Origin of the sequence: Rathayibacter sp. AY1C1 (assembly GCF_002932105.1) — a bacterium.
Lineage (GTDB): Bacteria > Actinomycetota > Actinomycetes > Actinomycetales > Microbacteriaceae > Rathayibacter.
In genome coordinates, this window is sequence record NZ_PSWH01000001.1 from 1 (window position 1) to 228823 (window position 228823).

The following is a 228823-nucleotide window of genomic DNA, read 5'->3' on the forward strand; positions in this document are numbered from 1 at the left end:
CGCGGGCGGGGGAGAGGCGGGCGGGCCGCTCGGCCGCGCGGGAGACCGCGATGCCGTCGAGGACTGCGAGGAGAAGCGCCGCGTCGTCGGCGCCGAACGACGCCGCGGGATGCGCGGCGCGCAGCAGCTCCAGGACGACGTCCTCCGTTCGCGACCAGCCTGCGGTGTGGATCGCGCGGATCTCCGGATCGGTGCCGGCGCGGGAGGCGAAGGCGGTCCACACGATCGCATCGGGGACGTCCTCGTCCGCGACGCACGCGATCTCGTCGCAGAAGACGCGCAGCCGCACCTCGGCCGAGGATTCGGCCTCCAGGCGGCTCCGCATCCGCTCGCGGAAGCGCTCCTCGACCCGGGCCATCGCGCCGGCCAGCAGCGCCTGCTTCGTCGGGAAGTGGTGCTGGACGGCCCCCACCGAGACGCCGGCCTCGGCCGCGACGGTGCGGATGCTGAGGTGCTCCGCCCCGCGGGTCGAGAGGACGGCGACGACCGCCGAGAGGATGTCGCTCCTGCTCTCGCGCCGATCCGGCATGGCGTCCCTCTCGTTCGACTGCTCGAGCAGGCTACGCTCTCGGACATGACCAATACGACCGTATTGCCGCCCCGTGCCGAAGCCGGCCGCCGCATCGCGACCCTGGACGTCGTCCGCGGTGTCGCGATCATCGGGACCCTCGGCACGAACATCTGGATCTTCTCCCACCCCTGGGGGATGCTCGGACTGCTCTCCGTTCCGGTGACGCCCGAGACCTCCTCCTCCGCCGGGACTGAGCAGCTCCTGCTGATGGCGCTGGCGCAGGGCAAGTTCCTCGCCCTCCTCTCCCTCGCCTTCGGGGTGGGCCTCGCGATCCAGCACGCCTCCGCGGTCCGGCGCGGGACGCGCTGGCCGGGCCGCTACCTCTGGCGCGCGACGCTCCTCCTCCTGGATGGCGCGGTCAACTACGTGCTGATCGCGGAGTTCGACGTCCTCATGGGATACGCCGTCACCGGAGCGGTCGTCGCCTGGCTGCTGCTCACCCGGCCGACGACGCAGCGCCGCGTGATCCTCGTCTGCGGCGCTCTGCACGTCGTCCTGATCTCGGCGCTCGTGGCGCTCGTGGCGGCGAGCCCGGACGGTGCCGGGCAGGGGCCGGCCGGCCGGAGCCCCTACGCGGACGCGTCGTTCCTCGGCCTCGCCCTCTTCCGGCTGCAGAACGCGGGCGTCTTCCGTGCGGAGCCGGTGCTCATCGGGCTCCTCAGCCTCGCGATGTTCCTCCTCGGCGCGCGCCTCCATCGGGCGGGGGTCCTCGCCGCCGAGGGCGCGTCACTCCGCCGCCGCCTGATGGTCCTCGGCGCCCTCGCCCTCCCCGTCGACCTCGCGCTGGGCATCGGGGGGAGCGCCGCCGGTCTGCTCGCCGAGCGCTACCTCGTCGCGCCCCTGGTCGGGCTCGGCCTGCTCGCGGCCCTCGCCGAGGCCTGCCTCCGCCGGGGCGCCGAGGGCTGGGCGGCACGACGGGCGCGGGAGGTCGGCCGGGTCGCCCTGAGCGCCTACCTCCTGCAGAACCTGCTCGGCGGCGCCCTCTTCTACGGCTGGGGACTCGGGCTGGCGGTGACCGCCGCGCAGTGGCGCGTCCCGGCGACCGTCGGAGCGTTCCTGCTCATCGCGGCGGTCGTCGTGCTCGCGGCGCACCTGTGGCTGCGCCGGTTCGAGCTCGGTCCGGTGGAGTGGCTCTGGAAGCGGGGCGAGCGGATCGGTGTCCGCGCGCCCCGCTGACCGGAGGGGGACCTACGCGAGGAGCTCCGCGACGCCGGTGCGCAGGGCGGCGAGGCGGGACGAGACGGCCGACCGGCGGGCGTCGGCGTCGGAGTCGTGCGACCAGGCGTCGAGGTAGAGCTTGACCTTCGGCTCCGTGCCGCTCGGGCGCGCGATGAGACGGGCACCGTCCAGGGAGAAGCGGAGCGCGTCGGTCGGGGGCAGCGCGCCGCCCTCGGCGAACAGGTCCTCGCTCCGCTCGACGGCGAGCCCGCCGATCGCGGTTGGAGGCGTCGCGCGCAGTCCGGCCATGATCCGGCCGATCTCGGAGAGGTCGGTGACGCGGAGCGAGATCTGCTCCGATCCGAAGAGCCCGAACCGCTCGGCGAACGACTCCAGCTCGTCGTCGATCGTGCGCTCCTCGGCGGCGAGCGCGCTCGCGAGGGAGAGGAAGGCGAGCGCGGCCGAGACGCCGTCCTTGTCGCGGACCGTCCCGGGGTTCACCAGGTAGCCGAGTGCCTCCTCGTAGCCGAAGACGAGGTCGGGGACGCGCGAGATCCACTTGAAGCCCGTGAGCGTCTCGGCGAAGTCGAGGCCGTAGTCGGCCGCCACGGCACCGAGGGCGGGGGAGGACACGATCGAGCAGGCGAGCGCTCCTCCGGTGCGGCCCTCGCGGCGGACCTGCTCGGCGGCGCGCCAGCCGAGCAGCGCTCCGACCTCGTTGCCGGTGAGGCGCCGGAAGCCCTCCGGGGCGGAGGCGTCGGGCACGGCGGCGGCGAAGCGGTCGGCGTCCGGGTCGTTGGCCACGATCAGCTGCGCGCGACCGGAGCGCGCGGTCGAGAATGCGAGGTCGAGGGCGCCCGCCTCCTCCGGGTTGGGGAACGCGACCGTGGGGAACGCCGCGTCGGGCTCGATCTGCTCGACCACGACGGCCGGCTCGTCGAATCCCGCCGCGGAGAGCACCCGGTGCGCCGTCTCCCAGCCGACCCCGTGCATCGCCGTGTAGACGATGCGCAGCGGAGCGGACTGGCGGCCGACGGCTGCCGTCGCCTCGATGTAGGCGGCGACCACGGACTCGTCCGCGAGCCGGTACTCGCCGCGCGGCAGCTCCGGAACGCGCCGGTCCCGCGCGACCGCGAGGATCCGCTCGGCGATCTCGGAGTCGACCGGCGGCACGATCTGCGAGCCCTCGTCGGCGCCGCCGAGGTACACCTTGTAGCCGTTGTCCTGCGGCGGGTTGTGGCTCGCCGTGACCATCACTCCGGCGTCGGCGCCGAGGTGGCGCACGGCGAAGGCCAGCACGGGGGTGGGCAGGAGCCGGGGCAGCAGCACCGCGTCCACGCCGGCGCCCGCCATCAGCGCGGCGGAGTCCTCGGCGAAGACGCGCGAGTTCTTCCGGCCGTCGTAGCCGATCACGACCACGGGCCGCTGGACGCCCTGCGCCAGCAGGAAGTCGGCCAGGCCCACGGCGGCCTGCGAGACCAGCACGCGGTTCATCCGGTTGGATCCCGCCGCGATGGCGCCGCGCAGGCCCGCGGTGCCGAACGCCAGGCGGGCGCCGAAGCGGTCCTCGAGCTCGGCGCGGGCGGAGGCGTCCCCCGAGTCGGAGGCGGTCAGCAGGCCGACCAGCTCCTCCCGCGTCTCCGGGTCGGGGTCCTGGGCGAGCCAGGCCTCGGCGAGCTCCCGGACGTCGGCGCTCACAGGGCGCCCGTGATCCCGGCGAGCAGGCGGGCGAGGTCGTCCTCGGCGTCGCGGCCGGCCTCGAGCACCTCCTCGTGGCTGAGGGGGGTCTTCTGGATGCCGGCGGCGAGGTTCGTGATGAGCGACATGCCCAGCACCTCCATGCCCGCCTCGCGCGCGGCGATGGCCTCGAGGGCGGTCGACATGCCGACGATGTGGCCGCCGATGATCCTCGCCATCTGCACCTCGGCCGGGCTCTCGTAGTGCGGCCCGCGGAACTGCACGTACACGCCCTCGTCCAGCTCAGGACGCGTCCCCCGGGCGAGGTCGCGCAGGCGCGAGGAGTAGAGGTCGGTGAGGTCGACGAACGTCGCGCCCTCGAGCGGCGAGTCGGCGGTGAGGTTGATGTGGTCGCTGATCAGCACGGGGGTCCCGGGCGTCCAGTGCTCCTTGATGCCGCCCGCGCCGTTGGTGAGGATCATCACCGTCGCGCCCGTCGCGGCGGCGGTGCGGACGCTGTGCGCGACGCGGCGCACGCCGTAGCCCTCGTAGTAGTGGGTGCGGGCGCCGATGATCAGCGCGCGCCTGCCGGTGGGGAGCAGGACGGAGCGCAGGGTGCCGCCGTGCCCGTGCACGGCCGGCTTGGAGAAGCCGAGGATCTCGGTGGCCTCCACCGTCGCGGTCGTCTCGCCGATCGCGTCGGCGGCCTTGCCCCAGCCGCTGCCGAGGGTGAGGGCGATGTCGTGCTTCTCGACCCCTGTCGCCTCGGCGATCTGAGCGGCCGCGCGGGCCGCGATCTCGAAGGGATCGGCGTCGGGGGCGTCGAGGGGGTGCAGGGTCTGGTCGGACATCCTCCCACCCTACCGACGGGCTGCGCGGCGGCGGAGGGCGACTCCCGCGGCCGATCCGACACCCCGCGATTGGGCGAACACTCAGTGAGAGAGGACAATGGGAAGCATGGCTTACGAGTTCGAGCGCGCGCAGAGGATCGCTGTACTCGGAGGGGGGCCGGGCGGCTACGAAGCCGCCATCGCGGGAGCGCAGCTCGGCGCTGAGGTCACCCTGGTCGAGCGGGTCGGAGTGGGCGGCTCGGCCGTCATCACCGACGTCGTCCCGTCGAAGTCGCTCATCGCGACAGCGGAGGCCACCAACGCCATCGGCGAGGCCGCCGACCTGGGCGTGCAGTTCTTCACCCGCTCGGAGCTGAACAAGCCGGTGCGCCCGGACGTGGCGGTCAACCTGGCGACGGTGAACAAGCGCCTGCTCGGCCTCGCGCGCCAGCAGTCCGAGGACATGCGCGCGAACCTGGTGCACCACGGCGTGCGCATCGTCCAGGGGGACGGGCGCCTGGACGGCTCGAACGCCCTGATCGTCTCGACGGCGGCCGGCGGCGAGGGCATGGACTTCGACCGCATCGAGGCGGACACGATCGTGGTCTCGGTGGGCGCCAGCCCGCGTGTGCTCCCGACCGCGGCACCCGACGGCGAGCGCATCCTCAGCTGGACCCAGCTCTACAACCTCAAGTCGGTCCCCGAGCACCTGATCGTGGTGGGCTCCGGCGTGACCGGCGCGGAGTTCGCCTCCGCCTACCGTGCGCTCGGCGCCCGCGTGACCCTCATCTCCTCCCGCGACCAGGTGCTGCCCGGCGAGGACGCCGACGCGGCCGCCGTGATCGAGAACGTCTTCAAGCGCAACGGCATGGTCGTGCTCTCGAAGTCGCGCGCCGACCGCGTCGAGCGGACCGAGAAGGGCGTGCAGGCCGTGCTCTCGGACGGACGTGTCGTCGAGGGCTCGCACTGCCTGATGGCCGTCGGCTCCGTGCCGAACACGGCGGGCATCGGCCTCGAGGACGCGGGGGTGCAGCTGACGGAGTCGGGGCACATCCGCGTCAACCGCGTCGCCCGCACCAGCGTCCCCTCGATCTACGCGGCCGGGGACTGCACCACGTTCCTCCCGCTCGCCTCCGTCGCCGCCATGCAGGGCCGCACCGGCGTGTTCCACGCGATGGGCGACGCCGTGAACCCGACCGAGGTGCGCAACGTCGCGGCGAACATCTTCACGCAGCCCGAGATCGCGACCGTCGGGTGGAGCCAGCGCGAGATCGAGGAGGGCATCGCGCAGGGCGAGATCTACAAGCTCCCGCTCGCCGCGAACCCGCGGGCGAAGATGATGGGCATCCGCGACGGCTTCGTCAAGCTGTTCGCGCGCACCGGCTCCGGCACCGTCATCGGAGGCGTCATCGTCGCTCCGAAGGCGAGCGAGCTGATCTTCCCGCTCGCCCTCGCCGTGGAGCACCGCCTGACCGTCGACCAGGTCGCGCGGGCCTTCACCGTCTACCCGAGCCTCACCGGCTCGATCTCGGACGCCGCGCGCGCCATGCACATCGTCACCTGACGCGCCACTCCGCCGGGCCGCGCGGGGTGCGGCCCTTCATCGGCAGAGCGCACGACCGGGAATCGCGTGCGAAGCGATTGACGGCAGCGCGACGCGACCCGCTCGGCGGTACCCCTCACGTCGAGGAGCCGACCGCGCCGGGCCGCGCGGGGAGCGGCCCGGAACGGGCTCAGACGATCTGGAGGAGCACGTGTCCCGCGGGGACGGTCGCTCCGGCCGTCGCGTCGAGGCCCTTCACGACGCCGTCCTTGTGGGCGGTGAGCGGCTGCTCCATCTTCATCGCCTCGAGGACGACGACCAGGTCGCCGGTGACGACCGTGTCGCCCTCGGCGACGGCGACCTTGACGATGGTGGCCTGCATGGGCGAGGCGACGGAGTCGCCCGTGACGGTGCTGACGGAGGAGGAGCCACGGCGCTTCGGGGAGGCGGCAGCGGCCCCGCGGGCGGGTCCCGAGCCGACCAGGTCGCCGGGGAGAGTGACCTCGACGCGGCGCCCGTCGACCTCGACGACCACGTTCCGGCGGGCCGCCGGCTCGTCGGTCGCTCCGGGCTCGCCGCTCCAGGCCGGGATCGTGTTCTCGAACTCGGTCTCGATCCAGCGGGTGTAGATCGTGAAGGGCACGCCGCCCTCGGGGGCGAAGGCCGGGTCCTCGACGATCACGCGGTGGAAGGGGAGGACGGTCGGCAGTCCGGTGACCTCGAACTCGGCGAGGGCGCGGCGCGAGCGCTCCAGCGCCTGCTCGCGGCTGTCGCCGGTGACGATCAGCTTCGCGAGGAGCGAGTCGAAGGAGCCGGAGATCACGTCGCCGGCGACGACGCCGGAGTCGACGCGGACGCCGGGTCCGCCGGGGGCCTTGAAGACGTGCACCGGGCCCGGAGCGGGGAGGAAGCCGCGGCCCGCGTCCTCGCCGTTGATGCGGAACTCGAAGGAGTGGCCGCGGGGCTCCGGGTCGTCGTAGTCGAGCACGCCGCCCTCGGCGAGGCGGAACTGCTCGCGCACGAGGTCGATGCCGGTGATCTCCTCCGACACGGGGTGCTCGACCTGGAGGCGGGTGTTCACCTCGAGGAAGGACACCGTGCCGTCCTTGCCGATCAGGAACTCGCAGGTCCCGGCGCCGAGGTAGCCGACCTCCTGCAGGATCGCCTTCGAGGCGCGGTAGAGCTCGGTGTTCTGCGCATCCGTCAGGAACGGCGCGGGCGCCTCCTCGACGAGCTTCTGGTGGCGGCGCTGGAGGGAGCAGTCGCGGGTGGAGACCACGACGACGTTGCCGTGCGCGTCGGCCAGGCACTGGGTCTCGACGTGGCGCGGCTGGTCGAGGTACTTCTCGACGAAGCACTCGCCGCGGCCGAAGGCGGCGACGGCCTCGCGCGTGGCGGAGGCGAACAGCTCCTCGACCTCGCCGCGCTCGCGGGCGACCTTGAGGCCGCGACCGCCGCCGCCGAAGGCCGCCTTGATCGCGACGGGGAGGCCGTACTGGTCCACGAACTCGAGCACCTCGGCGGCGCCGGAGACGGGGTTGAGGGTTCCCGGGGCCAGCGGCGCGCCGACCTTCTCGGCGACGTGGCGGGCCGAGACCTTGTCGCCGAGGCGCTCGATGGCCTCGGGGCCGGGGCCGATCCAGATCAGGCCGGCGTCGATGACGGCGCGGGCGAAGTCGGCGTTCTCGGCGAGGAAGCCGTAGCCGGGGTGCACGGCGTCGGCACCGGAGCGGCGGGCCACCGAGAGCAGCTTGTCGATGACGAGGTAGGTCTCGGCGCTGGTCGTCCCGCCGAGGGCGTAGGCCTCGTCGGCGAGGCGGCTGTGCACGGCGTCGCGGTCCTGGTCGGCGTAGACGGCCACGGAGGCGATCCCGCTGTCGCGGGCGGCGCGGATGACTCGGACGGCGATCTCGCCCCGGTTGGCGACGAGCACCTTCGTAATCTTCGGCATGGTCCCCAACCCTAGGGGGCGGCTCCGCCCGGCCCGGCGCGGCTCACCACAAAGAAGCGGAGGGCCTTCGTCGGTTCCTCACAAGGGCGGGACGGGCCTCAGCGGTTCCAGAGCGCGGTCCAGTCGACGCCGAGGCTCCGCACCAGCGTGCGGAGGGTCGGCACCGACATCCCGATCACCGTCGAGGGGTCGCCCTCGATCGCGGTGATGAAGCCGGCGCCGCGGCCGTCGATGGTGAAGGCGCCGGCCACCTCGAGGGGCTCGCCGGTGGCGACGTAGGCGTCGATCTCGGCGTCGTCGATGTCGTCGGAGAACGTGACGGCGGCGGAGGTGACCGCTCCGGCCTCGGCGACGATCCTCCCGCCACGGTGGTCGACGAGCCAGTGGCCGGAGTGGAGGCGGCCGGTGCGACCGCGCTGGGCGCGCCAGCGCTCCCGGGCCCGCTCCGGCTCGTGCGGCTTGCCGTGGACGACCCCGTCGAGGACGAACGCGGAGTCGCCGCCGAGCACCAGACCGTCGATGTCCGGGCGCAGGACGGCGTGCGCCTTGGCGCGGGCGAGCAGCGAGACGGTGGCGTCCGCGTCCAGTGCCGCGCCCCGCTCCTGCTCGGCCCGGGCGACGGCCGCGGGCTCGTCCACCTCGGAGGGGACGACGACGGGCTCGATCCCGGAGGCCCGCAGCAGCGCGAGGCGCGCGGGGGAGGTGGAGGCGAGGTAGAGGCGCACGAGGGCTCCCTGCGGCCGGGCCCACGCTGTGGGATGCTCGACGGATGGCACAGACCCCGTCCCGAGCATCCGCCCGCCCCGACGGGGCCGACGACGCACTCGGGACCGAGATCGAGCTCGACATTAGCAACGTCGCCCACGGCGGCGTGTTCGTCGCCCGGCACGAGGGCCGCGTCGTCTTCGTCCCGGACGTCCTCCCCGGCGAGCGCGTGCGGGCGCGGATCAGCGAGGTCCGGCACGACAGCTTCTGGCGTGCCGAGGCGCTCGAGGTGCTCGAGGCGTCCGAGCACCGGGTGGAGCACGTCTGGCCCGAGGCCGCCCTCGACCGCCGCCCGGGGGAGCGCGTCGGCGGCGCCGAGCTCGGCCACGCCGACCTGGCCTACCAGCGCGAGCTGAAGCGCCTCGTGCTCGTCGACTCCTTCTCCCGCTTCGCCCGTCGCGAGGTCGAGGTGGAGGTCTCGCCGATCGGCGGGGACGACGCGTCCGGCGGCCTCGGCTGGCGCACGCGGAACCGCCTCCACGTCGACGACGACGGACGGGTCGGCCCCTACGCGGCACGCAGCCACCACGTCGTCACCGTGGAGTCGCTGCCCCTCGCGACCGCCGACTCCTCCCTGGCCGCACCGCTCGGCGAGCGCCTCGCTCCCGGCTCGGTGGTCGACCTCGTCGACGCGGCCGGATCCGAGGGGGCCGCGGTGCTCGTGCACGACCCCTCCGACAAGCGCGCCCGCCGCGACCGCACGGTGGTGAGCGAGTTCGTCGCCGACCGCACCTTCCGGGTCGACCGCACCGGCTTCTGGCAGGTGCACCGCGGAGCCGCCGCCGCGCTCTTCGAGGCCGTGCAGGCCGCCGTCGACGCGGATGCGGCGGACCCGTCGGCCGCCAACCACGACCTCTACGGCGGGGTGGGCCTGCTCGCCGCGGCGCTGGCCGACCGCCTCGGCGCCGGAGTGCGCGTGACCAGCGTCGAGAGCGACTCCCGCGCCACCGAGCACGCGCTCGAGAACCTGGCCGACCAGGTCGGCGCCCGCGCGGTGACCGCCCGCGTCGACCGCTACCTCCGCGACGTCGTCGCCCAGGCCGATGCGCGCGAGCGGGCGCGGTGGCGCGCGGCGACCGTGGTCCTCGACCCGCCGCGCTCGGGCGCCGGCCGAGCGGTCACCGACGCTCTGGCGGAGCTGCGGCCGGCGCAGCTCGTCTACGTCGCCTGCGACCCGGTCGCGCTCGCCCGCGACGTGGGCGCCCTGACCGGGGCGGGTTACGAGCTGGAGCGCCTCGAGGGCTTCGACCTCTTCCCGCACACCTCCCACGTGGAGGCCGTTGCGCGACTGGTCCGCCGAGAGGACTGACCGCGGGCCCGCGTCTGCGTACCATGGGCGGGATGGAGCCCCACGTCGACGCAGCCGAGGCCCCGCGCGTGCGCGTGGCGATCGTGGACGACCACGAGTCGGTGCGCCTGGGCGTGGCCGCCGCCGTCGAGAGCGCGGGGATGCAGGTGGTCGCCGCCGCCGAGACCGTCCAGGCCCTCGAGAGCACGATCGGCGGCGCGGAGATCGAGGTGCTCGTCCTCGACCTGTCCCTGAACGACGGCTCGAGCATCACCAGCAACGTCAAGTGGGGGCAGGTGCGCGGCTCCGCCGTCCTCGTCCACAGCATCGCGGACCGTGTCGTGGCCGTGCGGGAGGCGCTCGCCGCGGGAGCGGCCGGCGTCATCCCGAAGTCCTCGCCCATGTCGACGGTCGTCGCCGCCATCCGCACGGTCGCCCGCGGCGAGGTCCTCAACAATCTGGAGTGGGCCTCGGCCATCGACGCCGACGACGACTTCGCGCGGGCCGTGCTCGGCCGTCGCGAGCGCGACGTCCTGCACCTCTACGCCTCGGGGCTGCCGCTGAAGCTGGTGGCCGAGCGGCTGCAGATCTCGGTGTCGACGGCGAAGGAGTACCTCGACCGGATCCGCGACAAGTACGTCGAGATCGGCCGTCCCGCCCCGACGAAGGTCGATCTGCTGCGGCGCGCGGTGGAGGACGGCATCCTGCCGGGCATCGACCCGGACGACGGCGATGGCGGGCGCTGAGGCGCCGATCGCCCGCCGCAACGCCGGGCGCGAGCGCATCGACCGGATCATCAGCACGGTCGTGTCGTTCTTCGGCTTCGGCTTCGGCGTGCAGACCGTCCCGCCGATCCTCGCGCAGCTGCCCCTCCTGCGCCCCGAGGTGGCCTGGCCGGTGCTGGTGCTGGTCTTCGGATCGCTCACCGCCGCCGTGGTCACCGCCGTGCTGCGGCGGGGCACGCGGATCACGGCGGTCCTGGTCGCCGTCGGTGTCCTCATCGCCCTCCTGACCTGGCCGGCCGCCGTCGCCACCGGGGGCGCGGACCGCGAGACCCCGTGGATCTGGTACCTGCTGACCATCGGCACCGCCTTCTGCACGATCGCCGCTCCCCTCCGGATCGCGATCGCGTACGTGTCGGTGACGACCATGCTGTTCGGGCTGCTGCGCGTCCTCCCCTCCGGCGGCGGGGCGGAGCCGACCCGCGCGATCCTCGACGCCGCCTACGTGGGCATCGTCGGCTTCGTGATGCTGGTGCTGATCACCGTGCTCCGGCAGTCGGCCGACGAGATCGACCGTGCGCAGACGACGGCCATGGAGCAGTACGAGGCGGCGATGCGCCAGCACGCCGGCGAGGTGGAGCGGGTCGAGGTCGACGCCCTGGTGCACGACAACGTGCTCGCGACGCTGCTCTCCGCCGCCTCAGCCGAGTCGCCGGCCGAGCGCGCGCTGGTCTCCTCGATGGCGCAGCGCACCCTCGCCGTGCTGCTGCCCGACCACGAGCCGGAGCCGCCCGAGGGGCTGGTCCCGCTCGAGCTCCTGCAGCGCCAGCTCGCCCACGCGGCGTCCACCTTCGGGACCGAGATCGCAGTCGCGACGGCCGATGGAGTGGATCCGCGCGCGACGACGCTGCCGCGCCCGGTGGCCGAGGCGCTGCTCGGCGCGGTCTGGCAGGCGCTCGCCAACAGCGTCCAGCACGCGGGTCCGAGCGGCAGCGTCCACCGCGCCGTGCACGGGCTGCTGGGCGACGGCGCGGTGGAGGTCGTGGTGGAGGACGACGGCCGCGGCTTCCGGCTCGCCGACGTCCCGCGCGAGCGGCTGGGCATCCGGCTCTCCATCCTCGAGCGGGTGCACAACGCGCGGGGATCGGCGCGGGTCGACTCGACTCCGGGCGAGGGCACCCGAGTCGTCCTCTCCTGGCGGGCGGACGCGGGAGGAGGGCCGTGATCGCCTACCCGCGCCCCCTGCTCCAGGCGCTCGGCGCCGGCTTCTCGCTGTACCACGTGGTGCTCGCCTTCTTCTCCTTCCGCATCTCCCCGGCCACGCCGGCAGACCTCGTCGCGGTCGCGCTGTACGTCGCGGCGACCGTCGTCGCCCTCTGGCCCGGAGCGACGACCCGGCTCGCCCTGCCCGTCGCGGTCGGGATGACCGCGGTCGCCGTCGCTCTGCCGCTGCTGGTCGCGCCGTCGCTCGATCCGGGCGCCTCCAACGGCTACTCCACCTGGTACATCGCCGCGGTCGGCACCCTCATGACGATCGTGTGCGCCCGCCGGCGCGCGGCCTGCGCCTGGGTCGGCGTCGGCTTCCTGATCGTGCACACCGTGTTCTGGGCCGGCCCGGCCGCGCTGGCCACTCTCGGCGTCGTCGGGGGGATCGCCTGGGTCGCGATCGCGCAGCTGCTCATCGTCGAGCTCGGGCGCGCGGGCTCCGAGGCGCGCGTGCTCGAGGCGGCCGAGCGCGCGGCCGCGTCGTGGCGGGCCGCGGAGGAGGCGCACCTCACGGAGCGCGAGGTCCGGCTGGAGCAGACCCGTGCCCTCGCCGCCGACATGCTGCTGCGCATCGCCGAGCCGGGACCGGGCCTCACCGACGAGGAGCGGCGCGAGTGCCGGCTGCTCGAGGCGGCCGTGCGCGATGAGATCCGCGGCCGGCGGCTGCTGGACGACGAGGTGCGGCGTCTCGTGCTTGACGCGCGGCGGCGGGGGGTGACCGTGTCGGTGCTCGACGACGGCGGCCTCGACCGCACCTCCGAGGGCGAGAGCCGACGGGTGCTGGAGGAGCTCGCCCAGGCTCTGAGCGGGATCCGCGAGGAGGTCGACCGCGTGGTGGTGCGCACCGCGTCGGCCGACTCGGCCTCGGCGGTCACAGTGGTGGGCCTGCGGACGGCCGGCGACGGCAGCGCGGGCGCCCTCGGCTCCGACGACGCGGGGGACGAGGTCGACGCCTGGGTCGAGATCCGGCGCGACGGCGTCGGCGGACGGGACGTCTGAGCGGCGGAGCGCGCGCGGGACGGCGCGGCCGTCCGCCTGCGCAGCGACCGGCGGCGACCCGCCCCGGAGGGCGTGCGGATGTCGGATCGGTGCCGCGGTCGGTACGCTCCGGCTCTCAGCACGGCTCAGGTCCTGGCGCACCCGGTCTCTCGGCGCGGACCGATCGTCGGCGCGGCACGAGCGTGAGCAGAGCCGTCATGGGCAGAGCCCGTTGAGCGCAGAGCGCGTCAGGACGAAAGCCCGTTAACGGAGTGCGGCGGGCCGTCCACTCCTCCGAAGAGGGGGCCCGGCCCGCCGTCAAACCCCGAGTGAGGGTAACAACCCGAATATTACCCTCACTCGCCCCCAACACACCCGCCTGCTTACCCTGGTCGGCGAGTGATTGGCGGTGCCCCTTCCGAAGGAGGAGCACCGTACGTCCACTAGTGTGCTCGCTCCGCCAGGAGGCGCATAGTCAGCACTTTAGGGGACTAATCGGGGGACAAATTTCACGTTCCGCGTCGCGGATCGCTCGTTCCCCGACGGGCTGCGTCTGCGAGTCCGCTCAGCCGGAGAAGGAGCGCCATGCTCCCGGTGCCGGCCGCAGCGGCCCGCGGACCGCCGCGGCGCGGTCGTTCCAGCCCCCGCTGAGCTCCTGCGGGGTCTCCGGCTCGGCCTCGGTGCGAGAGGTCAGTGCGGTGACGACGGCCGTGACGGCGGCGATCTCCGCGGCGTCGAGGCCGGAGGTGGAGATGACGACGGCGGGTGCGGAGTCGGAGGCGGTCATCCCGTGACGCTATCGCATGCCGTTCACGGCGCCGGTCGGCGGGGCATGGCTATGCTGACGCCGGATGCCGCCGGAGCGTCGTCCGTCCGTTGCGAACAGGAGCGTCCCCGCATGCCGACGTGGTTCCCGAGGAGCGGTGCCGCGGCGCTGCGCCCCCTGCGTCTGCTGGTCCGGAGGTCGCCTGCGGCCGTCTCGGTCGTCCTGGTCCTCCTGGCCGCGAGCGCGATCACGGGGACGCTCGTCGCCCCCGCAGGAGCCGAGACGACGGCCTGGTGGGCGGCGGGCCCGATGACGACCCTCGACGGCCGTCCGTGGACGGCGGTGACCGCCCTCCTGATCGCGGCGGACCCGCTGCAGCTGCTCCTGGACGTCGTGCTGGTGCTCCCGATGCTCCTCGCCGCGGAGCGCCGCCTCGGCTCGGCCCGCACCCTCCTCGCCTTCCTCGTGACCGGCGCCGTCGGGATCGTCGTCGGGTCCTCCGTGCAGTCGATCGGCGCTCTCGTCGGGGAGTGGTGGGCGGGCGACACCGTCGGCGACCACACCTTCGACCCGCTGATCGGCGCGGTCGGCGCCCTCATCGCCTCGACCGCCTTCATGGGCGCTCTGTGGCGTCGCCGCCTCCGGGTGACCGTCTTCGCCGTCGTGCTGATGTTCGTTCTCTACGCGGGCGACTCCGCCGACGCGTACCGGCTCCTCGCGGGCGGCGCGGGGCTCGTGCTCGGCGCGGTGCTCGCGCGGGGAGCGGCAGGGCTGCGTCCGCAGCGTCCGGCGCCGAGCTCGCACCGCGAGTCCCGGGGGCTGCTGGCGGCGGTCGTCGTCGTCACCGCGATCGGTCCGCTCGTCGCCGTCCTCTCGGACTCGGGCTACGGTCCGTTCTCGTTCCTCGGCCGACTGCTGCAGAGCGCCTTCACGGGGACGACGAACCTCGAGGACCCGTGCAGCCGCGCCCTCCGGCACTGCGCGCACCACGTGAAGCTGAGCCTGGTCGCCCCCGGGCCGATCCTGCTGACGTTCGTCCCGCTCCTCCTCCTGCTCGTCGCCGCCTACGGCCTGCGCTCCGGGCGCCGCCTGGGCCTGCTGCTGGCGGTCGGGGTGAACATCGCGATCGCGATCCTGGAGGTCTTCTCCCTCCAGCGCGCCGCCCGTCACCCCGAGTTCCTGTACTACGCCGAGTACCTGCTCTGGGTGGCGACGACGGTGCTGGTGCCGCTGGCCGTCGTGGCGATGCTCGTGATCGGGAGGAGGCACTTCCGCATCCGCGCGCCCCGTGCCGCCGCGAGGCTCTGGACGCGGGTCGTCGCCATCGCCTTCGTCGTGTCCCTCGGCGGCTACCTGGCGCTCTCGGCCGGCGTGCGCACGAGCTTCGAGCCGCTCCTGGGCCTCGGGAGGCTCCTCCTGGACGGGCTGCTGCGCTTCGTCCCGGTGAGCTTCCTCGGCGGCGCCGGACTGCTCGCCGTGCCGCGGGAGCCCGTTGCGCGGATCGTCTTCGAGTGGGTCGGCCCGGTGTTCTGGCTCGTGGTCGTCGTGGCGGTGGTCGCTCTGCTCCGGGCCACCGACGTGCAGCGGAACCGCGGCGACGAGGCGCGGTACCGCGCGCTCCTGTCCCTGCACGGCGCCGGCAGCCTCGGCCACCAGGGGACCTGGGAGGGCAACGCGCACTGGATCTCGGCCGACGGGACCGGCGGAGTCGCCTACCGGGTGATCGGCGGCGTGGCGATCACCCTCTCCGACCCCGCCTGCGCTCCCGAGCGGCGGGAGGACGTCGTGGCCGAGTTCGTGCGGTTCTGCGACGAGCGCAGCTGGACGCCCGTGTTCTACAGCATCCACGACGAGCTGCTCCCCGTCTTCGACCGGCTCGGCTGGTCGCGCCTCTCGGTCGGCGAGGAGACGATCATCGAGCTCTCCTCCTTCGAGCTCACCGGCAAGCGGTGGCAGAAGGTGCGCTACCCGCTCACGCGCGGCATCAAGCTGGGCATCGAGGCGCAGTGGACCAGCTGGCCCGAGCTCTCCCTCGGCATGGCCAACCAGATCGTCGACCTGTCGGAGCGCTGGGTCGCCGAGAAGGCGCTGCCCGAGATGGGCTTCACCCTCGGTGGCATCGACGAGGTCCGCGATCCCGACGTCGCCCTCCTGCTCGCGGTCGGACCGGACGGCGTGCTGCAGGGAGTGACGAGCTGGCTGCCCGTGCACAGGGAGGGTCGCGTGGTCGGCTGGACCCTCGACTTCATGCGCCGCTCCGACGACTCGATGCCCGGCATCATGGAGTTCCTCATCGCCTCCGCGGCGCTGCGCGTCAAGGAGGAGGGTACCGAGTTCCTCTCGCTCTCGGGCGCACCGCTCGCCACCGCACCGGTCGAGGAGGGGGAGGAGCCTCCGGAGCCGACGGTCCTCTCGCGCCTGCTCGAGTTCCTCTCGCGGACGCTCGAGCCGGCCTACGGCTTCACGTCGCTGTTCCGCTTCAAGGCCAAGTTCCACCCGCGCTACGCGGGCCTCTGGATGACCTACCCCGACGCGCTGCAGCTGCCTCGGATCGGAGCCGCGCTGGGTCGCGCCTACCTGCCGGACCTCTCCGCCGCGCAGGCGCTGGCGTTCGCGCGGGTGGTCGGGGCGAAGCCGGAGGAGAAGCCGTCCGAGGCGCCCGCGGCGAAGCCGGATGCTCCGGCCGCGAAGGCAGGCGCTCCGGCGGTGAAGGCGGGTGCTCCGGCAGCCGAGCCGGACGGTCCTGCGGTGAAGGCGGGTGCTCCGGCGGCGAAGGCGGATGCCCGGGAAGCGGAGCCCGATTCCGCGACAGGGGAGCCGGGTGCTCCGGCCGCGGAGCCGGCCGCTCCCGTCGTGCGACCCGATGCTCCCGCGGAGTCCGCTGCCCGACGGACCGGCCCCGGCTCCTCCGACTGATCGTTCCGCCCCTCCGCCCCGTGAGGAGGTGGGCGCAGCGGAACGCCGCGGCACGGACGGTCTCCCGTCTCCTGCCGCGGCGTCCGAGCGAGCCGGGTCAGAGCGGGATGTTGCCGTGCTTCTTCGCGGGCAGGTTGGCGCGCTTGGTGCGTAGCGCACGCAGCGCCTTGATGACGGAGACACGCGTCGCCGAGGGCTCGATCACGCCGTCGAGCTCGCCGCGCTCGGCCGCGAGGAACGGGCTCGCGACGTTGTAGGTGTACTCGTTCGCCAGGCGCGTCCGGACAGCTGCGACGTCCTCGCCGGCCTCCTCCGCCTTGCGGATCTCGTTGCGGTAGAGGATGTTCACCGCGCCCTGGCCGCCCATGACGGCGATCTCGGCGGTCGGCCACGCGAGGTTGATGTCGGCTCCCAGCTGCTTGGACCCCATCACGATGTACGCGCCGCCGTACGCCTTGCGCAGGATGACCGTGACCAGCGGCACGGTCGCCTCGGCGTAGGCGTAGAGCAGCTTCGCGCCGCGGCGGATGACGCCGGTCCACTCCTGGTCGGTGCCGGGCAGGTAGCCCGGGACGTCGACCAGGGTCAGGATCGGCAGCGAGAACGCGTCGCAGAAGCGGACGAAGCGGGACGCCTTCTCGCCCGCCTCGATGTTCAGCGTGCCCGCCATGGCGCTCGGCTGGTTCGCGATGATGCCGACGGAGCGGCCCTCGACGCGGCCGAAGCCGATCACGATGTTCGGCGCGAACAGCGGCTGCACCTCGAGGAAGTCGCCCTCGTCGACGATGTGCTCGATGACGCCGCGCATGTCGTACGGCTGGTTCGGGCTGTCCGGGATGACCGTGTCGAGGAAGCGGTCCGCGTCGGTCGTCTCGAGGTCGACCTCGGTCTCGAAGACGGGGACAGGCGACAGGTTGTTGTCCGGGAGGAAGGAGAGGAGCGTCCGCGCGTAGTCGAGCGCGTCGTTCTCGTCGCTCGCGAGGTAGTGCGAGACGCCCGAGATCTTGTTGTGGGTCAGAGCACCGCCGAGCTCCTCCATGCCGACGTCCTCGCCGGTGACGGTCTTGATCACGTCGGGCCCGGTGACGAACATCTGGCTGGTCTTGTCGACCATGATCACGAAGTCGGTCAGGGCGGGGGAGTAGACCGCGCCTCCCGCGGCCGGGCCGCAGATGATCGAGATCTGGGGGATCACGCCGCTCGCCGCGGTGTTGCGGCGGAAGATCTCGCCGTATTTGCCGAGGGCGACCACGCCCTCCTGGATCCGTGCTCCGCCGGAGTCGAGGATGCCGATGATCGGGACGCCGGTCTTCAGGGCGAGGTCCATCACCTTGATGATCTTCTCGCCGGCCACCTCGCCGAGCGAGCCGCCGAAGATCGTGAAGTCCTGCGAGTACACGGCGACCTGGCGGCCGTGGATGGTGCCGGTCCCGGTGACGACGGCGTCGCCGTAGGGGCGCTTCTTCTCCATGCCGAAGGCGTGGGTGCGGTGGCGCACGAACTCGTCCAGCTCGACGAACGAGCCCGGGTCGAGGAGGGTGTGGATCCGCTCCCGTGCGGTCATCTTGCCCTTGGCGTGCTGCTTCTCGATCGCCGCCTCGCCACTGGCCGTGACGGCCTCGTGGTAGCGGTTCCTGAGGTCCGCGATCTTCCCCGCGGTCGTGTACAGATCGGGCGCGGGACGTTCGGTGTTCGCGGTCACCCGCTCACCCTACCGGCGGGGCGGACGCCTCCTCTTGTCGCACTCGCACAGGGAGGGCCGCTCCCGACGGGAGGATCCGGACAAGGGCGGGCCGTCGCGCGCGGCGCTCGGAGCGGCCTCGCGGGAGCCGCCGCTACCGTGGCGGCATGCTCCTCCCGCTCTCCTCCGCCGTCTCCCCCCGCGTCCTCGCGCTCGAGTCGGCGGGGTCGACGAACGACGAGCTCCGCGAGCGGGCGGCCGCCGACCCCGCCGCGTGGCCGCACCTCTCCGTCGTCGCCACCGGCGACCAGCGAGCCGGGCGCGGCCGGCTGGGGCGCGTCTGGCAGGCGCCCGCGGGCCGCACCCTCGCGGCCTCGACTCTGGTCGACGCCTCCGCCCTCGGCGCCGAGGCCTCCGGCTGGCTGCCGCTCGTGGCCGGCGCCGCTCTCGCCCGGGCCCTCGCACCCCTCGTCGACGGGGACGTCGCCGTCAAGTGGCCCAACGACGTCCTGATCGACGGCCGGAAGGTCGCGGGGGTCCTCGCCGAGCGCCTGCCGGACGGACGGGTCGTCGTCGGCACCGGTGTGAACCTGCTGCTGACGGAGGCGGAGCTGCCGGTCCCGACCGCCACCTCGCTCGCCCTCGCCGGAGCACGGACGACGAGCGCCGACGAGGTGCTCGCCGCGTTCCTGACCGGATTCCAGGGGCTGCTGGCTCCGCTGCTCGCCCAGGGCGACGCCGAGGCCTCCGGAGCGGCCGCCGCCGTTCGCGCCTCCTGCGGCACCCTCGGAACGCGCGTCCGGCTCGAGTTGCCCGACGGCACGCAGGAGGAGGGGACCGCCGCCGCACTCGCCCCGGACGGCTCCCTCCTGCTCGAGCAGGGCGGCGCGCTGCGCTCGTTCACGGCCGGCGACGTCACGCATCTGCGCTCCTGATGGCCAGGACCGACCCCGCCGACCGCGAGCTGGCGCGGCTGACCCCGCGCGCCCGCCGGGCGGTCGCACCGGTCGTCGGTCTCCTCCTGCTCACCTGGACGGGCTTCTACTTCGCCGCGCAGTTCGAGCTCGCCCTGCAGCGCTGGATCATCGGGCTCGGCACCGCACTTCTGGTGCTTCTCCTCTGCGCTCCCGGGATCGCGGGCTGGGCGAGCGTGCGCTACCGCGTCACCGCCTCCGGCCTCAGCGCGCGCCGGGGCGTGGCGTCGATCCGGCGGGCCGAGGTGGTCTTCGATCGGAGGATGGAGGTCGTGGTCGAGCGCTCCCTCGGCCAGCGCCTCGCCCGGTGCGGGGACGTCCGGATCCTGCAGGCGGGAGCCGAGGTGTTCGTGCTGCGGGACCTGCCGGATCCGGAGCTCACGGCCGACCTGCTGCAGGAGGCGATCGGCGCGGCTCCCGCTCTCGAGCCGGAGTGGCCGCCGCCCGCGTGAGCGCGTCGGGGCCTCGGTAGCATGGAGCCGCCCCGCGCCAGCGGGCGGAGACGGAGGAGCGCCATGCGCGTCGGCGTGATCGGGGGCGGCCAGCTCGCCCGGATGATGATCCCCGCGGCGGTGGAGCTCGGCATCGAGATCGCCGTGCTCGCCGAGAGCGAGGGCGCCCCGGCGGGCCTGGCCGCGACACGGGTCGGCGACCACCGCGACGAGGCGACCGTGCTCGCCTTCGCCGAGACCGTGGACGTGGTCACGTTCGACCACGAGCACGTTCCCCAGCCGATCCTCCGCGAGCTCGTCGCCCGCGGCGTCGCCGTGCACCCCGGGCCCGACGCCCTGCTGTTCGCCCAGGACAAGCTGATGATGCGGCGCCGCCTGACCGAGCTCGGCGTGCCCGTGCCCGAGTGGGCCGAGGTCTCCTCCGCCGAGGAGCTGGGGGAGTTCCTGGCCGAGCACGGCGGCAGCGCCGTGGTGAAGACCGCGCGCGGCGGCTACGACGGCAAGGGCGTTCGCGTGGTGCGCGGCGCCCACGAGGCGGACGACTGGTTCACCGCCCTCGCCGAGGACGGCCGGGGCGGCTCGCTCCTGGTCGAGGAGCTGGTGGGCTTCCGCCGCGAGCTCGCGCAGCTCGTCGCTCGGCGCCCCTCCGGCGAGAGCATCCTCTGGCCGGTGGTGGAGTCCGTGCAGCGCGACGGCGTCTGCGCCGAGGTGATCGCTCCGGCCCCCGCGTCCGCCGGCCGGCTCGCAGCCGCCGCGGCCGAGATCGCGCAGACGATCGCCGACAGCCTGGAGGTCACCGGCGTCCTGGCCGTCGAGCTGTTCGAGACGACGGACGACCGGATCCTGGTCAACGAGCTGGCCATGCGCCCGCACAACAGCGGCCACTGGACGATGGACGGATCGACCACGTCGCAGTTCGAGCAGCACCTGCGCGCGGTCCTCGACCTGCCGCTCGGCGCGACGGGCTGCCGCGACCCGTGGACCGTGATGGTCAATGTGCTCGGCGGCCCGGTGGGGGAGTCGCTGACCGACCGCTACCCGCGGGTGCTCGCCGATCACCCGGGTGTGAAGGTGCACAACTACGGCAAGGAGCCGCGACCGGGCCGCAAGGTCGGGCACGTGAACGCCACCGGCGACGACCTCGACCTCGTGGTCTACGAGGCTCGCGCGGCGGCGGCCGTTCTCACGGACTGACCCGTACGATGGTCGCCGTGACGAGCCTGCCGACCTCCCCGACCCCTGCCGGAGCCCTCTCGTGAGCGCGGACGCGCTCGTGAACGGGCCCGCGCCGCTCGTCGGCGTCGTGATGGGCTCGGACTCGGACTGGTCCGTCATGCAGGCGGCGTCCGCCGTCCTCGCCGAGTTCGGCGTGGCGCACGAGGTCCGCGTCGTCTCCGCGCACCGCACCCCGGAGGCGATGATCGCGTACGGACGCGAGGCCCGCGGCCGCGGCCTGAAGGTCGTCATCGCCGGGGCGGGCGGAGCCGCCCACCTCCCCGGCATGCTCGCCGCCGTGACCTCGCTCCCCGTCGTCGGAGTGCCGGTCCCGCTCGCCCGACTCGACGGGCTCGACTCCCTCCTCTCGATCGTGCAGATGCCCGCGGGCGTCCCCGTCGCCACCGTCTCCATCGGCGGAGCGCGGAACGCCGGACTGCTCGCGGTGAAGATCCTCGCGACCGCGGACGACGCCCTCTCCGCAGCGCTCGACGCCTTCGCCGCCGACCTCGAGGTGCAGGTCGCCGCGAAGAACGACGCCCTGGTGGCGGGCCTGTGACGGCCGTCGCCCTGCCGCTGCGGCACCCGGACGTCGCCTCCCGCGCCTTCATGACGCGGCGGGCGTGGTGGCTGCTGATCGTCAACCTGCTGGTGCCCGGGTCCGCTCAGGTCCTGGCGGGCAACCGCCGGCTCGGGCGCCTGGGGCTCGGCTTCACCCTCGGGCTCTGGGTCGCCCTCCTGGTCGCGGTGCTCCTCTACTTCGTCTTCCCGACCGGCCTCTACACGCTCGCGACCTTCGACCTCTCGATGCTCGCGCTCCAGGCCGCGCTCGTCGTCTACGGGGTGGTCTGGGCCGTGCTGACGCTCGACACCCTCCGCCTGATCCGCGTCGTCCGGGTGCGCCCGCGGATGCGCGGAGTGCTCGCGTTCGCGACGATCGCGCTGATGGCGGTCTCGGTCGGCACCACCGCCTACGGCACCTACCTGCTCGGCGTGACCCGGGGGACGCTGTCGTCGATCTTCGGCGGTGGAGCGATCGAGCAGCCGATCGACGGCCGCTACAACGTGATGCTCCTCGGCGGCGACGCGGGAGAGGACCGCGACGGTCTGCGCCCCGACAGCATCTCGGTGGTCAGCATCGACGCGTCGAGCGGCAAGGCCTCGATCATCGGCGTCTCGCGCGAGTTCGTCGACTTCCCGTTCCCCGAGACCAGCCCGATGCACGAGCTCTACCCCGACGGCTACGACACCGACAACTGCGCCGTCGACGTCTGCAAGCTCAACTCGGTCTACACCGAGGTCGAGCTGAAGCACCCGGAGCTCTACCCCGACGCCGTCGACCACGGCAGCGAGCCCGGCATCGAGGCGATGCGCGACGCGGTCGAGGGCATCCTCGATCTGAGGATCCAGTACTACGCGCTGATCGACATGGAGGGCTTCGCCCAGCTGATCGATGCGCTCGGCGGCATCGACATCGACTACGTGGCCGACGAGCCGCTGCCCCTGGGCGGGCTGCCCGACTCCGACGGCGTGATGCAGGGCGTCAACCAGTGGATCGATCCCGGGCACTGGCACTTCAACGGCGAGCAGGCCCTCGCCTACGCCCGGTCTCGCTACACCACGAGCGACTACGACCGGATGGCGCGCCAGCGGCAGGTGCAGGAGGCGCTGCTCGCCCAGTTCGAGCCGGGCAACGTCCTCGCCAAGTTCCAGGACGTCGCGTCCGCCGGGTCCCAGGTCATCAAGACGGACGTCCCGCAGGGGATGCTCGGCTACTTCGTGCAGCTGGGGCTCAAGACGAAGTCGCAGCCGGTGGATCCGATCGAGCTGGTCCCGCCGGCCGTCGACCCGGAGGACCCGGACTACGACGTCGTGCACTCGCTGGTGAGCGCCGGACTGTCGGGCGACTCCGCGCCGTAGACGGCCGGGTGCCGCACGCCTCAGAGGTCGGCGTGCAGCGCCCAGACGCGCTCGGCGGAGTCGCGCCAGCTGAAGGCGCGGGAGCGGTCGCGGCCGGCCACCGACATCCGCTCGCGCAGCCCGGTGTCGGCGAGCACGCTGCTCATGGCGAGGGCGAGGCGGTCCGGGTAGTCCTTCGCGTCGCCGCGCTCGACGGCGACGCCGGCGTCCGCGGCGACCTCCATCAGCGCGGGGTCGTCGGAGTGCACCACCGGCACTCCGAAGTGCATCGCCTCGAGCACGGGCAGGCCGAAGCCCTCGGCGATGCTCGGGTAGACGAAGAGGGTGGCCCGGGAGAGGACGACGGCGAGGTCGGCGTCGCTGAGGACTCCCAGGGCGCGCACGCGCGTCTCGTCGAGGCCCTGCTCGTCGGCGACGGAGGCCACGTCGAGGTCGCCCCAGCCGGTCGGGCCGACCAGGAGCAGCGGGATCGCCGGCGCGGACGCTCCTCCGAAGGCCGCGATCAGCGAGACCAGGCCCTTGCGCGGCTCCAGCGTGCCGACGCTCAGCACGTACTCCGGGGGGAGGCCCAGCGCCGTGGCGCGCTCGTCGGCGTCCTCCGGGACGACCAGGCCGGAGCCGACGGCTCCGCCGATCACGCGCAGTCGATCGCCGAAGTCCATCAGCTGGGAGAGCTGGTGGGCGACCGCGTGAGTGGGGACGACGACGGCGTCCGCGTGCTTGCGGGCGCGCTTGGCCATCGCCCGGTGCCACTTCGCGCCGTGCGGGGTGAGGGTCTCGGGATGCGTCCACGGCACCGTGTCGTGGATCGTGACGGCGATCTGCTCGCCCTCGCTCCCGTCGTGGCTGCGCAGCGGGGCGAAGAGGCTCGGGGCGTGGATCATGCCGCCGCCGGCCGGGATGGCGATCCCGTACTGCCAGGCGCGCGAGAGCTCGCGGCGCCCGAGCGGCAGCCGGTGGATGCGCGCGAGGCCGGGCAGGCGCAGGCGCAGCTCCTCCTCCTTCTCGGGCGGGTGGGCGGAGACGACGGCCTCCACCTCGCAGTCGCGGGGAGCCGTCGCGATCAGCTCGCGGGTGAGCTCCTCGGTGTAGCGGCCGATGCCGCCGGGCACGCGGGCGAGCATCTGGTCGACGACGACGCGGAGAGTGGTGGTCACGGGGTCACCGCCTCGAGGGGTGCGGCGGCGAGCGCGTCCTGCCAGGAGCGCAGCGGCGGCAGGCCCGCCCGGCTCCAGCCGTCGTGTCCGAGGACCGAGTAGGCCGGACGCGGAGCGGGGCGGACGAACGAGCCGCTGTCGGTCGGGCGCAGGCGCTCGGGATCCAGGCCCGCCTTGGCGAAGACGGCACGGGCGAAGCCGAGCCAGGTCGTCTCGCCGGAGCTGGTGCCGTGGTAGACGCCGGCCGGGGCCTCCGCGTCGACCAGCTCGATCAGGCGCGCGGCGAGGTCGGCGGTCCAGGTGGGCTGGCCGTGCTGGTCGTCGACCACGGTCAGCGTCTCGTGCGCGCCCGCCAGTCGCACCATCGTCTTAGCGAAGTTGCCGCCGTGCTCGCCGTAGAGCCAGGCCGTGCGGACGACGTACCCGCGGTCCGGGTTGGCCTCGAGCACCAGGCGCTCGCCCTCGGCCTTCGTGCGGCCGTAGGCCGAGATCGGGTTCCGGGGGTGGTCCTCGGAGTAGGGGGTCGTCGCGGAGCCGTCGAAGACGTAGTCGGTGGAGACCTGCACGAGTGCGGCTCCCGTCTCGGCGGTGGCGAGGGCGAGGTTGCGCGCTCCGACGGCGTTGACGCGGTGCGCCTCCTCCTCGTCGGTCTCGGCGTCGTCGACGCAGGTGTACGCGGCGCAGTTCACCACGGCGTCGTGTCCCGCGACGGCGGCGCGCACGGCGTCGAGGTCGGTCACGTCGAGGTCGGAGCGGCCGAGGGCGGTGCTGGGGCGGGAGCCGAGGGCCGCGCGCAGGTCGGTGCCGAGCATGCCGGAGGCGCCCGTGATGAGGAAGGTCACCTCCTCATCATGCCCGAGCGGTCCGTCGGCCGACGGTCGGCGCTCCGGCACGCCGCCGGGTGGCGCAGAGAGGCGTCGCGGGCCCGTGACACGCCGTCGTTAAACTGGCGACCGTGCAGATCCGAGAGCTCGACATCCCCGACGTCTACGAAGTGACTCCGCGCCAGTTCCCCGACGATCGCGGGGTCTTCTACGAGTTCTACCGCTTCGACCGCCTGGCCGAGAAGGTCGGGCACCCGCTCTCGCTGCGGCAGGGCAACACCTCCGTCTCGCGGCGCGGCACCGTCCGCGGCATCCACTTCGCGCAGATCCCGCCGTCGCAGGCCAAGTACGTCTCGTGCTTCTCCGGCGCGGTCCTCGACTACGTGATCGACGTGCGCGTCGGGTCGCCGACCTTCGGGCGCTGGGAGTCGATCCTGCTCGACGACGTCGACCGCCGCTCCGTCTACATCGCCGAGGGCGTCGCGCACGCCTTCGTGGCGCTGACCGAGGGCGCCGTGGTCTCGTACCTCGTGAACGCCACCTTCGACCCGGTGCGGGAGAAGGGGATCGACCCGCTCGACGAGCAGATCGGCCTGCGCTTCCCGGAGGAGGCCGGCGAGCTGCTCCTCTCACCGAAGGACACCGACGCACCGACGCTGGCCGAGGCCGAGGCGCAGGGCCTGCTGCCGACCTGGGACGAGGCGCGGGCCTTCTACGCGGAGCTCGACTCCGCGTCCTGACCGCCGATCCGGCGGACGGGCCGCCCGGCGCCGGCCAGGCGGCACGCCCGACCGGACCGGATCAGCTCTTCGAGCGCAGGCGCATCAGCGCGACCCGGGCGCCCAGCCCGGCGCGCACCGCCGCACGGATCGGCGCCTGGTACCAGGCCCCGTACTTCTGCGCGAGGTAGAGGTAGGCGCTGCGGTGGTGGACCGCGAGCATCCGCGCCGAGGCCAGGCGGGTGGAGTGCCCGCCGAGGTGGGAGACGACCGCGTCGGCGAGGTAGACGTTGGTCCACCCGCGCTGTCCGAGCGAGTCGCCCAGCTGGACGTCCTCGAAGTACATGAAGTAGCGGTCGTCGAACCCGCCGATCTCCTCGAAGGCCGTGCGGCGCACCATCACGCAGGCGCCGGAGAGCCAGCCCGCCTCCATCCGGCCGTGGCGGAGGGTCTCGACCGCGCGCGAGCGCCGGTAGGTCGCCGACCACGGGTTGCCGGGCCAGACGTGGGCGAAGACGGCGTGCCCGACGCCCGTGCCGAGCGAGGGCAGAGCGCGGGCGGAGGGGTAGATCGTGCCGTCGGAGTCGAGGATCCGCGGCCCGATCGAGCCGATCCGGTCGTCCGCCGTCGCGGCGTCGTAGAGGGCGTCGATCGAGCCGGGGAGGAAGACCGTGTCCGGGTTGGTCACCAGGATCCACTCCACTTCGGGCCCGAGGCGGTCGACCGCGTAGTTGACGGCCCGGCCGTAGCCGAGGTTCTGCCCGGTCTCGTGGAACTCGACGTGGGGCAGGCGCTCGACGACGCTGCGGACGGAGTCGTCCGTGGTCAGGTTGTCGACCACCACGATGCGCACGTCGTGCTCCGTCGCCTCCGGCACGGACTCGAGGCACGCGCGGAGGACCTCACCCGAGAAGTGGGTGACGACGACGACCGCGATGGGCAACGTCGAGCGGGCGATGGGAGCCTCCGGGTGGTGCGGCGTCGACGGGAGGAGTGCCCCGTCGGAAGAACTCGACGAGGCTAGCACGCGGCTCGAGCGGGGCCCGGGAGCCTACGGCCCTCAGCGGACGATGTCGACGGGCTCGGTGCTGACGGCCACGGCGGCGGGGGAGACCGTCTCGATCGCGGGCAGCGCATCGTGCGCCGGACGGCGGAAGACGACGAACTTGTACATGCAGAAGTTCCACACCAGTCCCACGAGGACGGCGACGGCCTTGGCGATGTTGATCGCGAGGAAGGCGTTCTCGCCGGAGCTGGGGAGGAAGAGCAGCGAGTTGCCGAAGCGGGTGTCGAAGAAGACCTCGAAGCCGTAGATGATCGCCGACTGCAGGACCAGCGAGCTGAACCCGGTGACGAGGAAGAACTTCGCGAACGTGGCGACCGAGACCCTGCCCGGGTGGCGGAAGACGAAGAAGTGGTTCAGCGCGTACGAGATCGTGATGCCGACCAGGACGGAGAAGACGTTGGCGACGAGGGTCGGCAGACCGAGCAGGAGCACGAGCGTGTTGAGGATGAGGAAGTCGATCGCCGTGTTGGTGCAGCCCGCGATGAGGAAGCGGACCTTCTGCGATTCGAGGAGTCTCTTCATCTGCGGTGCTCTTTCCCGTCCCCCTCTGGCGTCGATGCCCGACCGTCGGGCTCCGACGGGCGTCCATCGGGGCAGGCGAACAAGGGGTGAACCGCCGTGCACTGTCGTCCATCGTAACCGTGGACCCCTGCCGGGCGGTCGAACAGCCGGTGCCATGTTCCTGAGAGAGTGCGCGGACGGGGCGGCGGGCCGCGGGGCGCGCTCGGAGGCTCGCGAGCACCGCCTCGTTATACTCGCAGGGCTCTCACCGGTCAGCCGGTGCACCGGAAGAACGGATCCTCCCCGCCTCATGCGCTCCCTCGCCGTCGTCGTCCCCACCTACAACGAAGTCGCGAACATCGCGACGGCGCTGCCGCGGGTCGCGCTCGCGGCGTCCCGCAACCCCGACTTCCACGTGACCGTCGCCGTCATCGACGACAGCTCCCCCGACGGCACCGCGGACCGCGCGCGCGAGCTCGCGGCCGAGCTCGGGTCCGACACCTTCGAGGTCCTCGTGCTCTCGCGCGAGAAGAAGGAGGGGCTCGGCGCGGCGTACATCTGGGCCTTCCAGCACCTCCTCGCGGCCGAGCGCCGCTACGACTACCTGCTGCAGATGGACGCCGACCTCTCGCACGACCCGGACTACATCGACGCCTTCCTCCGCGAGGTGCGCGCGGGCGCCGACTTCGTGGTCGCCTCCCGCTACATCGCCGGCGGGGGCACTCCCGACTGGACGCTCGACCGCAAGCTGCTGAGCGGTGGCGGCAACCTCTACACGCGCCTCTTCCTCGGCTCGAAGATCACCGACTGGACCGGCGGCTTCAACCTCTTCAGCGCGGACCTCCTGCGCACCCTCCACCTCGAGACGATCCGCGCAGCCGGCTACGGCTTCCAGATCGTGCTCAAGTACCGGGCGCTGCGCCGGGCCCGCGGAGTGAAGGAGATCCCGATCGTCTTCCTCGACCGCACGGTCGGCAACTCCAAGATCCCGAGCGACACCCTCCTGAAGAACCTCCTGCTCGTCCTGGCCATCCGGTTCGGCGGGAAGCACCGGTGACGGCGGGTCCGACGGGATCCCCTCGGACCCGGAGGGCCCTCCTCGAGCTCGCCGCCCTCGCCGTCGTCGTCAGCGGGACCCTGCTCGTGCTCGGATTCATGGTCGGCACGCCGTGGCGGCCGCTGCTCTTCCGCGACGGCGACTCGCTGGCGCTGCCGCTGATCCTGCAGTCCTTCGCCGAGGGCCGCCCCGCGGCGTGGGTGATGACGAGCCAGCTCTTCCTCTTCCCCGAGCTCCCCGTCTTCGGCGTCGCGTGGCTGCTGACCGGTGGCGATCCCGCGGCGGCGCTCGCGGTCAACGCCGTGCTCAACGTCGTCCTCCTCTACGGCGTGCTCCGGATGCTCGCGCGACGGCTCGTCGCGGACCGGCACCGCCGGCTGCGGCCCGCGGCCGCGCTCGCCGGCATCGCCGTGCTGCTGGTGCTCTGCTTGACGGAGGGCCGCGCGCTCAACAACGAGGGGGCCCTGGCGACCACCTTCCTCCTCACGACCTACTACTACGGCGCGGTGCTCACAGGCCTCGCCGGGCTCGCCGTCGCCCTGGGCGCGCTGCGCGAGCGCCGTCCGGCGGCGCGTCCGCTGCTCCTGGTCGGAGCGGCCGTCGCCGCGACGACCCTCTCCGATCCGCTCCTCCTCGTGCAGTTCGTCGGCCCCCTGCTGGTGGTCCTCGTCGTGCTGCTGGTGCTCGCTCTCGCTGCTCCCCGAGCGGTGCTGATCGTCGCGGGAACGGTCCTCGGGGCCGCCGCGCTCGGGGCCGCGCTGCGGATACCGCTCGGCTTCCTGATCGGGACCGACGCCGGCGGGTACCTCCGGCTGCCGCTCGCCGGGACGGCCCTGGACGACCTGATCGTGCAGTTCCTGGTGCTGAAGGCGCCGCTGATCGGCAAGCTCGAGGTGGCGCTGCTGGGTCTGCTGCTGCTGGCGGCCCTCGCCGTCGTCGTGGCCGGTGTCGCCCGACTGGCGCGGGGAGCCGCCCTCGACGAGGCGGCCCGTGCGCGCTTCGCGGTATGCGCGTTCCTGCCGGCGCAGACGGCGGTGCTCCTGGTGGTGCAGGTCTTCACCGGCAGCTCGGTCAGCCGCTACCTGATGCCGATCCCGGTGACCGCGACCGTGGTCGTGATCGCCCTGATCGGCCCCGCGGCGGCGCACCGGCGTGCTGCGGGCGCGCGGCTGGCACCGGTCGTCCGCGTCGTCGCTCCGCTGGCCGCCGCAGGCCTCGTCGTCGCCGCCGTGCCGGCCACAACGGCGGTCGCCTCCGCGGCGGCCGAGGCGCGATCGGACCCGGACGCCGACTGCCTGGAGCGCTGGATCGACGGCCGCGAGCTCGCGGGCGTCGGCTCGTTCTGGTCCACGCGGCCGCTGGACCTCTACGGGCCGGCCTCGCTGCACGTCCAGCAGGTCAACTTCGACTTCACGGTGCAGCTGTGGATGAACAACCTGAGCGACTACCGCGACCGGCAGTACAGCTTCGTCCTGGCCGACCGCTCGCCCGACTGGGCGGGGCTCGCGCGCGGGACGCTCGGCGCTCCCTCCGATATCGTCGCCTGCGGGGGGTTCGACATCTACGACTACGCGGGCACCGACGGCGAGACCGAGCTGAACCGGATCGTCCAGACCAGCGTGGAGGAGCAGCGCCGTGAGCGCGGCTACTGACGTGCGCGGCCCGCGGACGGCGAGTCGGCGGCGCCGGACGCTCGTCGAGCTCGGATGGGCCCTCGTCGCCGCCCTCGTCTCGGTCGTCGCCGCCGTGCTCGCGCTCGGGATCGGGCCGCAGGACCTGACGGCCCGCTGGACCGTGGGCGGCGACGACCAGATCCTGCACTACACGCTCTTCACCAGCGCCACGCAGGCGTTCCCGTTCGACGGCAACGCAGCGCTCGGCTTCCCCGACGGGTTCAACGCCTTCTTCAGCGCGCAGTTCGACGTCGCCTCCGCCCTCGCCGTGTCGGTCCTGGCCCTCGTGGTGCGCGACGGGACGACGCTCCTGAACGTCTTCTACCTGGGCACGTTCGCGACGGTCGCCGTCACCGGCTACGTGTTCTTCCGCGCCCTCCGCACGCGGCCCTGGGTCGCGGCGTTCTCCGCGGTCCTGCTGTCGCTGCTGCCGTACCACTTCCTCCGGATCGGATTCGGCCACGCGTTCCTCGCCAACTACTGGGCGATCCCGCTCCTGGGCGTGATGGTGCTGATGGTCGCCGGACCGCGCACCGATCCTCTCCGAGCCTGGGCCGAGCGGGGCGCGACGCGGAGGAGCCGCGTACTGCGCTCCGTCGTCCCGGGAGTCGTGCTCGGGCTCCTGGTGGCGAGCACGGGCGGCTACTACTACGTCTTCGCGGTCCTGGTCCTCGGAGCGACCTGGGCGGTGAGCACGGCCGCCGGGCTCCTCTCCCGCGAGCGGCTGCGCGTGCTCGCGGTCTCGTCGGTGCCGATCCTCGCGCTCGGCGTGTTCGTCGGGCTCTCGCTGCTGCTGCTCTCGCTCGACTTCGGGGAGCGCTACAGCCCGTACTTCACGTCGCGGACCGTGGGGGAGTCGGAGGCCTACGCCGGCAAGCTCGTGCTGCTGGGCCTGCCCTGGTCGGGGACCGGGCTGCCGCAGGGGTACGGCCTGCTCAACACCTACGCGGGCCAGTCCGGCGTGGCGCCGACGACGGAGCCGCCCGGGTTCTCGATCCTCGCCAGCGTCGCGCTCCTGATCACGCTCGTGGCGCTCCCGATCACCGCGCTCGGCGGCGGACGGGCGCTCCGTGCGACCGCGGTCGGCCGGTTCTTCTCGGACGCCCGCGTGCGCGTCCTCGCCGTGGCGACACTGGCCGCGCTCCTCTTCTACACGGTGACGGGCCTGGGCGTCGTGGTCTCGCTGGTGGCGGGGCCGACGATCCGTGCGTGGGCGCGGATGTCGATCGTCATCGCGGTCCTCGTCCTCGGCGTGCTCGCACTCCTGCTCGATCGGATCACGGCCCGTGGCGGTGTCCGGATCCTCGTGGCGGCGCTGCTCGCCGCCGTCGCCGTGGTCGATCAGCTGGCCGGAGTATCGGCCGCGGTGCCGATCGCTCCGACCGACGACTCCGAGATGCGCTCGTTCGTGTCGGAGGCCGACGCGCAGCTGGACGACGGCTGCGGAGTGGTGGAGCTCCCCCTGAAGAGCTTCCCCGACAGCGGGCGGGTCGGAGCGCTCTCCGACTACGACGAGGCACTGCCCTACCTCGCGACCGAGGAGGGACGCCTCCGCTGGAGCTACGGGGCGGTGGAGGGCACCTACGGCTGGGACGTCTGGGGCGACGTCGACGACCCCGCGGAGTTCGCCGACGCGGTGGCGGGCAGCGGCGCCTGCGCCGTCTACGTGGACACAGCCGGCTACACCGACGACCCCGACGGCTGGCGGGCCTACGTCGAGGCGGCGACGGGGGACGTCGAGCCCGAGGTCGCCTCCGCCTCCGGGCGCTGGCTGCTGTTCACGACCCGGCGCTGATCAGCGGTCGTCGAAGGCCAGCTCGAGCAGGCGCCGGGCGGTGCGGTCCCACCCCGGGATGGGCTCCGGTGCGAGTCGCCGGGGACGGCGCAGCGCCTCTCCGATCGCGGCCGACCACCCGGTGCGGTCCGCCGGGTCGATGAAGACGGCGGTGGACTCCCGCCCGGCGAGCGCGTCGCGGAGGCCGGGGATGTCTGCCGCGAGCACCGGAGTGCCGCAGGCGACGGCCTCGAGGGCGGGCAGGCCGAAGCCCTCGTGCCAGGAGGGCATGGCGACGGCGTCGGCGCCCGTGAGCAGGGCCGGCAGATCCTCGTCGGCGACGTACGAGGAGGCGAAGCGCACGTCGGCTCCTGCGGCGACCGCGCGGGCGACGGCGGAGTGGACGTCCTCGTTGTCCCAGCCGTCCCCGCCGACCAGGAGCAGGGTGTGGTTCTCCGGCCGCTCGGCCTGCCGGTACGCGTTCACCAGGGTGACGAGGTTCTTGCGGCGCTCGATCGATCCGACGAAGAGCAGGTAGGACCCGAGCCCGTGCTGCGCGCGGACCCGCGCCACCTCCTCCTCCCCGCGGGCATGGAAGAGGTCGGCGTCGATCGTGGTCGGCAGCACGCGGACGCGCTCGGGAGCGACGTCCAGAGCGCTCTCGACCTCGGCTGCGGAGGACGCGGTGCCGGTCAGGACCAGATCGCTGCGCCGGATCCACCGGGGCACCGACCGCGACAGCAGCTCTCGGCGCTCGCGCGGAACGAGCTCGGGCATCACAGCGAAGCAGACGTCGTGCACGAAGGTGAGCGAGCGGGAGCGGGCGAGCGGCCAGCTCCGGAAGTTCGGGAAGAAGTAGGCGCCACGGCCGAGCAGGAGGTCGATCCCGGGCGCGGGCAGTCGGGTCAGTGCGCTCCACACCGGCCGGGGCAGCGGCACCGGTCGGACGCGCAGCGTACGGAAGCCGAAGCGCTCGAGCGAGCCGGCCTCGCTCGCCGGCACGACAAGGAGCACCTCGACGTCTGCGGCGGTCGCGTCGGTGTCCAGGGCGTGCAGCAGGCCGAGCAGGACGCGGCCGACCCCGGTCAGGCGCGGCGCCGCGAGGGCGGTCGCGTCGACCAGGAGGCGGCGGCGCCGCGCGGTCACGGCCTGCTGAGGCGGACGGTGGAGTCGATGTCGACGACGCCGTCGTGCACGGAGGCCCGCTCGACCGTGAAGGTCGCGGCGACCGGGATCCGCATGGTCTCGCCCTGCGAGAAGGTGGCCGAGGAGGCGTGCACGGCGTAGTTGCCGGCGCCGAGGTGCAGGTCGGGGAGGGTGAAGGTGACCGTCATCTCACCGTCGACCGCGCTCAGCGGCGTGCCGATGCGCTCGGTGTTCGTCCCGAAGACGCGCTGGCCGAGGGGGGTGTCGATGCCCATGCCGATGTTCCAGTCGTCGACCGGGCGGCTGGTGCGCACCGTGACGTCGAACTCGAGGGTCTCGCCGCTGCGGACGACCGTGCCGCCGTGCTCGATCGATCCGCCGCGCAGTCGGCAGCCCAGGATCTCGATGAGCTGGGGGGCGGGCTCGTCCGCGGCCTCGGCGGCCTCGGCCTCGCGCTCCTGGCGGGCGGCCCGACGGTCCTCGAAGCTCTCGCGGAGGACCTGGAGTCCCTCGGAGGTCTCGCCGTCGAAGACGACGGTGCCCTTCTCGAGGACGATGGTGCGGTCGCAGAGCTCGCCGACCTGCTCGAGCGAGTGGGTGACCAGCACGATGGTCTTCCCCGCGCGCTGGAAGGCGCGGATGCGGTCCATGCACTTGCGCTGGAACGGCTCGTCGCCGACGGCGAGCACCTCGTCGACCAGCAGCAGGTCGGGATCGGTGTGGATCGCGATAGCGAAGGCGAGCCGCACGTACATGCCCGACGAGTAGAACTTGACCTGGGTGTCGATGAACTCGGCGATCTCGGAGAAGTCGACGATCGAGTCGAACTTGCTGTCCAGCTCGCTGCGCGAGAGTCCGAGGATCGCGCCGTTGAGGTAGACGTTCTCGCGCCCGGTGAGGTCGGGGTGGAAGCCCGCTCCGAGCTCGAGGAGCGCGGCGAGGCGTCCGCGGCGCTCCACGGTGCCGGTCGTCGGCTGCACGATGCCGCCGATGAGCTTGAGGAGCGTGCTCTTGCCCGATCCGTTCGCGCCGATGAGGCCGACGGTCGAGCCCAGTGGGATCTCGAGGTCGACGTCACGGAGTGCCCAGAACTCGTCGCGGTGCTTGCGCCCGCGGCCGAAGTTGACGATCCGCTCCTTGAACGACTTGTCCTTGCGGATGACGAAGCGCTTGGAGGCGTTGCGCACCCGGACGACGGTCGGGGTGCCGGAGGAGGCGGGCACGGACTCCTGCTTGCTGGAGAGGGTCACGATCAGATCTCCTGGGCGAAGTTGCCCTCGAGGCGGCGGAAGATCCGGTGGCCGATCCACACGAACACCAGCCCGACGACGAGGACGATGAGAAGGCGCAGCTCCATGTCCGGCGGCCACACCTGGGGGGCGATCTCGTTGCCGTCGATGATGCTGACGCGCGAGCCGTCTCCCCAGATCGCGCGCTGGAAGGCGAGGATCGCGTTCGAGATCGGGTTGATCAGGTAGAGCTGCTCGGCCCAGCCGTGGCCCGCTCCGGTGGAGGCGGCGACGACGAAGTTCCACGCGTAGACGATGGGGGAGAGCCAGAAGAAGATCTGCAGCCCGACCTCGACGAGGAACTGGACGTCGCGGAGGTAGACGTTGAGGGCCGAGAGGGCCAGGGCCAGCGCGAGGCCGTACACGAGCACGATCGCCAGCGCGGGCACGATGTAGAGGAGCTGGACGCCGAAGATCAGCGAGCCCGTGAGGACGGCTCCCGCGATCAGGACGACGAACTGCACACCGAAGTTGAAGAGGGCCGAGCCGATGGCCGCCACCGGGAAGATCTCCCGCGGCAGGTACACCTTCTTGATCAGTCCGCCGTTGCCGAGGATCGACGTGGTGCCCGCGGTCACGATCTCGCTGAACAGGCCCCAGAGGGTGAGCCCCGAGAAGACGAAGATCGCGAAGTTCGGGACGCCGCGAGAGGCCCCGAGGATCTGGCCGATCGCCACGTAGTAGATGAGGAGCATGATCAGCGGCCGGACGAGGCTCCAGACGAAGCCCAGGCTGCTGTCCTTGTAGCGCGACTTCAGCTCGCGCCCCACGAGCAGGCGAAGCAGCTCGCGGTGCCGCAGGATCTCGGCGAGGGAGGCGACGAAGCCGCCCGAGCCGCCGCCGACGGCCGACGTGGTGCCGGCGATCTGGAACGGCTCGTCGGCGATCGCGCGCGCGCGATCCACAGCTTTGCTGGGCATGGAACTCCAAGCTCTCGGCCTCCGCCGGGCGACGGACCGCATCATTATACGTGCGGCCCACCCTGGAGCCCCCTGGCTGGCGTGCCGGTGCGCGGCGCATGACGGGTAGTCTTGCTCCCGCTCGCCGACTGAACGACACGAACGAGGTGTTCGCCATGCCCACGCAGCCTTCCGACGTCCCCCTGGACCCGGCGCCGCAGAGCGCTGGGGACCCCGCCCCCGTCCTCGGCGGCACGGGCGAGGACGCTCCTCCCGCTCCCGACCCGAGCCTCGAGTCGGCCGTCGGCGACGCCGCTCCCGCAGCCGTCCCGGCCGAGCCCGCTCGCACATCCGGGGTTCCCGTGGAGCCCCGTCTCGCCGAGCCCGAGTCCCCGGACGAGGAGCTCGCCCGCCTGCGCGCGCAGGTCGACTCCCTCCTCAACGACCCCTTCGACGAGTGGGTCGAGCGGATCCAGGTGGGCGGAGTGACCGCCTCCGGCTTCGAGCGCACCCTCTCCTGGCGGGTGACGAAGCCGCTCCGCCTGGTGCGCACCTTCCAGATCCGCGTCGAGCAGCTCGGGCTGTCGGGCGCCGTCGGCCACAGCGCGCGCTTCGTGAAGCGCCGCCTGTCCGGTCGGGCGCGATGAGCGACCGGTCGCAGGTCTCGGCCGCCGGCGCGGCCGCCGCGCGCGCCCACCGCACGGAGGCGATGCTGCAGCGCCTGGAGCAGATCGGCGCGCTCCTCTTCGACGAGGAGCGCCGCGCCTCGCTGCGCACCCGCGGGCCCGGCCCGTACCTCGACGAGGTGGCCCGCGAGATCCGCTCGCGCCAGGACGACGAGCTGACCTGGGTCGCGCTGGTGTCGTTCACGGCCGCGTACCCGACGAGCGAGCTGTTCGACTGGTTCCGCCGCGCCCTCGAGCTCGCCCCCGAGGAGGCGGCGCTGCGCATCTTCCTCGAGGCGGGCTCCCGCACCGCGACCGGGTTCGCCGATCTGGACGCCCGCGTCGAGGTCGTCACCGGGGCCGTCCTGATCGACGTCGACTTCCCCGCCCGCCACGGGCACAACACCGGCGTCCAGCGGGTCGTGCGCCAGACCGTGTCCCGCTGGGACGCCGAGCACGAGATCGTCCCGGTCGCCTGGGTCCACGGATCGATGTCCTTCCGGCGCCTGAGCGCGATCGAGCACGAGCGCGTCGTCGACTGGTCCTCCGCCGGGCGGCGCGACTGGGAGCACGGCGATCCGGAGCGCATCGAGTTCGTCGTGCCCTACCGCAGCGTCGTCGTCATCCCCTCGGTGCCCGACTACAACCAGTGCGGGCCGCTCGCGGCCCTCGCCGAGTACTCCGGCAACGAGGTCGTCGTCCTCGGCCACGACGCGATCCCCGTCGTCAGCGCCGACACGGTGCCGCCGGAGGAGACGGTGCGCTTCGTCAACTTCCTCTCCGTGGTCAAGCACGCCGAGCGCGTCGCCACGGTGAGCGCCGCGGCCGCGCTGGAGTTCGAGGGCTTCGTGCGCGCGCTCCCCGCTCAGGGCCTCACCGGCCCGACCGTCGTCCCGGTCCCGCTGCCCGTGGAGCTCCCGGACGGCCTGCGCTCCGAGGGCCGGAGCGCGTCCGGCCTGCCGCTCGTGCTCTGCGTCGGCAGCCAGGAGCCCCGCAAGAACCATCTCGCGGTGCTGCACGCCGCCGAGGTCCTCTGGCGCGAGGGCCTGCGCTTCCGCGTCCGCTTCATCGGCGGGGCCAACCCCTGGGCGCACCAGGTCTTCGATCCCCGCGTGCGCGAGCTGGTCGCCGCCGGACGCCCGGTCGAGGTGCTCCGCGGAGCCGACGACGACGTCCTGATCGCGAGCTACCGGGAGGCGCTGTTCCTGGCGTTCCCGTCGCTGCACGAGGGGTACGGCCTGCCGGTCGCCGAGGCGCTGTCGATCGGGCTCCCCGTGCTGACCTCGCGCTACGGCAGCACGGCGCAGATCGCCGAGCACGGCGGATGCGTCCTGATCGACCCGGAGTCCGACGAGGAGATCACCGACGGCATGCGCCGCCTGCTGACGTCGCCGGAGCTCGTCGACGAGCTCCGCCTCGAGGCGGCAGAGCGGCCCGAGCGCACCTGGGACGACTACGCCCGGGAGCTGTGGGCCGCCCTGATCGGCCCCTCGGCCCTCATCGAGCACGAGGAGGCGCCCCGTGCGCTCTAAGCAGTACCTGGTCGACCGTCTCGCCACCCTGGTGCGCACCCTGGCCCCCACTGTGGAGCCGCTGGGCAGCGTCGACGCCCTCACCGGACAGCTGAGCGTTCTGCTGCCCGCCCCCACCGACCGCGAGGTCTGGCTGGTGCTCGCCGTCCTCCGCGGCACGCTCCCGCGCCGGGAGGACGTCGTCGACGGCCGTCGCCGGGCCCGGCTGGACGGCACCGCCGGTCTGCTCACCCACGCCGCGTCCACCATCGCCTCGAACCGGGTCTTCGCCCGCTTCCACCACCCCGAGGTCGAGGTGGTCGTCGGCGCGGTCGTCGTCGACGTGCACCACACCGCGCGCACGGGGCTGGCCACGGGCATCCAGCGCGTGGTGCGCCAGAGCCTCGTCCGCTGGACGCGCGACCACGAGATCCTGCTCGCCGGCTGGGACTCGACCCACGAGTCGCTCGTCATGCTCACCCCGGAGCAGAGCCGGAACGCCGTCTCGGGCGACGTGCCCGACGCCGCCGAGGACCGCTCCCGCGTGATCGTCCCGTGGCAGGGCACCTACCTCCTGCCCGAGCTCGCCGTGGAGGACGAGCGGACGTCGCGCGTCTCCGCCCTGGCCGAGTTCAGCGGCAACCGCACGGGCACCATCGGCTTCGACTGCGTGCCGGTCACCACCGCCGAGACGGCGAGCACCGGCATCAGCGCCGCCTTCTCGCGCACGCTCGTCGCCGTGTCGCACATGGACCGCATCGCGACCATCTCCGAGGCGGCCGCGACCGAGTACTCCGGCTGGCGCCACATGCTCGGCAGCGTCGGGATGCAGGGGCCGGACATCCGGCCGATCCTGCTGCCCTCGCAGCCGGAGAGGGTCTCGGACGAGGAGCTGGCCACCGCCGCGCGCTCGCTGGTGACCGGTGACCTCCCGCTCGTCGTCTGCGTCGGCAGCCACGAGCCGCGGAAGAACCACCTGGCGGTGCTCCAGGCCGCCGAGCTGCTCTGGCGCCGGGGCGTGCGCTTCAGCCTGGTCTTCATCGGCGGCAACGCCTGGAGCAGCGCCGAGTTCGAGTACCGACTCGAGGTCCTCGAGGGCCAGGGCCGTCCGGTCCGCTCGCTCTCCAAGATCACCGACGCGCTGCTCTGGAGCGCTTACCGCCTGGCCCGGTGCACCGTGTTCCCCTCGATCAACGAGGGCTACGGTCTCCCGATCGTGGAGTCGATCTCGGTCGGCACCCCGGTCGTGACCTCCGGATTCGGCAGCATGCACGAGGTCTCCGCCTCGGGCGGCGCACTGTTCGTCGATCCGCACGACGACCACGACATCGCCGCGGCCCTCGAGCGGCTGCTGACCGACGACGAGCTGCACGCGCGGCTCTCGGCGGAGGCGCTCGCGATCGACGGCGGCACCTGGGACGAGTACGCCGCCCGCGTCTGGTCGTACCTCGTCGAGGGCGAGGGCGTCGACGAGCGGGCCCGGGCCGAGCAGTCGGACGCGACCGCCTAGGCGTCCTCGATCCACCGCGTGCAGAAGGCCCCCGCTCCAGGAGCGGGGGCCTTCTGCACGCGGTGCGCGCGGCTCAGCGGGAGCGGCGCGCCAGCTCGAGGTCGTTCTCGACCATGCGGGCGACGATCTCCTCGAAGCCGACGGTCGGCGCCCAGCCGAGCACCTCGCGGGCCCGGGAGGCGTCCCCGCGCATCTCGGGGGCGTCCACGGGGCGCGCGAACCGCGGGTCGATCGTGACCCGCTGCTCCCAGTCGTCGATGCCGGCCGCGGTGAAGGCGGCACGGACGAAGTCGCGGACCGAGTGCGCGACTCCGGTCGCCACGACGTAGTCGCCCGCCTCCTCGGCACGCGAGGCGCGCACGAGGGCGTCCACGTAGTCGGGGGCCCAGCCCCAGTCGCGGCGCGCGTCGAGATTGCCGAGCGAGAGCTCCGACTCGGCGCCCGTCGCGATCGCCGCGACTCCGGCGGTGATCTTGCGGGTGACGAAGCCGAGCGGCCGACGCGGCGACTCGTGGTTGTAGAGGATGCCGGACGAGGCGTGGAGCCCTCGGCCGCGGTAGACCGCGACGAGGTGGTGCGCGAACGCCTTCGCGGCTCCGTAAGGGGAGACGGGGCGGATCGGGGTCCGCTCGGTCTGCGGGTTCTCGGTCGCGGCCCCGAAGATCTCGGAGGAGGAGGCCTGGACGAAGCGGACCTCCCGGCCCGCCGACTCCTGGAGCGCCAGCGAGGCCTCCAGGAGCGCGGCGACCGCGGTGCCGGTCACCTCGGCCGTGAGCACGGGCTCCTTCCACGAGAGCGCGACGGAGGAGAGGCCGGCGAGGTGGAAGACCGTGTCCGGCTGCGCCTCCGCGACGATACGGCCGAGGCCGGAGGCGTCGCGGAGATCGCCCTCGAAGGCGCGGACGGCGGCGGGAAGAGCGGCGTCGTCGGTCCCGCGCACGAGCGCGGAGACCTCCCAGCCGTCGGCGAGCAGGCGCTCGACGAGGTAGCCCCCGTCCTGACCGCTCGCTCCGGTGACGAGAGCGGCAGGCATGACTACTTGATCAGCGCGAACTGCTCGGCGAGGTCGTTCTCGACCATCATCGCCACGAGCTCGGGGAACGAGACCTTCGGCTCCCAGCCGAGGACGTCGCGCGCCTTCGCCGGGTCGCCGATCAGCAGGTCCACCTCGGCGGGACGCATGAACGCGGGGTTCTGGGTCACGTACGGGGTCCAGTCCTCGATGCCGACGTGGTTGAAGGCGATGTCGAGGTACTCGCGGATCTCGTGGGTCTCGCCGGTCGCGACCACGTAGTCGTCGCCCTCGGGCTGCTGCAGCATGCGCCACATCGCGTCGACGTAGTCGCCGGCGAAGCCCCAGTCGCGCTTCGCGTCGAGGTTGCCGAGCTCCAGCGTCTCCTGGAGGCCGAGCTTGATGCGGGCGACCGCGAGGCTGATCTTGCGGGTGACGAACTCCGGGCCGCGGCGGGGCGACTCGTGGTTGAAGAGGATGCCGGAGGAGGCGTGCATGCCGTACGACTCGCGGTAGTTGATGGTCATGTAGTGGCCGAAGACCTTGGCCACTCCGTAGGGCGAGCGCGGCCAGAGCAGCGTCTCCTCGCTCTGCGGGACCTGCTGGACCTTGCCGAACATCTCGGAGGAGGAGGCCTGGTAGAACTTCACGCGCGACATGTCGGAGCCGGCGTAGAGGCGGGTCGCCTCGAGGATGTTGAGGACGCCCTTGCCGGTCACGTCGGTGGTGAGCGACGCGTTCTCCCACGAGTAGGCGACGAATGAGATCGCACCGAGGTTGTAGACCTCGTCGGGCTGGGCGGCGGCGAGCACGCGCACCAGGCTCGACACGTCGGTCAGGTCGCCGGTGAGCAGGGTCACCTCGGGCACGGTGCGGCGGACCAGCTCGTACTTGGGGTTGTTCTGCCCGCGGACGAGCCCGAAGACCTCGTAGCCCTTCGAGAGGAGGAGCTCGGCGAGGTAGAGGCCGTCCTGGCCGGTGATTCCGGTGATCAAAGCGCGGGGCACGTGGTGGTCCAATTCGTCGGGGTCGATGACAGCGGGACACATACTACCCACGGGCACGGCCGGGCGCCGGGAGCGGTGCGGCCCGCCGGTATCCTGGCCGGGCTTCGGACCGATTGGACGCCATGCCGGAACTCCGCCCCGTCACGCTCGCCGTGCTCACCGTCGACCCGGGCGGGATGGGCGGCGGCGAGACCTACGCGCGCGCGCTCACGCGCCTCCTGGCGCCGCGGCCGGGGGAGGAGGGACCCGCCGTGCAGGTGCTCGTCCCGGAGAACGCCCGCGGCTTCAGCGAGGGCGTGCCCGAGGTCGTGGCCGAGGGGGTCGTCAGCGGGGCGGGCCACCGCCGCCGGGCCGTGGGGATGCTCCAGGCGCTCCTGCGCACGCCGCGCCTGCGCCGGCGCCTCGGCCGGGACGCGGTGCTCTACTTCCCGTTCACGGTCCCGCTCCCGTGGCCGTCGCGGCGGCAGGGGCACGTGCAGATGCTGTTCGACCTGCAGCACCGCGACCTCCCGCACCTCTTCCCCCGCGTCGAGCGCGTCTTCCGCCGGCTCGCCTACGAGGCGACCGCTCGCCGCGCCGACGCGGTCATCACCATCAGCGCCTTCACCAAGGGGCGGATCGTCGAGCTGCTGGGCATCCCGGAGGAGCGGATCCACGTGTCGCATCTCGGCGTGGACACCCGGCGCTTCGTCGCGAATCTGGGCACACGCGAGGACTTCGTCTTCTACCCGGCGCGCGCCTGGCCGCACAAGAACCACGCCCGCCTGTTCGAGGCGGTGCGCCTCCTGCGGGAGCAGGGGCACGCCCTCCGGCTCGTGCTGACCGGAGGGGATCTGGACCGCCTCGGCCCGCTGCCGGACTTCGTCGAGTGGCGCGGCCACGTCACTCCGGAGGAGCTCGCCGACCTCTACCGCCGAGCCGCGGTGCTGGCGTTCCCGAGCCTCTACGAGGGCTTCGGCCTCCCTCCCATCGAGGCGATGGCGTCGGGATGCCCGGTCGCCGCGTCCGACGCGGGCTCGCTCCCGGAGATCTGCGGGGACGCCGCGGTCTACGTCGATCCGCTCGAGCCGCGCTCGATCGCGGACGGGATCCTCGAGGCGATCGAGCGGACCGGCGAGCTCGGCCCGCTCGGCGTCGAGCGCGCCCGGTCCTTCAGCTGGGAGCGCTGCCGGGAGGAGCACCTCGCCGTGCTCCGCCAGGTGGCGCGGCGGCGCGGGCGCTGAGGAGTCCGGTCAGTCCCGCGGGTGCAGGAGCCGACGCCAGCTCAGTCCCTGAGCCGCGCGCATCGCGCAGAGCACCACGAGCAGCCAGCCGGCGTCGAGCAGGATCGAGCTCTCGGCCAGCGCGGTGACCATCAGCACGGTCAGCACCAGCACCGGCCAGACGTGCACGACCGCCTTGCGCTCGGAGGCGATCAGCCAGGAGCGCCAGAGCGCGAGGCCGATCAGCACGACGAAGAGGACCACCCCGACCGCGCCGACCTGCAGGGCCACGTCGAAGAGCGCGTTGAGGCTCGACGAGTGCGGGCGGCCCGAGAGGTAGTCGATGGCGGTGAAGGGGTAGAGGTCGGGCCGCCAGTAGCCCACCCAGCCCCAGCCGACGATCGGAGCGAGGTCCGTGAAGCGCCAGACCTGCTGCCAGAGCCGCAGCCGGAACTCGAACTCGCTGCCCGCGTTCAGCAGCTCGATCACCCGGTAGCGCAGGAGCCACACGGTGAGGGAGGCCGCGGCGGCGACGCCGAGCACCGCGACCTGCCGCCGACGGCGGTGAGTGCCGTCGCCGTGGCGCACCCAGCGCAGAGCGAGGGCGACGACGACGGCCACGGCGAGCACGCCCGCGCTCACGGCGGAGCGCGTGAAGAGGAGGGTGACCGCGGCGAGGGCGATCGAGGCGACGGCCGGCCCGCGGGCGACGGAGCGGGTCATCAGCTCCACCGAGAACGTCACGATCGCCAGCAGGCAGACCAGCCCGAGCTGGTTGCGCGTGCCGACGAGTCCCTGGATCGGCCCGCCGACCGCGAGCAGGCCCTCCACGCCGAGGAAGCGCAGCGGCTGGTCGATCAGCACCCCCGAGAGCACCTCCACGGCCAGCGAGGCGATCAGCACGACCCGCAGCACGTCGCCGACCGAGCGGATGATCTGGATGATGTCGCGCGTGAGGCCGATCGCGATCGCCAGGAACGCCAGGGCGAACTGGTAGACGACGCTCGAGACCGTGGCCCAGGTGTAGTCGCTCCACAGCACGCTGAGCGCGATCCAGCCGAGGAACACCAGGATGCTCGTGGGCAGCAGGCCCTCCCAGTCGAGCCGCCCGCGCCGCAGGACGAGCATGACCGCGGCGAGGGCGGTGAGCGTGGCGACGGCGGCGATGTAGCCGGGCCAGCCGATGAGCCCGCGGACCGCCGGGGCGCAGAGGACGGTGACGAGAGTGGTCTGCGCGAGGGCCGCCGCGAACTGCGGGGACGCCGTCGCGTCGGCGACGGAGGCGGGGAGCGAGGGGCGGCGGGGCCTCATCGCCTCGGGGAGGCGTCGGCGAGGGGGAGCGGGGTCGCGGCGAGGACCTCGGGCGTCTCGCTCGCCGGCCGCTTGGTCTGCACTGCGAAGAGGACGAGGAGCAGCCAGCCTCCCTCGATGAGGATCCGGCTCTCGAACAGCGACTGCGCCAGGAGGGCGACCACGATCAGCAGCGGAGCGAGGCTGACGGCCGTGTAGGGGAGGGTCGAGGTCGCGTCGCGCCGCGGGCGGTCGACCGCGCGGAACCAGGAGCGCCACAGCGTCGAGACGGCGAGCGCCGCGAAGAGGACGAGGCCGACCGCTCCGAGCTGGAGGGCGACGTCGAGCCAGGCGTCGTGGGCCTGCAGGTAGAGCACGCCCTTGCGCTCGGCGAGGGTGTCGAACGGGGCGGCCCAGGGAGCCCAGTAGCTGACCCAGCCCCAGCCGAGGACCGGGCGCTGCAGCGTGAGCGCGATCACCGAGTCCCAGATGTCGAGGCGGCCCGTGGCGTCCTCGCTCTTGCCGAGCAGGCCGAGGAGGGCGCCCCAGCCCGCGGCGCCTCCGGCGACGGCGGCCACCGCCAGCCCCGCGGCGGTCAGGTAGACGGGACGGCGGCGGGACTCGCCCCTCCGGCGAGCCCAGAGCGCGAACGCGGCCGCGAGGACGACGGCGACGAGGCAGAGCAGGACGGTCGCCGAGCGGGTGAGCAGGAGGGTCGCGACGTACAGGGCGACCCAGACCGCCCCCCAGCGGCGCCGGATCGAGTGGGCCGCCAGCTCGATCGCGATCACGATCAGGCCGAGCAGGGCGAGGAAGCCGAGGAGGTTGCGGTTGCCGACGATCCCCTGGACGGGCTCGCCGGTGAAGAGGGCGGCCTGCGACCAGTAGAAGGCATCGGGCGTCGGTCCGTCGGCGGGAGGCTCGACGCCGAACGGCAGGACGGGCTGCTCCACGACGACCGCGATCACGAGCTCGAAGAGGAGCGAGAGGCCGACGGAGAGGCGCAGGGCCCGTCCGAGAGCCGTGAGCAGTTCCCGGCTGCTCAGCGTGACGGCGAGGACGACGCCGCCGAGCGTCGTCGCGAGCTGCGCCGTGACTCCGATCGCGCTCGCTCCCGGATAGGCGGACCACAGCAGCGAGAGCACCGCGAGCCCGAGGAAGAGGACCAGCGACTTCGGCGTGCGGGCCCAGCGCGGGCGGGGGCGGGCGCGGACGAGCACGGCGATCGAGGCGCCCAGGAGCAGCGCGACGACGACGCCCCAGCCCCACCATCCGGCGAGGTTCCGCAGCGACTGGCCGGCCAGCAGCACGGCCAGCACCGCCACCGCGAGCCCTCGGGGAGCGGCGGGGGCGGCGCGTCGGATCATGGCGACCAGTCTAGGGAGCGGGGGCGGCGCGGCGGCGTGCCGGGCGCGCCGCCGCTCGCTCCCCGGCCGGGGAGGCTCAGACGAACGCGGCGGTGCCGGTGATCGAGCGGCCGACGATCAGCGTGTTCATCTCGCGGGTGCCCTCGTAGGAGTAGAGGGCCTCCGCGTCGGCGAAGAAGCGGGCGACGCCGTAGTCGAGGACGATGCCGTTGCCGCCCATCACCTCGCGGCACCAGGCGACGGTCTCGCGCATCCGGGCCGTCGCGTAGGCCTTCGCGAGGGCGGAGTGCTCGTCGCGCTGCTCGCCGGCGTCGAGCATCTCGGACACGCGGGTCGCCAGGGCGATGCTGGCCGTGATGTTGCCGATGCTCTTGACCAGGAGGTCCTGCACCAGCTGGTGCCCGACGAGCGGCTTGCCGAACTGCACGCGCTCCTTCGCGTAGCGCAGCGCCGCGTCGTAGGCGCCGATCGCGACGCCGATGGCCTGCCAGGCGACCTCGGCGCGGGTGAGCCGGAGCACCTTCGCGGTGTCGCGGAACGAGTTCGCGCCCTGCAGGCGCAGCGACTCCGGGACGCGGACGCCCTCGAGCACGATGTCGGCGTTCTGCACCGTGCGCAGGCTCTGCTTGCGCGCGATGGCGGTGGCGCGGTAGCCCGGCGTCGAGGTGGGGACGAGGAAGCCCTTCACCTGGCCGTCCTCCGCGTCCTTCGCCCAGATCACGGTCACGTCGCTGAAGGTCGCGTTGCCGATCCAGCGCTTCTCGCCGTCGAGGATCCAGTCGTCGCCGTCCCGGCGGGCGGTGGTGCGCAGGCCCTGGGCGGAGTCGGAGCCGGAGTGCGGCTCGGTGAGGCCGAAGGCGCCGACGACCTCGCCCGAGGCGAGCTTCGGCAGCCACTCGGCGCGCTGCTCCTCGGAGCCGGCGACGCCGACCGTTCCCATCACCAGGCCGTTCTGCACGCCCACGTAGGTCGCGATGCCCGCGTCCACCCGGCCCAGCTCGAGCGCCACCCAGCCGCGGAACACGGCGGAGTTCTCGATCGCGCGGGTCTCGGGCCAGGAGAGGCCGATGACGCCGGTGGCGTGGATCGCGGGGATCAGCTGCCGCGGGAACTCCGCGCGCTCCCAGTACTCGTCGGCGATCGGCCGCACCTGCTCCTCGAGGAACGCGCGGACGCCGACCAGCAGCTCCTTCTCGGCGGGCGTGAGCGCCGCCTCGAACCCGTAGAAGTCGGCCCCCAGGGTCTCGAAGGTCGTGCTGTCCATGCTCTGTGCTCCCTCGCTCGTCGGATGCGGCACGGCGACCGCTCCGACGGCGACAGTGCTGCGACTCCCAGCGTACGAAGCGCGCCTGCGAGTGCCGCGTCCTCTGGCGGAGAGCACCAACAGGCGGGCCCTCCTCCCGGGCCCGCGTTGTGGATCCTGCTAGCGTCGCAGCGGAGCGGCCCCGGCGCGTCCGGCTGAGCGGCTCGGACCCACCCCTCGGACGGAAGGCCAGCGCTCCCGTGTTCATCCCGATCGGCAACACCCCCCGCGACTACGCCTGGGGCTCGCTCACCGGCATCTCGGAGGCCCTCGGCACCGCGCCCTCCGGCGCCCCCGAGGCCGAGCTCTGGCTCGGCGCGCACCCGGGCTCGCCCGCGCGCATCCTCGACCCCGCCTCGGTCGGCGCCGGCACGCTCGCCGAGTGGATCGGCGAGCACCCCGAGGCGGCGCTCGCCGGAGTGGAGGGGTCGGTCGATCCGGTCTCGGGCGCTCCCCGTCTGCCGTTCCTGCTCAAGATCCTCGCCGCGGGCGGGCCGCTGTCGCTCCAGGCCCACCCCTCGTCCGAGCGGGCCCGGCGCCGGTTCGTCGAGGAGGAGGAGGCCGGCATCCCCCGCGACGCCGCCGATCGCAACTACAAGGACCCGTTCCACAAGCCCGAGCTGATCTACGCGCTCAGCGAGACCTTCGACGCGCTCTGCGGCTTCCGTGAGCCGGCGGACGCCCGGGCGCTGCTCGCCGAGCTGGCCGGGCGCGCCCCGGCGGAGGAGGCGGCCGCGATCGCGCGGTTCGCCCGGACGCTCGAGGGCGAGCCCTCGGAGGTCCTCCGCGGCGCCGTGTCGTGGCTGCTCGCCGACGGCGACCGTGCGGAGGTCGCCGCGCTGGTGTCCGCGGTCGTCGCGGCGTCCGCGGGCGACGACCGCCTCGAGACGACCACGGTCCGGGACCTGGCCGAGAGCTACCCGGGCGACCCCGGAATCGTGCTCTCGCTCCTGCTCAACCGCGTCCGCCTCGCCCGCGGCGAGGTGCTCTACCTGCCCGCAGGCAACATCCACGCCTACCTCGCGGGCACGGGCGTGGAGCTGATGGCCGCCTCCGACAACGTGCTGCGCGGGGGCCTCACGCCCAAGCACATCGACGTGCCCGAGCTGGTGAGCGTCCTCGAGTTCTCGCCGCTGCCCGTGCCCTACCTCCCGGCCGAGCAGGCCGGATCGGGCGTGCGCGTCTACCGTCCGGACGTCCCCGACTTCGTGCTCGCCGTCGTGGAGCCGGAGTCGGAGACGCCGGCCCGCGTCGCCCTGCACGGACCCGCCATCGCGATCGCGACCGAGGGCTCGTTCTCGCTCGAGGGCGCCGAGGGCTCGGTCCGCGTCGAGCGCGGCGGCAGTGTGTTCGTGACGCCGTCGGAGGGCGCCCTCGCCGTCACCGGACGGGGCAGGCTCTTCGTCGCGACGGTCTGACTCCTCCAGCGATCCCGGTGCCGCCCGCTCAGGCGGCGAACGTGCGGCGGTAGGCCGCCGGCGTGGTCCGCAGGACGCGCGTGAAGTGGTGGCGCATCACCGCAGCCGTGCCGAAGCCGACCCGCGCGGCGATCGCCTCGAGGGTCAGCTCCGTCTCCTCCAGCAGCACCTGCGCCCGGAGGAGGCGCTGGCGGGTGAGCCAGGCGAGCGGAGTCGTGCCGAGGTCGGCCCGGAAGCGGCGCGCGAAGGTGCGGGGGGCCATCACGGCGCGCCGGGCCAGCGCCTCGATCGAGAGGTCCTCGTCGAGGTGCTCCAGCATCCACTCGGTGACCTCGGCCAGCGAGTCCGCGCGCGCCTCGGGAACGGGGGTCCGCAGGTACTGCGCCTGCCCGCCGTGGCGCTGCGGGGGCACGACCATCCGCCGGGCGACGACGCTCGCCGCCGTCGCGCCCAGCTCCTCGCGCACCACGTGCAGCGCCGCGTCGATGCCGGCCGCGGTGCCCGCGCTCGTCACGATGCGCCCCTCCTGCACGTAGAGGACCTCGGGGTCCACCGTGACGGAGGGGAAGCGCCGGGCGAGCTCGGCGGCGTGCATCCAGTGGGTGGTCGCGCGCCGGCCGTCGAGCAGGCCCGCCTGCGCCAGGGTGAAGGCCCCGCTGCAGACGCTGAGGATCCACGCGCCGCGCTCGTGAGCCTCGCGGAGGAGGTCGAGGACCCGCTCGTCGGCGGGCCCGCGGCCGTGGGCGGGGACGGCGATCAGGTCCGCGTCCCGGGCCGCGTCGAGACCATCGGCGATCAGCAGGTCGAATCCGAGGCTCGTGCGGACGGGGCCCGGATCGGGAGTGGCGATCCGGAAGTCGAGGGCGGGCCCTCCGTCGGCGCCGCGGTCGATCCCGAACACCTCGCAGACGACCCCGAACTCGAACGGCGCGAGGCCGGGCAGGGCGAGGAGGGCGACGGAGCGGAGCACGGCGGCAGGATATCGCCACCCGTCGTCATCCGGCCTATCCACGCCGTCGATCCCCGCCGCTAGGGTGTCTTCCGGCGCGCGGAGTCGCGGGCCCGCACCGAGGAGGATCCACATGGCATGGCTGGTCACCGGGGGAGCCGGGTACATCGGGGCGCACGTGGTGCGCGCGTTCTCGGAGCAGGGCATCGACCCCGTCGTCCTCGACGACCTCTCCTCGGGGCACGCGTCGTTCGTGCCCGAGGGCGTCCCGTTCCACCAGGGCTCGATCCTCGACGAGGCCCTGCTCGACCGCGTGCTCGCCGAGCACGACATCGAGGGCGTCGTCCACGTCGCCGGGTTCAAGTACGCCGGAGTCTCGGTGCAGCGCCCTCTGCACACCTACGAGCAGAACGTCACCGGCACCATGCGCGTGCTGGCGGCGATGGAGCGCGCCGGGGTCTCCTCGATCGTCTTCTCCTCGAGCGCTGCCGTCTACGGCGCGGTCGACGTCGAGATCGTCACCGAGGACACCCCCAAGAGCCCGGAGTCGCCCTACGGCGAGTCGAAGCTGATCGGCGAGTGGCTGCTCGCGGACGCGGGGCGGGCGCACGGCGTCCGGCACGCCTCCCTGCGCTACTTCAACGTCGTCGGGTCCGGCTACCCGGACGTCTACGACACCAGCCCCCACAACCTCTTCCCCCTCGTCTTCGAGGCTCTGCTGGACGGCCGCACGCCCCGGATCAACGGCGACGACTACCCGACGCCGGACGGCACCTGCGTCCGCGACTACATCCACGTCGCCGACCTGGCGCTCGCGCACGTCGCCGCGGCGCGCCGCCTGGCCACGAGCGAGCCGATCGACCCGGTCTACAACCTGGGCAGCGGATCCGGGGCCTCCGTCGGGGAGATCATGCGCGCGATCGCCGACAGCACCGGCATCGCCTTCACGCCCGAGGTCGCCCCGCGGCGGCCGGGCGATCCGCCCCGCATCGTCGCCTCCGGTGAGACGGCGGCCCGCGACCTGGGCTGGGAGATGCGGCACACCGTCGCCGAGATGGTGGAGAGCGCCTGGCGCGCACGGAGCGCCGCGACCGCCTGACCGGATCTCACGTTCGCGACACGCCGGTGTGTCGTGAACCCTCCACGGCGGGTTGAGGGTTTATGGTCCGCGACTTGACCTGAGCGAATGACACCGCTGTAATTACCTAGGCAGCGGCTCCGGGAGGAGCGGCCGCCGATCATCGGTTCGCAGGCGGGGTAGGAGACGGCATGACGCTTCCGGAACAGCACTCCGGAGTCCCCGAGGACTGGTTCGTCGATCCGGTCCGTCTGGGCGTGCCCGGGGTCCGACCCGGTATCGACACCGCGACCGAGGCGCCGGGGGGCGCGCTCTCCTGGCAGGTCGACTCGCTGTGCGCGCAGACCGACCCCGAGGCCTTCTTCCCCGAGAAGGGCGGCTCGACCCGCGACGCCAAGAAGATCTGCACCTCGTGCGAGGTCCGGGCGCAGTGCCTCGAGTACGCGCTCGAGAACGACGAGCGCTTCGGCATCTGGGGCGGCCTCTCCGAGCGCGAGCGCCGGAAGCTGCGCCGCCGGGCCTAGTCCCCTCCTCACCGCGACCCGACCGACGGGGCGGCGAGCCGCAGGCGGGCGGCGCGGCGGCATCGCTTAGGGTGGTCCGCGATGTATCCACGAGTCACCGCCGTCCTCGTCGCGCGCAACGGCGCGGCCTATCTGGAACGAACCCTCGCGGCCCTGCGGGCGCAGACCCGTCAGCCCGACGCGACGGTGTTCGTCGACGGAGGCTCGAAGGACGCGACCGACGAGCTCCTCGCGTCCTGGGGTCCGACGCAGCTCGTGCAGGTCGCCGAGCACCTCCCCTTCGGCCAGGCCGTGGCCCGCGCTGTCCGCGTGATGCAGCCGCCGGCCGGAGAGGACGAGTGGCTGTGGCTGCTCGCGCAGGACTCCGCCCCCGAGCCCGGCGCCCTCGCGGCGCTGCTGGGAGCCGTCGAGGTCGCCCCCTCCGTCGCGGTCGCCGGTCCCAAGATCATGGACTGGACGCGCTCCGGCTACATCCGCAGCTACGGCGAGTCGATCACCAAGCACGGCACGACCGTCCACCTCGTCGAGGACGAGCTCGACCAGGGCCAGCACGACTCCACGCCCGACGTCCTGGCCGTCGCCGCCGGCGGCATGCTCGTGCGCCACTCCCTCTGGGAGGAGCTCGGCGGCTTCGACCCCGGCCTGCCGGTCGTCGACGACGCGCTCGACTTCTCGATCCGCACCCGGCTCGCCGGGCACCGGGTCAGCCGCGTGCCGGACGCCCGCGTCACCACCGCCCGCATCGGGCTGCAGCGCCCCGACGGCCGCCGCATCGACAGCGGGGAGCGGCGCCGCGCGCGCCAGCACCGCACCGCGCAGCTGCACCGCCGGCTCGCCTACGCGCCCGTCGCGCTCCTCCTCCTGCACTGGCTCTCGCTCGTCCCCCTGGCTATCGGCCGCGCAGTCGTGCGCCTGCTGCGCAAGCAGCCCGGGCTGGTCGGAGGGGAGCTGCTGGCGGCCCTCGTCGTCGCCTTCGGGGGGACGAAGGTGCTGCGGGCCCGCACCGTTCTCCGCTCGTCGAAGAACGTGGGCTGGAAGGCCGTCGCGCCGCTGCGCATCCCGCTGGACGTGGTGCGGCAGCTGCGCTCGGTGCGCCACGACGCCGTGCGCGTGCAGGCCGGGCGGGACCGCCATCCGCTGCACTTCTTCCAGGGCGGGGGAGTGTGGGTCGTCCTCATCGCCGCGCTCGCCGGCCTGGTGGTCTACACGCCGCTCCTCGCTGCTCCCGCGCTCAGCGGCGGCGGTCTGCTGACGCTCTCGCCGACCGTCGGCGAGCTGTGGCGCAACGCGGCCTACGGCTGGCGCGACCTCGGCTCGGGGTTCATCGGCGCGGCGGACCCGTTCGCCGCCGTCCTCGCCGTGCTCGGCTCGCTGACCTTCTGGTCGCCCAGCTACTCGATGGTGCTGCTCTATCTCGTCGCGCTCCCCGCTGCCGCCCTCGGCGCCTGGCTGATGATCGCGCGGCTCACCCCGCGCGCGACCGCCCGCGCCGCCGGAGCCCTCGTCTACATCCTCGCTCCCGCCTTCTTCGCCGCGCAGGCCGACGGGCGCCCCGCCCCGCTGCTGGTGCACGTGCTGCTTCCCTGGCTCTTCTTCGCCGGGTTCGGCGCGTACCGCTCCTGGTCCGCCTCCGCGAGCGCCTCGATCCTGGCTGCGGCCGTCGTCGCGTGCGCGCCGGTGCTGGCCGTGCCGCTCCTGGTGATCTGGCTCGTCGTCGTCGCCACCTCGGGGCGGCGGATCGGCCGCTTCCTCGGCCTGCCGATCCCCGCGGCCGTCCTCCTCTTCCCGCTGGTGGTCGCCCGCGCACCGCGGGGCGACTGGCTCGGCGTCCTCGCGGATCCGGGCGTCCCGCTGCCCTCCGCGCAGGCGGACCTCGTCGCGCTGCTCGCCGGCTTCCCGGCCGGTCTGCCCGACGGATGGCTCGCGTTCCTCGGCGGTCTGGGGATCGGCGCCTCCGCCGCCCCGCTGGTCACGGCCGTGCTCGTCGTGCCGCTGATCGTCGCGGCGCTGGCCGCCCTCCTCCTCCCGAACAACCTCTCGGCCCTCGGCGGAGTCGGCGTCGCGGCGGCGGGTCTCGTGACGGCCTCGCTCGCCCAGGGCGTGCAGGTCGCGACCACCGGCTCCGAGGCGGTCTCCGTCTGGAGCGGCACCGGTCTCAGCCTCTACTGGCTCGGCCTGGTGATCGGCGCGTCGCTCTCGCTCGCCCCCGTGCGCTCGGTGCGCGTGGTGCCGGCGCTCGTCGTCACGGCCGCGGCGGCAGCACTGGTCGGTCCGCTCGTGGTGGCCTTCCCGACCGGCGCCGGCACGTCGGTGTCGACCACGTCGGACCGCTCGCTCCCCGCCTACGTGGCGGCCGAGGCCCGGAACGACCCGCGCGTGGGCACGATCGTGCTCGTCCCGCAGGCGGACGGCGGCGTCCTCGCCCGGCTGGAGCGCGGAGCGGGCGCGACCCTCGACCAGCAGTCGACCCTCGCGAACACTGGCGCCGAGAGCACGGACGCGATCGACGAGCTGGCGGGCAACCTCGTTTCGCGGACGGGCTACGACGTCCCCTCCGCGCTCGAGAGCCTCGGCGTGCGCTTCGTCGTGCTGACCGAGCCGGCCGGCACCCAGGTCGGCGACGCGGCCGCCGCCGTGCGCGCGCGGGCGGCCGTCTCCCTCGACGGCAACGCGGCGTTCTCGGCCGTCGGCGACACCCGCTACGGACTCCTCTGGACGGCCGTCGACACCGAGGGGACCCGCACCGAGGCCGCTCCGTCCGGCGTGGTCGGGCCCTTCGGGATCGCCTACACGATCGCCCTCCTCCTCATCTTCGTCGTCGCCCTCCTGCTGGCGGTGCCCACCGGGCTCTCGCTCGAGCGGGGCCGCTCCAGCGGCGCGGTCGCCGGGATCGACGACGAGCCGGGCGAGGCCACCGGCCAGTTCGACGACGGGAACGACGATGTCTGACCCCGCCGACCAGGAGAAGCAGATGCCCGAGTCCTCCGCCCGCCGCTCCCGCGCGGAGCGCCGCGCCGATCGCGCCGCGGCCTCGACGCCCGATCGCGCACCCTCGGCCGCCCGTCGGCGCCGGACGGCCCTGCGCGGTGCGGTGGGCGCGGCCGGAGTCGTGATCGCCGCGGCCGCCGTGGTCGTGCCCCAGCTCCTCCCGTCCCCCCTGGTCTCGAGCGCCGCGGAGGGCGTCGTCGTGACGCCCGTCGCGGCCGACAGTTCGCTGGTCTGCGGCGGCGATCTGATCGACGCCGGAGAGCCGGAGCAGCTGCGCGCCCTCGACGGCGCGGCGACCGCGGTCCGGCCCGAGGGCTCCACCTCGGACCCCACGGTCCTCGACGAGGACGATGTCGCCGCACCGGGCACCGGCATCACCGGTCTGAGCGTGCCCGCGGGCTCCGACCCCGCTCCCGGTGGAGCCACCGTCCAGGCCATCGGCACGGACACCCTCTCCGGACTGTCCGCCCGCGCCTGCGCCGAGCCCTCGGCCGACAGCTGGCTCGTGGCCGGCTCGACCGACGTCGGGCGCACCTCCGTGCTGATCCTGGCGAACCCGAGCGAGGTCGCCTCCACCGTCGACCTCACGCTCTTCTCCGAGACCGGCACCGTCCAGGCCACCGGCGCCACGGGCATCGTCGTTCCGGCCGGAGCGGTCCGCGCGCTCCCGCTCGCGGGGCTCGCCCCCGGGGTCGTCCAGCCCGTCGTGCACGTGACCGCCCGGGGCGGCGAGGTCGCCGCGAGCATGCAGAGCAGCGCCATCTCCGGCCTCACCCCGGAGGGCGTCGAGACCACCGGCCCCTCCGCCGGCCCGGACACGCTCGCCGTGATCGCCGGCTTCACCGTCACGTCGCCTCCGGCCGAGACCGCGAGCGACGACGGCAGCGGCGGCGCGGGCAGCCCCGTGCTGCGCATCCTCACCCCCGGCGACGCCGACAGCACGGTCTCGGTCGAGGTCACCAACGAGGACCCGAGCGGGTCGGGCGCCTCCACCCAGGTCGTCGTCCCCGCCGGCCTCGTCGGCGAGGTCCCGCTCACGGGCCTGGCGGACGGCTCCTACCGCATCGTCCTGCGGGCCGATCAGCCGATCGTCGCGGCGGGGCGGACGACCTCGACCGGCTCGGCCGGCACGGACTTCGCCTGGTTCGCCTCCGGCACCGCGACCACGACGCCCTTCGGCGTCGCCGGCACGGGCGAGGGCGACGCGCGGCTGCACCTGGTCAACGGCAGCGACTCGACCGCCTCGGTCGAGATCGAGGCCCCGGGCGGCACCCGCACGCTCGAGCTCGGCCCGTTCGCGGCTCTCGCGACCCCGCTGGACGGCGACGGCGCGGTCGTCAGCAGCACCCAGCCAGTGCAGGCCTCGGTCTCGATCGCGCGCGACGGGCGGATCGCCTCGTACACGATCGTCCCGCCGGGACCGCTCTCCTCGCCGATCACGGTCTACTCGCACTGAGACGCGGGGCGGCGGCGCCTCGGCGGTGCCGGCGCCTCAGAGCTGCCGGCGCCTCAGGGGTGCCGGTAGCGGTCCGGGGAGATGTCCCACGGGTCGCGGCCGAGCAGCTCCGCGACGGCGCGGAACACGTAGCTCTCGATCAGCATGCGCTGGTGCCACTCGTCGCGGCGGTGCAGCTTCGCCAGGCGCTCGATCGGCACACGGTAGAGCGTGATGCGGCGCGCGGCGTGGTCGACGCGCCACCGCGCGATGCCCGTGCCCTGCAGCCGGTCGGGGTCGACGTCGGGAGTCGCCGCGACGTCGACGCGGATGCCGGCGAGCTCCTCCGGCCAGGTGCCGCGGAGGTAGTCGAAGGCCGAGCCGATCGTCGCCTCGAAGAAGTCGGAGCGGGTCTGCAGCAGGGGGAGGTGCGGACCGGTGATCGGCCCTCGTGCGCCGCGGCCGTGCCGGTCGCGGGAGCCTCCGCGCGACCCGCTCGTCGGGCGAGCGGCGGAACGACGAGCACGGGGCATGGCTCCAGCCTATTGCTACTGTGGGCGGCGATGACCGGACGGCACTGCTCGCGGACGGGCTGCCGCGCGCAGGCCGTCGTCACGCTGACCTACGACTACCGCGACTCGCTGGTGGCGGTCGGGCCGCTGAGTCCTGCGCCGGATCCGCACGGCTACGACCTCTGCGCCGAGCACGACCGGCGGCTCCTCGTCCCGCGCGGCTGGGAGACCGTCCGCTACGGCGCGGGGCCCGCCTAGGCCGCTGCCGCGCGCGTCAGGGCCGCTCGGGGAAGCCGCGCGGCGTGCTCGAGAGCACCGGGGCCAGCCGCTCGAGGCGCTGGTCGGACAGGAGAAGGGCGCGCTCCTCCCGCGCCCGGCGGAGGGCCGCCACGGCGAGGAGGAAGTCCTCCGCGTGCGCGGCGGGCAGCGGGGAGACGTGGACCGCGGTCTCGTCGGCCAGCGCGGCGGCGAGCTGCGAGCGCGAGGGCTCCGTCATGCCGTGGCGCTGACGGAGGAACTGCGCCAGTCGGCGCGCCAGTGCGTCGGGGAGGCGCGCGGTGTCCGCCGTGACGGCCCAGCCCCGCAGCGGCTCCGGGATCTCGACGACCAGCGGCTCCGCGCGGGGAACGCGCTCGAGCTGGCTGTGCGTGCCCGCGAGGACGTCGCCGAGACGGCGCGATCGGCGCGAGAGGAGGCCGACGACCGCGGCGAGCCCGCCGAAGGTCATCAGGATCTCGAGGACGCCGGTGAGGCCGCGCACGAGGGCGTGCCGGAAGCCGATGGAACCGCCGTCGTCGCGGACGACGCGAGCGCCGACGGTGAGCTTCCCGAGCGAGCGGCCGCGACTGGCCGTCTCGACGGTGACCGGCACGATCACCACGGCGATGACGAGGGCCGCGATCGCCACGGCGGCCGAGGCGGCGGGGTCGAGGCCGCCGTCCCCGGAGAGGGAGGAGACCAGCAGGAACAGGCCCAGCGCGAGCAGGAGCTCCGCGATCAGGTCGATGATCGCGCCGACCGCGCGGAGCACGAACGAGGTGACGGGCACCTCGAGCGCGATCGCCTCGCCGGTGACCAGGTCGGCGTCGTCGAACTCGGTGCGCTGCTCCTCCACGGTGCTCCTCCCGGATGCTCGGCCTCGGCGGCGTGCCTGGCTATCCTGTCAGGAGATGGACATCGACGCTCTCTCGGCCGCCCGCGCTGCGCAGTGGACCCGCCTCGACGAGCTCTCGCGCAGGCGCCGCCTGACCGGAGCCGAGGCGGATGAGCTGATCGAGCGCTACCAGGCGGCATCCGCGGACCTCGCCACGATCTCCTCCACCGCCGGATCGACAGCCGTCGGCACTCGGCTCGCCGTCTCGCTCTCGCGGGCTCGGGGACGCCTGACCGGCACGCGAGACGAGCCGCTCGCCGCGGTCTCCCGCTTCGTCGTCCTCTCGCTCCCGGCCGCTCTGCACCGGCTGCGCTGGCTGACGCTCGCCGTCGCCCTCGCGACCGCGGTGGTGGCGACGCTCTACGCGCTCTGGATCCTCGGCGACCCGCGCCTGCTCGCCGCGCTGGGCGACGACGAGGAGCTGCGGCGCTTCGCCCGAGGCGACTTCATCGACTACTACTCCGAGAACCCCGCCGCCTCGTTCGCCGGGCAGGTCTGGACCAACAACGCCTGGATCGCGGCGCAGTGCGTGGCCTTCGGGATCGTCGGCGTCTACGTGCCGTACATCCTGCTGCAGAACGCGCAGAACCTCGGCACGTCGATCGCGGTGATGTTCCATGTGGGGGAGGGCGACACGTTCTTCCTGTACATCGCGCCGCACGGACAGCTCGAGCTGACGGCCGTGTTCGTCGCCGCGGCCGCGGGCCTGCGGATCTTCTGGGCCTGGATCGCTCCCGGCGCGCGCACCCGCGGCCAGGCGCTCGCCGAGGACGCGCGGAGCCTGTTCACGGTGGCGATCGGCCTGGTCTTCGTGCTGCTCGTCTCGGGCGTGATCGAGGGGTTCGTCACTCCGGCACCCTGGCCCTGGTGGCTCAAGATCGGGATCGGGGCGCTCGCCCTCGGCGCGTTCCTCTTCTACATGATCGTCGTCGGCGGGCGCGCGGTGCGGGCGGGGGAGACGGGCGACCTCGACCGGTTCGAGGCCGGGTCGCGGAGCATCGCGGCCGGCTGAGCCGAGCCGGACGAGCGCGGCCGTCGGAGCGGGGCCGTCGATCAGCGCTCCCGGGACCGACGACGGCCCCTCTCGCAGGTCAGAGCCGTCCGGCCGCCTTGAGGGCGAGGTAGCGGTCCGCGAGCGCCGGCGGGAGAGCGGAGGGGCTGCCGAGCACGACGTCCCCGCCGAGACGGCGGACGGCGGCCGAGAGCCGGTCGACGTCCGCGAGCGAGCGCTCCGCGGCGGCGGCGGAGTAGACCGCGGCCCGGTCGCTCCGGTCCTCCGCCATCCGCTGCAGCTCGGGGTCGAGCGCGCAGGCGACCACGACCGTGTGCACGCGGGTGAGCTGCGGGAGCACCGCGAGGAGCCCCTCCGCCGAGCCGACCGAGTCGAGCGCGGTGAGGAGCACCACCAGCGAGCGCTGGGAGGCCAGGGTGCGCACCTGCGCGGGGACCGCCGCCCAGTCGGTCTCGATGAGCTGGGGCTGCACGGGGGCGAGGGCGTCCACGACGCGGGTCAGCACCTCCGTGCCGGTGGCGCCGTGCACGCGGGCTCGCCGGGTGCGGTCGAACGCGAGCACGTCGACCCGGTCGCCGGCCGAGGCCGCGAGGGCCGCCAGGAGGAGCGACGCCTCGATCGCCGTGTCCAGGCGCGGCTCGTCCTCGATCCGTGCGGCGGACGTGCGGCCCGTGTCGAGCACGACGATCACGCGCCGGTCGCGCTCCGGGCGCCAGGTGCGGACGACCGGCTCCCGGCGCCGCGCGGTCGCCCGCCAGTCGAGCGAGCGGACGTCGTCGCCGCGGACGTACTCGCGCAGGCTGTCGAACTCGGTCCCCTGGCCGCGGATCATCACGCTGGTCCGCCCCTCCAGCTCACGCAGCCGCGCCAGGCGCGAGGGCAGGTGGCGGCGGGAGCGGAAGGCGGGCAGCACCCGGACGACGGCCGGCGCGGCCCGCGTCGCCTGGCGGCCGGCCATCCCGAGCGGCCCGCGGGAGCGGATGGTGACGTGGAGTGCCCGGCGCTCGCCGCGGCGGATCGGCTCCAGGACCGTGGTCACCGCGCGGCGCTCGCCCGGCGGCAGACGCAGGGGCGACCGGGTCTCGAGGGCGCCGGCCGAGGGCTCCCAGGCGTCGCGGAGGACCCCCGTGATCCTCCTGCGGCCGGTGCTCGTGACCAGGAGGGTCGCCTCGGCCCTCTCGCCGAGCCGCACCCGGTCCGGCACCCGCCGCTCGAGCACCACGGCCCGGGGCGAGCCCGCGACCGCGACGTCGATCCCGACGAGGACCGCCCAGGCCAGGAGCCAGAGGCCGAGCACGGCGAAGGCGACCTCGGGGCGGCCGCCCAGGAGGACGACCGGCACCAGGCCGACGAGGAGGACGAGGACGCTGCGTCCGGTGAGGTGCACGGCTCAGACCGGGACGCGGACCTGCTGCAGGATCCCGCCCAGGACGGCCTCGGTGCGGACGCCCTCGAGCTCCGCCTCCGGCTCCAGCTGGATGCGGTGGCGCAGCACGGGCAGGACCATCGCCTGCACGTGGTCGGGGGTGATCGAGCCGTAGCCGTTGAGCCAGGCCCAGGCGCGGGACGCCGCGAGCAGGGCGGTCGAGCCGCGGGGGCTGGTGCCGAGCTTGACGCTCGGGCTCTCGCGGGTGGCGCGGGCGAGGTCGACGATGTAGCCGAGGACGTCGGGACCGGCTCCGACTCGCCGGGCCGAGGCCTGGGCGGCGCGCAGACGGGCGGCGTCGAGCACGGGTTGCACGCCCGCGGCGTCGAGGTCGCGCGGGTCGAAGCCGGCGGCGTGGCGCGAGAGCACCTCCACCTCGACGTCGCGCGGCGGGATGTCGAGCACGAGCTTGAGCAGGAACCGGTCCAGCTGGGCCTCCGGGAGCACGTAGGTCCCCTCGTACTCCACCGGGTTCTGGGTGGCGGCGACGAGGAACGGGTCCGGCAGAGGCAGGGTGCGCCCGTCGACGCTGACCTGGCGCTCCTCCATCGCCTCGAGGAGCGCGGCCTGGGTCTTCGGCGGCGTGCGGTTGATCTCGTCCGCCAGCAGGAGGTTCGTGAAGACCGGGCCCTCGCGGAAGGCGAAGCCGGAGGTGGAGGCGTCGTAGACGAGGGAGCCGGTGATGTCGCCGGGCATCAGGTCCGGCGTGAACTGCACCCGGCGGGTGTCGAGGCCGAGTGAGACGGACAGGGCGCGCACGAGCAGCGTCTTCGCGACTCCGGGGACGCCCTCGAGCAGGACGTGGCCGCCCGCGAGGAGGGCGATCAGGAGCCCGGAGACGGCGCCGTCCTGGCCGACGACCGCGCGGCCGACCTCGGAGCGGACCCGGTCGAGCTCGGCGCGCAGGTCGTCGTCGGAGACCGGCGCTCCGTCGCGGGCGGAGGGGGTGGTGTCGCTCATCGGGAGGGGCCTTCCGGTCGTCGGGCGGTCGTCGGGGAGAGGGCGGCGCGGAGCGCGCTCTCGAAGCGGAGGAGCTCGTCGGAGGCGGCGACGAGGGCGGCGTCGTCGCCCGGCAGGTCGTCGACGAGCAGACGGCGCAGCGCGGCCTGATCGCGGCCGAGGCGCTCGGCGGCGACGGCGACGATCTCGTCGACCCCGGTCGCCGGAGCGAGTCCCAGGAGCGCGGCCGTCCGCCGGAGGGTGCCGATGCGCAGTGCGTCGAGGGCGCGGGGCCGCAGGGCTCCGCGCGCGTAGAGCCGCGCGCGGCCGCGGGCCGTCTCGCTCGCATGCACGACGACCGGCAGCGGCTCGACCGCGAGCGGGCCGAGCCGGCGGCCGCGCCAGACGGCGGAGGCGACGAACACGGCCACCAGCAGCAGGAGAGCCGGTGTCACCCAGCCGGGGGCGAGGTCGGCGGGTGCAGGGGTGGTGCTCGCCGAGTCGGCGGCTCCGGCGCGGTACCAGACCAGCCGGTCCTCACCGCCGAGCAGTCCGAGCGCGAGAGCGGCGCGGCCGTCCTGGCCGATGGTGCCGTTGCGGAGGAGGTCGGCGTCGCCGATCGCGGTGACCTCGGCGCCCTGCGGGAACACGGTGCTCACGAGCAGGAAGCCGTCGTCGCCCGAGGGGAAGCAGCCGACCGCGTCGCCGTCGTCGAGGATCCGGTACGTGCTCCCACCGGCGGGGAGCGTCCCGGCGCGCTCGGCCGCCGGGAGCGGGCACTCGGCGCGGAAGGGGCCGTCGCCGGCCGGGGAGCCGGCGAAGCGGACGTCCGGCAGCAGGGCGTCGAGCGCGGCTCCTCCCGGGGTCACCAGGACGAGCGAGGCCGAGGCGCGGGCGAGCCGGCGGTACTGGGCCTCGTCGAGGGCCACGTCCGGGTCGTCGACGAGCAGTGTCGCGTCGGGGGAGGAGGCGGCGAGAGCGGAGTCCAGGTCGTCGGCGCGGACGACCTCGACGCCCTGATCGCGCAGCACCTGGGCGAGCGCGCGGGCGCCGTCCGGGGTCGCGCTGTCGACGTCGAGGTCCGGGGCGGCCACCCGGGTCCCGGTCGCGACGGTGAGCAGCAGAGTGCCGACCGCGACGATCACGAGCAGGAGCACCCACACCCGTCCGCGGCGCAGCAGCGCGCCGAGGGTCGGGCTGGAGACCGTGTCGGCGCTCACCGGGGCGCCGCCAGGGCGTCCAGGACCGGCGAGGCCGCGGCGAGCTCGCGGTCCAGAGCCGCGACCCGCTCGTACTCGGCCGGGCCGCAGGGCTGCCCGAGGTAGCGCACGCGGTCGAAGTCGTCGGCCGTGCGGCGCAGCGCGGCGGCGGAGGAGGGGAAGGTCGCAGAGGCGCGCGACGCCAGGCCGAGCGCGGTCGTGCCGGGCGAGACCCGCAGGACGGTCCGCTCGTCGAGGGAGCGCACCAGGGCGCGGAAGCGCTCGACGAGCGCCTCGTCCCAGTCCCCGCGGGCGGCCGCGGCCTCGGCGAGCGAGCGGAGGGTCGCGGCCGAGCGGGTGTCGTCGTCGGCGAGCACCGCTCCCGTGACGGTGCTGCGGCGACCGGCGCGGGGCCGTCCCGCGATGACGAGCGCGGCGACCACGAGCGCCACCAGCACCAGCACGCCGATCACGGCGGCGATCGGCACCGGCGGGCCGTCGCCCTGCAGCGTGAGGGAGGCGAACCAGTCGCGCACCGCCTGCACCACCCGGTCGAAGAGGGTCGGCTCGGCCGCCCGGTAGCGCGGGTCGGCGAGCTCCTCGAGGAGGAGTCGGCGCGCCTGCTCCGCGTCGGGCTCGAGAGGGGCCGCGGCGAGGATCACGGGCGCTCCGGCACGGGGAAGGGATCGGGGGAGGGGCGGCCCGCCGCGCGCTCCTCGACGTGCCGCATCAGCACCAGGTCGAAGCCCTCGCGGCGCATCCGTCGGTCGAGGTAGACGAGGCCCGTCACGGCCGACTGGAGCACGGTGCCGACGGCGCCGATCACGAAGCCCACGGCGACGGAGGCGATCGTCACCACGAGCGAGGTGACGAGCTGCGCGTCCGGGTCGGTCGGGGCGATCAGGGCGCCGGCGATCGGGATGAGCAGGCTGAACGGCGTGGCCACGATCTGGCCGGCGACCTGGATGATCACGGTCATCAGCGCGAGCGCGCCGAAGGTGCGCCAGAAGCCGCCCGCCACCAGCCGCCAGGAGCGCGCCACCGCACTGCGCAGCGGCAGCCGCTCGACGACGATCAGGCTCGGAACCAGGGCGAGCTTCGTCGACAGCCAGACCCCCAGCGCGAGGGCGACCAGGCCGGAGCCGACGAGTACCAGGATCCCGCCGACGATCGCGCTCGACGTCCCGTCCATCGCTCCGATGACGAACAGCGGCACGGCGAGCGCCACGGCGAGGAGCACCAGGAGGAGGTAGCCGACGCCCTGCAGGACCGTCCAGCCGATCAGCGCCCAGAAGCGGCCCCGCAGTCGGGCGAGCAGCTGTCGGAAGGTCGCCCGCTCGCCGAGGACGCCGCGGGTGACCTCGAGCACGACCACGCCCTGCACGAGGGCGCCGCTGGCGAGCGAGACGGCGAGGGGGATGAGGGCGGCCAGGACCACGACCGCGAGGGAGCCCGCGCCGACGGCGTCGCGGTCGGCGGACTCCGCCTGCGCGATGCGCCCGACGGCGAGCACCGCGATCAGGCCGTAGACCGCCAGGGCGAGCACCGACCCGAGGCCCTGCACCAGCAGGGCGACGCCCAGGGTCGTGCGGGGGCTGCGGCGGAGGACCTGGAACGGGGCGCCGAGCAGGGTGCCGAAGCCGAGCGGGCGCAGCGGCACGAGACCGGGCTTGGGCGGGGGAGTCCAGCCGGGCGCTGGGCGTCCGGGCGACCAGGGGCCGGCGCCGGCGGGCGACCAGGAGCCCCCGGCGGGACCGGGTGGTACGGGGCCTGCGCTCGGCGGCGCAGGCGACCAGGCCGGGGCGACGGGAGCGGGCAGCGGCCTGCGCCGGTCGCCGTCCTGCGCCGGGACGGCCGCGTCGTCCGGACGCCCTGCGGGCGGGGGCCACTGAGCTGCGTCGGTCATTCCCTCCATGCTGTCACAGGCGTGCGGGCGGGGTCCTCCCCCGAGCGGACCCCCTTCGCCCGCAGAGCCCGCTCCCCGCCCGCGGAGAGGTGCGTCGGTTAGCCTGGGTCGGGTCACCGTGCGCGCCGTGGGCGGGCGCGACCCGAGACGAGGAAGAGCAGACCGATGAGCGCGCGCATTCTGGTGGTCGACGACGACGCCGCCCTGGCCGAGATGATCGGCATCGTCCTGCGCGCCGACGGGTACGACGTCTCCTTCTGCGCGGACGGCTCCGGCGCCCTCGAGGCCTTCCGGCGGGCCCGGCCGGACCTGGTCCTGCTCGACCTGATGCTGCCCGGGATCGACGGGATCGAGGTGTGCCGCGCGATCCGCGCCGAGTCCGGAGTCCCCGTCATCATGCTGACGGCCAAGTCCGACACCTCCGACGTCGTGCAGGGCCTCGAGTCCGGCGCCGACGACTACATGGTCAAGCCGTTCGACCCCAAGGAGCTCGTCGCGCGGATCAGGACGCGCCTGCGTCCCGCCACCGCCGCCGCGAACGCGGTGCTGCAGGTCGGGGACCTGAGCCTCGACGTCGCCGGCCACGAGGTCCGCCGCGGCGAGACGCGCATCGGCCTGACCCCGCTCGAGTTCGACCTCCTCCTCGCCCTCGCCTCCAAGCCCCAGCAGGTCTTCACCCGCGAGATGCTGCTCGAGCAGGTCTGGGGCTACCACTACAAGGCCGACACCCGCCTCGTGAACGTGCACGTCCAGCGCCTGCGCGCCAAGGTCGAGAAGGACCCGGACGACCCCCGCATCGTGATGACCGTGCGCGGCGTCGGCTACCGCGCCGGCGCCGTCCTCCCGGGCTGACCGTGCCCCGCCTCGCCGCTCCCGACGTGCGCCGGTGGCCCCGCCGCGTGCTCGGGGTGTGGCGCACGTCGCTGCAGTTCCGCGCGGTCGCGATCACGGTCCTGCTCAGCGGCATCGCCATCGGCTCGACCGGCGTCTACCTCTCGTACAGCATCAGCGACAACCTGTTCCAGTCACGGCTGACGCAGGTCACGGGCGACACGTCGCGCGCGACCCGGGCCGCGCAGGGATACCTCGACGCCGCCACCGTCTCCACCCGCCAGGACATGGAGGAGGTGATGAGCTCGGTGCGCACCGCCGTCCGGGACGCCTCCTCCTCCGCGCTGATCGCCGTCGTGCGCTCGCCCGACCAGGAGGCGTCCTCGCTGGCGCCTCAGGACATCTACAACCGCGAGCTGCAGAACGGCGTGATCAGCGACGCGCTGCGCGAGCGGGTGCAGGCGGGCTCCGACGGGCAGTACTGGCAGTCGGTGACGCTCGACGCCTCCGGTCAGCAGCAGCCCGGCATCCTCGTCGGCTCGACCCTCGAGCTGCCGAGCTCGGCCGGGCGCTACGAGCTGTACATCGGCTACTCCCTCGCGGACGCGGAGCGCACGCTCCAGTTCGTGCAGCAGGTGCTCAACGTGGCGGGGATCCTGCTCATCCTGCTGATCGGAGCGGTCAGCTGGGTCGTCGTGCGGATCGTCGTCGCCCCGGTCCGGGTCGCGGCCGAGACGAGCCAGCGCCTCGCCGCCGGCGACTTCGACGTGCGGATCCCCGAGCGGGGCCAGGACGTGATCGCGACCCTCGCCCGGTCCTTCAACGGCATGGCCGACAGCCTGCAGGACCGGATCAGCGAGCTCGCGACGCTCAGCCAGGTCCAGCAGCGCTTCGTCTCGGACGTCTCGCACGAGCTCCGGACGCCGCTGACGACGATGAAGCTGGCCGGGGACGTGCTGTACGACCAGCGCGAGGACTTCGCCCCGGTCGCCGAGCGCACGGTCGAGCTGCTGCACAGCCAGATCGACCGCTTCGAGAGCCTCCTCGCCGACCTGCTCGAGATCTCCCGCCACGACGCGGGATCGGCCGAGCTCGAGCTCGAGCCGGTCAACCTGGTGAAGCTGGCCGGCGACGAGATCGAGGCGATGCGCGGGATCGCGGAGGCGAACGGTTCCCGGCTCACTCTCTCCGCCCCGGGCGGCTACTTCGACGCCGACCTCGATCCGCGCCGCATCCGCCGGATCGTCCGCAACCTGCTGGGCAACGCGATCGAGCACGGCGACGGCCGCGAGGTCGTCGTCACCGTCGACAGCAACGCCAGCGCGGTCGCCCTCGCGGTGCGCGACTACGGGCACGGCATGAGCAGCGAGGAGGTGGTGCGCGTCTTCGACCGCTTCTGGCGCGCCGACCCGTCCCGCCGCCGCACGCTCGGCGGCACCGGCCTCGGCCTCTCCATCGCGCAGGAGGACACCGCCCTGCACCACGGCTGGCTGCAGGTCTGGTCCGTGCCCGATCGCGGCGCCTGCTTCCGCCTGACCGTGCCCCGGCACCGCGGCGAGCGGATCGAGGCCTCGCCGCTCCCGCTGCCCCCGGTCGACGCGGGCGAGCAGGCCTACAGCGGCCCGATCGTCCTCCCGCCGCTGCAGGCTCCTCCGGTCGGGGCCGCGGGGGTGCTCCCGTGAGGCGCGGCGTCCTCCGCGCCGTCGCGGCCGCCGCGCTGCTCGCGTTCGGGCTGGCCGGGTGCGCCGGCATCCCGCGGGACGGCGACGTCGGAGTCGGACGGCCCGACACCGCGCCGCAGGACCTCCAGTACGACTTCCTCCCGTCGGGACCCGCCGTCGGTGCGTCGCAGCGCGACATCCTGACCGGCTTCATCGACGCCGCGTCGAGCCCGCAGAACAACTACAAGATCGCCCGCGAGTTCCTCTCCACCGGAGCCGACTGGACGCCGGGCGAGCACGTGACGGTCGACGAGGGCCAGCGCTCCGCCTCGCCGCAGTCGGGATCCACGCTCTCGCTGACGATCACGCCCGTCGCCGAGGTCGACGCGACCGGCGTCTACACCGACGTTGCCACCACGGCCGGCCTGACCCTCGACTACGGCTTCGTCCAGGAGAACGGCGAGTGGCGCATCAGCGCGCCGCCGAGCGGCGTGGTGATCGACCGCACCACCTTCGAGCAGGTCTTCTCGACGCACGCGCTCTACTTCTTCGACCCCGGATACCAGTACCTCGTGCCGGACCTGCGCTGGTTCGCCTCGCGCGCCGACAGCTCCACCAGCACCACGATCGTCACGGAGCTGCTGCGCGGCCCCACGCCGTGGCTGCGGGACTCCGCCGCCGTCGTGTCGGCCTTCCCGACCGGCACGACGCTGGCGGCCGAGACCGTGCCGGTCGAGTCGCAGCGCGCCGTGGTGGACCTGAACCCGGCCGCTCTCGAGGCCGATCCGGCGCAGTGGCGGCTGATGGCGCTGCAGCTGAACCGGAGCCTCGCGAACGTCTCGAACGTCACCGGAGTCGCGCTCTCCGTCGAGCAGAACCCGATCGACGTCCCCTCCGAGGTCACCGGGCTGCCGACCTCGCCCCGCGTCGACACCCGGCCGCTCGTGCTGACCGACGACGCTTTCGGATTCCTCGGCTCCTCCGGGCTGGCCGGCCTCGGGATCTCGGATCGGATCGAGGCGCTGCAGCCGCGGGCCGCGGTCCTCGGCGAGCAGCGCGGGGCCGACTCGGACGCGTCGGCCGCCGTGCTCACCGCCGCGGGCGTGAGCCTCGTGGAGCCCGACGGTGCCGACGTCCTCCTCGACGCGCGGTCGGGCCTCGTCGCGCCGTCCATCGATCCGCTCGGGTACGTCTGGTCGGTGCCGTCGGCCTCGCCCGGGCAGCTGGTGGCGTACTCCGCGGACGGCTCGCGCTCGATGCAGGTCGCGACGGCCTGGAGCGAGGTCGAGTGGCTCGCCTCGATCGCCGTGTCGCGCGACGGCACCCGGATGCTGGCGCTCGCCCAGGACGGGCAGCAGGCCACGGTGCTGGTGGCCGGCATCACCCGCTCACGGGACGGCGACCCGGTGGCGGTCGGCGAGCCGGTCGTCCTCCGCTCGACCCTGGGGACCGCGGTCGCCGCGGCCTGGACGGACGAGCTCGACGTGGTGTCGGTCGTGCGCGGCTCGACGGGGGAGGACGCCGTCACGATGAACCTGCTCGGCGGAGGCGCCACGGCGCTCGGCACGACGACGGGCACGGTCCAGATCGCCGCGGGCAACACCTCGACCCAGATCCGCATCCTCGCCGAGGGCGGGGAGCTCCGGCAGCAGCGGGGCTCGGCCTGGCAGACGACCGCGACGGACATCCGGCTGCTCGCGGCGCAGACCGGCATGGGGTCCTGACCGGTCCTGTCGGCGGCGACGAGCCCTTCCGACGGCGGCGCGCTCCGGATGCTCCTCCCCAGGCGCGTCGGGCAGGCGGATCGTCCCGATCCGACGGATCCACCCCCCGCGCCGCGGCCCGGACGGCGAACGTGGAGGCATGCTCTCCGATCACCTGCTCGACGCCCTCGCCGTCCTCCTCCCGCTGGAGTGCCCCGCCTGCGGAGAGCCGACGAGCCGGGCGCCCTGTCCGGACTGCTCGGCCGACGCGGCCGCCTCGGCCTGCCTGCTGACCCGCGTCGTCGGGCCGCCGGACGATCCGCTCCTCGTCGTCACCGGTGCCCCGTACGAGGGCACGGTGCGCCGCCTCGTCGTCGCGCTGAAGGAGGAGGGCCGCACGGCCAGCCTCGCCCCGCTCGGCGCGCTGCTGCGTCCCGCTCTCGGCGCGGCGCTCGCCGGCAGCCCCGCGATCCTGGTCGTCCCGCCCGGCTCCTGGCTCGGCCGCGTGCGGCGGGGCGCCGATCCCGTCGCGCAGCTGGTCGCCGCGGCGGGAGGGCTGGCGGCGCGTCCTCTCCGGCGGTCGCGGATGGTCCGCGACCAGGTCGGGCTCGGCCGCGTCGAGCGGCGCGGCAACCTCGACGGGGCGTTCCGCGCCCGCCGTCCGCTCTCGTCGTGGCCGCCGGTGGTCCTCGTCGACGACGTGGTCACCTCCGGCGCGACCCTGCTCGAGCTCCGGCGCGCCGTGCGTGCGGCCGGCGGGACGGTCCGGGCCGCGGCGGCCCTGGCCGGCACCGCGCAACGAGGAGGGAACGTAGCAGCAGAATCCGGACGAACTCCCGGTGACGATCCGGTGGCCGGGGTCTACGGTGGGGGCACGGCGTGAACGGTCCGCCCCGGAGAAAGGCGGCACGCCGTACTCGACTGGGAGGTTGTCATGGACATCGACATCACAGGACGCAACATCGACATCACCGATCGCTTCCGCGCGTACGCGACGGAGAAGTCGGACAAGGTGGCGCACCTCGCCGATCGTGCTCTCGCACTCGAGATCAAGGCGAGCAGGCACGCCGAGGGCAAGGGCTCGGCCGGCGGCGACCGCGTGGAGCTGACGCTGATCGGCAAGGGGCCCGTGGTCCGGGCCGAGGCGAGCGGAGCCGACAAGTACGCGGCGTTCGACGTCGCCATCGGCCGGCTGCTCGAACGGGTGAGACGCGCCAAGGACCGGAAGAAGGTCCATCGGGGCCAGCATCGGCCGACCTCGCTCCGCGACGCGGCCGCCGACGACTTCAGCGTCGTCGCCATCCAGCCGGCCGACGCGGCGGTGCTGGAGCAGCTGAGCACGGGCGTCATCCCCGTGCAGGAGGCGCCGGAGCCGGTGGAGGACGAGGTCGAGGAGCCGTACTGCCCCGTCGTCATCCGCAAGAAGGTCTTCGCCTCCGTCTCGATGACCGTCGACGACGCCGTCGACTACATGGAGCTGGTCGGACACGACTTCTACCTCTTCATCGACTCCGACACGAACCGCCCGAGCGTGGTCTACCGCCGCAAGGGCTGGGACTACGGCGTCATCGGCCTCGGCGACGAGGCCGACGAGCTCGCCGAGCAGGCCGCCGGCTGAGATCCGACCCCGGGCCCAGGCAGGGAGTCCGCCCAGGGCGGACGCGTCGCCCCGACCGCTCGCCGCCCGCCCCGGCTAGGCTGGTCGCGGTCCGCGCTCCGGCGCGCGACTCCTGTCTTCTACTTTTTTGGAGTACCCCGTGGCCTCTGTCCTCGAAAAGGTCCTTCGCGTCGGGGAGGGGCGGGTCATCCGCCGCCTCGAGAACTACGCGAAGGCCGTCAACGCCCTCGAAGAGGACTTCACGCACCTCAGCGACGAGGAGCTGAAGAACGAGACCGTCGAGCTGCGCGAGCGCTACTCGAACGGCGAGTCCCTCGACGACCTGCTGCCGGAGGCGTTCGCCGCCGTCCGCGAGGCCTCGCGCCGGACGCTCGGCCTCCGCCACTTCGACGTGCAGCTCATGGGCGGCGCCGCCCTGCACCTGGGCAACATCGCCGAGATGAAGACCGGAGAGGGCAAGACGCTCGTCGCGACCCTTCCGGCCTACCTCAACGCGATCGCCAGCCGCGGCGTGCACATCGTCACGGTCAACGACTTCCTCGCGTCGTACCAGTCCGAGCTGATGGGGCGCGTGTTCCGCGCCCTCGGCATGACGACCGGAGTGATCCTCTCGGGCCAGACCCCGGAGCAGCGCCGCGAGCAGTACTCGGCCGACATCACCTACGGCACGAACAACGAGTTCGGCTTCGACTACCTCCGCGACAACATGGCGTGGCAGGCGCAGGACATGGTCCAGCGCGGCCACTTCTACGCCATCGTCGACGAGGTCGACTCGATCCTCATCGACGAGGCCCGCACCCCGCTGATCATCTCCGGACCGGCCTCGGGCGAGGCGAACCGCTGGTTCGCGGAGTTCGCCAACCTCGCCAAGCGCCTCGACGAGGGCGAGGACTTCGAGGTCGACGAGAAGAAGCGCACCGTCGGCGTCCTCGAGCCCGGCATCGAGAAGGTCGAGGACTACCTCGGCATCGACAACCTCTACGAGTCGGCGAACACCCCGCTGATCTCGTTCCTCAACAACGCCATCAAGGCGCGCGCGCTGTTCAAGAAGGACAAGGACTACGTCGTGCTGAACGGCGAGGTCCTGATCGTCGACGAGCACACCGGCCGCATCCTGGCCGGACGCCGCTACAACGAGGGCATCCACCAGGCCATCGAGGCGAAGGAGGGCGTGCAGGTCAAGGCCGAGAACCAGACCCTGGCCACCGTCACGCTCCAGAACTACTTCCGCCTCTACGCGAAGCTCTCCGGCATGACCGGAACGGCCGAGACCGAGGCCGCCGAGTTCATGTCGACCTACAAGCTCGGCGTCGTCCCGATCCCGACGAACCGCAAGATGCAGCGGATCGACAACGCCGACCTCGTCTACAAGAACGAGCAGGTCAAGTTCGCCCAGGTCGTCGAGGACATCGCGGAGCGCCACGCGGCCGGGCAGCCGGTCCTCGTCGGCACGACCAGCGTCGAGAAGAGCGAGTACCTCTCGCGCCTGCTCGCCAAGAAGGGCGTGCGCCACGAGGTCCTGAACGCCAAGAACCACGCGCGGGAGGCGGCCATCGTCGCCCAGGCCGGCCGCCTCGGCGCCGTCACCGTCGCGACCAACATGGCCGGTCGAGGCACCGACATCATGCTCGGCGGCAACGCCGAGTTCCTCGCGGTCTCCGAGATGACGGCCAAGGGCCTGAACCCCTCCGAGACCCCGGAGGAGTACGAGGCCGCATGGGACGAGGTCTTCGCCGCCGTCAAGGAGAAGGTGGGCGAGGAGGCCGAGAAGGTCCAGGCCGCCGGCGGCCTCTACGTGCTCGGCACCGAGCGCCACGAGTCGCGCCGCATCGACAACCAGCTCCGCGGACGCTCGGGCCGCCAGGGCGACCCGGGGGAGAGCCGCTTCTACCTCTCGCTCACCGACGACCTCATGCGCCTGTTCAACTCCGGCGCCGCCGAGGCGCTCATGGGCCGGGGCAACGTCCCGGACGACATCGCCATCGAGTCGAAGGTCGTCTCGCGCGCCATTCGCAGCGCCCAGTCGCAGGTCGAGGCCCGCAACGCCGAGATCCGCAAGAACGTCCTCAAGTACGACGACGTCCTCAACCGCCAGCGCGAGGCGATCTACTCGGACCGCCGCCACATCCTCGAGGGCGACGACCTGCACGAGCGCACCCAGAAGTTCCTCGTCGACGTGATCGACGAGATCCTCGAGGTGCACACCGGCGACGGCAACGGCGACGACTGGGACTTCGACGCCCTCTGGACCGAGCTGAAGACGCTGTACCCGATCAGCCTCACCATCGACGAGGTGGTGCAGGAGGCGGGCAGCCGCGGCCGCATCAACAAGGAGTTCATGCGCCGCGAGATCCTCTCGGACGCGCAGCTCGCCTACCAGCACCGCGAGGAGCAGCTGGGCTCTCCCGCCATGCGCGAGCTCGAGCGCCGCGTCGTGCTCTCGGTGATCGACCGCCGCTGGCGCGACCACCTCTACGAGATGGACTACCTCAAGGACGGTATCGGCCTGCGCGCGATGGCCCAGCGCGATCCGCTGGTCGAGTACCAGCGCGAGGGCTTCGCCCTGTTCCAGCAGATGATGGGGCAGATCCGCGAGGAGACCGTCGGCTTCCTCTTCAACCTCGAGGTCGAGGTGACCCAGAAGCAGGGCGAGGTCGCCGGAGTCGCGGCCAAGGGCCTCGCTCAGCCGGTCGCTCCGGCCGAGAAGCTCAGCTACTCGGCCCCGAGCGACACCGGCGGCGTCGAGGTCCGCGACCAGCGCGGACAGGTGCAGCAGGCGGCCACCGCGAAGGCCCGCGCCGAGGAGGCCCGCAAGGCGCTCCCCGAGGGCGAGGCGGAGGAGACTCCGACGACCGGCGCCTTCGGCCAGAAGCCGGGCGGCTCGGACGCCCCCGCCAACCGCGAGGAGCGACGCGCGCAGTCCAAGCGCCGCTGAGTCCTCCCCGGACGACGCCCTCGGCCCCGGTCCCGCAGCGGCGGGGTCCGGAGCCGTCGGCGTTCCTGCGGAGGCTCGGAGCCCGCCTCGCCCGCCGTCAGGACTCGCCGCGCGCGAGGGCCGAGACGAAGCCGCCGGCGAAGGTGTCGCCGAGGCCGATCGTCGTCGGCCGGTCCGTCTCGAGGACGAGCCCGGGGACGCAGCTGGCCTCGAGCGCCGAATCCACCGCTGCGCACACCGCTTGCGAGCCGGGCTGGGGAGGGAGTCCGCCGACGCGGTCGTAGTCGGCGGCGGTGAAGCCGTCCCCGAGGAGGTCGCGGAGCTCGGTCGCGCGGATCATCTCGTCACCGACGCCCCGCCACCCCCGGAGCTCGAGGAGGCCCTGCGCGACAGGGGAGTGGAGATCGTGCTCCCGGCCGGTGCGGCCGCCCGGGAGCGCTGACCCGCTCCTCACAGCACGTTGATCGCGGTGGCACGCCAGCGCGCGTCCGTGCCTTCGAGCCGGATCGCGACGGCCCGGCTCCGTGCGCGGTGATGCACCAGCACGACTCCCTCGACGACACCGTCCCGCGGCTCCGTGACGATCACCCGTCCGACCGTGAACGGGACGCGCTGCGCCGTCCGCTTCCGCAGGCTGCGGGCGCGGGCCGCGAGCACGACCCGCTTCTGCAGGTGGTGGTAGACCTCGTCGCTCAGCCACCGCGCGATCTGGTCGATCTCGCGCGAGCCCTCGAGGATCTCGATCACGAGGTGCGTGAGCCGGGCGAGCAGGGGCTCCGGTTCGGGCAGCTCCGCGCGGGTCGCAGGCTGCGGGGCGAAGAACTCCGCGAGGGTGAGCCGCTCCACGGCCGCCTCGGGGTCGAGGGGGAGGGTGCGGTAGTCGAAGGCGTGGAGGGGAAGGCTCATGCGGCGATCTCCTGGGGCAGGACGAGCTGTTCACGGGTCCGGGTCACCTCTCTGCTCGACGGGCGGGGCGCGCTGGGTCGGCACGCGAGGACGACCTCATCGAAGCAGTCGAGGGATGCTCATGGAAAGCAGAGGCGCAGACTGTGGATAATCGTCGGCCGTCCCGAGCTGTGGACAGCGAGCCCGGCGTGCGCCGCCCGGCCGCGCCCTAGGCTTGTCGGGTGTCGACCCTCAGTGACCTCGTCCTCTCCCACGGCCGATCCGACGAAGCGGACGTCGAATGGCTGCACCTGCTCGTCGGCGACCTGCAGCTGCTCGCCGACCTGGCCTTCGCCGACATCGTGCTCTGGGTGCCCACGGCCGACGACAGCTTCGTCGCCGTCGCCCACGCGCGCCCCAGCAGCGCGGCGACGCTCTTCTACCGCGACTTCGTCGGGCAGAGGATCAAGTCGGAGTGGCGCGCCCAGGTCGTCGAGGCGTTCGAGACCGCGCGGATCGTCGACACCTCCGCCCCGGACTGGTTCGAGGAGACGCCCACCCGCGTGCGCGCGGTGCCCGTCCTGCGCCGCCTGGGGGCCTCCGACGGCGGGACGACGGACCGCCCCATCGCGGTCGTCACGCGCCACACCAACCTCAGCGAGACGCGCACGCCGAGCCGGCAGGAGCTGACGTTCAACGACTGCGCGAACGACCTCTTCTCGATGATCGCCTCGGGCGACTTCCCCGATCTGGGCGCGCCGACCGGTCCTCGCCGCGGGGCGCCGCGCGCGTCCGACGGCCTGATCCGCCTGGACGTCGACGGCGTCACCACGTTCGCGAGCCCCAACGCCCTCTCGGCGTTCAACCGCATCGGCTTCGCCGACGAGCTCGAGGGGGAGTCGCTCGCCGAGGTCACGACGAAGCTGATCGCGGGGAAGGTCGTCATCGACGAGTCGCTCCCGCTGGTCGTGACCGGCCGGGCGCCGTGGCGAACCGACATCGAGGCCCGCGGAGTGACGGTGTCGCTGCGCGCGATCCCGATCCGCGACCGCGGCGAGCGGGTCGGCGCCGTCGTCCTGTGCCGCGACGTGACGGAGCTGCGCCACCAGGAGCGGGAGCTCATCACCAAGGACGCCACGATCCGCGAGATCCACCACCGCGTGAAGAACAACCTGCAGACCGTGGCCTCGCTGCTGCGGATCCAGGCCAGGCGCACCCACTCCGACCTCGCCCGGGAGGCGCTCACGCAGGCGATGCGCCGCGTCGCCGCCATCGCGGTCGTGCACGACACTCTCTCTGAGGGGCTGAACCAGAACGTCGACTTCGACGCGGTCTTCGACCGGGTGCTGCTGCTGATCGCCGAGGTCGCCTCGACCCACAACACCACGGTGCACCCGAAGCTGACGGGGAGCTTCGGCAATCTGCCCAGCGAGTACGCGACTCCGCTCGCCCTCGCCCTGACCGAGCTGGTCACCAACGCCGTCGAGCACGGCCTGGCCGGACGGGAGGGCGACGTGGAGATCGTCGCCTCGCGCAGCGATGACGAGCTCACGGTGAAGGTGCGCGACACGGGCGTCGGGCTGCCGGAGGGCAAGGTCGGATCGGGCCTGGGCACGCAGATCGTGCGCACGCTCATACAGGGCGAGCTCGGCGGCACCATCGACTGGCACACGCTGGTCGGGCGCGGCACCGAGGTCACCATCGAGGTGCCGCTGCGATGGCTGGAGCGCGCCCGCTCCTGAGCCCGGAGACGACGCGACCCCCGCTGCCGAGAGGCGACGGGGGTCGGGGTCGTTCGTGCCGCCGAGCGGCTCGTGCGCCTAGGAGGCGCGGCGTGCGCGGGCGGCGCGGCGCTTCAGGGCGCGACGCTCGTCCTCGCTGAGGCCGCCCCACACTCCCGAGTCCTGGCCGGTCTCGAGGGCGTACTGGAGGCAGACCTCGGTGACGGTGCAGCGTGCGCACACCGACTTCGCCTTCTCGATCTGGTCCACGGCCGGGCCGGTGTTGCCGACCGGGAAGAAAAGCTCGGGGTCTGCGGTGAGGCAAGCGGCCTTGTCGCGCCAGTCCATGCGGGTGCTCCTTGTGTGAAGGCGTGCGTGGAGGAACCACGCAGTGTTCGGGTGGGATGATCGATCCACGCCGACGATCCCGACCAGTACTCGACCTCCGCGCCCTCACCGGCGCACGCCACGAGGCCCCGTGCTGGAGCGCGGGGTGGATCGGGGTGGTGGACGGGAGAATGCTCGGTTCTTGCCGGTGCACTCGACGCGATGCGCGAGCACTGCGTCGGCCGCCCGGCTCCAGTGCTGGTCATCCGGCTCGCCCCCGTGCCTGACGGCACGGCGGGATCGGATGTTCACATCGGCGGAAACCCACGACCCTGTGAGCGGTGAAACGAACTGGACTAGCCTGTCACGGGGATGAGCCCGAATCAAGAGTCCTGGATGGGATGTGCCTGTGACCGCTGACGCGAACGGGTCCCGCGGACCCCGCCCGACCGCCTCCCGGCCGCTCGGTCTGGTGGTGCTGATCGCGGTCCTGGCCCTCGAGACGCTCGCCGTGGCCGGGGTCGCGGCGTGGCTCGTGCTCGAGCTGCTGACGACCCGGGCCGACACGGTCGGCGGAGGGATCGCCATCGTCGTCCTCGCGCTGATCGCCGTGTGCTGGGCCGCCGCGACGACGCTCGGCGCCGTGCGACGGCGCGGCTGGATGCGCGCGTCGGCGCTGACGATCCAGCTGGTGATGATGGCCGTGGCGCTCGGCGCCTTCCAGGGCCAGTACGCCGTGCCCGACATCGGCTGGGCGCTGCTGGCGCCGGCCGTGTTAGCCGTCGTCGCGCTGTTCCTCCCGAGCGTGGTCGCCGCCACTCGTCGCGATCCGGCCGTGTAGCCGGACGGCTGGCGCGCCGCCGCTCGCGGGTGCGACGCTGGAGGGACCCCCTCCTCGACACGGAAGCGACGCGCATGGACTCCACCCGACTCGGCTCCAGCGGCCTGCAGATCTCCTCGATCGTCCTCGGCTGCATGAGCTTCGGCGCTCCCGACCGCGGGGCCCACGGCTGGAGCATGGGCGAGGAGGAGTCGCGGACCTTCCTCCGGCGGGCGCTGGAGCTCGGCATCACCACGTTCGACACGGCGGACGTCTACTCCGACGGCACGAGCGAGGAGTTCGTCGGCCGTGCGCTCGCGGACTTCGCGGTCCGCGAGGAGGTCGTGATCGCCACGAAGGTCCACGGGCGGATGCGCCCCGGCCCCAACGGCGGCGGCCTCTCGCGGCGGCACATCCTCAGCGCTATCGACGACAGCCTCCGGCGTCTCGGCACGGACTACGTCGACCTCTACCAGATCCACCGCTGGGACCCCGAGACGCCGATCGAGGAGACGATGGAGACCCTCCACGACGTCGTCCGCTCGGGCAGGGCGCGCTACATCGGCGCCTCGAGCATGTGGGCGTGGCAGTTCGCGAAGGCGCAGTACACCGCGGATCTGGGCGGCTGGACGCGGTTCGTCTCGATGCAGGACCAGTACAACCTGATCCAGCGCGAGGACGAGCGCGAGCTGCACCCCTTCTGCGTCGACCAGGGAGTCGGCGTGATCCCGTGGTCGCCGCTCGCCCGGGGCCGGCTCACCCGCGACTGGGACGAGACCACGGCGCGCACCGAGACCGACGTCTTCGGCGGCACCCTCTACCGCCAGCAGGAGGAGGCCGACCGGCGGACCGTCGCGACCGTCGCACGCATCGCCGAGCAGCGCGGCGTGCCCCGTGCGCAGGTGGCGCTCGCCTGGGTCCGGCAGCAGGAGGCGGTCACCGCTCCGATCGTCGGAGCCACGAAGCTCCACCACCTCGACGACGCGGTCGCGTCGCTGGACGTGGAGCTGACCACCGACGAGCTGGAGGCGCTGGGCGCCGACTACGCGCCGCGCGCCAACGAGGGGTTCTGATCCGGCCGATGCGCCACCGCTGATCCGCCCGAGCGGTCTCCGCTATTCTTCCCCTCGAAGATGACGGAAGCTCGGATCGGGAGGCGGCATGGCGAGGAGTGCCGGGGATCCGTTGGGGGCGCGCTACCGCCTGCTCGAGCGGATCGGCTCGGGTGCCGCGGGTGAGGTGTGGCGCGTCGCCGACGCGCAGGGGCCGGACCGCGCGGCGAAGCTCCTCCGCGGTGAGCACGTGCACGACGCGGGCCTGGTCGAGCGGTTCGTCCGTGAGAGGTCGGTGCTCACCCGTCTGCGGCACCCGCACGTCGTGGAGGTGCTCGACCTCGTCGTGGAGGGGGAGACGCTCGGGATCGTGATGGAGCTCGTCGGCGGCGGATCGCTGCGGGAGCTGCTGCGGGACGAGGGCACCCTCCCGGCGGTCGATGCGCTGCCCGTGGCGGCCTCGATCCTCGACGCTCTCGCCGCCGCGCATGCGATCGGCACGGTCCACCGGGACGTGAAGCCCGACAACGTCCTGCTCGCGGAGGGTGCGGACGATGCGGGCTCCGCCGTCCGCGTCTCCGACTTCGGCATCGCTCACGTGGTCGCCGAGGGGCCGCGCGCGACGACGGGTGTCATCGGGACGCCGGAGTACCTCTCGCCCGAGATGCTCGCCACCGGAGCGGCCGGCCCGCCGAGCGACGTCTACTCGACGGGGATCCTGCTCTACGAGCTGCTGTGCGGCCGGACCCCGTTCGCCGGCCCCGGCGCCGACGTCGCGGTCGCCTACCGGCACGTCGCGATGCTCCCGCCGCCGCTGGAGCTGCCGCCGCGGCTCGCGTCGCTCCTGGACCGGATGCTCGCGAAGGATCCGGCGTCGCGGCCGACGGCTGCGGAGGCGGCGGGGATCCTGCGACGCCTCTCCCCGGCACTGGCCGGGCTGCCGGCGCTGCCGCTCGCGGCGGGCGTGGCGGAGTTCGAGGAGGCCGAGCGCCCGGGCACGGTCCTCCGCGGGATGGCGGTGCAGATGTCGTCGGAGCCGGTGGAGGAGGGGCCCGCTCCCGAGCTCGGCCCGTCGTCGCAGGCGACCGTGCTCCGCCCGGTGCCGCGCCGCGAGCTGCGCCTGGTGGAACGGCCGTTCGAGGCTCCAGCACGGCGGGGGCGCGGCGGACGTCTGCGGATGATCCTCGCCGCCCTCGGCGCCGGCGTCCTGCTCATCGGGGCGGTGCTCCTCGCCGTCCAGCCGCGCGGCGGCGGAGCACGGGCCTCGGCGCCGGATGCCGACCTGTCGGCCCGGCAGCAGGACCGGCCGCTGCCGACGGGCCTCGGAGTGACGCGATCGGCCACCTGGGACGCGGAGCGACGGGCCGTGGTCGTCGAGATCTCCTACTCCGCCCAGAGCGCGCCCCTCTCGGGGTCCTTCCTCGAGGTGCTGCCGGGCCCGGACGCCGCGGCGGCATGCCCCGCGGCCAGCTGGTCCGGAGTGACGGCGGTGCGCAACCGGCCGAGCGTCACCGGAGTCGGGGTCGGCTGCGGTTGGAGCCTGACGGACCTGCACGTCCCGGCGCAGGGGATCGTCGACGTCACGGCGACCGTGCCGATCGCGGTGGCCGAGCAGAGCGCCCTGGACGGGTGGCTGGCGGCGGCAGCGTCTGCGACGGCACAGGCCGTGGCCGACCCTGCGGTCACCGGGACGGCGTATCCCGTGCAGCGGCTGCGGGATGTGCGGATCGAGACTCCCGCGCGGACGGTCGGCCGGACCCCGCTGCCCGTGACGCTGGTGCCGGTCTGGCCGAGCGGGGCCGACCCCGTGAACCCCCTGCTCGCGACGCCGTCGTCCGCGCCGGCGAGCAGCATGCTCGAGGCGATCGCGGGCGGAGTGGAGGGCGTTCGCTTCAGCGACGGCTGCAGCGGCGCGGTCGCCGTGTCGTCCGACGGGCTGACGGTGACCGCCCTCACGGTGACTCCGTCCTGCGAGCTGCGCGCCCGAGTGGGCGCGTTCTCGGACCTCTCGAGCAGTCCCTTCGCGATCACCACTCGCGAGTGAGTCGACCTCCCGCGCCAGTGTCGAGCCGTCGACGTCACGCGAGCCGTCTGTGCTGTCTTGCCTTCTACCATGACGAGACATCCTCATGAAACGACGGTGGAGTGGGGAGCGGGCGGGACGGTCCCGTCCGCAGGGGTAGAAAGGTGTGATCCATGTCACGTGTTCTCTCGACCGACGAGGCGAAGTCCGCGATCCAGCAGATCCAGTCGATCGTCAACGGCGGCCTCGCCGATCAGATCAGCCGGCTCGACGTACAGGGGCGGACACTGTCCGATCCGAACGTCTGGGACGGTCCGCTGGCCTCGCAGTTCCGCTCGTCGACCTGGCCGGAGACGAAGTCGGCCCTCGAGAAGGCCAAGCAGGAGCTCGAGGAGCTGCGCAGCCAGCTGGCGACGATCTCGCAGAACATCTTCGCCGCCGGCGGAGGGAGCTGACCGGCCGTCCCGCCCCTGCGTGCTCCGGCGAGCGGGGGCGGGACGTGCTCGTCGTCTCCGCGCTCCTTCCTCCGCGCACCTCCATCGGTGCGTCTCGGAGTGATCGGAGCGCTCTCGAGGAGGACGCGCCGATCGACTCGGTGGCGGAGGCGCGATCATCCGCCCGAGGGCGCTGATCAGCCGCCGTCCGCCGGCGTCGGCGAGACCGACTGCACGAAGTGGATCTCGCCGTCGAGGCTGACGAAGCCCCGGCCCACCGTGGGCGGGACGGGGAAGCGCCGCGGGATCTGCGCGCCGAGGAGAGTGCCGTCGTTGTCGACGTCGGGCTGGAGCAGCAGCACGGAGCGGGAGGCCGCCGCCTTCTTCGTCCAGTTCCCGAAATGGCTGCGGAGCTCGCTCGACCGGCCGGCCAGCACGACGCAGAGTCCCGGGCGACCCGACGAGACCAGCCTCATCAGCGCCTGGTCGGTGTCGTCCCAGCGCTCGGCGTCGTCGAGGAGGAGCAGCACGGGGCCCTCCTCCGTCGACAGCGACGCGAGGAGGGTGCGGAGCTCCTCCGCGCCCACGGCGAGTCGGTCGAGGTCGGCGCCCCTCAGCGGGGAGCGTCGATCGCACACTCCCCAGACGGCGACCGAGCCGGCGGCCCGCGCCGCCTCGGCCAGGGCGAGCAGCACGGTCGACTTGCCCGATCGGGCGGGTCCGGCGATGACGACGTGCTCGCCCTCGAAGACCTGGAACGCCAGCGGGGCGAGGTCCGACTCGCCGAGGCCGATCGGGAGCAGCCACGGCTCGCGATCGAAGCGGGCCTCGATCCCGAGCGCACTCACGGCGACCCTGTCGGGAAGCGTGCCGACCGTGCTCGTCCTGCCGCGCGCATCCGGCCAGGCGGCCGCGAGCTCGGCGATCGCGTCGTCGAGACCGGCCCTCGGAGTCGCGACCTGCGTCTGCAGGAGCGACGAGGTGAGAACGCAGCGCCCCGGCACCGCTGCCGGCGCCTGCACCGGCTTCACCCCGGCGGCGGCGTAGTCCTGCGGGTCGGCGAGGCGGAACAGCCACTTCTGCGTCGTGACCTCCTCCATCACCGAGGGGATCGCCCTCGCCCGGGTGCTCGTCACCGCGAAGTGCAGGCCGAGCTCCGGTCCGTCGGCGTAGGCGCGGGTGAACGCCTCCATCAGAGCCAGGCCCTCCCAGTCCTGGAACTCGTCCTTCAGAGTCGCGAGACCGTCGATGAGCACCAGCGCACGACGGTGGCCCCCGGGCGATGCTCGGCGCCGCCGCACCTCGTCGCGGAGGTGACGGAGGAACCGAGTCTGCTTCTCGTGGGATCCGCCACCTGCGCCGACGTAGGAGACGGTGTGCGGGAGTCGCGCGAGCGGGGCGGAGTGGCGGGAACCGGCATCGAGGACGTAGAGGTCGAGCTCGTCCGGGGGGAAGTGGCGGGCGGCCGTCAGTGCGATCGACGCGAGCGCCGTGCTGGTGCCGCTGCCGGGGATGCCGATGAGGAGCAGGTTCCCCTCGCCCAGATCCCAGCCGGTCGGCGTCCGGCGCTGCCGGTCGGGGTCGTCCGAGAGTGCGACGTGCAGGACGTCGCCGACGACGCGACCGAGGTCGGACTCCTCCGCACCGAACCCGCTGAGGGCCATGGTGTCCTCGAGCGGCTCCGGCCAGATCGGGCGGGGAGGGCCGAAGCCCGAAGCGGCGTCCGCCTCGACCACCGCGTCGATCAGGAGGTCGAGATCGGTCGGGGCCGTCTCGTCGGCGGCGACCGGGGAGGGGCCCTCGACGGGGACGCCCGTGGGTCCGACCGGGCGGACCTCGATCGCCTCGACGGCCGGCGCCTCCGCGCGACCGGTGACCAGCGCCGTCTGGACGGGCGAGATGTCGTTCTGGCCCCGCTTCACGTACGCTCGGCCGGTCTGGGAGCGGGAGATCCCGGCCGCGCTCGCGACTCCGATCACGTCGGCGGAGTCGTCCCGGCTCTGCACCCGGAGGGCGACGCGGAGGTTGGTGTTGGCGAGGATGTCGTCGTTCACCACTCCGGCAGGACGCTGGGTGGCGAGGATCATGTGCACGCCGAGCGTCCGGCCGACCGCGGCGACGCTCACGAGGGACGTCAGGACGTCGGGATGCTCCTTCGCGAGAACGGCGAACTCGTCGACGACGAGCAGGAGCCGCGGCATCGGCTCCGGCGGCGAGGTGGCCCAGTACGCGTCGAGGTCGTCGACACCCTCGCCGGCGGCGGCGAAGAGCCGCTGACGACGCCGCATCTCGGCCTGGAGCGAGCGCAGCGCGCGGTCGGCGAGCTGGGCGTCGAGGTTGCTGATGGTGCCGATCGTGTGCGGGAGCCGCTCGCAGGACGCGAACGCTGCACCTCCCTTGAAGTCGATGAGCACGAAGGTGAGGCGCGTCGGATCGTTCCAGGCCGCGAGGCCGGCCACGAAGGAGCGCAGGAACTCGCTCTTGCCCGAGCCCGTGGTGCCGCCGACCAGGCCGTGCGGGCCGTCGGCGACGAGATCGAGCACGAGCGGACCGTGCTCGGACGAGCCGACGGGCGCGCGCACGCCCCGGGCGCTCGACCACCACCCCCGGACGTCCGCGGCGGTCGGACGATCGGCGCCCAGGAGCGGCGGCAGCCGCACGAGCGCGGAGAGGGCCGCCCCCGCGGTGACGAGCTCCGGGTCCTCGAAGCGCGCCAGGTCGCGCGCACAGCGCTCGGCCGTGGAGGAGGCGAGACCGGCGAGAACCACGTCCTCGACGGTGATCCGCTCGTCGGGCCGGGAGAGGACCGCCGAGGCGTCCGCTCCGACCCGGACGACGACCGTGCAGGAGGCGGGGAGCTGCTCCTCCGACGCCGCGAGGACGAGGCCGGAGATCCGGGTCGCCGCCTCGCGCTCGCCGCGGCCGAGTCCGAGGAGTTCGCGCGCCGGAGCGGCGCGTCCCTCGGTCAGCACGTCGGAGTCGAGCACCAGGAGCACGCGCGGCGAGTCCTCCTCGCGGAGGGCGCGGAGGAGCTCGGAGCTGCGGTCGCGCCGGTCGGAGAGTCGACGTCCGCCCCCGGGCAGACGCGTGTGGGGGAGCCAGGAGGCCCAGCTCCAGTCGGAGTCGCGTCGCCGGTCGCAGAACACCCCGATCGCCAGGTCGGCCGGACCGCAGTGGACCGCCGCCTGGCAGAGCAGGCTCCTCGCCAGAGCGAGGCCGCCCTCGCGGTCGCCGACGATCCCGACGACGCCCGAGTCCGCGAGATCGATGGACACGGGCGCGCTCGGGACGACGCTCACCGCCAGGATCGCGCGCACCTCCTCCTCGAGCCGCGGCACTCCGCGCTGATCGAGCGGGGGAGACCACGGGACGTCGCCGACGCCGATGTGCAGGCGGAGCACATCGGCGGAGGTCGCGCGCCGCTGCCACAGCGACGTGGCGGGCAGCGCCGCCCGGCGGATCGTCGTCGCCGGGTCGGGCGCGTCCTCCTCGAGGCGGGCCCGTTCGACACGCGCGGAACGGGCGATGTCGTCGCGGAGCGTCTGCAGCGCCTCGCCGTAGCGCTGCTCCTCGGACCGGGTCGCTCGGGCGTGCCGGTGCCGCTGCTCGAACCACAGGCCCACTCCGGCCACGGGGCTGAGCGCGGCGAAGAGGGCGTAGCGCGCATCGCCCATGATGAGGACCATCGCGAAGGCGAGGACGAGCGGCGCGGCGACGGTGATCACGCTGAAGGTCGTGGCGGAGGCGATCTCGAGGCGGGCCGGCGGGACGACCGCCTCGCCGGCCGCCGGACGTCCCGGTCGCGGCGGCCGGTTGAAGGGCACGGTCGCCGTCGCGGTGACGTTGTCCGTGCTCCCCGGCTCGGGCGCGAGGAGCTCGGGAGGCGCGGGGCGCAGTCGGAGAGCCGCCCCACCGGCGATCACGACCGCGGCGTCGGAGACGAGGACCCCGTCCCCCGTCGCGGAGACGCCGTCGACCAGAGTGCCGTTGGTGCTGTCGGCGTCGCGCACCCGCAGGCCGTCGCCCTCGCGGGTCACCGAGAAGTGCTCCCAGGAGGCGCTCGCCGTGTCGAGGACGACGTCGGCGTGCGGGGAGCGGCCCACGATCAGCGCACGGCCCCGCGGGATCTCGACCACGGCTCCCGCGCCGAGACCGCCCGACAGCACGGCCGTCCACCCGCGGGCCGCGGCAGGTCGGGGCAGGGGGGAGCGGGCGATCCGCGTTCCCTCGAGCAGCAGCAGATCGGCCAGCCGGGTCTCCACAGGATGCAGGGCGGTGTCGACGGCGAGGGCCGTCCCGGGCGGGAGGCGGTGCCCGGTGGCGGTGGCGATCAGCTCGCCGAGTGTCGCGGAGTCGCGGTGGCGGCCGAGGTCGATGTCGGAGCGGGTGCCGTCGAGATCGAGGAGGAGTCGCACCGGGGGCTCACGGTCGGGGCTGTCCGGCGAACCAGAGCAGCGGCGGGTCGGCGGGCCGCAGGCCGAGGCGCTGCGGCGAGGTGTGGAGGGGGAGTGCCGGGGCGTCCAGAGCGTGCGCGGCGCCGAAGTCGAGCGGCGGACCGGCGAGCCCGTCCGCCGCTCCGATCGTGCATCCCCGGAGTGCGGCGGCGACCGCCGAGGGTGCCCTGCTGCCTGCGACGGCCGCGGCTCGCACGAGCGCCACGACGGCGTCGTGGCTGGGGGCGTCCGCGACCGCGGCGAGATCGCGGAACGCGCGGTCGCCGAGGAGGGTCGCCCGCGCGGCATCGTCGGCGGTCATCCGTACGGCCCCCAGGAACGCGGAGGCCGCACGTCCGCGCTCGTCGCCGCGGAGGGCGACCGCGTCGCCGGAATCCGTGCCGATCGTCGTCAGATCTCCCGAGAGGGTGCCTCCGGCCGCGGCCAGGGCGGGAGCGAAGGCGGGGCTCAGCGCGTCGGGCGTGAGCAGGATCGGGACGGACGCCCCCGCCGCCTGCAGAGCGGCGACCGCCGTCGCCTGCGCCGCGGCGGGGCCGGACACGACGACGCGCTCGACCGCCGGCTCGCCCTCGAGGTGCGGGCGGGCGGCGGTGATGATCACGTCCGCGGCGGCGCCCGGATCGGCGGTCACCGTCGCGGCGGGCGAGAGACCGGTCGGGGTGCCTCCACCGGTGTCGACGAGGAGTACCCGGGCGCCTCCGCCGGCCTCCTCCACGAGTGCCGCGTCGGCCGAGGCGGTGTCGGGTCCGAGGGACCAGACGCCGTCGCCGGGCAGGGCGGGGCCGCCTCCGTACGGGAGGACGGCCGCTGTCCCCGCTGCCCGAGCGGCGTCCACGGCCGCAGCGGTGTGGGTGCCGTGGGTCGCGAGGACGAGGCCGGACACGCCCTGCCCCGTCAGCTCCTCGACGGCGGCGCGGGCACCCTCGGGCGTCCCGTGGTCGTCGACGGCGACGAGACCGATCTCGCAGCCGCCCATCGCTGACCGGTGCGCTGCGACGACGGCACCGTTCGCCGAGTCCTTCCATTCCGCGCCCTCGCCCGGAGCCGAGCTGAGCGACACCACCACCCCGAGCGTCAGCTGCTCGGGCACCCGGGCGCACGAGAAGCCGACCGGGAGAGCGGCGACCTCCGTCATCGGGGCGGACTGCGGGGGCAGGAGGGAGACGAGGGCACCGCTGACGCCGAGGAGGGCGACGGCGCCGCCGATCAGCATCGGGCTCCGTCGGGCGGTGCGGGGGTGCTGCGCCGCGCGCCTGCCCAGGCGGGTCATCGCTCGTCCCCGATCCGGAAGGAGTAGACCGTCCGGGTCCGCGTGCCCTCGGGCAGGTCGAGGTGGAACGCGGGAAGCTCATCCCCGGCGCGGAGGGAGGCCCGCTCCTGGGCCTGCGCCAGCAGGATGCCCGAGACGTCCTCGGACCGCACCGCGGCGTAGCCCCGTGCGCTCTGCGAGGCGAGGGCGAGCTGCACGTCGGCGGTGCCGACCTTCGCGGCACTCGTGGTCATCGATCCGAGCAGGCCGGAGCCGCCGACCGTCCGGTCGCCGAGGTCCAGGAGCACCTTGTGCAGATCGGCTGCGAGGAGCGCGGCGGCCGCGTCGGTGTCGCGGGTCGAGGCGTCGATCGTCGTCGCGATGCCGGCCAGGGAGGCGCGCGTCCGCCCAGAGACGGCCCCGCCGATCCGGGCCTCCGCGGTGCGGAGAGCCCGGTGCCCGGCGTCCACCGTCGCTGCACCGTCGGAGCGGATGCCGGAGGAGGCCGTGCGCAGGCTCGAGACCGACCGGTCGAACATCGCGACGACCGCGTCGGCGTCGGCGCCGGAGCGCGTCGAGATCCGCCGCACCTGCTCGTCGAGGAGTGCGGTGACCGCGGATGCGGCTGCCGTGTCCGGCTCGGCGAACGCATTCTGGATCGCCGGTGCAAGAGCGTCCTGCTGGGCACCGAGAGCGTCGATGCGGGTGCCGAGTGCGTCGCGCTGAGCGGTCAGCGCGTCGACGCCGGTGCGGAGGGAGGCGAGCAGGCCGGTGAGGCGCGTGTCGTCCGAGCCGGCCGTCGCGCCGGCCTCGGCCACGCCTCCGCGGACCGTGGCGAGCGCGGCGCGCAGGGCGGCGAGGTCGGCGCTAGCGCCGGTGCTGCCGACGGTGGAGGCGACGGCGGTCCACGCGTGGACCTGGTCGCTCAGCCGGTCGGCCAGGGGGGCCGGATAGCCGTCGGGAGCGTCGAGGCGGCCCGTGCCGGAGCAGGGCGTCGCGGTCAGGTAGGCGCGGAGCTCCTCGACGGAGCCCCGGGTCACCTCCACGGGTGCGCGCGTCGGGCGCCCGGTCGGCGTGGGTGCGGCAGCAGGGGACTGTGTCGCCGGCGACAGCTCGCAGAGCCGATCGGCCAGCTCCTGGTTCTGCGCCGACAGCGACCCCGTGCTGGTCGGCGTGCCGAGCTCGTCCAGGGCGGTCGTGGCGGCGGTGCCGACCGAGGCGACCGTCGTCTCCAGGCCCGCGGTGTCCGCGTCGAGCTCGTCCAGCGTCGCCGACAGGGCGGCGAGTGCCCGGGTGACGGATCCCTCCGGGTCGGCCAGGGTGTCTACCGAGGCCGACGCGGCGTCTACCCTGCTCGCGAGGGCGGCGAACCCGGCCTGCACGCCGTCCATCAGCTCCGGCTGCAGGGAGTCGACGAGGTCCTGCCCGCGATCGAGCATCCCGAGCAGCACGGTGTCGACGGCGGCTCCGGAGGCGGCGAGGGAGCAGGTGGTCGAGGGTGCCGTGCAGGTCTCGGCGGAGGGCTGTGCCGGCCCCGCGGCAGCACGGACAGCCGCGACGACCTCGTCCCGGCAGGACTCGGCCGCCGTCCCGTACGCGTCGAGATCGGCCGTGAGCCGCAGCAGCTCCGAGTGGATCGAGCCGGAGCGGCCGCCGTCGACGGCGACTCCGCATCCGCTGCCCGAGACCGTCGGCGGCGGCACCGCGGCCGATGTGTCGCCCAGCAGGGCGTCCACCGCGTCGATCGCCTCGGACAGCTGCGCCAGCAGGCCGGACTCGGTGCCCGAGACCGTCGACGACAGCTGCGCCCGGAGCGCGCCGAGCTGCCCGGAGAGGCTCTGCATCGAGGCCGCCGTCGAGGCGGCGCCGGCCCGCAGCTCCTCGGCCGTGCGGACACCGAGAGTCTCGGAGGTCGCGTCGAGCGAGGCCCGCACCTCGGCGACGGTGGTGCCGGCCTGCGTCAGCAGGTCGTCCACCGCGGTGACGACCTCGATCGTGCGGCGCTCGAGGGCGAGCGGCGAGGCGTCGGAGGAGTCGAACGCGGCGCCCAGCGCCCCCTCGGTGGTCGGGTCGGTGCTCAGGCCGGGCTGGACCGCCAGGTCGAAGGCGGGGACGGCGAAGTCGGCGACGTCGGCGACGAGGGTCAGCGTCGCCGTCGCGCCACCGCCCGGGGGAGCGAGGAACGCGGCCCACTGCACGACGGCGTCTCCGTGCTCGTCACGGCTGAGCACGCCGTTGGTGACGGCACCCGACTCGCTCTCGGTGACGACGCGACTCGGCGAGACGCCCGGCAGGACCGCGGAGGCTGCGATCGTCAGCGGAGCGCCGACGAGTGCACTGCGGCGGGCTGCACGACCGGCCGCGTCGAACGCGACCTCCTCGGGCCGGACCGTCAGGTTCTCCACCGCGAGCGAGATCTCGATCCGACCCGAGCGCCCGGCGAGGTCGGCCGGATCGGTGCCCGAGGCGTCGGCGGTGCGCCACGAGGGCCGGACACGGACCGGCAGGTCGGCGGCGACCTCGGGGGGATCGTAGACGGTGGTGGTCGCCGAGGCGTCGGACGGGTCGTCGCCGACGGCGAGGGCCGTCCCCTCGATCGCACGGACACCCCCGTCGGACGAGACGGCGACGGACACCGCCTGCAGCACCCTGGCGGCGGTGAGCGCCGGCTCCGGTGGCGTGCAGCCCGCCAGTACAGCGGCCACGACCGCGATCGTCGCTCCGGCCGTCGTCCTGCGAGCATTCGAGCGCACCCTGACCACCCCTCGTCCCGACGTGGCACCGGGCGGTGCCGCTCACGTCGACATGAGAGATGCTCGCAGATGAGCGGAACCCCGAGAGCCGGTGGCGCGCGATGACCCGCACCGCGCGCCCCGGGGTCAGACGAGCTTCAGCTTCTTGCGGAGCGCCTGCACGTGCCCGGTCGCCCGGACGCCGTACTGCGCGAACTCGAGCGCTCCCTCGGCTCCGACGACGAACGTCGAGCGCAGCACGCCGACGACGGTCTTGCCGTAGAGGCTCTTCTCGCCCCACACCGCGTACGCGCGGTGCACGGTCATGTCGGGGTCGCTCAGCAGCGGGTACGCGATGCCCTGGGCGTCGGCCCAGCGGCTCAGCGCCTCCGGGGCGTCCCGCGAGATCCCGAGGACCTCGTAGCCGGAGTCGCGGAGGGACGCCGCGTTGTCGCGGAAGTCGCAGGCCTCCGTGGTGCAGCCGGGGGTGTCGGCCTCGGGGTAGAAGAACAGGATGACGCGCCGTCCGCGGTAGTCCGCGAGCGAGACGGGCTCGCCGTCCTGGTTCGGCAGCGTGAACTCCGGAGCGGAGTCGCCGGCGGCGAGGCGCGCCTCGGCGGGGAGGGGGGAGAGGTCGGTCATCGTCTGCTTCCGTCGGTCGTGGCGAAGGTGGTCAGGAGGCGCTGGAGCGAGTCGAGGCGCTCCGGTCCGCTGGCGCCCAGCAGTCCGCCCTCGACAGCCTCGATGATGGCGCAGTCGGGGGAGTCGGGCAGGTGCGTGCAGCCGCGCGGGCAGTCCCGGGCGATCACGGCGAGGGTCGTGAACGCGCCGAGGATGTTGTCGGTGTTCACGTGGCCGAGTCCGAACGAGCGGACGCCGGGGGTGTCGATGACCCAGCCGTGCCGGTCGCCGCGCTCCACGCGGAGCGAGACGGTGGAGGACGAGGTGTGCCGACCGCGGCCCGTCACGGTGTTCACGCGCCCGATGGCCCGGTGCGCGTCCGGGACGAGCTTGTTCACGAGGGTGGACTTGCCGACTCCGGAGTGCCCGACGACCACGGTCTCGTGGCCGAGGAGGGCGTCGGCGATCTCGTCGACCGGCGGCTCGTCCTGGCTCGAGAGGAACACGCGGAGGTCGAGCCCCTCGAAGTTGCGGAGGAACGGTGCCGGGTCCGCGAGGTCGGTCTTGGTGATGCAGAGCATCGGAGTGATCCCGGCGTCGAAGGCGGCGACCAGGTAGCGGTCGACCAGCCGGGTCCGGGGCTCGGGGTCGGCGGCGGCCACCACGCAGAGCATCTGGTCGGCGTTGGCGACGATCACGCGCTCGATCGCGTCGGTGTCGTCGGCGCTGCGGCGGAGGAGGGTCGACCGCTCGCGGATGCGGACGATGCGGGCGAGCGTCCCCTCGTCGCCGCTGGAGTCCCCGACCACGTCGACGCGGTCGCCGGCCACGATCGCCTGGCGCCGCAGCTCGCGGGCCCGGGCCGCCGTGAACTCGTGCTCCTCGGGCGTCCCGTCGCCGATCATCACCGTGTAGCGACCCCGGTCGACGCCGAGCACCATCGCGATCTCTGCGTTCTCGTAGGCGGGCCTGTTCTTGGTCCGGGGCTTCGTGCCCTTCGGGTTCGGGCGCACCCGCGCGTCCGACTCGTCGTACCCGTCGAAGTCGTCGAGAGCACCGTCGGCGTCGAGGCCGCTGTCCGTCCACCACGACACGGGTCAGACCGATCCGGCGAGGGTCGTCCACAGCTCCGGGAACTGCGGGAGGGTCTTCGCTGTCGTCGCGACGTCCTCGATCACCACGCCGGGGACCACGAGGCCGATCAGAGCGCCGGCGTGGGCCATGCGGTGGTCGGAGTAGGTGCGCCAGCGGCCGCCGTGGAGCTCGGCGGGCTCGATGCGCAGACCGTCCTCGAGCTCCGTGACCCGGCCGCCGAGGCCGGTGATCTCGGCGGCGAGGGCGGCGAGGCGGTCCGTCTCGTGGTGGCGGATGTGGCCGATTCCGGTCAGGGTGCTGGGAGTGGAGGCCAGCGCGGCGAGGGCGGCGAGGGCGGGGGCGAGCTCGCCTCCCTCCGACAGGTCGAGGTCCACGCCCAGGATCTCGTCGCCGCCCGTGACCACGAGGTCCTCGCCGTCGCGCTCGACGCGGGCGCCGAACAGCGGCAGGATCCGCTCGAGGTGCGCCCCGACCTGCGTGGTGACGGCCGGCCAGTGGCGAAGCCGGACGCGGCCGCCCGTGACGAGGGCCGCAGCGAGGAACGGCGCGGCGTTCGAGAGGTCGGGCTCGATCAGCACGTCGGCGCCGGCGATGGGCTGCGGCGCGACGGTCCACTCGCCGTCGGCGGGCGTGCCGACCTCGACGCCCCGTGCCGCCAGTGCGGCGACGGTCATGTCGATGTGGGGCCGGGAGGGGACGGCGCTGCCCTCATGGCGCAGGTGCAGTCCCTCCTCGAAGCGGGCGCCGGCCAGCAGGAGCGCCGAGACGAACTGGCTCGACCGCGAGGCGTCGACGACGACGTCGCCGCCCCGGACGGCCCCGGAGCCGTGGACGGTGAAGGGGAGCGCGCCGCGGCCGTCGTCGGCGACGTCGACGCCGAGCGCGCGGAGGGAGGCGATCGTCGCCCCCATCGGCCGCTTCGCCGCGTACGCGTCGCCGTCGAAGGTGGTGGGGCCGAGCGCGAGGCCGGCCAGCGGCGGGACGAAGCGCATCACGGTGCCCGCGAGCCCGCAGTCGATCGTCGTCGAGCCGAGCAGCTCCTCCGCGGGCTCCACGACCAGGTCGGCGCCGAAGCCGCCGGTCGAGCCGGACTCCCGGATCGTGGTGCCGAGCGAGCGCAGCGCCTCGATCATCAGGGCGCTGTCGCGGGAGTGCAGCGGCGCCCGCAGCGTGGAGGGTCCGTCCGCCAGAGCGGCGAGCACCAGCTCCCGGTTGGTCAGCGACTTGGAGCCGGGCAGGCCGACCTCGGCGTCGAGAGCGCCGGCCGCGAGGGGTGCGGGCCAGGCGTCGTCGCCGGGGAGCGCACGGGCGTCGCCGTACGGATCGAACTCGGGAGCGGAATAACGCGAGAAGACCATCGGTTGTCAGGATAGTCGGCGCGCAGGGCGTCGTCAGGAGCGTGACGGAGGCGGAGCATGACGGCAGCACCCCCGGTCCTCCGGAGCAGCAGGCCCGTCGCCCGGAGGCGCCCTCGCGCCGCAACCCCGGTCGTCCGCCGCGCCGCCGCTCTAGAATCGCTCGTGATGACTCTCGACGACGAACCCCGCACCACCCCCGCCGACGAGGCTCCCGAGCCCGCCGACGCGGAGCAGACGATCGTGGAGACCGTCGAGGAGTCGCTGGACGACGCCCCGGTCGAGGCTCCCGTCGATCTCCGCTCCCTCTTCGAGCAGCAGGCGCTGCCCTTCATCGACCAGCTCTACGCGGCCGGTCTGCGGATGACGAAGAACCCCTCCGACGCGCAGGACCTCGTGCAGGAGACGTTCGCCAAGGCCTTCGGCGCGTTCCGCCAGTTCGAGCAGGGCACCAACCTGAAGGCCTGGCTCTACCGCATCCTCACGAACACGTTCATCAACTCGTACCGCAAGAAGCAGCGCGAGCCCTACCAGAGCGCGATCGACGAGCTCGAGGACTGGCAGCTGGGCGGCGCCGAGTCGACCACGGCCACCTCCAGCCGCTCGGCCGAGGCGGAGGCGATCGACCACCTCCCCGACACCGCGGTGAAGGAGGCGCTCCAGGCGATCCCGGAGGACTTCCGGCTCGCCGTCTACTTCGCCGATGTCGAAGGCTTCTCCTACCAGGAGATCGCGGACATCATGAAGACCCCCGTCGGGACCGTCATGAGTCGGCTGCACCGCGGCCGGCGCATGCTGCGCGAACGACTCACCGACTACGCACGCGAGCGCGGATTCCGCGCCGCATTCACTTCCGGGAGCACGAAATGACCGACAGCGGCTGCACGAAGGCGAAGGCCGAGCTCGAGGAGTACCTCCACAACGAGCTGTGCAAGGAGGACGCCGCCGACATCCGCGAGCACATGGCGGGATGCGTCGACTGCGCCGATGAGGCGAAGGTCGGCGTGGTGCTGACGGTCGCCGTGCAGCGGGCGTGCAAGGAGACGGCGCCGGAGGACCTCCGCGCCCAGGTGCTCGGCATGCTCCGCGACGAGCACGCCGCGCACTCGCAGGCGCCCGCCCGCCTCTAGGCGCCGCACGACCCGGGGAGCCCCGGCCGTTCGAGACCTCCCGCGCACCGCGGGCCCTCGAAGGGCCGGGGCTCCGTCGTGTCCGGCGGCCTCCGGTCGCCGCGGCACCCGCACGTCGCGAGCGCTCCTGCCGGTCTCTGCGGGCCTGCGGTCAGGCACGGTCCGCCCGGAACGCGACGGGCCCGCCGGAACACGAGGTTCCGACGGGCCCGACCGCGTCGTGCGGACCGCGGGTCAGCGGGTGAGCGCCCGCGACAGCAGGTCGGCCTGCTCGGAGGCGTGCCGCTTGGCCGAGCCGGCCGCGGGGGAGGCCGCGGACGGGCGCGAGACCACGCGCATGGACCGGCCCAGCTTCGGAGCGACCTCGAGGGCCATGAACGGCCAGGCGCCCTGGTTCTCGGGCTCGTCCTGCACCCAGACGAGCTCCGCGTCCGGGTAGCGCTCGGCGATGCCGCGCAGCTCCTCGATCGGCGCCGGGTAGTACTGCTCGACCCGGACCAGCGCGATGCCGTCGTCGGGCTTCTTCTCGAGCTCCGCCTTGAGGTCGTAGTGGACCTTGCCGGCGTGGAGCAGGACGCGCTTCACGGCGGAGGCGTCCTGGATCCGCGCGTCGTCGATCACCGGCTGGAAGCGGCCCGAGGTGAAGTCCTCGACCGGGCTCGAGGCTCCGCGCAGGCGCAGCATCGCCTTCGGGGTGAAGACGATCAGCGGGCGGCGGGGCCGGGAGTAGGCCTGGCGGCGCAGCAGGTGGAAGTAGGACGCCGGCGTCGACGGGCGCGCGACGGTCATGTTCCGCTCCGCGCACATCTGCAGGTAGCGCTCGATCCGGGCCGACGAGTGGTCGGGGCCCTGGCCCTCGTAGCCGTGCGGGAGCAGGAGCACGAGCGACGAGCGCTGGCCCCACTTCTGCTCGGCCGAGGAGATGAACTCGTCGATCACGATCTGGGCGCCGTTCGCGAAGTCGCCGAACTGCGCCTCCCACAGCACGAGCGAGTCGGGCCGCTCCACCGAGTAGCCGTACTCGAACGCCATCGCCGCGTACTCCGAGAGCAGCGAGTCGTAGATCCAGAGCCGGGCCTGCTGCTCGGACAGGTTCATCAGCGGCAGCCACTCCTGGCCGTTCTCGCGGTCGTGGAGGACAGCGTGGCGCTGGACGAAGGTCCCGCGGCGCGTGTCCTGGCCGACGAGGCGCACCGGGGTGTCCTCGAGCAGCAGCGAGCCGAGCGCGAGCAGCTCGCCGAAGGCCCAGTCGATGGAGCCGGAGCGGCTCATCTCCTGGCGCTTCGCCAGCAGCTGCTGGAGCTTGGGGTGCACGGTGAAGCCCTCGGGCGGCGTCGTGAACGCGTCGCCGATGCGGGTGACGACCTCGGTCTTCACGCCGGTCACCTCGGGCTCGCCCGGGTAGTCCTCGCCCTGCTGCGCGTCGGGCAGCTCGAGGTCGGCCACGGAGTCGCCGTCGGCGGTGATCACGGGGATCGCGCCGGTCTGCGCGGCGTGGGTCTCGGCGAACGCGCGCTCCAGGCGGTCCTGGAAGTCCTGGTGGGCGCGGTCGTACTCCTCCTCGGTGATGTCGCCGCGGCCGACGAGCGCCTCGGTGTACAGCTTGCGGACCGAGCGCTTGGCCTCGATCAGGCTGTACATCAGCGGCTGGGTCATCGAGGGGTCGTCGCCCTCGTTGTGCCCGCGCCGGCGGTAGCAGATCAGGTCGATGACCACGTCGCGGTGGAACCGCTGGCGGTACTCGAACGCGAGCTGCCCGACATGGACGACCGCCTCGGGGTCGTCGCCGTTCACGTGGAAGATCGGCGCCTGGATCGTCTTCGCGCCGTCGGTCGAGTAGATCGAGGTGCGGGCCTCGTGAGGGGGAGTCGTGAACCCGACCTGGTTGTTGATGTTGATGTGGATCGTGCCGCCGGTGCGGTACGCGCGCAGCTGCGACATCTGCAGGGTCTCGACCACCACGCCCTGGCCCGCCATCGCGGCGTCGCCGTGGACGAGGACCGGCAGCGTGGTGAAGGTGCCGATGGGCTTGCGGTCCTGCTTGGCGCGGACGATGCCCTCGAGCACGCCGTTCACGGCCTCGAGGTGCGAGGGGTTCGCCGCCAGGTAGACCGGGATCTCCTCGCCCGCCGCGCCGCGGAAGGTGCCCTCGGTGCCGAGGTGGTACTTCACGTCTCCGGAGCCCTGGACCGTGCGCGGGTCCTGGGTGCCCTCGAACTCGCGGAAGATCTGGCCGTAGGTCTTGCCGGCGATGTTGGTCAGCACGTTCAGGCGGCCGCGGTGGGCCATGCCGATCGCGACCTCGTCGAGGTGCTCGTCGGCCGCGCCCTGCAGGACGGCGTCGAGCAGCGCGATGAGCGACTCCCCGCCCTCGAGCGAGAAGCGCTTCTGGCCCACGTACTTGGTCTGCAGGAAGGTCTCGAAGGCCTCGGCCTCGTTGAGCTTGCCCAGGATGCGCAGCTGCTCGTCGTGGCCCGGCTTCTCGTAGCCGCGCTCGAGCTTCTGCTGCATCCAGGCGCGCTGCTCCGGGTCCTGGATGTGCATGTACTCGACGCCGACGGTGCGGCAGTACGAGTCGCGGAGGATCCCGAGGATGTCGCGCAGCTTGAGCTGGCGCTTGCCGCCGAAGCCGTCCGTGACGAACTCGCGGTCGAGGTCCCAGAAGGTGAGGCCGTGGCTCTCGATGGCGAGGTCGGGGTGCGAGCGCTGCACGTACTCCAGCGGGTCGACGTCGGCCATCAGGTGCCCGCGGACGCGGAACGAGTTGATGAGCTCCTGCACGCGGGCGGTCTTGGAGACGCGCTCGGCGAGGTCGACGGCGATGTCCGTGGACCAGTGGATCGGGTCGTAGGGGATGCGCAGCGCGGCGAAGATGTCCTCGTAGAAGCCGCGGCCGCCGAGCAGGAGCTCGTGCACGATCTTGAGGAACTCGCCCGAGCCGGCGCCCTGGATGACGCGGTGGTCGTAGGTCGAGGTCAGGGTGATGGTCTTGCCGATGCCCAGCTCGACCAGCGTCTTCTCGGACGCGCCCTGGAACTCCGCCGGGTACTCGAGGGCGCCGGCGCCGATGATGCAGCCCTGGCCCTTCATCAGGCGGGGGACGGAGTGGACCGTGCCGATGCCGCCGGGGTTCGTCAGCGAGAGCGTGGTGCCCGCGAAGTCGCCGGCGACGAGCTTGTTGCCGCGCGCGCGCTTGACCAGGTCCTCGTAGGCCGAGAGGTAGGCCGTGAAGCTCAGCGTGTCGGCGCGCTTGATGCTCGGCACGAGCAGGGCGCGCGTGCCGTCGGGCTTGGGCATGTCGATCGCGATGCCGAGGTTGACGTGCGCCGGAGCGACGACCGCGGGCTTGCCGTCGACCTCGTCGTAGAACACGTTCTGGCTCGGGAAGTCCTTGAGCGCGCGGATGAGCGCCCAGCCGATCAGGTGCGTGAACGAGACCTTGCCACCGCGGGTGCGGCGCAGGTGGTTGTTGATGACGATGCGGTTGTCGATCATCAGCTTCGCCGGGATCGTGCGGACGCTCGTCGCGGTGGGGATGCTGAGGCTGGCATCCATGTTGGTCGCGAGGCTCTTCGCCATGCCGCGGAGCGGGGTGACGACGTCCTCGTCCGGCGTCGAGTCCTCGGCGGAGGGCTTGCTCACCGGAGCGTCGGCCGGGATCGGCTGCGCCTTCGGCTGCTTCGACGTGGTGCGGGAGGCGGGGGTCGACTCGGAGGAGGAGGCCGCGGCGGGATGGGTCACGGCGCCTCCGCCGCTCGACGAGACGCGCTCGGCGGCAGCGGCGGGCTTCGAGGCGGCGGGCGCGGGGGCCGCGGCGGGAGCCGGAGCCGGAGCGTCCTTGCCGGAGTTCGCGAGCTGGGCGCCGTAGCGCTCCAGGATGGGCCACCAGGACTCGTCCACCGAGGCGCGGTCGGCGCTGTACTGCTCGTACAGCTCCTCCACGAGCCACTCGTTGGCTCCGAAGTCCTCCGCGCCCTGCTCTGTTCCTGCTCCGGTCAACTGGCTCGACACAGCCGATCGCCCACTCTCTCCGTTGATTCGTCCTCGATCATCCGGACGGGCCCGTCGCATCCCTCGGCGCCTGCCACCGCGGCGGAGGAGGTCGTCCTCGCACCAGCGGGAACCGGTGCCGTCGCCTGGTCCCGTCCCGGTCGCCAAGCCTAGCCCCGTTCCCTGCACGGCCGACCCGGGGCCGCGCCGGAGTAGCGTTTCCCCCATGCGTTTCTCCGGCGGAACACCCTCAGGCGACCTCACCTACTCGGACGTCTTCCTCGTCCCCGGCCGCTCGTCGGTGACGAGCCGCCTCGACGTCTCGCTCGCCCCGGGCGACGGCACCGGGGCGACGATCCCCGTCGTCTCCTCCAACATGAACTCGGTCACCGGTCAGCGCCTCGCAGCGACGCTCGCGCGCCGGGGCGGGCTCGGCGTCCTCCCGCAGGACATGCCCCTGCAGGCGCTGGACGCCGCGATCCGCTGGGTGAAGCGCCAGCCGGTCGCCTTCTCCGGCGCCCTCACCGCTTCGCCGGCGACGACCGTGGAGGAGGCGCTGCGCATCCTGCCGGCCGTCGCCGGCCACGGCTTCGTGGTGCAGGAGGAGGGCGGCGCGATCCTCGGCTGCGTCCCGGCCGCGCGCCTGGCGACCGCGCTGCCGGACGCGCGCCTCGGCGACCTGGTGCACTCCGCCACGCCCTCGATCGACGCCGACGACGTGCCCACCGCGCGGGCCGCCTTCGACCTCATGGTGGCCGCCGACCTCGACTTCGCCCCGGTGCTGCACCACGGCGCCCTGGTCGGCACGCTGTCGCGCACCGGCGCCCTCCGCTCCACCGTCTACGACCCGGCGCTCGACGCGGACGGGCGTCTGCGCGTCGCGGCGGCGATCGGCATCAACGGCGACGTCGAGGCGAAGGCGCGCGCGCTCGTCTCCGCGGGCGTCGACGTCCTCGTCCTCGACACCGCGCACGGCCACCAGGAGGGGATGCTCCGGGCGCTCCGGACGGTCTCCGCGCTCGATCTCGGAGTGCCGATCGCGGCGGGCAACGTCGTCACGGCCGACGCGGTGCACGACCTCGTCGACGCGGGAGCGGACATCCTCAAGGTCGGCGTCGGCCCCGGCGCGATGTGCACCACCCGGATGATGACCGCGGTCGGCCGCCCGCAGTTCTCGGCCGTCCTCGAGACGGCCGAGCGCGCGCACGAGCTGGGCGCCCACGTCTGGGCGGACGGCGGTGTGCGCTACCCGCGCGACGTCGCCCTCGCGCTGGCCGCGGGCGCCGCCTCCGTGATGATCGGCTCCTGGTTCGCCGGCACGATCGAGGCTCCGGGGGAGCTGCGCAGCGACGCGGCCGGCCGGGTCTACAAGGAGAGCTGGGGCATGGCCTCGGCCAAGGCGGTGCAGGAGCGCTTCGACCGCCTCGACGCGTACGAGCTCGCCCGCAAGCGCCTCTTCGCCGAAGGCATCTCCTCCTCCACCATCTACCTCGATCCGCTGCGGCCCTCGGTCGAGGACCTGCTCGACATGATCACCTCGGGGGTCCGCTCGTCCTTCACCTACGCCGGCGCCCGGAGCGTGGCCGACTTCCACGAGCGGGCGCACGTGGGCCTGCAGTCGGCCGCGGGCTACGAGGAGGGCAAGGCGCTGCCGGTCAGCTGGTGAGCGGGCGCCGCGTGCTAGAACCGAGCCCATGACCATCGTCGACAACGCCGTGTACGTCGACGGCCGCCGCATCCGGAACCCCGACTCGCTCGAGGACACCTTCGAGCTGATGCGCGACGAGCACGGCATGGCCTGGATCGGCCTCTACCGCCCGACGCGCGAGGAGGTCGAGGCGGTCGCCGAGGAGTTCGGGCTGCACCCGCTCGCCGTCGAGGACGCGCTGAGCGGGCACCAGCGGGCCAAGCTCGAGCGCTACGACGACGGGCTCTTCGTCGTGCTGCGGCCGGCGCGCTACGCGGACGCCGCCGAGACGGTCGTCTTCGGCGAGCTGCACGTCTTCGTCGGCCCCGACTTCGTGGTCACCATCCGGCACGCCGATTCCCCGGACCTCGCCCGCGTGCGCCGCCGCCTGGAGGAGGATCCGGCCCTTCTCGCCCGCGGGCCCGAAGCGGTGCTCTACGCGATCCTCGACCAGGTCGTCGACGAATACGCGCCGGTGGTGTTCGGCGTCCAGGGCGACGTGGACGAGATCGAGGACCAGCTCTTCGGCGACGACTCGGACGACGGGCTCTCGGAGCGCATCTACCGGCTCTCGCGCGAGGTCATCCACTTCCAGCGCTCGGTGCAGCCGCTGACCGCCCTGCTGCACGAGCTGCTGCAGGAATCGACGCCCGTGGAGGGGGAGCCCTCGCCCTCGCCGGAGCGGATCGAGCTGCGCCGGTCCCTCCGCGACGTGCTCGACCACACCATCCGCGTGACGGAGGCGGTCGACTCCCTGCGCGCGATCCTCGACAAGGCGCTCACGGTGCACTCGACGCTCGTCTCGCGCCGGCAGACCGAGACCGGGCTCGCCCAGAACGACGTGGTCCGCAAGATCTCCTCGTGGGCGGCGATCCTCTTCGCCCCGACGCTCGTGGCCGGCATCTACGGGATGAACTTCGACGACATGCCGGAGCTGCACTGGCGCCTCGGCTACCCCTGGGCGCTGGGCCTGATGGTGCTGTTCGGCTTCGCGCTCTACGCGGTGTTCAAGCGGAAGAAGTGGCTCTGAGCCGCGGCATCGGAGCACGCCCGGCGGCGCTCCGCGGCGGGTAGACTCGGCGCCACAATGGACGACCCTCCCTCTGCGCATCCGGCCTGTTCCGCTCACTGCAGTGCTCCTCGGACTCCCGCTCGCCGCTCACGGTCCGCCGCTCCGCCGGCCCGCCCCGTCCGGCCCTCCTCGCACCTCCCTCTCGTGACCGGGGGCGACCACCGTGGGAACTGAGTGGCTCCTCCTCGGCGTCGGCCTGCTGCTGACCCTGGGCACCGGCGTCTTCGTCGCCAGCGAGTTCGCGCTGGTGAACCTCGACCGGGCCGATCTCGAAGCCCGTCGCGACCGCGGCGAGACGCGCCTGGGCATGACCATCGCGGCCCTGCGCGTCACCTCCACGCACCTCTCGAGCGCGCAGCTGGGCATCACCCTCACGACGCTGCTCACCGGCTACACGATGGAGCCCGCCCTCTCGACGCTGCTCCAGGAGCCGTTCAGCGGATTCGGCATCCCGGAGGAGGCGCTCGCGCCGGTCATGACGGTGGTCGCCATCGTCATCGCGACCCTGCTGTCGATGATCCTCGGCGAGCTGGTCCCCAAGAACTTCGCCCTCGCTCTGCCGCGGGCGACCGCGAAGCTCGTCGTGCCGCTGCAGACCGCGTTCACGACGGTGTTCCGCCCGGCCGTCGCCCTGCTGAACGGCAGTGCGAACGCCCTGCTGCGCCTGGTCGGCATCGAGCCGAAGGAGGAGCTCTCGGGCGCCCGCAGCGCCGAGGAGCTCTCGAGCCTCGTGCGCCACTCCGCCAGCGCCGGACTGCTCGAGGAGGACACGGCCGACCTGCTCGGGCGCACCCTCCGCTTCTCCGCCCTCACCGCGGGCGACGTGATGACGCCGCGCCTGCGCCTGTCGACGGTCGAGCGCGCGAGCACCGCGCAGGACGTGCTCGACCTCGCCCGAACCACCGGGTTCTCGCGCTTCCCGATCACGGACGACGACATCGACGACATCGTCGGAGTCGTGCACGTCAAGCAGGCCGTCGCCGTGCCCCGCGGCAAGAGGTCCGACGTCCCGGTCACGGCGCTGCGCTCCGAGCCGCTCCGCGTCCCCGAGACCATGAAGCTCGACGTGCTGCTCACCGAGCTGCGCGGACGCGGCTTCCAGCTCGCGGTCGTCGTCGACGAGTACGGCGGCACGGCGGGCGTCGCCACGCTCGAGGACCTGGTCGAGGAGCTGGTCGGCGAGGTCGCCGACGAGCACGACCGCTCCCGGGCCGACGTGGTCAAGCTCCCCGGCTCCACCACCTTCCCCGGCATGCTCCGCCCCGACGAGGTCCTCGACCGCGCCGGCGTGCACATCCCCGAGGAGGGGCCCTACGAGACGGTCGCCGGATTCGTGATGAGCGAGCTCGGCCGCCTCCCCGCCGTCGGCGACCGGGTCGACGTCGAGGGCGGCTCGCTGCGCGTCGAGCGCCTGGACGGCCGCCGCATCGACCGCCTCCGCTTCACCCCCGACCCCGACGCGGATCCCGACGGGATCCCCGACCCGCTCGCCGACGTCGCCCGCGGACACCGCGGACGGAAGGAGTCCGACGATGAGTGACTGGGCCGGAATCGCCTGGCTCGTGGTGCTCCTCGCCGCGAACGCCTTCTTCGTCGGAGCGGAGTTCGCAGTCATCTCCGCGCGCCGCTCCCAGATCGAGCCCCTCGCGGAGAGCGGACGCCGCAGCGCGATCACCGCGCTCGCCGCGATGGAGCACGCCACACTGATGCTCGCGACCACGCAGCTGGGCATCACCGTCTGCTCGCTGCTGATCCTCAACGTGAGCGAGCCGGCGATCCACCACCTGCTCGAGGTGCCGCTGCACGCCGTCGGCATCCCCGACGAGCTCTCCGGCACCGTCGCCTTCGTCATCACGCTGCTGATCGTGTCGTTCCTGCACGTGGTGCTCGGCGAGATGGTCCCCAAGAACATCTCGTTCTCGATGCCCGACCGCGCCGTGCTCCTCCTGGCGCCGCCGCTCGTCGCCATCGCCCGGGTCCTCCGCCCGATCATCGTCGCCCTCAACGCGGTCTCGAACGGAGTGCTCCGCCTCTTCAAGGTGGAGCCCAAGGACGAGGCGAACAGCACCTTCACGCTCGAGGAGGTGCAGACGATCGTCGACCAGTCCACCCGCGAGGGCACGCTCCGCGACTCGACCGGGACCCTCCTCGCCGCGTTCGAGTTCACCGAGAAGAAGGTCCACGACGTCGCCCTGCCCCTCGACGGGATCGTCAGCCTCCCCAGCGGAGCGACTCCCGCCGACGTCGAGCGCGCCGTCGCCAAGCACGGCTTCTCGCGCTACGTGATCCTCAGCGAGGACGGCACCCCCGAGGGCTACATCCACCTCAAGGACGTCCTCGACCTCGACGGCGACACGGAGGGCGCCAAGTTCCGCCTCCCCGTCCCCGCCAAGCGCATCCGCCAGCTCGCCTCGATCTTCGAGGCCACCGACCTCGAGGACGCCCTCGCGATCATGCGGCGCACCGGCGCCCACCTCGCCCGGGCGTTCGACGAGCAGGGCCGTGCCACCGGAGTGCTGTTCCTCGAGGACATCATCGAGGAGCTCGTCGGCGAAGTCGACGACGCCACCCGCCGCTAGGCGCGGGCCGCGGAGGGGCCGTCTGCGGCGTTGTCGTCGGGCGCGATACCGCCGGTATCGCTTCCTCCTCCGCCTTGCATCCGACCCCTCCGCGGCCCGCGCCCGCGGGTGCTGGAGGCGGCGTTGTCGTCGGGCGCGATACCGCCGGTATCGCTTCCTCCTCCGCCTTGCATCCGACCCCTCCGCGGCCCGCGCCCGCGGGTGCTGGAGGGGGCGTTGTCGTCGGGCGCGATACCGCCGGTATCGCTTCCTCCTCCGCCTTGCATCCGACCCCTCCGCGGCCCGCGCCCGCGGGTGCTGGTGGGGGCGTTCGCGGCGTTGTCGTCGGGCGCGGTACCGCCGGTACCGCTTCCTCCTCCGCCCAGCGACTGCCCCCTCCAGCACCCGCGCCCCCCCCTGGAGAAAGGGGAGAGGGGTGCTGCTGCGCCGGCACCAGTGCGGCAGCGGCGGCACCGGGCGGCTCCGTCGCAGGGCGACGTAGGGTGGCGGGATGGGTGAGCGGGTCGGGACGGCGGAGGCGGCGCGGAGCATCAGGGTGCCGCGGGAGGACGACGACAAGTACACGCGCGGGGTGCTGGGGATCGCGACCGGGTCGGAGCGGTACCCGGGAGCGGCGGTGCTCGGCGTCGAGGCGGCGGTGCGGACGGGAGTCGGCATGGTCCGCTACCTCGGACCGGAGCGGCCCGCGGGACTGGTGCTCGCCCGGCGGCCGGAGGTCGTGACCGCGGTGGGACGCGTGCAGGCCTGGCTCGTCGGCTCCGGCACCAGCGCCGAGGACCGCAGCGACGAGGAGCGGCGCACCCTGATCGAGCAGCTGCACTCGGGAGTCCCGGTGGTGCTCGACGCGGGCGCGCTCGACCTGATCGACGAGGCCGCAGGCCCGGTCGTCATCACGCCGCACTACCGCGAGCTCGCCGGAGTGCTCGGCCGAGCGGGTCTGGACGCGGACGCCGCGACGATCGCCGAGGCCCCGGGGGAGTGGGCGCGCCGGGCGGCGGACCGCCTCGGAGTCTGCGTGCTCCTCAAGGGCGGCACCACCCACGTCGTCGCGGGCGGCGTCGAGCTCGAGGTCTCCGGATCCACGCCCTGGCTGGCGACCGCGGGCAGCGGCGACGTCCTCGGCGGCGTGCTCGGCGCACTCCTCGCCGGTCGGGCCGCGGACACCGAGGCGGCCGGGGCGGCTCTGACGGCGGAGGACCTCGCCCCCGTGGCAGCCGCGGCCGCCGTCCTGCACGCGGAGGCCGGACGGAGCGCCTCCGCCGGCGGCCCGATCGCCGCGCTCGACATCGCGGAGCACCTGCCCGGAGTGGTCGCCGCGCTCCTGCGCTGACACGCCCGTCGGACGAGCGCTGAACCGAACCGGGACCGCCGCCGTTGTCCTGGAGGAAGCGACGCCCGCTGCCCGGCTCACCGGCTCCGCACCGCCGCCTCATCGGGTGCTCGAAGCGAGCACCTCTACCGTCGGATCCGCCGCGTCCGCCTTGACCAGGAGAACAGACATGACCGCGAAGACCACGACTCCCGCCCGCTACGCCCTGACCCTCCTCGCCGGCGCCGGCGCCCTCGCCGCGCTCGCCGCCTGCTCCAGCACCACCACGACCGGGAGCGACGCCGCCGACGCGGCGACCACCACCGCTCCGAGCACCGCCACCAGCTCCGCCCCCGAGGCCACCGGCGCCGCGTCCTCCGCCGCGAGCGGCAGCAGCTACGCCGACGGCACCTACGAGGCCGAGGGTGCTTACACCTCGCCCGGAGGGAACGAGAAGGTGGGCGTCTCGCTGACCCTCGCCGACGGCGTCGTCACCGACGTGACCGTGACCCCGGAGTCGGAGAACCCCACCGGCCAGCAGTACCAGTCGCGCTTCGCGGGCGGCATCGCGGGCGAGGTCGTCGGCAAGCAGCTCGACGAGCTGAAGGTCTCCAAGGTGTCGGGGTCCTCCCTGACCTCCGGCGGCTTCAACGACGCCGTCGAGACCATCAAGGCCGATGCCACGGCCTGACGCCCCGACGGTCCTCGGCCACGCGTGGCGATTCGACGCGATCGGCACCGGCTGGCAGATCGACACCGCCGAGCCGCTCGGGCCCTCCCACCGCTCGCGGGTCGAGGCGCGCATCGCGGCGTACGACCGCACCTGGTCGCGGTTCCGTGACGACTCCGCCGTCTCGCAGCTGCGGGCCGGAGGCGAGCACGTCTTCCCCGACGAGGCGGTCGACCTCTTCGCACTGTACGACGTGCTCGACGAGCTGACCGGCGGGGCGGTCACCCCCTTCGTCGGCGGCTCTCTCGAGCAGCTCGGCTACGACTCCGCGTACACCCTCGTCCCGCGCGGACCCGCCGTCCCCGCTCCCTCCTGGGCCGCCGCCCGTCGCGGGGCGGCGGGACTGCGAGTCGAGCCCGGGACCGTCGTCGACGTCGGCGCCGCGGGCAAGGGCCAGCTCGTCGACCTCGTCCTCGAGGAGCTCGACGGAGCCGGGCCCGCCGTCGTCGACGCGAGCGGCGACCTCCGGGGCATCGGAGCCGGACCCGTCCGGGTCGGCCTCGAGCACCCGTGGGACCCGAGCAGCGCACTGGGAGTGGCTGTGCCCGGCGACCGCGCGCTCTGCGGCTCGGCGAGCAACCGCCGCGCCTGGGGCAGCGGCCTCCACCACGTCCTCGACGGGCGGACCGGAGCTCCGGTCGAGACCGTCGTCGCCACCTGGGCGGTGGCCGACACGGCCCTCGTCGCCGACGGGCTCGCGACCGCGCTGTTCGTCTGCCCGCCCGAGACCCTCGCCGAGCGCTTCGACTTCGAGTTCGTCCGCGTCCGCAGCGACGGCACCCTCCACTACTCGCCTTCCTTCCCCGGAGAGGTCTTCCGATGATCGGCACCTTCGACCGCGCCCTCGGCCGCGTCACCACCTACCGGCTGGTCTGGATGACGCTCGCCGCGCTCCTGCTCGTCGCCGTCGGGTACGCCGCAGCCGGCCTGATCTTCTCGACGCCGCTCGAGATCCTCGGCACGACGCTCGTCGCCGTCGCCTCGACGGCCCTGGTCAGCGCGGTCCTCGCGCGGCTGTTCCGCAGCCGCGCGCACCTCGAGTCCTCGCTCGTCACCGGTCTGCTGATCGCCTGCCTCCTCTTCCCGACGGCCGATCCCCGCGGGCTCGCCGTGATCGCGCTCGTCGGCGCGATCGCCGCCGCGTCCAAGTACGTCCTCGCCTGGCGGGGCCGCCACCTCTTCAATCCGGCCGCGGTCGCCGTGCTGATCATCGGCTTCACCGGGCTCAACGCCGGAGCCTGGTGGATCGCCAGTGGCGCGATCTGGCCGTTCGTCGTCGTGGGCTCCCTCCTGATCGTCGCGCGGGTCCGCCGCTTCGCCGTCTTCGCCGTCTTCGTCGTCGTCGCCGGCGGGGTGTCCGTGCAGCAGGCGGTGCAGAACGGCCAGGACCTCGGCGCCGCGGCGGCCCTGGTCCTCACGGCCTACCCCTTCGTCTTCGCCGGCGCCTTCATGCTGACGGAGCCGCTCACGCTCGCGCCGCGCCGCTCGCAGCAGCTGATCATCGCGGTCGTCGCAGCGCTCGTGGCGAGCGTTCCCTTCCACATCGGCGTCGTCTCCGCCACTCCGGAGCTGGGCCTCGTGGTCGGCAACGCCCTCGCGTTCGCCTTCGCATTCCGCCAGCGTCGGCGGCACACGCTCGAGCTCGCCTCGACTCGCGTGCTGGCGCCGGGCATCGCGGAGTACCGCTTCCGCTCCCGCTCGCCGCTGGCCTTCGCGCCGGGCCAGTGGCTCGAGCTCGACCTGCCGCACCGCGCCGACAGCCGGGGCAGCCGGCGCACCTTCTCGGTCTCCTCCGCTCCGTCCGACGGCGAGATCGCGATCGCCCTGCGGATGCCGGAGAAGGCGAGCAGCTTCAAGCGCGCCCTCGCCGCGCTGGAGCCCGGCGACTCGCTCCGGGCGACGAGCGTCGGCGGTGACTTCGTCCTGCCGGCCGATCCCGCCGTGCCGCTGCTGCTGGTGGCGGGCGGCATCGGGATCACCCCGTTCGCCAGTCAGCTCCGCTCGCTCGCGGACGGTCCGCGGCGGGACGTCGTCGTCGTGGTCGCCGCGCCGAGCCTCGCCGAGGTCGCGTACCGCGACCTGCTGCAGGAGTCGGGGGCCCGGGTCGTGCTCTGCTCGAAGGAGACGCCGACCGACCTGCCCGCACGGTGGTCGCACGTCACAGGCCGACTGACCGCCGAGCTGCTCGCGGACGCGGTGCCGGACGCCGGCCGCCGCGTGGGCTACGTCTCCGGGTCGCCGTCGTTCGTCGACTCGGTCCGCGGCGCCCTGCGCGGTGCCGGGGTGAAGCGGATCCGCACCGACGCGTTCGCCGGCTACTGAGTTCGTCGGGTCGCGACGCCGTCTGCCGACGCCCGGCGGCGACCGACGCCGCCGGGGGGACCGATGCCCGGCGGGAGCGGCGCTCTCAGGCGGGCTCAGGTGCTGCCAGGGTCCCGTTCAGCGGCCCCTCTACAATGACGCGGTGCCGTCCTCCCCTCCTCGAGCGTCCTCCCGCCCCCTCGCCCGGCTGCGCGAGAACCGCGACTCCGTCGCCGTGCTCTGGGGCGCCTTCGCGCTGGTGCACGTGGTGCTCTCCCTCCTGGCGCTGTTCGCTCCGGGTCTGCCGATGGGCGACGTCAGCATCGTCTACAAGGAGTGGATGAGGACCGCCGTCGAGGGCGGCGGCATCGCCGGGATCGACACGGGCTGGGTCTACCCGATCCTCGCCTGGGGCCCGATCGCCGCCTCCTGGCTCTTCGGCTCGGCGGGCTACGACCTGATGTGGCTCGTCCTCGTCGCGCTCGCCGACGCCGCCGCCTTCGCCCTGCTGCTGCGCGGCCGGTCGGCGCCTCGCCTCGCCGCGGCGCGCTGGTGGCTGCTGTTCCTCGTCCTCCTCGGGCCGATCGCGATCGGCCGCATCGACGCCTTCACCGCGCCGCCGGCCATCGCCGGGATGCTCTGGGCGGCGACCCGTCCGGGCGTCGCGGCGCTGCTGCTGACCGTGGCCACCTGGATCAAGGTGTGGCCGGCCGCGATCCTCGCCGCTGCCGTGCTGGTCCTGCGCGGACGGCTGCGGATGATCCTCGTCCCCGCGGTCGCCTCCGTGATCATCGTGCTCGCGGTCGTCCTCGTCGGCGGCGGGGACCAGGTCTTCAGCTTCGTCACAGACCAGACCGATCGGGGCCTCCAGATCGAGGCCGTCGTGAGCACTCCCTGGATGTGGCTGTCGGTCCTCCCGGGATCGGGGAGCTACGTCTACTACGCCGCCGACATCAACACCTTCGAGATGCACGGGCCCGGCACCGAGTTCGCGGCGAGCCTGATGACCCCGCTGCTCGCTCTGGCCATGCTCGGCGTGGCCCTGCTGGGTGCCCGTGCTCTCGCCCGCCGGGCGGACCCCGCCGGGCTGTTCCCGCTGCTCGCGCTGACCTTCGTGGTCGTGTTCATCGACACCAACAAGGTGCTCTCGCCGCAGTACATCGTCTGGCTCGCGCCGCCGGTGATCGCCGGGCTGATCGCGTGCCGCGACGGCGCGTTCGACCGGCCCGCGAAGCTGACCCTCGTCACTGCGGCTCTGACCCAGGTGGTCTACCCGTACCTCTACCTCTTCCTCCTCTGGTCGCACTGGTGGATGGTGCTCGTGCTGACCGTGCGGAACATCCTCCTCGTGGTGCTGCTCGGCTGGCTGCTGCGCGAGCTGTGGAGGATGGGGACGGCGCGGGTCGTCGCACCCGGCGCCACGACTTCCGCGTCGTCGCTGACCGGCGAGACCCGCCTGGCGCCCCAGGGCTCGTAGGCTCGGAGGGCGCGGAGCCGGCACGCGGTGCGCGCAGTCAAGGAGGCTCCCATGCTCGTCGCATTCTCGGTCGCACCGTCCGGGGGCGAGGCGCCCGACGCGTCCGTCCATGACGCCGTCGCCGCCGCCGTCCGCATCGTCCGCGAGAGCGGCCTGCCGTCGCGGACGACCTCGATGTTCACCGAGATCGAGGGGGAGTGGGACGAGGTCTTCGACGTCGTCAAGCGCGCGACGGAGGCCGTCGGAGCGTTCGGGACGCGCGTGTCGCTCGTCCTGAAGGCGGACATCCGCCCCGGCTACTCGGGCGAGATCGACGGCAAGATCGCCCGGCTGAACGACGCGCTGGGGGAGTAGCGGGTCCGCGCCGAGACCTCTCGTGTCCGGGCTTTCTCGAATCGATTCGACATCCGCTCGATCCTGAGTAGCCTTGACCGGTGACGCTCTCGCCCGCTCGGACCCGCCTCGCCCTGCTCGCCCTCGCGATGGGGGGCTTCGGCATCGGCTCGACCGAGTTCGTCGCGATGGGGCTCCTCCCGCAGCTCGCCGCCGACCTCCTCCCCGGGGTCTGGGCCGCGAGCCAGGAGCAGGCCGTCTCGCAGGCGGGGATGCTGATCTCAGCCTACGCGCTCGGTGTCGTGGTCGGCGCCCCCACCATCGCCGCCGCAGCGGCGCGCTGGCCGCGCAAGAGGCTCCTCCTGACCCTCCTCGTCGCCTTCACCGTCGGGACGATCGGCTCGGCGCTGCTCCCGAGCTTCCCGCTCGTCCTCGCCGCGCGCTTCGTCGCCGCGCTCCCGCACGGCGCCTACTTCGGCATCGCCTCCCTGGTCGCCGCCGACCTGATGGGTCCCGGCAAGCGCGGCAAGGGAGTCGCGTTCGTCCTCTCCGGGCTCACGATCGCGAACGTCGTCGGCGTGCCCGCGATCACCTGGGTCGGGCAGGTGGCCGGCTGGCGCACCGCCTACCTCGTGGTCGCAGTGCTCTTCGCGCTGACCGTCGTGGCCGTCCAGCTTCTGGTGCCCGCGCAGCCCGGGAATCCGGCGGCGACCGTCCGCAACGAGCTGCGGGCGTTCGGGCGCCTGCAGGTCTGGATGACCCTGCTCGTCGGCGCCATCGGCTTCGGCGGACTCTTCGCGATGTACAGCTACATCTCGCCGCTCGCGACCGAGGTGACGGGCCTGCCGCTCGGCGCGGTCCCGTGGATCCTGGTCGTCATCGGCCTCGGGATGACCGTCGGCAACCTCGTCGGCGGCTGGGCCGCCGACCGCGACGTGCGGCGGGCGCTGTTGGTGTTCTTCGCCGGTGTCGGCGTCTCGCTGATCGGACTCGCGCTGTCGGCCTCGTCGGTCGTCGGCCTGGTGGTGTTCGCGTTCCTCTCGGCGGGCTTCTCGGCCGCCGCATCGCCCGCGATCCAGACCCGGCTGATGGACGTGGCGCGCGACAGCCAGACGATCGCGGCAGCGCTCAACCACTCCGCGCTCAACATCGGCAACTCGGTGGGTGCCGCGCTCGGCGGCCTGACGATCGCCGCCGGACTGGGCTACCTGTCTCCCATCTGGGTCGGCGTGGGCCTGACCGCGGCCGGAATCGTGCTCGCTCTCGGCAGCATCGCGATCGACCGCGCCCGAGGCACGGTCTACCCGGTCCACCGCGAGCCCGCCCAGCCGGGCACCGACGGCATCCCGGTCGACGCGCTGTAAGCAGAGCGCGGCCCGGGCCTCTGGAAGACTCTCGGCATGCGCGCCGTGAGCTACTCGTCCTTCTCCGCCCTCCCCGCGATCGTCGAGGTCCCGGAGCCCGTCTGCCCCGTCGACGGCGTCGTCGTCCGCGTCGCGGCGACCGGGGTGTGCCGGAGCGACTGGCACGCGTGGAAGGGGCACGACGACTCGGTCGTCCTGCCGCAGATCCCCGGGCACGAGTTCGCCGGGACGGTGATCGCGACGGGAGCCCAGGTGTCGCTCTTCGCGGTCGGTGACCGGGTCACGGCGCCGTTCGTGTTCGCCTGCGGCGACTGCGAGCAGTGCCGGGAGGGGGCGACGCAGGTGTGCCTCCGGCAGCAGCAGCCGGGGTTCACCCTCGACGGGTCGTTCGCCGAGGCGGTGGCCGTGCCGGGTGCGGATCTCAACCTGGTGCGACTGCCCGACTCCGTCGGCTTCGTCGAGGCGGCCGGTCTCGGCTGCCGCTTCGGGACCGCGTACCACGCACTGCACGAGCGCGGCCGGGTCGCCCCGGGGGAGTGGGTCGCGGTGCTGGGCTGCGGCGGAGTCGGCCTCTCCGCGGTGATCGTCGCGCTCGCGGCCGGGGCCCGCGTGGTGGCGTCGGACGTCTCCGCCCTGGCGCGGGAGGCCGCAGCCGCGCTCGGGGCGGTGACCGTCCCCAGAGGCGAGGGTGCCGCCGAGGCGATCCGGGCGGCGACCGGAGGAGGTGCGCATCTGGCGATCGACGCCGTCGGAAGCAGGGTCACCGCGGAGGCGTCGATCGCCGCCCTGCGTCCGCGCGGCCGGCACGTGCAGGTGGGTCTGCTGCTCGGGCCCGACGCCGCACCGGCGATCCCGCTCGGCCGGGTCATCGCCCAGGAGCTGGAGCTGCTGGGCAGCCACGGCATCGCCCGGAGCGGCTACACGGCCCTCCTCGACGACGTCGTCGCCGGCCGTCTGCGCCCCGCCGACTCCGTCGGCCGCACCATTGCCTTCGAGGACCTGCCCGCCGCCCTCGCCGCGATGGACGCGCCCGCCGCGACGCCCGGCATGACGGTCGCCGTCCTGGCCCCCTGACGCGGGCCCGCAGGAGCACTCGCAGTCCCGGTCCGGTGGGTCTCGATGCCCAGCGTCCCGCGGCATCTCGACCAGCATCGACCCGTTGTCCGTGCCTGGCGGGTCTCGATACGCCGCGTCCCGCGGCGACTCGACCGGCACGACTCGGGCACGCCCGCCCTGCTCGACTGCAGGAGCAGGTGGCCGCCGCTCGACGAGGTGGAGTCCGCCGACAGCGATCCGCGTGCCGGCGGATCGATGCCGGGCGACGCACCCCGCTCTGCGGAACGCACCACATCGTGAAGCCGACCGCGCCGCGTCGGGCGGGGCTGCCGCCCCCCTGGAGCCCGCCGACAGTGATCCGCGTGTCAGCGGATCGATGCCGGGCGACGCACCCCGCTCTGGGGAACGCACCCCGTCGTGAAGCCGACCGCGCCGCGGCGGGCGGGGACCGCCGCGCCCTCGTGGAGCCCGCCGACAGCGATCCGCGTGTCAGCGGATCGATGCCGGGCGACGCACGCCGCTCTGCGGAACGCACCGCGTCGCGAAGCCGACCGCGCCGCGGCGGGCGGGGACCGCCGCGCCTTCGTGGAGCCCGCCGACAGTGATCCGCGTGCCGGCGGATCGATGCCGGGCGACGCACCCCGCTCTCCGGAACGCGCCACGTCGTGAAGCCGACCGCGCCGTGGTGGGCAGGGACCGCCGCGCCCTCGTGGAGCCCGCCGACAGCGATGCGCGTGCCAGCGGATCGATGCCGGGCGACGCACCCCGCTCCGCGGAACGCACCACGTCGTGAAGCCGACCGCGCCGCGGCGGGTGGGGACCGCCGCGCCCTCGTGGAGCCCGCCGACAGCGATCCGCGTGCCAGCGGATCGATGCCGGGCGACGTACCTCGCTCTGCGGAACGCGCCACGTCGTGAAGCCGACCGCGCCGCGGCGGGCGGGGACCGCCGCCCCCCCCTGGAGCCCGCCGACAGCGATCCGCGTGCCAGCGGATCGATGCCGGGCGACGCACCTCGCTCTGCGGAACGCACCACGTCGTGAAGCCGACCGCGCCGTGGCGGGCAGGGACCGCCACGGAAGAGGACTCAGTCCGTCTCGATGAGGATCCCGTCGTGGATGGCGCGCTTGCGGAGCGCCACCTTCGTGCCGACGTCGATGCCGACGACGCGGTACTTCTCGCGGATCCGCTTGAGGTACGACTTCGCCGTCTCCTCCGAGATGCCGAGCTCGAACGCGACCGACTTCACCGGCTCGCCGCCGCCATAGAGAGCCATCACGCGGCGCTCCTGCGCGCTGAGCTTCGGCGCTCCGTCGGAGTCGCCGGTGGAGAGCGCCATGTCGAGCTCGTGCGAGATGTAGGAGTGGCCGTCCTTGGCCGCGCGGATCGCCTCGACGATCATGTCCGCGTCCTCGGTCTTCACGAGGTAGCCGAGGGCTCCGGAGGCGAGTGCCTCGCGGACCACGGCGGGCTCGGAGTAGGTGCTCATCAGCACGGTCTTCACCCCGGTGGTCTTGAGGGTCGAGAGCTTCACCGAGATCGGGATGTTGTCCTTGAGGTCGAGGTCGAGGAGCACGACGTCGACGGGGAACTCGGGGTGCGTGAGCAGCTCGGGCCAGGAGGCGACCGCGGCCACCAGCTGGATGTCGGAGGCGGCTCCGCGGATCCACTCCGTGAGCGCTCCGAGGAGCATCTTGTGGTCGTCCACGACCGCGAGAGTGATCTTCGCGTCAGCGGTGGGTGTCATCGGTGTCCTTCGGTCGGCGGTCGTCGGCGGTCTCTCGGCGGCTGCTCACCGGTCGGCGGGATTCTCGACCAGGCAGTCGATCTCGATCCGGAGCTCCCCGTCGCGCGAGGTGTCGCGGAAGACGCCGACCTGAGCGATAGCCTCCCACGTCGCAGGATCGACGCCGCGCAAGGGCGCGCCTGAGGAGCGGAGCGTGATCGGCACGAGCAGTCCTCGGGCGGCCGTCCCGGCTCCGGGATCGCGGGGGCTGCCCGACTCGACGTGGAGGACCACGGCGAGCCCGGTCGCGCTGTCGGCCATCAGCCAGATCGCCGAGAGGAGCCCGTCGCGCTGCTGGTGCCCGAGGAGTCCGGCGGTGCCGTCCGGGTCGTCGAGCTCGACGAGCGGCGCGAGCAGCTCGGACTCGAGCACGGCATGGTGCAGCCAGGTCTCGCGCCGCCCCTCGATGAGGTGGAGGCGGAGCTGGGTGGCGAGCGAGGTCGCGTGGGCGGCGCGCTGGGCGTCGAGGGGCAGGCGGACCGAGCCGTCGCCCACCTCGGCGAGGAGGCGCTCGGCGGCGAGGTCGAGCCGTGCGAGCTCTTCCGAGGCGAGCATCCCGACCGCGTAGCGCGGGCCGAGCGTTGTGCTCTGCACGAGGGCGCGGTCGATCTCGAGCTGGACCATCCGGCGGAACCCGCGCATCATCACGACCACGACGACGGCCGGCGCGATCGTCACCACGAGGGCGCTGATGCGCACCGAGAGCGCGCCCGCGCCGCCCGACTCCATCGAGAGGAACGCGATCACCTCGGCGATCGCGACGAGGGCGCTCACCGCGAGGATCTCGATCCCGCGCCGGTGGACGATCAGCGCGGCGTGCGCGACGGCGCCCGCGACCGCGGCGGTGGGGACGGTGCGGGCCGCGCCGGAGTCGGTCACGGCCACCAGGTCGAGCACGACGGCGGTTCCGAGGGCGACGAGGAAGCAGAGGTAGACCGGGAGCGGCAGGCGGCGTCCGCCGAGGTGGATCGCGAGGACGGTGGACCCGAAGGCCAGGACGACGAGGACCCAGGCGATCGCCGCGGGTGCGAGGTCGCTGTAGCGGGCGGAGGTCGAGAGGAAGATCAGCAGCTCGTAGGCGAGGATCGCGGCGGCGATGCCGTTGAGGCCGCTGCCGAGGTAGTTGGTGCCGAGCCCCTCCTGCTGGCGGCGGACCGAGCGGGCGGACCGGGAGGAGCGGCCGTGCGTCGCGGGCACGCGTCCCAGCAGCGGGGCCCGCGACTCCGGCGCGGGGCTCACTTGGGGACCTCCAGCACCACGGTCGTCCCCGATCCGGGGGCGCTGAACAGTCTGGTGCGGCCGCCGACGTCGCCGAGCCGGGCGATCACCGACTCCTTGAAGCCGAGCTTCGTGTCGGGGACGGTCGCGATGTCGAAGCCCGCGCCCGCGTCCGTGACCATCGCGCGGACGGTCGTCTCGTCCTCGGTGATCGTCACGTCGGCCGAGGCGACGCCGGAGTGGCGGCGCACGTTCTCGAGGCACTCCGCCAGGGCGAGCACGAAGGAGTCGAGGGCCGCGCCGGTGAGCGCCACCTGGCCGGAGCCGTGCCAGATCACGTCGAGCCCCATCCGGCCGAAGCGGTTGCGGACGGTCTCGAGGGTGTTGGCCGCGGGGGCGGAGGTAACGCTGGTCAGCTGGTAGGAGCCGGACGCGCTCGGGGTGGGGGTCCCGCCGAGCCGGAGCTGGCGCAGGAGCTGCGCGTCCTGCGCCGCCTGCTGCCGGAGCGCGTCGACCGACACTCCGCGGCCCGAGTGCGCGAGGAGCGTGAGGGTGGCCAGCACCGTGTCGTGCAGGAGCCGCGCACCCTGCCGGCGCTGCGCCTCCGTCTCGCTGGCGAGGCGCTCCACACGGTGCGCGTTGCCGATGCTGTCGATCCGCCGCACCACCCGAGGGACCGCTGTGCCGATCCAGAGGGCGAATCCGCAGAGCGTGCCCCAGGGCAGCAGGCTCTGGACGACCACGGTGGGGATCATGGTGCCGCTCGAGACGAGCACCGACGGGATCAGGCTCGGGAGGAGCACCGGCAGCAGCAGGAGCAGTCGGCGCGCGGACGTCGTCACGACCACGGCGATGCTCGCGGTCACGGCGTTCGCGGTGTTGACCAGGACGAACCCGGCGAAGTCGGCGCCCGGAGCGAGCCCCAGCGCGAGGCCCCAGCCCAGCAGCAGGCCGCCGACGGCGACGGCGATCACTCGGCCGCGGCGCCCCGTCCGGGCGAGCTCGACGTGGGCGGCCATCATGCCCAGGAGCAGCGCGACGGCGAACGGCACGGCGGCGGGCTGGAGCGTCCCGGGGATGAGGGCCATGCCGAGCGCCCCCGCCTCCGTGAGCAGGCCGATCCCGCAGGCGGAGTGGCGCAGCAGCCGATCGCGCTCGCGGGCGCTGCGGATCATCGGCACGCTCTGGCCCCCTCCGGTCGTGGCGCGGGGCTGGCCCCCGTCTCACGATAGCCACTGGCCGGGCCGGTCGGCGCGGTTCGGGGCGTCGAACCGCGCCGGAGTCGGGCGGGTCAGGCCGTCGCGGGATGCGCCAGCAGCCGGGCGAGGTGCGCGCCGACCGCGTCGTCCTCGATGAGGAACCCGTCGTGGCCGAACGTCGAGGTGATCACCGCGACCTCTCCGCCGTCGAGAGCGCCGGGAGCGTGCGCCGCGATGATCCGCTGGCCCTCGACCGGGAAGAGCCGGTCGCTGTCGATGCCGAGGACGAGGGTCGGGCTGGTGATCCGGGAGAGGGCGGCCGCCTCGCCGCCCCGGCCGCGGCCGACGTCGTGCGAGTTCATCGCCTCGACGAGCGTGATGTAGCTGTTCGCGTCGAAGCGGCGCGTGAACTTGTTGCCGTGGAAGTCGAGGTACGACTCCACGGCGAAGCGGCCGCCGCCGCCGAGCGGGCTGAGCCCCGACTGCCAGCTGCGCTCGAAGCGGTCGTTGAGCTCGGAGGGGCTGCGGTAGTTGAGCAGTGCCATCCGGCGGGCGAGCGCGAGGCCGTGGTACGGGCCCTGGCCGTCGCCGGCGTCGTAGTAGGAGCCGCCCGCGAAGGCCGCGTCGTTGCGGATCGCCTCGAGCTGCACGAAGTTGAGGGCGATCTGGTCGGCCGTGGCCCGCGGGGGAGCTGCGAGGACCGCGAGGCGCGCGACGCGCTCCGCGTGGTCGATCCCCCATTCCAGCGCCTGCATCCCGCCCATCGAGCCGCCGATGACGGTGTGCCAGCGCTCGACGCCGAGCAGGTCGCTGAACTGCACCTGCGCCCGCACCTGGTCGCGGATGCTCGTGTACGGGAACCGTGCGCCCCACTCGTGGCCGTCGGGGGCGAGGGACGCGGGACCGCTGGAGCCCTGGCAGCCGCCGAGCATGTTCGGGGCGACCACGAAGAAGCGGTCGGTGTCGATCACGAGGCCGGGGCCGACGAGTCCCGACCACCAGCCGTCCGTCGCGTGGCCGGGATCGCCGCGGCCGAGCAGGTGGGAGTCGCCGGTCAGCGCGTGCAGGACGAGGACGGCGTTGTCGCGGCGCTCGTTCAGCGCGCCCCAGCTCTCGTAGGCGATGCGGGCGTGGGGGAGGCGGCCGCCCGCCTCGAAGTCGAACGGGCCGAGGTCGACGAAGCGGCGTCCGCCCGGGTGGTCGCCGTCGCGCCAGGCTCCGGTGGCGGGCGGCTTGCCGATGACCGAGAGGAGCTGGCGCTCGGTGACGAACGCCGACGGGACCGTGTCCTCGAGTGTCTGCTGCCAGTCCATAGCGCTGTCCATCGTGTCAGAGCGCCGCGGGGCGGAGCCGTTTGTTACGCCCTGCTCCCGCGCTCCTCCGCCCGCGCGCGGAGCGCCCTGACGCGATCCCCGAGGACGGGGACCCCGTCAGGGCGCCGAGGGGCCTCAGGCGTTCGCGCGGGAGGCCTCGACGACGGCGCGCGCGGCGCGGAGGGCCTGGTCGAGGTCGGCGCGGAGGTCGTCGACGTTCTCGAGTCCCACCGACAGGCGCACCAGGCCCGGAGTGACGCCGGCGGTCAGCTGCTGCTCGGGCGAGAGCTGCGAGTGCGTGGTCGACGCGGGGTGGATGACGAGCGAGCGGACGTCGCCGATGTTGGCCAGGTGCGAGAACAGCTCCAGCGAGTCGACGAAGGCCCGGCCGGCGTCCACTCCGCCCTTGAGCTCGAACGAGAGCACCGCGCCCACGCCCTTCGGCGCGTAGCGGTTGGCCGCGGCGTACCAGGGCGAGGTGGGCAGGCCCGAGTAGTTCACCGAGGCGATGTCGGAGTGGTTCTCGAGGTACTCCGCGATCTCCTGCGCGTTCTGCACGTGGCGCTCGATCCGGAGCGAGAGGGTCTCGATGCCCTGGATGAGCTGCCAGGCGCTCGCCGGGGCGATCGAGGCGCCGAGGTCGCGCAGCAGCTGCACGCGGGCCTTGATGATGTAGGCGAGGGAGTCGCCGACCGCGGCGGTGTAGACGGCGCCGTGGTACGACTCGTCCGGCGTGGTGAGGCCGGGGAAGCGCTCAGCGTTCGCGGTCCACGAGAAGCGGCCGCCGTCGACGATCGCTCCGCCGATGACCGTGCCGTGGCCGCCGAGGAACTTCGTCGCCGAGTGCACGATGATGTCCGCGCCGTGCTCGAAGGGGCGGATCAGGTAGGGCGTCGCGATGGTGTTGTCGACGATCAGGGGCACGCCGGCGTCGTGCGCGACATCGGCCACGGTGCGGATGTCGAGGATGTTGATCTTGGGGTTGCCGACGGTCTCGGCGAAGAACAGCTTCGTGTTCGGACGGACGGCGCGGCGCCACTCCTCGCGGTCGTCCTGGTTCTCGACGAAGGTCGTCTCGATGCCGAGCTTGGCGAGGGTGTACTTGAAGAGGTTGTAGGTGCCGCCGTAGATCGAGGACGACGAGACGATGTGGTCGCCGGCCTGGGCGATGTTCAGCACTGCCGCGGTCTCGGCGGCCTGGCCCGAGGCGAGCAGCAGGGCGCCGGAGCCGCCCTCGAGGGCGGTGAGCCGCTCCTCCACGACCGCCTGCGTCGGGTTCTGGATGCGGGTGTAGATGTTCCCGAACTCGGCCAGCGCGAACAGGTTCTGGGCGTGCTCCGCGTTGTCGAAGACGTAGGAGGTGGTCTGGTAGATCGGCGTCGCGCGGGCCTTGGTCACCGGGTCCGGCGCGGCGCCCGAGTGGATCTGCTTGGTCTCGAACTGCCACTTCTCGGAGTCGGTCATGGTGCTTCCCATCGGATCGTCGGGGTCGGGGACGGGGCCGTTCTCCGTCGCGACGAGCGTACGCGGGGGCCCGCCGGGCGGCCAGGACCGCCGACACACGGGGTAACGGCCGTCAGCGCCGCTCGGGCTGCCGGTCGCGCTTGGCGCCCGTGGGGTCGGCGCGGTCCGGGCGCGGGGGCCTCTCGTCGGCCGCCAGGGCGAAGAGCCAGGCCGCGCGGGGCTCGACCAGCCGGTGGAAGACGGTGCGGGTCCAGCCCAGTGAGAGCGCGACCGAGACCGCGATGCAGAACACGATCATCAGCGCGAGGGCGAGCGTGCTCTCCGTCTGCGAGAGGATCCCGGACTCCCGCAGCGGATAGAGGACGAAGCTGTGGAGGAGGTAGACGTACATCGTCGACTGCCCCCAGGCGGTGAGCGGGGTGCGGCGGCGGGGCACCAGCGCGAAGAGCGCGAGCGAGAGCACGACCGCTCCGGCCATCAGGGCCAGCCGCACCAGCCCGGCCCACCACTGGGTCTCGCCGAGGGCGTCGTAGGGGCGGTCGTAGAAGAACCAGTAGCGCAGGTCCGCCGCTCGGAACGCCTCGATGTTGACGGTCATGACGACCGCCGTGATCGCGAAGAGGACGACGGCGAGGATCCGGGCGAGGAGCACCCGCGACGGCGGCTGATCGAGCCAGCGGTCGACGGCGGAGCGGCCGCCGGGGGCGAAGCCGCGCAGGCGCCAGCCGAACACGAAGAACGGCAGGATCCCGATCGCGCGTGCGAGCGAGAAGGTCGAGTCGATGTTGTCGTAGTAGCTGACCCCGACCGCGAGCACCACGCTGATCAGCAGCGGCCAGCGCAGCAGCGCCAGGTAGGGGAGGACGAGGCGGAAGATGCCCAGCGCGAGCAGGAACCACAGCGTCCAGCTCGGCTTCGTCGGGTTGAACTCCTGCTTCCCCTCGACCAGGAACTGCACCAGGGTCCAGATCGTCTCCATGATCAGGTAGGGCAGGAGGATGTCGGTCAGCACCCGCCGCATCGCGCGCCCGCTCGGTGCGCCGCTCTTGGAGAAGTAGCCCGAGATGATCGCGAACGCCGGCATGTGGAAGGCGTAGATCGTCAGGTAGACGATGAGCGAGGTGTCGGAGTTGGCCGTCAGCCTCTGGACGCCGTGCCCGATCACGACGAGGGTCACGCAGACGAAGCGCGCGTTGTCCCAGAGGGGAACGCGGCGCTTCGGGGTGACGGCTGTCCCGGCGGTCGCGGGAACCGGGTCGGCGGGCGGCACGCGGCCAGACTAGCGTTGGGCTGCGACGACGGAGTCGAGGGTGTCCGAGGCTTGACGGAAGGGGACGGGCGTGGATCGACGCGTTGTCGTGACAGGAGCGAGTTCAGGGATCGGGGCGGCCGCGGTCCGCCTGTTCCGCGAGCACGGCTGGGAGGTCGTCGCCGTCGCGCGCCGGCGCGACCGGCTGGAGGCGCTCGCCGCCGAGACCGGCGCCGGGTACTTCGCCGCTGACCTCACCGACGCCGCCCAGGTCGACGCTCTGCGCGACCATCTCGCCTCCTCCGGGCCCGTGCACGCGCTCGTGAACAACGCGGGCGGTGCGCTCGGACTCGACTCGGTCGAGAAGTCCGACCCCGAGGACTGGCGCCGCATGTTCGAGATCAACGTGCTCTCGGTGAAGCTCGTGACCAGCGCGCTGCTCCCGCTGCTGCGGGCCGGGATCCGGGGGAGCGGGACCTCCGCGGACATCGTGACCGTCACCTCGATCGCCGGCCACGTCGCCTACGAGGGCGGAGGCGGGTACAACGCCGCCAAGCACGCCGCGCACGCGCTGGTCGCCGTGCTGCGGCTCGAGCTGGCCGGCGAGCCGATCCGCGTGATCGAGATCGCGCCGGGGATGGTGCACACGGACGAGTTCTCGCTGGTCCGCTTCGGCGGCGACCGTGAGCGCGCCGACGCGGTCTACGCCGAGGTCCCCGACCCGCTGGTCGCGGAGGACGTCGCCGCCGCGATCGTCTCCTCGGTGGAGCTCCCCGCCCACGTCAACCTCGACCTCGTGACCATCAAGCCGGTCGCGCAGGCGGCCCCGCACAAGGTCGCGAAGGGACCCCTGGCCCCGCGCGCCTGACCGATGTGACGCGGAGGCCCGCGACGGCCTAGCCTGTCCCTCATGGTTTCCGACGCCGACGACTCCGCCGCCCTCCTCGCCGCCACGGAGAAGGAGGTGCTCGGCTGGCTCGAGTTCGGCGACGCCGCTCGGCACCTGGCCGACGACGTGGTCGCGTCGGGCTACCGGCCGGAGCTGGTCGTCGCCATCGCGCGCGGCGGTCTGCTCCTCGCGGGCGCCGTGGCCTACGCGCTCGGCATCAAGAGCTGCGGCGCGCTGAACGTCGAGTTCTACACCGGCGTCGAGGCGCGACTGGCGGAGCCCGTGGTGCTGCCGCCGCTGCTCGACGAGGCGTCCGTGCGCGGCAAGCGCATCCTCCTGGTCGACGACGTCTCCGACTCCGGCCACACCCTCGCCCTCTCGGTGAAGCTCATCCGCGCGATGGGTGCCGAGGTGCGCACCGTGACCCTGTACACGAAGCCGCGCACGGTGCTCGAGCCCGATTTCTTCTGGCGCCGCACCCCGCGCTGGATCGTCTTCCCCTGGTCGGCTCTGCCCCCGGTGGACGGAGCCCTCGCCGAGGACGACGAGTGAGCGTCCACCTTATCGGCGGCGGAGGCGGCGTCGAGCACGACCAGCAGCTGTACGGGGCGTTCCTCGCGGAGGCGCGCGCCCACGCGGTCGACGCCGGCCGGATCGAGGGCCCGCGCATCGCGATCGTCGTCGTCCACGACGGGCTGGGCCCCGAGGCCTACGCCGGCTACGCGGCACTGCTCGCGACGGTGGGCCCGCTCGACGCGTTCGCCGTGATGAAGCCGGAGGGCGGCCGGATCGATCCCGCGGTCTTCGACGACGTCGACGGGATCTTCGTCGGCGGAGGCCTGACCCCGGCCTACCGCGACGCGCTCGAGGCCTGCTTCCCGCGGCTGCGCGATCTCGTCTCCTCCGGAGTGCCGTACGCCGGCTACTCGGCGGGAGCCGCCGTCGCGGCCGATCGCGCCCTCGTCGGCGGCCACCGGATCGGCGGCGTCGCCGTCGTCCCGGAGGGTGCGGCGGAGGAGCTCGACGAGGTCACGGTGCTCGAGGGCATCGGCCTCATCGACGTGACGGTCGACGTGCATGCGGCGCAGTGGGGGACCCTCGGCCGCCTGGTCGCGGCCGTCGAGGCGGGCCTGGTCGACGGCGGCGTCGCGCTCGACGAGTCCACCGTGCTGATCGTCGGCACCGGCGCGCTCCGCGTCGGCGGCGCCGGCTCGGTGTGGCGCGTGAGCGGCAGCGACGCCGGAGTCGTCGTCGCGACGCTCGCGGCGGGCTGACTCGGTGGACCTCGCTGAGCTCGCGGCCTCGGGACTGATCGACAGGGGCTGGGCGGAGGCGCTCGCCCCCGTCGCCGGGGACATCGCCGCGATTGGCGACTTCCTCCGCGGCGAGGTCGCGGCCGGCCGGCCCTACCTCCCCGCGGGCCGCGACGTGCTCCGCGCCTTCGCCGCACCGCTCGCGGACGTGCGCGTCCTCATCGTCGGACAGGACCCGTACCCGACGCCCGGGCACCCGATCGGGCTGTCCTTCGCGGTCGAGCGCCACGTGCGCCCGCTGCCGAGGAGCCTGCAGAACATCCACCGCGAGCTCCGGGACGACCTCGGCGTCGAGCCGCCCGAGCACGGCGACCTCAGCGGCTGGACCTCGAGCGGCGTGATGCTGCTCAACCGGGTCCTCACCGTCGCCCCCGGCTCTCCCGCCTCGCACCGCGGGAAGGGCTGGGAGGCGGTCACCGAGCACGCGATCCGCACGCTGGCCGCCCGGGACGCGCCTCTCGTCGCGATCCTCTGGGGCCGCGACGCCGCGTCGCTCCGCCCGATGCTGGGGGAGGCCGGAGTGATCGAGAGCGCGCACCCCAGCCCGCTGTCGGCCTCGCGCGGCTTCTTCGGCTCCCGGCCGTTCAGCCGCGCCAACGCCCTCCTGGAGGAGCGCGGCGCGGAGCCGGTCGACTGGAGCGCTCTCGCGTGACCGGGCGCTCGCCCGCGGGGCGGCTACGCTGGCCCGGATCGATGGGCGGAGCCGAAGGGGAGCCGGATGCTTGAGGAAGAGTACGAGAGCCGGCGCGTCCTGCCGCCGCACCTGCGGAAGGCGCCGCCTCCCGAGCCCGGCTTCTCGTTCGAGATCCGCGACGCCCGCGACGCCGACCTCCCGGACATCCGCGAGATCTACAACCACTACGTGCGCAACACGGTGGTGACCTTCGACGAGGACGACTCGACGCTGAAGGAGTGGCGGACGAAGTTCACCCGCAACCAGAAGCTCGGGCTGCCCTTCATCGTGGCCGTCTCGCCGTCGGGCCAGATCCTCGGCTACGCGATGGTGTCGCCGTGGTCCTCCAAGCGGGCGTACCGCTTCACCGTGGAGAACTCGATCTACCTGCGGGCGGCCTCCACCGGCAAGGGCCTCGGCCGGGCGCTGATGGCCGAGCTCCTCGAGCGCGCGAAGGCCGTGGGGATCCGTCAGATCATGGCCGTCATCGCCGACAAGGGCGCGGAGGCGTCGTTGGCGATGCACGCGCAGTTCGGATTCGTCGAGGTCGGCCGGATGGGCCGCGTCGGCTTCAAGTTCGAGCGCTGGCTCAGCACCGTCCTGCTGCAGAAGACCCTCAAGTAGGGCCGACCCGCCCCTGCGAATGCGCCTCATCGACAGGTGCCGGGGAGCGCGCCGTCCCTACACTGGACGGCATGGAATGGCTCGTCCCGCTCATCGTCGTCGTCGCGCTCGTCGTCATCCTCGGGGTCTACCTCTGGGCGACGTACAACTCGCTGGTCACCCTCAACGTCCGCGTGGACGAGGCGTGGAGCGACATCACCGTCCAGCTGAAGCGCCGCGCGGATCTGATCCCCAACGTGATCGACTCCGTGAAGGGCTACGCCTCGCACGAGCGCCAGGTCTTCGAGTCGGTGACGCAGGCTCGCGCCGAGACGCTGCAGGCCCAGGGCCCGGCGGAGGCGTCGGTCGCCGAGGACCACATGCAGAGCGCTCTGAAGTCGATCTTCGCGGTCGCGGAGGCGTACCCCCAGCTGCAGGCGAGCCAGAACTTCCTCCAGCTGCAGGGCGAGCTGGTCGACACCGAGGACAAGATCCAGTCGGCCCGGCGCTTCTACAACGGCGGCGTACGCGAGATGAACACCAAGGTGAAGGTCTTCCCGAACACGCTCTTCTCGCGTCGGCTCGGCTTCTCGGAGCGCGAGTTCTTCGAGGTCGGCGATCTCGCCGCGATCTCGGAGCCCCCGCGCGTCCAGTTCTAGGCAGCCGCCGTGTACAGCGCGATCGCCCGCAACAAGCGCAACACGGTCCTGATCCTCGTCCTGTTCCTGGCGATCATCGGCGGCCTGGGCGCGCTGGCTGCAGCGGTCTACCGCAGCACGACGATCGTCGTGGTGGTGCTCGTGATCGCCGCCGGGTACGCGTTCTTCCAGTACTTCTTCGCCGCTCGCCAGGCGGTCGCGCTCAGCGGCGGCGTGGCGGTGGAGAAGGCGGACGAGCCGAGGCTCTACCGCATCGTCGAGAACCTCTCGATCGCGACGGGCACGCCGATGCCGAAGGTTTACCTGATCGACGACCCGGCGCCGAACGCGTTCGCGACCGGCCGTGATCCCGAGCACGCCGTCGTGGCTGCGACGACGGGCCTGCTCGCGATCATGGACGACGCCGAGCTGGAGGGCGTGATGGCCCACGAGCTGGGCCACGTCCGCAACTACGACATCCGCGTCTCGATGATCGTCTTCGGTCTCGTCGTCGCGGTGGGCTTCCTCTCGGACGCCTTCCTCCGCCTGGCCTTCTTCGGGCGGGGCGGCAACGGCAACGGCGGGGGCAACCCGGCGCTCCTGATCGTCGGGCTGGTGTCGATGGTCCTCGCGCCGATCGTCGCCTCGGTCGTGCAGCTCTCGATCTCCCGTCAGCGCGAGTACCTCGCCGACGCGACCAGCGCGCTGACGACCCGCCACCCCGACGCCCTCGCCCGCGCCCTGCTCAAGCTCGAGTCCGCGGGCCGGCCGATGCAGCGGCAGAACAGCTCGATGGCGCACCTCTGGATCGCCGACCCGTCGAAGCCGGGAGTGGTCGCGCGCCTCTTCGCGACCCATCCGCCGATCGCGGACCGCGTCGCCCGCCTCTCCGAGATGGGCTCGCGCTTCTAGCAGGCCGATCCGGCCGACGCCCCGTCGACGATCGCCGCCCCGCACCGCATCCCGCTTCGGTCAGAGGTGCGCCCGTCACCGCGCCGGACGGGACGTCATCCGGTCGGAGCCGCGAGCGGACCGCCGTCGACGGTCGTCAGGTACTCGGCGAAGACCGGCGCCGGGTCGATGCCGCTCGCCGCCGCGTCGACCAGCGCCCGCCGGACCAGGGCGAGGACGACGGTGGCCAGGACGGCCGCCCGGTGCGGGGACGTGCGGCCGAGCCCCATCCGCTCCGCGAGGAACGGCGTCAGCGCCTCCTCGCCGTCGTGCAGCGACTGCGCCCAGACGGCGCGCATCGCCGAGGTCTCGGTGAGCAGGGGGATCAGCCGGAGGGTGCGGTCGAGCTGGGGACCGGAGGCCGCCGCGGCGAAGGCGTGGCCGAGCGCCGCGTTCAGCGGCTCGGCGGCCGGGCGCTCGAGGAGGGCGCGTCCCATCGCGGCGATCGCGGCGGCGAGCACCGGGCGCACGCAGTCCTCCTTCCCGCCGAGGTACCGGTGGAAGGTCCGGAGGGAGACGCCGGCCGCGTGGGCGAGCTCGCCCGTGCCGACCCCGACGACGCTCCCGCGCTCGAGCAGACGGGCGACGCAGCGCTCCGAGAGCGCCAGCGCCAGGACGCCGCCGGGCGCGCTCACGCGATCCTCCTCAGTGCTGCGGCGAGGGCGGCCGCGAGGTCGCCGCGACCGACGACCTCGACGGCGTCGAGGCCCTGCCAGGCCGCCGCCTCGACCAGCAGTGCGGCGAGCCGCTCCGGCGTGTCGGCCGGGGCCCCCGGCTCGAGCCAGGCGGCCTGCACGAGGAGGACCCGGCGCTTGCGCTCGCTCTTGAGGTCGACCCGGGCAGCGATCACGTCGTCGAGGAGCACGGGGAGGACGTAGTAGCCGTGGACCCGCTGCTCGGCCGGGGTGTAGATCTCGATCCGGTAGTGGAAGCCGAAAAACAGCTCGGCCCTCGGCCGGTGCCAGACCACGGGGTCGAACGGCGAGAGGAGCGCGTCCGCCCGGAGCGTGCGGGGGCGTCGGGCGTCGACGTGCCGCCAGAGCGGCACGGATCGCCCGCCCCGCTCCCAGCCGCGCACCTCGACGCGCTCGAGCTCGCCCGCCTCGACCAGCTCGTCGATCGCGACGCGCGTGGGGGACTGGAGCAGCCGGTGGTAGTCGGCCAGGTCGCCGAGGGTGCCGATCCCGTGGGCCCGGGCCGCCCGGCGCACGAGCTCGCGGACGGCGTCGGGGAGGGGCACGTCGGCATCGAGCACCGCGCTCGGGAGGAGCCGCTCGGCGAGACCGTAGGAGCGCTCGAAGCGCGTGCGCCCCGCCGTCACCACCTCGCCCCAGCGGAACAGGACCTCGAGGCCGCGCTTGATGTCGGACCAGCCCCACCAGGGGCCCGTGCGGACGTTGGCCTCGTGCTCGATCTCGGAGGCGCGGAGGGGACCGTCGGCGAGCGCGGCGCGGAGCCAGTCGAGGGTGGCGCGGTTCTCGTGGGCCCAGCCCTCGTGCTCGGGCAGGCGGACCCGGCGGTAGTGCTCCATCCGCCAGCGGTAGAGCGGGAGATCCTCGCGGCGGACGAGGGCGGCCTCGTGTGCCCAGTACTCGACGTAGGGGCCGTCGGGGGAGAAGGCCGCGGCGTCGAGGAGGGAGCGCTCGTAGGGGCCGAGCCGCGCGAGCAGCGGCAGGTAGTGGCTCCGCTCGAAGACGTTCACCGAGTCGAGCTGGAGCGGGCGGATCCGGTCCACGGCGGCGCGCACCCGGCGCGCGTCGACCCGGGACGGACGGGGGCCGAACCCCTGCGCCGCCAGGGCGATGCGGCGCGCCAGCGCGGGGGAGAGCTGCTCGGTCATGGTCCGCCCACGCTAGCGAACGCCCCCGACATCGCCGTCCCCGATTCGGCCCCCGGCGTTCGCCCGGCATTCACCGCCGCGCTCCCTCGCCGACTCGCGGCGCTCCTACCGTGCCCGAGGCCGTCCCATCGGGGCGGCCCACCCGACTCCTGGAGGACCCTTGACCATTCAGCGCCTGTCGCGCACCGCCGCGGTCGCCGCCGCCGGCACCGCCCTCGTCTTCACACTCTCGGCCTGCTCCGGCGGCGCCACCGCCTCGTCCGACGGCGGCGGCGCGGACGCGGCGTCCGCCACGTCCGCCGCGGACCTCGGCGGGCTGGACGCCCTGGTCGAGGCCGCGAAGGCCGAGGGCGAGCTCAACGTCATCGCCCTGCCCGACACCTGGGCGAACTACGGCGAGCTGATCAGCGGCTTCGAGGACGAGTACGGCATCACCGTGAACTCCGCCGACCCCGACGTCTCCTCCGCGGAGGAGATCAGCACGGCGGAGAACCTCGCCGGGCAGGACACCGCTCCCGACGTGTTCGACCTCGGGCCGGCCGTCGCTCTGGCGAACACGGACATGTTCGCGCCGTACAAGGTCGAGTCCTGGGACGACATCCCCGAGGGGAACAAGGAGGAGTCGGGCCTCTGGGTGAACGACTACACCGGCCTGATGTCGATCGGGTTCGACGCGGCCGCGGTGCCTGCGCCCACGTCGCTCGAGGACCTCCTCGGCGCCGACTACCGCGGCTCGGTCGCGATCAACGGCGACCCGACCCAGGCGGGAGCCGCCGCGGCCGCAGTGCAGCTCGCGGCTCTCCAGTCCGGCGGCTCCGCCGACGACGTCCAGGCGGGGATCGACTTCTTCGAGAAGCTGAACGACGCCGGCAACTTCCTGCCGCTGGACCCGACCGACGCCACCATCGCCTCGGGCGAGACCCCTGTCGTCTTCGACTGGAGCTACAACAACCTCGCCGCCGGGAAGGCGAACGAGGGCACCCGCGAGTGGACGACGACCGTCCTCCCGGGCTCCGCCGTCGGCAGCTACTACAACCAGGCGGTCAACGCCGACGCTCCGCACCCGGCGGCCGCGCGGCTCTGGCAGGAGTACCTCTACTCCGACGCCGCGCAGAACCTCTACCTCGCCGCCGGCGCCTACCCGGTGCGCCTGGCCGCGATGACCGAGGCCGGCACGGTCGACCAGGACGCGCTCGACGCCGTCGGCGCCGCTCCCTCCGACCTCGTCCAGTTCACGGAGAAGCAGACCGAGGCGGCCTCGTCGCTCCTCGCCGAGAAGTGGGCCGCGGCGATCCAGTGACCACCGCTCCCGCCGAGGCCGTCTCCGGGGCGTCCGCGCCCCGGGGACGGCGCGGCACCCCGGCCGTGCTGGGCGTCGCCCCCTTCGCGCTCTACGTCCTGCTGTTCCTGGCCGTCCCCACGGTCCTCGCCGTGGCGACCGGATTCACGGACGGAGACGGCCGCTTCACCACGGCGAACGTGCTGGCGCTCGGGGATCCCGTCGTGCTGTCCGCCTTCGGCGCGTCGCTCGGGCTCTCGGCCGTGACCGCCGTCGTCGGCGCGGTGCTGGGCGCGGTCGTGTGCCTGGCCCTGCTCGGCTCCGATCCGCGCGGGGCGCTCCGGACCGTCGTCGATGCGGCGGCGAGCGTCCTCGCGCAGTTCGGCGGTGTGATGCTCGCGTTCGCCTTCATCGCGACGATCGGCGTGCAGGGGCTGGTGACCACCCTCCTCGCGGGAGCGGGCGTCGACCTCTACGCCGACGGCGTGTGGCTCTACCAGCTTCCCGGGCTCGTCCTGCCCTACCTCTACTTCCAGGTGCCCCTGATGGTGCTCACGTTCCTGCCCGCGCTCGAGGGTCTGCGCCCGGAGTGGGCCGAGGCGAACGCGGTGCTCGGCGGGGGCCGGCTCGGCTACTGGCTGCACGTCGCCCTCCCGGTGCTGGCGCCGTCGTTCCTCGGCTGCGTCCTGCTGCTGTTCGCGAACGCGTTCTCCTCCTTCGCCACCGCGGCGGCGCTGATCAGCCAGGGCGCGCAGATCGTCCCCCTGCAGATCCGCGCCGCGCTGGTCAGCGAGACGGTGCTGGGCCGCGAGAACCTCGCGGGCGCCCTCGCGCTCGGGATGCTCGCGGTGATGGTGGTCCTGATGTCCGGGTACGCGCTGCTGCAGCGCCGGGCCCGGCGGTGGCAGCGATGAGGCCCGCGCGGCTCCTGTCCGGGGCGGTGCTCGTGATCACCGGGCTGGTGTTCGCCGTCCCGATCGTCGCGATGGCGGAGTTCACGCTCCGCGGCGCCGGCGGCCACGACCTCTCGCACTGGACGGCGATCCTCGACCCGGAGAACGAGCGCGCCTACCGCTCGCTGTTCCAGGGGATCGGCAACTCGCTGGTCCTCGCCGTCGTCACCGCCCTCATCGTCCTGGTCCTGCTGGTGCCGACGATGCTGCTCGTCGAGATCCGGCTCCCGCGCCTGCGCCGGGCTCTGGAGCTGGTCTGCCTGCTCCCGCTGACCGTGCCCGCCATCGTCCTCGTCGTCGGCCTCGCGCCGGTCTACTCCGTGGTCACCGAGCTCGCCGGCTCCGCGCCGTGGACGCTCGCTCTCGCCTACGGGGTGCTGGTCCTGCCCTACGCCTACCGCGCCGTGGCGGCGGACCTCGCCGGTCTCGACGCCGTGACGCTCTCGGAGGCGGCCCGCTCGCTCGGCGCGGGCCCGCTCGCGGTGCTCGGGAGGGTCCTCCTGCCGAACCTGCGCCGGGGCCTGGTCGCGGCCGCGCTGATCACCGTCGCAGTCGTTCTCGGCGAGTACACGATCGCCTCGCTCCTCAGCCGCACCACCCTCCAGACCGGCCTGGTGCAGGTGTCGAAGTCCGACGCCTACGTCGCCGTGATCTTCTCGCTGCTCTCGCTCCTCTTCGCCTTCGCCCTCCTGCTCGGGATCGGCCGCCTCGCGCGGATCGGCCTGCCGACGGGCCGGGCGCGCTCCTCGAAAGGCTCCTCGTGACCGCTCCCACCCTCCCCGGCGCCCGCGTGCGCTTCGTCGACGTGGAGCGGCACTACGGCTCCGCGCGAGCGCTCGACGGCGTCTCGTTCGACGTGGCCCCGGGTGAGTTCATCGCGCTGCTCGGCCCCTCCGGCTGCGGCAAGACCACAGCCCTGCGCGCCCTCAGCGGTCTCGAGCGGATCGACGCGGGGCGGATCCTCGTCGACGAGGAGGACGTCGCCCACGTTCCCGTCGCGAAGCGCGACATGGGCATGGTCTTCCAGTCGTACTCGCTCTTCCCGCACCTGCGGGCGCGCGAGAACGTCGAGTTCGGGCTGCGCACCCGGAGAGTCGGGGCGCGCGAGCGCCGGGCGGCCGCGGGGGAGGCGCTGGAGGTCGTGGGCCTCGGCGCCCTCGGCGACCGCTACGCGCACGAGCTCTCCGGCGGCCAGCAGCAGCGGGTGGCGCTCGCGCGCGCCCTCGTCACGCGGCCGCGGGTGCTGCTTCTGGACGAGCCTCTGTCGGCACTGGACGCGAAGGTCCGCGTCCAGCTGCGCGACGAGATCAAGCGCCTGCAGTCCGAGATCGGCATCACCACGTTCTTCGTCACGCACGATCAGGAGGAGGCGCTCGCCGTCGCCGACCGCGTCGCGGTGATGAACGCCGGGCGGATCGAGCAGCTGGGTGCACCGGAGGACCTCTACGCGCGCCCGGCGACCGCCTTCACGGCCCGCTTCGTCGGCCTCTCGACGGTGGTCGCGGGGACGGTCTCGTGGGGATCGGTCCTCGCGCTCGGTGTGCGCCTGCCGCTCGTCGACGCGGCGGCGGCCGACGGGCCCGTGTCGGTGTTCCTCCGCCCCGAGGACCTCGCCGTCGTGGCCGACGGCGCTCCCGACTCCCTGCCCGGAGTCGTCCTCGCCTCGAGCTTCCTGGGGCCGGTGCGGCGCTCGACAGTCCGGCTGTCGACGGGCGAGGAGGTCACCGTCCAGCACGCGTCGGGGCACCGCCTCGAGCCGGGGGAGCGGGTCGGCGTGCTGCCCGCGCGGCGCCCGGTCGCGGTCGGTCCGGCACCGGAGCAGGCGGCGGTCGGCGCCGCCGCATGAGCACTCCCCGGGGATACCGCGCGGGGTATGCGCCGGGGCCTAGTCTGGGCAGATGAGACTCGGCAGGTCCCGCCGCACCTCCGGCCCGCGCGCCGTCCAGCCCGCCGCGCCCGCCGCCCCGGCCGCCCCCTCCCGGTCCGCTCCCGTCGCCGATTCGGCCTTCGTGAGCGATGGGATGCGCATCGCCGGCGCCTGGGCCTGGCGCGTCCTCGTCGTGGTGGCGGCGCTCGCGGTGCTGGTGCTGCTCGTCATCGAGCTGCGGCTGATCGTCATCCCGCTCCTGCTCGCGATCGTGATCGCCGCCCTGCTCGTGCCGTTCTCGAGCTTCCTCCAGCGCCACCGCTGGCCCAAGTGGGCCGCCGTCGTCCTGGCGGAGCTGGGGATCGTCGTGGTGATCGGCGGGCTCCTCTTCCTCGTCGTCACCCAGGTCTACTCCGGCTTCGACGACCTCAGCCGGCAGACGGTGCAGTCCTACGACGACTTCAAGGCCTTCCTCCTCGAGTCGCCGCTCCACCTCACCGAGACCGACATCAACCAGTACGCGCAGCAGGCGCTCACGGCCCTGCAGCAGGACTCGGGGATGCTGGTCAGCGGCGCGCTCAGCGTCGGCTCGACCGTCGGCCACCTGCTGACGGGCGTGCTGCTCACCCTCTTCTCGACGCTGTTCATCCTCATCGACGGGCCGAACATCTGGAGCTGGGTCGTCCGCCTCTTCCCGCGCCGCGCCCGCGGAGCCGTCGACGGCGCCGGTCGCGCAGGGTGGGTGACGCTGACCAACTTCGTGAAGGTGCAGATCCTGGTCGCCTTCGTCGACGCGGTCGGCATCGGCCTCGGCTCCTTCCTCCTCGGCGTCCCGCTGGCCATCCCGATCGGCGTGCTCGTCTTCCTCGGCTCCTTCGTGCCGGTCATCGGCGCCGTGGTGACCGGGGCGCTGGCCGTCTTCATCGCGCTGGTCTACAACGGACCGCTGATCGCGCTCTTCCTGCTGATCGTCGTCCTCGCGGTGCAGCAGCTCGAGGGCCACATCCTCCAGCCGCTGATCATGGGGTCGGCGGTCAAGGTCCACCCGTTGGCCGTCGTGCTCGCTGTGGCCGGAGGCTCGATCATCGGCGGCATCGCCGGCGCCTTCTTCGCGGTGCCCGTCGTGGCCACGCTCAACGTCATGGTCAAGTACGTCGCGAGCGGAGCCTGGCGCTCGCCGACCCGAACCCCCGAGAGAGTTGCCGCAGAGCATGCAGACTAGCCGCGTCGTCGGACCCGCCCTCCACGAGTTCGAGGCGGCCCGCGCCGTCCTCGCCCCCGTCATCGCCGCCACCCCCATGGAGACCAGCACCTTCCTCGCGCAGGTCCTCGGCTCGCCCGTGTTCCTCAAGTGCGAGAACCTCCAGCGCACCGGCTCCTACAAGATCCGCGGAGCGGTGTTCCGGATGTCGCGGCTCACTCCGGAGGAGCGGGCCCGCGGAGTCGTGGCGGCCTCGGCCGGCAACCACGCGCAGGGCGTCGCCTACGCGGCGCGGGAGCTGGGAATCAAGGCCACGATCTTCATGCCGATCGGCGTCGCGCTGCCCAAGCTCGCAGCCACCCGCGACTACGGCGCGGACGTGGTGCTGAGCGGCCACATCTTCAACGAGGCGCTCGCGGCGGCGGCGGAGTTCGCCGAGCGCACGGGCGCGGTCTTCGTTCCTCCCTACGACCACCCCGACGTGATCACCGGCCAGGGCACGGTCGGCCTCGAGATCCTCGAGCAGGCCCCCGCCGTCGAGACCATCGTGGTGCCCATCGGCGGCGGCGGCCTCATCGCCGGGGTCGCATCGGCGGCCAAGCAGAAGGCGGCCGAGGAGGGGCGCACGCTCCGCGTCATCGGCGTGCAGGCGGCCAACGCGGCGCCGTACCCCCTCTCGCTCGCGAGCGGCGAGCCGACCGCGATCACGATCTCTCCGACGATCGCCGACGGCATCGCCGTGGCGAAGCCGGGGCAGCTGAACTTCGCGATCGTCCGCGAGATGGTGGACGAGGTCGTCACCGTCGAGGACGACGACATCGCCCGGGCCCTGCTGGTGCTGCTGGAGCGGGCGAAGCTCGTGGTGGAGCCCGCGGGCGCGGTAGGCATCGCGGCGATCCTGACGGGGAAGATCCGCGACGCCGGAGCGACCGCGGTCATCCTGTCGGGCGGCAACATCGATCCGCTGATGATGGAGCGGGTGATCAGCCGGGGCCTGGCTGCGTCGGAGCGCTACCTCAAGATGAGCATCGGGCTGCCGGATCGTCCGGGGCAGCTGTCGCGCATCGCGGAGCTCATCTCGGAGGCGAACGCGAACGTGGTCGAGGTGCTGCACACCCGGCACGGCCGGGGCCTGCAGATCAGCGAGGTCGAGATCGAGATCAGCGTCGAGACCCGCGGCCCCGAGCACGCCGACCGCGTCATCCAGGTCCTCACCGACGCCGGCTACGCCCCCCGCATCTCCCGCAACTGACCGCTCGAGGGCGCCGCGTCCGCGATCCCGTCGCGATTCCGGCGCCCACGGTCCGGGGAAGGCGGTTCGTCCGTCGCGGCTTTCCCGGTACAGCGGGGAAGAAGCCGATCACGGCGATCACGGCAATCACGCGTCCTCCGCCGTCGCCGCGAAGCCAGCGCCCCGCTCCCGTTCGGAGAGGGCTGATCGTGCGTCGCGGCTTTGCGAGGCGGAGGAGGAAGCGGTACCGGCGGTATCGCGCCCGACGCTGTCGCCGCGAAGCCGGCGCCCCCCCCCCCCGTCCGGAGAGGGCTGATCGTGCGTCGCGGCGTTCTCCGCAAGGCGGAGGAGGAAGCGATACCGGCGGTATCGCGCCCGACGACAACGCCGCGGAGAGCGCCGCGACGTGCGATCAGTGGCCGGACCAGGTCTCGACGTTGGCGACGCGGACCTCGATCTCCCGCCCGTTGGGTGCCGTGAAGCGGGCGGTGTCGCCGACGTTCAGGCCCATGATCGCCGATCCGAGGGGGCTCTGGGGGCTGTAGACGTCGAGGTCGCTCTCGCCCGCCATCTCGCGGTTGCCGAGGAGGAAGCGGGACTCGTCGCCGGCGATCTCGGCGGTGATGATGGTGCCGGCCTCGACGACTCCGTGGCTCTCGGGGGGCGTGCCGATCTCGGCTTCGCGGAGGAGGGAGGTCAGCTGGCGGATGCGGGCCTCGATCTTGCCCTGCTCGTCCTTCGCGGCGTGGTAGCCGCCGTTCTCCTTCAGGTCGCCCTCCTCGCGGGCGACCTCGATGCGCTTGGCGATCTCCTCGCGTCCGTTGGTGGACAGCTCGGTGAGCTCCGCCTCGAGGCGGTCGTACGACTCCTGGGTCATCCAGGTCACCTGTGACTGGTCGGCCATGGTGGGCTCCTGCTCTGCGGGCCGCGCTCGCGGCGCCCGGCAGCACCGTGCGGAGGTGTCCGCGTCCGGCGGTGGGGACGGCCGGCGTCAGGCGGCGGTGGGAATGGCGAGGCCCCGACGAGTCCGTCAGGGCTTCGGGCAAGCCTACGGGAGCCAGCAGGAGGAGATCAAACCTGTGTTCGCGAGCTCGGTGGTGCGGACGGTCTCCGTGTAGGAGCGGAAGCGCTCCGTCGTGGCGGGGTACTCCACGACCAGCCAGCCGACCACGGCGGACTGCTCGTTGAGGGCCTGGACCGCGCAGGCGACTTCGCGGCCGACGGGCGCGGTGAGGTCGAAGGAGACGGTGACGGTGCGGTCGTCGACGACCTGGTGCGCGGTGTCCTGGACGTCCACTCCTCCGCGTGCTCCGTCGAGTCCGGCCCAGACGACCCAGGCGGCGAAGACGGCGACGAAGGCGAGCGCGACGCCGCCGAAGAGCCAGCGGTTGCCGCGGCGGGTGCGCGTCGTGCGGCCGTAGCGGGTGGCGAGGGGTCCGGCGGCGCGGACGGCGTCCGGATCGAGCGCGGGCGCGGCGGCTCCCTCGACGCTCTCGGACGTGCGGGCGGCCACGGAACTCCCTGGGTGATGCGTCTACTCTGGACGGGTGGCGCGCGTCCTTCGCGGACGGGAGCGCCGATCCCATTAAACCCCGAGGAATCGAGCGATCGTGTCCCAGGCCGTCGAGGTCTCCGTCGATTCGGAGGTGCGGGACACTCCGCGCCTCCTCGCCGTGCACGCCCATCCTGACGACGAGTCGAGCAAGGGCGCGGCGACGCTGGCCGCCTACGCCTCGCGGGGCGCCGAGGTCATGGTGGTCTCCTGCACCGGAGGCGAGGCCGGCTCCGTGCTGAACGAGGGCCTCGAGGCCCGCGCGCACGCCGAGCGCGACATCGGCGGCCTCCGCCGGTACGAGATGGCGGCCGCTCGCGAGGCGCTCGGCGTCGAGCACGCCTGGCTCGGCTTCGTCGACTCCGGCATGCCCGAGGACGGGAAGGTCGACGCCGCGTCGTTCGCGGGCCTGCCGCTCGCCACGGCCGCCGCTCCGCTCGTGCGCCTGGTCCGCCGGTTCCGGCCGCACGTGATCATCAGCTACGACGAGAACGGCGGCTACCCGCACCCCGACCACATCCGCGCCCACCAGGTCGCCGTCGAGGCGTACCGCGCGGCGGGCCTCGCCGAGGAGTACCGGGGCACGGGCGCTCCGTGGTCGATCTCGAAGCTGTACTACGACCGCGTCTTCAGCGGCCAGAAGCTGCGGGCGATCGCCGAGCACCTGCGCTCGATCGACCCGGAGGACCCGCGCCTGTCGGTCTTCGAGGAGATGAAGCGCTGGAACGAGGACACCCCGTACCTCGCGACCACGCGGGTCGTGATCTCCGGCTTCCACGATCGGCGCGATGCGGCCCTGCTGGCCCACGCCAGCCAGGTCGCTCCGGACAACGCCTTCTTCTTCCTCCCGCACGAGGCGATCGACGCCGCCTGGCCGACCGACGACTTCCAGCTCGTCGAGAGCCGGGTCGACGCGCCGACGCCCGAGACGGATCTCTTCGCCGGTCTCGACCTGGCCGAGCTCGCCCCGGGCCCGACCGCGGTCGTCCCGCCGATCGCTCCCGACCCCGAGCCCTCGGGGGACGCCCCGGTGTCCCCGGAGCCCGACGGCTCCGGCGTCGTCGTCGCCGACGAGGTGCGCGCGTGATCGCCGGGCTGCTCGAGGGCGCCCAGCGCGCCGTCGTCCTCGCCTCCACGACGGTGCCGACCCCGGGTCCCGAGTTCAACGAGGACACGGTCACGCCGGGCCTCTTCGGCTTCATCACGATGCTCGTGATCGCTCTGGCCGCCGTCCTCCTCGCGCTCGACATGGTCCGGCGCGTGCGGCGCACCACCTACACCGCCCAGGTGAAGGAGCGGCTCGACGCCGAGGAGGCGGAGCGCAACGAGGGCTGAGCCCGGGCTGCACCGGTGGGCCCGGGCCCTGCTAGGCGTTGTAGGCGGGGTGGAGCGAGACGATCAGCGCCGCCGTCCAGTGGCAGAGGAACGCCACGGCCGTGAGCGCGTGGAAGATCTCGTGGAAGCCGAAGACGCCCGGGACCGGGTTGGGCTTCTTGATCCCGTAGATCACGGCTCCGGCGGAGTAGCAGAGCCCGCCGGCGAGGACGAGCACCATCATCGTCGCGCTGGCCTCGAAGAGCGGACCGAGGTACATCACGGCCGCCCAGCCCAGCAGCAGGTAGAGCGGCACGTAGAGCCAGCGCGGTGCGCCGATCCAGAAGACGCGGAAGCCGATCCCGAGCAGCGCCCCCGCCCAGACCAGGACCAGCAGGAGCGTGCCCTGCGCGGGCGGCAGGGCGAGCACGGCCAGCGGCGTGTAGGTGCCGGCGATCAGCAGGAAGATGTTGGCGTGGTCGATCCGCTTGAGGATCATCTTCGTCCGCGGCTTCCAGTCGAAGCGGTGGTACAGAGCGGAGTTGCCGAAGAGCAGGAGCGACGTGGTCGCGAACACCGCGGCCGCCCACTTCGCCGCGGTCCCCTCCGCGACCACGATCAGCACCACTCCGGCGACGATCGCGAGCGGGAAGAGGCCGGCGTGGATCCAGCCGCGCCAGGTGGGCCGGACCTCCGACGAGGAGTCGTGCTCGATCGCGTCCTCGACGAGGGGGAGGGCGGGCAGGTCCGGGCCGTCCGCTCCGACGGCGTCTCCGCCGCGGGCGGTGCGGGCGCGGGGATCGGACGGGGGAGGCGTCGGCCGCTGGCTCATGCCGGACAGACTACGACGCCGTCCCGGGCCGACGCCGAGCGCCGCCGGGCTTCGAGGAGCGCCCCGGGTCGACTACCGTGTCACTGTGCCGAAGCCGAGACTGCCTGTGGGAAGGGACCTCCTCTACGGCGTCTACAAGAAGCGCCTCCGCTCGAGCCTTCCCCCCGACTCCCTGCCGAACCACGTCGCGATGATCATCGACGGCAACCGGCGCTGGGCGCGGCAGCGGGCCCTCGAGACCGCCGCGCACGGCCACCGGGCCGGCGCCGCCAAGGTGCACGAGTTCCTGCAGTGGTGCGACGAGCTCGGCGTGCGCCACGTCACCCTCTACCTGCTCTCGCAGGACAACCTCGTCGGCCGCGACAGCAGCGAGCTGACCGAGCTGATCGCGATCATCGCCGACCTCGCCGAGGAGGTCTCGCAGCAGCCCGACTGGCGCGTGCAGCACGTCGGCTCCGACGAGGGCCTCCCGCCCTCGCTCGTGGCCGCGCTCGACACGGCGGAGGCGCGCACCGCCTCCCACACGGGCCTGCACGTCAACCTCGCGGTCGGCTACGGCGGGCGGCACGAGATCGCCCAGGCCGTGCGGAGCATCCTGGAGGAGCACGGCAAGCGCGGCTCCTCCATCGAGGACGTCGCGGGCCTGCTGACCCCGGAGCTCATCGGCGAGCACCTGTACACCAGCGGGCAGCCCGACCCCGATCTGGTCATCCGCACCTCGGGGGAGCAGCGCCTCTCCGACTTCATGCTCTGGCAGAGCGCGCACAGCGAGTTCTACTTCATGGAGGCGCTCGGCCCCGACATCCGCGAGGTCGACTTCCTCCGCGCGCTCCGCGACTACGCCGGACGGCACCGCCGCTTCGGCAGCTGACCTCGCGGCTCCTGCCGCACCACCGACCGGAAGGGCCGGCATGAGCTCGAACGAGGCCACCTCCACCACGACCGAGGACTACCTCGCCGGCTTCGGCGAGGAGACCGGGTACCTCGACTTCGGCCGGGTGGGCCCGCTCTCGGCGACCGTCGCCGCCGAGCAGGAGGCGGCCGTCGAGCTGCTGGTGCGCGCGCGCAGCGGCACCCTCGACGAGCTGTTCCGGCAGGACGAGCGCGTCCGGGAGGCGGCGGCGGCGCTCGTGCGCGTCCCCGCCGACAGCGTCGTCTTCCAGCCCAACACCTCGACCGGCCTCCTGCACGCGCTGTTCGGCGCCTCGGGCGCGGTGCTGCTGTCGGCCGCGGAGTTCCCGAGCCTGCCGTTCGCGGCGGTGCGCTCGGCGCAGGCTCTCGGCTCGGTGGAGCCCCGCTGGCTGCGGACCGAGCAGGGACGGGTGACGCCGGAGGCGGTCCGCGAGCAGCTCACGGACGACGTGACGACCGTCGCGGTGAGCCTGGTCGACTCCCGCACCGGCTACCTCGCGGACGTCGCGGCGATCCGCGACGTGATCGGCGACCGGATGCTCGTCCTCGACGCGATCCAGGGCTTCGGCGTCGTCGACGCGCCCTACGAGCTGGCGGACGTGGTCGTCACCGGCGGCCAGAAGTGGCTCCGCGCCGGCTGGGGGACGGGCTTCCTCGCGCTCAGCGAGCGGGCGCTGTCGCGGCTGACCCCGGTGCTCTCCGGCTGGACGGGATCGGAGCAGGCGGAGCCGTGGGACGAGGTGGCTCCGCCGCGCGGCGACGCCCGCGCCTTCAGCATCAGCAACCCGGACCCGATCGCCCAGGCCCGGCTCGCGTCGGCGCTGGAGGAGGTCGCCGCGGTCGGGCAGTCGACGATCGCCGCGCTCGTGGCGGAGCGGGTCAGCGCGATCGTCGACCTCGCGGACGAGTTCGGACTGGCGGTCGTGGGCTCCCGCGGCGAGCACGAGCGCGCCGGCATCGTGGTCGTCGAGCCGGAGCCGGAGGAACTGGCCCCGCTGGCAGCCTCCCTCGCCGCGCACGGCGTGACCGCGCGGCTGCGTCCGAGCACTGTCCGCTTCAGCGCGCACGCCGGCACCACCGACGCGACCCTCGCGCTGCTCCGCGCCGCCCTGATCTCGTCGGCCACGAGCATCGACTACTAGGCCGGATTCCGCGCGTTCACACACTGGTTACACATTCGTAGCGGTGAGAAGCACACGGATGTCATTCGCCGGGTTAGGTTCGAGTCATCAGGTACAGCGCCTGGTCGAGACGGCCACAGAAGTACGGCTCGACATCGCGCAGACGCCGAAGGGACACTGCGCGGTGCACGACACGCACCGATGAGACCGGCTCGAGGACATGAGCCGGGGGCTCCGGCCCCCGGAGTGTGGAGAGTCGTCGTGACAGTTCCCCAGGGCATGGATCCGCAGACCGGGACGCAGGGCGGCGTCCACCGGCGTGTCCAGCACGGCTCCTCGGATCCGGCCGATCAGCTCCTCCGCACCTACGTCCTGGACACCTCGGTGCTGCTGTCGGATCCCTCCTCGATGTTCCGGTTCGCGGAGCACGCCGTCGTGCTGCCGATCGTCGTCATCAGCGAGCTCGAGGGAAAGCGCAACGATCCCGAGATCGGCTACTTCGCCCGGCAGGCCCTGCGCCGCCTCGACGAGCTGCGCGTGCAGCACGAGCGCCTCGACTTCCCCATCGCCGTCGGCCGGGGCGGCACGCTCCGCGTCGAGCTCAACCACTCGAACATGTCGGTGCTGCCGAGCGGACTCCAGATGGGCGACAACGACGCGAGGATCCTCGCCGTCGCGCTCAACCTGCAGAGCGAGGGCGCCGCGGTCACCGTCGTGTCCAAGGACATGCCGATGCGCGTGAAGGCCGCCTCCATCGGCCTCGCCGCGGAGGAGTACCTGGCCGAGCAGGCCCCCGAGTCCGGTTGGACCGGCATGGACGACGTGACGCTCGGCGGCGACGCGATGAGCGAGCTCTACGACCGCGAGCGGCTCTTCACGGACGTCGTGGCCGACATCCCGGTCAACACCGGGCTCGTCGTCCACTCCGACCGCGGCTCCGCTCTCGCGAGGGTCACCGGCAAGCGGCAGATCACGCTGGTCCGCGGCGACAAGGACGTGTTCGGCCTGCACGGGCGGTCGGCGGAGCAGCGGCTCGCGATCGACCTGCTGCTCGACCCGGAGGTCGGCATCGTCTCGCTCGGCGGCCGGGCCGGCACCGGCAAGTCGGCGCTGGCGCTCTGCGCGGGCCTGGAGGCGGTGCTGGAGAAGCGCCAGCACAAGAAGATCATGGTCTTCCGGCCGCTCTACGCGGTGGGCGGCCAGGACCTCGGCTTCCTGCCCGGCGACGCGGCCGAGAAGATGAACCCCTGGGCGCAGGCGGTCTTCGACACGCTCGGGGCGCTGGTGTCGCAGAACGTGCTCGACGAGGTGATCGAGCGCGGGATGCTCGAGGTGCTGCCGCTCACGCACATCCGCGGGCGCTCGCTGCACGACGCGTTCGTGATCGTCGACGAGGCGCAGTCGCTGGAGCGGAACGTCCTGCTCACGGTGCTCTCGCGGGTCGGGCAGAACTCCCGGGTGGTGCTGACCCACGACGTGGCGCAGCGCGACAACCTCCGGGTCGGCCGGCACGACGGGGTCGCCTCCGTGATCGAGACGCTGAAGGGCCACCCGCTGTTCGCGCACGTCACGCTGACCCGCTCCGAGCGCTCGGCGATCGCCGCTCTGGTCACCGAGATGCTGGAGTCGAACGAGCTCGCCTGACGGGCTCGCCGTGCGTCCGGCCCGTGGGATCCGAGGATCCCCGGGCCGGGCGCGTCCCTGCAGGGCACCGGGGCGTAGCGTGGACGGGTGAGCATCCTCGACGATGCGCTCCTCGAGCGCTTCCGCACCCGCGCGGCCGACTACGACGAGCGCAACGCGTTCTGCGCGGACGACCTGGAGGAGCTGCGCTCGATCGGGTACCTGGCGCTGCTCGTCCCCGAGGAGCTCGGCGGTGCCGGCCTCGGCCTGGAGCAGGCGGCCGCCGAGCAGACGCGCCTCGCGACGGCCGCGCCCGCGACCGCGCTCGCCGTCAACATGCACCTGGTCTGGACAGGGATCGCGCGACTCCTGCTCGAGCGGGGCGACGACTCCCTCCGCTCGGTTCTCGTCGACGCCGCGGCGGGTCACGTCTTCGCCTTCGGCAACAGCGAGGCGGGCAACGACCTGGTGCTCTCGGACTCGCTGACGCGGGCGGAGCCGCTCGGGGACGGCGGCTACCGCTTCACCGGCACGAAGGTCTTCACCTCCCTCGCGCCCGCCTGGACGCGGCTCGGCGTGTTCGGCCGCGACGACAGCGGGTCGGAGCCGCGGCTCGTGCACGGTTTCGTGCACCGTGAGAGCCCGGAGTCTCCGGTCGCCGGGCTCGAGGTCCGCGACGACTGGGACACGCTCGGCATGCGGGCGACCCAGAGCCGCACGACGGTGCTCGGCGGCGTCGTCGTCCCGGCCGAGCGGATGATCCGCTCGCTGCCCGTCGGACCGACCGCCGACCCCTTCGTCTTCGCCGTCTTCGCGGCCTTCGAGCTGCTGATCTCCTCGGTCTACCTCGGTGTCGCGCAGCGCGCGCTCGACCTCGCCGTCGCCTCCGTCCGCCGACGGACCTCCCTCCGGGCGGGAGGGCGGCCACTGGCGGAGGACCCCGAGGTGCGGCACCGGGTGGCTGAGGCCGGGATGCTGCTCGACGGGCTCGAGGCGCCCCTGCGCTCGGCGGCGGCCGACGTGGACGCGCTCGTCGACCGGGGCGCGCGCTGGTTCCCGTCGCTGGTGGGGGTGAAGATCCGCACCACGGAGGGAGCGCTCCGCGTGGTCGAGAGCGCCGTCCGGATCGCGGGCGGGTCGGCGTACCAGCGCAGGTCGGAGCTCGGCCGCCTCTACCGCGACGTGCTCGCCGGGCAGTTCCACCCCTCCGACGACGCGTCGGCTCACGGCGCCTGGGCGTCGCTCCTGCTGGGACCGCTGCCTCCGCGCGACTGAGGCCGGGGAGGGACCCGCCGCCGCCCGAGCACACCGGCGGGCCGCCCTGTGGAGAACTCCGACGCCCCGAGGGCGTCGCCCCCTAGTCTCGGCGGATGCTCCGCGGATCTCTGCTCGACCGGGCCGCCCTGCTCCTCGGCGCCCTGGTGCTCCTCCTGATCGGGGCCCCGCACCTGGGCCGGGCGCCCGGCCTCGTCCCGGTGGCGCTCGCGAGCGTGCCGTTGGTGCTGGCGGACGTGCGCGGGCACCGGCTCCCGAACGCGGTCACGCTCCCGCTGCTGGTGGTCGGAGCCGTCCTCGCGCCCACGGCGGGGACGCTTCTCGCCGTCCTCGCGACGGTGCTGTGCCTGGGCGTGCTGCATGCGGCGGGCGGGCTGGGCCTCGGCGACGTGAAGCTCCAGGCGGCCCTCGCACCGCCGCTCGCGGCTCTCGGACCCGAGCAGGTCGTCGCCGCGCCCGCTGTCGGCTTCGCGGTGGCAGGGCTGTGGGTGCTCGTGCTGCGCGTCCGCGGACGGGTCGCGTTCGGACCGTTCCTGCTCACGGGGTTCTGGCTGGTGCTCTGACGGCCCGCCTCCGCGCCGAGCGCAGGGACGGGCCGTCGGAGGGCCGGGCTCAGCCGGGGTGGGTCATCGACATGACGTCGAGGGCGCTGTCGAGCTGCTCCTCCGTCACCTCGCCGCGCTCGACGAAGCCGAGGTCCACGACCGACTCTCGGACGGTGATCCCCTTGGCGACCGAGTTCTTCGCGACCTTGGCGGCGGCCTCGTAGCCGATCACCTTGTTGAGCGGCGTGACGATCGAGGGGGAGGACTCGGCGAGGGCGCGGGCGTGCTCGACGTCGGCCTCGAGGCCGTCGACGGTCTTGTCGGCGAGCAGCACGGCGGAGTTCGCGAGCAGGCGGATCGACTCCAGCAGCGCCGTCCCCATGACGGGGATCGCGACGTTGAGCTCGAAGGCGCCCGAGGCGCCCGCCCAGGCGATGGTGGCGTCGTTGCCGATCACGCGCGCGCAGACCATGAGGACGGCCTCCGGGATCACCGGGTTCACCTTGCCGGGCATGATCGAGGATCCGGGCTGGAGGTCGGGGATCCGCAGCTCTCCGAGGCCGGTGTTGGGGCCGGAGCCCATCCAGCGGAGGTCGTTGTTGATCTTGGTCAGGCTCACCGCGAGCACGCGCAGCGCTCCGGAGGCCTCGACCAGCGAGTCCCGCGCGCCCTGGGCCTCGAAGTGGTTGCGGGCCTCGGTGACGGGCAGGCCCGTCTCCTCCGCGAGGCGCACGATGACCTTCTGCGGGAATCCGGCGGGGGTGTTGATCCCGGTGCCGACCGCGGTGCCGCCGAGCGGGACCTCGGCGACGCGGGGGAGCGCCGACTGCACGCGCTCGATGCCGAGGCGGATCTGCGCGGCGTAGCCGCCGAACTCCTGGCCGAGCGTGACCGGGGTGGCGTCCATCAGGTGGGTGCGGCCGGCCTTGACGACCTCGGCCCACTGCTCCGCCTTGACCTCGAGCGACTCGGCGAGCTGCTCGAGCGAGGGGATCAGCGACTCGATGAGCGCGCCGGTGACGGCGACGTGGACCGAGGTGGGGAACACGTCGTTGGAGGACTGCGAGGCGTTGACGTGGTCGTTCGGGTGCACGGTGCGTCCGAGGGCCGTGGTCGCCAGCGAGCCCAGCACCTCGTTCATGTTCATGTTCGAGGACGTGCCCGAGCCGGTCTGGTAGACGTCGATCGGGAAGTGCGCGTCGTAGCCGCCCCTGACGACGAGGTCGGCCGCGTCGGCGATCGCCGTGGCGATGTCGGCGTCGAGCACGCCCAGCTCGGCGTTGGCCAGCGCCGCCGCCTTCTTGATGCGCGCGAGGGCCGCGATCTGGGCCGGCTCGAGGCCCGCACCCGAGATCGGGAAGTTCTCGACCGCCCGCTGGGTCTGCGCGGCGTAGAGGGCGTCGCGGGGGACCCGCACCTCGCCCATCGTGTCGTGCTCGATGCGGAAGTCGCCGGAGTCGTCGGTCGGGGAGTGATCCACCACGCTGTGTTCGTCCTTGTCTGATCGGTTGGTGCTGTGCTGTCCGGAGCCGCTCACGCGGGATCCGATCCCACCGCGCTCGGAGCGGCGGCGGAGGAGGCCGAGCCGGAGTCGCGCTCCAGCTCGGAGACGTAGGGGCTGAGCTCGGGCGGATCGATGCCGAGCACGACATCGGACATCACGGTGCCGTCCGAGAGCCGGTAGTTGGCGCCGACGAGGGCGAGCCGCCCGGTCGCGACAGCGTCGGCGATCAGCGGGGAGCGCTGGAGCAGCTCGGCGACCGTGTCGCGCAGGTGCTCGCGGCCGACGGCCAGCGCATCGGTCGCCGACGGGTCGACGAGCACGCGGCCGTCCGGCTGAGCACCCACGAGGCGGCGCACCGCGGGGATGATCGGCTCGATCAGGTGCTCGATGTGCGGGGGGAGCCGCTCGGCGCCGGGCGCCTGCGACTGGATCGCCGCCCGGACCGCTCCGCACTCGTCGTGGCCGAGCACGAGCAGCACCTTCACGCCGAGAACGGCGACGCCGTACTCCAGCGAGCCGATGATGGAGTCGGCGATCACCTGGCCGGCGTTGCGGACGACGAAGAGGTCGCCGAGCCCCAGGTCGAAGATGATCTCGGCCGCGAGGCGGGAGTCGCTGCAGCCGAAGAGCGCGGCGAGCGGGGCCTGCGCGGCGGCGAGCTCGGCGCGGCGCTCGACGTCCTGGCGGGGGTGGCGGGGCTCGCCGGCGACGAAGCGCTGGTTGCCGCGGAGCATCTCCTTCCAGACCCACGCCGGCGGGCGGGACTCGCGGGGGACGGTGCTGCTGGTTCCGAGGCTCATCGAGACTTCTCCTGGCCGATCTGCGGGGTGATGGCGTCCACGACCCGGCGGATCTCGTCCGTCGGGGCCGTGCCGTAGACGAGGTAGGTGCTGGAGCCCTCCGTCGTCTCGAGTGCGTAGGGCGTGTTGCCGGTGTCGTCGCCGGAGTCGCGGTGGTCGTAGACGGTCCAGTCGCGGCCGTCGATCGTCTCGACGCCGGTCGCCGCCCGGCGGTCGAGCTGCGTCGCGACCCAGGCCGCGTCCGCGTCGAGCCCCTGGCTCAGGCCGATGTAGCCCGCCTTCGGGGTGATCAGGCCGACGTACCAGTAGTCGGTGCCGTTCTCGCGGCGGAGCTCGGCCGCGTTGGACTTCCAGCCCTCGGGCAGGGTGGGGACGGCGAGCGTCTGCTCCTCGCCCAGCTGGACCTGCGCGGCGACGCGGGGGACATCGACCGAGGAGAGCTCCACGGTGTCGCCGCGGGGGACGAGCAGGACGATGAGCGCCACGGCGCCGACGGTCGCGAGCAGCGAGAAGACGAGGTTGTTGACCGTCTTGCGCTGACGGTAGAGCCGGGAGTTCTCGGCCTTGCGTGCGGCCGTCTCGGCCGCCGTCTCCGGGCGCCCGAGCTCGGCGACGACCCGCGCGGGCTTCGCGCGGCTCATCCGGCGGCCGCCCCTCCGGAGCGGGCCGCGTCCAGCCGGGCGCGTGCTCCGATCAGCCACTCCTCGCAGCGGGCGGCGAGGGCCTCGCCGCGCTCCCACAGGGCGAGCGAGCGCTCGAGGGTAGAGCTGCCCTGCTCGAGCTCGGACACGACGCGGACGAGCTCGTCGCGCGCCTGCTCGTAGGAGAATCCCGAGACGTCGGAGTCGGTCGCCGGGGCGTCGGGGGAGTCTGGCATGGGTCTGATCCTATCGATCGGGGCTGAGGGGGACGGGTGGCGCGTCGGGCTCAGGACCGGCCGGCGGGATCGCCGGTAGGCCCCTCGGAGCGGGCGCCGACGGCCCCCTCCGCGAGCGTGAGGACGAGTGCGCCGCCGGCCGGTGCGTCGCCGGGCGCCCGGACGACGTGCCCGGCCGCGTTCTGGACGATCGCGTAGCCGCGGTCGAGGGTGTGCTGGGGGGAGAGGGCGCGCAGGTGGCCGTGCAGGCGCTCGACCTCGAGGTGCGCGCGCTCGAGGCGGCGGTCCACCAGCTCGGCGCCGCGCGCCACCCAGCGGGTCAGCTCCTCGGAGTGCCGGTCGACCAGCACGTGCGGCTGGGCGAGCACCGGCCGCGAGCGCAGCTGCGAGAGCCGGTCGATCTCGTGCGAGACGAGCCCGCTCACGCGGCCGGTCATCCGCAGTCGGGCCTGCTGCACGCGCAGCAGTTCGTCGGAGACGTCGGGCACGACCCTCTTCGCGGCGTCGGTGGGAGTGGAGGCGCGCAGGTCGGCGACGTCGTCGAGCAGCGGGCGGTCGGCCTCGTGGCCGATCGCGCTGACGACCGGAGTGGAGCAGGCGGCGACGGCGCGCACGAGCGCCTCGTCGCTGAAGCCGAGCAGGTTCTGGAAGTCACCGCCTCCGCGGGCGATCACGATCACGTCGATGCTGTCGTCGGCCTCGAGGGTCCGCAGGGCCGAGAGCACCTCCGGGACCGTCCGGTCGCCCTGCACGGCCGAGTGGACCACCCGGAAGCGCACGGCCGGCCAGCGCAGCTGCGCGTTCCGCAGCACGTCCTTCTCGGCGTCCGAGTCCTTGCCGGTGATGAGGCCCACGCCGTGCGGGAGGAACGGCAGCGGCTTCTTGCGGGAGGCGTCGAACAGCCCCTCCGACGCGAGCTGCCGGCGGAGCCGCTCGAGCTTCTCCAGCAGATCGCCCAGGCCGACGTGGCGCATCTCGAAGACCTGCATCGAGAGCGTGCCGCCCTTGACCCAGTAGTTGGGCTTCACCAGCGCGATGACCCGATCGCCCTGCTTGAGGTCGGCCGGGAGGCGGCTCCGCACCGACGACCAGACGGTGAAGCCGACCGTCGCGTCTCCGGACAGGTCCTTCAGCTTCCCGTAGACGTTGCCGCCGGACGCGCCCCACTGGGTGATCTCGCCCTCGACCCACGCGGTGCCGAGGCGCTCGATCCAGCCCTTGATCTTGCTGGCGAGCAGGCCGACCGGCCAGGGTGCGTCGGCGGTGGGTGGGGCGTCGGTCATCGCTGCCTCTGCTCGGAGGGACGGGGGGAGCGGGAGTGCCCTCCCGCGACGACAACGGTACGGGACGGGTCCGACACCGGGACGGCCCGGGCACAGGATGCACCACGTAGAATCAGGGGGTGAGCCAAGTCCCGATCAGCCTGCCCATGCCGCGCATGCCCCGCGCCACAGGGCGTCTGCGCGACGTCCCCGTCGAGGGCCGCAAGCGCGTCCTCCTCGCCGCGCCCCGCGGCTACTGCGCCGGAGTCGACCGCGCGGTCGTCGCCGTCGAGAAGGCCATCGAGCACTACGGTGCCCCGGTCTACGTGCGCAAGCAGATCGTGCACAACGTGCACGTCGTCTCCACGCTCGAGAGCCAGGGTGCCATCTTCGTCGACGAGGTCGACGAGGTGCCCGAGGGATCGCACATCGTCTTCAGCGCGCACGGCGTCTCACCGGCCGTCGTCCAGGGCGCGGCCGACCGCAGTCTCCAGGCGATCGACGCGACCTGCCCCCTGGTGACGAAGGTGCACCGCGAGGCCGTCCGCTTCGCGCGCGACGACTTCGAGATCCTCCTCATCGGCCACGAGGGCCACGAAGAGGTCGAGGGCACCGCGGGCGAGGCTCCCGATCACGTCACCCTCGTCGGCAGCCCCGACGACGTGCCGAACATCGTCGTGAAGGACCCGGACAAGGTCGTCTGGCTCTCGCAGACGACGCTCTCGGTCGACGAGACGATGGAGACGGTGCGCCGTCTCCGCGAGCGCTTCCCCAACCTGCAGGACCCGCCGAGCGACGACATCTGCTACGCCACGCAGAACCGCCAGGTCGCGATCAAGAAGGTCGCCGCGGGCGCCGAGCTGGTCATCGTCGTCGGCTCCGCGAACTCCTCCAACTCCGTGCGCCTCGTCGAGGTCGCCCTCGAGTACGGCGCGAAGGCCGCCTACCGGGTCGACTACGCGAGCGAGATCAAGCAGGAGTGGCTTGAGGGCATCCGCACCGTCGGCGTCACCAGCGGCGCCTCGGTGCCCGAGGTGCTCGTCCAGGAGGTCCTCGACGACCTCGCCGCCGCCGGGTACGGCGATGTCGAGGAGGTCAAGACGGCGGAGGAGGACCTGATGTTCTCGCTCCCCAAGGAGCTGCGCAAGGACGTCGCCGGCAAGCGCGACGCCCGCGGCGTCGGTGGACGCATCAGCGCGGGAGCGGGCGCCTAGAGCGTTCCGGCCCGGACACGGAAGAGGCCGCCCTCCCTCGGGAGCGGCGGCCTCTTCCGTGTGCGGTGGAACGGGGATCGACGCTAGACGTCGGTGCCGGCGCCGCCCTGCGAGCCCGACATGCGCGTGACGTACTCCGCGAACGTCGGGTCACCCAGGATGGCGATCGCCGCGACGATCAGGGAGAGCAGCACGGTCGCCGCGATCCCGAGGATCGGGACGAGCACGGCGCGCTTGCCGGCGCGGAGCCGCCGGATCGAGATCCACACCGCGAAGGCGACGATCAGCGACTGCGCGAGCGCCACCACGACGCCGAGGATCCGTGCGAGCTCCGGCGACGCGTAGGTGCCGATGCCCTGGGAGCGGTAGAGCTCCTGGAGGGTCGTCGCGAAGCTCGAGGGATCGAGCAGCGTCGGCACGGCGAAGAACACGCCGAGCGCGAGCAGCACGATCGTGAGCAGGCGGTCGACGGGATGCGCGACGGGCTTCGCGGCCGGAGCGGTCGCGGGCCTCGGATCGGTCTCCGACCCCCTCGGGTCGGGGACGACCACGGCGTCCTCCGGCGGCTGCCACGACCAGCCGGGCGGCGCGTACTCGCCGTACTGCGGCTCCGGACGCCTGTCGCCCGGCTGATCGTGTGCGTTCGTCACGGAGCGGTGCCCTACTTCCCGGAGTTCCCGGCCGAGCCGAGCTGACGGGTCGCCTCGGCGACGCGCGCGGCCATCGCGGTCTCGGCGATCTTGCCCCACGAGCGCGGGTCGTAGACCTTCTTGTTGCCGACCTCGCCGTCGACCTTGAGGAAACCGTCGTAGTTCTTCAGCACGGTGTCCGCGACGGAGCGGCTGAACGCGTACTGCGTGTCGGTGTCGATGTTCATCTTGACGACGCCGTTGCGGACCGCCTCGGCGATCTCCTCGTCGGTCGAGCCCGAGCCGCCGTGGAAGACGAGGTCGAGGGGGAGCGCGCCGGTGCCGTACTTCGCCTGCAGGCCGTCCTGGATCTCGCGGAGCAGCTCCGGGCGCAGGCGGACGTTGCCCGGCTTGTAGACGCCGTGGACGTTGCCGAAGGTGAGGGCGGCCATGTAGCGGCCCTGCTCGCCGAAGCCGAGGGCCTCGACGGTCGCGATCGCGTCGTCGAGCGTGGTGTAGAGGTGCTCGTTGATGTCGTGCGAGACGCCGTCCTCCTCGCCGCCGACGACGCCGATCTCGACCTCGAGGATGGCGTTGATGTTCTTGACGCGCGGGAGGATCTCCTTCGCGATGGCGAGGTTCTCGTCGAGCGGGATCGCGGAGCCGTCCCACATGTGCGACTGGAAGAGCGGCTCGCGACCGGCCTTGACCTCCTCCTCGGAGGCGGCGATCAGCGGGTAGACGAAGCCCTCGAGCGCGTTCTGCGGGCAGTGGTCGGTGTGGAGCGCGACCGTGACCGGGTAGTTCTTGGCGACCTCGGTCGCGAACCTCGCGAAGGCGATCGCGCCGGCCGCGCGGTTCTTCACGGTGTGGCCGGCGAAGTAGTCCGCGCCTCCGGTGGTGACCTGGATGATGCCGTCCGAGCCCGCCTCGGTGAGGCCCTGGAGGACCGCGTTGATCGTCTGCGACGACGAGACGTTGAACGCCGGGTAGGCGAAGCCGCCCGCCTTCGCCTTGTCGAGCATCTCTGCGTACTGGTCCGGGGTAGCGACGGGCATGGCATCTCCTTTGACGGATGAACGAAGGGGGGTCGGGCGAGGCCCGCGTCGCCGACGAGTCTAGCGAGGCGCCCCTCCGCGGTCCCTCCGCCCGTGGAGGGCCCTGGACTAGGCTTCGGGCAGGGATGGGGATCCGCTCCGCGGGTCCTGCGACGACGTGCACGAACTCGACGACGAAGGACTCCGCTCTGTGATCGACAACGACTCGCTCTACCTCCACCCCGACCGCAACCTCGGCATGGAGCTCGTCCGCGCCACCGAGGCCGCCGCGATCCGCGCCGTGCCCTTCATCGGCAAGGGCGACAAGAACGCCGCCGACGGCGCAGCGGTCGACGCCATGCGCACCTTCCTCGGGACCGTGAACTTCGACGGAGTCGTCGTGATCGGCGAGGGCGAGAAGGACAACGCGCCCATGCTCTTCAACGGCGAGCACGTCGGCAACGGCTCGGGGCCCGCCGCCGACATCGCCGTCGACCCGATCGACGGCACCTCGCTGACCGCGGCCGGGCGCCAGAACGCGCTCTCGATGATCGCCGTCGCCGACCGCGGCGCGATGTTCGACCCCTCCGCCGTGTTCTACATGGAGAAGATCGTCACCGGGCCCGAGGGCGTCGGGATCATCGACATCCAGCGCCCGATCGGCGAGAACATCCGCGCCCTGGCCCGCGCCAAGCGCAAGCCCGTCGAGGAGATGCGCATCGCGGTGCTGGACCGCCCGCGCCACGCTCAGCTGATCGAGGACATCCGCGCGGCCGGAGCCGGCACGCGCCTCCTGCTCGACGGCGACGTCGCGGGCGGCATCAACGCCGCTCGCCACGACTCCCGACTCGACATGTGCGTCGGCACCGGAGGCACGCCCGAGGGCATCATCACGGCCTGCGCCATCCGCGCGCTCGGCGGAGTGATCCAGGGCATCCTCCGCCCGAAGGACGACGACGAGCGCCAGCGCGCCATCGACGCCGGCCACGACGTCGATCGCGTCCTCCACGCCAACGACCTCGTCCGCAGCGACAACACCTACTTCGTCGCGACCGGAGTGACGAACGGCGGGCTCGTGAAGGGCGTGCGCAAGGAGGGCCACGTCATCACGACGGAGTCCATCGTGCTCCGCTCCCGCTCGGGCACCATCCGCCGCGTGACCGCCCAGCACCTCGCGGAGAAGTGGGTCTAGGCCGTCACGCTCTCTCAGAGACGCCGCACTGCTGCCGAGGCGCCGCCCCGCTGACGGCGCACTCGCCGAGTGCGGCGGCGTCTCGGCGTGCAAGACGCGGAAGGACACCGGCCTCGGTCACCGAGGCGAGCGGGCGGGGCCGCGGCGGGTCTCGAGACGCCTCGCGGGCGCTCCTCCGCCGAGCCGCGGAGGTGGAGCGCCGTCGCGAGCTGCGGTCGTCCGGGTGTCGAGCCGGATGGACGGCGCCGCTCGCGCCCGGCCTGCACGCCCGGTGCTCGCTCAGCGGGGACCCGGGACCCTACGCGCTCCGCTCGGACTCGTCGTCCGCGGCGAGCAGCTCGACGGCGGTGAGGCGGCGCGGCGAGGAGGCGACTCCTCCGACCGGGGCGATGACGCGCGACTCGTCGAGGGAGTCGAACTGGCGCGCGGTGACCAGCACGCGGCTCTCGAGCGAGCCGGCGAAGGCGTTGTAGGAGTCGACCGTCTTCTCGAGCGAGCGGCGCAGGCCCTCGGCGTGGTCGGCGAGGGTGCCGAGACGGGCGTAGAGCGTCTTGCCGAGGTCGAGCAGGCGCTTGGCGTCGTCGGTGAGCACGTCCTGCTGCCAGGTGTAGGCGACGGTCTTCAGCACCGACCACAGGGTCACGGGCGAGGCGAGGGCGACGCGCTTGCGGAACGCGTACTCGAGCAGGCTCGGGTCGGCGTCGAGCGCGCTCGCGAGCAGCGGCTCGCTCGGCACGAACGCGATGACGAACTCGGGGCTCGCCGGGAGACCGGTCCAGTAGGAGCGGGCGGCCAGCGCGTCCACGTGGCCGCGGAGGGCGCGGACGTGCGCCCGCAGGAGCCCCGCGCGCCGCGCCTCCTCCTCGCCGCCGGCGCCCGCGGGGATCGCGCTCGCCTCCAGGTACGCGTCGAACGGCACCTTGGCGTCCACCGCGATCGCCTTGCCGCCGGGCAGGCGGACCACCATGTCGGCGCGGCCGCGGCCCGCCTCGCCCTCGAGCCCGAACTGCACGTCGAAGTCGACCCGCTGGGTGAGCCCGGCGGCCTCGACGACGTTCCGCAGCTGCGTCTCGCCCCAGGCGCCGCGGCTCGTGGTGGAGCGGAGCGCGGACGCGAGGGTCTCGGTCGTCGAGCGCAGCTGCTCGCCCGCCGCCCGCTGTCCCTCGAGCTGCTCGGTGATCGCCCCGAACTGGGCGGCGCGCTCGCGCTCGAGCCGGCCGACCGCCTCCTGCATGCCGCGCAGGCTCTCGGCGACGGGGGAGAGGGTCTGCAGGATGCGCGCGTCGTGCCGCTCGCGCTCAGCGACGACGCGCAGCTGCTCCTGGAGCTCGCGGATCTGATCGCGGGCGGAGCCGAGGTGCTCGCGGTGCTGCTCAACGACGGCCTCGTGCCGCTCCTCCAGGCCCTCCGCGCGGGCGCGGGCCGTCGCGAGGTCGAGGGCGAGGGCGGCGTCGGGCGTGCGGGAGCGGGCGAGGAGGACGGCCACGACTCCCGCGAGGAGCGCGCCGACCACCAGGCCGAGGACGAAGGAGAGATCCATGCCGCCGATGACACCACGCACCTCCGACATCGAGCGATCGACGCGCCACGACCACCGAACGAGGGCCAGGACGCCCTGCGACCGCCTCGTAGACTTCGCGATCATGGGGAATCACCACCGCTCATCGCGCCTGCTCACGGCCGCGCTCGCTCTCGCCGTCGGGCTCGGCACCGCCCTCGTCCCGATCACCTCCGCCTCCGCCGCCGAGGACGCGCCGTCGACCGTCTCGGTCGAGACCGGCGCTCTCGACGCGTCCCTCGACCGCGCCGACCTCGGCGTCCCGGACCAGTCGACGCAGTACAGCGCCGAGGAGACGAAGAGCTTCCGCGCCGGCTTCATCGTCAGCGACGCCCAGTTCTTCGACGGCGACGCGCTGAGCACCGGTCAGGTGCAGTCGCTCCTGAACGAGAAGGGCAGCCGGTGCTCCACCGCCGGCACCGCCCCCTGCCTCAAGAACTTCTCGCAGGCGACGCCGTCCAAGGCGGCGGACGCGATGTGCAGCGCCTACCAGGGCTCCGGCAGCGAGTCGTCGGCCTCGATCTTCACGCGCGTCGGCCTGGCCTGCGGCATCAACCCGCTGGCCCTGGTCGTGCTCGTGCAGAAGGAGCGGAGCCTCGTCACCGACGCGACCCCGAGCCCCGAGGACTACGCCAAGGCGACCGGCTACAACTGCCCGGACACCGCGGCGTGCGACCCCGGCTCGGCGGGCTTCTTCACGCAGGTCTACAGCGCGGCCCGCCAGTTCAAGCGCTACGCCAACCCGCCCGGCTCCGGCTCGAACTTCACCACCTACGCTCCGGGCACGACGCCGAACGTCGCCTACTACCCGAGCACCGCGTGCGGCTCCTCGCCGGTCACCATCCGCAACCAGGCCACGGCCGACCTCTACTACTACACGCCGTACCAGCCCAACGACTACGCGCTCACCGGCTCCGGCAACGCGGCCTGCGCGACCTACGGCAACATCAACTTCTGGTACCTCTTCAGCGACTGGAACCCGAACGGCACCCTGGCCAACGCCGGGATCGCCCCCGCGGGACGCGTCGACGCCCCGCGCATCTCGGGCAGCACCCTGAGCGTGTCCGGCTGGGCCGTCGATCCGACGACGCAGCAGGCCGCGCTGACCACGACGGTCACGGTGACCGGCCCCGACGGCACCCGCACGGTCCGCACGCAGACCGCGAACGGCGACCGCGGTGACATCCCGGGCGAGTACTCCGTCGCCGGCCGCGCCCACGGCTTCGGCGCCACCACGCCCGTCTCGGCACCCGGCACCTACCAGGTCTGCGTCTCCGCCGACTCCGTCGACTGGAACCGCTGGGTCGGCACGGGCGACTCCCGGGGCCCCGGCCGGAAGGATCTCGGCTGCTCGTCCGTGAGCACGTCGGCCGGGATCGACGTCTCGCGCCTGGCCGGCACGGACCGCCAGGGCACCGCCGTCGCGATCTCGAAGGCCGTCTTCCGCACGAACGTCCCGGTCGTCTACATCGCGACCGGCGCCAACTTCCCCGACGCCCTGAGCGCCGCCCCTGCCGCGGCCAAGCAGGGCGGTCCGCTGCTCCTGGTCGACCGGGACTCGATGTCGCAGCCCGTTCGCGACGAGCTCAGCCGGCTCAAGCCGGCGAGGATCGTCGTGGTCGGCTCCGCACTGAGCGTCGGCGACGGCCTGCTGAACCAGCTGAGGTCCTACTCGCCGACGGTGGACCGCATCGGAGGGAAGGACCGCTACGACACGTCCAGGCTCATCATCCAGAGCGCGTTCCCGGGCGGCTCGACGCGGGCCTGGCTCGCCACGGGCGAGAAGTTCCCCGACGCGCTCGGCGCGAGCGCCGCGGCCGGCTCCGTCGACGCGCCCGTCGTCCTCGTGAACGGCACCGGCAGCACGGCCGACGCCGTGACGAAGGGCATCCTCTCGAAGCTCAAGGTGCAGAACCTCACCATCGCGGGCAGCCCCCTGTCGGTGAGCGAGGGGATCAAGAACTCGCTTCCGGTGCCGACGATCACCCGCATCGGCGGAGTCGACCGCTACGACACCTCGGAGCAGCTGAACCGGGCAGCCTTCTCGAGGGCCGAGACCGTGTTCCTGGCGACGGGCGAGAACTTCCCCGACGCCCTCGCCGGAGCCACGGCGGCGGGCTACTCGAACAGCCCGCTGTTCGCCGTGCCGACGAACTGCGTGCCCCGCGCCGTCCTGACCGACATCGCGAAGTCGGGAGCTCAGCGGGTCGTCCTCCTCGGCGGTCCCACCACCCTCTCGGAGGACGTCGCGCGGCTCACCCCCTGCGGCTGATCGCCCGCGACCCCGCCACTAGCGTGGAGGGATGACCCCGACCGCACCGTCCCCGACCGGCCTCCGACGCCGGCGGGGCGGTGCGGTCGTCGTCGTCGCGGCGCTGGTGGCGCTCCTGCTGGGAGGCTCCGTCGACGGCACGCGCCTCGCCGCGGTGCCGTCCGAGCCGCAGACCGTCCGGCTGTGGACCTTCCTCCAGCCAGGCCCCGTCGCGGCCGACTTCGACCCGGGCGACCTGATCTCCGACGAGGTCTTCTTCGACGGCGACGGGCTCGGACCGCTCACGGTGCAGGCGTTCCTCGAAGCCCGCGTCCCCGACTGCGCGGGCGGGCCGGTGCCGTGCCTGCGGGACTACGCCGAGGACACCGCGGCGATCACGGCCGACGAGCAGTGCGACGCGCTGCCCGCCGGACGCGACGTCCCGGCCGCGGAGATCATCACCTCGGTCGCCGGCGCGTGCGACGTGAATCCGGCCGTCCTCCTGGTGCTGCTGCAGAAGGAGCAGTCGCTCGTGACCGATCCGGAGCCGAGCGAGCGGCAGTTCCGCAGCGCCACGGGCTACGGCTGCCCGGACACCGCGGACTGCGACACGGACTCCTACGGCTTCGCCGCGCAGGTGTACGGAGCGGCGTGGCAGTTCCAGCGCTACCGGAATCCGGACTCGAGCTTCGACTGGTACCCGGTCGGCGCGGCCGGCGACGTCCGCTACTCCCCGGACGAGTCCTGCGGCACCGCCCCGGTGACCATCGCCAACGCGGCCACGGCGGGTCTCTACTACTACACGCCGTACCAGCCGAACGCGGCGGCGCTCGCGAACCTCTACGGCGAGGGCGACGACTGCTCGGCCTACGGGAACCGGAACTTCTGGCGCATCTTCAGCACCTGGTTCGGCGACCCCCGCGGCTGAGCCGATCGTCTCGAGCCGGCTCGGCACGACGGACGTCAGGCGGCGACGGGGGCCTTCGGGCGCAGGCGCTTCACGGAGACGCCGGCCAGCTCGCCGAGCTCGGCCATGCTCGCGGCGCCGTGCCGCCGGGCCGCGTGCACGACGATCGCGGCGCACGCCTCGGCGTCGGCCGACGCGTCGTGGTGGCGGAAGTCCTCGAAGCCCGCGGCCATGGCGACGACGGGGAGGCGGTAGGAGTCGAGCTCGTACGTCTTGCGGGCGAGCTGCAGCGAGCAGAGGTAGTCATACTCGGGGTGCTCGAGGGAGGTCGCCGCGCAGGCTGCGCGGATGACGCCCATGTCGAAGCCGGCGTTGTGCGCGACGAACACGTCCTCGCCGGCGAAGGCCGCCAGGTCGGCGAACTGGTCGACCCAGGAGGCGGCGGCGTGCACGTCGTGCTTGCGGATGCCGTGGATCCGCGTGTTCCACTCGAGGAAGTCGTCGTACCCCAACGGCGGGCGGATGAGCCAGCCGGCGCGGTCGACGACGCGGCCGTCGCGGACCTTGACGAGCCCGACGGAGCACGCGGAGGCCCCGTGCGAGTTGGCGGTCTCGAAGTCGATGGCGGTGAAGTCTATGGGCACGCTCCAGCCTCTCACGCACCTCCGACGCCGCCGGGAGCGTCGCGCGCGCGTCGCCCCGAGCGGGCGGGAGCACCCGCCGGCCGCGGGCGGGCGCCTCCCGTTCCTCCGCGCCCCGCCCGCCCGGCCCTTCCGCCGCCACGCCGTAGGATGGATGCCCGTGGCTCTCACTATCGCAATCGTCGGTCTCCCCAACGTCGGCAAGTCGACGCTCTTCAACGCACTGACCAAGAACACGGTGCTCGCGGCGAACTACCCGTTCGCGACGATCGAGCCGAACGTGGGTGTGGTGAACCTGCCCGACTCCCGCCTCGAGGTGCTCGCCGGGATCTTCGGCTCCGAGCGCATCCTCCCGGCGCCCGTCTCCTTCGTCGACATCGCCGGCATCGTGCGCGGCGCGTCCGAGGGCGAGGGCCTGGGCAACAAGTTCCTCGCGAACATCCGCGAGGCCGACGCGATCGCGCAGGTCATCCGCGGCTTCGAGGACTCAGACGTCGTCCACGTCGACGGCAAGGTCGACGCCGCCAGCGACATGGAGACGATCAACACCGAGCTGGTCCTCGCCGATCTCCAGACCCTCGAGAAGGCCGAGGCCCGCTACGAGAAGGAGCTCAAGGGGAGGAAGATCGAGCCGATCGTGGTCGAGACCGCGAAGAAGGCGCGCGAGTTCCTCGACCAGGGCAAGCCGCTGTCGGCCTCCTCGATCGATCTGGAGCCGATCCGCGAGCTGGGCCTTCTGACCGCCAAGCCGTTCATCTACGTCTTCAACGTCGACGAGGCCGTGCTGACCGACGACGCCCGGAAGGCCGAGCTCGCGGCCCTGGTCGCGCCGGCGAAGGCGATCTTCCTCGACGCGAAGATCGAGTCCGAGCTGATCGACCTCGACGAGGCCGACGCCGCCGAGATGCTCGAGTCGACCGGCCAGACGGAGTCGGGCCTCAACCAGCTCGCGACCATCGGCTTCGACACCCTGGGCCTCCAGACGTACCTCACGGCCGGCCCGAAGGAGACGCGCGCCTGGACCATCGGGAAGGGCTGGACCGCGCCCCAGGCCGCCGGTGTCATCCACACCGACTTCCAGAAGGGTTTCATCAAGGCCGAGATCATCTCGTTCGACGACCTCGTCGAGACCGGCTCGATCGCCGAGGCCCGCGCGAAGGGCAAGGCCCGCATCGAGGGCAAGGACTACGTGATGCAGGACGGCGACGTCGTGGAGTTCCGCTTCAACGTGTAGGACGGCCGCGCTCGGCTCGAGGCGCCCGGTTCGCTCGGATCCCCGGATCCGCGAGCCGGGCGCTTCTGCGCGGAGGTGCGGCATCGCCGACCCCGGGAGTCCGACACGAGGCCGGTCACATCCCCGGACGTCCGCCCCGCCCCGTCAGTTCAGCACGTCCCCGATCAGCCAGCTCGACAGCCCGACGAGGGTGCAGACGCCGACGACCACCCAGGCGACGGTCCGGCGGACCGAGCGGGAGACCGCCTCCGAGCTGCGGGGAGTGGGACGCAGCGGCGCCGTGTACGAGGGCGGGACGGTGTAGGTCCGGGCCGGCGGGAGGAGTCGGGGAAGAGTGACCGGACGGCCGTCGACCCACTCGGCGGGCAGCTCAGCGGCCTTCGCGGCCTGCAGCGTGAGCTCGACCTTCAGCGGGGATCCGCGGAGGGAGGCGTAGGCGGCGGCGGTGAGGCCGAGGCTCGCGAGGTGGCGGAGGGTCGGGGCGAAATCCGCCGAGAGGGTCGGGGAGAGCTCGCCCACCCGCTCGCCGTCGAGACGGAGCTCGACGAGGTCGCCGGCCGGGTGCAGGGTCACCAGCAGCAGGCCGCGGCCGCTCGCCGGGACGACCGTCGAGAGGCGGGCGAAGTGCTCGTCCTCGCGCAGGACCGGCAGGCCCCGCGACCAGGGGAGGATCGAGTGGCGCTCGACGGGCGGCTCGTTGAGCGGCACGAGCAGCTCGGGGGCGACCAGGGCGACGCGGAGGACGGCCCGCAGGCCCTCCTCGCCGCGCTCGACCCGGAGGCGCGCGGTCGTGACCGGGACGGCTCCGCTCGCCACGACCCGGTCGAGAGCGGCCCGGTGGGCGGAGGCGTTCGGCAGGTAGCCGAGGACGCGGCCGCCGGCCCGGACCGAGACGGCGTCGAGGCCGGTGGGGTGGTCGGGCTCGGGGATCAGGTCGACCTCGAGGGTCCGCTCGTCGATCTCGCCCTGCTCGAGCGTGCGGCCGACCAGATCGGCGATCTCCTCGATCCGCTCGGCCTCGGCGAGGGCGTCGACGCTCGGGGCGCCGTCGGCGTTCGGGAGGCGGTAGACGACGCGCTCCGTGGCGGAGGTGACGGGTGCGTCCCGCACCACCGCGTCACTGTCCTGCGCGGAGCGGCGCGCTCCGGTGAACCGCCTGCCGTCCCACCAGCGCATCTCGGCCGCATCGGCCTCGTCGCGGTACCAGCCCGCCGGCGCACCCTCGTCCATCGACACCCCGTTCCTCCGGCGAACGAGTCTACGAGGAGGGCGGGAGCGTCAGAGACCCGGGTCCGTGGCGGCGGGATCCTCGGGGGCGAGCGCGGCCGCGAGCTCTCCCGAAGCGGGGCCGCTCCACGCACCGGACTCGTGCGCCCGAGGGCCGGCGATCCACTCCAGAGCCTCGCGGACGAGCATCCGGACGTGACGCGCGTGGCCGATGGTGACGGGGGCGGGATCCTCGAGGACCTCGAGCAGGCGGTGCAGCACGGCACGGCTCTGCAGTCGTGTCATGGGCCTCACGGTAGGGGCCCGGTCGCTCGGACGGTAGTGCCGATCCGCGACAGCGCACCCGTCTAGGCTCGCCACATGACTCGTCTCGACGGTGCCGTCGTCCTCGTCCTCGGAGCCTCGGGCGGCCTCGGCCGCCTCCTGGCCGATTCGCTGGAGGCGCGCGGTGCCGTCGCGGTGCGCTCGGGGCGCGACTCCGCGGCGCTCGGCGAGACACCCCTGGTCGCCGACCTGCGCGGGGAGGACGAGCCCCGGCGCGTGGTCGCCGAGGTGCTCGAGCGGCACGGGCGCCTCGACGGCGTCGTCGTGGCCGCGGGCGTCGTGGCCTTCGGGCCCTCCGCCGAGCTCGATCCGGCCGTTCTGGAGGAGCTCGTCGAGGTGAACGCGCTGGCGCCGATCCGGGTGCTGACCGCCGCGCTGCCGTCGCTCGTCGCGTCGGCGGGCGAGGGGCGCGAGCCGTTCGCGCTGACCATCAGCGGCGTGGTGGCGGAGGCTCCGACCGCGGGACTCGCCGCGTACTCCGCCTCGAAGGCGGCACTGCACTCCTTCGTGAAGGCCTCGGCCCGCGAGTACAAGCGGGCGGGCGTCCTCCTGCTCGACGCGCGCCCCGGCCACACCGAGACCGAGCTGTCCCGGCACCCGCTCGCGGGAGACGCGCCCCGCTTCGGCGCGGGTCTGGCGCCGCAGGACGTGGTCGACCGGCTGCTCGACGCGGTCGAGGGCGGCGAGACCGACCTGCCTCCTGCGGCGTTCCCCGGCTGACGCCGTCCCGAGACGAGGCGGAGCCGGTCGATCCTCGCGGGAGCGCACCGGATCGAGCACTGCGGCCTCGGCTGCGTACAGCCGCCGTGATCAGCCTGCGCATCCGGCGGCCGGGACCGCGATCGGCGCGGCAGCCCGTCCGACCGTCCTCCCCGCAGACGCGGGGATACCCGCCGTTCACCGGAGCGTCGCACGGGCGCACTAGCGTCCCTCCGTGCCCGACACCGCCGATGACGCCCTCCGTCCCACTCCCGAGCTGCTCCGCACGCTCACGCCCGCCGACGCGCGGGACCTCGTCGTGCTGGACGAGGACGACGACGATCCGGTGCTCCTGCGCCGCGACGGCACGCAGATCGACACCTGGCGCGAGGGCTACCCCTACGACGAGCGGATGTCGCGCGAGGAGTACGAGGCAGGCAAGCGCCTCCTCCAGATCGAACTGCTGAAGCTGCAGAACTGGATCAAGAAGCACGGGCGCCGACTCGTGGTCGTGTTCGAGGGGCGCGACGCCGCGGGCAAGGGCGGCACCATCAAGCGCTTCACCGAGCACCTCAACCCGCGCGGAGCCCGCGTGGTCGCGCTCGAGAAGCCGACCGAGCGCGAGGCCGGTCAGTGGTACTTCCAGCGCTACGTCTCGCACCTGCCGGCCGCCGGCGAGATCGTCCTCTTCGACCGCTCCTGGTACAACCGGGCCGGCGTGGAGCGCGTGATGGGCTTCTGCACGCCGGCGCAGTACGACGAGTTCATCCGCCAGACGCCGCTGTTCGAGCGGATGCTCGTCGGCGACGGCATCGACCTGGTGAAGCTGTGGTTCTCGGTCTCGGCGGAGGAGCAGCGCACCCGGTTCACGATCCGCATGATCGACCCCGTGCGCCAGTGGAAGCTCTCGCCGATGGACCTCGCCTCGCTCGACAAGTGGGGCGACTACACCGCGGCCAAGGAGGCGATGATGGCGGCGACCGACACCGCCGACGCTCCCTGGACCATCGTGAAGAGCAACGACAAGAAGCGCGCCCGGCTCGAGGCCATGCGCTACGTCCTGAGCCTCTACGACTACGACGGACGCGACGAGGAGGTCGTGGGCCCGCTGGGTCCGGACCCGCTGATCGTCGGATCGGCCGCGGACGTGTACGAGCGCGGCGAGCACGCCGCGACGAGCTGACCGGGGGGACGGACATGGGGGAGTCGGGGATCGGCGCGGAGCTGCCGGGGGTGCACCTGCGCTGGCTGGCGCTCGACGAGCAGACGCTGGACGCCGAGCGGCTGCTGCCGCTGCTGAGCGACGAGGAGCGCGAGCGCTACGCCGGCACGGTCGCCGCGTCGGCGGCCGAGCGCTTCGTCTTCGGGCGGGTGCTCCTGCGGATGCTCGCGGCCGAGCTCACGGGGACGCGCGCGTCGGAGGTCCGGGTCGTCGCGTGCTGCCCGCGCTGCGGGGGCGCGCACGGCCGGCCGCGGCTGGAGGGACGCGGGGTCGCGCTCGAGCTGCTGTCGGTGAGCATCGCGCACTGCGCGGGCGCCGTCGTGGTCGCGGCGAGCAGCGCCGGTGCGGTCGGCGTCGATGTGGAGCCGACGCTGGGCACGCCCGAGCGCGGGGAGCGGATCACGCGCATCGCCGGGGCGCCCTTCGCCACGGGCGGGATGCGCCCCGCCGACCCCGTCCTGCACTGGACCCGGATCGAGGCCGCGCTGAAGGCGGACGGCCGCGGGCTCGAGCTCGACCCGCGCCGGGTGCACGTGCACGAGTCGCACCACGCGGCGGAGGCGCGGATCGACGGCGTCCGCTTCCGGCTGGCCGAGCCGCAGCTGGACCCCGCGCTGCGGGTCAGCGTCGCCCTCGGGCCGATGGGGGACGCGGGCGCCGGGCCCATCATCGGCTGGCGGCGCGAGCACGGCGACGCGCTCGCGGACTCGCTGGTGTCAGCGCCGGGACGGTAGCGGCGGCAGCTCCTCGTCGAGGAGCCAGGCGTCGAGCAGATCGTCCACGCCCTCGCCGAGGACCTCGGTGCAGAGCTCGCGGAACTCCTCGTCGGTGACGGCGGCGGAGGCGTAGCGGGACGTCCACTCCCGCAGCAGCCGGAGGAAGGGCCCGTCGCCGACGGTGAGCCGCAGCGCGTGCAGGGTGAGCGCGCCGCGCTTGTAGACGCGGTCGTCGAAGAGCGCGACCGGCCCCGGATCGGCGAGCACGAGATCCTGCGCCGCAGCCCGCAGCACCGCGTGGTGGCGGCGGGCGCAGGCGTCGGCGGTGGCGCGGCCCGACTCCTCCGACCACAGCCACTCCGCGTAGCAGGCGAACCCCTCGTTGAGCCAGATGTGGCGCCACCGGGCGATGCCCACGCTGTTGCCGAACCACTGGTGCGCGAGCTCGTGCGCGATGAGGCGCTCGGAGCCGCCGCGGCCGTCGGCGTGGTTGGCGCCGAACACCGCCATCGCCTGCGCCTCGAGCGGGATCTCCAGCTCGTCCGCCGTGACGACGACGCAGTAGCGGGCGAAGGGGTAGGTCCCGAACAGCCGCGTGAACAGGGCGAGCATGCGCTCGAGCGGAGCGAAGTCGTGCGCGACCCGAGCGGCCAGGGCGGCGGGGCGGGCGAGGGTCACCGCGACCCCGGCGAGCACGCGCTCCTCGATCGCGTAGCGGCCGATCTGCACCGAGGCGAGGTACGCGGCGCTGGGCTCGCGCTGCTCGTAGAGCCAGGTGCGGCGGCCGGAGCGGGCGCTCGAGTCGACGAGCACCCCGTTCGCGAGCACGGCGTAGCCTTCTTCGGCGGTGACGCGCAGGCGGTACGGAGCCTTCTCGGCGACGTCGTCGTTGCAGGGGAACCAGGTGGAGGAGCCGGAGGGCTGCGAGGCGACGAGCACCCCGTCCTCCAGCTCCTCCCAGCCGAGCTCGCCCCAGTGGGTGGCGCGGGGGGCGGGGTGGCCGCTGTACTCGATCTCGACGTCGACGCTCTCGCCGGCGGCCAGCGGCTCGGCGGGGGACACCCGCAGCTTGTGCGGCGCCTGCTCGTGGCGGGCGCGGCGTCCGTCGATCCGGACGCGGGCCACGCGGAGCCGGGAGAGGTCGAGGGAGAACCGCCGGAGCGGCTGCAGCGCGACGATCCGCAGCACGGCCCGGCCGGCCAGGCGGTTCGAGGCGACGCGGTAGTCGAGGTCGAGGTCGTAGGACTCGACGCGGTAGCCGGTGTTCCCGATGCCGGGGACGTAGGGGTCGCCGGCGGTCTCGAGCCCGGTCAGCGCGGGGCTCACTCGACGGGCGCGTGGTAGTCGGCGACGCGCACCTCGCGCCACGGGCCGATCGGGTTGCCGCTCCAGCGGCTGCCCGCGGGCACGAGCTCCCCCCGCATGACGAGCGAGGCCGGGCCGACCGTGCCGTGCTCGGCGATCCGCGCGGCGGGGAGGATCACGCTGTGCGGGCCCAGGGTGGCGCCGGCGTCGAGGCTCACGAGATCCATGCTCATGATTCGATCATGGAACAGGTGCGTCTGCACGACGCAGCCCCGGTTCACGGTCGCTCCGTCGCCGAGCGAGATCAGATCGGCCTCGGGGAGCCAGTAGCTCTCGCACCAGACGCCGCGTCCGATCCGAGCGCCGAGGCTCCGCAGCCACCAGACCAGCGCCGGAGTGCCCGCGGCGGCGTGGGCGAACCAGGGCGCGGCGACCATCTCGGTGAAGGCGTCGGCCAGCTCGCTCCGCCAGACGAACGAGGACCACAGCGGCTGCTCGCTCGGCTCGACCCGCTGGATCAGGATCCACTTCGCGGCGGTGGAGACGGCCGCGGCGACCGCCCCGGCGGCCAGCAGCACGACGCCTCCCACGAGCGCGGCGAGCACCGCCCCGAGCGTCTGGATCAGCGCCAGCAGTCCGGCGACCACACCGAGGCCGATCGCGACCGAGACGACCACCGGGACGAAGCGGCCGAGCTCCCACGCGATGCGGGCCGCGCGGAGTCGGCGGGCGGGGCGGAAGGTGCGCGCCGACTCCGCCTCGACGACGGTGCGCCGCAGCCGCACGGGCGGTGAGCCGAGCCACGACGAGCCCGCCTTCGACTTCCGGGGCGCGGAGGAGAGGACGGCGACGAGTCCGCCGGCGGGCACGGTGTGACCGGGAGCGGCCATGCCGGAGTTGCCGAGGAACGCGCGCTCGCCGATCTCCGCGCGGGCGAGCCGCATCCAGCCGCCGCCGAGCGCGTAGGAGGCGACGAGCGTGTCGTCGGCGAGGAACGCGCCGTCGCGGATGGTCGTCATCGCGGGCAGGAGCAGCACCGTCGAGGCCTCGACGTCGCGTCCGACCTTCGCGCCGAGGAGCCGCAGCCAGACCGGGGTGAACAGGCCCGAGTAGAGCGGGAAGAGCAGGACACGCGCTGAGTCGAGCAGCCGCTCCGTCGACCAGACCTGCCAGCCGATCCGACCGCGCACAGGGTGGGTGCCCGGCTCGACGCCCCGGCCGAGCAGGCGAACCAGGACGACGACGAGAGCGGCGAGGACGACTCCGGAGACGGCGACGGCGGGCACGAGGGCGGCGAGAGCGGGCCCGAGCGCGGCGCCGAGGCCAGCCGAGCCGCGCACGGCGGCGGCCACGACGGCGAGCCCGGCCGCGAGGGCGAGGACCGGGACCGCCGCGAGGCCGACCGCGGACGCTCCGTACGCCCAGACCCAGCCCGGGCGGCGCGCCGGGCGCTCCGAGGGGAACCCGGCGTTCGCCCTGCCGAGCCGCTGGGCGGGGGATCCTCCCCAGCGCTGCCCGGCCGGCACCCGCCCGAAGACGGCCGATCCCGGCTCGATCTGCGCGTGCTTGCCGATCCGGGCGCCGGGGAGGAGCGTGCTGCGCGCGCCCACCGTGCTGCCGGCGCCGACCCGGACGGCACCGACGCGCAGGACGTCGCCGTCGATCCAGTAGCCGGAGAGGTCGACCTCGGGCTCGATCGCGGCGCCGCGCCCGAGCGTGAGCATCCCGGTCAGCGGAGGGAGGGAGTGCAGGTCGACGTCGTCGGCGATGCGGGCGCCGAGCGCGCGGGCGTAATAGGCGACCCAGGGCGCGCCCGCGAGGCTCACGGCCTTGAGCTGGAACGCGATCTGCTCGGCCAGCCAGAGCCGGAGGTGCACGCTCCCGCCGCGCGGGTGGTCTCCGGCTCGGATCCCGCGCAGCAGGGTGCGCGCGGCGAGGACGGTGAGCCCCATCCGCCCGAACGGCGTGAGGAAGAGCGCGAACGCGGGGATCAGCGCGGCGAGCGGAGCGGTGGGCAGCCAGCCGAACCCCGGCACCAGGTCGAGCACCGCGGTGACGGTGAGGATCGCAGTGACCCAGCGGGCGCTGCCGAGCACGAGCAGCGGTGCGCCGAGGAGGGTCTGCAGCACGCGCATCCTGAGGGGGACCGGCGCGATGCGGTGAGCGGACACCTCCGCAGTGCCGGTCGAGCGGCTCTGGATCTCGGCGGCCATCGCCGCGAGTCGCGGGTGGGCGTAGACGTCGGCGACCGTGAACTCGGGGTCGCGCTCGCGGATCCGCGCGACCAGCTGGGCGGCGGCGAGGGAGCCGCCGCCGAGGTCGAAGAAGTTCGCCCGCTCGTCGACCGGCACGCCGAGCACGTCGCGCCAGAGGGCGGCGAGCCACGCCTCCTCGGGGTCGAGGGAGGCGTCCTCGGTCGTGCCCACGGCGAGCGGCCAGGGGAGTGCGGCGCGGTCGACCTTGCCGGAGACGCGGGTCGGCAGCTCCTCGACCACGGCCAGCAGCGGCACGAGGGATGCGGGCAGCTCCTCACGCAGGCGGGCGAGCGCCGCGTCGCGGTCGAGCTCCCGGCCGCCGGCGAGGGCCAGGTAGCCGACGAGGACCTGGTTGCCGGCCGCCGTGGTGCGGACCGCGGCCGCCGCCCCCGAGACTCCGGGGAGCGCCTGCAGCGCCGCCTCGACCTCGCCGAGCTCGATCCGCCGACCGCCGAGCTTCACCTGGTCGTCCGCGCGCCCCTGGAAGATCAGGCCGGCGCTCTCGAAGCGCACCAGGTCGCCGGAGCGGTAGGCCCGCTCCCAGCCCAGGAGCGGTGCCGGCGCGTACTTCTCGGCGTCCTTGACCGGGTCGAGGTAGCGCGCGAGCCCGACCCCGCCGATGACCAGCTCGCCGACCTCGCCCTCGCCGACCCGCTGTCCGTCCGCGTCCACGACGGCGAGCCGCCAGCCGTCCAGCGGCAGCCCGATGCGCACCGGGGGAGGCCCGCCGAGGGGCGCGGCGCAGGCGACGACGGTGGCCTCGGTCGGCCCGTAGGTGTTCCAGACCTCGCGGCCCTCGACGGCCAGGCGCTCGCCGAGCTCCGGCGGGCACGCCTCGCCACCGAAGATCAGCAGGCGGACGTTCTCGAGCGACTCCGCGGGCCAGAGCGCCGCGAGGGTCGGCACGGTCGAGACCACGGTGATGCCGTGCGTGGTCAGCCAGGGGCCGAGGTCCATGCCGCTGCGGACCAGCGAGCGGGGAGCGGGGACGAGGCAGGCGCCGTGCCGCCAGGCGAGCCACATCTCCTCGCAGGACGCATCGAACGCGACCGAGAGACCGGCCAGCACCCGGTCCCCGGGGCCGAGCGGCTCCGCCTGGAGGAACAGGCGCGCCTCGGCGTCGACGAAGGCGGCGGCGGAGCGGTGGCTGACCGCCACTCCCTTGGGGGTTCCGGTGGAGCCGGAGGTGAAGATGATCCAGGCGTCGTCCTCGAGCGAGGGCGGCTGCAGCAGCGGGATCGACGCCGTGCTCGGGTGCGGCGCGCTCGCGGTGAACAGGCGCGCGGCCGGCTCGTCGGCGCCGGTGCGCTCGAAGCGGCCGGAGCCGGTGATCACGCCGCGGACGGCGGCCTCGCCGAAGACGAGGCGCGCCCGCTCCTCGGGGTCGTCCGCGTCCACCGGGACGTACGCGGCTCCCGCGGCGAGGACGGCCAGGATCGCGAGGTAGAGCTCGCGGGAGCCGCTGGGCATGCGGATCCCGACGCGGTCGCCGCGTCGGACCCCTGCGGTGGTGAGCTCGCCCGCGAGCTGCACCGTGCGGGCCAGCAGCTCCCGGTAGCTGAGCGCTCCGGCCGGGTCCTCCAGCGCGGAGGCGTCCGGGTGGCGCTCCGCGGTGTCGCGGAGGACGTCGACCAGCGTGCGTGGAGGCGGGGCGGCCGCTCCGGCGTCGAGCACGTCCTGGGGGCCGGCCGTCTCGGTCACGTCTCGTCTCCGTCCCGGCCGCGCGATCGGGAGCGCGGCGGCCGGGGCGACACCGTAGGGAGGCGGGGTGACGCGGAGGTGAACAGGCGGGGTCGGCCCGCCCGGCTCAGTGCGCCATCGGGAGCGGCGCGTCCGACTCCGCCGGGCGGCGGACGAAGAACGCGGCCACGATCGCGACCGTCGCGATCGACGCGCCCCACAGGAACGCGGAGTGGATGCCGCCGGCGTAGGAGGCGACCTCGTCGGCTCCGCCCTGCGCGAGCTCCGCCGACCGGATCGAGAGGACGGTGACGAACAGCGCCGTGCCCGCCGCGCCGCCCAGCTGCTGCACGGTGCCGATGATCGCGCTGCCGTGCGAGTACAGCGAGGGGCGCACCGAGCCGAGGCCGGCGGTGAACAGCGGCGTGAAGACGAAGGCGAGGCCCAGGCTGAGGGTGACGTGCAGCGAGAGGACGAACCAGGGCGACGAGTCCGCCGCGAGCAGGGTGTACCCCCACAGTGCGCCGGCGACGACGATCGAGCCGGGCACGAGCAGCACGCGCGGGCCGAAGCGGTCGTAGCCGCGGCCGACGAACGGCGCGAGCAGGCCCATCAGCAGGCCGCCGGGGAGCAGGAGCAGCCCGGTCTCCAGCGGACTGAGGCCCAGCACGTTCTGCGTGTAGAGGGGCAGCAGGATCAGCGTGCCGAAGAGCGCCGACATGCTGACCGCCATCATCGCGATGACGATGGTGAAGTTCGCGGAGGAGAAGGTCCGGAGGTCCAGCAGGGCCCGGTCGGTGCGCTGCAGCAGCAGCTGGCGCGCGATGAAGCCCGCGAGGCCGAGGCCCGCGACGACGAACGGGATCCACGGCGCGACGACCGCGGCTCCGCCTTCGCCGAGGCTCGACAGGCCGTAGACGAGGCCGCCGAAGCCGAAGACCGAGAGGACCACCGAGAGCGAGTCGATCGGGATGGAGCGGGGCTCGGTGACGTTCTCGACCTTACGCAGGCCCAGGAGCAGCGCGCCGATCGCGATCGGCAGCACGATCCAGAACATCCAGCGCCAGCCGAGGAAGTTGAGGATGACGCCCGAGATCGTCGGTCCGACGGCCGGAGCCACCGAGATGACGATCGAGATGTTGCCCATCATCCGCCCGCGGATCGCCGGGGGCACCAGCGTCATCACGGTCGTCATCAGCAGCGGCATCATGATGGCCGTGCCGCCGGCCTGCACCACGCGGGCCGCCAGGAGGACCGCGAAGGTCGGGGCGAGCGCGGCGGTGAGCGTGCCGAGGCTGAAGAGGATCATCGCGGCGGCGAAGAGCGTGCGGGTGTGCAGCCGCTGGATCAGGTAGCCCGTGATCGGGATGACGACGGCCATCGTGAGCATGAAGGCGGTCGAGAGCCACTGGCCCACGTGCGCCTCGACGTCGAAGTCGCGCATGAGGTCGGGCAGCGCCACGCTCATGATCGTCTCGTTGAGGATCACGACGAACGCCGACACCAGCAGGAGGCTGATGACCAGGCGGCTGCGCGGCTCGAGGGTCGTGGCGGCGGCGGGTGCGGGTGCGGCGGGCCGCGCGGCGGGAAGGGTGCTGCGCTCGGTCACAGGTGTTCTCCGGTCGTGTGGGGGATCGGTGTGAGGGGCGCATCGACGGCTCGACTCGCGGGCGCGGATGCGGGGTACGGAGGGAGAACAGCGGCGGACGCCCCGGACATTCCCGATCGACGGGGATCCGCTGCGAGAGGTCTCAGGCGAGGACCGCGGAGAGCGCGGAGGACGCGGCCTCGGCCTCCTCGAGCGTGGCGCCCTCGCCGAAGCTGAACCGCACGGCGGTCCGGGCGACGTCGGAATCGAGGCCGAGGGCCAGCAGCGCGGGCGAGGGCTCGTCGCGCCCGGCGGCGCACGCCGAGCCGCTCGAGACGACGACGCCGCGCTCCTCCAACTCGAGGAGCGTCGACTCGCCGCTCCGCCCGGGGACGGCGTACGCGGCGATCGAGGGGAGCCGGTGCGCCGCGGAGCCCAGCGGCACGGCCCGGGGCGCCAGGGCCGCGACCCGCTCGGCGAACGCGTCCCGGACCGCTCCGACCCGCGCCGCGCGGTCCGGATCGAGCAGGCGCACCGCGGTGCCGAGCGCGACCGCGAAGGCCACGTTCTCGGTGCCCGAGCGCCGCTCCCGCTCCTGGCCGCCGCCGTGCAGCAGGGGCTCGAACGGGAGCCGGCTGCGCAGCAGCAGCGCCCCCACGCCCTTCGGCGCCCCGAGCTTGTGCCCCGAGACCGAGACCGCGTCGGCGCCCCAGCCCGCGACGTCCAGCCAGCCGGCGGCCTGGACGGCGTCCACGTGCAGCGGCACGCCCCGCGATCGGCAGAGCGCCGCGATCGCCGGCACGTCCTGCACCGTCCCGATCTCGTTGCTCGCCGCGAGCACCGAGACCAGCGCGGTGTCCGGCCGGACCAGCGCGGCGAGCGCGTCGAGGTCGAGCAGGCCGGTCGCGTCGACGGGGGCCGTCGACACCTCGAAGCCGTGCAGGCGCCGGAGGTGGTCGGCCGACTCGACGGTCGCCTCGTGCTCGAGCGCCGAGATCACCAGGTGCCGTCCGCGCGGCGCCCCCAGCGCGAGGCCCTTGATCGCCGTGTTGATCGACTCCGTGCCGCCGGAGGTGAAGAGCGTCTCGGAGGCGCGGCCGCCGAGGAAGCGGGCCACGTGAGCGCGCGCCGCCTCCAGCGCGCGTGCCGCGGCGTCGCCGAGCGAGTGGCTGCTCGACGGGTTGCCGTACTCCGCGGTGAGGAAAGGCCACATGGCCTCCAGCACCTCGCGGCGCACGGGCGAGGTCGCGGCGTGGTCGAGGTAGATCACTCGACCGCGATGTCCAGGCCGAGGTCGAGCGAGCGGACACTGTGGGTGAGCGCGCCGACGGAGATCACGTCGACCCCCGCCTCCGCGATCGCGCGCACGGTCGAGAGGTCGACCCCGCCGCTCGCCTCGACCACGGCCCGCCCGCCGATGAGGGCGACGCCCTGGCGGAGCAGCTCGGGGGTGAAGTTGTCGAGCATGATCGTGTCCGCGCCTCCCGCCAGCGCGGGCTCGATCTGGTCGAGCCGGTCGACCTCGACCTCGAGGTGCGCCGTGTGCGGGATCGAGGCGCGCGCCGCCCGCAGGGCCGCGGTCAGGTCGATCCCGCGCGCGGCGAGCACCGCGAGGTGGTTGTCCTTCGCCAGCACCGCGTCCGAGAGCGAGAAGCGGTGGTTGCGGCCGCCGCCGCTGCGGACGGCGTGCCTCTCGAGCGCGCGCAGGCCCGGTGTTGTCTTGCGGGTGTCGACGATGCGGGCGCGCGTCCCCTCCACCGCGGCGACGTACTGCGCCGTCAGGGTGGCGATGCCGCTCATCCGCTGCACGAGGTTGAGCGCGACCCGCTCGCCGCGGAGCACGCCGCCCGCGGGGCCCTCGATCCGGGCGAGGGTCTGCCCGGCCTCGAAGACCGCGCCGTCCTCCACGAGCACCGAGCAGCGGATCCGGGAGTCGACCTGCCGCATCGTGCCGACGAGGACGGCGCCGCCGCTGAAGACGCCGGGCTCGCGGGCCACGAGGGCGGCGCTCGCGGTGGCGTCCGCGGGGAGGAGGGTGTCGGAGGTCAGGTCGCCCCAGGGTGCGTCCTCCTCGAGGGCGAGGGTGACGACGCGGTCGATGCTCTGGCGGGTCAGCACGGAAGGGCCGCCTCTCTGGTGGGGGCGGCGGCGCTCGCCGTCGCGGGGTCGGGGGAGTCGGTCCGGTGGTGGGCGCCGACGGAGTGCGTGCGCGCGAGCGCGGCGTCGATGAGAGCGAGGGCGCAGGTCAGCAGGTTCGCGTCCTCGAGCGTCCTCAGTCCGAGCGGAGCGGGCGTGGCGGAGGCGACGAGTGCGTCGCGCGCCGCGGTGAGCCCCGCCGCGTCCCGGGAGAGGCCGGCTCCCGCCCACATCGCGTCCTGGAGAGCGGTCCGGTCGAGCGTCATCGGGACGACGGCGCGGGGAGGGGCGACCGGGCCGCCGCTCCAGGAGAGGGAGTCGAGGGCGAGCGCCGCGCGGCGCGCGAACACGACCCCCTCGAGGAGGCTGTTGGAGGCGAGGCGGTTCGCGCCGTGGACGCCGGTGCGGGCGACCTCGCCGACCGCGAGCAGCCCGGGGAGGCTGGTGCGCCCGTCCAGGTCCGTCGCGATCCCGCCCATCCAGTAGTGTGCGGCCGGAGTCACGGGCAGCAGGTCGTCGGCGAGCGAGAGCCCGTTCTCGCGGCAGGCCGCCGAGATCGTCGGGAACCTCTTCGCCAGCACCTCGGGGTCGATCGCCCGGGCGTCCAGGTGCACGGGCAGCCCGCCCTGCAGCCGCATCCGCTCCGCGATCGCGCGCGCCACGACGTCGCGCGGCGCCAGCTCGGCCTCGGGGTGCACCCCGGCCAGGAACCGCTGGCCCGCGGCGTCGCGCAGCACCGCGCCCTCGCCGCGCACCGCCTCCGAGACGAGGAAGCCGCCCGGCAGCGCGAGCGTGGTCGGGTGGAACTGGTAGAACTCCAGGTCCGCCGTCTCCGCTCCCGCCCGCAGTGCGGCGGCCAGCCCGTCCCCGGTCGCGACGGACGGATTGGTGGTGTGCCGGTAGAGCTGCCCGGCGCCTCCCGTGGCCAGCACGACCGCGTCGGCCGTCAGGCGCTCGAGCACGCCGTCGTGCAGGATGTCGGCGCCCGTGACCGAGCCGCCCTCGCGCACCAGGTCGACCAGGGCGGCGTGCTCCCGCACCTCGACGGACGAGCCCCGCACCGCCGCCACGAGCGCGGCCTCGATCGCGGCGCCCGTCGCGTCGCCGCCGGCGTGCAGGATCCGCGGACGCGAGTGGGCGCCCTCGAGTCCCCGCGCCAGCTCGCCGCCCTCGCGGTCGAAGCCGACGCCCCACTCCTGCAGCACCGCGACCGCCTCCGGCCCCTCGGCGCAGAGCACCTCGACCGCCGAGCGCACGGCGAGGCCCGCACCGGCGGTGAGCGTGTCCTCCACGTGCAGCGCCACGGAGTCGCCCGGCGCCGTGACCGCGGCGATCCCGCCCTGCGCGGCGCGCGTCGACGACTCCGCCAGCGCGCCCTTGGTGACGAGCAGCACCTCGTGGCGGCGCTGCGCCGTCAGCGCGGCGACCAGCCCGGCGATGCCGCTGCCGACGACGAGGACCCGCGCCATGTCAGACCGCCGCCGGCCCGGCGGGCGGAACGGCCGCGAGCATCCGCTCGAGGGCGATGCGCGCCTCGGCCTGCACCGATTCCGCGACCTCGATGCGGTTGAGCACCGTCCCCGCGACCAGTCCCTCGAGCACCCAGGCGAGGTAGCCGGGGTGGATGCGGTACATGGTCGAGCAGGGGCAGACCACGTCGTCGAGGCAGAAGATCGTGTGCTGCGGGTACTGGACGGCGAGGCGCTGCACCAGGTTGATCTCGGTGCCGATCGCGAAGGTCGATCCCGCGGGTGCCGCCTGGATCGCCTTCACGATGTAGTCGGTCGAGCCGTACTCGTCGGCCGCGTCGACGACCGCCATCGGGCACTCCGGGTGCACGATCACGCGCACGCCCGGGTGCTCGGCGCGCGCCTTCGCGATCTGGGCCGTCGTGAAGCGCTTGTGCACCGAGCAGAAGCCGTGCCAGAGGATCACCTGCGCGTCCAGGAGCGTCGCGGTGTCGGAGCCGCCCTGCGGCTTCCGCGGGTTCCACATCGGCATCCGCTCCAGCGGCACGCCCATCGCCTTCGCGGTGTTGCGGCCGAGGTGCTGGTCGGGGAAGAACAGCACCCTCTGCCCGCGCGCGAACGCGTCCTCGAGCACGGTCGCCGCGTTCGAGGAGGTGCAGACCACGCCTCCGTTGCGGCCGCAGAACGCCTTCAGCGCGGCGGAGGAGTTCATGTACGTGACCGGGACGAGCGGCACGCGGCCGCCGGCGTCCGGCTCGGTGCCGTAGAGCTCGGTGAGCTCGGCCCACGCGTCCTCGACGGAGTCGATGTCGGCCATGTCCGCCATCGAGCAGCCGGCCGCCAGATTCGGGAGGATCACGGCCTGCTCCGGTCCGGAGAGGATGTCGGCCGTCTCCGCCATGAAGTGCACGCCGCAGAAGACGATGGCCTCGGCGTCGGGCCGGCTCGTCGCCGCCTTCGCCAGCTGGAACGAGTCGCCCACGTAGTCGGCGTACTGCACCACCTCGTCCCGCTGGTAGAAGTGCCCGAGCACGACGACCCGCTCGCCGAGCGTCTCCTTCGCCGCGAGGATGCGGTGGTGCAGCTCGTCGGCGCTCGCCGTCGTGTACTCCTCCGGCAGACGTCCCTGGACCGGGGCGTCGGCCGGGATCGGGTCGGCCTGGGAGGCGCCGGGCCCGTAGGCGGGCAGGCCGAGGTCGAACGACCAGGGGGCCTCCGCGAGCTCGGGCGCGCAGGTGGCGCCGGGCGCGGAGCCGCCCTCGATGAGCCGGATGGTGCTGTCGACGGATGTCACGGTGTTCTCCTCGTGAGGCGGGTGGGGGAGTCGGGCGGCGCGCTCAGACGGGCAGCGGGCCGTTGTCGACGAGCGCCGCCGACTCGTCGTAGCGGTAGAGGCGCGGGGGACGGTGGCGGGTGCCCGTCAGGCGCTCCCCGGTGGGCACCACGGTGCCGGAGCTCTCGATCGTCCGGCGGAAGTTGGCCGGGTCGAGGGGCTTCTGCAGGACGGCCTCGTGGACCTCCCGCAGCTGAGACAGGGTGAAGGCGCCGCCGAGGAAGGCCTGCGCGATGCGGGAGTACTCCATCTTGTTGCGCAGGCGCCAGAGGGCGTAGTCGACGATCAGTCCGTGGTCGAAGGCGAGCTCGAGCGGCAGATCGGTGCAGAGCCAGGCGACGTTCTCTCCCACGATGGCCTCGTCGGCCTCGGCGGAGCGCACGAGCGCCCAGTAGACGATCGACACGACGCGGTCCTCACCGGGGGAGCGGTCGGTGCCGCCGACGGCGTAGAGCTGCTCGAGGTAGCGCGGAGCCAGGCCCGTGGTCTCGCGGAGAGTGCGGCGGGCCGATTCGGCGAGGTCCTCGTCCGGATGCAGCGGTCCGCCGGGCAGTGCCCAGCGTCCCTCGAACGGCTCGCGGATGCGCCGGACGACGGGGATCCAGACGGTGCTCGCTCCGGTCTCCGGGTGCGGCCGCAGGGCGAAGATCACCGTCGACACGGCGAGCTGCACGTCCGGCATCCGATGCCCCCTACTAAGAGTCGCACCGACTGTAAGTGCTGGGATCACCTTAGTGTCACCAACACCTGAACACCTAGCGGGACAAGCGACACGCCGCTACGGGCCCGCCCCGCCCGCTAGGCTGACCGCACAACCGAATACCGGGCCGCAATACGCGACGCGGGAGAGCCGACTCCGGTCGGCACCGAAGGAGCAAGCCTCCCCGCCAATCTCTCAGGTCTTGTACCGCGTCGAACTGGCCACTCTGGAAAGCGATCCGCTCGGATCCGCCCATGGTGAAAGCGCTCGACCCCTCGGGGCGGCGCGAATCTCTCAGGCTCCACGACAGAGGGGGAGTTCCCACGGCACTGCTGTGCTCTGCCGCGAACGCGGCGCGAGTCCAGCACTGCGACGAAATGGAGAACTCATGTCCGAGACCCCGACGACCAGCCCCGAAGCCCGCTACTCGCCCCTGCACGAGGTGCACGTCGCCGCCGGCGCGTCCTTCACCGACTTCGCCGGGTGGCAGATGCCGGTCCGCTACTCCGGCGATCTCGCCGAGCACCACGCCGTGCGCACCGCCGCCGGCCTCTTCGACCTCTCGCACATGGCCGAGATCCTCGTCGTCGGCCCCGAGGCGGTCGACGCCCTCGACTACGCGCTGGCGAGCGACATCTCGGCCGTCGCCGCCGGCCGCGCGAAGTACACCCTCCTCCTGGAGCGCACGGGCGGCGTGATCGACGACCTCGTCGTCTACCGCACGGGCGAGGACCGCTTCATGGTCGTCGCGAACGCGGCCAACCGGCACATCGTCGTCGAGACGCTCCGCGACCGCACCGCGATGTTCGAGTGCGAGCTGTTCGACGAGAGCGACGACGTCGCCCTCATCGCGCTGCAGGGACCGCGCTCGCTCGAGATCCTGCAGAACGTCCAGGGCCTCGCCGTCGAGACCGAGCGGGGAGCGGAGTCCGTGCTCGACACGGACGACGCCGCCCTCCTGCTCGCGGAGCTGCGCTACTACCGCGCCGTGCCCGCGACCTTCGAGGCGCATCCGATCCTGATCGCGCGCACCGGGTACACGGGCGAGGACGGCTTCGAGATCTACGTCTCGCCCGACTCCGCTCCCGCGCTCTGGCAGGCTCTCGCCGAGACCGGCGCCGGAGCGGGCCTCGTCCCCGCCGGCCTCGCCGCCCGCGACACCCTCCGCCTCGAGGCGGGCATGCCGCTCTACGGCCACGAGCTCTCCCGCGACGTCTTCCCCGCACAGGCCGGCCTCGGCCGCGTCGTCGCCTTCGGGAAGCCGATCGACTTCGTCGGCCGCGCGGCCAGCGAGGAGGGTCCCTCCGGAGACGCTCCCGTGCTCGTCGGGCTCGTCGGCGAGGGCCGCCGCGCCGCCCGTGCCGACTACACCGTCCTCTCCGGCGACGACGAGGTCGGAGTGGTCACCAGCGGCGTCCTCTCGCCGACCCTGGGCGTCCCGATCGCGATGGCCTACGTCGCCCCCGCCTCCGCGCAGCCCGGGACGGCGCTCGCCGTCGACATCCGCGGCACGCGCCTCCCGATGACCGTCACCGAGCTCCCCTTCTACTCGAGAAAGAAGAACTGACATGGCCGTGCCCACCGAGCTGCAGTACACCTCCGACCACGAGTGGATCCGGGTCGACGGAGAGGTCGCGACCGTCGGCATCACCGCCTACGCCGCGGACAAGCTGGGCGACGTCGTCTTCGTCGAGCTCCCCGAGGCGGGAGCCCGCGTCGAGGGCGGCAGCGTCGTCGGCGAGATCGAGTCGACCAAGTCGGTGGGCGAGCTGTTCGCCCCCGTCGACGGCGAGGTCCTCGAGACCAACACGGCCGTCGTCGACAGCCCCGAGCTCGTCAACTCCGACCCGTTCGGCGAGGGGTGGCTGATCCGGGTCCGCTTCGACGCCCTGCCCGACGGCCTCCTCGACTCGGCCGCCTACACCGAGCTGGTCGGCGAGTAGATGGCGGCCACCAGGACCCCCGGCGCCTTCGAGTCCCGCCACATCGGGACCGACGCCGACGCGCAGCGCACCATGCTCGCGGCTCTCGGCTACGACTCCGTGGAGGAGCTCGTCACCGCCGCCGTCCCCGAGTCGATCCACGTCCGCGACCTCCCGCAGGTGCTGCCCGCTCCGGCCACCGAGACGGAGGCGCTCGCCGAGCTGCGCGCCCTCGCCGCGAGGAACACGGTGCGTCGGCCGATGATCGGCCTCGGCTACTACGGCACGCACACCCCCGCGGTGATCAAGCGCAACGTGCTCGAGAACCCCAGCTGGTACACGGCCTACACGCCGTACCAGCCCGAGATCTCGCAGGGGCGCCTGGAGGCGCTGATCAACTTCCAGACGATGGTCTCCGACCTCACCGGCCTCGACACGGCCGGCGCGTCGATGCTCGACGAGGGCACGGCCGTCGTCGAGGCCATGCTGCTCACGCGCCGCGCCTCGAAGGCGCGCACCGACGTCTTCGTCGTCGACTCCGACGCTCTCCCGCAGACCCTCGCGCTGCTGCGCGGCCGGGCGGAGGCCGTCGGCATCCGCATCGTCGAGCTCCCGCTCTCGCGCACCGCCGCGGAGGAGGTGCCGGAGTGCTTCGGCGCCCTCGTGCAGTACCCCGGCGCGTCCGGGCACCTCTGGGACCCGTCGGCGGTGCTCGCCGCGGTGAAGGCCCACGGCGGCCTGGCCGTCGTCGCCGCCGACCTGCTCGCGCTGACCCTGGTGCGCTCGCCGGGCGAGCTCGGCGCGGACGTCGCGATCGGCACCACGCAGCGCTTCGGCGTCCCGCTGGGCTTCGGAGGACCGCACGCCGGCTACCTCGCCGTCCGCAAGGGACTCGAGCGCCAGCTGCCCGGCCGCCTCGTCGGCGTCAGCCAGGACGCGGACGGCCACCCCGCCTACCGCCTGTCCCTCCAGGCCCGCGAGCAGCACATCCGCCGCGAGAAGGCGACCTCGAACATCTGCACCGCGCAGGTCCTCCTGGCGGTCATGGCGGCGATGTACGCGGTCTACCACGGACCGGACGGGCTCGCCGCGATCGCCGAGCGCGTGCACGGCCGGGCCGCGCTCCTCGCGCGCCTCCTCCTCGACCGGGGCCACTCCCTCCGGCACGCCGACTTCTTCGACACCGTCTCGGTCGTCGTGCCCGGCGGCGCTAAGGCGGCGGTCGCACGCGCCCGCCAGGCCGGCTTCGACGTGCGCCTGGTCGACGCCGACACGGTCTCGGTGTCGATCGACGAGACGGTCACCGACCTCGAGGTGATCGCCGTCGCGACCGCCGTCGGGCAGCTGGACTCGTCGTTCGGCTTCCTCAGCGGCTCCGCGCGGAGCATCCCCGCCGAGCTCGACCGCCGCACGCCGTTCCTCGTGCACCCGGTCTTCAGCAGCCACCACAGCGAGACCTCGATGATGCGCTACCTCAAGCGCCTCGCCGACTCGGACTACGCGCTGGACCGCGGCATGATCCCGCTCGGCTCCTGCACCATGAAGCTCAACGCCGCCACCGAGATGGAGGCGGTCAGCTGGCCCCAGTTCGCGGACCTGCACCCGTTCGCCCCCGAGGCGGACGTGCAGGGCTCCCTGGCGCTGATCGACCAGCTGGAGGGGTGGCTCGCCCACCTCACCGGCTACGACTCCGTGTCGCTCCAGCCCAACGCCGGCTCGCAGGGCGAGCTCGCGGGCCTGCTGGCGATCCGCGGCTGGCACCGGTCGAACGGCGACGAGGACCGCACGGTCTGCCTGATCCCCTCGAGCGCCCACGGCACCAACGCCGCGAGCGCGGTCCTCGCCGGCATGCGCGTCGTCGTCGTGGCCTGCGACGAGCTCGGCAACGTCGACCTGGACGACCTCCGGGCGAAGATCGCCGAGCACGCGGGCTCCCTCGCCGCGCTGATGATCACCTACCCGTCGACCCACGGCGTCTACGAGCACGAGGTCGCCGAGATCTGCCGCCTCGTCCACGAGGCCGGCGGACAGGTGTACGTGGACGGCGCGAACCTCAACGCGCTTCTGGGCTTCGCCCGCTTCGGAGACTTCGGCGGCGACGTCTCGCACCTCAACCTGCACAAGACGTTCTGCATCCCGCACGGCGGAGGCGGTCCCGGCGTCGGTCCCGTCGCCGCGAAGGCGCACCTCGCGCCGTTCCTGCCCGGTCACCCGCTCGCGCAGCGGCTCGAGCACGGCGTGGGCACGCAGGGCGAGCGGATCGTCCACGGCGGCGCACCGGTGTCGGCAGCGCCCTACGGCAGCCCCGGCATCCTGCCGATCTCGTGGGCGTACGCCCGGATGATGGGCGAGGAGGGCCTGCGGGCCGCGACCGGGGCGGCCGTCCTCTCGGCCAACTACGTCGCTGCGCGCCTCCGCGGGCACTACCCGGTGCTCTACACGGGGGACAACGGGCTCGTCGCCCACGAGTGCATCCTCGACATCCGCCCGCTGACGGCGGCGACCGGAGTGACCGTGGACGACGTCGCCAAGCGCCTCGTCGACTACGGCTTCCACGCGCCGACCATGAGCTTCCCCGTCGCCGGGACCCTGATGGTCGAGCCGACGGAGAGCGAGGACCTCGCCGAGATCGACCGCTTCATCGACGCGATGATCGGGATCCGGGCCGAGGCCGACCGCGTCGGCGCGGGGGAGTGGCCGGTGGACGACAATCCGCTGCGCGGCGCCCCGCACACCGCCGAGTGCCTGACGGCCGAGGAGTGGACGCACCCGTACAGCCGCGAGGAGGCCGTCTACCCGGTCCGCTCGCTGGTGCGCGGCAAGTACTGGCCGCCGGTCCGCCGGATCGACCAGGCCTACGGCGACCGCAACCTCGTCTGCGCCTGCCCGCCCATCGAGGCCTTCGCCTGATCCGCCCGCACGCGCTCGTCCGCAACCGAGGGTGAGAGAGCAGGAACGGAGCCCCGAGCCCGTCCTCGGCTCTCCGACCCTCGGTTGCAGACACGGTCGGTCCCTCACAGGCGCGGAGTGGGTCGCAGTCCTCCCGATCCGGGGGGAACGGCGCACGGCGACCCCGATGCACGAGGGAGCCCGACCGTGGGGAACGCGTGGTGGAGGTGCTGGCAGGGCTCGACGGAGTCGCGACGAGCGAGCAGCTCCACCGTGCGGGCGTCACGCCGCGGCAGTGGAGAGCCGCGGCGCGGTCCTGCGGCTCCTCGGATGCGATCGGTCCGTCGTCACGTCCGCGGAGCCGGCGGCGCGAACAGCTCGGGCCAGAGGGCGACGGCCAGCGGGTACCCGACGAACGAGACGATGTCGATGATCGAGTGGGCGATCACCAGGGGCAGGGTGCGGCCGAAGCGCTGGTAGAACAGTCCGAACACCAGGCCCATGACCACGTTCCCGATGAAGGGCCCGATGCCCTGGTACAGGTGGTAGCTGCCCCGGAGCAGCGCACTGGTCACCAGGATCCGCCACCGCCCCCAGCCCAGATCGCCCAGGCGGGCGAAGAGGTACCCGATCACGACGACCTCCTCCTGCACTCCCGCCCGGATCGCAGAGAGCACGAGCACGGGCACCGTCCACCAGTACGCGTCCAGCGGCGAGGCCACCACCGCCACGGTGATGCCCAGCGCGCGTCCGACGGCGTACAGCGCGATGCCCGGCGCGCCGATCGCCACCGCGAGGACGGTCCCGGTCCCCAGGTCCGCGAACGGACGGCGCAGGTCGAGCCCCAGGCGCCCGAGCGGACGGCCCGAGCTCTGCCAGAGCAGGAACGCGCAGAGGGCCACCGGCACCAGGTCGAAGAAGAGCGCGAGCAGCTGGTAGACGAGGTCGAAGCCCGGGCGGTCGCTGAGGGCGCCGTTGATCGTCGCTGTCTGGTCGGCCAGCGCGGTCGAGCGGGTGAGCCGATTGGCGATGGAGACCACCGAGTAGACCGCGGAGGCACCCAGCGAGAGCCCGAGGACCAGCAGGATCTCGACGCGGATCCGGCGCCGTCCGGGCGCGGATCCTGACAGGTCGATGGACACTCCGTGCGTCTCCTCTGAAGTCGATGTGTTGCGCGACGGCCGCCCGGCACGCACGTTTCGTGCAGAACAGCGCAAGGATTCCACCTCCCGGTTACCGCTGTGTAACGGTTGCCACATGCTTTTGTGCAGATAGCGGGCGAATACATAGTCTCGTTGAAGGCATCCGCGCGACGGCCACCAGTCTCGTGCGCCGCCGCCGTCGCCACGCGCACGGCACTCCACGCGTCAGGGAAACCACTTCTCGCGCGCCCCCACATCACTGGAGGAATAGTGAACATCAGACGTTACGGATTCGGGGCTCTGGCGCTCGTCGCCGCGAGCACGCTGGTCCTGGCCGGCTGCAGCAGCTCGAACGACTCGGGTGGAGGTGCATCGGGAGGCGACGCCGCCGCGATCATCTCCACGAACGGCTCCGAGCCGCAGAACCCGCTGATCCCGACGAACACCAACGAGGTGGGCGGCGGCAAGATCCTCGACGAGATCTTCGCGGGCCTGGTCTACTACGACGCCAAGGGCGCCCCCGAGAACGACGTCGCCGAGTCCATCGAGTCGGACGACGCGCAGAACTACACGATCACAATCAAGTCGGGCCTGACCTTCACGAACGGCGACCCGGTCACCTCCAGCTCGTTCATCGACGCCTGGAACTACGGCGCCAAGCTGTCGAACAACCAGCTCAGCGCGTCGTTCTTCTCGAACTTCGAGGGCTTCAGCGACACCGAGGACAGCGAGCTCACCGGCCTCAAGGCCGTGGACGACACCACCTTCACCGTCGCGCTCAAGTCCCCCCAGTCGGACTTCCCGATCAGCCTCGGCTACTCGGCGTACTACCCGCTGCCCGCCGCCGCGTTCGACGACATGGCCGCCTTCGGTGAGAACCCGATCGGCAACGGCCCGTACAAGCTCGACGGCGACGACGCGTGGCAGCACGACGTCCAGATCGAGCTCGTCAAGAACGACGAGTACACCGGCCCCCGCGAGGCCCAGAACGGCGGCCTGAAGATCGTCTTCTACGCCACCCAGGACGCCTCCTACGCCGACCTCCTCGGCGGCAACGTCGACGTGATCGACCAGATCCCGGACTCCGCCTTCGGCACCTTCGAGAGCGACCTCGGCGACCGCGCCGTGAACCAGCCCTCGGCCGTGTTCCAGTCCTTCACCATCCCGGGCCGTCTCCCGCACTTCGACGGCGAGGAGGGCCAGCTCCGCCGCCAGGCGATCTCGATGTCCTTCGACCGCAAGGAGATCACCGACGTGATCTTCGAGGGCACCCGCACCCCGGCCTCCGACTTCACCTCCCCGGTGATCGACGGCTACAGCGACGCCCTCTCCGGCGCCGACGTGCTCGAGTACAACCCCGACGAGGCCAAGGCGCTGTGGGCTCAGGCCGACGCGATCAGCCCCTGGGACGGCACCTTCAAGATCGCCTACAACGCCGACGGCGGCCACCAGGGCTGGGTCGACGCGGTGACCAACTCGATCAAGAACACGCTGGGCATCGACGCCGAGGGCGACGCGTACCCGACCTTCGCCGAGGCGCGCACCAAGATCGTCGACCGCTCGATCGAGACCGCGTTCCGCACCGGATGGCAGGCCGACTACCCGAGCCTCTACAACTTCCTCGGACCGCTCTACGTGACCGGCGCCTCGTCCAACGACGGCGACTACTCGAACCCCGAGTTCGACACCCTGCTCCAGCAGGGCCTGTCGGACGCCGACGCCGACGCTGCGAACAAGACGTTCCAGCAGGCCCAGGAGATCCTCCTGAAGGACCTCCCGTCGCTGCCCCTGTGGTACGCGAACGTGACCGGCGGCTACGGCGAGGGCGTGTCGAACGTCGAGTTCGGCTGGAACTCGGTGCCGCTCTACTACGAGATCACCAAGAACTAAGCTCGAACCACTGGGGCGCTTCGCCCGTGCCGTCGGCCACCAGGTCACGGCACGGGCGGAGCGCCCTGTTTCGGTCACAATCGAATGAGGTCCCCATCCATGCGACTCCGGAACCGGCTGGGCTGACATGCTCGCCTACATCGTCCGACGCATCCTGCAAGCCGTCCCCGTGCTCATCGGCACCACGTTCCTCATCTACTTCATGGTCTTCTCCATGCCGGGGAACCCGCTCCTGTCGCTCTTCGGCGACAAGACGCCGAGCCCCGCACTCCTCGCCCGCCTCGAGGAGCAGTACCACCTGAACGAGCCCTTCTTCGTCCAGTACCTGTACTACCTGGGAGGCGTCGTCCGCGGCGACTTCGGCATCTCGTTCTCCGGCCAGTCCGTCAACGAGATCCTCGCCCGCACCTTCCCGGTCACCCTGACGCTGGCCATGATGGCGATCGTCATCGAGATCGTCGTCGCGCTGACCATCGGCCTCATCAGCGGTCTGCGCAAGGGCAGCTTCTTCGACGCGAGCGCCCTGGTCGTCAGCCTCCTGCTCGTGTCGGTGCCGATCTTCGTGCTCTGCTTCATCGCGCAGTCCTTCTTCGCGATCCAGCTGGGATGGTTCCCTCCGACCGTCGGAGCCGACGCGTCGTTCCAGAGGCTGCTGCTGCCCGCGATCGTGCTCGCCCTGTTCGTGGTCGCGTCGGCCATCCGCCTCACGCGCGGCTCGGTCATCGAGACGGCCGGCTCGGACTTCGTCCGCACCGCGTACAGCAAGGGGCTCTCGCGACGCCGCGTCATCCCCGTGCACGTCCTGCGCAACTCGCTCATCCCGGTCACGACGCAGTTCGGAGCCGACTTCGGCCTCCTGATCGTCGGCGCGACCGTGACCGAGGGCATCTTCAACGTTCCCGGAGTCGGGAACACGCTCTATCAGGCGATCATCCGAGGTGAGCGGCCGACCGTCGTCTCCTTCGTCACGGTCATGGTGCTGTTCTACCTCGTGGTGAACATCCTCGTCGACCTGCTCTACGCCGTACTCGACCCGAGGATCCGCTATGCCAAATGAGTCCACCGGCGGCGCGCAGAAGGCCCGCCGCATCGACCACTTCGTGGCCCCGCTCGAGGAGACGCCGATCGCGTCGGTCGACGCCGTCAGCCTCGACGAGAAGCCCAGCAACCTCTGGACCGACGCGTGGCGCGACCTGCGCAAGCGGCCCATGTTCTGGATCTCGGGCGTCCTGATCCTCGTCATCATCGCCGTCGCGCTGTTCCCGGGCCTGTTCACCTCGGTGGACCCCCGCCAGTGCGCGCTCTCGTTCAGCAACCAGGGCCCCGGCGACGGCAGCCTGCTCGGCTACACCAAGCAGGGGTGCGACGTCTTCTCGCGGATCATCCACGGCACGTCCACGTCGCTGACCGTCGGCCTCATCGTGATCGTGATCACGACGGTCTCCGGCGTCATCGGCGGCGCTCTGGCCGGCTTCTTCGGCGGCTGGGTCGACACCGTGATCATGCGCCTCGGCGACATCTTCTTCTCGATCCCGTACATCCTCGCCGCGGTCGTCATCATGTCCGTCTTCTCGGCCTACCGGAACGTGTTCGTCATCGCCCTGGCGATCGGCGCGTTCGCCTGGCCGACGACGGCGCGCGTCCTGCGCTCCGAGGTCCTCCGCGTGAAGCAGGCCGACTTCGTCGGCGCCGCCACCGCGACCGGCCTCTCCCGCATGGCGATCCTGTTCCGGCACGTGCTGCCGAACTCGATCGCTCCCGTCATCGTCGTCACGACGATCTCGCTCGGCGCGGCCATCACCGCGGAGGCGACGCTGTCGTTCCTCGGCGTCGGCCTTCCCGGCTCGGTCATGTCGTGGGGCAACGACATCAGCCAGGCCCAGCGCGATCTGCGCACCAACCCGCAGACGCTGATCTACCCGTCGATCGCCCTGACGGTCACGGTGCTGAGCTTCATCCTCCTCGGCGAATCGCTCCGCGACGCGCTCGACCCGAAGGCGAGGGCCCTCCGATGACCGCCACGACACCGAACGCACCGCACGGGCCGCTGCTCGAGGTCACCGACCTCGAGGTCGGCTTCCAGACCGGCAGCGGACTGGTCCCCGCCCTCCGCGGCGTGAGCCTCACGATCGAGCACGGCCAGACCGTCGCGATCGTGGGGGAGTCGGGCTCCGGCAAGTCGACGACCGCCGCCGCGATCATCGGCCTGCTCCCCGGCACCGGCCAGGTCACCGCCGGCTCCGTGCTGTTCGACGGCAAGGACCTCGCGAAGGCGACGAGGACCGAGCTCGAGGACATCCGCGGCCGCCGGATCGGCTACGTCCCGCAGGACCCGATGTCGAACCTGAACCCCGTGTGGTCGGTCGGCTTCCAGGTCGAGGAGACCATCAAGGCCAACGGCCTCGCGACCGGTCGCAAGGAGGTGCGCGCCAAGGCGATCGAGGTCCTGCAGAACGCGGGCCTCGCCGACGCGGAGAAGCGCCTCAAGCAGTTCCCGCACCAGTTCTCGGGCGGCATGCGCCAGCGCGTGCTGATCGGCATCGGCCTGGCCGCGGCTCCCCAGCTGCTGATCGCCGACGAGCCCACCTCGGCGCTCGACGTCACGGTCCAGCGCCGGATCCTCGACCACCTCGAGACGCTGACGAAGACCGACGGCACCGCGCTGCTCTTCATCACGCACGACCTGGGCCTCGCCGCTGAGCGCGCCGAGAAGCTCATCGTCATGTACAAGGGCCGCATCGTCGAGTCCGGCGCCTCGGTGGAGGTGCTGCAGAACCCGCAGCACCCCTACACGCAGCGCCTGATCGCGGCGGCGCCCAGCCTCGCGTCGCGCCGCATCCAGTCGACGGCCGGCCGGGCCGTGGAGTCGGTCTCCGGCGAGTCGGAGGCCGTGCGCGAGGTCGACCTGGTCGGCGCGGGCGCCGCGCACCACGCCGGCGCGGTCGCCTCGGGCGCCCCGATGATCGAGGTCGACGGCCTCACGAAGGTCTTCAAGATCCGCCGCGGCGGCCTGAAGGCCGAGGACTTCACCGCCGTCGACAACGTGTCGTTCTCGATCCCGAAGGGCACCACCACGGCGCTCGTGGGCGAGTCCGGATCGGGCAAGTCGACGATCGCCCGCCTGGTGCTGGGCCTCGAGACGGCGACGTCCGGAGCGATCTCGATCGCCGGTCGCCGGACCGAGAAGCTCAAGGGCCGCGACATGCTGGCGCTCCGGCGCTCCATGCAGCCGGTGTTCCAGGACCCGTACGGCTCGCTCGACCCGCTGCACAACATCGGCAACACCATCTCGGAGCCGCTGCGGGTGCACACGGTCGGCGACCGGACGTCGCAGCGCGAGCGCGTCCTCGAGCTGCTCGACCAGGTGTCCCTCCCGCGCGTGATCGCGAGCCGGTACCCGAACGAGCTCTCCGGCGGCCAGCGCCAGCGCGTGGCGATCGCCCGCGCGCTCGCGCTGAAGCCGGAGATCGTGGTGCTCGACGAGGCCGTGTCGGCTCTGGACGTCCTCGTCCAGGCGCAGATCCTCCGCCTCCTCGCCGACCTGCAGGCCGAGCTCGGGCTGACCTACCTGTTCATCACGCACGACCTGGCGGTGGTCCGCGTGATCGCCGACGACGTCTGCGTGATGCAGAAGGGCAGGATCGTCGAGCACGCCCCGACGGACACCGTGTTCGACTCGCCGCAGCAGGAGTACACCCGCGAGCTGCTCGACGCCATCCCCGGCGCCGGCATCGAGTTCGCGGTCTGACCGACCGTCACCAGGGCCCCGGCCCCGCCTGGAGCGCTCCTCGGAGCCCTCCGGAGCGGGGATCCGGGGCCCTTCGCCGTGCGGACGCCTCGCTGCGGTACGATGGATGGTCCCCCTTTTGCACGAGAACACGAGACGAGTCCGTATCCATGGCAAGTGCCACCCGCTCCGACCTGCGCAACGTCGCGATCGTCGCCCACGTCGACCATGGCAAGACCACGCTGGTCGACGCCATGCTCAAGCAGACGAACTCCTTCGACGCGCACGCCCACGTGGACGAGCGCGCGATGGACTCCAACGAGCTCGAGCGCGAGAAGGGCATCACGATCCTCGCGAAGAACACCGCTGTCTCGTACAGCGGCAAGCACGCGAGCGACGGTCCCATCACCATCAACGTCATCGACACCCCGGGCCACGCCGACTTCGGCGGCGAGGTTGAGCGCGGCCTGTCGATGGTCGACGGCGTCTGCCTCCTCGTCGACGCGTCCGAGGGCCCGCTGCCCCAGACCCGCTTCGTGCTGCGCAAGGCGCTCGAGGCGAAGCTCCCCGTCATCCTCCTGGTCAACAAGACCGACCGCCCCGACGCGCGCATCGACGAGGTCGTCGCCGAGAGCCAGGACCTGCTCCTCGGCCTCGCCTCCGACATGGCCGACGACGTGCCGGACCTCGACCTCGACGCGATCCTCGACGTCCCCGTGGTCTACGCCTCCGGCAAGGCCGGCCGCGCCTCGGCGAACAAGCCCGAGGACGGCACGCTGCCGGACGCCGAGGACCTGGAGCCGCTGTTCGAGGCGATCCTCAAGCACATCCCCGCGCCGACCTACGACGACGACGCGCCCCTCCAGGCCCACGTCACCAACCTCGACGCGTCGCCGTTCCTCGGCCGCCTCGCCCTCCTCCGCGTCTTCAACGGCACGATCAAGAAGGGGCAGACGGTCGCCTGGGTCCACCACGACGGCACCCACACCAACGCGCGCATCACCGAGCTGCTGATCACCAAGGCGCTCGACCGCTACCCGGCCGAGTCCGCGGGCCCCGGCGACATCGTCGCGATCGCGGGCTTCCCCGAGATCACCATCGGCGAGACCATCGCCGACCCCGAGGACATCCGCCCGCTGCCGGCCATCACGGTCGACGACCCGGCGATCTCGATGACGATCGGCACCAACACCTCGCCGCTCGTCGGCAAGGTGAAGGGCCACAAGCTCACGGCGCGCATGGTCAAGGACCGCCTCGACCGCGAGCTCATCGGAAACGTGTCGCTCAAGATCGTCGACATCGGACGCCCCGACTCGTGGGAGGTCCAGGGTCGCGGCGAGCTCGCGCTGGCCATCCTCGTCGAGCAGATGCGCCGCGAGGGCTACGAGCTGACCGTCGGCAAGCCCCAGGTGGTCACCCGCCAGGTCGACGGCAAGACGCACGAGCCCTTCGAGCACCTGACGATCGACGCTCCGGAGGATTACCTCGGTGCGATCACGCAGCTCCTCGCCGCCCGCAAGGGCCGCATGGACGGCATGTCGAACCACGGCACCGGCTGGGTCCGCATGGAGTTCATCGTTCCGTCGCGCGGCCTGATCGGCTTCCGCACCGAGTTCCTCACCACCACGCGCGGCACCGGCATCGCGAACGCGATCCTGCACGGCTACGAGCCGTGGGCCGGCGCGATCGTCACCCGCAACAACGGGTCGATCGTCGCGGACCGCAACGGCGTCGTGACCCCGTTCGCCATCATCGCGCTCCAGGAGCGGATGACCTTCTTCGTGAACCCCACCGAGGAGGTCTACGAGGGCATGGTGATCGGCGAGAACTCGCGCAACGACGACATGGACGTGAACATCACCAAGGAGAAGAAGCTGACCAACATGCGTCAGTCCACCTCCGACACTTTCGAGTCGATGACGCCGTCGCGTCAGCTGACGCTCGAGGAGTGCCTCGAGTTCGCCCGCGAGGACGAGTGCGTCGAGGTCACCCCCGAGGTCGTCCGCATCCGCAAGGTGGAGCTCGATGCGAACGCCCGCGCGCGCATGACGAGCCGCCTCAAGAAGCAGGGCTGAGCCCCGGGCGCCTCGGCGCCCGCCCACGACGAGACCGGCCGGAGCGATGCTCCGGCCGGTCTCGTCGTCTCCGCCCGGTGCTGCAGCGTGCAGCGCCGATCCCGTCCCTCGCGGTCCGGATCAGCCCGCCGGACTCGGAGAGGCAGAGGGGGTCGCGGACTCCGCCTCGAGCGTCGAGGTGACGAAGGAGACGAACGCCGCCGCGTCGTCCGGCTTCCCCGTGTACTGCTCGCCGTTCACCAGCACGGTCGGCGTCGACTCGAGCTTCGGAAGGGAGGAGTTCGCGAGGGGGAGCGAGGTGGCCCGCTCCGTCGCGGCCTTCACCCAGGGCCGGAACTCGCCCGCGGTCATGCAGGCGAGGACGTCGTCGTCGGTGACGCCCGCTCCGGTCACCAGCGCCCGCAGAGCGTCGTCGTCGAGGCCCGTCGTCCCCTCCGCCGGCTGCTGCGCGAAGAGCGCCGCGTTCACGGCGAGGAAGCGGTCCGGATCCTCGTCGGCGACGCACGCGGCGGCGTTCGCGGCCCGGCTGGAGTACTCGGAGCCGGCCGAGGAGGAGTCGAGGATCGCCACCGGGTGGATCTCGAGCGTGATCGCCCCCTTCGTCAGCCACGACTGCAGCTGCTCGGCGTTCGCCTTCTCGAACTGCCCGCAGTACGGGCAGAGGTAGTCGACGTAGAGGTCGACGGCGACGACTCCGCCCGCACGCGTGGCGCTCTCATCGGTCGGGACGGGGGATGCTCCCGGAGCGATCGCCGCGCTCGTCGTCGCCGTCACGGCCGAGCCGTCGCCCGCGAGGACGATGCCGTCGCTGAGCATGTTCGCCGGGCCGGCGCTCGCGACCTCCTGCTGCGACCAGACGTTCCAGCAGACCAGGGCCACGACCGCGAGGAGCCCGACGACCGCTCCGCCCTGCCCGAGCAGCCGGTTCCGGCGCCGCCGGCGCCTCTCGGCTTCGCGGCGCTCCCGCGCCTGCGCTCGGGCGAGCTCCTGGCGCTCGCGCTTGGTCAGGCCGCTTCTCGCACTGTTCCCGGACATCGCCGACGACGCTACGGGCGCAGGCTTCGGCGCGCCGTGGAGTGCGCCCGCCGGATCCTGGGACGGAGTGCGGGTCCTCTCAGGGATCAGGCGAAGAGGCCGGAGCCGAGGAAGTCGGTCTCGTCGCGAGCACCGGGCGGCACCGCGAACACGGCCGAGCCGACGTGCTTCACGTACTCGTTCAGCGCGTCCGTCGCGAGGTTCCGCTGCACGGTGACGAACTGCTCCGGGGAGCGCTGGAACGAGAGGAAGAACAGCCCCGCGTTCAGGCGTCCGAGCTCGTCGTTGCCGTCGACGAAGTTGTAGCCGCGCCGCAGGAGCCGCACTCCGTTGTTCACGCTCGGGTGCGCGAGGCGCACGTGCGACTCCTGATCGATCAGCGGGGCACCGGTGGCGCCGGCCGCTGCGAAGTCGGGCTCGGTGGACTCCGTGCCGCCCGAGAGCGGGGCTCCGGACCCCTTGCTGCGGCCGATGACCCGCTCCTGCTCGCCCAGCTGGCTGCGGTCCCACGTCTCGATGATCATCCGGATCTTCCGCGCGACCAGGTAGCTGCCGCCGACCATCCACGCGGGGCCGTCGGAGGAGGGGACCCAGACGTGCTCCTGGACGGCGTCGGCCTCCTCGGACTTCACGTTCGCCGTGCCGTCCTTGAAGCCGAAGAGGTTGCGCGGAGTCGCCTGGGCGGTGGACGTCGAGGAGGTGCGGCCGAAGCCGAGCTGAGACCAGCGGAGCGAGGCCCGGCCGAACGCGATCCGGCTCAGGTTGCGGATGGCGTGCACGGCGACCTGCGGATCGTCGGCGCAGGCCTGGATGCACAGGTCGCCGCCGCCGGCCGAGGGGACGAGCGCGTCGCCGCGGAAGCGGGGCAGGGCCTGCAGCTCAGGAGGCCGGCGGTCGGCGAGGCCGAAGCGGTCGGCGCCGGACTCGTCCGTGAAGAGGGTGGGTCCGAAGCCGACCGTGACGGTGAGGGACGCGGCGTCGAGCCCGAGCGCCTCTCCGGTGTCCTCCGGGGGAGCCGTGTCCGGCCCGTCCACCGCGCCGTTCTCGCCGACCTCGAGGCCCTGGGTCATCCGGGAGGCGGCGAGCGTCCAGTCCTTCAGGAGCTCGACGAGGTCCTCGCGCGTGGTGCCCGCGGCGAGGTCGAACGCGGCGAAGTGCAGCCGGTCCTGCGCGGCGGTGGTGATGCCCGCCTGGTTCGCGCCGAAGAACGGCACGGTGCGCGGGTCGGAGGAGGCCGTCGCGCTCGCGGACGATGTGACGGCCACCGTGCCGCCCACTCCGGCGGCCAGCCCGGCCGTCCCCGCCGAGACGAGGCCGAGCAGCCCGCGCCGCGAGAGGCGGCGGGGCTCGTCGGCGGGCTGCTCGGACTCCGTCGGCCGGGCTCCCTCGTGCTGCTCGGCGTCCACTACGCGGTCGGCTCCTCGACGCCCAGCACCGTGTGGGTCAGCTGCGAGAGCGGCTCGGAGAGAGCGTTGACCGCGTCCGAGAGCTCCTTCTTCTGCTCCGCGGTGACGGTGGAGTACGCGGCGAAGCCGGAGTCGATCGAGCCGTACTGCGCGAGCAGAGCGTCGAGCTCGGAGAACCGCTGCGTGATCCGTCCGGTGAGGTCGGCGCCCTCGTCGCCGCTGGCGGTCGCGATCGGCTCGACGTTGCCGAACGCCACCTCCGCGCCCTGGACGTTCGCGGCGAAGTCGGTGAGGTCGGTGCTCGACCACCAGTCCTCCTCGCCCGTGATCTTGCCGGCCGCGACCTCGTCGAGCAGGCCGATGGCGCCGTTCGAGATGTCGCCCACCGACACGGTGAAGCCGGGCGCGTTCACGAGGTCGGCCAGGCTCTGCACGTCGTCGACGAGGCCCTGGCCGAACTGGGCGCGCTGCTCGGGGGTGGAGGGCGCCCAGTCGAGGAGCGCGCTCGTGCCGTCGGAGTTGAGCGCACCCTCCGCGGGGGCCCACAGGTCCTTCTCGATGCGGTGGAAGCCGGTCCAGTCCAGGCCCTCGGCGACGGCGTCGACCTCGCGGTAGTCGATGCGCGGGTCGAAGTCGCCGAACGCCTCCGCGGTCGGCTCGATCCGCTCGTAGAAGACGCGGGTCGACGCGAAGAGGCCGCGCGCCTTCTCGTCGTCGCCGGCCTCGTAGGCCTGCGCGAACTCGGCGACCGCGGGGAGCAGCTCGCCCACCTGCGACTTCACGTACGCCACGTAGTTGGTGACCGCCGCCTCCGTCGCCGCCTTCTCGTCCGCCGACTGCGCGGTGGCCTCACCGGTCACGGTGAACTCGCTCAGCCCGACCGGGGCGCCGACCTGCTGGAACTTGCAGGCGGTGTAATAGGTGCCAGGCTCGAGCTGAGCGACGTAGGAGACGCTCTGGCCCGGGGTCACGTTCTCCTTCTCGCCCACGATCCGCAGCTTGTCCTCGGCCAGGATCTCGAACTCGTTGACGTCCGAGCCGCCGTTGGTCAGTGAGAACGTCACCGCTCCCGCCTCGGCGGTCGCCGTCGACACCTCGCAGGCGTCGTCCCTGATCGCGACGTCGAGCGCGACGGAGGAGGAGGACGCGGGGGTGTTCGGCACGCAGCCCGTGAGGATCAGCGCCAGGGCGCCGGCGCCGGCGAGGCCGAGGGTGACGCGGGGGAGGGTGGGACGAGCGCGCGAGGACATGCTTCTCCTGGATCGGGGCGAGTGCGCCGGCGGTGCCGGAGCGGGTCAGACGGAGGTGGGAGCGGGAGCGGCGACCGGGGCCGCGCTGCCCCGTCGCGGACCGCGCAGGCGGACCTGGCGGACGAACAGGGCGCCGACGACGACGAGGTAGAGCAGCCAGGCGGCGAACTGCAGAGCGGTCGGCTCGGGCGTGTAGTTGAAGAGGCCGCCGACCACGGCGGTCGCGGGCGGCGGGAGGATCGGGCCGAGCGAGAACAGCGGGGTGCCCCAGCCGGGCAGGAGCGACGCCTCCTGCAGGTCGCCGACGCCGTAGGAGAGGACGCCGGCCGCGACGAGGATGAGGAAGCCGCCCGTCCAGGTGAAGAAGCGCCCGAGGTCGATCCGGACGAAGCCCCGGAAGATCAGGTACGCGATGACGACCGAGCTGAGGATGCCCAGAATCGCGCCGACCGTGCCGACCCACGCGCTGGATCCCGACCCCGCAGTGCTCGAGGACACGCTCGCCCAGACGAAGAGCGCCGTCTCGATGCCCTCGCGGCCGACGCTGATGAAGCCGAGGACCACGATGCCGAGGGCCGAACCCGCGACGGCGCCGTCGAGCCGGGACTCGAGGTCGCCCTTCATGCTGCGGGCGTTCGCGCCCATCCAGAAGATCATCCAGGTGACCAGGCCGACCGCGAGGATCGAGAGGCCGCCGCCGATGAGCTCCTGAGCCTGGAACGACAGGGTCGAGGGGCCCCAGGTGAGGATCGCACCGGTGACGAGTGAGATCGCTATCGCGGCGGCGATGCCGGTCCAGAGCCGCGGCAGCACGTCGCGCCGGCCGAGCTTGGTCAGGTAGGCCACGAGGATGCCGACCACGAGGCCGGCTTCGAGGCCTTCGCGGAGGCCGATGAGGTAGTTTGCGAGCACGCGTGTTCTCTTGGTCGATGGTGGACGAGGAGGGGGCGACTCCCGCCCCGAGTCGATCCGGTCGGCGCGGCTCCGTTGTTCGGTAAGCCTTGCCTAACCCGGGTCGACTGTAGTCCGCTGCCCGGTCGCTGTCCAGAAGCGCCCGCAGCGGAGGCCGCGCGGGACGAGAGGCGGAGAGTGGACGCGGGCCGGGACGCAGCAGCGGAGCGGGTGGTGGCGGTGCACGCCCACCCCGACGACGAGACGATCACCATGGGCGGGACCCTGGCGCGGCTGGTGGCGCAGGGCGCCTCCGTCACCGTCGTCACCGCCACGCGGGGCGAGTGCGGCGAGGTCATCCCCGAGGACCTCGCTCCGCTCGAGGGCTCGGCCGAGCTGGCCGCGCACCGGACGACCGAGCTCGTCGTCGCCCTGACGGCCCTCGGCGTCGCCGACCACCGCTTCCTCGGCGAGGCCGGCGCCCGCGCACCCGGCCTCGCTCCGCGCGTCTACCGGGACTCCGGCATGCAGTGGGGGCCCGGCCGCGTCCCGGTGCCGCTCGAGCCGGTGCATCCCGCGTCCTTCACCGCCGCGCCCGAGGACGAGGAGGTGGCGGATCTCGTCGCCGTCCTCCGGCAGGTCGACGCGGGCGTCGTGCTGTCCTACGACGCGGGCGGCGGCTACGGCCACCCGGACCACGTCCGCACCGCCCGGGTCGCCGAGCGCGCCGCCGGGCTGCTGGGCCTGCGCTTCCTCGCCGTCCTCCCCGACGCGGCCCCGCCCCTCCCCGGGGACGTCGTGATCGAGCTGTCCGCCGAGGACCACGCCCGCAAGCGCGCGGCCCTCGAGGCGCACGCGACGCAGCTGGTGGTCGAGGGCGACGAGGCCCGCCTCTCGAGCGGTCCGCCGTTCCCCATCGGCCGCATCGAGCGCTTCCGCCCGGTCGCGCAGGCGGGGCGTCCGGCGCCGCTGCCGGAGGAGCGTCCGACGCTGGGATCGCGCGTGCTGTCGGGCGTCGCCGGAGTCCTGGTCGGCGCGGTGGTCGGAGCGATCACGACCGTCGCCCATCAGAGCACCGTGTCGGTCGGCGGTGTCGTCCTCCCGGTCGGCCTCGCCGCCTCCCTCGCCGGCGTGCTGCTGCTCCTGCTCGGGCTGCGCCTCGTGCTCATGGACCGGTTCGTCGCGTTCTGCACCGCGATGGGCCTGCTCGGGATGATCGGGCTGCTCGCCCTGCGCAGCACGGGCGGATCCGTCCTCGTCCCGGCGAACGGCCTCGGCGTGGCCTGGACCTTCCTCCCCGCCCTCATCGCCCTCGTCGTGATCGCCTGGCCGCGGCTGCGGGCGGCCGCTCCCGCCGCCGCCCCGCGGCCGGCGGACGCCGACGCCCCGTCGGCCCCCGTACGATAGAGACACTGTTCGAAGGGACCTGGAGCACCGTGACCTACGTGATCGCACTTCCGTGCGTCGATGTCAAAGACCGCGCCTGCATCGACGAGTGCCCGGTCGACTGCATCTACGAAGGCGAGCGCTCGCTCTACATCCACCCGGACGAGTGCGTCGACTGCGGTGCCTGCGAGCCGGTCTGCCCCGTCGAGGCGATCTACTACGAGGACGACCTCCCCGAGGAGTGGTCCGACTACTACAAGGCCAACGTCGAGTTCTTCGACGAGATCGGCTCCCCGGGCGGAGCCGCCAAGGTCGGCGTGATCGCGAAGGACCACCCGGTCATCGCGGCGCTGCCTCCGCAGAGCCACTGAGGCCGCTCCCATGGCCCTCGGCGCGCTGCCCGACTACCCCTGGGACCTGATGGCGCCCTTCGCCCGCACGGCGGCGGAGCACCCCGGCGGGATCGTCGACCTGTCGATCGGCTCGCCGGTGGACCCGACGCCCGCCCCGATCCGCGACGCGCTCGCCCGCGCGACGGACTCGCACGCGTACCCCACGACCGTGGGCACCCCCGCTCTGCGCGAGGCGATCGCCGCCTGGTACGCGCGGCGGCGCGGAGTCGAGGGCCTCGGGATCGACGAGGTCCTGCCGACGATCGGCTCCAAGGAGCTCGTCGCCTGGCTGCCCTTCCTCCTCGGACTCGGGGAGGGGGACGTGGTCGTGCATCCGCGCGCCGCCTACCCGACGTACGCGATGGGCGCGGCGATCGCCGGCGCCGAGGCGCTCGCCTCCGACGACCCCGCCGAGTGGCCTGTGACGACCCGCCTGGTCTGGCTCAACTCTCCCGGCAACCCCGATGGCGCCGTGCTCGACGTGCCCGCCCTGCAGCGCGCCGTCGCGCGTGCCCGTGAGCTGGGCGCTGTGATCGCGGGGGACGAGTGCTACGCCGAGCTCGGCTGGGACGGCCGCTGGGCCGACGAGCCGATCCCGAGCGTCCTCGACCCGCGCGTGGTGGGGGAGGACCGCACCGGGGTCCTCGGCGTCTACTCGCTGAGCAAGCAGTCGAACCTCGCCGGCTACCGCGCCGCCTTCGTCGCCGGGGACGCGGCCCTGATCGCGCGCCTGGTGACCGTCCGCAAGCACGCGGGCATGATCGTGCCCGGTCCGCTGCAGGAGGCGATGATCGTCGCCCTCGCCGACGACGAGCACGTCGCCGCGCAGAAGGAGCGCTACCGCTCCCGCCGCGACCGCCTCCGGCCCGCCCTCGAGTCCGCGGGCTTCCGGATCGACCGCAGCGAGGCCGGCCTCTACCTGTGGGCGACCGAGGGCCGCCCGGCCTGGGAGTCCATCGACCGGCTCGCCCGCCTCGGCGTCCTCGCGGGCCCCGGCGTCTTCTACGGGGAGGGCTTCCCCGAGCACGTGCGCCTCTCGCTGACGGCCTCCGACGAGCGGATCGACGCGGCCGTCGAGCGCCTGTCCGGCGGCCTCTGAGGCGCTCGACCCGGCCGATCCTGGCGGGTTCCGACAAGGCCCCGGCCCCAGCGCTGGGCGATGTCACAGTGCCCCCGCTTTGCCCATAGGCTGTATGTGGTTCGGTCGACGGTGCCTCACGAGGCCCCGGCTGCACCACGATCCAGACCCGGCGCCGCCCGCTCCGCGCGAGCGCTTCCGGGGTGCGACCGCGACGACCTGGGAGGCGTTGTGACCGAATCCGGCACGCAGAGCGACGGAACCGCGACGGTGGGCTCCACGGAGCCCGCGACCGGGAGCGCCACGACGCCGCCTCCCGCGCCGGCGGAGCAGGAGCTCCCCGAGAAGGTCACGCTCACCTTCGGCGACCGCACCGCGGACTTCCCGGTCCTGCGCAGCGTCGACGGTTCCTCGAGCATCGACTTCTCGACCCTGTCGAAGCAGACCGGCTTCATGTCGCTCGACTACGGCTTCGTGAACACGGCGGCGACCAAGTCGCAGATCACCTACATCGACGGCGACCAGGGGATCCTCCGCTACCGCGGCTACCCGATCGAGGAGGTGGCCACCAACGCGACCTACCTCGAGGTGGCCTGGCTCCTCATCTACGGCGAGCTGCCGACGGCCGACGAGCTCGCGGGCTTCGACGAGCGCATCCGCCGCCACACGCTCCTCCACGAGGACCTCAAGCGCTTCTTCGACGCGCTCCCGCACAGCGCGCACCCCATGTCGGTGCTCTCGGCCGGGGTCTCGGCCCTGTCGACGTACTACGAGGACAGCTCCAACCCGAAGGATCCGGAAGCTGTGGAGCTCACCACGATCCGCCTCCTGGCGAAGCTGCCCGTGATGGCGGCGTACGCCCACAAGAAGGCGATCGGCCAGGCGTTCCTCTACCCGGACAACTCGCTGAGCTTCGTCGACAACTTCCTCCGCCTCAACTTCGGCACGATGGCCGAGCAGTACCAGGTCGACCCGGTGCTCTCGAAGGCGCTCGACCGCCTCCTGATCCTCCACGAGGACCACGAGCAGAACGCGTCGACGTCGACCGTCCGCCTCGTCGGCTCGACCGAGGCGAACCTCTACGCCTCGGTGTCTGCCGGCATCAACGCCCTGTTCGGCCCTCTGCACGGCGGAGCGAACGAGGCGGTGCTCACCATGCTCGGCCGGATCCGCGAGTCGGGCGAGAGCGTGTCGACGTTCGTCGAGCGGGTGAAGAACAAGGAGGAGGGCGTGCGCCTGATGGGCTTCGGCCACCGGGTGTACAAGAACTACGACCCGCGCGCGAAGCTGGTCAAGGAGAGCGCCTCCGAGGTCCTGCAGGCCCTCGGCGTGAAGGACCCGCTGCTCGACATCGCGATGGAGCTCGAGGCCCTCGCTCTCGAGGACGACTACTTCAAGGAGCGGCGCCTCTACCCGAACGTCGACTTCTACACGGGCGTCATCTACAAGGCGATGGGCTTCCCTACCCGGATGTTCACCGTGCTCTTCGCGATCGGCCGCCTGCCCGGCTGGATCGCCCACTGGCGTGAGATGAACACCGACAAGCAGACCAAGATCGGCCGCCCGCAGCAGCTCTACATGGGCTCGCCCGAGCGCCACTGGCCGAACGACCGCTGACCGGTCCCCGAGAGCCCGTCCCCGCCGGGGGGCGGGCTCTCGCCGTGCGGCGCACCCGCCTCTCGTCAGCCGTCCGAGACTCGAACCTCTTCTTCGAGGCGGGACGCAGAGCGGCGTGGTCGCCGCGGACTCGATCAGCACGGTTCGTCCCGGGGTGCCGCCTGCTGGGCCCGGCGGCGCCGGACGCCCGTCCTCAGGCGTGCAGGGCGGCGTTCAGCTCGATGCCGGCGCCGGTGCGGGGGAGGACCTCGACAGCTCCGGTGAGTGAGTTGCGGCGGAAGAGCAGGTTCGGCACGCCCGAGAGCTGCACGGCCTTCACGGTCTGCGGGGCGCCGTCGGCGCGCGGCGCTCCGCCGACCACGACGACCTTGGTGCCGGCGGTCACGTAGAGGCCGGCCTCGACGACGGTGTCGTCGCCGAGGGAGATGCCGATGCCCGAGTTCGCACCCAGCAGCGCCCGCGCGCCGATCGAGACGCGCTGCACTCCTCCGCCCGAGAGGGTGCCCATGATGGACGCGCCGCCGCCGATGTCCGAGCCGTCGCCGACCACGACGCCCTGCGAGATGCGCCCCTCGACCATCGAGCTGCCGAGGGTCCCGGCGTTGAAGTTGACGAAGCCCTCGTGCATCACCGTCGTGCCGGGTGCCAGGTGCGCCCCGAGGCGGACGCGCGAGGTGTCCGCGATGCGCACCTTCGCGGGGGTGACGTAGTCGGTCAGCCGCGGGAACTTGTCGATCCCGGTGGCCTGGATGCCGTGGCGCCGGAGCGAGGGGCGCAGGCGGGTGAACGACTCCGGCGAGACCGGACCGGCGTTCGTCCACACCACGTTCGGCAGGTGGGCGAAGACGCCGTCGAGGTTCACCTCGTTCGGGCGGACCAGGAGGTGCGAGAGCAGGTGCAGCCGCAGGTAGGCGTCGGACGTGGAGGCGGGCGGCGCCTGCACGTCGATCTGCAGCGTGACCACGTCGATGCGGACCTCGCGGCGCGGATCCTCGCCGGCCTGCTCCTCGAACTCCGCCGGCACGATCCAGGGGTCGCGGCCGGCCGGGATGGTGCCGAGGCGCGGCTCCGGGAACCAGGTGTCGAGGACGGTGCCGTCGGCGGCCACGGTGGCGAGCCCGTATCCCCAGGCGGAGGCGGGCGCGGAGGAGTCTGCGGAGTGCTCGAGGGTCATGCCGATCAGGGTAGCGCGGAGCGTCCGGCCGCTACCCTGGGGCGCATGGCCGATCCGACCACCGCCCCTCCGCTCGATCTGCGCACCGATCCGGTCGCCCTGACGCGGATCCTCTGCGACATCCCCTCCGTCTCGGGCGACGAGCTCGAGATCGCGGACGCGGTGCAGTGGGCGCTCGAGCAGTACGACCACCTCGAGGTCATCCGCGACGGCCACACCGTCGTGGCGCGGACGAACCTCGGCCTCGCCCAGCGCGTCGTGATCGCCGGGCACCTCGACACGGTGCCGGTCAACGGCAACCTGCCCGTCGTCGCCGAGACGATCGACGGCGTCGAGCACCTGGTCGGCCGCGGGACCGTCGACATGAAGGCCGGAGTGGCGGTGCAGCTCGTCCTCGCCGCCGAGCTCTCCGATCCGGCCGTCGACATCACCTGGATGTGGTACGACAACGAGGAGGTCGCAGCGGACCTCAACGGCCTCGGCCGCCTCTCCCGGCACCGCCCCGACCTCTTCTCCGCCGACTTCGCGGTGCTCGGCGAGCCGACGAGCGGAGCAGTGGAGGGCGGCTGCAACGGGACGCTCCGGGTCGACGTGGTCACCCGCGGCGTCCGCGCCCACTCCGCCCGCAGCTGGGTCGGCGAGAACGCGATCCACGCGGCCGCGCCGATCCTCGACCGCCTCGCCGCCTACGTGCCGCGCGAGGTCGAGGTCGAGGGCCTCGTGTACCGCGAGGGCGTCAACGCCGTGCGCGTCACCGGCGGGGTCGCGGGCAACGTGATCCCGGACCTCTGCACGGTGCAGGTCAACTACCGCTTCGCCCCCGACCGGTCCGGGGAGGAGGCGCTCGCCCACCTCGAGGAGCTCTTCGAGGGGTTCGAGGTGACGGTGGACGATCTGGCCGAGGGCGCCCGCCCGGGGCTGGACGCACCTCTGGCCCAGGCCTTCCTCGCGGCCGTCGGAGCCGAGGCGAAGCCCAAGTACGGCTGGACCGACGTCGCGCGGTTCTCCGCCATGGGCATCCCGGCTGTCAACTACGGACCGGGCGACCCGCTCCGGGCCCACGCCGACGACGAGCGCGTGGCGGTGCACGAGATCACCGAGTGCACCGAGGGCCTCCGCCGCTGGCTGACCGCGTCCTCGTGAGCGCGACCGCCACGGCCGTCCCCGTCCGACTCCGCCTCCGCCTGCGCCTGGTCCCGTGGTGGGCGCGGGTCCTCCTGGTGTACATCGCGACCCGCGTGGTCACGACGGTGATCCTGTTGCAGTTCGCCGCGCACCAGCTCGCGAACCCGTGGACCGGACCCTCCCCGTCCTACTCGGCCTTCGCGTCGATGTGGGACGGCCGCTGGTACGAGATCATCGCGGCCACCGGGTACCCCGGCTTCCTGCCGATCACGCAGGACGGCCACGTGGGGGAGAACGCCTGGGCCTTCATGCCGCTCTACCCGGGCGTCGTGAAGGCGCTGATGGCGCTCACCGGCCTCACCTGGGCTCCGGCCGCCGTGACCGTCTCCGTCCTGTGCGGAGCCGGAGCCTGCCTCGTCCTGTACCGCCTCTTCCGGCACTCCCTCGGCGAGTCGCAGTCGCTGACGGCGGTGCTGCTGTTCTGCGTGGCGCCGACCTCGCCGCTGATGCAGCTCGCCTACGCGGAGTCGATGGCGATGCTGCTGACCGCGGTCACGCTCCTCCTCCTGGTGCGGCGGCGCTGGCTCGCGGTCGTGCCCGTGGTGCTGCTGCTGGGCCTGACCCGGCCGAGCGGGCTCGCCTTCGCCGCCGCGCTCGGCCTGTACGTCGTCTACCGGTTCGTCCGGCGCCGCACGGAGCCGTTCCCGCGGTCGGAGTGGCTGCCGGCCGTGGGCCTGACGGCGTGGGGGCTCGTGGTCGGCTTCCTCTGGCCCGCCGTGGCGTGGGTCGTCACCGGGTCGATGACCGCGTACACCGACACCGAGCTGGCGTGGCGTGCGGTCTACATCGGCTACCAGGAGCTGCTCCCGCTGACTCCGTGGTTCCAGGGCGGCGCCTGGTGGGGCTCGTGGTGGTTCGGGGCTCCGGCCGTCGGCATCGTGCTGGTGGTGCTCCTGCTGGCGGCGTTCGTCGGGATCCTCGCCGCACCGTGGACACGGAGGCTGGATCTCTTCAGCCGGGCCTGGGTCGCCGGGTACGGCGTCTACCTGCTGGCGTTCTTCTTCCCGCAGTCGAGCACCTTCCGGCTGCTGGGCCCGATGTTCCCGCTCGTCGGAGCGCTGGCGGTGCCGCGCTCGCCGGTCTTCCGCGTCGCGCTGGTCCTGCTCGGGATCGGCGGCCAGATCGTCTGGATCTCGATCTGCTGGGCCGTCGCCGGATCGGACTGGACTCCGCCGTGATCGTGCCGCGCGCCCGCCCGGCGCGGTGCTCCTCCGGGGACTCCCGACTCCCGCACGGGTATGCTCGTCGGAATGTCTCCCCTCACGCCAGCCGGTGAGCCGCGACACGCGTCGCCCCTCCTCCGGCCGACCCGCCGGCGAGCCGCGGCGACACCCGCCCGCTCCCCGCTGACGACCGCCTCCGCCTCCTCGACGGACCGCGGGCCTCTCGCGTGAGCGCCACCGCGATCGCGCCGGAGACGGAGGACGCCTCTCCGTCCCGCTCCCGCTGGGGTCTGCTCCGGAGGATCCCGTGGTGGATCCAGGTGCTCCTGGTCTTCGCCGTGTCCCGCGTCGTCACGACCGTGATCATGCTCCGTGTCGGCGCCGTGCGTCAGGGCGTCGAGTGGACGGGACTCCGCGACACCTACGTCCGGTTCGCGACGACGTGGGACGGCGGCTGGTACGAGCGGATCGGGATGACGGGGTACCCGTCGGTCCTGCCGCTCTCGCCGTCCGGAGCCGTGGAGCAGAACCCCTGGGCGTTCATGCCCGTCTACCCGTTCACCGTCCGCGGCCTGATGAACATCACCGGGCTCGACTGGGCGAACGCGGCGGTGCTCGTCGCCCTGGTCTGCAGTGCAGCGGCGTGCCTGGTGATCTACCGGCTGTTCCGCGTCTCGCTCAGCGAGGGCCAGGCGCTGATGGGGATCGTCTTCTTCTGCGTCGCTCCGACGTCCCCGATCCTGCAGATCGGCTACGCCGAGTCCGGCGGCATCCTCCTGACAGCCGTGCTGCTCCTCCTGCTGGTGCGCCGCAAGTGGATCTGGACGTTCCCCGTTGTGCTGGTCGTGGGGCTCCTGCGCCCGAGCGGCCTCGCGATCGCGGCGATGACGGGCCTCTACTTCCTCTACCGCGTCTGGCGCCACGTGCGCGGCACCGAGCCGTTCGCCCGCCGGGAGTTCGCCTTCACGGTCGCCCTCACGGTCTGGTCCCTCGCGGTGGGGTTCGCCTGGCTGCTCATCGCCTGGGCCGTGACCGGCTCCTTCACCGCCTACACCGACACCGAGCTCGCCTGGCGCAGCGTCTTCATCGGCGAGGGCGAGCTCATCCCCTTCACCTCCTGGTTCGCCGGTGGAGGCTGGTGGGGAGGCCTCTGGTTCGGCTCGCCGATCACGGGCATGGGCATCACCGTCGTGGTGGTGCTCGGATTCCTGGCGATCCTGTTCTCGCGGGCCACGCGCAGCCTCGACGTCTTCTCGCGGCTCTGGGTCGGCGGCTACGCGATCTACCTCTTCGCGTTCTTCTACCCGCAGTCGAGCACGTTCCGCATCCTGATGCCGATGTTCCCGCTGGCCGGGGCGCTCGCGGTGCCGCGGTCGACTCTCCTGAGGGTGTTCGTGGTGGCCGCATCGATCGTCGGGCAGATCGTCTGGGTGCTGCTGTGCTGGGTGTTCACCCCGGGCGACTGGTCCCCGCCGTGATCGGCTGACGCCCGACTTCCGGGCGCGGTTCGGAACACCCCCGCGGATGCACGATAATAGGGGGATACGTCACGAAAGGGGAACTCTATGGCGGCCATGAAGCCGAGGACCGGAGACGGACCGATGGAGGCTGTTAAGGAGGGCCGACTCATCGTCGTGCGCGTTCCGCTCGAAGGAGGCGGACGCCTCGTCGTCTCGGTCAACGATGCAGAGGCGAAAGAGCTGCACGACGCGCTCGCGTCGGTGGTGTCTCCCGCCTGATCCGCACCGTCGTGAACGCCCGTCGCACATCGTGCGGCGGGCGTTCCGTCTTTCCTCGGTCGGCCGCGCTCGTCAGGCGCGGCGCTTGTTGGCCTGCAGCAGGCCGTCGCCGATCGGCGAGAGCACGCTGACCACGGCGGGGGAGGCGCAGACCTCGGCCACCAGCGTGCGGAACGCCGTCGCGATCTCGTCGCGCTGCGCGGGGTTGGCCACGCGTCCGCGCCAGAGCGCGTGGGGGACGAGGACCGTCCCGCCCGGACGGACGAGCCGCAGCGCGTGCTCGACGTTCTCGATGACCTGCAGCGGATCGCCGTCGACGAAGACGATGTCGTAGGAGTTCTCGTTCATCCGGGGCAGCACCTCGAGGGCGCGGCCCGGGATGAGCCGCAGCCGGTTGGGCGAGATGCCCGCCTCGTGGAACTGGGCGCGCGCGTGCTGCTGGTGCACGGCCTCGGAGTCGATCGAGGTGAGCATCGCCTCGGGGGCGCCGTCGAGCAGCCACAGGCCGCTCACTCCGGTGCCGGTACCGATCTCGATGATGGAGGTCGCGCGCGCCGCGGCGGCGACCAGCGCGGCCTGCGCTCCGATCGAGGGGGAGACGGCGTCGATGCCCAGCTCGACCGAGAGCCGGCGGGCCGAGGCGATGGCCTCCGACTCGACGACCGCGTCCTCGGCGTACTTCCAGTTGGCATCCTTGTCGGACACGGGGGCGCTCCTCTGATCGGTGCACCGAGCGGATCGCGCCCGGGCATCGTCAGGGTACGGTGGCGCGCGGGCTCCGCGAGGGAGGCGCGGCGGGTTAGTGTTGTCCTCGTGTTCGGTCTGACGTTCGACAAGCTCCTCATCATCGGGGTCATCGCTGTCTTCGTGCTGGGTCCCGACCGCCTCCCGCACTACGCCGCCCAGCTCGGGCAGCTCGTGCGCAAGGTGCGCGGATTCGCCACGCAGGCCCGGGAGCGCGTCAAGGACGAGATGGGCGACGAGTTCAACGACGTCGACTGGAAGAAGCTCGACCCGCGCCAGTACGATCCCCGCCGCATCATCCGCGACGCCCTGCTCGAGGACGATCCGGCCCCCACCGTGAAGCCGCCCACCGCTGTCGCCGCTCCGGTCGTGCCGGGCGGCACCGGCTCCGCGCAGGACAGCTACTACACGACGATGCAGCGCTCCGTCTCGTCCGGCACGCTCTCGAGCGTCGCGCCGCCGCCGATCGACTCCGAGGCCACCTGAGCCCTGCTCCGCGAGGAGCGCCGGGCGGGCGTCCCGACCGACGCCGCCCGCACGAAGCCGCGCGGAGGCGTCAGCCGACGGCGAGCGGAAGCCGACGGCCGGTCAGTCCCCGCGGCCGCGCGGCGAGCGTCGCCGCCAGGGCGTCGATCGCCCGGGCGGCAGGATCCTCCGGATCGCCGACGACGACGGGCACGCCCTCGTCGCCCCCCGCCCGCAGCGCGACGGAGATCGGCAGCGACGCGAGCAGCGGCACCTCGTCGCCCGTCGCAGTGAGCCGACGCGCGACCTCGGCCCCGCCTCCGCTGCCGAAGAGCTCCAGCACCGAGCCGTCGGGCTGAGGGAGTCCGGACATGTTCTCGACCACTCCGACGATGCGCTGACCCGACTGGCGGGCGAGCGCGCCGCTGCGCTCGGCCACGTCGGCGGCCGCCGGCTGCGGTGTGGTGACGATGAGGACCTCCGCATGCGGGAGCAGCTGCCCGATGGAGATCGCCACATCCCCCGTGCCGGGAGGCAGGTCGAGCAGGAGCACGTCGAGGTCGCCGAAGTACACGTCGGTGAGGAACTGGGAGATGGTGCGGTGCAGCATGGGTCCGCGCCAGGAGACGGCCGCCCCCCGGGTGTCGCCCTCGAGGAACATCCCGATCGAGATGACCTTCACGCCGTGCGCCACCGGCGGCAGCATCAGCTCGCCGACGCGGGTGGGCCCCGCGACGCGCCCGTCGTGCATCAGGCCGAGCAGGCCGGGGATGGAGAAGCCGTGAACGTCGGCGTCCACGAGGCCGACCGCGAGCCCCCGCTGAGCGAGGGCGACCGCGAGGTTGGCGGTGACGGTCGACTTGCCGACACCGCCCTTGCCGCTGGTGACCGCGTACACGCGGGTGAGCGAGTCCGGGCCGAAGGGCATGCTCCGGCGCCCGCCTTGGAGGCGCTCGGTGAGGGCGGTGCGCTGCGCCGGCGTCATGACTCCGACCACGACGTCGACCGCCGTGACTCCGGGAGCCGAGGCCGCGGCCTCGCGCACGTCGCGCTCGATCGCGGAGGCGGCCGGGCAGCCGACGATGGTCAGCCGGATCGCGACGCGGACGGCTCCGTCGGCCCCCGCCTCGACCGACTCGAGCATGTCGAGCTCGGTGATGGGCTTCCGGATCTCCGGATCGACGACGCGGGCCAGCGCCGTCCTGACGGCGGTCTCGATGGCGGCGACGTCAGGCATCGCGCCGCTCGGGCTCCTGCGCCCGATCCTTCTCGAGCTCCTCGAGCAGGCCGCGCAGCTCCGAGCGGATGAAGTCCTTGCTCGCCATGTCGCGGATCGCCAGGCGCAGGGCCACGACCTCGCGCGCGAGGTACTCGGTGTCCGCGAGGTTGCGCTCGGCCCGCTGACGGTCCTGCTCGATCTGCACGCGGTCGCGGTCGTCCTGGCGGTTCTGCGCGAGCAGCAGCAGCGGCGCGGCGTAGGAGGCCTGCAGCGAGAGGATCAGCGTCAGCACCGTGAAGCCGAGGGCCTGCGAGTCGAAGCGCGCGTCCGCGGGCCCGTAGGTGTTGAACATCAGCCAGAAGACGCAGAAGATCGTCATCCCGACCAGGAACCACGGCGTGCCCATGCCGCGGGCGAACGACTCGGTCAGGCGGCCGAAGCGGTCGCTGCTCGGGCGGTTCCGCCGCGAGAGGACGCGGGTGCGCAAGCCCTTGGGAGCGTCGAGGCGCCGGTCCTGCTTGGTGTCCCTAGCCACGCGCGCCCCTCCGTCCCCGTCGTGTCCTGCCTGTCGCCGCGGGTGCCGGCGGCACGAGCGGGACGCCCTGCGTCGCCGTCGTCACCGGCTTCCTCGGTTCGTCGTCGTCGCCGTGGCTGCGCCAGTCGTCGGGGAGGAGGTAGTCGAGGACGTCGTCGATGGTCACGACGCCGACGAGGCGGTGGGACGCGTCGACGACGGGCACCGAGACGAGGTTGTAGCTGGCCAGGATCCGGGCGACCTCGGCCGCCGAGGTCTCGGGCGTGATCGGGTCCATGCTCTGGTCGAGCAGGGTGCCGAGGCGCTCGTGCGGCGGGTAGCGGAGCATCCGCTGGAAGTGCACCATGCCGAGGAAGCGGCCGGTCGGCGGCTCGTAGGGCGGCAGTGTGACGCAGACGGCGGCGCCGAGGGCCGGGGCGAGCTCGTGGCGGCGGATGAGGGCGAGACCCTCGGCGACGGTCGCCTCGGAGGAGACGATGATCGGCTCCGTGGTCATCAGACCGCCGGCGGACTCCGGGGCGTAGGTGAGGAGCATGCGGACGTCGTCCGCCTCCTCGGGCTCCATCAGCTCCAGGAGCGCCTCGCCGCGCTCCTCCGAGAGCTGGGCGATCAGGTCGGCCGCGTCGTCCGGCTGCATCTGGTCGAGGACGTCGGCGGCGCGGTCGTCGTCGAGCCGGCCGAGGATCTCGACCTGCTCGCTCTCGGGCATCTCCTCGAGCACGTCCGCGAGGCGGTCGTCCGAGAGCTCGCCGGCGACCTCGAGCATCCGCTGCTGCGGCAGGTCGAGGAGCGTGCTGGCGAGGTCGGCGGGCTTGAGCTCGGAGAGGCTGGCGACGTACTGCTCGGCGGACTGCGCCTCGGTCGAGACGCTCTCGCGGACCTCGCGCCAGCCGGCGAAGGCGGTCGCGCCCTTGGCGAAGGGGGAGGGGCTGGTCTTGGGCCGGCGGACGAAGAGCTGCGCGAGCTCCCACTCGCCGGGAGCGGCCTCCTCGATCGCGACGTCCTCGACGACCGCGTCACCGGAGCCGTCCACGAAGCTCACCCGGCGGCCGAGGAGCTCGGCGATGACGCGGACCTCGCCGCCCCGCTGCTCGAAGCGGCGCACGTTGATGAGCCCGGTGGTGATGATCTGGCCGCTGCCGATGCTGGTGACCCGGCCGATCGACACGAAGACGCGACGGCGCCCGGGGATCTCGACCACCAGGCCGACCACCCGCGGGGCGTCGTTCTGCCGGTAGACCAGGAGCACGTCGCGGACCTTGCCGACGCGATCGCCGGCCGGGTCGAAGACACTGCATCCGGCCAAGCGCGCGACGAAGACTCTGGCGGAACTCACGGCTACAAACCTAGTCCCGTGCAGCCGGGCGGACGCCGAGCGTTCCCGGCTCGCCCTCGGCCGGTTCTCCGAATCCGTTCAGAGACCTTCAAGTGGCCTGTGCGATTCTGTCCGGGTGACTCAGCAGACGCCGTTCAGCGGCCGAGGGCCGGCCTTCCCCACGATCCCGCGCGGGGAGATCCTCGCCACGTTCGACACGTACCAGGAGGCGCAGGCCGCCGTCGACGTGCTCGCCCGCGCCGACTTCCCGGTGCGCCAGCTCGCCATCATCGGCAACGAGCTCAAGAGCGTCGAGCGGGTGACCGGCAAGCTCACCTGGGGCCGCGTCGCCCTCGCCGGAGCGGCCTCCGGCGCCTGGCTCGGTGTCTTCCTGGGCCTCCTGCTCATCATCTTCTCGCCGACGACGGAGTTCTCCTTCCTCATCGCGGCGGTCCTCCTCGGCGCCGGCTTCGGGATGCTCTTCGGGCTCGCCTCCTACGCCGTGAACCGCCGCCGTCGCGACTTCACCTCGACCATGCAGGTGATCGCGACCAGCTACTCCGTGCTCGTGGACCCCGAGGTGGTCAACCGCGCGCGCAACCTGCTCGACGGCGGCACCTCCCCGGCGGAGGCGCCGCAGACGGCCTGGGCTCCGCCGCCCGCCGCGGTCGGCGACCCGCAGCCGCGGCCCGTCCGCCCCGAGGACGACCCGCGCTGACGATCCTCCACGAAGGCCCCCGGTCCGCCGGGGGCCTTCGTCATTCCGGGGGCGGGGCGGCTCAGGCGGAGCCGACGGGCGGGAGGACGATGTCGACCGCGAGACCCCGGGGGGAGCGGTTGACCAGGGCGACCGTCCCGCCGGCCGAGAGCACGGTGGTGTGCACCAGGGCCAGCCCCAGACCGCTGCCGCCGGAGGCGAGGGTCCGGGAGTCGTCCGGGCGGGAGAAGCGGTCGAAGGCGACCGGGATGAAGGCGTCGGGCATCCCCGGTCCGTCGTCCGAGACGCTGAGCATCAGGCGCCCGTCCGACTGCGAGAGGGAGGCGACGATCATGCCGCCGCCGTTCATCGCCTGGATCGCGTTCCTCACGAGGTTGTCGATCACCCGGCCGAAGTCCTGGGACGCGACCGCGTAGAGCCGCACCGGCTCGCGCTCGTCGATCTCGTAGTCGATCTCCACCCCCGACTCCGAGGCGAGCAGGCGGGTGCGGTCGACGGCGCCCACCAGCTCGTCGACGAGCTCGGCGAAGGGAGCGGTCGGGCGGACGGTGCGGCTCTCGATGCGCGAGATGTCGAGGAGGGCGGATGCGAGGCGCACGAGCCGGTCGACGCTCTTCTGCGCGTCGAGGATGACCCGGTCGACCGCGACCGGGTCGTCGACGCGGTGGTGGGCGATCTCGAGCTGGGCGGAGAGCGCGGCGAGGGGAGTGCGGAGCTCGTGGCTCGCATCCGACACCATCTGCTTCTCCCGGGCCAGCGACGCGGTCTGCTTGGTCAGGAACGCGTTCAGCGTCACCGCGAGCTCGTCGATCTCGTCGCGCGTGCCGACGACCGGGAGCTGGTCGCCCTGCCCGGGCTCGGCGGCGATCTGATCCGCGCGCGCCCGCATCCGGCGCACCGGGGCGAGGGCCGCGCCCGTCAGGATCCACGAGGCGAGCCCGAACGTGACGACGAGGAAGATCGCGGCGTAGACGAGCACGTGGGCGAAGTCGTCGAGGACGAGCTGCGACGCGGCCTGATCGCGGGCGGAGGCGACCTGCCAGACGCCGCGATCGCTCTCGATGGCCGTGAAGCGGACCAGGTAGCTGCCGTTCGCCGTCGTCACGTCGGCGTACCGGGGCGAGGTGTCGGCCGGCTCCTCCGCCAGAGCGCTGAGCACCTCGCCGCTCAGGCGCGAGGGCATGGTCGAGGTGCTGACGCTCCCGTCGGGCGCGAGAGCGAGGAACAGCTGGCCCGTCGACGAGCCCTGCGTGCGCGGGACGTTGCCCGCCGAGATGTCGCGGCGCACCTCGTCCTCGATCGACATCAGGATCGTCCGCTCGCTGCGGTCGACGATGCCGGTGACCACCTGGTAGAAGAGCAGCGCCGCGAGCGCGAAGAGGGCGGTCGCCACAGCGACCGTTCCCACGGTGATCCTCGCGCGGATCGAGAGCGCGCCGACCCGGCGGCGTGCCGTGCTCATCCGCGACACGGGCTATTCGACCGGGCGGAGGAAGTAGCCCTTGCCGCGGACGGTAACGATGCTGACGCCCGTGTCCTCGGTCGGGAGCTTCTTGCGCAGGTAGCTGACGTACTGGTCGACGATGTTGTTGTCGACGATCTCGCCGCCGCCCCAGATCTCGGAGAGGATCCGCTGGCGGGTCACGACGGAGCCGACGGGAGTGATGAGGAGCTTGAGGAGCTCGAGCTCCTTCGGGCTGACGTGGATGCGCGAGCCGTCGGCGGTGCGCCGGATGCTCGATCCGTCCACGGTGATGCGTCCGACGTCGATCGAGGTGGACATCAGCGACGGGCTGCGGCGCAGGAGGGCCCGGAGGCGCGCGTTGAGCTCGGTGAACGCGAACGGCTTGGTCAGGTAGTCGTCCGCTCCGGCGTCGAGGCCGAAGACGCGGTCCTCGATCGCGTCCCGCGCGGTCAGCAGCATGATCGGCGTGGGCCGGCCGAGCTCGCGGATCCGGCGGCAGATCTCGAAGCCCGACATCGCCGGCAGCATGACGTCCACGATGGCGGCCGAGAACTCGGCGTTGCTGAACGCGACGAGCGCGTCGATGCCGTTTGTGGTCAGCACGGCCTCGTAGCCGGCGTCTTCGAGGCCGCCGACGAGGGCCTCACCCATGGCTGGATCGTCTTCGACGACAAGGATCTTCACGCGCTCACCCTACGGCCCGGCTCCCAGGAGGACGCACTGGGCGGGCCGTGTGTCGATCGGATGCGGGATCGACCCATTCGATCGGCGCTGGGCGACGAATGAGGAGCAACAGACCGCTCGGGGGCGTGGCGGGAGAGGCGCGATCAGTGGCGCATTTCTACTCTTCTCTCCCCGTCGGCCCGATGATCCTGTTTGCATAGTTCACCTCTACCGTCACCCGAAGGCGGCACAAAAATGCTCGATATTCTTTCCATCTGGGCGCGTCTCGCGCTGTCGGTCCTCCTGTGGATCGTCGTTCTTCCCGTCATGCTCGTCCTGCTGCCGTTCCGCACGGGCAGGAGCGCCTCGCTCCCCGCCCTGCGACCGGTGCCGGTTCCCGCACCGACGGTTCCGATCGACACCCGGAGCACCAGCGGCGCGTACTAGGCCCACTTCCCGGTCGTTCCGGGCTCGACGCCCCGCTCCCATGAGCTCCGGCGTCGTCCGCCCACCGATCCCCGACGCCCGAACAGCCGTGCCTCTCTCCGCCAGGAGGGGGCGCGGCTGTTCGTCGTTCCCCGGGTCGATCCCGACTGACCGACAGATGTCGATATCGGCTCCTCTCGATCGCGAGCCGCGTCAAGCCCTTCGCAGAATCTCAGGGACTGGCAATACAGCGCTCGCACATGGTTCACCGATCGGAAGGAACACGGATGCTTCGCGCCACGCGCGACACCGCTGGGATCCAGCTCGATTCGACCACGGGATCCCCCGTGCGCCCCGACACCCCGGTCTCGGTGGTCGCGTCGGCGCCTCAGAGCCTGATCTCGCGGATGCTCGGACGCCGCCGCTGCGAAGCCTGCGGAGCGGCCTCGGCCCGTCGCCGCGACGGCTTCTGCTCGGCCGACTGCGCCGGCACCTTCCACCTCTACGAGTGAGCCCGACCGGCCGAGTGCCGGTGGTGAACGTTTCGAAGGCCCGTGATCGACGATCGCGGGCCTTCGTGCTGTCTCGGGAGTGTCGGAGCGCCGGGTGAGGAGCGCCACGGTCGGACTCGGTCGCCCACCGGGTGACGCCGCTCGGTCCGTGATGGAGGGGTGCGCCTCGAGGGGCGTCGAGCACCGGAGCTGAGCGCCCATGTGCGAGGAAGGAGAGCGGAGGACCGCGGGTGTGCCCCCAGTAGGATTCGAACCTACGCCCCTGCCTCCGGAGGGCAGTGCTCTATCCCCTGAGCTATGGGGGCCAGGAGTGCCTGACCACATTAGCACCCGGGCGGGGCGGGCCCCGACGCCGGGAGCGGTCCTCGCGCATGCCACGATGGAGCCATGCTGCGCACTGTCTCCGCCTCGCTGGATCTGCGTCTGAACGGCCCGACCGACCTGATCTTCCTGGTGGCGGCGACGCCCACGGGCGACTCGTTCGAGGACTCCTTCACCGTCCGGCTCGACGGGCAGGACGTGCCGGTGCGGGAGTTCCCGGCGCGGCACGGCGCCCGCGTGCACCGCGTCGCGGGGAACGAGGGCGACCTGCGGGTCGAGTACCGGGCGCGGGTCGCCGGGCACGGCGCTCCGGACGAGCCGAGCGAGCTCGAGCTCGTCGAGTACCTGCGGCCGAGCCGGTACGCCGAGGCGGACGTGCTCGGAGGGATCGCCCGGCGCGAGTTCGGGCGGGCCCGGGGCTTCGAGGCGCTGACGGCCGTCGAGGAATGGGTGCACGGCCACCTGTCGTACGTCTACGGCTCGACGGTCGGCACCGGGGGAGCGGCGCAGGTCATCGAGAGCGGCCAGGGCGTGTGCCGGGACTTCGCGCACACGGTCGCCGGGCTGCTCCGCGCTCTCGACATCCCCGCCCGGGTGACGGCGGTCTACGCGCCGGGCCTCGAGCCACGCGACTTCCACGCGGTCACGGAGGCCTGGGCCGGCGGCGCCTGGCACGTCGTGGACGCGACCCGGCTGGCTCCGCGCGGGTCGATGCTGCGCATCTCGTCCGGCCGGGACACGGCCGACACCGCGTTCCTCAGCAGCTACCTGACGGACCTGCGCCTGACCGGGATGAGCGTGGAGGCCGACTGCGACGCGGCTCTCGTCGACGACCACGTCTCGCCGGTGCGCCTGGGCTGACGCCGGGGCTCAGCCGGCGAGGACGCCGATCGCCGACCGCACGAGCGGCTCGGGGTCGCCCGGCTCGACGAAGGAGGCGCTGGACGCCTCGATCCAGTACTCGCCGACGAAGGCGTCCGCGACGCCCCGCCCCTCGGTCACCTGGTAGTAGCCCTCGATCTCCGGCGGCTTGCCGTAGGTGGGGACGGCCTTGCTGGTGGTGAAGAACTCGTTCTTGAGCGCCTCGATCACCGCGGGGTCGAGGTGGGCCACGGCCAGCTGCAGCTCGGCGCCCGAATCGTCGGACCATCCGCAGACCAGGCCGTCGTACTGGGCGATCTCCTCGGAGACGGCAGTGGTCCCGATGCCGTCGTCCGGGGAGAATCCGCCCCACAGGCCCGCGAGCGCCGAGGCCGGGACCAGCTGCTCGCAGGCGAGGGGGATCGGCGTGCCGCTGACGGCGCCGCTCGCGCTCGGCTCCGGGTCGGCCGCGGCGGAGCAGCCGGAGAGGGCCGCCGCGGCGAGGGCGACGAGGAGGAGGGCGGCGGGACGGCGCATGCGTCGCACCCTAGCAACGCCGCCCTGCCGAGCGGCCCCGCGGTGCAGGAGGGACGGGGGGCGCGGGCGCGGCGGCCGGTAGAATCGCTCCCCGTGACTCCCGAACAGCTCGCCGCCTCCCTGCACGCCCTCGTCCTCGACGCCGTGCAGCGACGGGGGAGCGATGCGGGCGTCGAGCTCTCGGACGTCGTGCTGGAGCGCCCGAAGAACCGCGACCACGGCGACTGGGCCTCGAACATCGCGATGAAGCTCGCGAAGCGGGTCGGCGCGAACCCGCGCGAGCTCGCCGCCGAGCTGGCCGAGGGGCTGGGCGCGGTCGAGGGCGTCGCCACGGTCGAGGTCGCCGGTCCCGGCTTCCTCAACGTCCGGCTCGAGGCCGCGGCCGCGGGCGCCCTTGCCGGCGCGATCGTCGAGGCGGGCGAGGCCTACGGCACCGGGTCCGCCTACGCCGGCGTCCGGATGAACCTCGAGTTCGTCTCCGCCAACCCCACCGGCCCCATCCACATCGGCGGGACGCGCTGGGCGGCGGTCGGCGACAGCCTGGCCCGGATGCTCCTCTCGCAGGGCGCCGAGGTGACCCGCGAGTACTACTTCAACGACCACGGCGCGCAGATCGACCGCTTCACGCGGAGCCTCCTCGCCGCCCACCGCGGCGAGCCGACCCCGGAGGACGGCTACGGCGGCGCCTACATCGGCGACATCGCCGAGCGCGTCGCGGCCGCCTACCCGGGCGACCTCGCCGTCCTGCCCGAGGAGGAGCTCGCCGAGACCTTCCGCTCGATCGGCGTCGAGCTGATGTTCGGCGAGATCAAGCAGAGCCTGCACGAGTTCGGCGTCGACTTCGACGTGTACTTCCACGAGAACTCCCTGCACGAGTCGCGCGCCGTCGACCGCGCGATCGAGCGCCTCCGCGAGCTCGGGCACATCTTCGAGGCGGACGGCGCCACCTGGCTGCGGACCACCTCGTTCGGCGACGACCGCGACCGCGTCATCATCAAGAGCGACGGTGAGGCGGCCTACATCGCGGGCGACCTCGCCTACTACCTCGACAAGCGCGAGCGCGGCTTCGATCGGGCGATCATCATGCTCGGCGCCGACCACCACGGCTACATCGGCCGGATGATGGCGATGTGCGCGGCGTTCGGCGACACCCCGGGCGTGAACCTCGAGATCCTGATCGGCCAGCTGGTCAACCTGCTCCGCGACGGCGAGGCGGTCCGGATGTCCAAGCGGGCGGGGACCGTCGTCACGATGGAGGACCTCACGGAGGCCGTCGGCGTGGACGCCGCGCGCTATTCGCTGGTGCGCTCCTCGGCCGACTCGACCCTCGACATCGACCTCGACCTGCTGACCAAGCGGAGCAACGACAACCCCGTCTACTACGTGCAGTACGCCCACGCGCGCACCCGCCAGGTCGCGGCGAAGGCCGCGGCGTCGGGCGTCCCCGTCGAGCCGTTCGCGCCCGAGACGCTGGTGCATCCGACCGAGTCGGCGCTGCTCGGCGGCCTGCAGGAGTTCCCGCGCATCGTGGCGCACGCCGCGGAGCTGCGCGAGCCGCACCGCGTCGCGCGGTACCTCGAGGAGGTCGCCGGCCTCTACCACCGCTGGTACGACAACTGCCGGGTCGTGCCGCAGGGCGAGGACCCGGTCGAGGCCGTGCACTCGACCCGGCTGCGCCTGAACGAGGCGACCGGGCAGGTGCTCCGCAACGGGCTCTCCCTGCTGGGCGTCACGGCCCCGGACCGGATGTGAGCGCGTCGGGGGCTGCGCCGCGGCGCCGGCGCGGGGGACGCGCGGCCGTGGTGGTCGTCGTGGTGCTGGTGCTGCTCGTGGTCGCGGCGGTGGTGGGCGACTCGCTCGCCCGCCGCGCCGTCGCGGACCGCGCCGCCGCGAGCCTCCGCGAGGCGCTCGCACTGCCCGCGGACCGGGCGGTGGACGTCGACGTCGCCGGCTGGGCCGTGCTCCCGCAGCTCGTCTCGGGGCGGCTGGACCGGCTCGACCTGCGCAGCTCGGACGTGACGTTCGGCGAGCTCGACGGCGACGTCGCTGCGACCCTGATCGGGGTGCCGGTGAGCGGCGTCGGAGCGGTCGAGTCCGGCAGCACCACGGTCGCGATCGACGCGGCCTCGGTCTCGCGGCTCGTCACCGAGCGCAGCACCGTTCCCGTCGACGAGGTGACCCTGGACGCTCCGCTCGTGCGCGTGACCGCCTCCGTCGAGGTGCTGGGCCTCCGGCTCGGCGCGGGCGTGGGGATGGAGCTCGCGGCCGTGGACGGCGCCATCCGGCTGACCCCGGCCGAGGTCTCCGCCGCCGGTGCGACCTTCTCGGCGACCGACTTCCGCGACCGCTTCGGCGCCGTCTCCGGCGACCTGCTCGCTCCGTCCTCCGTGTGCATCGCGGACTCGGTGCCGCGCGGACTGACGCTGACCGGAGTCGAGGTCGCCGACGAGTCGCTGAACGCGAGCTTCGCGCTCTCTCCGACGTTCCTCAGCGACCCCGCGGAGCAGGAACCGGGCACGTGCGCCTGAGCCCGCGCGGCGCCGCCGCCCCGGACCGGTAGGATCGGAGCCCTGTGCCGGCGTCTTCCGCGGGCCGAACACTGACATCGCTGGCTTCAGGGGTCAATCCGGACCCGCTCGCCCCGCAGTGACGCTCCCACTCTCTCCTGTGAGGTCTCACCCGTGGACACCGTCGACGCCCGCGCCCCCTGGCATCCGCTCGCGCCTGAGTGGCTGCACACGCCCGCCGACCCGAACGCCCTGGCCGACGGCGTGTGGCCGGACAGCGCCGAGCGCGGCGAGGACGGCGGGATCCGGATCGCCGGAGTGCCCGTCGCCGAGCTGGTGCGCGAGCACGGCACTCCTCTCTACGTGGTGGACGAGGCCGACGCCCGCCGCAGGGCCGTCGAGATGCGTGAGGTCTTCGCCCGCGAGCTCGGCCGGATCGGCACCGGCGTCACGGTCTACTACGCGGGCAAGGCGTTCCTCTCGACCGAGGTCGCCCGCTGGATGCGCGACGAGGGCCTGAACCTCGACCTCTCCAGCGGCGGCGAGATGGCAGTGGCCCTCGCCGCCGGGATCGAGCCCGAGCGCTTCGGCCTCCACGGCAACAACAAGTCGCTCCGCGAGATCGACAGGGCCGTCGAGGTGGGCGCGGGCACGATCGTGCTCGACAGCCTCGTCGAGATCGAGCGCGTCGCAGCCGCGGCCGAGCGGCACGGCCGCGTGCAGGCGGTGCGCCTCCGGGTCAACAGCGGAGTGCACGCGCACACCCACGAGTTCCTCGCCACGGCGCACGAGGACCAGAAGTTCGGCCTCGCACTCGCCGACTGCCCGGCCGCGGTCGCCCGCATCCGCTCCTTCTCCTCCCTGCGGTTCCTCGGGCTGCACTGCCACATCGGATCCCAGATCTTCGGCTCCGCCGGGTTCGCGGAGTCGGCGTCGCGCCTGCTCGACGTCCACGCGGCACTGCTCGCGGACGGCCCCGTGCCGGAGCTCAACCTCGGCGGCGGCTTCGGCATCGCGTACACCAGTGCCGACGACCCGACCCCGATCGCCGAGATCGCGGCCGCCGTCGCCGACGCGGTCGCCGAGCAGTGCTCCGCCCGCGACGTCCCGGTGCCGCACATCGCGATCGAGCCCGGCCGCTCGCTGATCGGGCCCGCCGGCGTCACCCTCTACGAGGTGGGCACCGTGAAGGACGTGACGGTCGGCTCCGAGGGCTCGACCGCGGTCCGCCGCTACGTCAGCGTCGACGGCGGCATGAGCGACAACGCCCGTCCGGCGCTTTACGGCGCCGACTACACGGCGCGGATCGCCGACCGCTCCTCCTCGGCCGAGCCCGCCCTCGTGCGGGTGGCCGGGAAGCACTGCGAGTCGGGCGACATCGTCGTCCACGACGACTTCCTGCCCGCGGACGTGCGGCCGGGCGACCTGCTCGCCGTCGCCGCGACCGGCGCCTACTGCTGGTCGCTCGCCAGCAACTACAACTACCTCGGGCGCCCCCCGGTGGTCGCCGTCCGCGACGGGCGCTCGCGCGTCCTCGTGCGCGGCGAGACCGAGGAGGACCTCCTCCGCCGCGACGCCGGCATCGAACGAAAGGCCACCTCCCGATGATCGAGTACCGCAGCCTCCGCGTCGCCCTGCTGGGCGCCGGGTCCGTCGGTGCCCAGGTGGCGCGCCTCCTGCTCGACCACGGCGACGAGCTCGCCCAGCGCGTGGGGGCGCCGCTGGAGCTCGTGGGCGTGGCCGTCAGGGACGTGGACGCGCCCCGCACCGCCGACATCCCGAAGCACCTGCTCACCACCGACGCCGAGTCGCTGATCCTGGGCGCCGACATCGTGGTCGAGCTGATCGGCGGGCTCGAGCCCGCCCGCAGCCACATCCTCACGGCGATCTCGTCGGGCGCGGACGTGATCACGGCCAACAAGGCGCTGCTCGCCGCCCACGGCAACGAGCTCTTCGAGGCCGCCGACCAGGTGGGCGCCCAGCTCAACTACGAGGCGGCCGTCGCCGGCGCGATCCCGATCATCCGGCCGCTGCGCGACAGCCTCGCCGGCGACCGGGTCCACCGCATCCTCGGCATCGTCAACGGAACGACCAACTACATCCTCGACCGGATGGACACCGAGCACGCGAGCCTCGAGGACGCGCTCGCCCGCGCGACCGAGCTCGGCTACGCCGAGTCCGATCCGACCGCCGACATCGAGGGCTACGACGCGGCGCAGAAGGCGGCGATCCTCGCCCGCCTCGCGTTCCACACCGACGTCCCGGTCACCCTGGTGCACCGCGAGGGCATCACCGGCATCACGAAGGCGCAGGTCGACCAGGCCCGCGACTCCGGCTACGTGATCAAGTTGCTCGCGATCTGCGAGCGGCTGACCGACGCCAAGACCGGCGTGGAGGGCGTGTCCGCGCGGGTCTACCCCGCGCTCGTGCACCGCTCCCACCCGCTCGCGGCCGTGCACGGGGCCAACAACGCGGTCTTCGTCGAGGCGGAGGCGGCCGGCGACCTGATGTTCTACGGCGCCGGCGCCGGCGGGATCGAGACGGCCTCCGCCGTCCTCGGCGACGTCGTGTCGGCCGCCCGCCGCCACGTCGTCGGCGGCCCCGGCCTGGTGACCAGCGCGAGCTCCGGGCTCGCGGTCCTCCCGATCGGCCACGTCACCACCCGGTACCAGGTCACCCTCGAGGTGCTCGACCGCCCCGGCGTGCTCGCGCAGATCGCGGGCGTCTTCGCCGACCACGGCGTCTCGGTCGAGACCCTGGTGCAGACCCCGCCCGGCGCCGACCCGCTGGAGGAGCAGGGCGGTGCGGAGCGGCGCGAGCCGACCGCTACCCTGGTCATCGGCACGCACGCCGCGGCGGAATCCGATCTGGCGGCCACCGTCACCGCCCTCCATTCGCATGGTTTCGTCGGCGCCGTGACGTCCGTTCTACGAGTTGAAGGAGCCTGAGATGGCCAAGCAGTGGCGCGGAGTCCTGCACGAGTACGCGGACCGCCTCGATGTCACCGAGGCGACCCCGGTCATCACTCTCGGCGAGGGCGGCACGCCGCTCATCCCCGCGGCGGCCCTCTCGGCGCGCACGGGCGCGAAGGTGTGGGTCAAGTACGAGGGCATGAACCCGACCGGCTCCTTCAAGGACCGCGGCATGACCATGGCGATCTCGAAGGCCGTCGAGCACGGCGCGAAGGCCGTCATCTGCGCCTCGACCGGCAACACCTCCGCGTCGGCCGCCGCCTACGCGACGCACGCCGGAATCACCGCGGCCGTCCTGGTGCCGGAGGGCAAGATCGCCCTGGGCAAGCTCAGCCAGGCGATCGCGCACAACGCGCAGCTGCTGCAGGTGCAGGGCAACTTCGACGACTGCCTCGACATCGCCCGCGACCTCGCGAAGAACTACCCGGTCCACCTGGTCAACTCGGTGAACCCGGACCGCATCGCCGGCCAGAAGACCGCGGCCTTCGAGGTCGTCGAGGTGCTGGGCGACGCGCCGGACTTCCACATCGTGCCGGTCGGCAACGCGGGCAACTACACCGCCTACTTCCGCGGCTACTCGGAGGAGCTGGAGCGCGGCGAGTCGACCCGCCTCCCGCGCATGTTCGGCTTCCAGGCCGAGGGCTCCGCTCCGATCGTGCACGGCGCCCCGGTCCGCCACCCCGAGACGATCGCCAGCGCGATCCGGATCGGCAACCCGGCCTCGTGGGAGCTCGCCCTGAACGCGCGCACCGTCAGCGACGGCTACTTCGGCGCGATCAGCGACGAGAAGATCCTCGAGGCGTACCGCATCCTCGCGGGCGAGGTCGGCGTCTTCGTCGAGCCGGCGTCGGCGATCAGCGTCGCGGGGCTCCTCGAGCGCGCCGAGGCCGGAGCGATCCCGAAGGACGCGACCGTCGTCCTGACGGTCACCGGCCACGGGCTCAAGGACCCGCAGTGGGCGCTCCGCACGGCCGACGGCGCGGACATCACGCCGACCGTCGTCCCGGTCGACACCGCCGCGATCGCGGACGTGCTGGGGCTGGCCGGCGCATGACCTCGGCGGTTCCCGTCGGCCGCACCGTCCACGTCAAGGTCCCCGCCACCTCGGCGAACCTGGGCCCCGGCTTCGACACGCTCGGCCTGGCGCTCTCGTTCTACGACGAGCTCGACGTGACGGCCGTCGCGGCCACGGGTGCGCGGGTCACCGTGCACGGAGTCGGCGAGGGCGAGGTGGCGACCGACGAGACGAACCTCGTCGTGCAGGCCATCGCGTACACGTTCGCCGACCAGCGGCAGGAGATGCCCGGCATCGAGGTGATCGCGCGCAACATCATCCCGCACGGCCGCGGGATGGGCTCGTCCGGCGCCGCGATCGTCTCCGGCATCATGGCCGCGAAGGGCCTGCTCGAGGGCGTCGTCGAGCTCGACTCGGACGACCTCCTCCGCATCGCCACCGAGATGGAGGGGCACCCCGACAACGTGGCGCCCGCACTGTTCGGCGGCCTCACCATCGCCTGGGTCGAGCCGCACGCCTCCGGCGCCGACGACTCGCCGCTGCGACCGCGCTCCAAGAAGCTCATGGTCCACCGCGGCGTGTCCCCGGTCGTCTTCGTGCCCGAGCACACCATGTCGACGCGGCTGGCACGCTCGCTGCAGCCGCAGAGCGTGCCGCACGAGGACGCGGTGTTCAACGTCTCGCGCTCCTCGCTCCTGATCGCCGCCCTCATCCAGAGCCCGGAGCTGCTGTTCGCGGCGACCGAGGACAAGCTGCACCAGAACTACCGCGCGGCCGCCATGCCCGAGACCTCAGCGCTGATCGCGCTGCTGCGCTCGCACGGCTACGCGGCGGTCGTCTCTGGTGCCGGACCGAGCGTCCTGGTGCTCTGCAGCGACCCCGCGCAGCGCCTCGCCGCCGCGGATCTGGTGGAGCGGGAGGCCCCCACGCCGTGGCGCGCGCACATGCTGGCCGTCGACTTCAAGGGTGCTACAGTGGGGACCGCATCCCGAGGAACCGCGTAACGAGCGGAATCTGTCCGACGGATCGTCCCGACAACCACGGCCATCACATCGTGTGAAGGGCGCCCCTGCTCCTCTTGCAGACCGGCGCCTGGTCTCCGGGCCCTCTCCTCGCTCTCTGCGGCAGTCGGTCCCGGCGGCCGAGAGCATCGCGTGGATCAGAACACGCGATGGCACCGCACGGTCGATGAGCTCTCCCGGTGAGCACTCGTTCCCGGGGGGAAGGAACCCTCTCCAGTGACAGACGTCAACACCCACGGCTCGGCCGTGGACCTCACCGCCGACCTCTCCGGTCTGCGCGTCGCCGAGCTCCAGGCTCTCGCGACGCGGCTCGGCCTCGGCGGCGCCTCCAAGCTCCGCAAGGGCGAGCTGGTCCAGGCCATCTCGGACCTGCGCGCCGCCTCCGCCGAGGACGCGCCCGCCGCGATCGCCGACGCGGTCGCTCCGGACGACGCAGCGGTCGCCCCGGACGTCGACGCCACCGGGGTCGAGGCCGAGCCGGCCGATGTGGCCGAGCAGTCCGCTCCGCAGCCCGAGGCGCCGGCGGAGCTGCCGACGCCCGTCGAGAGCACCGAGGCCGACACGGCCGACGTCCTCGAGCAGGCCGCGCCCATAGTCGACGAGCCCTCCGCGACGGCCGCCGAGTCGGCCCCCGTCGAGCTCGAGCTCCCCGCGGCGGCCGAGCCGGTCGCCGAGCCCGCCGAGCGCGCGCCCCGCCGACGCAGCTCGCGCCGCGCCTCCAGCGGCACCGTCGCCGCCGGCGAGCACCTCAACATCCCCGGCGGGACCGGCGTGGAGTCGCTGATCCCCGACCTCCCCGTCATCGAGCAGGACCGCGACGCCGACCAGGCTGCGAAGCCCGTCATCGACATCGAGCTGCCCAACGGGCCGGAGTCGGACGACTCCTCCCGCGAGGGCGGCCAGCGCGAGCGCCGCGGACGCCGCCGCAGCCGCGGGGGCGCCTCCGAGCAGGCCGAGCAGGCGCCCGCCGAGAACGACGCCGACTCCTCCGAATCCGGCGACCAGCAGGAGCAGCAGGGCGGAGACCAGCAGCAGAACGGCGACCAGCAGGGCACCGGCCGCGGCCGCAACCGACGCAACCGGAACCGCAACCGCGGGGACGACCGCCAGAACGACGCTCAGCAGAGCCCCGCCGCGCAGTCCCAGCCGCAGAACGGCCAAGGCGCGCGCGGCGCCGCGCAGTCCGAGGGCCAGCAGGCTCCTCAGCAGAACGGCTCCGGACAGCCCCAGAACGGCCAGCAGGCCGAGGGCGAGGACGGCCGCCGCAGCCGCTACCGCGACCGCAAGCGCCGCGGCGGAGCGATCGGCGACGACTTCGAGCCCGAGATCGGCGAGGACGACGTCCTCATCCCGGTCGCCGGCATCCTCGACGTCCTCGACAACTACGCCTTCGTGCGCACCACCGGGTACCTGCCCGGCGTCAGCGACGTCTACGTCTCCCTCGGCCAGGTCAAGAAGTACAACCTGCGCAAGGGCGACGCGGTCGTCGGCGCCATCCGCCAGCCCCGCGAGGGCGAGGGCGGCGGCCGCCAGAAGTACAACGCGATCGTCCGCGTCGACTCGATCAACGGCCAGACCGTCGAGGAGGCCGCTGCGCGCGTCGAGTTCCAGAAGCTCACGCCGCTCTACCCGACCGAGCGCCTGCGCCTCGAGACCGAGCCCGGCAAGCTGACCCAGCGGATCATCGACCTGGTCGCCCCGATCGGCAAGGGACAGCGCGGCCTGATCGTCGCGCCGCCCAAGGCAGGCAAGACCATCGTCCTGCAGCAGATCGCCAATGCGATCGTGCAGAACAACCCGGAGGTCCACCTGATGGTCGTCCTGGTCGACGAGCGTCCGGAGGAGGTCACCGACATGCAGCGCACCGTGCGCGGCGAGGTCGTCGCCTCCACCTTCGACCGCCCGGCCGAGGACCACACGACCGTCGCCGAGCTCGCGATCGAGCGCGCGAAGCGCCTGGTCGAGCTGGGCCACGACGTGGTCGTGCTGCTCGACTCCATCACCCGTCTCGGCCGCGCCTACAACGTGACCGCTCCTCCCTCGGGCCGCGTGCTCTCGGGCGGCGTGGACGCCTCGGCGCTGTACCCGCCGAAGAAGTTCTTCGGAGCGGCGCGCAACATCGAGAACGGCGGCTCGCTCACCATCCTCGCGACGGCGCTCATCGAGACCGGCTCGAAGATGGACGAGGTGATCTTCGAGGAGTTCAAGGGCACCGGCAACATGGAGCTCCGCCTCTCCCGCCACCTCGCCGACAAGCGGATCTTCCCCGCCGTCGACGTGAACGCCTCCGGCACGCGCCGCGAGGAGATGCTGCTCAGCGCCGACGAGGTCAAGATCACCTGGAAGCTGCGCCGCGCCCTCGCCGGGCTCGACCAGCAGCAGGCGCTGGAGATCATCCTGTCGCGCCTGAAGGAGACCTCGTCCAACGTCGAGTTCCTCATGCAGGTCTCGAAGTCGGCCGTCGGCCCGGCCACCGCCGGCCACGGCAACGGCCACCACTAGCGCCCCGACGTCCGCGGTCGCCCCTGTCACCGGGGGCGGCCGCGGACGTTTTCGCGTCCCCGGGCGATGAGCCCGACCCCGACCACCTCCGGAAGCCAGGACCCAATGTTCGAATCCGTCAGCGTCCTCCTCGCCGAGCACGAGGACCTGCAGACGCAGCTCTCCGACCCGGCCCTCCACGCCGATGCCGCCCGCGCCAAGAAGGTCAACCGGCGCTACGCGGAGCTGAGCCAGATCAAGGCGGCCCACTCCGCCTGGATCGAGGCCGGCGAGGACCTCGAGGCCGCGCGCGAGCTCGCCCGCGAGGACGAGGCCTTCGCGGAGGAGGTCCCCGAGCTGGAGGAGTCGCTGCGGGTGGCGCAGGAGAAGCTGCGGCGCCTGCTCATCCCGCGCGACCCCGACGACGGCCGGGACGTCATCATGGAGATCAAGGGCGGCGAGGGCGGAGCCGAGAGCGCGCTGTTCGCGGCCGACCTCCTCCGGATGTATCTCCACTACGCCGAGGCGAAGGGCTGGAAGACGGAGATCCTCGACCGCGACGAGTCCGACCTCGGCGGCTACAAGAACGTGCAGGTCGCGATCAAGAGCAACGCCACCGATCCCTCGCAGGGCGTGTGGGCGCACCTCAAGTACGAGGGCGGCGTGCACCGGGTGCAGCGCGTCCCCGTGACCGAGTCGCAGGGGCGGATCCACACCTCGACCACGGGCGTGCTCGTGTTCCCCGAGGTGGACGCGCCCGAGGAGGTCGCGATCAACCAGAACGACCTGAAGATCGACGTCTACCGCTCCTCCGGTCCCGGCGGGCAGTCCGTCAACACGACCGACTCCGCCGTGCGGATCACCCACCTCCCGACCGGCATCGTCGTGTCGATGCAGAACGAGAAGAGCCAGCTGCAGAACCGTGAAGCGGGCATGCGCGTGCTGCGCGCCCGCATCCTGGCCCGCCAGCAGGAGGAGATCGCCGCGGCGGCCTCGGACGCGCGCAAGACGCAGATCCGCACGATGGACCGCTCCGAGCGCATCCGGACCTACAACTTCCCCGAGAACCGCATCGCCGACCACCGCACCGGCTACAAGGCGTACAACCTCGACGGCGTGATGAACGGCGCGCTCGACCCGGTGGTGGAGAGCGCCATCCAGGCCGACGAGGAGGCCCGCCTGGCCGACATCGGCTCCGAGGAGGCGTGACCCTCGTGACCACCGGTGTCGACGCGCGCACCCTCCTCGCGGATGCGGTCGCCCGCCTCGCCGCCGCCCGCGTCCCCACGCCGGACGTCGACGCGGAGCTGCTTCTCGGGCACCTGCTCGGGCTCGGCCGCGGCCGGCTGCAGGCGCGCCTCATCACGGGGTTGAGCGTCGACGAGGAGCACGCCGCGGCGTTCGCGAGCGCTATCGAGCGCCGGTCGGCTCGCGAGCCCCTGCAGCACATCACCGGGATCGCACCGTTCCGCTCGCTCGAGCTCGCGGTCGGACCCGGCGTGTTCGTCCCGCGAACCGAGACCGAGGGCGTCGCGCAGATCGCGATCGACGCGCTCCGCGCGGTCGTCGATCCGGAGCCGATCGCCGTCGACCTCGGCACGGGCAGCGGAGCCCTGGCGCTCGCGCTTGCGCACGAGGTGCCGCACGCGCGCGTGATCGGCGTGGAGAACGCTCCCGAGGCGTTCATCTGGGCCCGCGGCAACCGCGAGCGGCTCGGGCTCGAGAACGCCCGCATCGTCTTCGACGACCTCGCCCGGGCACTTCCCGAGCTGGACGGCACCGTCTCCGTCGTCGTCTCCAACCCGCCCTACATCCCGGCCGCCGCCGTCCCGCGCGACCCGGAGGTGCGCCTGTTCGACCCGCCCTCGGCGCTCTACGGCGGCGAGGACGGCCTGGACGTCGTCCGCTCGCTCTCGGCGACCGCCCTCCGCCTGCTCCGCTCCGGGGGAGTGCTGGTGATGGAGCACGGCGAGCTGCAGGGCGCCGATATCCGCGCCCTGCTCACTGCCGACGGCTGGCGCGGAGCGACCACGCAGCGCGACCTCACCGGCCGCGACCGCGCGACGGTGGCGGTGCGCTGAGGCGTCGCGGAGCTCTGCTAGCCTCAGCGGCGATCCGGTGGCCGCACCGGGCAGGCAGGCTCGGGAGGCTCGCATCGCCGCCGCACGCGATCGGCCGCGCCATGGGCTCCGCCGCCCGCTGCTGATCGTCCTGGCCGTCGTGGTGGTCGCGGCCCTCGTCGTGGTCGCCGTGCGGCTCCTCGAGCGGAGCGACGGAACTGCTCCCGTGGCCTGCGCGCCGTCGTCCGTTTCCGCGTCGCCCGCGCCTGCCATCGGCTCGGTCGACGACTACCTGGGCGGCCGGTCCTACTTCCGCGGCGTCAACGTGTTCGATCTGCAGTCGCGCGTCGACGTCGGAGTCGACTGCACCGCCGGGAATCCGGCCGAGAGCTACGAGTTCCTGGCGGACCGCGGGCTCACCCTGGTCCGGCTCGCGGTGCCCTGGTCGCTCCTGCAGCCGCAGGCCGACGGGGAGAGCACCGACGACGCTCTGGCGAAGGGGCTCGATCCGGCGGCGGTCGCGCTGCTCCGGACCGAGATCGCCGCCATCGGCGCCGCCGGCATGCGGATCGTGCTCGACCTGCACAACAACGGCACTTATCCGGCGAGCCAGGGCGATCTGCCCGAGGGGACCGTCTGGTTCGGATCCGGGCTCTCGGTATCCCAGGCGCAGAGGGTCTGGACCCTGCTCGCGGCGGAGTTCCAGAACGACGGACGCATCGCCGCCTACGACCTCTTCAACGAGGTGAAGCGGTCGCTGGTCCCCGTCGAGACCTACAAGGCCTACACGCAGGCCGTGGTGTCGGCCGTCCGGGGAACCGGCGATCGGCACACGATCTGGGTCGAGGGGATGCGGGAGGCGACGACGGGCACGGTCGCCGCGATCGCACCCGACGGGCCGTGGATCCAGGACCCGCTGGGCCGGATCGTGTACTCGCAGCACTTCTACCCCGGCGGCACGGGCACGACCCTGCGCTCGGACAAGCAGGGCGGCACCGACGAGCATGTCTTCGTGGCGGCGGTGACGACCTTCGGGCAGTGGTGCCGGCGGTACGGGGTGCACTGCTCGGTCGGGGAGGTCGGCTGGCCCAGCGATCAGAGCCTCTCTCTCACCGCGGGCGGCGCGGGCTCCTGGACGGACGTCGGCGAAGCCTTCTACACAGCACCGACTGGCTGTTCCCGCTGATCGAGAACGACGAGCCTCTGGTGGTGGTCGCCGTGGGCGGCACGCCGGAGTCCTCGGCCAAAGCGGCGGAGGCGGTCGCCGCCCGCACGTCCCGGATGACCTGGCTCGCGTACGACGGATTCGACCAGCAGTGGCACGGCATCGGCGAGGAGCGGCCGCTCGCCGAGTCGCTCGCCCGTGCCGATCTCGTCCTGGTCGGGATGGGCATGCCCCGCCAGGAGCGCTGGATCCTGGAGAACCGGGACCTCGCCCCGCGGGCGGCGTTCGCGAACGTGGGGGGGCTGCCTCGACTACATCGCCGGCACGCAGGCGCTCGCCCCGCGGTGGATGGGCGCCCTGGGCGTGGAGTGGCTGTTCCGCCTGGCGCGCGACCCGCGCCGGCTCGCGGCCCGCTACCTCCTCGAGCCGCTGCAGCTGCTCCGCATCGTCCTGTCCGGCCGGTCCCGCGCGAAGCGGACGCCCGGCCCGTGCGACTCTCCGCGGCCCTCCGGCCGGGTGTCGACCGGAGTCGGTCCGCACTGATCCCCGCCGGCGGGCCGCCTCAGGCCTGAGCGGAGTACTTCTCCTCGGTGGCGGCCTTCGCGGGGCGCCACCAGTCCTCGTTGGCGCGGTACCAGTCGATGGTGGCGGCGAGTCCGGCGTCGAAGTCGGTGTAGCGGGGGCGCCAGTCGAGTTCGGTGCGCAGGCGGGTGGAGTCGATGGCGTAGCGGAGGTCGTGTCCGGCGCGGTCGGTGACGTGGTCGAAGGCGTCCTCGGGTTGTCCGAAGGCGGTGAGGATGCGGGTGACGACGTCGAGGTTGCTCTTCTCGCCGTCGGCGCCGATGAGGTAGGTCTCGCCGATCTCGCCGCGGTCGATGATGGCCCAGACGCCGGTGTTGTGGTCGTCGACGTGGATCCAGTCGCGGACGTTGGCGCCGGTGCCGTAGAGCTTGGGGCGGATGCCGTCGATGGCGTTGGTGATCTGGCGGGGGATGAACTTCTCGACGTGCTGGTAGGGGCCGTAGTTGTTGGAGCAGTTGGAGATCGTGGCGCGCACGCCGAAGGAGCGCACCCAGGCGCGCACGAGGAGGTCGCTGGCGGCTTTGGTCGAGGAGTAGGGGCTGGAGGGGTTGTAGGGGGTGTGCTCGGTGAAGCGCGCGGGGTCCTCGAGCTCGAGGTCGCCGTACACCTCGTCCGTCGAGATGTGGTGGTACCGCACGTCGTGCGCGCGCACCGCCTGCAGGAGCGCGAAGGTGCCGATGACGTTCGTCGCGAGGAAGGGCGTCGGGTCGTGCAGGGAGTTGTCGTTGTGCGACTCCGCGGCGAAATGGACCACCAGATCCGCCTCGGCGACCAGCCGGTCCACCAGCTCGGCGTCGGCGACGTCGCCCTCGACCAGCCGCACTCGGTCGGCGACGGGGGCGAGGGAGTCGCGGCTGCCCGCGTAGGTGAGCTTGTCGAGCACGGTGATCCGCGCGTCGGGACGCTCGCGCAGGGTGAGGTGGACGAAGTTGCTGCCGATGAAGCCGGCACCGCCGGTGACGAGGATCCGCACGGGTTCTCCTGGAGGTCGGGAAGGTCGGGGGAGGCCGGGCTCAGCGGCCCGCGTTCACGCCTTCGAGGCTGAGCAGGCGGTGGAGGTAGGCGCCGTATCCGCTCTTGACCAGCGGTGCGGCGAGCTCGGCGAGGCGGGCGTCGTCGATCCAGGAGTTGCGCCAGGCGATCTCCTCGATGCAGCCGATCTTGAATCCCTGCCTCTGCTCGATCACGCGCACGAACTCGGTCGCCTCGATCATGGAATCGAAGGTCCCGGTGTCGAGCCAGGCCGTTCCCCGGTCGAGGACCTGGACGTTCAGCCGCCCCGCCTCGAGGTAGCGCTCGTTGATCGTCGAGATCTCGAGCTCGCCGCGGGCCGAGGGCGTGATCGTCTTCGCGATCGCCACGACGTCGTTGTCGTAGAAGTAGAGGCCGGGCACGGCGTAGTTGCTGCGCGGCTGCTCGGGCTTCTCCTCGATGGAGACGGCTCGGAAGTGCTCGTCGAACTCGACGACCCCGTAGGCGCGCGGGTCGGCGACCTGGTAGGCGAAGATGACGGCGCCCTCGATCGTGGTGTTCGCCGCGAGGGCGGTGCCCAGGGCGGTGCCGTGGAAGATGTTGTCGCCCAGGACCAGGGCGACCGACTCGTCGCCGATGAACTCCTCGCCGATCAGGAACGCCTGCGCGAGCCCGTCGGGGGAGGGCTGCACGGCGTACTCGATCCGCATGCCCAGGCTCGACCCGTCGCCCAGCAGTGCGCGGAACTGGTCGTTGTACTCGGGGGTCGTGATGACGAGGACCTCGTCGATCCCGGCCATCATCAGCGTCGACAGCGGGTAGTAGATCATCGGCTTGTCGTAGATCGGCATCAGCTGCTTCGAGATGCCCTTGGTGATCGGCCACAACCGCGACCCCGAACCACCCGCGAGGACGATGCCCCTCATCGGAGCAGCCCCGGGTGAGGAGCGGCGGCGGGGGTCCGCTGCACCGCCGAGGGGAGCGTGAAGATCTGCGGGGAGAGGGTCACGGAGCCGACTCTATCGGCGGCGCCGCGGTGCCTCCGCATGCCGGTGCGGCGGGCGCGGAACCCGTGGCGGGGACTGACGGTCGAGCGACCGCTGCCGACGCGATCCGACTCCGTGAGCGGCGCGTACGCCGCCTCCGCGTCCGTATCGCGCCTCCCGCTCGGAGGCCGCCGGGCACGGGGATAACTTCTCCGACGTCCGCGGCTCCGCCTGCCGCGACGGAGAGAGGTACCGCCCTGTGCACGAGGTCATCGACCAGCGGGACTCCGCGCTCCTTACGTCTCCCGGTCCCTGCCGCCGATCCCCCCTGACGGGGGGAGTCCGCCCGTGCTGACCATCGGGATCGTCGCCCTCGACGCCTGGCACGCGGCTCCGCTCGAGCGCGCCTGGCGCAGCCAGGGACACCGCGTGGTCGTGGTGACCGGTGACCCGGAGGGGTTCAGCGGGGCGGAGCTCCGCACCAGCGTGCTCGCCCGCTTCCTCGAGCCCGCCGGCCGGAGGGGCGCCGGGTCCGTCGGGCTCGCCGTCGTCACGCGCCGGGCCCGCCGACTGCTCGCTCCGGAGCGGCCCGACCTCGTGGTGGCGCTCCCGGGGACGGCCGTGGAGCTCGCCGGGCTCGCTCCGACGACCGTCCTCCTGGCCGACGACCTCCCGGCGCTCCCGCGCCTCCGGTTCGAGGAGGAGCGCCGCGGTGCTGTCGTCGTCACCCCGACGGAGCGGCTCGCGTCCGCCCTCGCGGGAACGGTCGTGCCCCTGGGCCTGCCGGACGCGTCGTTCCCGACACCGTCCGCCCCCGACGGGCCCCTCCGCTTCGCCGCCGTGGGAGCCTCCGGTCTCGACCGGGGCGCCGAGCGGCTCGATCTCCTCGCCCGGCTGGACGGCACCGAGTACGTCACCGTGATCGACGACGGCGGCGGCATCGCCGACGACCTCGCGTCGGGGCTGCGCTCCGTCGGCGAGCAGGACCGCGACGGCGTCGTCGAGGTGCTCCGCCACTCGCACGTGTACGCCCACCTGACGCCGTCGACGACCGGCGCGGCCGCCGGACTCGACGCGCTGGCGAGCGGGCTGCCGGTCCTCGCGATCGAGTCGAGCGTCCTGGCCGATCTCTGCGCGGCGGGGGCGGGCGTGGTCCTCTCCGACGACGCGACGCGCGAGGAGTACGAGGACGCCCTCCACCGGCTCCGACGCGAGTGGACGGCTCTCTCCCGGGGGGCCGCCGAGCTCGCGCGGGAGCGCCCGTGGTCCGTCGCGGCCGAGGAGATCCTCGCCCTCGCGGAGGGACGCGTCCGTGTCCCTTGAACCGGTCCCGGCTGTCGGCGCCTCCGCCGACGCGATGCTGCCGAACGCCGTCGCCCTGCGCCTGGCCGCCGTGCTGGTGCAGTACACCCTGCGGACGCACGGCCTCCGCAGCCTCGTGGTGAAGGGCGAGGGTCTGCACCGCCAGGGGATCCGCGCCCCGATGACGTCGGCCGACGTCGACATCTGGGTCGACCCCGAGCGCTTCGACGAGGCTCTCGCGCTGCTCGCCTCGATGGGCTGGCGCCGCCGCGCCGAGGCTCTCAGCTGGACCCTCTTCGTCGACCACTCGATCACGCTCGTCCACCCCTCGTGGCCGTGCGACGTCGACGTCCACCGCTCCTTCCCGGGTGCCTTCGAGGAGGAGCGGATCGTCTTCGACCGCCTCTGGGCGGCCGCCGAGGATCTGCCGCTGAGCGACGAGACCCTGCGGATCCCCGGGCGCGCGCACCACCTCGTGCTGCACGCCCTGCACCAGCTGCGCAGCGCGCGCTCCGCCTCGGCGACCACGGCGCTGGCGGTTCTGAAGGCGCACGCCGCCGGCCTTCCGAGCGAGGAGCGCGAGGCGATCCGCGACGCGGCCGTCGAGCTCGGCGCGCAGACGCCGATGACGGAGCTCCTCACCTCCTGGGGAGTCCCCGCCGCGCCCGAGGAGCGCTACCGGCAGGCCCAGATTCTCTGGGACGTGCGCCGCAGCTCCGACCGGCACACCTTCAACTGGCTGCACGCCGTGGCGTCCGCTCCCTGGCGCCTGAAGGGAGGCCTGCTGCTGAGAGCCGCCTTCCCCACCCGCGCGGATCTCGAGGCGAGCCATCCCGAGGCGACGACGGTCCGACGTCGGCTCCGGCTCCGGGGGGAGCGGACCCTGCGGGCGCTCCGAGGCCTCCCCTCCGCCCTCACCGGTTTCGCCAGGGTGGCGCTGAGCGGCCGCAGCGAGGAGCAGGGCCCGGCGTCCTCGTTCGAGGCGATCGCGGCGACCACGGCGCCGGTGAGCGACCTCCCGGCCTCGTCCGATCCCGCGGCGAGCGCCGTGCATCCGGTGGAGGCCTCCGCCGAGGCGCAGGGTGGCAGCGCGCCGCCGGCCCAGCGCTTCGCCGTCGAGCGCACGGACCGTCAGGTCTACGTGCTCGACCTGTCCCGCCCGTCGGTGCCCCCGATCGTGCTCTCGCTGAGCGCCGCCTCGGTCTTCGAGGCCGTGATCCGGCAGCGCCGGCCCCGGGACGAGGTCGTCGACCTCCTCGCCGATCACTACGACGTCGACCCCGGGACGATGGGCCGCGACGTCGACGCCGTCCTGGCCGAACTCGACGTCCGCTTCCCGGGCGCGGTTCCCGACGGGGCGCTCTCATGAGGGCCGCCCGTTCCCGATCCCTGCGGATCCTGCACGTCCTCGACTCCTTCGAGGACGGCGGAGCGCAGCGTGTGACACTCTCCCTGGGCGCGTGGAGCCGCGAGCACGGCTGCGAGACCGCCTACTGGGGGCGTCCCGGGCCGCTCAGCGACCGCGCCGCGCAGGAGTCGCCCGTCTTCGTGGTGCCGAGACCCGGACAGGGCTTCGCGGCCGATCTCCGCGGCCTCGCTCTCGCCGTCCGCCGGTTCCGCCCGCACGTCCTGCACGCCCACCAGCGCCGCGAGGCTCTGCTGGCCCTCCTCGTCGGCGCCGCGCTCGGTGTCCCCGTGGTCGAGCACGCGCACACCGAGCTGCCCGGGATCGACAGGCGAGCGCTCTCCTTCCGCTCCCGGCGGGTGTTCGCCGTCTCCGCCTCCGTGGGGCGGATGGTCGTCGAGGGCTACGGCCGCCCGCAGGATCGCGTCGTGGTCACCGGCAACGCCCCGGCGAACGTCACCGCGGAGCCCGCGAGCGCGCCGGAACTCGCCGAGCCGGTCGTCCGCGTCCTCGGCATCGGGCGGCTCGCGGAGCAGAAGGACCCGGTCCGCTTCCTCGCGGCCGTCGAGGCCCTCGCCCGGGTCCGGCCCGTCACCGGCACCTGGCTCGGCGACGGTCCGATGCTGCCGGTGCTGCGCGAGCGCGCCCGGGGAGCCGGAGTGGTCGACTTCGCCGGTCCGTCGGCGGACGTGACCGGAGCGCTGGACGCGGCGCACCTCCTCCTGTCGACCTCGCGGTGGGAGGGGACTCCGCTCGTGATGCTGGAGGCGATGGCCCGCCGTCGCCCGGTCGTGGCGACCGACGTCGGCGGTGTGGGCGAGCTGCTCGCCGACGGTCGGGGCCTCCTGCTCCCCGCCGACGCCGACGGGGAGCGGATCGCCGAGCTCCTCGCCGCCGCTCTGGAGCGACCCGAGGGGCTCCTGATGCAGGCCGACCGCGCGAAGGCGTGGGTGGACGAGGCCGCCTCACCCGACGCCGTCTTCGGACCCGTCGTCGCCGCCTACCGCGAGCTCGGGGGCCGACGGTGAGCGGGGGCGTGCACTCGGTGACCGTCGTGGCTCCCTGCTACAACGCGATCGCCCGGCTCGACGGCTTCCTCGCGCGGCTCGCACTCACTCTCGGACCGGGGATGCGGGTCGTCCTCGTCGACGACGCGTCCTCGGACGGCACGGCGGAGGTGCTCGAGAAGTGGGCCGAGGGACGCCAGGACGCCCGGGTCCTGCTCCTCGAGCAGAACGGCGGCGTCGCTGCCGCCCGGAACCGCGCCCTCGACGGCATCGACTCC

197 protein-coding genes, 1 tRNA gene, 2 pseudogenes and 1 riboswitch (1 of these 201 cut by a window edge) are annotated in these 228823 nt (G+C 73.0%); of the genes and pseudogenes, 117 read left to right on the forward strand and 83 right to left on the reverse strand.

Annotated features, from left to right (window positions below; genetic code table 11):
- Positions 1-529: TetR/AcrR family transcriptional regulator (locus tag C5C71_RS00005; RefSeq protein ID WP_104336883.1), on the reverse strand; the 529-nt coding region annotated here is incomplete at its 3' end.
- A 45-nt stretch (positions 530-574) separates the two neighbouring features.
- Here C5C71_RS00005 and C5C71_RS00010 point away from each other — a divergent pair.
- The gene (locus C5C71_RS00010; protein WP_104336884.1) at positions 575-1747 is read left to right on the forward strand and encodes a DUF418 domain-containing protein; all 1173 of its coding nucleotides are present in this window, start codon (positions 575-577) and stop codon (positions 1745-1747) included.
- A 12-nt stretch (positions 1748-1759) separates the two neighbouring features.
- On the opposite strand, the gene C5C71_RS00015 is transcribed toward C5C71_RS00010, so the two are convergent.
- Together C5C71_RS00015 and C5C71_RS00020 are read right to left on the reverse strand one after the other, a co-directional pair.
- Positions 1760-3427, reverse strand: coding sequence for a phospho-sugar mutase (locus C5C71_RS00015; protein ID WP_104336885.1), 1668 nt, complete (start codon positions 3425-3427; stop codon positions 1760-1762).
- Positions 3424-4257: a purine-nucleoside phosphorylase gene (locus C5C71_RS00020; RefSeq protein WP_104232831.1), complete on the reverse strand. Its 834-nt coding sequence runs from the start codon at positions 4255-4257 to the stop codon at positions 3424-3426. The genes C5C71_RS00015 and C5C71_RS00020 overlap by 4 nt, the downstream gene beginning before the upstream one ends.
- 106 nt (positions 4258-4363) lie before the next feature.
- On the opposite strand from C5C71_RS00020, the gene C5C71_RS00025 reads away from it, so the two are divergent.
- On the forward strand, positions 4364-5800 hold the full coding sequence (locus C5C71_RS00025; protein ID WP_104225458.1) for an NAD(P)H-quinone dehydrogenase: 1437 nt from the start codon (positions 4364-4366) through the stop codon (positions 5798-5800).
- Positions 5801-5969: 169 nt separating this feature from the next.
- Here the strand turns inward: C5C71_RS00025 and C5C71_RS00030 are convergent, their stop codons facing one another.
- Both C5C71_RS00030 and C5C71_RS00035 read right to left on the reverse strand, forming a co-directional pair.
- Positions 5970-7730 (reverse strand): biotin carboxylase N-terminal domain-containing protein, encoded by a 1761-nt coding sequence (locus C5C71_RS00030; RefSeq protein ID WP_104336886.1) that lies wholly within the window; start codon positions 7728-7730, stop codon positions 5970-5972.
- 98 nt (positions 7731-7828) lie between these two features.
- On the reverse strand, positions 7829-8455 hold the full coding sequence (locus tag C5C71_RS00035) for a nucleoside triphosphate pyrophosphatase (protein WP_181065608.1): 627 nt from the start codon (positions 8453-8455) through the stop codon (positions 7829-7831).
- A gap of 44 nt (positions 8456-8499) precedes the next feature.
- On the opposite strand from C5C71_RS00035, the gene C5C71_RS00040 reads away from it, so the two are divergent.
- From C5C71_RS00040 to C5C71_RS00055, 4 genes are read left to right on the forward strand one after another with little or no spacing between them, the layout of a single operon-like run.
- Positions 8500-9804: a class I SAM-dependent RNA methyltransferase gene (locus tag C5C71_RS00040; protein WP_146080877.1), complete on the forward strand. Its 1305-nt coding sequence runs from the start codon at positions 8500-8502 to the stop codon at positions 9802-9804.
- Positions 9805-9827: 23 nt separating this feature from the next.
- Complete coding sequence (locus tag C5C71_RS00045; protein WP_104223169.1) at positions 9828-10529, forward strand: response regulator transcription factor; 702 nt, start codon at positions 9828-9830, stop codon at positions 10527-10529.
- A complete protein-coding gene (locus tag C5C71_RS00050; protein WP_104266833.1) occupies positions 10516-11730 on the forward strand; it encodes a sensor histidine kinase in 1215 nt (404 codons plus the stop codon). The genes C5C71_RS00045 and C5C71_RS00050 overlap by 14 nt, the downstream gene beginning before the upstream one ends.
- A complete protein-coding gene (locus tag C5C71_RS00055; protein ID WP_104336887.1) occupies positions 11727-12770 on the forward strand; it encodes a hypothetical protein in 1044 nt (347 codons plus the stop codon). Before C5C71_RS00050 ends, C5C71_RS00055 begins: the two co-directional genes overlap by 4 nt.
- 544 nt (positions 12771-13314) lie before the next feature.
- Here C5C71_RS00055 and C5C71_RS00060 read toward each other — a convergent pair.
- Positions 13315-13536, reverse strand: a complete 222-nt coding sequence (locus C5C71_RS00060; RefSeq protein ID WP_104256322.1) for an acyl-CoA carboxylase subunit epsilon — start codon at positions 13534-13536, stop codon at positions 13315-13317.
- Positions 13537-13647: 111 nt separating this feature from the next.
- Here C5C71_RS00060 and C5C71_RS00065 point away from each other — a divergent pair, with 111 nt between their 5' ends.
- Complete coding sequence (locus C5C71_RS00065; RefSeq protein WP_181065609.1) at positions 13648-16431, forward strand: DUF2156 domain-containing protein; 2784 nt, start codon at positions 13648-13650, stop codon at positions 16429-16431.
- Positions 16432-16528: 97 nt separating this feature from the next.
- On the opposite strand, the gene C5C71_RS00070 is transcribed toward C5C71_RS00065, so the two are convergent.
- A complete protein-coding gene (locus C5C71_RS00070; protein WP_104336889.1) occupies positions 16529-18133 on the reverse strand; it encodes an acyl-CoA carboxylase subunit beta in 1605 nt (534 codons plus the stop codon).
- 146 nt (positions 18134-18279) lie between these two features.
- Here C5C71_RS00070 and C5C71_RS00075 point away from each other — a divergent pair, with 146 nt between their 5' ends.
- The 5 genes from C5C71_RS00075 to C5C71_RS00095 all read left to right on the forward strand — a co-directional run bounded on the left by C5C71_RS00075 (position 18280) and on the right by C5C71_RS00095 (position 22673).
- Complete coding sequence (locus C5C71_RS00075; protein ID WP_104336890.1) at positions 18280-19047, forward strand: biotin--[acetyl-CoA-carboxylase] ligase; 768 nt, start codon at positions 18280-18282, stop codon at positions 19045-19047.
- On the forward strand, positions 19047-19538 hold the full coding sequence (locus C5C71_RS00080) for a PH domain-containing protein (RefSeq protein WP_104336891.1): 492 nt from the start codon (positions 19047-19049) through the stop codon (positions 19536-19538). The genes C5C71_RS00075 and C5C71_RS00080 overlap by 1 nt, the downstream gene beginning before the upstream one ends.
- A gap of 63 nt (positions 19539-19601) precedes the next feature.
- Positions 19602-20732, forward strand: coding sequence for a 5-(carboxyamino)imidazole ribonucleotide synthase (locus C5C71_RS00085; protein WP_104336892.1), 1131 nt, complete (start codon positions 19602-19604; stop codon positions 20730-20732).
- A 112-nt stretch (positions 20733-20844) separates the two neighbouring features.
- On the forward strand, positions 20845-21312 hold the full coding sequence (gene purE / locus C5C71_RS00090) for a 5-(carboxyamino)imidazole ribonucleotide mutase (protein ID WP_104249647.1): 468 nt from the start codon (positions 20845-20847) through the stop codon (positions 21310-21312).
- The gene (locus C5C71_RS00095; protein ID WP_258062765.1) at positions 21309-22673 is read left to right on the forward strand and encodes an LCP family protein; all 1365 of its coding nucleotides are present in this window, start codon (positions 21309-21311) and stop codon (positions 22671-22673) included. Before purE ends, C5C71_RS00095 begins: the two co-directional genes overlap by 4 nt.
- Positions 22674-22693: 20 nt before the next feature.
- On the opposite strand, the gene C5C71_RS00100 is transcribed toward C5C71_RS00095, so the two are convergent.
- Together C5C71_RS00100 and rfbD are read right to left on the reverse strand one after the other, a co-directional pair.
- Complete coding sequence (locus tag C5C71_RS00100) at positions 22694-23830, reverse strand: glycosyltransferase family 1 protein (RefSeq protein ID WP_244229467.1); 1137 nt, start codon at positions 23828-23830, stop codon at positions 22694-22696.
- The gene (gene rfbD / locus C5C71_RS00105; protein ID WP_104336893.1) at positions 23827-24672 is read right to left on the reverse strand and encodes a dTDP-4-dehydrorhamnose reductase; all 846 of its coding nucleotides are present in this window, start codon (positions 24670-24672) and stop codon (positions 23827-23829) included. Before rfbD ends, C5C71_RS00100 begins: the two co-directional genes overlap by 4 nt.
- A gap of 113 nt (positions 24673-24785) precedes the next feature.
- Between rfbD and C5C71_RS00110 the strand changes: the two genes are divergently transcribed.
- A complete protein-coding gene (locus tag C5C71_RS00110; RefSeq protein WP_104225468.1) occupies positions 24786-25394 on the forward strand; it encodes a dTDP-4-dehydrorhamnose 3,5-epimerase family protein in 609 nt (202 codons plus the stop codon).
- A gap of 61 nt (positions 25395-25455) precedes the next feature.
- Here the strand turns inward: C5C71_RS00110 and C5C71_RS00115 are convergent, their stop codons facing one another.
- Both C5C71_RS00115 and C5C71_RS00120 read right to left on the reverse strand, forming a co-directional pair.
- The gene (locus tag C5C71_RS00115) at positions 25456-26316 is read right to left on the reverse strand and encodes a glycosyltransferase family 2 protein (RefSeq protein WP_258063627.1); all 861 of its coding nucleotides are present in this window, start codon (positions 26314-26316) and stop codon (positions 25456-25458) included.
- A gap of 117 nt (positions 26317-26433) precedes the next feature.
- On the reverse strand, positions 26434-26961 hold the full coding sequence (locus tag C5C71_RS00120; RefSeq protein WP_104223158.1) for a GtrA family protein: 528 nt from the start codon (positions 26959-26961) through the stop codon (positions 26434-26436).
- A 289-nt stretch (positions 26962-27250) separates the two neighbouring features.
- Between C5C71_RS00120 and C5C71_RS00125 the strand changes: the two genes are divergently transcribed.
- Genes C5C71_RS00125 through C5C71_RS00135 form a run of 3 tightly spaced genes read left to right on the forward strand, consistent with a single transcriptional unit; the run spans position 27251 to position 31465 of the window.
- Positions 27251-27997 carry a polyprenol monophosphomannose synthase gene (locus C5C71_RS00125; RefSeq protein WP_104223157.1) on the forward strand — a complete coding sequence of 249 codons (747 nt, stop codon included), beginning with the start codon at positions 27251-27253 and terminating at the stop codon, positions 27995-27997.
- A complete protein-coding gene (locus tag C5C71_RS00130; protein ID WP_104324138.1) occupies positions 27994-29649 on the forward strand; it encodes a hypothetical protein in 1656 nt (551 codons plus the stop codon). Before C5C71_RS00125 ends, C5C71_RS00130 begins: the two co-directional genes overlap by 4 nt.
- Entirely contained in the window at positions 29633-31465 is a 1833-nt protein-coding gene (locus C5C71_RS00135; protein ID WP_146084378.1) for a hypothetical protein, read from the forward strand. Before C5C71_RS00130 ends, C5C71_RS00135 begins: the two co-directional genes overlap by 17 nt.
- Here C5C71_RS00135 and C5C71_RS00140 read toward each other — a convergent pair whose 3' ends face one another.
- Genes C5C71_RS00140 through C5C71_RS00150 form a run of 3 tightly spaced genes read right to left on the reverse strand, consistent with a single transcriptional unit; the run spans position 31466 to position 34799 of the window.
- Positions 31466-32590: a glycosyltransferase family 1 protein gene (locus C5C71_RS00140; protein ID WP_104336895.1), complete on the reverse strand. Its 1125-nt coding sequence runs from the start codon at positions 32588-32590 to the stop codon at positions 31466-31468.
- A complete protein-coding gene (locus C5C71_RS00145) occupies positions 32587-33840 on the reverse strand; it encodes an ABC transporter ATP-binding protein (RefSeq protein WP_258068537.1) in 1254 nt (417 codons plus the stop codon). Before C5C71_RS00145 ends, C5C71_RS00140 begins: the two co-directional genes overlap by 4 nt.
- Positions 33841-33842: 2 nt before the next feature.
- Positions 33843-34799, reverse strand: a complete 957-nt coding sequence (locus tag C5C71_RS00150; RefSeq protein ID WP_104223153.1) for an ABC transporter permease — start codon at positions 34797-34799, stop codon at positions 33843-33845.
- Positions 34800-34954: 155 nt separating this feature from the next.
- On the opposite strand from C5C71_RS00150, the gene C5C71_RS00155 reads away from it, so the two are divergent.
- The 3 genes from C5C71_RS00155 to C5C71_RS00165 are packed head-to-tail and all read left to right on the forward strand — an operon-like array spanning position 34955 to position 38464.
- Complete coding sequence (locus C5C71_RS00155; RefSeq protein WP_104283350.1) at positions 34955-35425, forward strand: hypothetical protein; 471 nt, start codon at positions 34955-34957, stop codon at positions 35423-35425.
- A complete protein-coding gene (locus tag C5C71_RS00160; RefSeq protein WP_104232816.1) occupies positions 35422-36975 on the forward strand; it encodes a glycosyltransferase in 1554 nt (517 codons plus the stop codon). Before C5C71_RS00155 ends, C5C71_RS00160 begins: the two co-directional genes overlap by 4 nt.
- A complete protein-coding gene (locus C5C71_RS00165) occupies positions 36965-38464 on the forward strand; it encodes a glycosyltransferase family 1 protein (RefSeq protein WP_104335165.1) in 1500 nt (499 codons plus the stop codon). The genes C5C71_RS00160 and C5C71_RS00165 overlap by 11 nt, the downstream gene beginning before the upstream one ends.
- Positions 38465-38537: 73 nt before the next feature.
- Here the strand turns inward: C5C71_RS00165 and C5C71_RS00170 are convergent, their stop codons facing one another.
- The gene (locus C5C71_RS00170) at positions 38538-39497 is read right to left on the reverse strand and encodes a GDP-mannose 4,6-dehydratase (protein ID WP_104223149.1); all 960 of its coding nucleotides are present in this window, start codon (positions 39495-39497) and stop codon (positions 38538-38540) included.
- A 2-nt stretch (positions 39498-39499) separates the two neighbouring features.
- Positions 39500-40483: a GDP-mannose 4,6-dehydratase gene (locus C5C71_RS00175; RefSeq protein WP_181065610.1), complete on the reverse strand. Its 984-nt coding sequence runs from the start codon at positions 40481-40483 to the stop codon at positions 39500-39502.
- 122 nt (positions 40484-40605) lie between these two features.
- Between C5C71_RS00175 and C5C71_RS00180 the strand changes: the two genes are divergently transcribed.
- Positions 40606-41706, forward strand: coding sequence for a glycosyltransferase family 1 protein (locus C5C71_RS00180; protein ID WP_104223147.1), 1101 nt, complete (start codon positions 40606-40608; stop codon positions 41704-41706).
- A 9-nt stretch (positions 41707-41715) separates the two neighbouring features.
- On the opposite strand, the gene C5C71_RS00185 is transcribed toward C5C71_RS00180, so the two are convergent.
- From C5C71_RS00185 to C5C71_RS00195, 3 genes are all read right to left on the reverse strand, one after another.
- Entirely contained in the window at positions 41716-42996 is a 1281-nt protein-coding gene (locus C5C71_RS00185; protein ID WP_104336897.1) for an O-antigen ligase, read from the reverse strand.
- Entirely contained in the window at positions 42993-44342 is a 1350-nt protein-coding gene (locus C5C71_RS00190) for an O-antigen ligase (protein ID WP_104336898.1), read from the reverse strand. Before C5C71_RS00190 ends, C5C71_RS00185 begins: the two co-directional genes overlap by 4 nt.
- Before the next feature lie 76 nt (positions 44343-44418).
- Positions 44419-45606 carry an acyl-CoA dehydrogenase family protein gene (locus C5C71_RS00195; protein ID WP_104324133.1) on the reverse strand — a complete coding sequence of 396 codons (1188 nt, stop codon included), beginning with the start codon at positions 45604-45606 and terminating at the stop codon, positions 44419-44421.
- 239 nt (positions 45607-45845) lie between these two features.
- Between C5C71_RS00195 and manA the strand changes: the two genes are divergently transcribed.
- Positions 45846-47063 (forward strand): mannose-6-phosphate isomerase, class I, encoded by a 1218-nt coding sequence (gene manA / locus C5C71_RS00200; protein ID WP_104324132.1) that lies wholly within the window; start codon positions 45846-45848, stop codon positions 47061-47063.
- A 28-nt stretch (positions 47064-47091) separates the two neighbouring features.
- Here manA and C5C71_RS00205 read toward each other — a convergent pair whose 3' ends face one another.
- Positions 47092-48033, reverse strand: a complete 942-nt coding sequence (locus C5C71_RS00205; protein WP_104324131.1) for a GlxA family transcriptional regulator — start codon at positions 48031-48033, stop codon at positions 47092-47094.
- A gap of 112 nt (positions 48034-48145) precedes the next feature.
- Between C5C71_RS00205 and galE the strand changes: the two genes are divergently transcribed.
- The 4 genes from galE to C5C71_RS00225 all read left to right on the forward strand — a co-directional run bounded on the left by galE (position 48146) and on the right by C5C71_RS00225 (position 54058).
- Positions 48146-49111 (forward strand): UDP-glucose 4-epimerase GalE, encoded by a 966-nt coding sequence (galE, locus tag C5C71_RS00210; protein WP_104224146.1) that lies wholly within the window; start codon positions 48146-48148, stop codon positions 49109-49111.
- Between the two features lie 170 nt (positions 49112-49281).
- A complete protein-coding gene (locus C5C71_RS00215; protein WP_104224145.1) occupies positions 49282-49614 on the forward strand; it encodes a WhiB family transcriptional regulator in 333 nt (110 codons plus the stop codon).
- Between the two features lie 81 nt (positions 49615-49695).
- On the forward strand, positions 49696-52563 hold the full coding sequence (locus C5C71_RS00220) for a glycosyltransferase family 2 protein (protein ID WP_104336899.1): 2868 nt from the start codon (positions 49696-49698) through the stop codon (positions 52561-52563).
- Positions 52556-54058, forward strand: a complete 1503-nt coding sequence (locus C5C71_RS00225; protein ID WP_146076848.1) for a DUF5719 family protein — start codon at positions 52556-52558, stop codon at positions 54056-54058. The genes C5C71_RS00220 and C5C71_RS00225 overlap by 8 nt, the downstream gene beginning before the upstream one ends.
- A 53-nt stretch (positions 54059-54111) precedes the next feature.
- Here the strand turns inward: C5C71_RS00225 and C5C71_RS00230 are convergent, their stop codons facing one another.
- Positions 54112-54570: a metallopeptidase family protein gene (locus C5C71_RS00230; protein ID WP_104224142.1), complete on the reverse strand. Its 459-nt coding sequence runs from the start codon at positions 54568-54570 to the stop codon at positions 54112-54114.
- A 30-nt stretch (positions 54571-54600) separates the two neighbouring features.
- Here C5C71_RS00230 and C5C71_RS00235 point away from each other — a divergent pair, with 30 nt between their 5' ends.
- Positions 54601-54807 carry a DUF3499 family protein gene (locus tag C5C71_RS00235; protein WP_104224141.1) on the forward strand — a complete coding sequence of 69 codons (207 nt, stop codon included), beginning with the start codon at positions 54601-54603 and terminating at the stop codon, positions 54805-54807.
- A 16-nt stretch (positions 54808-54823) separates the two neighbouring features.
- Here the strand turns inward: C5C71_RS00235 and C5C71_RS00240 are convergent, their stop codons facing one another.
- Positions 54824-55663, reverse strand: a complete 840-nt coding sequence (locus tag C5C71_RS00240) for an RDD family protein (protein WP_104336900.1) — start codon at positions 55661-55663, stop codon at positions 54824-54826.
- 55 nt (positions 55664-55718) lie between these two features.
- Here C5C71_RS00240 and C5C71_RS00245 point away from each other — a divergent pair, with 55 nt between their 5' ends.
- The gene (locus C5C71_RS00245; RefSeq protein ID WP_104232803.1) at positions 55719-56714 is read left to right on the forward strand and encodes a stage II sporulation protein M; all 996 of its coding nucleotides are present in this window, start codon (positions 55719-55721) and stop codon (positions 56712-56714) included.
- Between the two features lie 79 nt (positions 56715-56793).
- Here C5C71_RS00245 and C5C71_RS00250 read toward each other — a convergent pair whose 3' ends face one another.
- Genes C5C71_RS00250 through C5C71_RS00270 form a run of 5 tightly spaced genes read right to left on the reverse strand, consistent with a single transcriptional unit; the run spans position 56794 to position 62184 of the window.
- Positions 56794-58101 (reverse strand): DUF58 domain-containing protein, encoded by a 1308-nt coding sequence (locus C5C71_RS00250; protein ID WP_104246665.1) that lies wholly within the window; start codon positions 58099-58101, stop codon positions 56794-56796.
- A 3-nt stretch (positions 58102-58104) separates the two neighbouring features.
- Positions 58105-59100, reverse strand: coding sequence for a MoxR family ATPase (locus C5C71_RS00255; protein WP_104336901.1), 996 nt, complete (start codon positions 59098-59100; stop codon positions 58105-58107).
- Positions 59097-60299 carry a DUF4350 domain-containing protein gene (locus C5C71_RS00260; protein WP_104336902.1) on the reverse strand — a complete coding sequence of 401 codons (1203 nt, stop codon included), beginning with the start codon at positions 60297-60299 and terminating at the stop codon, positions 59097-59099. The genes C5C71_RS00255 and C5C71_RS00260 overlap by 4 nt, the downstream gene beginning before the upstream one ends.
- Positions 60296-60940: a DUF4129 domain-containing protein gene (locus tag C5C71_RS00265; protein WP_104336903.1), complete on the reverse strand. Its 645-nt coding sequence runs from the start codon at positions 60938-60940 to the stop codon at positions 60296-60298. Before C5C71_RS00265 ends, C5C71_RS00260 begins: the two co-directional genes overlap by 4 nt.
- Complete coding sequence (locus C5C71_RS00270; protein ID WP_146084379.1) at positions 60937-62184, reverse strand: hypothetical protein; 1248 nt, start codon at positions 62182-62184, stop codon at positions 60937-60939. The genes C5C71_RS00265 and C5C71_RS00270 overlap by 4 nt, the downstream gene beginning before the upstream one ends.
- 165 nt (positions 62185-62349) lie before the next feature.
- Between C5C71_RS00270 and mtrA the strand changes: the two genes are divergently transcribed.
- The 6 genes from mtrA (at position 62350) to secA (ending at position 70932) form a co-directional block, all read left to right on the forward strand.
- The gene (gene mtrA, locus C5C71_RS00275; protein ID WP_104224133.1) at positions 62350-63036 is read left to right on the forward strand and encodes an MtrAB system response regulator MtrA; all 687 of its coding nucleotides are present in this window, start codon (positions 62350-62352) and stop codon (positions 63034-63036) included.
- A gap of 2 nt (positions 63037-63038) precedes the next feature.
- The gene (mtrB, locus tag C5C71_RS00280) at positions 63039-64697 is read left to right on the forward strand and encodes an MtrAB system histidine kinase MtrB (RefSeq protein WP_244229464.1); all 1659 of its coding nucleotides are present in this window, start codon (positions 63039-63041) and stop codon (positions 64695-64697) included.
- Entirely contained in the window at positions 64694-66400 is a 1707-nt protein-coding gene (locus C5C71_RS17420) for an LpqB family beta-propeller domain-containing protein (protein WP_181065611.1), read from the forward strand. Before mtrB ends, C5C71_RS17420 begins: the two co-directional genes overlap by 4 nt.
- A 139-nt stretch (positions 66401-66539) precedes the next feature.
- Positions 66540-67262 carry a ComF family protein gene (locus C5C71_RS00290; protein ID WP_104336905.1) on the forward strand — a complete coding sequence of 241 codons (723 nt, stop codon included), beginning with the start codon at positions 66540-66542 and terminating at the stop codon, positions 67260-67262.
- Between the two features lie 51 nt (positions 67263-67313).
- On the forward strand, positions 67314-67997 hold the full coding sequence (gene hpf / locus C5C71_RS00295; RefSeq protein WP_104224131.1) for a ribosome hibernation-promoting factor, HPF/YfiA family: 684 nt from the start codon (positions 67314-67316) through the stop codon (positions 67995-67997).
- Positions 67998-68136: 139 nt separating this feature from the next.
- The gene (gene secA, locus C5C71_RS00300) at positions 68137-70932 is read left to right on the forward strand and encodes a preprotein translocase subunit SecA (protein ID WP_104268421.1); all 2796 of its coding nucleotides are present in this window, start codon (positions 68137-68139) and stop codon (positions 70930-70932) included.
- Between the two features lie 97 nt (positions 70933-71029).
- On the opposite strand, the gene C5C71_RS00305 is transcribed toward secA, so the two are convergent.
- Positions 71030-71272, reverse strand: coding sequence for a carbohydrate kinase family protein (locus C5C71_RS00305; protein ID WP_146084380.1), 243 nt, complete (start codon positions 71270-71272; stop codon positions 71030-71032).
- A gap of 110 nt (positions 71273-71382) precedes the next feature.
- Positions 71383-71838 carry an Rv3235 family protein gene (locus C5C71_RS00310; protein ID WP_219812255.1) on the reverse strand — a complete coding sequence of 152 codons (456 nt, stop codon included), beginning with the start codon at positions 71836-71838 and terminating at the stop codon, positions 71383-71385.
- Positions 71839-72059: 221 nt separating this feature from the next.
- Here C5C71_RS00310 and C5C71_RS00315 point away from each other — a divergent pair, with 221 nt between their 5' ends.
- Positions 72060-73559, forward strand: coding sequence for a sensor histidine kinase (locus C5C71_RS00315; protein WP_104224128.1), 1500 nt, complete (start codon positions 72060-72062; stop codon positions 73557-73559).
- Between the two features lie 78 nt (positions 73560-73637).
- Here the strand turns inward: C5C71_RS00315 and C5C71_RS00320 are convergent, their stop codons facing one another.
- On the reverse strand, positions 73638-73886 hold the full coding sequence (locus tag C5C71_RS00320) for a WhiB family transcriptional regulator (protein WP_055788231.1): 249 nt from the start codon (positions 73884-73886) through the stop codon (positions 73638-73640).
- A 388-nt stretch (positions 73887-74274) separates the two neighbouring features.
- Between C5C71_RS00320 and C5C71_RS00325 the strand changes: the two genes are divergently transcribed.
- From C5C71_RS00325 to C5C71_RS00340, 4 genes are all read left to right on the forward strand, one after another.
- Complete coding sequence (locus C5C71_RS00325) at positions 74275-74706, forward strand: hypothetical protein (protein WP_104266808.1); 432 nt, start codon at positions 74275-74277, stop codon at positions 74704-74706.
- A gap of 74 nt (positions 74707-74780) precedes the next feature.
- Positions 74781-75758, forward strand: a complete 978-nt coding sequence (locus C5C71_RS00330) for an aldo/keto reductase (protein ID WP_104266807.1) — start codon at positions 74781-74783, stop codon at positions 75756-75758.
- Between the two features lie 88 nt (positions 75759-75846).
- A complete protein-coding gene (locus C5C71_RS00335) occupies positions 75847-77781 on the forward strand; it encodes a serine/threonine-protein kinase (RefSeq protein ID WP_104336907.1) in 1935 nt (644 codons plus the stop codon).
- A gap of 152 nt (positions 77782-77933) precedes the next feature.
- Positions 77934-78215: a pyrophosphorylase gene (locus tag C5C71_RS00340; RefSeq protein ID WP_104336908.1), complete on the forward strand. Its 282-nt coding sequence runs from the start codon at positions 77934-77936 to the stop codon at positions 78213-78215.
- Between the two features lie 176 nt (positions 78216-78391).
- Here the strand turns inward: C5C71_RS00340 and C5C71_RS00345 are convergent, their stop codons facing one another.
- The 6 genes from C5C71_RS00345 to aroA form a co-directional block, all read right to left on the reverse strand.
- Positions 78392-82609, reverse strand: a complete 4218-nt coding sequence (locus C5C71_RS00345; protein ID WP_104266805.1) for an FtsK/SpoIIIE domain-containing protein — start codon at positions 82607-82609, stop codon at positions 78392-78394.
- Positions 82610-82616: 7 nt separating this feature from the next.
- On the reverse strand, positions 82617-83918 hold the full coding sequence (locus C5C71_RS00350; protein WP_104336909.1) for an ABC transporter substrate-binding protein: 1302 nt from the start codon (positions 83916-83918) through the stop codon (positions 82617-82619).
- Positions 83915-86602 carry a hypothetical protein gene (locus C5C71_RS00355; protein WP_146084381.1) on the reverse strand — a complete coding sequence of 896 codons (2688 nt, stop codon included), beginning with the start codon at positions 86600-86602 and terminating at the stop codon, positions 83915-83917. The genes C5C71_RS00350 and C5C71_RS00355 overlap by 4 nt, the downstream gene beginning before the upstream one ends.
- Positions 86603-86776: 174 nt before the next feature.
- Positions 86777-87271, reverse strand: a complete 495-nt coding sequence (gene bcp / locus C5C71_RS00360) for a thioredoxin-dependent thiol peroxidase (RefSeq protein ID WP_104336911.1) — start codon at positions 87269-87271, stop codon at positions 86777-86779.
- Positions 87268-88344 carry a ribosome small subunit-dependent GTPase A gene (gene rsgA, locus C5C71_RS00365; RefSeq protein WP_104294955.1) on the reverse strand — a complete coding sequence of 359 codons (1077 nt, stop codon included), beginning with the start codon at positions 88342-88344 and terminating at the stop codon, positions 87268-87270. The genes bcp and rsgA overlap by 4 nt, the downstream gene beginning before the upstream one ends.
- 3 nt (positions 88345-88347) lie before the next feature.
- A complete protein-coding gene (gene aroA / locus C5C71_RS00370; RefSeq protein WP_104225496.1) occupies positions 88348-89703 on the reverse strand; it encodes a 3-phosphoshikimate 1-carboxyvinyltransferase in 1356 nt (451 codons plus the stop codon).
- A 165-nt stretch (positions 89704-89868) separates the two neighbouring features.
- Between aroA and C5C71_RS00375 the strand changes: the two genes are divergently transcribed.
- The gene (locus tag C5C71_RS00375; protein WP_104336912.1) at positions 89869-90570 is read left to right on the forward strand and encodes a sigma-70 family RNA polymerase sigma factor; all 702 of its coding nucleotides are present in this window, start codon (positions 89869-89871) and stop codon (positions 90568-90570) included.
- Entirely contained in the window at positions 90567-90830 is a 264-nt protein-coding gene (locus tag C5C71_RS00380; RefSeq protein ID WP_104224116.1) for a zf-HC2 domain-containing protein, read from the forward strand. Before C5C71_RS00375 ends, C5C71_RS00380 begins: the two co-directional genes overlap by 4 nt.
- 234 nt (positions 90831-91064) lie before the next feature.
- On the opposite strand, the gene C5C71_RS00385 is transcribed toward C5C71_RS00380, so the two are convergent.
- Complete coding sequence (locus tag C5C71_RS00385; RefSeq protein ID WP_181065612.1) at positions 91065-94841, reverse strand: multifunctional oxoglutarate decarboxylase/oxoglutarate dehydrogenase thiamine pyrophosphate-binding subunit/dihydrolipoyllysine-residue succinyltransferase subunit; 3777 nt, start codon at positions 94839-94841, stop codon at positions 91065-91067.
- A 205-nt stretch (positions 94842-95046) separates the two neighbouring features.
- Between C5C71_RS00385 and C5C71_RS00390 the strand changes: the two genes are divergently transcribed.
- The 12 genes from C5C71_RS00390 to C5C71_RS00445 all read left to right on the forward strand — a co-directional run bounded on the left by C5C71_RS00390 (position 95047) and on the right by C5C71_RS00445 (position 108746).
- Positions 95047-96486: a GuaB1 family IMP dehydrogenase-related protein gene (locus C5C71_RS00390; protein ID WP_104246650.1), complete on the forward strand. Its 1440-nt coding sequence runs from the start codon at positions 95047-95049 to the stop codon at positions 96484-96486.
- 28 nt (positions 96487-96514) lie between these two features.
- On the forward strand, positions 96515-97537 hold the full coding sequence (gene corA, locus C5C71_RS00395; RefSeq protein ID WP_104224113.1) for a magnesium/cobalt transporter CorA: 1023 nt from the start codon (positions 96515-96517) through the stop codon (positions 97535-97537).
- Between the two features lie 205 nt (positions 97538-97742).
- On the forward strand, positions 97743-99119 hold the full coding sequence (locus C5C71_RS00400) for a hemolysin family protein (RefSeq protein WP_104224112.1): 1377 nt from the start codon (positions 97743-97745) through the stop codon (positions 99117-99119).
- Positions 99112-100158 (forward strand): hemolysin family protein, encoded by a 1047-nt coding sequence (locus C5C71_RS00405; RefSeq protein WP_104336914.1) that lies wholly within the window; start codon positions 99112-99114, stop codon positions 100156-100158. Before C5C71_RS00400 ends, C5C71_RS00405 begins: the two co-directional genes overlap by 8 nt.
- A gap of 490 nt (positions 100159-100648) precedes the next feature.
- The gene (locus C5C71_RS00410) at positions 100649-101488 is read left to right on the forward strand and encodes an ADP/ATP-dependent (S)-NAD(P)H-hydrate dehydratase (protein WP_104335147.1); all 840 of its coding nucleotides are present in this window, start codon (positions 100649-100651) and stop codon (positions 101486-101488) included.
- 169 nt (positions 101489-101657) lie between these two features.
- Positions 101658-102158 carry an FMN-binding protein gene (locus C5C71_RS00415; RefSeq protein ID WP_104336915.1) on the forward strand — a complete coding sequence of 167 codons (501 nt, stop codon included), beginning with the start codon at positions 101658-101660 and terminating at the stop codon, positions 102156-102158.
- Positions 102145-103020 (forward strand): FAD:protein FMN transferase, encoded by an 876-nt coding sequence (locus C5C71_RS00420; RefSeq protein ID WP_104336916.1) that lies wholly within the window; start codon positions 102145-102147, stop codon positions 103018-103020. Before C5C71_RS00415 ends, C5C71_RS00420 begins: the two co-directional genes overlap by 14 nt.
- Positions 103017-104519 carry an oxidoreductase gene (locus C5C71_RS00425; RefSeq protein WP_104336917.1) on the forward strand — a complete coding sequence of 501 codons (1503 nt, stop codon included), beginning with the start codon at positions 103017-103019 and terminating at the stop codon, positions 104517-104519. Before C5C71_RS00420 ends, C5C71_RS00425 begins: the two co-directional genes overlap by 4 nt.
- A gap of 142 nt (positions 104520-104661) precedes the next feature.
- Complete coding sequence (locus C5C71_RS00430; protein ID WP_104336918.1) at positions 104662-105975, forward strand: glycosyltransferase 87 family protein; 1314 nt, start codon at positions 104662-104664, stop codon at positions 105973-105975.
- A gap of 51 nt (positions 105976-106026) precedes the next feature.
- A complete protein-coding gene (locus C5C71_RS00435) occupies positions 106027-106329 on the forward strand; it encodes a thiamine-binding protein (protein ID WP_104224449.1) in 303 nt (100 codons plus the stop codon).
- A 128-nt stretch (positions 106330-106457) separates the two neighbouring features.
- Positions 106458-107672 (forward strand): MFS transporter, encoded by a 1215-nt coding sequence (locus C5C71_RS00440; protein ID WP_104336972.1) that lies wholly within the window; start codon positions 106458-106460, stop codon positions 107670-107672.
- A 36-nt stretch (positions 107673-107708) separates the two neighbouring features.
- Positions 107709-108746, forward strand: a complete 1038-nt coding sequence (locus C5C71_RS00445; protein ID WP_104336919.1) for an alcohol dehydrogenase catalytic domain-containing protein — start codon at positions 107709-107711, stop codon at positions 108744-108746.
- A 1067-nt stretch (positions 108747-109813) separates the two neighbouring features.
- Here the strand turns inward: C5C71_RS00445 and C5C71_RS00455 are convergent.
- The 6 genes from C5C71_RS00455 to C5C71_RS00480 form a co-directional block, all read right to left on the reverse strand.
- Positions 109814-110473 carry a response regulator gene (locus C5C71_RS00455; protein WP_104224447.1) on the reverse strand — a complete coding sequence of 220 codons (660 nt, stop codon included), beginning with the start codon at positions 110471-110473 and terminating at the stop codon, positions 109814-109816.
- A 45-nt stretch (positions 110474-110518) separates the two neighbouring features.
- Positions 110519-111709, reverse strand: coding sequence for a hypothetical protein (locus tag C5C71_RS00460; RefSeq protein WP_146084382.1), 1191 nt, complete (start codon positions 111707-111709; stop codon positions 110519-110521).
- A gap of 38 nt (positions 111710-111747) precedes the next feature.
- Positions 111748-112905 (reverse strand): sensor histidine kinase, encoded by a 1158-nt coding sequence (locus tag C5C71_RS00465; RefSeq protein WP_104336973.1) that lies wholly within the window; start codon positions 112903-112905, stop codon positions 111748-111750.
- A gap of 116 nt (positions 112906-113021) precedes the next feature.
- Positions 113022-114242 (reverse strand): homoserine O-acetyltransferase, encoded by a 1221-nt coding sequence (locus C5C71_RS00470; protein WP_104232776.1) that lies wholly within the window; start codon positions 114240-114242, stop codon positions 113022-113024.
- Positions 114243-114377: 135 nt separating this feature from the next.
- Entirely contained in the window at positions 114378-115706 is a 1329-nt protein-coding gene (locus C5C71_RS00475; protein ID WP_104225507.1) for a bifunctional o-acetylhomoserine/o-acetylserine sulfhydrylase, read from the reverse strand.
- 112 nt (positions 115707-115818) lie between these two features.
- On the reverse strand, positions 115819-116976 hold the full coding sequence (locus tag C5C71_RS00480; protein ID WP_104336922.1) for an acyltransferase family protein: 1158 nt from the start codon (positions 116974-116976) through the stop codon (positions 115819-115821).
- Between the two features lie 70 nt (positions 116977-117046).
- On the opposite strand from C5C71_RS00480, the gene C5C71_RS00485 reads away from it, so the two are divergent.
- From C5C71_RS00485 to C5C71_RS00515, 7 genes are all read left to right on the forward strand, one after another.
- A complete protein-coding gene (locus tag C5C71_RS00485) occupies positions 117047-117823 on the forward strand; it encodes an SDR family NAD(P)-dependent oxidoreductase (protein ID WP_258063402.1) in 777 nt (258 codons plus the stop codon).
- A 42-nt stretch (positions 117824-117865) separates the two neighbouring features.
- The gene (locus C5C71_RS00490) at positions 117866-118396 is read left to right on the forward strand and encodes a phosphoribosyltransferase (RefSeq protein ID WP_104224441.1); all 531 of its coding nucleotides are present in this window, start codon (positions 117866-117868) and stop codon (positions 118394-118396) included.
- A complete protein-coding gene (locus C5C71_RS00495; protein WP_104224440.1) occupies positions 118393-119118 on the forward strand; it encodes a peptidase S51 in 726 nt (241 codons plus the stop codon). The genes C5C71_RS00490 and C5C71_RS00495 overlap by 4 nt, the downstream gene beginning before the upstream one ends.
- Positions 119119-119122: 4 nt before the next feature.
- A complete protein-coding gene (locus C5C71_RS00500; RefSeq protein WP_104336923.1) occupies positions 119123-119809 on the forward strand; it encodes a uracil-DNA glycosylase in 687 nt (228 codons plus the stop codon).
- A 66-nt stretch (positions 119810-119875) separates the two neighbouring features.
- Positions 119876-120454 (forward strand): GNAT family N-acetyltransferase, encoded by a 579-nt coding sequence (locus C5C71_RS00505; protein ID WP_104262462.1) that lies wholly within the window; start codon positions 119876-119878, stop codon positions 120452-120454.
- A 71-nt stretch (positions 120455-120525) separates the two neighbouring features.
- On the forward strand, positions 120526-121092 hold the full coding sequence (locus tag C5C71_RS00510; RefSeq protein ID WP_104225511.1) for a LemA family protein: 567 nt from the start codon (positions 120526-120528) through the stop codon (positions 121090-121092).
- 9 nt (positions 121093-121101) lie between these two features.
- A complete protein-coding gene (locus tag C5C71_RS00515) occupies positions 121102-121983 on the forward strand; it encodes a M48 family metalloprotease (RefSeq protein ID WP_104336924.1) in 882 nt (293 codons plus the stop codon).
- Positions 121984-122078: 95 nt separating this feature from the next.
- Here C5C71_RS00515 and C5C71_RS00520 read toward each other — a convergent pair whose 3' ends face one another.
- Positions 122079-122657, reverse strand: a complete 579-nt coding sequence (locus C5C71_RS00520) for a TetR/AcrR family transcriptional regulator (protein ID WP_104224435.1) — start codon at positions 122655-122657, stop codon at positions 122079-122081.
- On the reverse strand, positions 122654-123862 hold the full coding sequence (locus C5C71_RS00525; protein WP_104224434.1) for a winged helix-turn-helix domain-containing protein: 1209 nt from the start codon (positions 123860-123862) through the stop codon (positions 122654-122656). The genes C5C71_RS00520 and C5C71_RS00525 overlap by 4 nt, the downstream gene beginning before the upstream one ends.
- A 160-nt stretch (positions 123863-124022) precedes the next feature.
- Here C5C71_RS00525 and C5C71_RS00530 point away from each other — a divergent pair, with 160 nt between their 5' ends.
- The 6 genes from C5C71_RS00530 to ilvA are packed head-to-tail and all read left to right on the forward strand — an operon-like array spanning position 124023 to position 130414.
- Positions 124023-125162, forward strand: a complete 1140-nt coding sequence (locus C5C71_RS00530) for an ABC transporter substrate-binding protein (protein ID WP_104336925.1) — start codon at positions 124023-124025, stop codon at positions 125160-125162.
- The gene (locus tag C5C71_RS00535) at positions 125159-126055 is read left to right on the forward strand and encodes an ABC transporter permease subunit (protein ID WP_104272694.1); all 897 of its coding nucleotides are present in this window, start codon (positions 125159-125161) and stop codon (positions 126053-126055) included. Before C5C71_RS00530 ends, C5C71_RS00535 begins: the two co-directional genes overlap by 4 nt.
- A complete protein-coding gene (locus tag C5C71_RS00540; RefSeq protein WP_104251292.1) occupies positions 126052-126858 on the forward strand; it encodes an ABC transporter permease in 807 nt (268 codons plus the stop codon). The genes C5C71_RS00535 and C5C71_RS00540 overlap by 4 nt, the downstream gene beginning before the upstream one ends.
- A complete protein-coding gene (locus tag C5C71_RS00545) occupies positions 126855-127940 on the forward strand; it encodes an ABC transporter ATP-binding protein (protein ID WP_104336926.1) in 1086 nt (361 codons plus the stop codon). The genes C5C71_RS00540 and C5C71_RS00545 overlap by 4 nt, the downstream gene beginning before the upstream one ends.
- A 52-nt stretch (positions 127941-127992) precedes the next feature.
- A complete protein-coding gene (locus tag C5C71_RS00550) occupies positions 127993-129183 on the forward strand; it encodes an AI-2E family transporter (protein ID WP_104336927.1) in 1191 nt (396 codons plus the stop codon).
- Positions 129173-130414, forward strand: coding sequence for a threonine ammonia-lyase (gene ilvA / locus C5C71_RS00555; RefSeq protein ID WP_104224429.1), 1242 nt, complete (start codon positions 129173-129175; stop codon positions 130412-130414). Before C5C71_RS00550 ends, ilvA begins: the two co-directional genes overlap by 11 nt.
- 391 nt (positions 130415-130805) lie before the next feature.
- On the opposite strand, the gene greA is transcribed toward ilvA, so the two are convergent.
- A complete protein-coding gene (gene greA / locus C5C71_RS00560; RefSeq protein WP_104225519.1) occupies positions 130806-131297 on the reverse strand; it encodes a transcription elongation factor GreA in 492 nt (163 codons plus the stop codon).
- 144 nt (positions 131298-131441) lie between these two features.
- Positions 131442-131906: a DUF4307 domain-containing protein gene (locus tag C5C71_RS00565; protein ID WP_104232767.1), complete on the reverse strand. Its 465-nt coding sequence runs from the start codon at positions 131904-131906 to the stop codon at positions 131442-131444.
- 97 nt (positions 131907-132003) lie between these two features.
- Between C5C71_RS00565 and mca the strand changes: the two genes are divergently transcribed.
- On the forward strand, positions 132004-133032 hold the full coding sequence (mca, locus tag C5C71_RS00570; protein ID WP_244229458.1) for a mycothiol conjugate amidase Mca: 1029 nt from the start codon (positions 132004-132006) through the stop codon (positions 133030-133032).
- Positions 133029-133280: a hypothetical protein gene (locus tag C5C71_RS00575; RefSeq protein ID WP_258063166.1), complete on the forward strand. Its 252-nt coding sequence runs from the start codon at positions 133029-133031 to the stop codon at positions 133278-133280. Before mca ends, C5C71_RS00575 begins: the two co-directional genes overlap by 4 nt.
- A 31-nt stretch (positions 133281-133311) precedes the next feature.
- Here the strand turns inward: C5C71_RS00575 and C5C71_RS00580 are convergent, their stop codons facing one another.
- Positions 133312-134091, reverse strand: a complete 780-nt coding sequence (locus C5C71_RS00580) for a hemolysin III family protein (RefSeq protein WP_104336928.1) — start codon at positions 134089-134091, stop codon at positions 133312-133314.
- A gap of 106 nt (positions 134092-134197) precedes the next feature.
- Between C5C71_RS00580 and C5C71_RS00585 the strand changes: the two genes are divergently transcribed.
- The 5 genes from C5C71_RS00585 (at position 134198) to C5C71_RS00605 (ending at position 139585) form a co-directional block, all read left to right on the forward strand.
- Positions 134198-134962: an isoprenyl transferase gene (locus C5C71_RS00585; protein WP_279630826.1), complete on the forward strand. Its 765-nt coding sequence runs from the start codon at positions 134198-134200 to the stop codon at positions 134960-134962.
- Between the two features lie 40 nt (positions 134963-135002).
- Positions 135003-136145, forward strand: coding sequence for an aminotransferase class V-fold PLP-dependent enzyme (locus C5C71_RS00590; protein ID WP_104323918.1), 1143 nt, complete (start codon positions 135003-135005; stop codon positions 136143-136145).
- 258 nt (positions 136146-136403) lie between these two features.
- Positions 136404-137768: a PhoH family protein gene (locus C5C71_RS00595; RefSeq protein WP_104224423.1), complete on the forward strand. Its 1365-nt coding sequence runs from the start codon at positions 136404-136406 to the stop codon at positions 137766-137768.
- Positions 137769-137855: 87 nt separating this feature from the next.
- On the forward strand, positions 137856-139022 hold the full coding sequence (locus C5C71_RS00600) for an acyl-CoA dehydrogenase family protein (protein ID WP_104336929.1): 1167 nt from the start codon (positions 137856-137858) through the stop codon (positions 139020-139022).
- Between the two features lie 95 nt (positions 139023-139117).
- Complete coding sequence (locus tag C5C71_RS00605; RefSeq protein ID WP_104291554.1) at positions 139118-139585, forward strand: prepilin peptidase; 468 nt, start codon at positions 139118-139120, stop codon at positions 139583-139585.
- Between the two features lie 49 nt (positions 139586-139634).
- Here C5C71_RS00605 and C5C71_RS00610 read toward each other — a convergent pair whose 3' ends face one another.
- The 5 genes and pseudogenes from C5C71_RS00610 to xseA form a co-directional block, all read right to left on the reverse strand.
- Entirely contained in the window at positions 139635-141050 is a 1416-nt protein-coding gene (locus tag C5C71_RS00610) for an aspartate ammonia-lyase (RefSeq protein ID WP_104336930.1), read from the reverse strand.
- A 50-nt stretch (positions 141051-141100) separates the two neighbouring features.
- Positions 141101-141871, reverse strand: coding sequence for a carbonic anhydrase (locus C5C71_RS00615; protein WP_208543312.1), 771 nt, complete (start codon positions 141869-141871; stop codon positions 141101-141103).
- A complete protein-coding gene (locus tag C5C71_RS00620) occupies positions 141868-142512 on the reverse strand; it encodes a DUF4245 domain-containing protein (protein ID WP_104336931.1) in 645 nt (214 codons plus the stop codon). The genes C5C71_RS00615 and C5C71_RS00620 overlap by 4 nt, the downstream gene beginning before the upstream one ends.
- A complete protein-coding gene (locus tag C5C71_RS00625; RefSeq protein WP_104224418.1) occupies positions 142509-142748 on the reverse strand; it encodes an exodeoxyribonuclease VII small subunit in 240 nt (79 codons plus the stop codon). Before C5C71_RS00625 ends, C5C71_RS00620 begins: the two co-directional genes overlap by 4 nt.
- Positions 142749-142758: 10 nt before the next feature.
- Positions 142759-144031, reverse strand: a pseudogene (gene xseA, locus C5C71_RS00630) (exodeoxyribonuclease VII large subunit).
- Between the two features lie 146 nt (positions 144032-144177).
- Between xseA and C5C71_RS00635 the strand changes: the two are divergent.
- Positions 144178-145224 (forward strand): 4-hydroxy-3-methylbut-2-enyl diphosphate reductase, encoded by a 1047-nt coding sequence (locus tag C5C71_RS00635; RefSeq protein ID WP_104232760.1) that lies wholly within the window; start codon positions 144178-144180, stop codon positions 145222-145224.
- 83 nt (positions 145225-145307) lie between these two features.
- On the opposite strand, the gene C5C71_RS00640 is transcribed toward C5C71_RS00635, so the two are convergent.
- Both C5C71_RS00640 and fbaA read right to left on the reverse strand, forming a co-directional pair.
- On the reverse strand, positions 145308-145874 hold the full coding sequence (locus C5C71_RS00640) for a DUF6264 family protein (protein ID WP_104224415.1): 567 nt from the start codon (positions 145872-145874) through the stop codon (positions 145308-145310).
- Between the two features lie 11 nt (positions 145875-145885).
- Positions 145886-146911 carry a class II fructose-bisphosphate aldolase gene (gene fbaA, locus C5C71_RS00645; RefSeq protein ID WP_104224414.1) on the reverse strand — a complete coding sequence of 342 codons (1026 nt, stop codon included), beginning with the start codon at positions 146909-146911 and terminating at the stop codon, positions 145886-145888.
- A 238-nt stretch (positions 146912-147149) separates the two neighbouring features.
- Between fbaA and glpX the strand changes: the two genes are divergently transcribed.
- On the forward strand, positions 147150-148082 hold the full coding sequence (gene glpX, locus C5C71_RS00650; RefSeq protein WP_104225661.1) for a class II fructose-bisphosphatase: 933 nt from the start codon (positions 147150-147152) through the stop codon (positions 148080-148082).
- A gap of 298 nt (positions 148083-148380) precedes the next feature.
- Here the strand turns inward: glpX and C5C71_RS00655 are convergent, their stop codons facing one another.
- Complete coding sequence (locus C5C71_RS00655; RefSeq protein ID WP_219812324.1) at positions 148381-149622, reverse strand: DNA recombination protein RmuC; 1242 nt, start codon at positions 149620-149622, stop codon at positions 148381-148383.
- A gap of 103 nt (positions 149623-149725) precedes the next feature.
- Between C5C71_RS00655 and C5C71_RS00660 the strand changes: the two genes are divergently transcribed.
- Positions 149726-151912, forward strand: coding sequence for a cell wall-binding repeat-containing protein (locus tag C5C71_RS00660; protein ID WP_104336932.1), 2187 nt, complete (start codon positions 149726-149728; stop codon positions 151910-151912).
- A 31-nt stretch (positions 151913-151943) separates the two neighbouring features.
- Positions 151944-152819 carry a hemagglutinin gene (locus C5C71_RS00665; protein ID WP_104336933.1) on the forward strand — a complete coding sequence of 292 codons (876 nt, stop codon included), beginning with the start codon at positions 151944-151946 and terminating at the stop codon, positions 152817-152819.
- A gap of 35 nt (positions 152820-152854) precedes the next feature.
- Here the strand turns inward: C5C71_RS00665 and C5C71_RS00670 are convergent, their stop codons facing one another.
- A complete protein-coding gene (locus C5C71_RS00670; protein ID WP_104224410.1) occupies positions 152855-153442 on the reverse strand; it encodes an exonuclease domain-containing protein in 588 nt (195 codons plus the stop codon).
- 157 nt (positions 153443-153599) lie between these two features.
- On the opposite strand from C5C71_RS00670, the gene ychF reads away from it, so the two are divergent.
- Positions 153600-154673 carry a redox-regulated ATPase YchF gene (gene ychF / locus C5C71_RS00675; protein ID WP_104222958.1) on the forward strand — a complete coding sequence of 358 codons (1074 nt, stop codon included), beginning with the start codon at positions 153600-153602 and terminating at the stop codon, positions 154671-154673.
- 144 nt (positions 154674-154817) lie between these two features.
- On the opposite strand, the gene C5C71_RS00680 is transcribed toward ychF, so the two are convergent.
- Positions 154818-155903: a DUF2510 domain-containing protein gene (locus tag C5C71_RS00680; RefSeq protein WP_104336934.1), complete on the reverse strand. Its 1086-nt coding sequence runs from the start codon at positions 155901-155903 to the stop codon at positions 154818-154820.
- 48 nt (positions 155904-155951) lie between these two features.
- The gene (locus tag C5C71_RS00685; protein WP_104325343.1) at positions 155952-156185 is read right to left on the reverse strand and encodes a hypothetical protein; all 234 of its coding nucleotides are present in this window, start codon (positions 156183-156185) and stop codon (positions 155952-155954) included.
- A 75-nt stretch (positions 156186-156260) separates the two neighbouring features.
- Here C5C71_RS00685 and C5C71_RS00690 point away from each other — a divergent pair, with 75 nt between their 5' ends.
- The 3 genes from C5C71_RS00690 (at position 156261) to C5C71_RS00700 (ending at position 158879) form a co-directional block, all read left to right on the forward strand.
- Complete coding sequence (locus C5C71_RS00690) at positions 156261-156944, forward strand: SDR family oxidoreductase (protein ID WP_104336935.1); 684 nt, start codon at positions 156261-156263, stop codon at positions 156942-156944.
- A 301-nt stretch (positions 156945-157245) separates the two neighbouring features.
- Complete coding sequence (gene ppk2 / locus C5C71_RS00695; protein WP_244229668.1) at positions 157246-158106, forward strand: polyphosphate kinase 2; 861 nt, start codon at positions 157246-157248, stop codon at positions 158104-158106.
- A 14-nt stretch (positions 158107-158120) separates the two neighbouring features.
- The gene (locus C5C71_RS00700) at positions 158121-158879 is read left to right on the forward strand and encodes a 4'-phosphopantetheinyl transferase superfamily protein (protein WP_104336936.1); all 759 of its coding nucleotides are present in this window, start codon (positions 158121-158123) and stop codon (positions 158877-158879) included.
- Here C5C71_RS00700 and C5C71_RS00705 read toward each other — a convergent pair.
- The 8 genes from C5C71_RS00705 to C5C71_RS00740 all read right to left on the reverse strand — a co-directional run bounded on the left by C5C71_RS00705 (position 158862) and on the right by C5C71_RS00740 (position 171309).
- A complete protein-coding gene (locus C5C71_RS00705; protein WP_258068547.1) occupies positions 158862-160187 on the reverse strand; it encodes a M1 family metallopeptidase in 1326 nt (441 codons plus the stop codon). The two genes, C5C71_RS00700 and C5C71_RS00705, sit on opposite strands and share 18 nt — an antisense overlap.
- Positions 160184-164122 carry a Pls/PosA family non-ribosomal peptide synthetase gene (locus C5C71_RS00710; RefSeq protein ID WP_181065613.1) on the reverse strand — a complete coding sequence of 1313 codons (3939 nt, stop codon included), beginning with the start codon at positions 164120-164122 and terminating at the stop codon, positions 160184-160186. The genes C5C71_RS00705 and C5C71_RS00710 overlap by 4 nt, the downstream gene beginning before the upstream one ends.
- 106 nt (positions 164123-164228) lie before the next feature.
- On the reverse strand, positions 164229-165710 hold the full coding sequence (locus tag C5C71_RS00715) for a DHA2 family efflux MFS transporter permease subunit (protein WP_104336938.1): 1482 nt from the start codon (positions 165708-165710) through the stop codon (positions 164229-164231).
- A gap of 142 nt (positions 165711-165852) precedes the next feature.
- Positions 165853-166959 carry a cysteine desulfurase family protein gene (locus C5C71_RS00720; protein WP_104336939.1) on the reverse strand — a complete coding sequence of 369 codons (1107 nt, stop codon included), beginning with the start codon at positions 166957-166959 and terminating at the stop codon, positions 165853-165855.
- The gene (nadC, locus tag C5C71_RS00725) at positions 166956-167807 is read right to left on the reverse strand and encodes a carboxylating nicotinate-nucleotide diphosphorylase (protein WP_104266935.1); all 852 of its coding nucleotides are present in this window, start codon (positions 167805-167807) and stop codon (positions 166956-166958) included. The genes C5C71_RS00720 and nadC overlap by 4 nt, the downstream gene beginning before the upstream one ends.
- Positions 167801-169294: an L-aspartate oxidase gene (gene nadB, locus C5C71_RS00730; protein ID WP_104336940.1), complete on the reverse strand. Its 1494-nt coding sequence runs from the start codon at positions 169292-169294 to the stop codon at positions 167801-167803. Before nadB ends, nadC begins: the two co-directional genes overlap by 7 nt.
- Before the next feature lies 1 nt (position 169295).
- A complete protein-coding gene (gene nadA / locus C5C71_RS00735; RefSeq protein WP_104225538.1) occupies positions 169296-170588 on the reverse strand; it encodes a quinolinate synthase NadA in 1293 nt (430 codons plus the stop codon).
- A gap of 43 nt (positions 170589-170631) precedes the next feature.
- Positions 170632-171309, reverse strand: coding sequence for an NUDIX domain-containing protein (locus tag C5C71_RS00740; protein WP_104246613.1), 678 nt, complete (start codon positions 171307-171309; stop codon positions 170632-170634).
- A 150-nt stretch (positions 171310-171459) separates the two neighbouring features.
- A riboswitch (glycine riboswitch) is annotated at positions 171460-171547 on the forward strand.
- Positions 171548-171715: 168 nt separating this feature from the next.
- On the opposite strand from C5C71_RS00740, the gene gcvT reads away from it, so the two are divergent.
- Genes gcvT through gcvP form a run of 3 tightly spaced genes read left to right on the forward strand, consistent with a single transcriptional unit; the run spans position 171716 to position 176159 of the window.
- The gene (gene gcvT / locus C5C71_RS00745; protein WP_104336941.1) at positions 171716-172894 is read left to right on the forward strand and encodes a glycine cleavage system aminomethyltransferase GcvT; all 1179 of its coding nucleotides are present in this window, start codon (positions 171716-171718) and stop codon (positions 172892-172894) included.
- A 1-nt stretch (position 172895) separates the two neighbouring features.
- The gene (gene gcvH, locus C5C71_RS00750) at positions 172896-173270 is read left to right on the forward strand and encodes a glycine cleavage system protein GcvH (protein ID WP_104225540.1); all 375 of its coding nucleotides are present in this window, start codon (positions 172896-172898) and stop codon (positions 173268-173270) included.
- Entirely contained in the window at positions 173271-176159 is a 2889-nt protein-coding gene (gcvP, locus tag C5C71_RS00755) for an aminomethyl-transferring glycine dehydrogenase (protein WP_104336942.1), read from the forward strand.
- Between the two features lie 326 nt (positions 176160-176485).
- Here the strand turns inward: gcvP and C5C71_RS00760 are convergent, their stop codons facing one another.
- Entirely contained in the window at positions 176486-177280 is a 795-nt protein-coding gene (locus C5C71_RS00760) for a CPBP family intramembrane glutamic endopeptidase (RefSeq protein WP_258062631.1), read from the reverse strand.
- 270 nt (positions 177281-177550) lie between these two features.
- On the opposite strand from C5C71_RS00760, the gene C5C71_RS00765 reads away from it, so the two are divergent.
- The 5 genes from C5C71_RS00765 to typA all read left to right on the forward strand — a co-directional run bounded on the left by C5C71_RS00765 (position 177551) and on the right by typA (position 184972).
- Positions 177551-179170 (forward strand): ABC transporter substrate-binding protein, encoded by a 1620-nt coding sequence (locus C5C71_RS00765; RefSeq protein ID WP_104222974.1) that lies wholly within the window; start codon positions 177551-177553, stop codon positions 179168-179170.
- Positions 179171-179297: 127 nt separating this feature from the next.
- On the forward strand, positions 179298-180227 hold the full coding sequence (locus tag C5C71_RS00770) for an ABC transporter permease (protein WP_104222975.1): 930 nt from the start codon (positions 179298-179300) through the stop codon (positions 180225-180227).
- The gene (locus tag C5C71_RS00775) at positions 180217-181185 is read left to right on the forward strand and encodes an ABC transporter permease (RefSeq protein ID WP_104222976.1); all 969 of its coding nucleotides are present in this window, start codon (positions 180217-180219) and stop codon (positions 181183-181185) included. The genes C5C71_RS00770 and C5C71_RS00775 overlap by 11 nt, the downstream gene beginning before the upstream one ends.
- A complete protein-coding gene (locus tag C5C71_RS00780; RefSeq protein WP_104336943.1) occupies positions 181182-182918 on the forward strand; it encodes an ABC transporter ATP-binding protein in 1737 nt (578 codons plus the stop codon). The genes C5C71_RS00775 and C5C71_RS00780 overlap by 4 nt, the downstream gene beginning before the upstream one ends.
- Before the next feature lie 149 nt (positions 182919-183067).
- Entirely contained in the window at positions 183068-184972 is a 1905-nt protein-coding gene (typA, locus tag C5C71_RS00785) for a translational GTPase TypA (protein ID WP_104336944.1), read from the forward strand.
- A 120-nt stretch (positions 184973-185092) separates the two neighbouring features.
- On the opposite strand, the gene C5C71_RS00790 is transcribed toward typA, so the two are convergent.
- The 4 genes from C5C71_RS00790 to efeU form a co-directional block, all read right to left on the reverse strand.
- Complete coding sequence (locus C5C71_RS00790; protein WP_104336945.1) at positions 185093-186007, reverse strand: thioredoxin domain-containing protein; 915 nt, start codon at positions 186005-186007, stop codon at positions 185093-185095.
- An 86-nt stretch (positions 186008-186093) separates the two neighbouring features.
- Positions 186094-187413: an iron uptake transporter deferrochelatase/peroxidase subunit gene (gene efeB, locus C5C71_RS00795; protein WP_104336946.1), complete on the reverse strand. Its 1320-nt coding sequence runs from the start codon at positions 187411-187413 to the stop codon at positions 186094-186096.
- Complete coding sequence (gene efeO / locus C5C71_RS00800) at positions 187413-188663, reverse strand: iron uptake system protein EfeO (RefSeq protein ID WP_104336947.1); 1251 nt, start codon at positions 188661-188663, stop codon at positions 187413-187415. The genes efeB and efeO overlap by 1 nt, the downstream gene beginning before the upstream one ends.
- A 45-nt stretch (positions 188664-188708) precedes the next feature.
- Positions 188709-189575 (reverse strand): iron uptake transporter permease EfeU, encoded by an 867-nt coding sequence (efeU, locus tag C5C71_RS00805; RefSeq protein WP_104336948.1) that lies wholly within the window; start codon positions 189573-189575, stop codon positions 188709-188711.
- A 177-nt stretch (positions 189576-189752) separates the two neighbouring features.
- On the opposite strand from efeU, the gene C5C71_RS00810 reads away from it, so the two are divergent.
- The 4 genes from C5C71_RS00810 (at position 189753) to C5C71_RS00825 (ending at position 194027) form a co-directional block, all read left to right on the forward strand.
- Positions 189753-190961, forward strand: coding sequence for a PIG-L family deacetylase (locus C5C71_RS00810; protein ID WP_146084384.1), 1209 nt, complete (start codon positions 189753-189755; stop codon positions 190959-190961).
- A gap of 29 nt (positions 190962-190990) precedes the next feature.
- Entirely contained in the window at positions 190991-191311 is a 321-nt protein-coding gene (gene fdxA / locus C5C71_RS00815) for a ferredoxin (RefSeq protein WP_104222984.1), read from the forward strand.
- Between the two features lie 10 nt (positions 191312-191321).
- Positions 191322-192431, forward strand: coding sequence for a succinyldiaminopimelate transaminase (gene dapC, locus C5C71_RS00820; protein ID WP_104336950.1), 1110 nt, complete (start codon positions 191322-191324; stop codon positions 192429-192431).
- A 210-nt stretch (positions 192432-192641) separates the two neighbouring features.
- A complete protein-coding gene (locus tag C5C71_RS00825; RefSeq protein WP_258062828.1) occupies positions 192642-194027 on the forward strand; it encodes a citrate synthase in 1386 nt (461 codons plus the stop codon).
- A 193-nt stretch (positions 194028-194220) separates the two neighbouring features.
- Here C5C71_RS00825 and dapD read toward each other — a convergent pair whose 3' ends face one another.
- Positions 194221-195201, reverse strand: a complete 981-nt coding sequence (dapD, locus tag C5C71_RS00830; RefSeq protein ID WP_104232738.1) for a 2,3,4,5-tetrahydropyridine-2,6-dicarboxylate N-succinyltransferase — start codon at positions 195199-195201, stop codon at positions 194221-194223.
- Positions 195202-195246: 45 nt separating this feature from the next.
- On the opposite strand from dapD, the gene dapE reads away from it, so the two are divergent.
- The 4 genes from dapE (at position 195247) to C5C71_RS00850 (ending at position 199288) form a co-directional block, all read left to right on the forward strand.
- A complete protein-coding gene (gene dapE, locus C5C71_RS00835; protein ID WP_104272627.1) occupies positions 195247-196344 on the forward strand; it encodes a succinyl-diaminopimelate desuccinylase in 1098 nt (365 codons plus the stop codon).
- On the forward strand, positions 196341-197564 hold the full coding sequence (locus tag C5C71_RS00840; RefSeq protein ID WP_258068549.1) for a hypothetical protein: 1224 nt from the start codon (positions 196341-196343) through the stop codon (positions 197562-197564). The genes dapE and C5C71_RS00840 overlap by 4 nt, the downstream gene beginning before the upstream one ends.
- Positions 197565-197776: 212 nt before the next feature.
- Positions 197777-199027 (forward strand): hypothetical protein, encoded by a 1251-nt coding sequence (locus C5C71_RS00845; protein WP_104336951.1) that lies wholly within the window; start codon positions 197777-197779, stop codon positions 199025-199027.
- A gap of 87 nt (positions 199028-199114) precedes the next feature.
- Positions 199115-199288 (forward strand): DUF3117 domain-containing protein, encoded by a 174-nt coding sequence (locus tag C5C71_RS00850; RefSeq protein WP_068208299.1) that lies wholly within the window; start codon positions 199115-199117, stop codon positions 199286-199288.
- A gap of 72 nt (positions 199289-199360) precedes the next feature.
- On the opposite strand, the gene C5C71_RS00855 is transcribed toward C5C71_RS00850, so the two are convergent.
- Entirely contained in the window at positions 199361-199993 is a 633-nt protein-coding gene (locus C5C71_RS00855; protein WP_104222989.1) for an O-methyltransferase, read from the reverse strand.
- Between the two features lie 108 nt (positions 199994-200101).
- On the opposite strand from C5C71_RS00855, the gene C5C71_RS00860 reads away from it, so the two are divergent.
- On the forward strand, positions 200102-200518 hold the full coding sequence (locus tag C5C71_RS00860) for a twin-arginine translocase TatA/TatE family subunit (protein WP_146076468.1): 417 nt from the start codon (positions 200102-200104) through the stop codon (positions 200516-200518).
- Positions 200519-200588: 70 nt separating this feature from the next.
- Here C5C71_RS00860 and C5C71_RS00865 read toward each other — a convergent pair whose 3' ends face one another.
- From C5C71_RS00865 to C5C71_RS00875, 3 genes are read right to left on the reverse strand one after another with little or no spacing between them, the layout of a single operon-like run.
- The gene (locus tag C5C71_RS00865; protein ID WP_104222990.1) at positions 200589-201734 is read right to left on the reverse strand and encodes an Mrp/NBP35 family ATP-binding protein; all 1146 of its coding nucleotides are present in this window, start codon (positions 201732-201734) and stop codon (positions 200589-200591) included.
- Positions 201727-202251, reverse strand: a complete 525-nt coding sequence (locus C5C71_RS00870; RefSeq protein ID WP_104222991.1) for a DUF1003 domain-containing protein — start codon at positions 202249-202251, stop codon at positions 201727-201729. The genes C5C71_RS00865 and C5C71_RS00870 overlap by 8 nt, the downstream gene beginning before the upstream one ends.
- Positions 202244-203587 (reverse strand): magnesium transporter MgtE N-terminal domain-containing protein, encoded by a 1344-nt coding sequence (locus C5C71_RS00875; RefSeq protein ID WP_104225554.1) that lies wholly within the window; start codon positions 203585-203587, stop codon positions 202244-202246. Before C5C71_RS00875 ends, C5C71_RS00870 begins: the two co-directional genes overlap by 8 nt.
- A gap of 115 nt (positions 203588-203702) precedes the next feature.
- On the opposite strand from C5C71_RS00875, the gene C5C71_RS00880 reads away from it, so the two are divergent.
- Positions 203703-204284: a general stress protein gene (locus tag C5C71_RS00880; RefSeq protein WP_258068551.1), complete on the forward strand. Its 582-nt coding sequence runs from the start codon at positions 203703-203705 to the stop codon at positions 204282-204284.
- 61 nt (positions 204285-204345) lie between these two features.
- Here C5C71_RS00880 and C5C71_RS00885 read toward each other — a convergent pair whose 3' ends face one another.
- Both C5C71_RS00885 and C5C71_RS00890 read right to left on the reverse strand, forming a co-directional pair.
- Entirely contained in the window at positions 204346-205746 is a 1401-nt protein-coding gene (locus C5C71_RS00885; protein ID WP_146078762.1) for a cell wall metabolism sensor histidine kinase WalK, read from the reverse strand.
- A 12-nt stretch (positions 205747-205758) separates the two neighbouring features.
- Positions 205759-206433, reverse strand: coding sequence for a response regulator transcription factor (locus tag C5C71_RS00890; RefSeq protein WP_258059273.1), 675 nt, complete (start codon positions 206431-206433; stop codon positions 205759-205761).
- 234 nt (positions 206434-206667) lie between these two features.
- Here C5C71_RS00890 and C5C71_RS00895 point away from each other — a divergent pair, with 234 nt between their 5' ends.
- On the forward strand, positions 206668-206859 hold the full coding sequence (locus C5C71_RS00895) for a hypothetical protein (protein ID WP_104246600.1): 192 nt from the start codon (positions 206668-206670) through the stop codon (positions 206857-206859).
- Between the two features lie 266 nt (positions 206860-207125).
- Positions 207126-207350, forward strand: a complete 225-nt coding sequence (locus C5C71_RS00900) for a hypothetical protein (protein WP_104246599.1) — start codon at positions 207126-207128, stop codon at positions 207348-207350.
- 233 nt (positions 207351-207583) lie between these two features.
- Here C5C71_RS00900 and C5C71_RS00905 read toward each other — a convergent pair.
- Positions 207584-207655 (reverse strand) — tRNA-Arg (locus C5C71_RS00905).
- Positions 207656-207737: 82 nt separating this feature from the next.
- On the opposite strand from C5C71_RS00905, the gene C5C71_RS00910 reads away from it, so the two are divergent.
- Positions 207738-208532 (forward strand): transglutaminase family protein, encoded by a 795-nt coding sequence (locus C5C71_RS00910; protein WP_104323895.1) that lies wholly within the window; start codon positions 207738-207740, stop codon positions 208530-208532.
- A 9-nt stretch (positions 208533-208541) separates the two neighbouring features.
- Here C5C71_RS00910 and C5C71_RS00915 read toward each other — a convergent pair whose 3' ends face one another.
- A complete protein-coding gene (locus C5C71_RS00915; RefSeq protein WP_104336952.1) occupies positions 208542-209069 on the reverse strand; it encodes a hypothetical protein in 528 nt (175 codons plus the stop codon).
- A gap of 93 nt (positions 209070-209162) precedes the next feature.
- Here C5C71_RS00915 and argS point away from each other — a divergent pair, with 93 nt between their 5' ends.
- The 12 genes and pseudogenes from argS to C5C71_RS17820 all read left to right on the forward strand — a co-directional run bounded on the left by argS (position 209163) and on the right by C5C71_RS17820 (position 222834).
- Positions 209163-210821, forward strand: a complete 1659-nt coding sequence (gene argS, locus C5C71_RS00920; RefSeq protein ID WP_104222999.1) for an arginine--tRNA ligase — start codon at positions 209163-209165, stop codon at positions 210819-210821.
- Positions 210822-210868: 47 nt separating this feature from the next.
- The gene (locus C5C71_RS00925) at positions 210869-211597 is read left to right on the forward strand and encodes an LmeA family phospholipid-binding protein (RefSeq protein WP_104262485.1); all 729 of its coding nucleotides are present in this window, start codon (positions 210869-210871) and stop codon (positions 211595-211597) included.
- 153 nt (positions 211598-211750) lie between these two features.
- On the forward strand, positions 211751-213184 hold the full coding sequence (gene lysA, locus C5C71_RS00930; RefSeq protein WP_104336953.1) for a diaminopimelate decarboxylase: 1434 nt from the start codon (positions 211751-211753) through the stop codon (positions 213182-213184).
- Positions 213181-214524 carry a homoserine dehydrogenase gene (locus C5C71_RS00935; protein ID WP_104223002.1) on the forward strand — a complete coding sequence of 448 codons (1344 nt, stop codon included), beginning with the start codon at positions 213181-213183 and terminating at the stop codon, positions 214522-214524. Before lysA ends, C5C71_RS00935 begins: the two co-directional genes overlap by 4 nt.
- Before the next feature lies 1 nt (position 214525).
- Entirely contained in the window at positions 214526-215602 is a 1077-nt protein-coding gene (thrC, locus tag C5C71_RS00940; protein WP_104223003.1) for a threonine synthase, read from the forward strand.
- Positions 215599-216567, forward strand: coding sequence for a homoserine kinase (thrB, locus tag C5C71_RS00945; protein ID WP_104223004.1), 969 nt, complete (start codon positions 215599-215601; stop codon positions 216565-216567). The genes thrC and thrB overlap by 4 nt, the downstream gene beginning before the upstream one ends.
- Before the next feature lie 234 nt (positions 216568-216801).
- Positions 216802-219087, forward strand: coding sequence for a transcription termination factor Rho (gene rho, locus C5C71_RS00950; RefSeq protein ID WP_104323891.1), 2286 nt, complete (start codon positions 216802-216804; stop codon positions 219085-219087).
- Positions 219088-219192: 105 nt separating this feature from the next.
- On the forward strand, positions 219193-220275 hold the full coding sequence (gene prfA / locus C5C71_RS00955; protein WP_104257071.1) for a peptide chain release factor 1: 1083 nt from the start codon (positions 219193-219195) through the stop codon (positions 220273-220275).
- Complete coding sequence (gene prmC, locus C5C71_RS00960; RefSeq protein ID WP_104336954.1) at positions 220272-221147, forward strand: peptide chain release factor N(5)-glutamine methyltransferase; 876 nt, start codon at positions 220272-220274, stop codon at positions 221145-221147. The genes prfA and prmC overlap by 4 nt, the downstream gene beginning before the upstream one ends.
- 37 nt (positions 221148-221184) lie before the next feature.
- Entirely contained in the window at positions 221185-222312 is a 1128-nt protein-coding gene (locus C5C71_RS00965) for a glycoside hydrolase family 5 protein (RefSeq protein WP_181065614.1), read from the forward strand.
- Positions 222313-222344: 32 nt separating this feature from the next.
- Positions 222345-222524 (forward strand): annotated as a pseudogene (locus tag C5C71_RS18095) (hypothetical protein); the annotation flags it as partial.
- Complete coding sequence (locus C5C71_RS17820) at positions 222490-222834, forward strand: WecB/TagA/CpsF family glycosyltransferase (RefSeq protein ID WP_219813756.1); 345 nt, start codon at positions 222490-222492, stop codon at positions 222832-222834. The pseudogene C5C71_RS18095 and the gene C5C71_RS17820, both read left to right, overlap by 35 nt.
- Before the next feature lie 19 nt (positions 222835-222853).
- On the opposite strand, the gene rfbB is transcribed toward C5C71_RS17820, so the two are convergent.
- Together rfbB and rfbA are read right to left on the reverse strand one after the other, a co-directional pair.
- Positions 222854-223846, reverse strand: coding sequence for a dTDP-glucose 4,6-dehydratase (gene rfbB / locus C5C71_RS00975; RefSeq protein ID WP_104336956.1), 993 nt, complete (start codon positions 223844-223846; stop codon positions 222854-222856).
- A gap of 40 nt (positions 223847-223886) precedes the next feature.
- Complete coding sequence (gene rfbA / locus C5C71_RS00980; RefSeq protein ID WP_104223010.1) at positions 223887-224771, reverse strand: glucose-1-phosphate thymidylyltransferase RfbA; 885 nt, start codon at positions 224769-224771, stop codon at positions 223887-223889.
- Positions 224772-225179: 408 nt separating this feature from the next.
- On the opposite strand from rfbA, the gene C5C71_RS00985 reads away from it, so the two are divergent.
- The 4 genes in view from C5C71_RS00985 to C5C71_RS01000 are tightly spaced (at most 8 nt apart) and all read left to right on the forward strand, a layout consistent with a single transcriptional unit that may run on beyond the window.
- Complete coding sequence (locus C5C71_RS00985) at positions 225180-226154, forward strand: hypothetical protein (RefSeq protein WP_104336957.1); 975 nt, start codon at positions 225180-225182, stop codon at positions 226152-226154.
- Positions 226144-227502, forward strand: a complete 1359-nt coding sequence (locus C5C71_RS00990; RefSeq protein ID WP_104336958.1) for a PqqD family peptide modification chaperone — start codon at positions 226144-226146, stop codon at positions 227500-227502. Before C5C71_RS00985 ends, C5C71_RS00990 begins: the two co-directional genes overlap by 11 nt.
- Positions 227499-228566: a glycosyltransferase family 4 protein gene (locus tag C5C71_RS00995; RefSeq protein ID WP_104336959.1), complete on the forward strand. Its 1068-nt coding sequence runs from the start codon at positions 227499-227501 to the stop codon at positions 228564-228566. Before C5C71_RS00990 ends, C5C71_RS00995 begins: the two co-directional genes overlap by 4 nt.
- Positions 228567-228574: 8 nt before the next feature.
- A protein-coding gene (locus C5C71_RS01000; protein WP_181065615.1) for a glycosyltransferase family 2 protein crosses the window boundary here: on the forward strand, positions 228575-228823 show its 5' end (the start). Its footprint extends 771 nt past the window's final position; 249 of the gene's 1020 nt are visible here — the first part of the coding sequence; it begins with the start codon at positions 228575-228577; its stop codon lies off the right edge, out of view.

Excerpts from the sequence above, each read along its gene's own strand:
- C5C71_RS00915 (WP_104336952.1), bottom strand. The coding sequence starts at position 209,069 with ATGCGCCGTCCCGCCGCCCTCCTCCTCGTCGCCCTCGCCGCGGCGGCC.
- C5C71_RS00665 (WP_104336933.1), top strand. The coding sequence starts at position 151,944 with ATGACCCCGACCGCACCGTCCCCGACCGGCCTCCGACGCCGGCGGGGC.
- C5C71_RS00245 (WP_104232803.1), top strand. The coding sequence starts at position 55,719 with ATGGACATCGACGCTCTCTCGGCCGCCCGCGCTGCGCAGTGGACCCGC.
- C5C71_RS00550 (WP_104336927.1), top strand. The coding sequence starts at position 127,993 with ATGAGACTCGGCAGGTCCCGCCGCACCTCCGGCCCGCGCGCCGTCCAG.
- C5C71_RS00235 (WP_104224141.1), top strand. The coding sequence starts at position 54,601 with ATGACCGGACGGCACTGCTCGCGGACGGGCTGCCGCGCGCAGGCCGTC.
- C5C71_RS00340 (WP_104336908.1), top strand. The coding sequence starts at position 77,934 with ATGTCACGTGTTCTCTCGACCGACGAGGCGAAGTCCGCGATCCAGCAG.
- C5C71_RS00590 (WP_104323918.1), top strand. The coding sequence starts at position 135,003 with ATGAGCTCGAACGAGGCCACCTCCACCACGACCGAGGACTACCTCGCC.
- thrB (WP_104223004.1), top strand. The coding sequence starts at position 215,599 with ATGACCTCGGCGGTTCCCGTCGGCCGCACCGTCCACGTCAAGGTCCCC.
- C5C71_RS00425 (WP_104336917.1), top strand. The coding sequence starts at position 103,017 with ATGATCGGCACCTTCGACCGCGCCCTCGGCCGCGTCACCACCTACCGG.
- C5C71_RS00620 (WP_104336931.1), bottom strand. The coding sequence starts at position 142,512 with ATGAGCCGCGCGAAGCCCGCGCGGGTCGTCGCCGAGCTCGGGCGCCCG.
- galE (WP_104224146.1), top strand. The coding sequence starts at position 48,146 with ATGGCATGGCTGGTCACCGGGGGAGCCGGGTACATCGGGGCGCACGTG.
- C5C71_RS00595 (WP_104224423.1), top strand. The coding sequence starts at position 136,404 with ATGGATCCGCAGACCGGGACGCAGGGCGGCGTCCACCGGCGTGTCCAG.
- glpX (WP_104225661.1), top strand. The coding sequence starts at position 147,150 with ATGGAGCTCGTCCGCGCCACCGAGGCCGCCGCGATCCGCGCCGTGCCC.
- C5C71_RS00475 (WP_104225507.1), bottom strand. The coding sequence starts at position 115,706 with ATGACCGACTCCGAGAAGTGGCAGTTCGAGACCAAGCAGATCCACTCG.
- C5C71_RS00865 (WP_104222990.1), bottom strand. The coding sequence starts at position 201,734 with ATGCCTGACGTCGCCGCCATCGAGACCGCCGTCAGGACGGCGCTGGCC.
- C5C71_RS00625 (WP_104224418.1), bottom strand. The coding sequence starts at position 142,748 with ATGCCAGACTCCCCCGACGCCCCGGCGACCGACTCCGACGTCTCGGGA.
- C5C71_RS00615 (WP_208543312.1), bottom strand. The coding sequence starts at position 141,871 with ATGAGCCTCGGAACCAGCAGCACCGTCCCCCGCGAGTCCCGCCCGCCG.
- C5C71_RS00185 (WP_104336897.1), bottom strand. The coding sequence starts at position 42,996 with ATGAGGCCCCGCCGCCCCTCGCTCCCCGCCTCCGTCGCCGACGCGACG.
- rfbA (WP_104223010.1), bottom strand. The coding sequence starts at position 224,771 with ATGAGGGGCATCGTCCTCGCGGGTGGTTCGGGGTCGCGGTTGTGGCCG.
- C5C71_RS00465 (WP_104336973.1), bottom strand. The coding sequence starts at position 112,905 with ATGATCCGCAGCGCCCGCGAGCGCGATCGGCTGCTGCGCCACTCCGCC.
- C5C71_RS00270 (WP_146084379.1), bottom strand. The coding sequence starts at position 62,184 with ATGACCGACGCAGCTCAGTGGCCCCCGCCCGCAGGGCGTCCGGACGAC.
- ilvA (WP_104224429.1), top strand. The coding sequence starts at position 129,173 with ATGCAGACTAGCCGCGTCGTCGGACCCGCCCTCCACGAGTTCGAGGCG.
- dapC (WP_104336950.1), top strand. The coding sequence starts at position 191,322 with ATGGCCCTCGGCGCGCTGCCCGACTACCCCTGGGACCTGATGGCGCCC.
- C5C71_RS00440 (WP_104336972.1), top strand. The coding sequence starts at position 106,458 with ATGGGGGGCTTCGGCATCGGCTCGACCGAGTTCGTCGCGATGGGGCTC.
- nadB (WP_104336940.1), bottom strand. The coding sequence starts at position 169,294 with ATGGCGCGGGTCCTCGTCGTCGGCAGCGGCATCGCCGGGCTGGTCGCC.
- C5C71_RS00330 (WP_104266807.1), top strand. The coding sequence starts at position 74,781 with ATGGACTCCACCCGACTCGGCTCCAGCGGCCTGCAGATCTCCTCGATC.
- C5C71_RS00995 (WP_104336959.1), top strand. The coding sequence starts at position 227,499 with ATGAGGGCCGCCCGTTCCCGATCCCTGCGGATCCTGCACGTCCTCGAC.
- C5C71_RS00180 (WP_104223147.1), top strand. The coding sequence starts at position 40,606 with ATGCCGGAACTCCGCCCCGTCACGCTCGCCGTGCTCACCGTCGACCCG.
- C5C71_RS00895 (WP_104246600.1), top strand. The coding sequence starts at position 206,668 with ATGCTCGATATTCTTTCCATCTGGGCGCGTCTCGCGCTGTCGGTCCTC.
- C5C71_RS00505 (WP_104262462.1), top strand. The coding sequence starts at position 119,876 with ATGCTTGAGGAAGAGTACGAGAGCCGGCGCGTCCTGCCGCCGCACCTG.
- C5C71_RS00075 (WP_104336890.1), top strand. The coding sequence starts at position 18,280 with ATGCTCCTCCCGCTCTCCTCCGCCGTCTCCCCCCGCGTCCTCGCGCTC.
- C5C71_RS00775 (WP_104222976.1), top strand. The coding sequence starts at position 180,217 with ATGCCAAATGAGTCCACCGGCGGCGCGCAGAAGGCCCGCCGCATCGAC.
- C5C71_RS00405 (WP_104336914.1), top strand. The coding sequence starts at position 99,112 with ATGAGTGACTGGGCCGGAATCGCCTGGCTCGTGGTGCTCCTCGCCGCG.
- bcp (WP_104336911.1), bottom strand. The coding sequence starts at position 87,271 with ATGACCGACCTCTCCCCCCTCCCCGCCGAGGCGCGCCTCGCCGCCGGC.
- C5C71_RS00150 (WP_104223153.1), bottom strand. The coding sequence starts at position 34,799 with ATGCCCAGCAAAGCTGTGGATCGCGCGCGCGCGATCGCCGACGAGCCG.
- efeO (WP_104336947.1), bottom strand. The coding sequence starts at position 188,663 with ATGTCCTCGCGCGCTCGTCCCACCCTCCCCCGCGTCACCCTCGGCCTC.
- purE (WP_104249647.1), top strand. The coding sequence starts at position 20,845 with ATGGGCTCGGACTCGGACTGGTCCGTCATGCAGGCGGCGTCCGCCGTC.
- dapD (WP_104232738.1), bottom strand. The coding sequence starts at position 195,201 with ATGACCCTCGAGCACTCCGCAGACTCCTCCGCGCCCGCCTCCGCCTGG.
- C5C71_RS00120 (WP_104223158.1), bottom strand. The coding sequence starts at position 26,961 with ATGAAGAGACTCCTCGAATCGCAGAAGGTCCGCTTCCTCATCGCGGGC.
- C5C71_RS00375 (WP_104336912.1), top strand. The coding sequence starts at position 89,869 with ATGACTCTCGACGACGAACCCCGCACCACCCCCGCCGACGAGGCTCCC.
- C5C71_RS00635 (WP_104232760.1), top strand. The coding sequence starts at position 144,178 with ATGCCGCGCATGCCCCGCGCCACAGGGCGTCTGCGCGACGTCCCCGTC.
- greA (WP_104225519.1), bottom strand. The coding sequence starts at position 131,297 with ATGGCCGACCAGTCACAGGTGACCTGGATGACCCAGGAGTCGTACGAC.
- C5C71_RS00305 (WP_146084380.1), bottom strand. The coding sequence starts at position 71,272 with ATGATCCGCGCGACCGAGCTCCGCGACCTCCTCGGGGACGGCTTCACC.
- C5C71_RS00225 (WP_146076848.1), top strand. The coding sequence starts at position 52,556 with ATGTCTGACCCCGCCGACCAGGAGAAGCAGATGCCCGAGTCCTCCGCC.
- C5C71_RS00605 (WP_104291554.1), top strand. The coding sequence starts at position 139,118 with ATGCTCCGCGGATCTCTGCTCGACCGGGCCGCCCTGCTCCTCGGCGCC.
- hpf (WP_104224131.1), top strand. The coding sequence starts at position 67,314 with ATGGACATCGACATCACAGGACGCAACATCGACATCACCGATCGCTTC.
- C5C71_RS00445 (WP_104336919.1), top strand. The coding sequence starts at position 107,709 with ATGCGCGCCGTGAGCTACTCGTCCTTCTCCGCCCTCCCCGCGATCGTC.
- thrC (WP_104223003.1), top strand. The coding sequence starts at position 214,526 with ATGGCCAAGCAGTGGCGCGGAGTCCTGCACGAGTACGCGGACCGCCTC.
- C5C71_RS00680 (WP_104336934.1), bottom strand. The coding sequence starts at position 155,903 with ATGGACGAGGGTGCGCCGGCGGGCTGGTACCGCGACGAGGCCGATGCG.
- C5C71_RS00050 (WP_104266833.1), top strand. The coding sequence starts at position 10,516 with ATGGCGGGCGCTGAGGCGCCGATCGCCCGCCGCAACGCCGGGCGCGAG.
- C5C71_RS00195 (WP_104324133.1), bottom strand. The coding sequence starts at position 45,606 with ATGGACAGCACGACCTTCGAGACCCTGGGGGCCGACTTCTACGGGTTC.
- C5C71_RS00470 (WP_104232776.1), bottom strand. The coding sequence starts at position 114,242 with ATGGACTGGCAGCAGACACTCGAGGACACGGTCCCGTCGGCGTTCGTC.
- C5C71_RS00010 (WP_104336884.1), top strand. The coding sequence starts at position 575 with ATGACCAATACGACCGTATTGCCGCCCCGTGCCGAAGCCGGCCGCCGC.
- C5C71_RS00190 (WP_104336898.1), bottom strand. The coding sequence starts at position 44,342 with ATGATCCGACGCGCCGCCCCCGCCGCTCCCCGAGGGCTCGCGGTGGCG.
- C5C71_RS00255 (WP_104336901.1), bottom strand. The coding sequence starts at position 59,100 with ATGAGCGACACCACCCCCTCCGCCCGCGACGGAGCGCCGGTCTCCGAC.
- C5C71_RS00060 (WP_104256322.1), bottom strand. The coding sequence starts at position 13,536 with ATGACCGCCTCCGACTCCGCACCCGCCGTCGTCATCTCCACCTCCGGC.
- C5C71_RS00415 (WP_104336915.1), top strand. The coding sequence starts at position 101,658 with ATGACCGCGAAGACCACGACTCCCGCCCGCTACGCCCTGACCCTCCTC.
- gcvP (WP_104336942.1), top strand. The coding sequence starts at position 173,271 with ATGGCGGCCACCAGGACCCCCGGCGCCTTCGAGTCCCGCCACATCGGG.
- C5C71_RS00030 (WP_104336886.1), bottom strand. The coding sequence starts at position 7,730 with ATGCCGAAGATTACGAAGGTGCTCGTCGCCAACCGGGGCGAGATCGCC.
- C5C71_RS00220 (WP_104336899.1), top strand. The coding sequence starts at position 49,696 with ATGTATCCACGAGTCACCGCCGTCCTCGTCGCGCGCAACGGCGCGGCC.
- C5C71_RS00690 (WP_104336935.1), top strand. The coding sequence starts at position 156,261 with ATGACTCGTCTCGACGGTGCCGTCGTCCTCGTCCTCGGAGCCTCGGGC.
- C5C71_RS00885 (WP_146078762.1), bottom strand. The coding sequence starts at position 205,746 with ATGAGCACGGCACGCCGCCGGGTCGGCGCGCTCTCGATCCGCGCGAGG.
- fbaA (WP_104224414.1), bottom strand. The coding sequence starts at position 146,911 with ATGCCCGTCGCTACCCCGGACCAGTACGCAGAGATGCTCGACAAGGCG.
- C5C71_RS00540 (WP_104251292.1), top strand. The coding sequence starts at position 126,052 with ATGAGGCCCGCGCGGCTCCTGTCCGGGGCGGTGCTCGTGATCACCGGG.
- C5C71_RS00290 (WP_104336905.1), top strand. The coding sequence starts at position 66,540 with ATGCTCTCCGATCACCTGCTCGACGCCCTCGCCGTCCTCCTCCCGCTG.
- C5C71_RS00020 (WP_104232831.1), bottom strand. The coding sequence starts at position 4,257 with ATGTCCGACCAGACCCTGCACCCCCTCGACGCCCCCGACGCCGATCCC.
- C5C71_RS00420 (WP_104336916.1), top strand. The coding sequence starts at position 102,145 with ATGCCACGGCCTGACGCCCCGACGGTCCTCGGCCACGCGTGGCGATTC.
- C5C71_RS00685 (WP_104325343.1), bottom strand. The coding sequence starts at position 156,185 with ATGACACGACTGCAGAGCCGTGCCGTGCTGCACCGCCTGCTCGAGGTC.
- C5C71_RS00700 (WP_104336936.1), top strand. The coding sequence starts at position 158,121 with ATGGGGGAGTCGGGGATCGGCGCGGAGCTGCCGGGGGTGCACCTGCGC.
- C5C71_RS00655 (WP_219812324.1), bottom strand. The coding sequence starts at position 149,622 with ATGGATCTCTCCTTCGTCCTCGGCCTGGTGGTCGGCGCGCTCCTCGCG.
- C5C71_RS00125 (WP_104223157.1), top strand. The coding sequence starts at position 27,251 with ATGCGCTCCCTCGCCGTCGTCGTCCCCACCTACAACGAAGTCGCGAAC.
- C5C71_RS00040 (WP_146080877.1), top strand. The coding sequence starts at position 8,500 with ATGGCACAGACCCCGTCCCGAGCATCCGCCCGCCCCGACGGGGCCGAC.
- gcvT (WP_104336941.1), top strand. The coding sequence starts at position 171,716 with ATGTCCGAGACCCCGACGACCAGCCCCGAAGCCCGCTACTCGCCCCTG.
- C5C71_RS00900 (WP_104246599.1), top strand. The coding sequence starts at position 207,126 with ATGCTTCGCGCCACGCGCGACACCGCTGGGATCCAGCTCGATTCGACC.
- prfA (WP_104257071.1), top strand. The coding sequence starts at position 219,193 with ATGTTCGAATCCGTCAGCGTCCTCCTCGCCGAGCACGAGGACCTGCAG.
- C5C71_RS00525 (WP_104224434.1), bottom strand. The coding sequence starts at position 123,862 with ATGACCGAGCAGCTCTCCCCCGCGCTGGCGCGCCGCATCGCCCTGGCG.
- C5C71_RS00790 (WP_104336945.1), bottom strand. The coding sequence starts at position 186,007 with ATGTCCGGGAACAGTGCGAGAAGCGGCCTGACCAAGCGCGAGCGCCAG.
- dapE (WP_104272627.1), top strand. The coding sequence starts at position 195,247 with ATGGCCGATCCGACCACCGCCCCTCCGCTCGATCTGCGCACCGATCCG.
- C5C71_RS00455 (WP_104224447.1), bottom strand. The coding sequence starts at position 110,473 with ATGACACCCACCGCTGACGCGAAGATCACTCTCGCGGTCGTGGACGAC.
- C5C71_RS00155 (WP_104283350.1), top strand. The coding sequence starts at position 34,955 with ATGCCCACGCAGCCTTCCGACGTCCCCCTGGACCCGGCGCCGCAGAGC.
- C5C71_RS00510 (WP_104225511.1), top strand. The coding sequence starts at position 120,526 with ATGGAATGGCTCGTCCCGCTCATCGTCGTCGTCGCGCTCGTCGTCATC.
- C5C71_RS00320 (WP_055788231.1), bottom strand. The coding sequence starts at position 73,886 with ATGGACTGGCGCGACAAGGCCGCTTGCCTCACCGCAGACCCCGAGCTT.
- corA (WP_104224113.1), top strand. The coding sequence starts at position 96,515 with ATGACCATCGTCGACAACGCCGTGTACGTCGACGGCCGCCGCATCCGG.
- C5C71_RS00085 (WP_104336892.1), top strand. The coding sequence starts at position 19,602 with ATGCGCGTCGGCGTGATCGGGGGCGGCCAGCTCGCCCGGATGATGATC.
- C5C71_RS00215 (WP_104224145.1), top strand. The coding sequence starts at position 49,282 with ATGACGCTTCCGGAACAGCACTCCGGAGTCCCCGAGGACTGGTTCGTC.
- C5C71_RS00335 (WP_104336907.1), top strand. The coding sequence starts at position 75,847 with ATGGCGAGGAGTGCCGGGGATCCGTTGGGGGCGCGCTACCGCCTGCTC.
- C5C71_RS00910 (WP_104323895.1), top strand. The coding sequence starts at position 207,738 with ATGCTGCGCACTGTCTCCGCCTCGCTGGATCTGCGTCTGAACGGCCCG.
- C5C71_RS00160 (WP_104232816.1), top strand. The coding sequence starts at position 35,422 with ATGAGCGACCGGTCGCAGGTCTCGGCCGCCGGCGCGGCCGCCGCGCGC.
- C5C71_RS00380 (WP_104224116.1), top strand. The coding sequence starts at position 90,567 with ATGACCGACAGCGGCTGCACGAAGGCGAAGGCCGAGCTCGAGGAGTAC.
- typA (WP_104336944.1), top strand. The coding sequence starts at position 183,068 with ATGGCAAGTGCCACCCGCTCCGACCTGCGCAACGTCGCGATCGTCGCC.
- C5C71_RS00170 (WP_104223149.1), bottom strand. The coding sequence starts at position 39,497 with ATGCCTGCCGCTCTCGTCACCGGAGCGAGCGGTCAGGACGGGGGCTAC.
- C5C71_RS00780 (WP_104336943.1), top strand. The coding sequence starts at position 181,182 with ATGACCGCCACGACACCGAACGCACCGCACGGGCCGCTGCTCGAGGTC.
- C5C71_RS00065 (WP_181065609.1), top strand. The coding sequence starts at position 13,648 with ATGCCGACGTGGTTCCCGAGGAGCGGTGCCGCGGCGCTGCGCCCCCTG.
- C5C71_RS00850 (WP_068208299.1), top strand. The coding sequence starts at position 199,115 with ATGGCGGCCATGAAGCCGAGGACCGGAGACGGACCGATGGAGGCTGTT.
- C5C71_RS00435 (WP_104224449.1), top strand. The coding sequence starts at position 106,027 with ATGCTCGTCGCATTCTCGGTCGCACCGTCCGGGGGCGAGGCGCCCGAC.
- aroA (WP_104225496.1), bottom strand. The coding sequence starts at position 89,703 with ATGGTCTTCTCGCGTTATTCCGCTCCCGAGTTCGATCCGTACGGCGAC.
- C5C71_RS00410 (WP_104335147.1), top strand. The coding sequence starts at position 100,649 with ATGGGTGAGCGGGTCGGGACGGCGGAGGCGGCGCGGAGCATCAGGGTG.
- C5C71_RS00580 (WP_104336928.1), bottom strand. The coding sequence starts at position 134,091 with ATGAGCCAGCGGCCGACGCCTCCCCCGTCCGATCCCCGCGCCCGCACC.
- C5C71_RS00740 (WP_104246613.1), bottom strand. The coding sequence starts at position 171,309 with ATGCCGGACGTGCAGCTCGCCGTGTCGACGGTGATCTTCGCCCTGCGG.
- C5C71_RS00080 (WP_104336891.1), top strand. The coding sequence starts at position 19,047 with ATGGCCAGGACCGACCCCGCCGACCGCGAGCTGGCGCGGCTGACCCCG.
- C5C71_RS00025 (WP_104225458.1), top strand. The coding sequence starts at position 4,364 with ATGGCTTACGAGTTCGAGCGCGCGCAGAGGATCGCTGTACTCGGAGGG.
- C5C71_RS00350 (WP_104336909.1), bottom strand. The coding sequence starts at position 83,918 with ATGACCCGCCTGGGCAGGCGCGCGGCGCAGCACCCCCGCACCGCCCGA.
- C5C71_RS00770 (WP_104222975.1), top strand. The coding sequence starts at position 179,298 with ATGCTCGCCTACATCGTCCGACGCATCCTGCAAGCCGTCCCCGTGCTC.
- C5C71_RS00390 (WP_104246650.1), top strand. The coding sequence starts at position 95,047 with ATGCGTTTCTCCGGCGGAACACCCTCAGGCGACCTCACCTACTCGGAC.
- C5C71_RS00045 (WP_104223169.1), top strand. The coding sequence starts at position 9,828 with ATGGGCGGGATGGAGCCCCACGTCGACGCAGCCGAGGCCCCGCGCGTG.
- C5C71_RS00660 (WP_104336932.1), top strand. The coding sequence starts at position 149,726 with ATGGGGAATCACCACCGCTCATCGCGCCTGCTCACGGCCGCGCTCGCT.
- C5C71_RS00310 (WP_219812255.1), bottom strand. The coding sequence starts at position 71,838 with ATGAGCCTTCCCCTCCACGCCTTCGACTACCGCACCCTCCCCCTCGAC.
- C5C71_RS00230 (WP_104224142.1), bottom strand. The coding sequence starts at position 54,570 with ATGCCCCGTGCTCGTCGTTCCGCCGCTCGCCCGACGAGCGGGTCGCGC.
- mtrA (WP_104224133.1), top strand. The coding sequence starts at position 62,350 with ATGAGCGCGCGCATTCTGGTGGTCGACGACGACGCCGCCCTGGCCGAG.
- C5C71_RS00935 (WP_104223002.1), top strand. The coding sequence starts at position 213,181 with ATGATCGAGTACCGCAGCCTCCGCGTCGCCCTGCTGGGCGCCGGGTCC.
- gcvH (WP_104225540.1), top strand. The coding sequence starts at position 172,896 with ATGGCCGTGCCCACCGAGCTGCAGTACACCTCCGACCACGAGTGGATC.
- C5C71_RS00490 (WP_104224441.1), top strand. The coding sequence starts at position 117,866 with ATGGTTTCCGACGCCGACGACTCCGCCGCCCTCCTCGCCGCCACGGAG.